155 protein-coding genes (1 of these 155 only partly in view) are annotated in these 216,040 nt (G+C 49.3%); 60 read left to right on the top strand and 95 right to left on the bottom strand.

What is annotated here, in order from left to right:
- The 7 genes from ICL55_RS23485 to ICL55_RS23455 form a co-directional block, all read right to left on the bottom strand.
- Positions 1-1,323: condensation domain-containing protein (locus ICL55_RS23485; RefSeq protein ID WP_188101952.1), on the bottom strand; the 1,323-nt coding region annotated here is incomplete at its 3' end.
- A 135-nt stretch (positions 1,324-1,458) separates the two neighbouring features.
- Complete coding sequence (locus tag ICL55_RS23480) at positions 1,459-3,834, bottom strand: ABC transporter permease (RefSeq protein WP_188101949.1); 2,376 nt, start codon at positions 3,832-3,834, stop codon at positions 1,459-1,461.
- A gap of 186 nt (positions 3,835-4,020) precedes the next feature.
- Positions 4,021-4,968 (bottom strand): 2,3-diaminopropionate biosynthesis protein SbnB, encoded by a 948-nt coding sequence (locus ICL55_RS23475; RefSeq protein ID WP_188101948.1) that lies wholly within the window; start codon positions 4,966-4,968, stop codon positions 4,021-4,023.
- Positions 4,969-4,989: 21 nt separating this feature from the next.
- A complete protein-coding gene (sbnA, locus tag ICL55_RS23470; RefSeq protein ID WP_188101946.1) occupies positions 4,990-5,976 on the bottom strand; it encodes a 2,3-diaminopropionate biosynthesis protein SbnA in 987 nt (328 codons plus the stop codon).
- Positions 5,977-6,011: 35 nt separating this feature from the next.
- The gene (locus ICL55_RS23465; protein WP_188101944.1) at positions 6,012-12,380 is read right to left on the bottom strand and encodes a non-ribosomal peptide synthetase; all 6,369 of its coding nucleotides are present in this window, start codon (positions 12,378-12,380) and stop codon (positions 6,012-6,014) included.
- Positions 12,381-12,416: 36 nt separating this feature from the next.
- Positions 12,417-13,136 (bottom strand): thioesterase II family protein, encoded by a 720-nt coding sequence (locus ICL55_RS23460; protein WP_188101942.1) that lies wholly within the window; start codon positions 13,134-13,136, stop codon positions 12,417-12,419.
- 11 nt (positions 13,137-13,147) lie between these two features.
- Positions 13,148-16,198: a cyclic peptide export ABC transporter gene (locus tag ICL55_RS23455; protein ID WP_188101940.1), complete on the bottom strand. Its 3,051-nt coding sequence runs from the start codon at positions 16,196-16,198 to the stop codon at positions 13,148-13,150.
- 530 nt (positions 16,199-16,728) lie between these two features.
- Here ICL55_RS23455 and ICL55_RS23450 point away from each other — a divergent pair.
- From ICL55_RS23450 to ICL55_RS23425, 6 genes are all read left to right on the top strand, one after another.
- A complete protein-coding gene (locus tag ICL55_RS23450) occupies positions 16,729-17,436 on the top strand; it encodes a response regulator (protein ID WP_188101933.1) in 708 nt (235 codons plus the stop codon).
- 216 nt (positions 17,437-17,652) lie between these two features.
- Positions 17,653-18,345: a glycosyltransferase family 32 protein gene (locus ICL55_RS23445; RefSeq protein ID WP_188101930.1), complete on the top strand. Its 693-nt coding sequence runs from the start codon at positions 17,653-17,655 to the stop codon at positions 18,343-18,345.
- A gap of 3 nt (positions 18,346-18,348) precedes the next feature.
- Positions 18,349-19,110 carry a glycosyltransferase family 2 protein gene (locus tag ICL55_RS23440; protein ID WP_188101928.1) on the top strand — a complete coding sequence of 254 codons (762 nt, stop codon included), beginning with the start codon at positions 18,349-18,351 and terminating at the stop codon, positions 19,108-19,110.
- Between the two features lie 25 nt (positions 19,111-19,135).
- Positions 19,136-20,545 carry a condensation domain-containing protein gene (locus tag ICL55_RS23435; protein WP_188101926.1) on the top strand — a complete coding sequence of 470 codons (1,410 nt, stop codon included), beginning with the start codon at positions 19,136-19,138 and terminating at the stop codon, positions 20,543-20,545.
- A 1-nt stretch (position 20,546) separates the two neighbouring features.
- Positions 20,547-21,257 carry a glycosyltransferase family 32 protein gene (locus ICL55_RS23430; RefSeq protein WP_188101923.1) on the top strand — a complete coding sequence of 237 codons (711 nt, stop codon included), beginning with the start codon at positions 20,547-20,549 and terminating at the stop codon, positions 21,255-21,257.
- Positions 21,241-22,248, top strand: a complete 1,008-nt coding sequence (locus ICL55_RS23425) for a glycosyltransferase (RefSeq protein WP_188101921.1) — start codon at positions 21,241-21,243, stop codon at positions 22,246-22,248. The genes ICL55_RS23430 and ICL55_RS23425 overlap by 17 nt, the downstream gene beginning before the upstream one ends.
- A 74-nt stretch (positions 22,249-22,322) precedes the next feature.
- On the opposite strand, the gene ICL55_RS23420 is transcribed toward ICL55_RS23425, so the two are convergent.
- Entirely contained in the window at positions 22,323-23,546 is a 1,224-nt protein-coding gene (locus tag ICL55_RS23420) for a glycosyltransferase family 2 protein (RefSeq protein WP_188101919.1), read from the bottom strand.
- Positions 23,547-24,254: 708 nt separating this feature from the next.
- On the opposite strand from ICL55_RS23420, the gene nusG reads away from it, so the two are divergent.
- Both nusG and ICL55_RS23410 read left to right on the top strand, forming a co-directional pair.
- Positions 24,255-24,782 carry a transcription termination/antitermination protein NusG gene (gene nusG, locus ICL55_RS23415; RefSeq protein ID WP_188101917.1) on the top strand — a complete coding sequence of 176 codons (528 nt, stop codon included), beginning with the start codon at positions 24,255-24,257 and terminating at the stop codon, positions 24,780-24,782.
- Positions 24,783-25,121: 339 nt separating this feature from the next.
- On the top strand, positions 25,122-27,335 hold the full coding sequence (locus tag ICL55_RS23410) for a glycosyl hydrolase family 8 (RefSeq protein WP_188101915.1): 2,214 nt from the start codon (positions 25,122-25,124) through the stop codon (positions 27,333-27,335).
- 110 nt (positions 27,336-27,445) lie between these two features.
- Here the strand turns inward: ICL55_RS23410 and ICL55_RS23405 are convergent, their stop codons facing one another.
- Positions 27,446-28,753, bottom strand: coding sequence for a PQQ-dependent sugar dehydrogenase (locus ICL55_RS23405; protein WP_188101913.1), 1,308 nt, complete (start codon positions 28,751-28,753; stop codon positions 27,446-27,448).
- Between the two features lie 197 nt (positions 28,754-28,950).
- On the opposite strand from ICL55_RS23405, the gene ICL55_RS23400 reads away from it, so the two are divergent.
- Positions 28,951-29,358: a response regulator gene (locus ICL55_RS23400; protein ID WP_188101911.1), complete on the top strand. Its 408-nt coding sequence runs from the start codon at positions 28,951-28,953 to the stop codon at positions 29,356-29,358.
- Here the strand turns inward: ICL55_RS23400 and ICL55_RS23395 are convergent.
- The 4 genes from ICL55_RS23395 to ICL55_RS23380 form a co-directional block, all read right to left on the bottom strand.
- A complete protein-coding gene (locus tag ICL55_RS23395; RefSeq protein ID WP_188101909.1) occupies positions 29,351-29,845 on the bottom strand; it encodes a DUF421 domain-containing protein in 495 nt (164 codons plus the stop codon). The genes ICL55_RS23400 and ICL55_RS23395 overlap by 8 nt on opposite strands.
- Position 29,846: 1 nt before the next feature.
- The gene (locus tag ICL55_RS23390) at positions 29,847-30,320 is read right to left on the bottom strand and encodes an inorganic diphosphatase (RefSeq protein ID WP_188101907.1); all 474 of its coding nucleotides are present in this window, start codon (positions 30,318-30,320) and stop codon (positions 29,847-29,849) included.
- A 97-nt stretch (positions 30,321-30,417) separates the two neighbouring features.
- Positions 30,418-34,611 carry a PAS domain S-box protein gene (locus ICL55_RS23385; protein WP_188101905.1) on the bottom strand — a complete coding sequence of 1,398 codons (4,194 nt, stop codon included), beginning with the start codon at positions 34,609-34,611 and terminating at the stop codon, positions 30,418-30,420.
- A 73-nt stretch (positions 34,612-34,684) separates the two neighbouring features.
- On the bottom strand, positions 34,685-35,896 hold the full coding sequence (locus ICL55_RS23380) for an MDR family MFS transporter (RefSeq protein ID WP_188101903.1): 1,212 nt from the start codon (positions 35,894-35,896) through the stop codon (positions 34,685-34,687).
- A 175-nt stretch (positions 35,897-36,071) separates the two neighbouring features.
- Here ICL55_RS23380 and ICL55_RS23375 point away from each other — a divergent pair, with 175 nt between their 5' ends.
- Positions 36,072-37,355, top strand: a complete 1,284-nt coding sequence (locus ICL55_RS23375; RefSeq protein ID WP_188101900.1) for a sensor histidine kinase — start codon at positions 36,072-36,074, stop codon at positions 37,353-37,355.
- Positions 37,356-37,592: 237 nt separating this feature from the next.
- On the top strand, positions 37,593-39,185 hold the full coding sequence (locus ICL55_RS23370) for an ABC-F family ATP-binding cassette domain-containing protein (protein ID WP_188101898.1): 1,593 nt from the start codon (positions 37,593-37,595) through the stop codon (positions 39,183-39,185).
- A 4-nt stretch (positions 39,186-39,189) separates the two neighbouring features.
- Here the strand turns inward: ICL55_RS23370 and ICL55_RS23365 are convergent, their stop codons facing one another.
- The 9 genes from ICL55_RS23365 to ICL55_RS23325 all read right to left on the bottom strand — a co-directional run bounded on the left by ICL55_RS23365 (position 39,190) and on the right by ICL55_RS23325 (position 49,932).
- Complete coding sequence (locus ICL55_RS23365) at positions 39,190-40,377, bottom strand: M20 metallopeptidase family protein (protein WP_188101896.1); 1,188 nt, start codon at positions 40,375-40,377, stop codon at positions 39,190-39,192.
- Positions 40,370-41,425, bottom strand: a complete 1,056-nt coding sequence (locus tag ICL55_RS23360; protein WP_188101894.1) for a dihydrodipicolinate synthase family protein — start codon at positions 41,423-41,425, stop codon at positions 40,370-40,372. Before ICL55_RS23360 ends, ICL55_RS23365 begins: the two co-directional genes overlap by 8 nt.
- Positions 41,426-41,454: 29 nt before the next feature.
- Entirely contained in the window at positions 41,455-42,474 is a 1,020-nt protein-coding gene (locus ICL55_RS23355; RefSeq protein WP_188101892.1) for an NAD-dependent epimerase/dehydratase family protein, read from the bottom strand.
- The gene (locus tag ICL55_RS23350) at positions 42,471-43,265 is read right to left on the bottom strand and encodes a glucosamine-6-phosphate deaminase (RefSeq protein WP_223151557.1); all 795 of its coding nucleotides are present in this window, start codon (positions 43,263-43,265) and stop codon (positions 42,471-42,473) included. Before ICL55_RS23350 ends, ICL55_RS23355 begins: the two co-directional genes overlap by 4 nt.
- Before the next feature lie 216 nt (positions 43,266-43,481).
- A complete protein-coding gene (gene nagA / locus ICL55_RS23345) occupies positions 43,482-44,699 on the bottom strand; it encodes an N-acetylglucosamine-6-phosphate deacetylase (RefSeq protein WP_188101889.1) in 1,218 nt (405 codons plus the stop codon).
- Entirely contained in the window at positions 44,680-46,056 is a 1,377-nt protein-coding gene (locus tag ICL55_RS23340) for a sugar MFS transporter (RefSeq protein WP_188101887.1), read from the bottom strand. Before ICL55_RS23340 ends, nagA begins: the two co-directional genes overlap by 20 nt.
- A 106-nt stretch (positions 46,057-46,162) precedes the next feature.
- Complete coding sequence (locus ICL55_RS23335) at positions 46,163-47,503, bottom strand: Gfo/Idh/MocA family oxidoreductase (protein ID WP_188101886.1); 1,341 nt, start codon at positions 47,501-47,503, stop codon at positions 46,163-46,165.
- Positions 47,504-47,537: 34 nt separating this feature from the next.
- Positions 47,538-48,551, bottom strand: a complete 1,014-nt coding sequence (locus tag ICL55_RS23330; RefSeq protein WP_188101885.1) for a Gfo/Idh/MocA family protein — start codon at positions 48,549-48,551, stop codon at positions 47,538-47,540.
- Between the two features lie 787 nt (positions 48,552-49,338).
- Positions 49,339-49,932 (bottom strand): hypothetical protein, encoded by a 594-nt coding sequence (locus ICL55_RS23325; protein ID WP_188101884.1) that lies wholly within the window; start codon positions 49,930-49,932, stop codon positions 49,339-49,341.
- Positions 49,933-50,290: 358 nt separating this feature from the next.
- Between ICL55_RS23325 and ICL55_RS23320 the strand changes: the two genes are divergently transcribed.
- The 4 genes from ICL55_RS23320 to ICL55_RS23305 are packed head-to-tail and all read left to right on the top strand — an operon-like array spanning position 50,291 to position 55,613.
- Positions 50,291-51,556, top strand: a complete 1,266-nt coding sequence (locus ICL55_RS23320) for an Nramp family divalent metal transporter (protein ID WP_246496494.1) — start codon at positions 50,291-50,293, stop codon at positions 51,554-51,556.
- A 21-nt stretch (positions 51,557-51,577) separates the two neighbouring features.
- Positions 51,578-53,128: a PQQ-dependent sugar dehydrogenase gene (locus ICL55_RS23315; protein WP_188101883.1), complete on the top strand. Its 1,551-nt coding sequence runs from the start codon at positions 51,578-51,580 to the stop codon at positions 53,126-53,128.
- A gap of 4 nt (positions 53,129-53,132) precedes the next feature.
- A complete protein-coding gene (locus tag ICL55_RS23310; RefSeq protein ID WP_188101882.1) occupies positions 53,133-54,497 on the top strand; it encodes a putative oxidoreductase C-terminal domain-containing protein in 1,365 nt (454 codons plus the stop codon).
- A gap of 45 nt (positions 54,498-54,542) precedes the next feature.
- Entirely contained in the window at positions 54,543-55,613 is a 1,071-nt protein-coding gene (locus tag ICL55_RS23305) for a LacI family DNA-binding transcriptional regulator (RefSeq protein WP_188101881.1), read from the top strand.
- Positions 55,614-55,622: 9 nt separating this feature from the next.
- On the opposite strand, the gene ICL55_RS23300 is transcribed toward ICL55_RS23305, so the two are convergent.
- From ICL55_RS23300 to ICL55_RS23240, 13 genes are all read right to left on the bottom strand, one after another.
- On the bottom strand, positions 55,623-57,194 hold the full coding sequence (locus ICL55_RS23300; protein WP_188101880.1) for an SLC5 family protein: 1,572 nt from the start codon (positions 57,192-57,194) through the stop codon (positions 55,623-55,625).
- Positions 57,191-58,549, bottom strand: a complete 1,359-nt coding sequence (locus ICL55_RS23295; protein WP_188101879.1) for a hypothetical protein — start codon at positions 58,547-58,549, stop codon at positions 57,191-57,193. The genes ICL55_RS23300 and ICL55_RS23295 overlap by 4 nt, the downstream gene beginning before the upstream one ends.
- A 12-nt stretch (positions 58,550-58,561) precedes the next feature.
- The gene (locus tag ICL55_RS23290; RefSeq protein ID WP_188101878.1) at positions 58,562-59,326 is read right to left on the bottom strand and encodes an SDR family NAD(P)-dependent oxidoreductase; all 765 of its coding nucleotides are present in this window, start codon (positions 59,324-59,326) and stop codon (positions 58,562-58,564) included.
- Between the two features lie 10 nt (positions 59,327-59,336).
- Positions 59,337-60,515, bottom strand: a complete 1,179-nt coding sequence (dgoD, locus tag ICL55_RS23285) for a galactonate dehydratase (RefSeq protein WP_188101877.1) — start codon at positions 60,513-60,515, stop codon at positions 59,337-59,339.
- Positions 60,512-61,834: an aspartate aminotransferase family protein gene (locus ICL55_RS23280; RefSeq protein WP_188101876.1), complete on the bottom strand. Its 1,323-nt coding sequence runs from the start codon at positions 61,832-61,834 to the stop codon at positions 60,512-60,514. The genes dgoD and ICL55_RS23280 overlap by 4 nt, the downstream gene beginning before the upstream one ends.
- Positions 61,835-61,871: 37 nt before the next feature.
- Positions 61,872-63,077 carry a glycosyl hydrolase family 28-related protein gene (locus tag ICL55_RS23275; RefSeq protein ID WP_188101875.1) on the bottom strand — a complete coding sequence of 402 codons (1,206 nt, stop codon included), beginning with the start codon at positions 63,075-63,077 and terminating at the stop codon, positions 61,872-61,874.
- Positions 63,078-63,159: 82 nt separating this feature from the next.
- Positions 63,160-64,620, bottom strand: coding sequence for a RagB/SusD family nutrient uptake outer membrane protein (locus tag ICL55_RS23270; RefSeq protein ID WP_188101874.1), 1,461 nt, complete (start codon positions 64,618-64,620; stop codon positions 63,160-63,162).
- Positions 64,621-64,638: 18 nt separating this feature from the next.
- A complete protein-coding gene (locus ICL55_RS23265) occupies positions 64,639-67,713 on the bottom strand; it encodes a SusC/RagA family TonB-linked outer membrane protein (RefSeq protein ID WP_188101873.1) in 3,075 nt (1,024 codons plus the stop codon).
- A gap of 378 nt (positions 67,714-68,091) precedes the next feature.
- The gene (locus ICL55_RS23260) at positions 68,092-68,730 is read right to left on the bottom strand and encodes a GntR family transcriptional regulator (RefSeq protein WP_188101872.1); all 639 of its coding nucleotides are present in this window, start codon (positions 68,728-68,730) and stop codon (positions 68,092-68,094) included.
- A gap of 94 nt (positions 68,731-68,824) precedes the next feature.
- Positions 68,825-69,409: a TlpA family protein disulfide reductase gene (locus ICL55_RS23255; protein ID WP_188101870.1), complete on the bottom strand. Its 585-nt coding sequence runs from the start codon at positions 69,407-69,409 to the stop codon at positions 68,825-68,827.
- A 257-nt stretch (positions 69,410-69,666) separates the two neighbouring features.
- A complete protein-coding gene (locus ICL55_RS23250; RefSeq protein WP_188101867.1) occupies positions 69,667-70,128 on the bottom strand; it encodes an SRPBCC family protein in 462 nt (153 codons plus the stop codon).
- Positions 70,129-70,152: 24 nt separating this feature from the next.
- A complete protein-coding gene (locus ICL55_RS23245) occupies positions 70,153-70,482 on the bottom strand; it encodes an ArsR/SmtB family transcription factor (protein ID WP_188101864.1) in 330 nt (109 codons plus the stop codon).
- Positions 70,483-70,561: 79 nt separating this feature from the next.
- Positions 70,562-71,416, bottom strand: coding sequence for a hypothetical protein (locus tag ICL55_RS23240; RefSeq protein WP_188101862.1), 855 nt, complete (start codon positions 71,414-71,416; stop codon positions 70,562-70,564).
- Positions 71,417-71,552: 136 nt separating this feature from the next.
- On the opposite strand from ICL55_RS23240, the gene ICL55_RS23235 reads away from it, so the two are divergent.
- Positions 71,553-72,350, top strand: a complete 798-nt coding sequence (locus tag ICL55_RS23235) for a DUF3658 domain-containing protein (protein ID WP_188101859.1) — start codon at positions 71,553-71,555, stop codon at positions 72,348-72,350.
- A 118-nt stretch (positions 72,351-72,468) separates the two neighbouring features.
- Positions 72,469-73,866 (top strand): sulfatase family protein, encoded by a 1,398-nt coding sequence (locus tag ICL55_RS23230; protein WP_223151556.1) that lies wholly within the window; start codon positions 72,469-72,471, stop codon positions 73,864-73,866.
- A 72-nt stretch (positions 73,867-73,938) separates the two neighbouring features.
- Here ICL55_RS23230 and ICL55_RS23225 read toward each other — a convergent pair whose 3' ends face one another.
- The 3 genes from ICL55_RS23225 to ICL55_RS23215 are packed head-to-tail and all read right to left on the bottom strand — an operon-like array spanning position 73,939 to position 81,369.
- Complete coding sequence (locus ICL55_RS23225; protein ID WP_223151555.1) at positions 73,939-76,698, bottom strand: glycoside hydrolase family 78 protein; 2,760 nt, start codon at positions 76,696-76,698, stop codon at positions 73,939-73,941.
- Positions 76,699-76,716: 18 nt separating this feature from the next.
- A complete protein-coding gene (locus ICL55_RS23220) occupies positions 76,717-78,222 on the bottom strand; it encodes a RagB/SusD family nutrient uptake outer membrane protein (RefSeq protein WP_188101855.1) in 1,506 nt (501 codons plus the stop codon).
- 18 nt (positions 78,223-78,240) lie between these two features.
- Positions 78,241-81,369 carry a SusC/RagA family TonB-linked outer membrane protein gene (locus ICL55_RS23215; RefSeq protein WP_188101853.1) on the bottom strand — a complete coding sequence of 1,043 codons (3,129 nt, stop codon included), beginning with the start codon at positions 81,367-81,369 and terminating at the stop codon, positions 78,241-78,243.
- Positions 81,370-81,685: 316 nt separating this feature from the next.
- Here ICL55_RS23215 and ICL55_RS23210 point away from each other — a divergent pair, with 316 nt between their 5' ends.
- Positions 81,686-82,291, top strand: a complete 606-nt coding sequence (locus ICL55_RS23210; protein WP_188101851.1) for an RNA-binding protein — start codon at positions 81,686-81,688, stop codon at positions 82,289-82,291.
- A gap of 3 nt (positions 82,292-82,294) precedes the next feature.
- Here ICL55_RS23210 and ICL55_RS23205 read toward each other — a convergent pair whose 3' ends face one another.
- Complete coding sequence (locus ICL55_RS23205; RefSeq protein ID WP_188101849.1) at positions 82,295-82,660, bottom strand: winged helix-turn-helix transcriptional regulator; 366 nt, start codon at positions 82,658-82,660, stop codon at positions 82,295-82,297.
- Between the two features lie 81 nt (positions 82,661-82,741).
- Here ICL55_RS23205 and ICL55_RS23200 point away from each other — a divergent pair, with 81 nt between their 5' ends.
- A complete protein-coding gene (locus ICL55_RS23200) occupies positions 82,742-83,218 on the top strand; it encodes a group II truncated hemoglobin (protein ID WP_188101847.1) in 477 nt (158 codons plus the stop codon).
- Positions 83,219-83,255: 37 nt separating this feature from the next.
- Here the strand turns inward: ICL55_RS23200 and ICL55_RS23195 are convergent, their stop codons facing one another.
- The 14 genes from ICL55_RS23195 to ICL55_RS23130 all read right to left on the bottom strand — a co-directional run bounded on the left by ICL55_RS23195 (position 83,256) and on the right by ICL55_RS23130 (position 115,960).
- A complete protein-coding gene (locus ICL55_RS23195) occupies positions 83,256-84,872 on the bottom strand; it encodes a tail fiber domain-containing protein (RefSeq protein WP_188101845.1) in 1,617 nt (538 codons plus the stop codon).
- Between the two features lie 48 nt (positions 84,873-84,920).
- A complete protein-coding gene (locus tag ICL55_RS23190) occupies positions 84,921-86,174 on the bottom strand; it encodes a hypothetical protein (protein ID WP_188101843.1) in 1,254 nt (417 codons plus the stop codon).
- 22 nt (positions 86,175-86,196) lie between these two features.
- A complete protein-coding gene (locus ICL55_RS23185; RefSeq protein ID WP_188101841.1) occupies positions 86,197-87,942 on the bottom strand; it encodes a tail fiber domain-containing protein in 1,746 nt (581 codons plus the stop codon).
- A gap of 23 nt (positions 87,943-87,965) precedes the next feature.
- Positions 87,966-90,050, bottom strand: a complete 2,085-nt coding sequence (locus ICL55_RS23180) for a tail fiber domain-containing protein (protein WP_188101838.1) — start codon at positions 90,048-90,050, stop codon at positions 87,966-87,968.
- Between the two features lie 305 nt (positions 90,051-90,355).
- Positions 90,356-90,886: a hypothetical protein gene (locus ICL55_RS23175; protein ID WP_188101836.1), complete on the bottom strand. Its 531-nt coding sequence runs from the start codon at positions 90,884-90,886 to the stop codon at positions 90,356-90,358.
- A 15-nt stretch (positions 90,887-90,901) separates the two neighbouring features.
- Positions 90,902-92,824, bottom strand: a complete 1,923-nt coding sequence (locus tag ICL55_RS23170; RefSeq protein ID WP_188101834.1) for a tail fiber domain-containing protein — start codon at positions 92,822-92,824, stop codon at positions 90,902-90,904.
- A 586-nt stretch (positions 92,825-93,410) separates the two neighbouring features.
- On the bottom strand, positions 93,411-93,848 hold the full coding sequence (locus tag ICL55_RS23165) for a hypothetical protein (protein WP_188101832.1): 438 nt from the start codon (positions 93,846-93,848) through the stop codon (positions 93,411-93,413).
- Positions 93,849-93,926: 78 nt separating this feature from the next.
- Positions 93,927-102,326 carry an RHS repeat domain-containing protein gene (locus ICL55_RS23160; protein ID WP_188101830.1) on the bottom strand — a complete coding sequence of 2,800 codons (8,400 nt, stop codon included), beginning with the start codon at positions 102,324-102,326 and terminating at the stop codon, positions 93,927-93,929.
- 6 nt (positions 102,327-102,332) lie between these two features.
- A complete protein-coding gene (locus tag ICL55_RS23155) occupies positions 102,333-103,094 on the bottom strand; it encodes a LolA3 family protein (protein WP_188101828.1) in 762 nt (253 codons plus the stop codon).
- Positions 103,091-106,528, bottom strand: coding sequence for a hypothetical protein (locus tag ICL55_RS23150; protein WP_188101826.1), 3,438 nt, complete (start codon positions 106,526-106,528; stop codon positions 103,091-103,093). Before ICL55_RS23150 ends, ICL55_RS23155 begins: the two co-directional genes overlap by 4 nt.
- A 28-nt stretch (positions 106,529-106,556) precedes the next feature.
- The gene (locus tag ICL55_RS23145) at positions 106,557-107,027 is read right to left on the bottom strand and encodes a hypothetical protein (RefSeq protein WP_188101824.1); all 471 of its coding nucleotides are present in this window, start codon (positions 107,025-107,027) and stop codon (positions 106,557-106,559) included.
- Positions 107,028-107,037: 10 nt separating this feature from the next.
- Positions 107,038-112,644, bottom strand: a complete 5,607-nt coding sequence (locus tag ICL55_RS23140; protein ID WP_188101822.1) for a PA14 domain-containing protein — start codon at positions 112,642-112,644, stop codon at positions 107,038-107,040.
- A 37-nt stretch (positions 112,645-112,681) separates the two neighbouring features.
- A complete protein-coding gene (locus ICL55_RS23135; protein ID WP_188101820.1) occupies positions 112,682-113,773 on the bottom strand; it encodes a hypothetical protein in 1,092 nt (363 codons plus the stop codon).
- 9 nt (positions 113,774-113,782) lie between these two features.
- Positions 113,783-115,960, bottom strand: a complete 2,178-nt coding sequence (locus ICL55_RS23130; RefSeq protein WP_188101818.1) for a hypothetical protein — start codon at positions 115,958-115,960, stop codon at positions 113,783-113,785.
- 712 nt (positions 115,961-116,672) lie between these two features.
- Here ICL55_RS23130 and ICL55_RS23125 point away from each other — a divergent pair.
- A complete protein-coding gene (locus ICL55_RS23125) occupies positions 116,673-118,205 on the top strand; it encodes a sulfatase family protein (RefSeq protein WP_188101816.1) in 1,533 nt (510 codons plus the stop codon).
- 74 nt (positions 118,206-118,279) lie between these two features.
- Positions 118,280-119,563 (top strand): hypothetical protein, encoded by a 1,284-nt coding sequence (locus ICL55_RS23120; protein ID WP_188101813.1) that lies wholly within the window; start codon positions 118,280-118,282, stop codon positions 119,561-119,563.
- Here ICL55_RS23120 and ICL55_RS23115 read toward each other — a convergent pair.
- Entirely contained in the window at positions 119,560-119,964 is a 405-nt protein-coding gene (locus ICL55_RS23115; protein WP_188101811.1) for an Hpt domain-containing protein, read from the bottom strand. The genes ICL55_RS23120 and ICL55_RS23115 overlap by 4 nt on opposite strands.
- 161 nt (positions 119,965-120,125) lie before the next feature.
- Between ICL55_RS23115 and ICL55_RS23110 the strand changes: the two genes are divergently transcribed.
- Entirely contained in the window at positions 120,126-121,967 is a 1,842-nt protein-coding gene (locus ICL55_RS23110) for an ABC transporter ATP-binding protein (RefSeq protein ID WP_188101809.1), read from the top strand.
- A 52-nt stretch (positions 121,968-122,019) separates the two neighbouring features.
- Positions 122,020-123,144, top strand: coding sequence for a glycosyltransferase family 2 protein (locus ICL55_RS23105; protein ID WP_188101807.1), 1,125 nt, complete (start codon positions 122,020-122,022; stop codon positions 123,142-123,144).
- Here the strand turns inward: ICL55_RS23105 and ICL55_RS23100 are convergent.
- From ICL55_RS23100 to ICL55_RS23090, 3 genes are all read right to left on the bottom strand, one after another.
- The gene (locus ICL55_RS23100) at positions 123,100-123,882 is read right to left on the bottom strand and encodes a glycosyltransferase family 2 protein (protein ID WP_188102018.1); all 783 of its coding nucleotides are present in this window, start codon (positions 123,880-123,882) and stop codon (positions 123,100-123,102) included. The two genes, ICL55_RS23105 and ICL55_RS23100, sit on opposite strands and share 45 nt — an antisense overlap.
- A gap of 516 nt (positions 123,883-124,398) precedes the next feature.
- The gene (locus ICL55_RS23095; protein WP_188101806.1) at positions 124,399-125,832 is read right to left on the bottom strand and encodes a DNA/RNA non-specific endonuclease; all 1,434 of its coding nucleotides are present in this window, start codon (positions 125,830-125,832) and stop codon (positions 124,399-124,401) included.
- Between the two features lie 291 nt (positions 125,833-126,123).
- Positions 126,124-126,540 carry a hypothetical protein gene (locus tag ICL55_RS23090; protein WP_188101804.1) on the bottom strand — a complete coding sequence of 139 codons (417 nt, stop codon included), beginning with the start codon at positions 126,538-126,540 and terminating at the stop codon, positions 126,124-126,126.
- A 195-nt stretch (positions 126,541-126,735) separates the two neighbouring features.
- Between ICL55_RS23090 and scpC the strand changes: the two genes are divergently transcribed.
- Entirely contained in the window at positions 126,736-128,238 is a 1,503-nt protein-coding gene (gene scpC, locus ICL55_RS23085) for a succinyl-CoA:acetate CoA-transferase ScpC (RefSeq protein WP_188101802.1), read from the top strand.
- Positions 128,239-128,315: 77 nt separating this feature from the next.
- Here the strand turns inward: scpC and ICL55_RS23080 are convergent, their stop codons facing one another.
- Positions 128,316-131,963, bottom strand: a complete 3,648-nt coding sequence (locus ICL55_RS23080) for a T9SS type B sorting domain-containing protein (protein ID WP_188101799.1) — start codon at positions 131,961-131,963, stop codon at positions 128,316-128,318.
- Between the two features lie 145 nt (positions 131,964-132,108).
- Between ICL55_RS23080 and ICL55_RS23075 the strand changes: the two genes are divergently transcribed.
- The 5 genes from ICL55_RS23075 (at position 132,109) to ICL55_RS23055 (ending at position 137,657) form a co-directional block, all read left to right on the top strand.
- Positions 132,109-133,347 (top strand): Bcr/CflA family efflux MFS transporter, encoded by a 1,239-nt coding sequence (locus ICL55_RS23075; RefSeq protein ID WP_188101797.1) that lies wholly within the window; start codon positions 132,109-132,111, stop codon positions 133,345-133,347.
- Between the two features lie 366 nt (positions 133,348-133,713).
- Complete coding sequence (locus tag ICL55_RS23070; RefSeq protein ID WP_188101795.1) at positions 133,714-134,721, top strand: helix-turn-helix transcriptional regulator; 1,008 nt, start codon at positions 133,714-133,716, stop codon at positions 134,719-134,721.
- A 97-nt stretch (positions 134,722-134,818) separates the two neighbouring features.
- Positions 134,819-135,889 (top strand): serine hydrolase domain-containing protein, encoded by a 1,071-nt coding sequence (locus ICL55_RS23065; protein WP_188101793.1) that lies wholly within the window; start codon positions 134,819-134,821, stop codon positions 135,887-135,889.
- A gap of 31 nt (positions 135,890-135,920) precedes the next feature.
- Positions 135,921-136,304, top strand: coding sequence for a TfoX/Sxy family protein (locus tag ICL55_RS23060; RefSeq protein WP_188101791.1), 384 nt, complete (start codon positions 135,921-135,923; stop codon positions 136,302-136,304).
- 117 nt (positions 136,305-136,421) lie between these two features.
- Positions 136,422-137,657, top strand: coding sequence for a cation:proton antiporter (locus tag ICL55_RS23055; protein WP_188101789.1), 1,236 nt, complete (start codon positions 136,422-136,424; stop codon positions 137,655-137,657).
- 46 nt (positions 137,658-137,703) lie between these two features.
- Here ICL55_RS23055 and ICL55_RS23050 read toward each other — a convergent pair whose 3' ends face one another.
- Positions 137,704-139,860 (bottom strand): glycoside hydrolase family 3 N-terminal domain-containing protein, encoded by a 2,157-nt coding sequence (locus ICL55_RS23050; RefSeq protein ID WP_188101787.1) that lies wholly within the window; start codon positions 139,858-139,860, stop codon positions 137,704-137,706.
- A gap of 132 nt (positions 139,861-139,992) precedes the next feature.
- Here ICL55_RS23050 and ICL55_RS23045 point away from each other — a divergent pair, with 132 nt between their 5' ends.
- Entirely contained in the window at positions 139,993-141,120 is a 1,128-nt protein-coding gene (locus ICL55_RS23045) for an aminotransferase class V-fold PLP-dependent enzyme (RefSeq protein WP_188101785.1), read from the top strand.
- Between the two features lie 2 nt (positions 141,121-141,122).
- Here ICL55_RS23045 and ICL55_RS23040 read toward each other — a convergent pair whose 3' ends face one another.
- The 4 genes from ICL55_RS23040 to ICL55_RS23025 form a co-directional block, all read right to left on the bottom strand.
- Entirely contained in the window at positions 141,123-141,518 is a 396-nt protein-coding gene (locus ICL55_RS23040; RefSeq protein WP_188101783.1) for a DUF1634 domain-containing protein, read from the bottom strand.
- Between the two features lie 9 nt (positions 141,519-141,527).
- A complete protein-coding gene (locus ICL55_RS23035; RefSeq protein WP_188101781.1) occupies positions 141,528-142,361 on the bottom strand; it encodes a sulfite exporter TauE/SafE family protein in 834 nt (277 codons plus the stop codon).
- A gap of 12 nt (positions 142,362-142,373) precedes the next feature.
- Complete coding sequence (locus ICL55_RS23030; protein WP_188101779.1) at positions 142,374-143,027, bottom strand: FadR/GntR family transcriptional regulator; 654 nt, start codon at positions 143,025-143,027, stop codon at positions 142,374-142,376.
- A 130-nt stretch (positions 143,028-143,157) separates the two neighbouring features.
- Complete coding sequence (locus ICL55_RS23025; RefSeq protein WP_188101777.1) at positions 143,158-143,991, bottom strand: aldo/keto reductase; 834 nt, start codon at positions 143,989-143,991, stop codon at positions 143,158-143,160.
- 557 nt (positions 143,992-144,548) lie between these two features.
- Here ICL55_RS23025 and fusA point away from each other — a divergent pair.
- From fusA to ICL55_RS23010, 3 genes are all read left to right on the top strand, one after another.
- Positions 144,549-146,600: an elongation factor G gene (fusA, locus tag ICL55_RS23020; protein WP_188101775.1), complete on the top strand. Its 2,052-nt coding sequence runs from the start codon at positions 144,549-144,551 to the stop codon at positions 146,598-146,600.
- 158 nt (positions 146,601-146,758) lie between these two features.
- Complete coding sequence (locus ICL55_RS23015) at positions 146,759-147,613, top strand: SDR family oxidoreductase (protein WP_188101773.1); 855 nt, start codon at positions 146,759-146,761, stop codon at positions 147,611-147,613.
- Positions 147,610-147,813, top strand: coding sequence for a hypothetical protein (locus ICL55_RS23010; protein ID WP_188101771.1), 204 nt, complete (start codon positions 147,610-147,612; stop codon positions 147,811-147,813). Before ICL55_RS23015 ends, ICL55_RS23010 begins: the two co-directional genes overlap by 4 nt.
- 55 nt (positions 147,814-147,868) lie before the next feature.
- Here the strand turns inward: ICL55_RS23010 and dusB are convergent, their stop codons facing one another.
- Positions 147,869-148,906 carry a tRNA dihydrouridine synthase DusB gene (gene dusB, locus ICL55_RS23005; protein WP_188101769.1) on the bottom strand — a complete coding sequence of 346 codons (1,038 nt, stop codon included), beginning with the start codon at positions 148,904-148,906 and terminating at the stop codon, positions 147,869-147,871.
- Between the two features lie 421 nt (positions 148,907-149,327).
- Between dusB and ICL55_RS23000 the strand changes: the two genes are divergently transcribed.
- The 5 genes from ICL55_RS23000 to ICL55_RS22980 are packed head-to-tail and all read left to right on the top strand — an operon-like array spanning position 149,328 to position 155,448.
- Complete coding sequence (locus ICL55_RS23000) at positions 149,328-150,707, top strand: mercuric reductase (RefSeq protein ID WP_188101767.1); 1,380 nt, start codon at positions 149,328-149,330, stop codon at positions 150,705-150,707.
- Between the two features lie 43 nt (positions 150,708-150,750).
- Positions 150,751-151,713, top strand: a complete 963-nt coding sequence (locus ICL55_RS22995) for an ABC transporter ATP-binding protein (protein WP_188101765.1) — start codon at positions 150,751-150,753, stop codon at positions 151,711-151,713.
- Entirely contained in the window at positions 151,700-153,268 is a 1,569-nt protein-coding gene (locus ICL55_RS22990) for an ABC transporter permease/substrate-binding protein (protein ID WP_188101763.1), read from the top strand. Before ICL55_RS22995 ends, ICL55_RS22990 begins: the two co-directional genes overlap by 14 nt.
- A 12-nt stretch (positions 153,269-153,280) precedes the next feature.
- Positions 153,281-154,429: an ergothioneine biosynthesis protein EgtB gene (gene egtB, locus ICL55_RS22985; protein ID WP_188101761.1), complete on the top strand. Its 1,149-nt coding sequence runs from the start codon at positions 153,281-153,283 to the stop codon at positions 154,427-154,429.
- Between the two features lie 23 nt (positions 154,430-154,452).
- Entirely contained in the window at positions 154,453-155,448 is a 996-nt protein-coding gene (locus tag ICL55_RS22980) for an L-histidine N(alpha)-methyltransferase (RefSeq protein WP_188101759.1), read from the top strand.
- Positions 155,449-155,452: 4 nt separating this feature from the next.
- Here the strand turns inward: ICL55_RS22980 and ICL55_RS22975 are convergent, their stop codons facing one another.
- Positions 155,453-155,929, bottom strand: a complete 477-nt coding sequence (locus ICL55_RS22975; protein WP_188101757.1) for a DinB family protein — start codon at positions 155,927-155,929, stop codon at positions 155,453-155,455.
- A gap of 11 nt (positions 155,930-155,940) precedes the next feature.
- Positions 155,941-156,375, bottom strand: a complete 435-nt coding sequence (locus tag ICL55_RS22970) for a DUF2867 domain-containing protein (RefSeq protein ID WP_188101755.1) — start codon at positions 156,373-156,375, stop codon at positions 155,941-155,943.
- Between the two features lie 310 nt (positions 156,376-156,685).
- Between ICL55_RS22970 and ICL55_RS22965 the strand changes: the two genes are divergently transcribed.
- Positions 156,686-159,346: a carboxypeptidase-like regulatory domain-containing protein gene (locus ICL55_RS22965; protein ID WP_188101753.1), complete on the top strand. Its 2,661-nt coding sequence runs from the start codon at positions 156,686-156,688 to the stop codon at positions 159,344-159,346.
- 2 nt (positions 159,347-159,348) lie between these two features.
- On the opposite strand, the gene ICL55_RS22960 is transcribed toward ICL55_RS22965, so the two are convergent.
- Entirely contained in the window at positions 159,349-160,251 is a 903-nt protein-coding gene (locus ICL55_RS22960; RefSeq protein ID WP_188101750.1) for a DsbA family protein, read from the bottom strand.
- A gap of 94 nt (positions 160,252-160,345) precedes the next feature.
- The gene (locus ICL55_RS22955) at positions 160,346-161,209 is read right to left on the bottom strand and encodes an OmpA/MotB family protein (RefSeq protein WP_188101748.1); all 864 of its coding nucleotides are present in this window, start codon (positions 161,207-161,209) and stop codon (positions 160,346-160,348) included.
- A 286-nt stretch (positions 161,210-161,495) separates the two neighbouring features.
- Between ICL55_RS22955 and ICL55_RS22950 the strand changes: the two genes are divergently transcribed.
- From ICL55_RS22950 to ICL55_RS22935, 4 genes are all read left to right on the top strand, one after another.
- The gene (locus tag ICL55_RS22950; protein ID WP_188101746.1) at positions 161,496-162,521 is read left to right on the top strand and encodes a LacI family DNA-binding transcriptional regulator; all 1,026 of its coding nucleotides are present in this window, start codon (positions 161,496-161,498) and stop codon (positions 162,519-162,521) included.
- A gap of 261 nt (positions 162,522-162,782) precedes the next feature.
- Positions 162,783-163,868 (top strand): SGNH/GDSL hydrolase family protein, encoded by a 1,086-nt coding sequence (locus ICL55_RS22945; protein ID WP_188101744.1) that lies wholly within the window; start codon positions 162,783-162,785, stop codon positions 163,866-163,868.
- A 235-nt stretch (positions 163,869-164,103) separates the two neighbouring features.
- Positions 164,104-164,586 carry a hypothetical protein gene (locus tag ICL55_RS22940; RefSeq protein ID WP_188101742.1) on the top strand — a complete coding sequence of 161 codons (483 nt, stop codon included), beginning with the start codon at positions 164,104-164,106 and terminating at the stop codon, positions 164,584-164,586.
- 134 nt (positions 164,587-164,720) lie between these two features.
- Positions 164,721-165,389, top strand: a complete 669-nt coding sequence (locus ICL55_RS22935; RefSeq protein WP_188101740.1) for a DUF1349 domain-containing protein — start codon at positions 164,721-164,723, stop codon at positions 165,387-165,389.
- Between the two features lie 154 nt (positions 165,390-165,543).
- Here the strand turns inward: ICL55_RS22935 and ICL55_RS22930 are convergent, their stop codons facing one another.
- Together ICL55_RS22930 and ICL55_RS22925 are read right to left on the bottom strand one after the other, a co-directional pair.
- The gene (locus ICL55_RS22930; RefSeq protein WP_188101738.1) at positions 165,544-167,718 is read right to left on the bottom strand and encodes a S9 family peptidase; all 2,175 of its coding nucleotides are present in this window, start codon (positions 167,716-167,718) and stop codon (positions 165,544-165,546) included.
- Between the two features lie 115 nt (positions 167,719-167,833).
- Positions 167,834-168,787 (bottom strand): HEAT repeat domain-containing protein, encoded by a 954-nt coding sequence (locus ICL55_RS22925; RefSeq protein ID WP_188101736.1) that lies wholly within the window; start codon positions 168,785-168,787, stop codon positions 167,834-167,836.
- A gap of 162 nt (positions 168,788-168,949) precedes the next feature.
- Here ICL55_RS22925 and ICL55_RS22920 point away from each other — a divergent pair, with 162 nt between their 5' ends.
- The 9 genes from ICL55_RS22920 to ICL55_RS22880 are packed head-to-tail and all read left to right on the top strand — an operon-like array spanning position 168,950 to position 176,727.
- Positions 168,950-170,215 (top strand): dihydroorotase, encoded by a 1,266-nt coding sequence (locus tag ICL55_RS22920; protein WP_188101734.1) that lies wholly within the window; start codon positions 168,950-168,952, stop codon positions 170,213-170,215.
- A 6-nt stretch (positions 170,216-170,221) separates the two neighbouring features.
- The gene (locus ICL55_RS22915; protein WP_188101732.1) at positions 170,222-170,758 is read left to right on the top strand and encodes a DUF4199 domain-containing protein; all 537 of its coding nucleotides are present in this window, start codon (positions 170,222-170,224) and stop codon (positions 170,756-170,758) included.
- Between the two features lie 15 nt (positions 170,759-170,773).
- Positions 170,774-171,724: a glycosyltransferase family 2 protein gene (locus ICL55_RS22910; RefSeq protein WP_188101730.1), complete on the top strand. Its 951-nt coding sequence runs from the start codon at positions 170,774-170,776 to the stop codon at positions 171,722-171,724.
- Entirely contained in the window at positions 171,724-172,860 is a 1,137-nt protein-coding gene (locus ICL55_RS22905; protein WP_188101727.1) for a glycosyltransferase, read from the top strand. Before ICL55_RS22910 ends, ICL55_RS22905 begins: the two co-directional genes overlap by 1 nt.
- A gap of 25 nt (positions 172,861-172,885) precedes the next feature.
- A complete protein-coding gene (locus ICL55_RS22900; protein WP_188101725.1) occupies positions 172,886-173,911 on the top strand; it encodes a GHMP family kinase ATP-binding protein in 1,026 nt (341 codons plus the stop codon).
- 17 nt (positions 173,912-173,928) lie between these two features.
- Positions 173,929-174,507, top strand: a complete 579-nt coding sequence (locus tag ICL55_RS22895) for a D-sedoheptulose-7-phosphate isomerase (protein ID WP_188101723.1) — start codon at positions 173,929-173,931, stop codon at positions 174,505-174,507.
- A complete protein-coding gene (locus ICL55_RS22890; protein ID WP_223151553.1) occupies positions 174,504-175,202 on the top strand; it encodes a nucleotidyltransferase family protein in 699 nt (232 codons plus the stop codon). Before ICL55_RS22895 ends, ICL55_RS22890 begins: the two co-directional genes overlap by 4 nt.
- 2 nt (positions 175,203-175,204) lie before the next feature.
- On the top strand, positions 175,205-175,726 hold the full coding sequence (locus ICL55_RS22885; protein WP_188101721.1) for a D-glycero-alpha-D-manno-heptose-1,7-bisphosphate 7-phosphatase: 522 nt from the start codon (positions 175,205-175,207) through the stop codon (positions 175,724-175,726).
- A gap of 26 nt (positions 175,727-175,752) precedes the next feature.
- Positions 175,753-176,727 carry a hypothetical protein gene (locus ICL55_RS22880; protein WP_188101719.1) on the top strand — a complete coding sequence of 325 codons (975 nt, stop codon included), beginning with the start codon at positions 175,753-175,755 and terminating at the stop codon, positions 176,725-176,727.
- A gap of 148 nt (positions 176,728-176,875) precedes the next feature.
- Here the strand turns inward: ICL55_RS22880 and ICL55_RS22875 are convergent, their stop codons facing one another.
- The 4 genes from ICL55_RS22875 to ICL55_RS22860 all read right to left on the bottom strand — a co-directional run bounded on the left by ICL55_RS22875 (position 176,876) and on the right by ICL55_RS22860 (position 182,737).
- On the bottom strand, positions 176,876-179,407 hold the full coding sequence (locus ICL55_RS22875) for a DNA gyrase/topoisomerase IV subunit A (protein ID WP_246496485.1): 2,532 nt from the start codon (positions 179,405-179,407) through the stop codon (positions 176,876-176,878).
- Between the two features lie 20 nt (positions 179,408-179,427).
- Entirely contained in the window at positions 179,428-179,829 is a 402-nt protein-coding gene (locus ICL55_RS22870; protein ID WP_188101715.1) for a hypothetical protein, read from the bottom strand.
- Entirely contained in the window at positions 179,826-180,719 is an 894-nt protein-coding gene (locus ICL55_RS22865; RefSeq protein WP_188101712.1) for a DUF1835 domain-containing protein, read from the bottom strand. The genes ICL55_RS22870 and ICL55_RS22865 overlap by 4 nt, the downstream gene beginning before the upstream one ends.
- A gap of 110 nt (positions 180,720-180,829) precedes the next feature.
- Positions 180,830-182,737: a DNA topoisomerase IV subunit B gene (locus ICL55_RS22860; protein ID WP_188101711.1), complete on the bottom strand. Its 1,908-nt coding sequence runs from the start codon at positions 182,735-182,737 to the stop codon at positions 180,830-180,832.
- A gap of 327 nt (positions 182,738-183,064) precedes the next feature.
- Between ICL55_RS22860 and ICL55_RS22855 the strand changes: the two genes are divergently transcribed.
- Positions 183,065-183,214, top strand: coding sequence for a hypothetical protein (locus ICL55_RS22855; RefSeq protein ID WP_188101708.1), 150 nt, complete (start codon positions 183,065-183,067; stop codon positions 183,212-183,214).
- A gap of 284 nt (positions 183,215-183,498) precedes the next feature.
- Here the strand turns inward: ICL55_RS22855 and ICL55_RS22850 are convergent, their stop codons facing one another.
- Positions 183,499-184,167 (bottom strand): response regulator transcription factor, encoded by a 669-nt coding sequence (locus ICL55_RS22850; protein WP_113614132.1) that lies wholly within the window; start codon positions 184,165-184,167, stop codon positions 183,499-183,501.
- A gap of 47 nt (positions 184,168-184,214) precedes the next feature.
- Positions 184,215-187,331, bottom strand: coding sequence for a ligand-binding sensor domain-containing protein (locus ICL55_RS22845; RefSeq protein ID WP_188101706.1), 3,117 nt, complete (start codon positions 187,329-187,331; stop codon positions 184,215-184,217).
- Positions 187,332-187,477: 146 nt separating this feature from the next.
- Between ICL55_RS22845 and ICL55_RS22840 the strand changes: the two genes are divergently transcribed.
- The 4 genes from ICL55_RS22840 to ICL55_RS22825 all read left to right on the top strand — a co-directional run bounded on the left by ICL55_RS22840 (position 187,478) and on the right by ICL55_RS22825 (position 192,363).
- Positions 187,478-188,452 carry a WD40/YVTN/BNR-like repeat-containing protein gene (locus ICL55_RS22840; protein ID WP_188101704.1) on the top strand — a complete coding sequence of 325 codons (975 nt, stop codon included), beginning with the start codon at positions 187,478-187,480 and terminating at the stop codon, positions 188,450-188,452.
- Positions 188,453-188,916: 464 nt separating this feature from the next.
- Positions 188,917-191,319, top strand: coding sequence for a glycoside hydrolase family 31 protein (locus tag ICL55_RS22835; protein ID WP_188101702.1), 2,403 nt, complete (start codon positions 188,917-188,919; stop codon positions 191,317-191,319).
- A gap of 86 nt (positions 191,320-191,405) precedes the next feature.
- Complete coding sequence (locus ICL55_RS22830; RefSeq protein ID WP_188101700.1) at positions 191,406-192,098, top strand: CTP synthase C-terminal region-related (seleno)protein; 693 nt, start codon at positions 191,406-191,408, stop codon at positions 192,096-192,098.
- A gap of 91 nt (positions 192,099-192,189) precedes the next feature.
- Entirely contained in the window at positions 192,190-192,363 is a 174-nt protein-coding gene (locus ICL55_RS22825) for a hypothetical protein (RefSeq protein WP_188101698.1), read from the top strand.
- A 1,010-nt stretch (positions 192,364-193,373) separates the two neighbouring features.
- On the opposite strand, the gene ICL55_RS22820 is transcribed toward ICL55_RS22825, so the two are convergent.
- The 19 genes from ICL55_RS22820 to ICL55_RS22730 form a co-directional block, all read right to left on the bottom strand.
- Complete coding sequence (locus ICL55_RS22820; RefSeq protein ID WP_188101696.1) at positions 193,374-193,997, bottom strand: toxin-antitoxin system YwqK family antitoxin; 624 nt, start codon at positions 193,995-193,997, stop codon at positions 193,374-193,376.
- A gap of 109 nt (positions 193,998-194,106) precedes the next feature.
- Positions 194,107-195,012 carry a DUF4382 domain-containing protein gene (locus ICL55_RS22815; RefSeq protein ID WP_188101694.1) on the bottom strand — a complete coding sequence of 302 codons (906 nt, stop codon included), beginning with the start codon at positions 195,010-195,012 and terminating at the stop codon, positions 194,107-194,109.
- A gap of 301 nt (positions 195,013-195,313) precedes the next feature.
- Positions 195,314-197,254 (bottom strand): 1,4-alpha-glucan branching protein GlgB, encoded by a 1,941-nt coding sequence (gene glgB / locus ICL55_RS22810; protein WP_188101692.1) that lies wholly within the window; start codon positions 197,252-197,254, stop codon positions 195,314-195,316.
- Between the two features lie 225 nt (positions 197,255-197,479).
- Positions 197,480-199,243, bottom strand: coding sequence for a DEAD/DEAH box helicase (locus ICL55_RS22805; RefSeq protein WP_188101690.1), 1,764 nt, complete (start codon positions 199,241-199,243; stop codon positions 197,480-197,482).
- A gap of 77 nt (positions 199,244-199,320) precedes the next feature.
- A complete protein-coding gene (rimO, locus tag ICL55_RS22800; protein WP_188101687.1) occupies positions 199,321-200,628 on the bottom strand; it encodes a 30S ribosomal protein S12 methylthiotransferase RimO in 1,308 nt (435 codons plus the stop codon).
- Between the two features lie 344 nt (positions 200,629-200,972).
- On the bottom strand, positions 200,973-201,854 hold the full coding sequence (locus ICL55_RS22795; RefSeq protein ID WP_188101685.1) for a cupin-like domain-containing protein: 882 nt from the start codon (positions 201,852-201,854) through the stop codon (positions 200,973-200,975).
- A gap of 213 nt (positions 201,855-202,067) precedes the next feature.
- Positions 202,068-203,030, bottom strand: coding sequence for a signal recognition particle-docking protein FtsY (gene ftsY, locus ICL55_RS22790; protein WP_188101683.1), 963 nt, complete (start codon positions 203,028-203,030; stop codon positions 202,068-202,070).
- Between the two features lie 235 nt (positions 203,031-203,265).
- On the bottom strand, positions 203,266-203,439 hold the full coding sequence (locus ICL55_RS22785) for a DUF4295 family protein (RefSeq protein ID WP_078670879.1): 174 nt from the start codon (positions 203,437-203,439) through the stop codon (positions 203,266-203,268).
- A gap of 71 nt (positions 203,440-203,510) precedes the next feature.
- On the bottom strand, positions 203,511-203,693 hold the full coding sequence (gene rpmG / locus ICL55_RS22780; RefSeq protein WP_074238941.1) for a 50S ribosomal protein L33: 183 nt from the start codon (positions 203,691-203,693) through the stop codon (positions 203,511-203,513).
- 30 nt (positions 203,694-203,723) lie between these two features.
- Positions 203,724-203,960 carry a 50S ribosomal protein L28 gene (gene rpmB / locus ICL55_RS22775; RefSeq protein WP_078670880.1) on the bottom strand — a complete coding sequence of 79 codons (237 nt, stop codon included), beginning with the start codon at positions 203,958-203,960 and terminating at the stop codon, positions 203,724-203,726.
- Positions 203,961-204,165: 205 nt separating this feature from the next.
- Positions 204,166-204,753: a carboxymuconolactone decarboxylase family protein gene (locus tag ICL55_RS22770; RefSeq protein WP_188101681.1), complete on the bottom strand. Its 588-nt coding sequence runs from the start codon at positions 204,751-204,753 to the stop codon at positions 204,166-204,168.
- A gap of 73 nt (positions 204,754-204,826) precedes the next feature.
- The gene (locus ICL55_RS22765) at positions 204,827-205,381 is read right to left on the bottom strand and encodes a peroxiredoxin (protein WP_188101678.1); all 555 of its coding nucleotides are present in this window, start codon (positions 205,379-205,381) and stop codon (positions 204,827-204,829) included.
- Positions 205,382-205,805: 424 nt separating this feature from the next.
- A complete protein-coding gene (locus ICL55_RS22760) occupies positions 205,806-206,711 on the bottom strand; it encodes a serine hydrolase (protein WP_188101675.1) in 906 nt (301 codons plus the stop codon).
- A 145-nt stretch (positions 206,712-206,856) separates the two neighbouring features.
- Complete coding sequence (gene bshB1, locus ICL55_RS22755) at positions 206,857-207,585, bottom strand: bacillithiol biosynthesis deacetylase BshB1 (RefSeq protein WP_188101673.1); 729 nt, start codon at positions 207,583-207,585, stop codon at positions 206,857-206,859.
- A 48-nt stretch (positions 207,586-207,633) separates the two neighbouring features.
- The gene (locus ICL55_RS22750; RefSeq protein WP_188101671.1) at positions 207,634-208,134 is read right to left on the bottom strand and encodes a hypothetical protein; all 501 of its coding nucleotides are present in this window, start codon (positions 208,132-208,134) and stop codon (positions 207,634-207,636) included.
- Between the two features lie 18 nt (positions 208,135-208,152).
- Complete coding sequence (locus tag ICL55_RS22745) at positions 208,153-208,779, bottom strand: DUF4294 domain-containing protein (RefSeq protein WP_188101668.1); 627 nt, start codon at positions 208,777-208,779, stop codon at positions 208,153-208,155.
- Positions 208,780-208,869: 90 nt separating this feature from the next.
- Positions 208,870-209,871 carry an alpha/beta hydrolase gene (locus ICL55_RS22740; protein ID WP_188101665.1) on the bottom strand — a complete coding sequence of 334 codons (1,002 nt, stop codon included), beginning with the start codon at positions 209,869-209,871 and terminating at the stop codon, positions 208,870-208,872.
- 104 nt (positions 209,872-209,975) lie between these two features.
- Entirely contained in the window at positions 209,976-212,504 is a 2,529-nt protein-coding gene (gene ccsA / locus ICL55_RS22735) for a cytochrome c biogenesis protein CcsA (protein ID WP_188101663.1), read from the bottom strand.
- A gap of 104 nt (positions 212,505-212,608) precedes the next feature.
- Positions 212,609-213,007 (bottom strand): cytochrome c maturation protein CcmE domain-containing protein, encoded by a 399-nt coding sequence (locus ICL55_RS22730; protein ID WP_168868929.1) that lies wholly within the window; start codon positions 213,005-213,007, stop codon positions 212,609-212,611.
- Between the two features lie 237 nt (positions 213,008-213,244).
- On the opposite strand from ICL55_RS22730, the gene ICL55_RS22725 reads away from it, so the two are divergent.
- The 3 genes from ICL55_RS22725 to ICL55_RS22715 form a co-directional block, all read left to right on the top strand.
- Positions 213,245-214,288 carry an agmatinase family protein gene (locus ICL55_RS22725; RefSeq protein WP_188101661.1) on the top strand — a complete coding sequence of 348 codons (1,044 nt, stop codon included), beginning with the start codon at positions 213,245-213,247 and terminating at the stop codon, positions 214,286-214,288.
- A 4-nt stretch (positions 214,289-214,292) separates the two neighbouring features.
- Positions 214,293-214,880 carry a hypothetical protein gene (locus tag ICL55_RS22720; protein WP_188101658.1) on the top strand — a complete coding sequence of 196 codons (588 nt, stop codon included), beginning with the start codon at positions 214,293-214,295 and terminating at the stop codon, positions 214,878-214,880.
- A gap of 117 nt (positions 214,881-214,997) precedes the next feature.
- Positions 214,998-216,040, top strand: partial view of a radical SAM family protein gene (locus ICL55_RS22715; RefSeq protein WP_188101656.1) — the 5' portion only. The gene runs 253 nt beyond the window's last position; only the first 1,043 of its 1,296 coding nucleotides appear in the window; its start codon is at positions 214,998-215,000; the stop codon falls past the right edge of the window.

Raw genomic sequence — 216,040 nt, 5'->3', positions numbered from 1 at the left:
TTCTGTAGCAGACAATAAACTGAATGTCTCCGTTTTTTCCTCCGGCCGGTCGATAATAGCTGTAATGATACCTAAAAGGTGATCGCACATAGACTCCGCCATACCATCCGGCATTAGTCCGGAGCGGTAAGCCAGATCAAAAGCGACACCGTTTTTCAGGAAGACGGTCAATGCAAGCGGAATGCTGGTACTTTCCACAACGGTATTCAGCCTGACCTCAAAAGCGGCATTGCCATTGATGATATTTTCCTCCAGCGGATAATTTTCAATCGCCACCAGTGTATCGAACAGCTGTTCCGAAGGTGGGAAGTGCAGCATTTGTTTTATCTCCGGATAGGAAGTCCCGGTAAAGCTGCTTCTTTCAATCAGACTTCTATTCACGGCTACCACCGCCTCCAGTAAGGACTCATCTGTTTTTTGATGAAGCCGGAGCGGCAGCGTGTTGATAAAATTGCCCATGGTCAGGTCGCCGCCCTTTACCCGGGCCGCCCTGTTGGACACTACTGTGCCAAACACTACATCAGAGACATTGTTGTATTGCTGCAACAGGATACCGAAAGCAGTATAGATGACCGCCGCCTTGGTAACTGCGTGTTTCCGTGAAAAAGCATCGAGGTCGATGTCGTGTGATGCACGGGTACATTTCTTTATCTCAGCTGCCGGAGGTGGTTCTCCAAAAGATGAGGGGAATGTCTCGTATTCCGTCAGATAAGTTTTCCAGAAAGCAGCGGATTTTTCCGGTATTTCATCTGTTAGCGTAGGCACCTGCAATGCCCTGTAAGCCGCCTTTCCGGGGAAAACCGGCGTACCGCCGTCACTAAGCGTCTTATAACACTGGAAAATTTCTTTCAGGAATATGCCGGTACTCCAACCATCGTACAACATATGATGATGGGTAACGACAAAAACAAAAGAGTCTCTTGCCGTCTGGATAAGGGCCAGGCGCAACGGCACTTTCCGCATATCAAACCGCTGCTGCATATCTTCTGACAGGAAGGATACTATAAACGCGTCCTTCTCTTCGTTTGGCAGCATCGACTTATCGTGATAATCAAATGTTATCGGACATTCTTTGAGGATGATCTGTACAGGCTTGCTGATGTGTTCCCATCTGAAGACAGACCGCAACACTTCATTATTCGCCTGTACCGCAGCTATTGCCTGTTGTAACAAGGTTACATCCAGCACGCCGGTGATCACCAGCGAAAGCTGCACATTATAAAGATTAGCCTGCGTTTCTTTCAGATAGTGAAACAACATGCTTTTCTGGACCATATTCAGGTCCAGGACATCCTGCGTATTGGATCTCGCAATTTTTTCCACGGGTCTATGGATTAATGATTCAGAAAAACACAAGGGTTGGGGTTGTACTGTAGTAGCAAACAGACAACAAGAGGGGTTATAGCGGGGTTAACAAACGGCTGTGATATACGAAAAAACGATTACAAAATTGATGGACTACTCATCTTTGAGGCATTTCAGCGGGTTTACACGGGCGGCTTTTACGGCCTGCATGCCCACAGTGATCCATGCAGTAAGTATGGCAATAACGCCCGCGCCAAGAAAATACCAGATGGTCAGCTTAATGTGGAAAGCAAAACCGTCCAGCCAGCTCCTGCTGATCAGATAACTGATCGGTAAAGCGATGGCGATAGACAACAATACCAGCTTGGTAAAATCTTTCGTGAGCAAAATCACAATATTGACAAATCCGGACCCCAATACTTTCCGGATACCTATTTCCTTCAGTCTCCGCTGAGCGGTGAAAGCAGCCAGGCCAAAGAGACCGAGGCAGGAGATCAGGATGGCCAGGAATGCAAAATACTGGGAAAGTGCCTGTACTCTTTTTTCCGACACATACTGCGCCTGATAATCCGCATCGAGGAACCGGGAATTGAAAGTATAATTTGGATTAAACCGGTGGTATATTTCCGCTATCTGATCAATAACTCTTCGCTCATCGCCACCAGCTATTTTTACCATCACGTTAGTGGTGCCGGCAGGATTAACTTTAAAAAACAGCGGTTTAACATCTTCGTGTAAACTGAGGAAATTAAAGTTCCTGGCTACGCCAACGATCATTCTGTCTTTTCCCCAGAGCTTGATCGTTTGTCCCACAGGGTTTGTCAGTTTCATGACTTTAATAGCCGCTTCGTTAAATATGATGGCGGAACTGTCGGTACTAAATTTCCGGGAAAATGCCCGGCCCTCCTTCATTGTAACGCCAAGGGTTTCTATCATGTCATAGTTTACCGTTACATTCTCAAATTTCACCACATCGCTGGCGCTTTTCCCGTTCCAGTCCACACCAACGGTAGTGCTGTGCGTTCCCACGATAACGTCTTCCATACTGGAAGCGTTCACTACGCCAGGGATGTTTTTTACTTCTGCCAGGAATGGATCGAGGTTCTCCGCTATGGCGCCTTCTTTCTGGAAATAAACAATGTTATCACGGTTATAGCCTACATTTTTCGACTGTACGAATTCGATTTGTTTATAGACGATCAGTACTGCCACAATCAGAATAATGGAAGTGGCAAACTGGAAGACTACCAAACCTTTACGCGCAAACAATTCGCCTGCAGAGGCTTTGATCCTTCCTTTCAGCACTGCTACCGGATTAAATCCGGACAGATACAATGCCGGGTAACCACCCGCCACGACACCCGTCAATAGTGTAATAGCGAGGAAAGAGGTTACCACTTCCCATCCCGGCCGCAACATAATCTGCTTCTGGGTGATGTCGTTGAACCGCGGGAGGAATATAATAATCAGTATGATGGCGATCATCAACGCGATCAGACTTACCGCCATAGACTCACCCATATATTGCATGATCAGCGCCTTACGATCAGCGCCTACAGCTTTTTTCACGCCCACCTCCTTCAATCTTGTAGTAGCCTTGGCCGTAGAAAGATTGATGAAGTTGATACAGGCGATGGCCAATACAAATACAGCAATGATGGAAAACAGCTTTACGTACTCGATCCTGCCGCCCGCCTGTACACCGTTTTTATAGTTACCATAGAGGTAACCATCAGCATAAGGCGCGATGAAAAGGGTACGATAGGCGTTTCCATCTTTCCGTTTATCAACAGCATGCGCTATTTTGGTATTGAACCGGCTGATGTCTGTTCCGCTTTTCAGCACAAGGTAAGTCTTGCAACCATAGTTGCCCCAGTCTATTACCTCCGGATTAATTTCTTTATAGGTTTCAAACGGCAATACGAAGTCAAACTGACTGGAAGAATTATGCGGTACATCTTTGAACACCCCCGATACCAGCACCTGTCTTTTCTGGTCTTCCATTTGCCATTCCACGGATTTTCCCACTATATTTTCTGTCGTACCAAATAAACGATGGGCCAGGCTTTCAGAAATCACCATGCTGTTTTTGTCTGTCAGCACCTGATCTTTGTTGCCCGCTATTAGTCCGTAAGAAAATATATTAAAAAAGTCTTTCCCTGCAAATTGGCCGGTAGCCTTCAATTTCTCTTCAGGCCTGGCAGACACCACAAAACCGGGGAACCACGAGGTAGGTGTTACCGCCGCCGCATACTCCACTTCCGGCATTTCAGCCTTTAAAGCTTCAGCGAGTAATCCGGCAGTGCCGTCCGTGGTCATAATATCTCCTTCATGATGCTGGTTTTCCATCACCTGATACAGCTGACGGTCGTTAGCATGGAACTTGTCAAAACTGAGCTCATCATGCACCCACAGATAGATCAACAACGCACAGGTAATCCCACTGGACAAACCTATCAGGTTAATGGCAAATGTGCTTTTGAATCTTCTGAAATTCCGATAGATTAATAACAAATTATGGCGAAACATGCTTTAGAGTTTCTGATAGTGAACAATAGCGCCCGGCGCAAATTATGCATCGTACAAAATAATCATTGTCTGAACGCGCCAAGAAAATGCCATCCTTTAAAAAAAATAAAAACCAAATGAATACAAATAAAAATAAAAATAATTTGTTCAAATCTGGACAAAAACGGATTCAATTGCGAACACTTCTCACACAGCCGGTACGGGTGCCTGTTTGAGATAATAGCTGCCGATGGCAATATCAAAAACAGCCATCCCCATTGGATTAAACATCACTGGCGCATCGGGAGGAAACTGTGCCAAACAATCGCCATTCACCACATCTACAATGGACCGGGTATCTTCTTTCTGTAGTCCTTGCTCCAGGTGCAACATTTCAATATCCGTTTTTTCACGACATACCTCTTCCCAGTCATCTACAATAATCGCCCCCTTAAACCAGGGATAAACATCCGTACGATAGTCCCTCAGAGAGACATTCAGATGCAGTGAGCCAGGCTTAGGCGGAATATTGATGTAAGGCGCATCGGAAACGGTACAGGTAATGAAAATGTCAGCGGACTGAAAAGCGGCTTCCCAGGTATCCACCACTTCCACATTATCATATGCATCCGTCAGCACGGCGTCTATGGGTCTTATGTCAAACAGCGAAATACGCTCGATCCGCTCGCCCAGCAATGCCTGACACATTTTCAGGTGATACTGTCCGATTGGACCGAAACCGGTAATACCAACCTTCACTTTATCGGGATTGCGCTGCCGGATAAAATGCCTTAACAGCAAACCACTCACGGAAGCAGTGCGAATAATGCTCAACAACGCAGTACAGAAAATCCCTACCGGTTCTCCGGTATCCGCATTGTTCAATATCACCACACTATGGGCCCTGGGAACACCCTGTTTAATATTATCAGGGAAACTGGCAATCCATTTGATGCCGGCCATATTGATATCCCCTCCTACAAAGGCGGGCATGGCAATGATGCGGTTACGAAGGTTACGGTAACGAAGATAAGGTTTTATAGGCTGGGAAAAATCGCTGTTACCAATACACCTTACCGCGTCTTCGATCACGTCAATCGTACGGTTCCAGTCAATGCCTGCGTTTATAATATATTTTTCGTCAAGAAGCACCATATAGGAAACTGTTTAATCAGGTTATAAAACATTGGTTAAGCTTAACCGCTCTTCTTCCTTAAATCTTTTTACCTTATCGCACCATTCTTTATTGTAAATGGTATCAAAATATCTTTCCCCTCTGTCCGGGAAAACAGATACAGCATGTACACTCCCCTCCATTTGACGGTCTGAGAAAAATTTCCGGATACCGGCCAGGACTGAACCGGAAGAACCGCCTACAAAAAAGCCATGTTTTTCCAGTAGCTCATAACAGGCATTGATCGTCGACAATTCGTCCACCATTACCACTTCATCGATAGTGGCGTGCTGCAGAATACCAGGCACCATACTCGACCCAATTCCGGGGATGAAACGTTTTTTTGCAGGCTGATCGAAAATGCGTGAGCCCTCTACATCAACGGCCACTATTTTGGCATCGGGGAAATTCTCTTTGATTTTTTTGGATACGCCAGTGATCGTACCACCTGAACTGACGCCCAGGAATACATAGTCAATCTCTTCGACCTGAAAGCAGATCTCTTTTCCCAGCGAATCATAATAAGCCCTGGCATTCAGCGGGTTTTCATACTGGTTGATCCAATAAGAGTTAGCAATCGCCTCCTTCAGTTCCGTTACTTTCTCAATGCGGGTCAGCAAATATCCCCCATGTTTATCCGGCTTGGTGACTTTCACGACTTCAGCTCCATTGCTTTCTATCAGCATCTGGTTCATACTGGTAATATTGGGGTCTACGACAGCGATGAATTTCAGTCCATAGTACCGGCAAAAGGCAGACAACGCCACCCCGAAATTACCGGAAGTAGATTCTATGATCGTCGTTTCTTTATCAATTGTTCCGGAGGCCAGCAGCTTTCGCAACATATAAGCGGCAGCACGATCTTTTACGCTACCGGTAGGGTTATAAGCTTCAAGTTTAACGAACAGGTTCAGCTGATCAAATTCTTCCATCCGGATAGAGACCAGCGGTGTATTGCCTACTTTCTCATAAAGGCTAGATGTTGTCATAACGTTCGATATTTTTTCAGTGAAAAAATGTTTGTTTAGTCGAAAAGGCTGTCCATGTCTTTCGTATTGAGATCGGCTGTGAAACCTCCATCCATGGTCATCCATTCATCCTGGCCACTGACAATTTCCTGTATGGCCGCCAGCTGGTCAAGAAACTGGTCCCTGAGCCGCAACATGGTGCCCTGTTCGTAGGCGGTGCTGTTGTAGCCAATGTCTGCGCGAAGCGTACCACCAATAATCATCAGGTTAAAGTCCAGTCTGGCCGTAAGCCGGTTGGCCGGATCAATATCACCGCCGGTATTCAGCGGTTCGTAGGTGAATAAGGAATTCTCCAGTTCGTGTTCAAATTGTCCAAGATAGTTGAACCTCACTGCTGCTATCTGTTCCGGTTTAGCCACCTCACTGTGCAGGTATCGGTCTATTCCGTATTGCATGCTCCTGGCGGGCAGCTCCTGCAATTTTTTGCGGACAGCGCTGATATATTCCACAACGGAACTGCCCGGCTGCAATTCAAATACTACAGGGCATATACCGGTAAACCATCCTACCGTCCTGGACACATCCGGCGTGTCCTGGTGCCGCCCATGTGTCTCCATCTCGATATTAATGTGATCCTGTTGCGTCCATTCGTGCAACATTTTTACCAGTGCGGTCACCAGCAGCGTCTCGGCTGTGAGCCCATAGGAATGTTTTAACAGGCGCTCTGTTGCCTCAGCATCCAGTTGGCCGGAAACGGTTTTCTGCACGGCTATTCGCCAGTCTGTTGTCTCGAAGTCCTGCGGCACCTCAAAACATTCATCTTCCTCCGGCTGTAAATTACCGGTCGACGTTGCATATAACGCGTCTACCCATACAGCAACGCTGGCAGTTTTAAGTGGCAACCGATACCTGCTGCCTTCCATGGCAGCGAGATACAACTGATAAAGATCTTCCAGCACAATCCGCCATGACACGCCATCTATCACCAGGTGATGTGCAGTGATCATCAGAAGGTCCGGTTGCCCGGTACGCCGAAGTAATAAGGCCTTTAGAAGACAGCCGTTGAAAATATCGAACTTCGCTTTCTGTTGCGCACAGATATCAGCAACCGCCATATTTTCGTCGAGGTCCCACACCTCTACCGCAAAGGGCTGATGCAGCCGTCCATTGTTATAAAACATTTTCCCGGATACAGGATCATAGTTCGACCGTAAGCCGTCATGATGTTCCAATAGCGTTCTGAATACCTCTCCCAGCAATACCGGGTCTAATGAACGTTTGGCCCGCAGCAACACCGACTGGTTATAGTAATGGGGATTATGGAAATGTTGATGAAAAAACCAGGTTTCTACAGGATTCAGGCGGCGACTGCCTGCTGTAATACCCTGATGACTATGGCTGGCGCCTTGTTTTTCTACCCGTTTGCTGATCTGCTGAATGGTATGATAAAGCAGGATGTCTCTCGTATTGACAACGATGTCCTTCTGCAACAACCGGGACACTATCTGTAACGCCTTGATGGAGTCTCCTCCTAATTCAAAGAAATTATCCGCCACAGATACCGGCGCCTGGAAAATATCACTCCACACCTCCTGCATCTGCCGAAGAAGTTCACTCTCCTCCCACCCTTCAGTCTTACTTTTTCTGATGGCGCCGGCGTCAGGCAATGCTGTTACGTCCACCTTCCCGTTTCTTGTCAACGGGAAATGCCCGATCCGAATAAAATAGGCAGGCACCATGTAATAGGGCAACTTTTCCGCGAGATGTTCTTTTAATATGATCTCCTCTATATCTTTTTCCGCGATATAGTAAGCACAAAGGAATCGATAGTCCGCCTCGTTCTTTTTCACCAGTACCATTGCATCGGCAACGCCTCCACAGGTTAACAGCTGCTGCCTTATTTCGGACAGTTCTACGCGGTATCCGTTAATTTTCACCTGCTCATCAATGCGGCCTGCAAATTCAAGGCTGCCATCAGGCAACCTTCTGGCGAGGTCCCCCGTCTTGTACATTTTTGTTCCCTTATTGAAAGGATTGGTAATGAACTTCTGGTCTGTCAGCTCTTCCTGGTTCAGGTACCCTTTTGCCAGACCGTCACCGGAAATATATATTTCGCCCGGAACGCCGGTTGGCACGGGCTGCAAATACCTGTCCAATAAGTATATCTGCATATTCCCCGATGGTACGCCGATGGGAACACTTTTGGTAGTGGTATCCTTTTTAAACAGGTGTATCATGCAACCTACCGTAGCTTCCGTAGGGCCGTACTCGTTATATATCTCCACATTGCCGCCAAACCTGCTGTCAATATCGGATGCCAGCTGTGTGCTCATATCTTCCCCGCCCACAATAAACCTCCTGATAGCAGACCCGTCTTCCGGCAATGATATATTTTTAAGCAACCTCAAATGGGAAGGCGTGAGCTTTACTACCTGCACCCGGTTGTCCCGAATGATATTTTCCATCACAAAGTTGTCCGGATCATCAGGATAAATGATCAAACGGCACCCTGTGATCAAGGGGGTAAACAGCGAAGTAAGCGTCAGGTCAAACGAAATAGATGTAAACAGGGGGAAAGCTACTATCTCTTTTTTTACATAAGTGGTGGCAGCCCAGCTGATATAGTTGGTCAGCGACCGATGTGAAATCATCACGCCCTTTGGATTTCCGGTAGTACCGGAGGTGTAAATAATGTAGGCGGTATGTCCTGTATCCGCCATACCAGGATTTGTGCGGAACAATGGCCCTGCCGTCAGGTCCACACTATTTATACGAACAGTCTCCCAGCGGGATAGGTCCCGATGAATGCTGTCATCTACCAGTAATAAAGCACATTGACTGTCATTCAGCATAAAAACCATGCGTTCTTCAGGCAACTCCCTGTCTACCGGCAAAAAACAAGCACCTGTTTTCATCACCGCCAATATACTGATAACGAGCGCCGGTGACCGCTCCATCATGACGGCCACTACTTTGTTCTCTCCAATTCCCCGTTGCAGCAGGAAGGCTGCCAGACGCTCCGCCCGTTCATCGAGTTGCCGGTAGGTCAGTTTTTCCTCCCTGTATTCAAGGGCCGTGCTGTCCGGCACCCGGGTTGCCATCCGCTTAAACAGGCTATGTACCGGCACTTCGGTGGGGTATTCGAAAAAGGAGTCGTTGTAGGTATGCACATGTGCCGCGTATTCCCTGCCGGTCAGCATAGACAACGTCGACACCGGCTTGTCCGGATGCATGGCCACCTGTGCTACCAGCACCCGGAAATGCGCTGCCATCCGTTCTATTGAAGCTGCGCTGAATAGCGCCAGGTTATACTCTATGGCACAGGATATTTCTTTGTCTTCGTCAAAAATCTCCAGAGACAGGTCAAATTTGGAGAACCCCGGATCAAACGGATAGCGGGATACATTTTCCAGTTTCGGGAAACCCATGTTCTGATAAACAAACATGGTGTCGAACAAAGGAGAGCGGCTCGCATCCCTCTTTATTCCTGTGGCAGCCACTAATTCGTCAAATGGAAGCTCCTGCTGTTGCAACACCGCTTCCAGGTCTCCCTTTATGCCAGCCAGCAATTCGCGGAAGGAAAGATCATCATCTATATGGGTATATACTGGTAAATTATTCACAAACATGCCCAATACGCCACCCAATGCAGCGTGATTTCTACCTGCCACAGGAATGCCGGTCAGTATTTCGTTCCTGCCGGTGTATTTTGAAAGCAACAGTTGGTAAACCGCGAAAAAAAACTGATGTCGGCTAGCGCCCAGCCCCTTCATCAAATGGTCCGCTTCTTTCTCTTTTCCACCAAGGGTGAAGAAATATTTTCGCCCTTCTGTTTTCATAATGGCCGGCCTCACCATATCAACCGGTAGCTCCAGCGCCGGTATACTTTCGTGCAGGTACTGTTTCCAGAAACTGCGCTGTTTGTTGATCCGCTCTTCCTGCAATGCCTTATTGGCCCAAACCGCGTAGTCGCGGTACCTGATGGATGGCAATATCGTTTCTTTACCCTCATAAGCCCGGAACAACCTGTCAATGAAGTAAAAAACAGACAGCCCGTCAGAAATGATATGATGAAAGTCCAGCAGCAAGACGCTGTTGTCTGGCGAAGTCCTGAACAATATGGCCCGGAACAATGGTGCTGCTGTAAGATCAAACGGCTTAACATGCAGACGCAACAGCGCATCGGGAAGGCCACCCTGACAGTCCACCACCGTAATGGAAAACGCGACCTCGTTATGTACCCGGAACACTGGTTCGCCCATCGCATGAAACGACATCCGGAGCGACTCATTTGCAGCGATCATATCACGGATGCATTGTTGCAATTTTGTTACATCGACGGCTTCTTTAAGTTCGAGCGCGACAGGGTTATTATAGGCCACAGATTCACGGTCCAGCTGCCACGCATAATAAATCCGTCGCTGTACAGGTGCCACCGGATAATATTCCTGTGCCGCTGCCGCCGGTATGGCCTGGTGTTCCCGGCGGGACAGTCCATCAATAGCGGCAGACAGTTCACGTACGGTTTCCGCCTTATACAACAGTGTCGCCGGTATCTCTACATCCAATTCCTGCTCCACCATCAATGCCATCTCCATTGTTTTCAATGAATTACCGCCTGCCTCAAAAAAGCGGTCAGTGACCGTAATAAGGTTATTGTCCAGTACCGTTTTCCAGATATCAAGAATACGTTGCTCCTGCGCGTTATCAGGCAGCCCTCCTGTTTTTTCTGTCAGCTGTCCGGCTGTCAGCATTTCTATTTCCTCCACTACTGCTGCAAATTCACCACGCTTAAATCGTTCCAGCAACTTAAACCGTTGCAGCTTTCCGCTGGTAGTTTTAGGAATTTCACGCACGGGCGCCACAACGTCGATACGAATGCCTGTGCGTACATTGATATGTGCTTTTAGTTGGCTTACAAGCGGCAGGAACAAACGAAGGTCACCTCTGTGCATGACAAATGCCACGACCACCTCCTGTTGAGTATCACTATTGAAGAAGCCCGCCACCGCTATCCTGTTCAGCTCTATCCCATCTATCTCTTCAGCTATCCGTTCGATATCATGCGGGTAATAATTTTCACCGTGCTGGAAAATAATATCCTTATAACGACCGGTAACATACAAGGCTCCTTCGTGCATAAAGCCCAGGTCTCCGGTATCCAGCCAGCCATCCGCAGATATCAGGCGCAGGGTTTCTGCTTTATTATTATAATAGCCACGTGTTACGTTGGCGCCTTTTATCTGAATATGTCCGATCACTTCCGCTGCTGCTTCAGAACCGTTACTATCAACAATCCTCACGGAGCAATATTTTACCGGCATCCCCACATTGACAAATGTAGCGCCTTCTTCCCCTTCCTTCAATACAATATGATCTCCTATGCCGACGTGCTCCCGATCTATCTGAACGGCCATCACAACAGCTTCCGGATCGCTGAACGACACGGCCAGCGTGGCTTCCGCCAATCCGTACACCGGGCACATGGCAGAAGGCCTCAGTCCAAACCGGCCGAATACATCGAGAAATTCCCGGCAAAGGTCTGCGGCGATAGGTTCCGCGCCATTATAAAGAATCCTGACGGCCGACAGGTCCCAGTCCGGCACTCCGTCCCCCATATGTTTCAGCAGATAACGATAGCCGAAATTTGGAGAGCACAGCACGGTAGCTTTGTATTGTGTGGCAACGTCCATCCATATGGCCGGCCTTCTGATAAACAGCGGCGTTGGAATCAGACATTGATGCATCGCAGCAAACAATGGATTGAGATGAAACCCGATCAGTCCCATATCGTGTGTCAGCGGCATCCAGCTGACCATCATATCATCGGGCGTATATCTTCCAGCTTCGCTGATTGCCTCCACATTACAAAGCAGATTCTGATGTGTCAGGGTCACTCCTTTGGGCGTGCCGGTAGAACCGGAAGAAAACTGGATAAAGGCAATATCATCAGGCGTTGCGGGATAAACAACACCAGGTTGCTGAGAGGAATAAATATCCGATACCGACAGGGCCTGGCGGTCCAATTGGGCCAGCAGCAATGTTTCACCACGCGCCTGCGCCAGGTCTCTCAACCGGGCCAGTTCATCTGAGCCAGCCACCAGATAAGGACGCTGCAGTACCTGCCACACGGCAAACAACTTTGACCGGTTCTCTTCGTTGGTGCCGGTAGACAGTGGCACGGGGATAATCCCACCCAATATACAGGCCCAGAATAAAACGACGAAGTCCCTGTTGGCCGGCACCTGTAAAACAAGCTCATCTCCCTGCCTGACACCACATTGCTGAAGGTATCCCAGCACGTTAAGCGCAACAGCATACAAATCACTATATGACAGCAATACCTGCTGGCTGCTTCCTTCGATGAAGGTGATACCTTTCCCGGTCAGACAGCTCCGTTCTCTGATCAGTTCTGTTAAAGTCATGACGTTATAGTGTATGGATGTTTGGAGTACAATGGATTACTGTAAGGTTGTGTTGATCAATTCCAGGACTGCGGCCGTTTCCTGTTGCAGGAAAAAATGTCCGCCCGGAAAATAATGTATGTGGCAGTGGCCTTTGGTATATAATTTCCAACCATCGCGTTGCTCCTCGATGAAGTCTTCCTCCTTTCCTAAAAACACGGTAATATCATGGTCAAAGGAAACGATGTTTTCATCCGGGCCGGCTTCATGGGCTAGCCGGAAATCATTGCGCAGCAAAGGCATAAAGAACTCCATCAGTCCGGGCTGTTCAAAGAACTCAGGCGGCGTGCCTCCCAGGTTGATCAGTTCTTCCGCAAACCGGGCATCAGACATCAGGTGGTAAGCTTTTTTTTCAACCCGCCGTATATGCGGGGCGCCTTTACCCGAGAAAAAAATATGTACCGGAGCCGGCAATCCCAGTGTCTTCATTCTTTTGGCAAGCTGGTAAACCAATGCGCCACCGAGGCTATGTCCAAAGAACGCGAATGGCTGTCGGTAAATTTCGGTAGTGATCTGCCGCAGCAGGTCGTCCACCGCTTCCTGTGCATGCCGGTAAAACGGCTCATGGCAACGACGTCCCCGGCCTGCCAGCTCTACGGCATGTAATTCTATAAATGGGGCCAGGTGTGCCTTCCATGAGTGAAAAATAGCAGATGAGCCACCCGCATACGGGAAGCAAAAAAGTTTCACCCGTTTTTTCACGGTAGTCTTTTCCATGGTAGCTCCGGTTAATGTGATTCTTCCGGCCGTAGTCCGGGATACAAAAGGCTTCTGGGGTGATGCTCCAGCTTTCCCTGGTTCATTTTGTATATATGGTCTGCTACGTCAAAATAGTGATCGTCATGTGTAATGGCGATGACGATCTTCCCCTTTTTTTTCATTTCGGGTAATAATGTCCGGTAAAAGAAATAACGATAATCCGGGTCCTGATCAGCCGCCCACTCATCAAAGAGATATATCGGCGCGTCTTCCAGGTAACACTGCAAAAGTGCCAGGCGTTTACGTTGCCCGCCAGAGAGTGAAATAGTACTATACCGGTTCTGTTCAATCCGGACTTTTTTATCCAGATCGAGGATTTTAAGGTAACGGGTGATCTCGTCCTGCTTTCGATCACAGTCTATGTTGTACAGTTTTTCAAAAAGATGTGCAGGACTGAAAACAGCGGAGAAACAACCGCCCAGATCAGCGCCTTTCTTCACCTCCCCGTTCACCAGCACCTGTCCTTCATCCGGTTCATACAAACCGGTGATCAGCTTGGCCAGTGTGGTTTTACCACTTCCGTTCCCCCCCACGATAAACAGGACCTCTCCTTTCCGCGCCTCCAGATTGATAGGGCCCACAGAAAACCCCTGCTGATAGTGAAACTGTACCGCTTTCAGGGTGAGGCTTTCCAATGTGCTGCCTCCCGGAATAACCGGCGTATCTGTATCATCGTCTGCCGGAATATCCTGCAGGAATTTCCGGATCCGTTTCCAGGCCACTTTTAGCTGCATCAGTGCCGGAATGGAGTTAAGCACATCGTTGACCGGGCCAATCAAATACAGCAGCACCAGCACAAAACTCATGACGGTATAAAACTGAATCCCTCCAAACATCTTTGGTAGCGCAAATACCACCAGTCCGAGTAACAGCACCAGTGATGACTCACCCACCAGAAATGCATTCACAAAACGGATATTGGCAACGGATATCTTATTTCTGTATTCGCCCGCCGTGTGGTCTATGTCCTGCTTATATTCCTTTTTTCGACTGCGGTGCATACTGATTTCCTTGTAGCCGTCTATCAATCCATTGATCAGCCGGAGAAAATCATTCTGTGTGTCACGTGCTTTTTCGAAATATTTATCCGTGCTGCGGCTGACAGCATAATAGGTAAGCGTAATAAACAAGATAAGCGCGAGTGTTAATACGGTGGCCCACAACGCGATGGTACCCAGATAGATAAATGCTCCCAGGGCAGTAAATGCGCTCGTCACCAGCATAACAATCGTATTCGTAGCGTCACCGATAATATTTACATCATCATTGAGCACGGTATACACCCTTCCTCTGTCCATCTGCTCAAAACGCTGATAAGAAGTGGACATGATTTTCCCGATCAGTTGCATGCGCAACTCGTAGACAACGCCTCTCGTAAACCTGATCAGGTTAACCTGTACGAACCTTCTTCCCAGCAGGTAAACCACTAATGTCAGCAGATAATAAAAAACCAGATACCGCACAGCTATCGTGGACGACAGAGAGGTGGTAATAAGGGCGATGACCACCATATTGGCCATGCCCGACAGAATACTTACCAACAGTATCTGCGGTACCATTCTCTTAAAACGGTTCTGCTCAGGGAAACACAAACCCGCTATATAAGCAAGATAACTTACCGCAAAAGCAGCCACTATCAATACCACCATTACATGCAAACTGGGAGGGCTCCAGACGATGAGGGTCCGCCAGTTGAATCCTGCAAAAGCCTCCGGAAACAGATACAGGCCATATAAAAAAGGAGCAAATATTACCAGCAAACGAAGCGCTTTCAAAACATGCGCCCCCGTAATACCCGTGTATTGTCTTTTTCCCTGTGCCGCAGACACGATTAACAATACCAGAAAACCCAGTACTAATAAGATGTACAGCGCCAATATTCCAGCCATCAACGAATAAACGCGGTCGTTTCTGTCTCCCGGGTCAAACTTCTGTTCAATTTTTTCACCTGTCAGCACTTTCATCACTGTTTCACCAATCAGGTCCGTAAAAGGACTATTGGAGTTGGCCAGCACCACTACACCAGTTCCGGCATCCTTACGGAAAGCCATATACGAAGTAAAATTCGGGTTCCATCCTGAATGGGATATCTCCTGATTACCGCTCAGGGAGATGTCCCAACCCATCGCATAAGAAGCCATGTCATGCAGCGGAACAGTTTCGTCGCGTTGTTGCGTCTGTAATGCCAGGGAGTGTAGCGGCGACTTCAGCAGTCCCATCTGGAATCGCAGCCACAGGGCCATGTCCCTGCCATTGGAAACAATATAACCGGCCGCATTATTACCGGCATATGCCGGCGCTTTGTACGCCCGGGGATAAAAAAATCCGGTCTTATATCCCGTAGCCATCAGCGTACTGTCAACCGCCATTCCCATAGCAGTATGCTGCATACCCAGCGAATCGAGGACATGCTGTTTCACGTAACTTTCGATAGACTGTCCCGTCACACGTTGAATAATAAAAGCAAGGATGTCATAGTTCACCGTCGCATATTCATATTTGGTGCCGGGAAGATGTCGCAGCTTTATATCGCTGACGGCCCGCACTGTTTTCTCCAGCGCATCGTGCCCTGCTGCCTCCGGTATGGCAGCAATAGACTCCCATCGGATACCACTGCTGTGATGCAATAGCTGCAACAGGGATATATCAACGACACTATCTTTATAGGTTGCCCGGAAAAAAGGAATATAATCTGATACGCGCCCGTTCAGGTTTAGCCTGCCGGCAGCGCTCAACTGGCGGGCGGCCAGCGCGGTAAATGCTTTTGAACATGAGCCGATTTCGAATAGCGTCATTGTCCCTACCGGCTTTTGGGCATGAAGATCGGCATAACCATAGGTCCTGATATTTTCCTGGCGATTGTTGATGATGACCAGTGTCAGGCCCGGAATATTGCCTTCTTTCATCAACCGTCCCACCTGCTGATCGATTTTCCGCAATAACGGTCCATTGCCGGTGTCTCCGGCAAACAGGGTCACACAGATACAACAACAGAAAAATAAAATGCCTGTCTTGTTCACTTTTTGCTTGTCTTTTATGGTTAATTGAATGCTGATTGTTCGGAACCTACTGTATCGCACCGATATCACTACCGGCAATACCTGGTCTTAGTTCAGCACATTGGAGAAAGGGGAAATACCAAACTGCTGTATGGCAGCAGGCACTGTCAACTTATTTTGAAGGTATCGCATTCTACATCCAGCATATCTACCGACCAGATATAGCTATCGCTATGATCACTAACAAGTTGTTGTTTGGAAAATGTAAAAAGGGGATTCTATAAAAAGTTGTTGGCCAATAGGGCATTCGACACACACGGTTTTCTTGCTACTAAAATAGTTTACTCCATTTGGAATTCAGATAGTAATTATACGATAATTTTCTGCGGGTTTTACTAAAAACGTGACGGTTTTCTACAGCGATAAAACAAAGTATGCATTTTCAAATATTTTGTATCTTTAAAAAATAGACAAACGACTGTCTCAAAAACTCAAAGTAACATCGTATACAATATTGACGGTCAATTTTGTTTAACCCAAAAGACTATCTTATGCCGGCGGAAATTGTTAATGTTGCCTTATTCGACAGTGCTGTATTATTTCGGAGGATACTGAGAAATTATCTCTGTGACCAAAAAGGAGTGAATGTCATCGCACATGCTTCAGCGCTCCCCGAATTGTTTGATAAGCTAGATGCGTTTACAACGGACATCCTGATTATCGACATTTTCAAACATCCCCTGGATGGCCTGCAAATACTCAAAACCATCAGGGTACGGTATCCTGAACTCAGGATTCTGGTCATGTCTGACACCACTGACATACACCTGATCAGCGACTTACTGGATCTCGGTATTTACGGCTTCATCGCCAAAACCGATGAGCCGGAAGACCTGCTGCTGGCCATTGTCACCATCTCCAACAATCGTATATTCTGCAGTAAACTATTGACAGAAGCACTGTACCGGAACAAACTACGGGATATCAGCACACAGCGGCACACCATTATATTAAGTGAAAGAGAGCAACAGGTGTTGCAATTGCTCTGGGAAGAAAAAAGCAACAAGGAAATTGCGGACGAACTATATCTCAGTATCAGATCAATTGAGAAAATAAGACAGGACATGAAAGAAAAACTGGGTGTAAAATCCATCGTCGGACTACTGAAATACGGTATCCATCAAAAAATAATTCTGCCTGCAAATATTGCTGACACGATGTTTATGACCAGTATCAACAACAGTATGCCGGTAATGTAGTTTTTATTAATTTTGATTTTTATTCTAAAACGATTAACTTAACAACTGATCGCCCTACCTTCTGTTCAATACCGGCGATTGCCAGCAATTTATCATCATTATTTCCTTCCGTTTTTATTGGCTGATAGCTCACTGTAGCTAAAAGCAGCGATAGCTTTATCCTGTCGCCTGTCATCACAGCACAAAAACACTCCTTATATATTTATTGTTTCTCCCATGAAAATACCATGTATCATTCATCAGACATGGAAGAGTCACGATATTCCCGAAATGTTTGCCCAGATGGCACAAACCTGGAAGTCCCGGCACCCCCACTGGGAATACCGGTTATGGACAGACGATATGAACAGGGATTTTATCGCTACGCACTTTCCCCATTTCCTGTCCGTATATGACAACTATCCGACTAACATACAAAGGGTAGATGCTGTACGGTATTTTGCGCTGTATAAATACGGTGGATTTTTCATCGACCTGGACTTCGAATGCCTTGCCCGCCTGGACCCACTGCTGTCACAGAACAACACCTGTATATTCGGGAAGGAGCCGGAAGAACATTGTCTTATCCATGAAAAAGACCTGATCATCAGCAATGCCTTTATGGGCGCCATCCCTGACAGTGAATTTTTCCGGTATATCTGTGAGGAGCTGCTCCATCCTACAGATACCACCACCCATCCGAATAACCGGGTGCTGGAGTCTACAGGGCCTTTCATGCTTTCCCGGATATACCAGCAATACCCCCGTAAAGACGAAATCAACCTGCTGGCGCCTGAATTATTATATCCGTTGACGAAAGACGAATTAGAGGCGCCCGATTACTCCTCACAAGACACCACCATCCTCACCCGGTTGCAACATGCATATGGCATTCACCACTATGCAGGTACCTGGTGGAAAAAAAGTTAGTATATGGACCATCATTATCCTGTTATTTCCTGTGTTTGTATTACCCGGGCAAAACCCGCCATGCTCCAGCGGGCAATCACCTGTTTCCAGACACAGTCCTACCCCGAAAAAGAACTGATCGTGGTATATGAAGAAGATGACGCCGCCACGGCAGATTTCGTACGCCAATATGTCCCGGACAGCAACATCCGCTTTATCAGCATTTCCATACATCCCAAACAAACCCTGGGGGAGCTCCGCAATATTGGTATCCGCGAAGCGTCCGGAACATTTATCTGTCAATGGGACGATGACGACTGGTACCATCAGGAACGGCTCACCCGCCAGTATCAGGCCTTGCTGTCACACCAGCGCGATGGCGCTGTACTCACCGAATGGATTGTATTTGACGCCACGCAGCAACAGGCCTACATCTCCAATACCCGGATATGGGAAGGCAGCATCCTCTGTAAAAAAGAAATCCTGCAACAAAAGCCATATGAAAGCAGGAAAGCAGGAGAAGACACCGCCACGGTAGAATACCTGACCGCCAACAATCATCTTCACCCCCTCAGCCAATCACCCGGTCTGTATATCTATATCTACCATGGTGGCAACACCTGGCATCATCAGCACTGGAGCTACATCTTTGCCTGCAGCCACCGGTTGAATAATGAACATACCACTACCATCTGTGAGATACTGAACGGAGAACATTCCATTTCACACGCATCGCAACTGCTCGATAACATTACGCAACTGCATTATCATCAGATTACCCAATAGTTATATCCCGGAAAACAACTTATTTATGGACGAAACAATTAACAACTCCAGCGAGCCTTCCATAGGACAGATAGAATACCTGAAATACCTTCAGGCGATGAGCGCTGTTCAAAAGCCATCGTTTATACTGACAGAACTGGAATTGCCGCAGATGGACATCACAGTGGCAGAAAAAACAGTACAGTACTTTATTCAGCGGCATGACAGCCTCCGTACGGTCTTCCCCCTTGTGGACAACGAAGTACGGCAGGTGGTACTGCCAGTCAGCGACACCCGGTTCCGGCTGGAATATATCACCGTGGCCGGAGACATCGAAACAGCCCCCATCCGGAAAAAATGTTTTGACAGAGCTGCAGAGACTTTTGCCAATATTGAGAAAGGCCCGCTCTTTAAAATGTTTATATTCAGAGGAAATGGTACCAATCTGTTTTCCTTCCTCATACACCATATCATCTGCGACGAATGGTCCGACAAATTGATCCGGCAGGAACTGGCTGTCATTTATGCCGCTTTTCTGACGGGACAAGAGCCCGTATTGCCCCCGGTAAAGGTGAAGCTGAAAGACTACTGTGAAAGACAAAACCGGTGGTTGCGGGAACAGCAGGGCATGCTGAGTCAATTCTGGAAAAACAAACTGGCCAGCTTCGATACCATGTTCGATGCAGACATCTTCAGAAAAAGTTACCGGCAAAGACATCCACAAGCAGGCATCCGCCTGAATGACCGGCCCTCGCTCGCCGCAGTGGAACTGTCAGCCATCCTGGACCGTCCGGATGCCAGCGCCTACAGAAGCACCATTACCGGACCCGTGTTCGAACAAATGCGCCAGATAGCCTTCGCCGGAAAATATACTGTTCCCTCTTTTGTATATGCAGCACTGGCACTACTCCTCTATGCCTACACCGGCCAAAAGAAAGTACTAATACCCGCTCTCGTGGCCGATCGGTTTGAACGCGACTACCATCAGTTGATCGGCTGTCTCCTGGGCAGCGTATATCTTCCTCTGGCGATCAACGAAGATGAAACAATAGATGATTTCGTCAACAACGTCCACCAGGAAATATTTATGCTCATCACAGAAGGGAAACTGATCTTCAGCCACAATTTCCTCAGCCTGGAGGGCGACAAGCTCCGGAACTGCTGCGATCTATATGTCAATTACTTCCGCAAAGGAGAAGACATCCCCGATTCATTGCAGCCCGACGGCCAGCACCATCCGGTCAACGCCATACACTACCCCATATACTGCATGATCACAGAGCACGACAACGGACTGGTCTTCAATTGGAAATACAATCAGTACATCTTCGAACCACCGATGATAGAAGATATCGCCGCCTGTTTTGATGCACTGGTAACAAAAGCCGTCAGCGATGTACAGCAAACGGTCGGTCAGTTCCGTCGCCTTTCTCAGCCGGCATCACAATACAGTTAATATGGACGCTATCCCTAAAGTAATCCACCTCATCAGCGCCCGGCAGGAACTCCCCCCACAATATGCTCCCTTCATCCGGGAGATGCGGCATTTTCATCCGGAGTGGGAAATAAAGATTTGGGATGATCAGGCTGCCATCGCCATCGTGTCCGCACATTTCCCGGAATGGCTGCCGGACTATGAAGCCTATCCCCGGCCGGTGCAACGGGCAGATATCCTCCGCACGATGATCATATACCTCCATGGAGGTTTTTATCTCGACCTGGACATGCATTGCCTGAAACCACTGGATCCGCTCTCCGTCCACAGCCTCGTATTGGCAACCGAAAAAGTGCTGTCACAGGAACAATGCACCCTGCTGGGTCATCAGCATACTGTTCGCATCGCAAACTATATGTTCGGCGGAATACCCCGGCATCCGTTCTGGCTGCATTTCCTCCAGGCGGCACAGCAGAAGGCCAGACAACCGGTCGTGGCAGAATCAGATATCCTGGAAACTACCGGTCCCGGACTGTTGACCCATGTATATCACCAGTATGCCGGTCAATACAATAACATCACCCTGTTGCCCAACGACGGCGGCGACTGCCCCATTTCCTGTGGCCCCGCTTCCTGTCATTTCGGTACCTATGCCATACACATGCATATGGGCTCCTGGCGCTGGCAAACAGGTCATTCTCCAAATCTCACCTCCCATGAACAACGCAGCTGATCAAACATCTCCACGAGAAATCGTAGTGCTGGAAACCTATCCCTCCAAAGAAGCCGCGTACGACGGACTATCAGGGCTTTTCAATGAAGTGAGGCCGGTGGGCCCTATCGTACCGGACACCTCCCATCTCTCAGGTGCGAGCGTACTGGTCTGTGGTATTCCGACGCTCTATCAGGAACGGATAACGGCACGTAACACCAATATGATATTCACCACATTTGAATCCGATAATCTTCCGCAGGAGTGGATAACAGCCATCAACCAATACCAGTACTGCATTGTTCCGCATGAAGCGGTCAAACAAATGTATCTGAATGCCGGGATACGTATACCCGTTTCCGTTGTACACAATGGTTACCGGCGATATCCCAGAAAAAAAAGGACCCTTGACAATCAGCATTTCCATGTGGGGTTTCTGGGAATACCTGTCACACGGAAAAATCTGGACAAGTTATATGAAGCCTGCAAAGAACTGCAACAGACCAATATACCGGAGCTAAAACTACATATACATGTTGCTTCGTTCTATGACTGGCTGGACACCCGGCCATTTGAAGAAATGCAAAAAGCTCCGTTTGTCAGCTGGACCACAGGCAAACACGACGCCGATTGGGTATCTGACTGGTACCATCGTTTATCCTGCTACATCTTTCCTTCCAGTGGTGAAGGCTGGTCCTATACCCCCCGGGAAAGTATGTACCTCGCCGTGCCCACCATTATCTCCAATATCCCAACACACCGCGAACTGGCGGAAAGCGGCTTCTGTAAAGTCATTCCATCTGCCGGCAGGGAAACCGCCAATTTCAACGGCAGTATCCATGGCACGTGGGACCTCATTACCGCAGCGGGTATCAAAGACGCTATCACCGATGTATATAACCGCCGGCAACACTTTGAAACGCTTGCCGGCGCGGGCGCCGAATGGATAGAAAACAAATGGCGGAATGAAGAGATCAGCCGTGATATTATTCAACTGATGCACACCCTATAAAACAGTCCGGATGCACATAAAAAAAACCGGAGCATTGTAACAATGCTCCGGTTTTTTTTATGTCTTTTATGAGGTCAATCCACAGGAAGTACCCTTTTGTCCATGGATTCCTGCGTTTCTCTGGCTACCTGTTGATAAGTATAGATATCCGTTATCGTTAGTTCGGATTGCTTATAGGTAGCCCGTTTCTTTCTAAAAACGATAAACGCCCTGATCCAGGCGAGATACTCGAGACTAATTTTCATCAACGGGAAAAGCAAGATGGCAGATAAAATTTGCAGACTGATCTTCCCTGTTTCTCTCGGGGAAGTGATCATCAGATACAGGGTGCCCAGGGTATAACTCAGATAGATACCGGCTATTATACCCAGCGCCACCAACGGATGCAGCAGACCGGTAATGAGCAGGAGCGGACCGGTAGACAGTATCAGTCCTACCGTCAGAATATCAAGCACCGTACGTATACCCATTGGCGTACGTTTACGGACCTGTTCATAGTAATAAGTCCGTTCCTTGTACAACGTTTCCAGGTATCCGAGATACCAGCGAACACGTTGTTTTACCAGCGCTTTAAAGGACAGTGGCGGTCTTGTCAGTGTCTGGATATCATTCATGTACTGCGCGCCATAACCCATTTTTAATCCCAGCAAGGTCGCTTCCCGGTCTTCCCCGTTGCGCAACCCACTATGGCGGCGATAGATGCTGATCAGTACATCCCGGCGATAGCAGCAGCCTGCGCCCGGCATCACCGGCACGCTCTGGTCTTTCTGATGGAATTTATACAGTGTTCTGAGCAACGCGTATTCCAACTGCTGAAACCTGAATGCAGCTCCCCGTCCTTCAAAAGGAAGCATCCGGAAATAACCGCCCATCAGGGAACTGTCTTTGTCCAGTACCGAGAGAACGTCCAGCAGCTTTTCAAGTCCCATGATATCCGTATCGAAGTCCGAGAGAATAATAAACTCATGCGACAACGACAGTATGGTGGTGTACAACGCGCCAACTTTATTGGCATTGGGAAACACGGATGCCACATATAACGGCAACGCCTGCCCGCTGGCAAACAGCTGCATTTTTTGAAGGCTCTCGTCCGTCGACCCGTCATCGATAAGAATAACATCCACAATAGCATGGTGTTGGTCCCATAACTCCTGAAAATAAGCCAGGCGCCGGGTAAAGTTAGGGTTGCTCCCTTCATTGTATTGAGGTATAAGCAGGGCTACTTTCTTGCCTCCATGGGGAGATCTGCTGCCCACCCAGCTGAAATGCCGGTGCTTCCGTACTGATAAATGAGACATATGATCTGAGGATTAACTTGAAGCGAAGCGGTAACACCGGAAACGACAGTAAGTTGTAGACATAGCTATCGCTACCATGTGTAACACAGGATTGTTCAAACGTAAAGCGTATCTGTTGTTTTGGGAAGATTGTTCGCGATGATATTGCTAACGTATAGCAATATACCAAACGTAATTTGTCTAAGCAAAAAAATCAATCCACTTTTGATATTTTTTATTAGCTGATAGTTATATCGCAGTTAAATTTTTTTCTTGCTCAAAAAAAGGCGAAAAAAAAGAAATATTATTGCTATTTTAGTTTCTCTCGTAATCATACATTACGGACAACCCTTATTGTTTTATCGAATAAAACAATAAAACAGCCAATAGTATTTTTCAGCGAAATTATGTAGGTTTTTAAATGTGACCTGTTGCCCTCAGAACATTGATCCCCGTGTCGGCAAGTTAGTGCCCGTCTATCTGTAGCTGACGGTAGCGATAGCTTTTTTTATTGATGCAAATTTTCCCGTACACAACTCAAAAATAACTACCATGACAAATACTGTTAACTCAATCCTGACGCACTCAACTTAAAGGCATTTCCCCATTTAAGCATGAAAAACATCAATTACTACGACGTAACCCGCCGTACAGGGATGTTTATTGCCTTTTACCGCCAACAAATTCCTATTTACTGCACACTGTGCAGGTTACAATCTTGCCAATTTTATGAATAACTTCAACAAAGGATGGTACCTGCTTTACACCAGGCCAAACCGTGAAAAAAAGGTCGCTTTACATCTGGACAAAAGAAATGTGGAATTCTATCTACCGATAGTCAAGATAACTAAAAAGTGGTCAGACAGAAAAAAAACCATAGAAGCGCCTCTTTTCCCCTCGTATGTTTTTACCTACCTCCAATCCAATAGAGATTATTTCGATGCATTGGGTATTGAAGGAGCCGTACAATATGTACGCATTGGTAAACAAATTGTGCGGGTCGATGATACCGTTGTCAGTAACCTGAAAATATTGCTCAACTCCCGCGAGGAACTGTCTGTGTCTCAACAATACATTTCAGCCGGAGAAATCCTTCATATTACTGAAGGCCCGCTCGCCGGTCTGGAATGCGAAGTAGTCAAATACAATGGAAAAGATAAAATAATGGTACGCGTACACCTGCTGAACAGAGCAGTCCTCGCCGACCTGCCCCTGTCTTATCTGGCCCGTTGCAGCGACATACATTATCAATACTGATCACGCATTTCCCTCCCGCTATATGCCCTGTCAAACTTTCTGCCCGGAAGTAAGACAGGGCTTTTTATTTTTCACAAAAAAATTGCATAATCTGGTCATTATCAATCCCATCCAGTTCAAAACCTTATTCACCCTTCTTTTATTCGAAAAAATTACTTAATTTAATACTATATTGCAATCGATTGATTAGACCATGCTATTGTAAGGACAACTGTTTGTACTGAAGCCATGACTTTGTTTGTCCCGTGAAAAGAAACCACAACTGTACTGAATCGGAAACCAAATTACCCGGAAACCAAAATCTGTTCTTTAATAATTCACCCCTTAAAACAAACCCTTATGACCAAACATTTATTGTTTTTGTTGGCCGGCCTGTTGAATGTAGCCGGTTTTTGCGCGCAGGCACAAAACAAGCCTTTCCCGCAAGCCATCAGCTATCCCAACTGTATCAAGCCCAACAACGTTACCCAGGCCGCTATGAACGCCAGCGTGGCCAGCTATTACGATTACTGGAAAACCACTTATCTGAAGAACAATCTTTCTTCTCTGCCGGGTGGCTACTATGTAAAGGGCGAAATTACCGGTGGCGCAGACGGCTATAAGCCGCTGGGCTCTTCAGAAGGACAAGGGTATGGAATGGTGATCGTAGCCCTGATGGCCGGCCACGACCCCAATGCCCAGACTATCTTTAACGGCTTGTTCAAAACTGCGCGGGCCTACCACAGCTCCGCCAATCCTAAACTCATGGGCTGGGTGGTAGCCGATGCCGCCAGCGCCCAGGGACACTTTGGCTCCGCTACCGACGGCGACATTGACATCGCCTATGCACTCATCCTGGCCCACTACCAATGGGGTTCCAACGGTACCATCAACTATCTCGCAGAAGCCAAAGACATGATCAATAATGGCCTGAAGGTCAGCTACGTGACCACCAACAAGCGCCTCAGTCTCAGCGACTCCGACTCTAAATCCACCTACGACACCCGCCCCTCTGACTGGATGATGGACCACCTCCGCGCCTTCTATCAGGAAACCGGCGACGTCACCTGGCTCAACGTGATCAACAACCTCTATAGCGTGTATTCACAATTCTCCGCCACCTACACGCCCACTACCGGCCTCATCTCCGACTTTGTGGTGAAGAACCCGCCGGAGCCGTGCCCCACCGACTTCCTCGGCGAATACACGGAAACCAATGAATACAACTACAACGCCTGCCGCGTGCCCCTCCGCATTGTGATGGACTACGCCATGCATGGCAACAGCAATGCACTGACCATTACCAACAAAATGGTGAACTGGATTAAAACCAAAACAAACAACAACCCTACTGCCATCGTAGATGGATATAAACTGAATGGCAGCAATCGCGGCACCGGTCAGGAAGCCGTATTCATCGGGCCTTTCGTGGCCGCCTCTGTGGTGAGCAGCAACAACCAGGCTTTCCTCAACGCCGGCTGGAACTGGCTAAAGTCAGCCAAGAGCGGCTACTACAGCGACTCCTACGGCCTGCTTTGCCAGCTCTTCATCTCCGGCAACTGGTGGATTCCCGGCAACTCCGGCCCTGTTAATCAACCGCCAACCGTCAGCATCACCGCGCCGGCTAACAATACCGCCTATACGGCGCCGGCCGGCGTCACCATCAATGCTGCTGCTGCCGACAGTGATGGTACGGTGAAAAAAGTAGCGTTCTTCAACGGCACCACCAAACTGGGAGAAGACACTACCAGCCCTTATTCCTACACCTGGAACAACGTGGCGGCCGGCAACTACAGCCTCACTGCCATAGCCACCGATAACGGCAACAGCAGCACCACCTCCGCTGCCGTGAATATCACCGTAGCAGCCACTCCCGGCTGCAATCCGGTAGAAGCCAGCGGCGACGACGGCAACGTAGCCGCCAATGTACTGGACAATGACTTTAATACACGCTGGTCTGCCAGCGGCGAACAATATATACAGTTCTGTCTCGGCAGCGATCAAACCGTTACCGGCGTAGACATCGCCTTCTATAAAGGCGATACCCGCAAAGCTAAATTCGATATCCTCGTCAGCAGCAACGGCACCAGCTGGACCACCGTGGCCGCCAACAAACTAAGCAGCGGCACCTCCACCGCCTTCGAATCATTTAATTTCACTGCTGTAACGGCCAAGTATGTACGAATTGCAGGACATGGCAATGATGTCAACGCATGGAACAGTTATACAGAAGTGAAAGTGAAAACACAGGCAGCGCTGGCAGCTACCTCAGCAGCCATCTTCAACCCGGTGAACGATGCGCCGTCAAAAGCCGGTAAACTTAACGTGGACGCCTACCCTGTTCCGTTCCGGGAAGACCTGCATATTACCTATACACTTAACCAAGCAGGCATCGCCAGCCTGATCGTATACAACCTCGCTGGTCAGCCCGTAGGAGTGCTGTTCAACGGACAACAGTCTGCCGGCACCCACCAGGCTACTTTCCATGGCAGCCGTCAACCGGGCGGCGTATATATCATCAAACTGGTACAGGATGGTCATATAGCCGTGAAGAGGATCGTGAAAGAACAATAATGCCATGTTGATATTTTTTCATTTGGTTATTTGATGATTAAAAAAATGCAGCGGAGATCATCCGCTGCATTTTTTTAATCATCAAATAACCAAATAGCTAAATGATCAAATTATTGATGGTGCACCCGCCAGATCACATTACTCACATCATCTGTAATCAGTAAATCACCATCGGCCAGTGTGGCGATCCCTACCGGCCTGCCGTGTACCTCACTTTGGGTCTGATTCGCCACAAACCCCGTGAGAAAATCTTCCGGCGGTCCGACAGGGCGGCCGTTGCGGAATGGAACAAAAACCACCTTGTAACCGGAGATAATGGAGCGGTTCCAGGAGCCATGTTGCGTAATAAATGCGCCCTCATGGTATCTTGACGGAAAGGTTTTACCCCGGTAGAATAACAGTCCCAGCGAAGCGGTATGAGAACCCAGCGGCACATCCGGTGTGATCACCGGCTGTTTGGGCGCCCTGGCCATCTCCTTTTCCATGCGGGGCTCCGGATGAGACCCATAGTAATAGAAAGGCCAGCCGTAGAACCCTCCCGGCTGCACTGCCGTCAGGTAATCCGGTACCAGTTCATCCCCCAGCTCGTCGCGCTCGTTGACAGCCGCCCACAACCGACCGGTACCCGGTACCCAGTCCATGCCTACCGGGTTTCGCAGCCCTGACGCATAAATTCGTTCACCACTCCCATCCATATTCACCTCCAGTATACAAGCGCGGCGCACTTCATTGTCCAGCCCTTTTTCGGCGACATTGGTACCAGAGCCCACACCGATGTACAGCTTCTTTCCCGACGGGTCTGGCAGCAAAGAACGTGTCCAGTGGCGGTTGTGTTCCCCTGCCGGCAACGACAACAATTTAACACCGCTGTCGCTGATCATCGTATCTCCTGCGTGATAAGAAAAACGCATCAGGGCATCTGTATTTCCCACATAAAAATGGCCATCAGCTATCAGCATACCAAAAGGCTGATGGAGGTCATTTTTGAGCACGTAATGCTGCTCTGCGTAGCCATCTTTATTGCTGTCACGCAACAGGATGATACGGTCAGCACTTTTACCGTAATGTTGTGTTTTGATTTTGCGGGAGATTTTAGCGCCTACTTTTTTGATGCCTTTGAGTTCCGTATTGGCCTCCGCCACCAATACATCGCCATTGTCTGCTACGTATAGCCATCGGGGATGGTCGAGTCCATCCGCAAAACGTGTTACCGTAAAGCCAGCGGGGGCAATCGGTGTCTGACCGCTTGCCCACCCGATCACCCTGCTGTAATTGGTGACGGAAGGCGTAGCGTAAGGCGCTGCCAGTGAATCGGCCTGATACCCTTGGGTGGTGGCCGAACCACCGTAGGAACCCGGGTTAAGTTTTGCCGCATGACAGGCTGTTAATAACAACAACAAACCATAAGAGATCTTCATAAGATATTATTTACAGGATTCCTTATTATCCCTGCAAATAAAACTCCAATGCGCTTTAGCTGTCACAACAATATATTACTTATATTATTATTTGATTTTATCTTTTTATTGACCGATATTTATAACCCTATGAAAACATCAAACTGAGAAATTTAGATTGGAATTTTTCATTTGTAAACCTGAATTAACCATATTGTATGAAGCCACACACCCTCCTGGTCATCGATGACGACGCTGATGACAGGATTTTCTTCAGTGAAGCCATCAAAAAAGTCTCGCCCGATGTGGAGACCCACTACTGCGAAAGCGGTATCCAGGCAATTGATATGCTTTTCACCAGGAAGATTGTCAATCCGGATTATATTTTTCTGGACATGAACATGCCGATGATGAACGGCAAGGAATGTTTGCGGGAATTGGGGAAACTCATTCACAGAAGCATCACCAAAGTGGTGATCCTCAGCACTTCCGACATGGTGGAAGATGTGCAGGAATCCATGGCGCTGGGCGCCCGTCTGTTTCTCACCAAGCCCGATTCGTTTGATGCCCTTTGTCGTATTTTGAAAGATGTGCTGGAAGAAAAATGGCACAAATGTTTTAAATAGTCTTCTTCAGCAGGAAACTGATTCTTCCGTTCGTTTCCATATACGCCTTCTCTATCTTTTCCAGTGAGTCCTGTTTTGTCTCGAGCCTGAGACTTTCCATCAGATCTGATTTACTTAAAGAAGCCACTTTCATATTGTCCCAGTGAATCTGTCCATTTTCGCAGAGTAGCAGATGTTTTCCTTTTATGACGTCATTGGCGGTGTCACTGGTGGTGCATAACCATGCCACCAAACGATTGATGACCACCATCATGGTGGACGCCGCTACCGTTGACCAGAAGGGCGATGCCCCCACTACTCCCCTGGCGAGAATGGCACCCAGCATAATGATAATGATCATATCAAACGGGGAACGTTTGCCGAAGATCCGCATACCGCCCAGCCTGATCAGCAGGAAGGCGATGAAGAACATACAACTGGCCCGGACAGACATCTGCAACAGGTCCAGTTGCTCTCCGTTGCCCCACAAGACATCAGTGATATCCATATCAAACGAATTTTATCTGCTCGTAGGCAGGAGCCGCGTCCAGATAGCCGGCTGGCTTAAACAGCCTGCCTTCCAGTCCGTGGTAAGCCACAAAGAAACTCTCCAATTCCCGCACCAGTTTATCCGGCACCACATCCAGCTCTTTGTAAACCCTTGACAAAAACGGCACGGCGATATAACGGTCCATCCGTACCTGTGCGCCGTCAGGCTCATAGATGACGGCCTTGATAGCGCCGATTAACCGACATTTAATCATGCAACCGGTAAATGTTTTGAACTCGGACAATACCATCACATTCAGCGGGTTCCCATCTTCCGCTCTGGTACCGGGAATAAAACCCATATCAAACGGGAACATCATGCCGGCAGGCAATGCCTCGCTCAATACAAAGAAGCGCGACGCCGGATCGAAATCATATTTTTCACTGCTCCCTTTGGGTGTTTCAATCACCACATGCAGCTCTTTTATAATCATGAATACGCAATTAACCTGGTCAACGATAAAAGAGATAAATAGGCGGACAGCTGCATCGATCAAAAAAAATACCAATCGAAGGAGGCTGGGTTAATATTTACATGGCAGGCAAAACAACGTTAAAGACGGCGCCCTCACCGGGAACGCCTAATGCGCGGATACAACCCTTATGATTAATGGCAATCTTGTTACACAGGGCCAGCCCGATACCAGTGCCTTCATAGGCAGCGCGGTTATTGAGGCGCTGGAAAATCTGAAAGATCTTGTCTTCATATACCTGATTGAAGCCGATGCCATTATCTTTTACCGAGATCTCATAATAACTGCGGTTAATATCCAGTTCAGGATAAACGGTAAAGTCGGCCGGCGTCAGCAATCGTGCGCTGACATGGATTTCCGGGTCACGGTCTTCTGCGGTGAACTTCAGTGCATTGCCCAAGAGGTTGTACAGCAGCTGGTTCATCTGCAACGGTATGGCCGGTATCACTGGCAGGGGATCAATGGTCACCGAAGCTTTTTTCTGCCCCACCGTCACTTCAAAATCGTTGAGCACATGCATCATCACCTCATTGAGATCAGTGGATACAAATGGATCATCGGAACGATTGAGGCGGGAGAAATTCAATAAGTCATGTATCAGCTGCGACATGCGCCGGGCGCTGATCATCATCTTTTCCACATATAGTTTGCCGGTATCGCTGAGCATACCCTGGGTGGAATCGCTCAGCAGGCCGGCGAACGTATGGATTTTACGCAGCGGCTCCTGCAGGTCGTGGCTGGTCACAAACGCAAACTGTTCCAGTTCTTTATTGGATTTCTCGAGATAGTAATTAGCTTCAGTAAGTTCGAGCGTACGTTGTGCCACAATTTCCTCCATTTCCTGCGCCACCTGCATGTAACGGGCTTCGCTTTCCTGCAGGGCGGAGAACAGTTTTTTCTGTTCTGTGATATCACGTGCTATTTTAGACGCTCCTACAATACGTCCCTGTGTATCTCTCAGCGGAGATACGGTCAGGGAGATGTCCAGCAGGCGACCATCTTTGGTCCTGCGTTTGGTTTCAAAGTGGTCCACCACCAGTCCTTTCCTCAGCCGGTCCACTATTTCCTGCTCTTCCTGTGCACGCTCTTCCGGTATCAGGAGCATAATTGATTGTCCGATGGCTTCTTCGCTGGTGTAACCAAAGAGTTTTTCCGCGCCGGGGTTCCAGGTGGTGATGATACCATCGAGGGTTTTGCTGATGATAGCATCGTCAGACCCCTGCACGATAGCGGCCAGCCGGGCCATGTGTATCTCTGCCGCTCTTAGTTCGGTGATGTCAATCAGCATATTAACGGCGCCGGTTACACGTCCCTGCTCATCGAAGATAGGGTCGGGGTATGGCTGCACATGGCGGCGGGTGCCATCCGGTCTTTCCACGATGATCTCCGTATCGCGGATGGCTTCCCCTGTCTGCAATGCTTTGGCCATCGGACAAGTGTCCAGTGGCACAGGCGTAACGCCATCGATGTCAAAAATTTTCCAGGAACCGCACCACATATCTTTTCCGATAACAGGCGTACGGCCCCATAAGGCCTCGGCCGCCTCATTGTACCAGAGGATGCGCCCTTCTATGTCGCAGGTGTAGACCGCTGCGGGCAGCCCCTGTAACAGATGACGATAGTACCGTTCGCTGTTCTCCGCTCTTCGCAGCGCATATACCTGTTCCGTCACCTCTACGGCCACCATCATGATGCCGGTAATACCGCCGTTATAGTCCCGTACAGGATGTAACACATAATTAAAATATTGTTTGATGTGATTACGCTGACGGATAAACGTTAATTCCTGCGCTTTGCTTTCATAAGGTTCGCCGGTATGCAACACCTTGTCCAGTGTTTCGCGGTATCCTTTGTTATTTAATGCGGGCACCACGTCCAGCAGTGATTTCCCTATCATTTCGTTTTCCTCCATGCCGACCGTTTCGAGATAACGGTTGTTGGCCAGTTCCACGATGTGGTCTGGCCCATGCAGCAGCAGAATGGCTGCGGGCGCCTGCCGGAACAGGTCACGCAGCTGGCTGGCCACATAGTTCCGGGCTTTTGCCGTATTGATATTGGCATCCACGCGGGACATCAGTTCGCGGGAAGAGAAAGGTTTGGCCAGATAGTCGTCTGCGCCGGCTGCCAGCCCTTCCACGGTTGCTTCCTCACCGGCCCTGGCAGATAACAACAGTACCGGCAGGTGCATGGTGGAGGGATTTTGTTTGAGCAGTTTCACCAGAGCGAAGCCATCTATAAGCGGCATCATTACGTCGCTGATCACCAGATCGGGCAAACGGCGTGCAATGGCTTCCAATGCAGCAGCGCCGTCTCTGACGGCGTCTACGTCATAACGGTCGCCAAGCAGTTTCCGGATGTATTCCCGCATGTCTGCATTATCATCGGCCAGCAGCACATAGGGCTTTCCTTCGTGATGCGCTGCCTGCCAGAGCACCGGGTCGTCCCAGCGGGAAGCCTCTTCCACAAAGGCGTGGCGGCTATCAGAACCGGTATGGTCCGCCTGATGGGTGACTTTATCTGCCGGCAGATGGGCATGGCCCAATGGCAGACGGATGGTAAAGACAGTCCCCCCGCCTTCCTGGCTGCTGACCGCTATCAAGCCACCATGGAGCTTTACCAGCTCATTCACCAGCGAAAGGCCGATACCGGTACCTTCCTGGCTCCGGCCATTTTTATTGTACACCCGGTGAAAACGTTCAAAAAGATGCGGCACTTCCTCCGGTGGAATACCCACGCCGGTATCTTCCACTGTCAGCGAGATATGGTCGGTATGTTCCTGCAGGCGGACCGTAATCTTTCCTTCCAGGGTATATTTAAAAGCATTGGAAACGAGGTTCAGCACGATCTTCTCCCACATGTCCCGGTCCACATACACCGGCTGCGAAAGTTGCTCATAGGCTGTTACCAGCGTAACGCCGGCTTTGCGGATGGCCGGTTCAAAGTTGCTGACCAGGTCACGGGTGAGCGATACCATGTCCACAGGACTATAGCTGGCGTGCATCCTGCCCGCTTCAATACTGGAGAAATCCAGCAGGGAGTTGACCAGCTTCAGCAGGCGCCGTGTGTTGCGCTGCGCCAGTTGCAGCTCTTCCTTCATACCGGCGGGCAGCTGATCTGCCCTGCCCAGCATATCTTCCAGCGGTCCCAGCATGAGCGACAGCGGCGTCCTGAATTCATGGCTGATATTACTGAAGAAAATAGTTTTGGCCCGGTCTATCTCCATCAGGGAGTTGGCGCGTTGCTGTTCTTCTTCATAAGCCTTGGTACTGGCAATAGCGGCGCCTATATGATCGGCCACCAGCTGGAAAAAAGCCTGGTACTTTTCATCGAGCTGGCGGTGAGGATTCAGGCCGATGACCAGCAACCCGTAGGGCGCCCCGGAGTTGTTGTGCAATACCGGCACTACCAACGCCTTGTCTGGCGGCAGTTTCCACTCACCGGCAGGCAGAGGGCCTGTCTTACTCCGCAGGTGTTCCACCAGCACAGGCCTGTTGAGCCGAAGGGCATCTGCCAGGGGCCAGACCAGTGTTTCATCGGCACTATTGATCTCACGGGGGAATATAGTCTCCGGCAGATCATTGACCGTATATCCCTTCAGGTGATTAATATCGTGTTCTTTCGTATAAAAAAAAGCAAAAGGAAAATCATACTCGTTCTCCTGCAAAGCGAGGAGGCTGTTGGTATATACGTCCTGTATCCGTTTACTGTTGAGGTTAAACCGTGCGAGGTCTTTCAGCGTACGTATCTGACGGGCAGACACGATACGGTCAGTATCATCGGTATTGGCGCACAGGATGCCTTCCGGCACGCCATTGTCGCCGGGAATAGGGCTATACGAAAAAGTGTAGTAGGTTTCTTCCGGATAACCGTTGCGTTCCATGATCAGCAACAGGGCTTCGTCGTAGGTACCTTCATTGTTGCTCAGGCACTGCTCCACGCGGGGCGTGATCTGGTCCCAGATCTCCGACCACACCGTATGGGCCGGCTGTCCGAGGCAGGCCGGATGTTTGCCGCCAACGATAGCACGGTAAGCATCATTGTAAAAATTGAGCAGTTCAGGGCCCCACCATACAAACATGGGCTGACTGGAAGTGAGGATGATCCTCAGGCAGGTCTTCAAACTTTGTGGCCATTTGTCAGCCGCACCTATCGAAGTTTTTTCCCAGGGATAGTTACGGATCAGGGCGCCGGTTTCACCTCCACCAGCCAGAAAAGGATATCTGTCTGCATTAACTGTATCAACAATGGCCATCAGCGATATTTCATTTAAATCCGCTATAAATATAAGGATTTAAATGGTGCCACTCACACGAAATGGTTACGGATCAAGCTGCCACGGCCTTTTTCGCCGACAGGCGCCACAACCCAATTGCACAGATAGCACAAACCACTATCAGGATAGACCACAACATCACAAAGCCCCAACGTTCTGCCACCAGCGCGCCACCACCCGGTCCTATCACCTGTGCAACGGACCAGGTCAATGCATAAGCTGCCGCATAACGTCCTCTGTTGGTATCGTTGGAGCGGCCCATGATCACCGCGTTGATAAAAGGAAAGGCCATCATCTCCCCGACGGTAAAAAATACCACGCCCAGGAAAGCAAATACGATCGGCACCACCGGCGGCACCAGGAAAAAGAAATAGCCGATAGCGGTGACCACCACACCCCCTACAATATAATACAGGGATGATTTACGGTTCTCCCAGCGCCTCACCAGCACCATTTCAAACAAGGCGATGATCACTCCGTTCACGCCCAGCAACAGGCCTATCAACGACTCATTGATATGCCAGTCGTTTTTCCAATAGATGGGCACGAGGCGGAAAATGAGGCCAAAAGAAGCCGTATATATCGTGACCCAGATCAGGAAACGAAACAGGAAAGGATCTTTCCAGATGGGAAGGTCGTGCGTAACATCTTTGACCGTAGTAGCGCGCGGCGCGCCTTTATAAGCCGGCAATAAAAAGAGGATCAACAGGCCGACGATCATATATACGCCGCCTTCTACCCAGAACAACAGGTGATAGTTGATGGCTGCCAGAATACCACCGATGGAACTACCGAGCGCCCAGCCAAGGTTCATCGCAAAACGATTGAGTGAATAGGAACGGGTAAGATTTTCGGGCCTGGAGTAAGCGGCAATAGCAGCCCCGTTGGCAGGCCGGAAGGCTTCTGCCACAAAACTCAGTACGACCGTCATCACACAGAGGACGGAAAAATTGGTGATATACCCAAAAGTGATAAATAATATACCGCCGGTAATGGAAGTAAAAATCTGAACGGCGCGGAAGCCCAGTTTATCAATAAAGTAGCCGCTGGCCAGCGAGCCCATTACAGCACCTACCCCAAACAAGGTGATAATAAGGCCGGCGTCGGCAATGTCGCGGTGCAGGTTCTTCGTCAGATAGATACTCAGAAACGGTGCCACCATGGTCCCTGTACGGTTAATCAATATCACCAGGCTCAGTAGCCAGGTCTCCCTGCTTAGTCCACTAAATGAAGACCGGTAGGTTTGCGTAATCTTCGATAACATGCTCCTTTCTTAGTTTCTTTAAGTGATTCGTTGAACCCTTTTAAAAATATGGTACGCTTTTTAGTATGTAAATTTCACATTAAGCTGCTATTTTTAATTAGTCCAGTTTGGAGATTTGAGGTAGACCAATTCCATTCCTGCTATTTATTTTTAGTTTTGCCATATGCCATCATCTATGAGAATTGACTTAAAAAAGAAACTGCTATACCTTGTTGGCCCGCCGGAGCAAGTAACCCTGGAAGATCGCATTTTTAACTCTATGTGCCTGATTGCAATGGTGGTAAGCATTGTACAGGTCCCTTTCAATTATTTCACCGGCCTCAAAATGACGGGTATTATATTCGGACTGCTGCTGTCGGCATTAGCAGGCCTGTATTATCTGTCCCGGTTTAAAAACCGTTCTGCGCTCAGTATAGCCATTACCGTGGTACTGGTCAATTTGCTGTTTGCCTGGATATACTTTGTGAGCTCCGGTATTTCCGGGGCCAGCCTGATGACCTTCACGCTCACCTTTTTTCTGGTGATGATCGTGGCGCCCCGCGGGCAGTATGTGATATGGCTGGTTTTCAACCTGCTACTGGTGGCGGCTATTATTCTTATCGAGTACTATCGCCCGGAGCTGGTGCCTAATATGTATGCCGACCATGAATCGAAGATCGTGGACCTTTCTGCCACCTACTTCACCAGCGTGCTGGTGATCTTCTTCGGTACTATCTACCTGAAAAATGCGTATAACCGCGAGAAACAACAGGGGGAAGAAAAAAACAGGGTGCTGGAAGTGCTGAATACAGAGAAGAACAAACTGTTTTCCATCATCTCCCACGACCTGCGCAGCCCGATGGCGTCCATACAATCTTATCTTGAATTAATGAAAGACATCCAGCTGCCGCCGGAGCAGAAGTTGCAGCTGGAAGCAGAGCTGCTGCTGATGGTCAACAATACACAGGACATGCTGTACAACATGCTGCTGTGGTCCAAGAGCCAGCTGCAGGGACTGACCGTACATCTGGCGCCGGTGAATGTTTACAAGGCCGCGATGCCCGTACTGGACATACACACCACGGTGATCACCAACAAAAGATTGCACCTCACCACCAATATTGATAAGCAGCTCACCGCTATGGCCGACCTGAACATGTTGCAGTTGATCATTCGCAACCTGGTGGGCAACGCCATTAAGTTTACCGCCCCCGGCGGACAGATCATGCTGGAGGCGCATCCCGAAAACCAGCAATGTCTGATCACCATTCGGGATACCGGAACTGGCATCGACCCCAAGCGGGTGCCGGAAATTTTCTCTCTGAAAGCCCGCTCCACCTTTGGCACCGGCAATGAAAAAGGCATCGGGCTGGGGCTGTATCTGTGCAGCGAATACACGGCGGCCCAGCATGGCCGCATATGGTTCCAGAACAATCCTGACAAGGGCTGCTCGTTTTTTCTCTCATTTCCTTTGGCCTGATCCGGGAAAATCGTATCTTTGCCCCATCATGTGAGAATTACCCACACACATATAATCCTCTGTTCCGCTCCGGAACCTTGACCATTTGGTCATTTTTTCATTTAGTTTATTTATTCATTTTTAATAAATCACCTGATTATTGCCGGTGGTTATTTTCTTATCTAAAATTTACACCCATGAAACAAGTAGCACACACTGCCGCCCGGAATCTCATTGTTTACATCACAAACGAAACGCATGCTACTGACCGCACAACACCTCCATTTCCAACTGCCTCCCAACAGGGTTTTATTTGATGACCTGCATTTCACGCTGGACAAGAACGAACATGCCGCCATTACCGGCGACAACGGCGCCGGCAAGTCCACCCTGCTGAAAATACTGGCAGGCGAGCTCGCGCCGCAAAGCGGAACGATTGTGCGGAGTGCACCATTGTACTATGTACCACAACATTTTGGGCAGTTCAACGATCGCACCGTTGCGCAGGTACTGGGCATCGATGCCCGCATCCACGCGCTACAGGCCATCCTGGCCGGTGACACGCAGGAAGCCCATTTCGACGCCCTCGGCGATGACTGGGATATTATGGAGCGCTGCGAACAACTGTTTGCCCGCTGGAACATCGCCCACATCCCGCTGACAGCGCCTTTCTCGCAACTCAGCGGAGGTGAAAAGACAAGGGCCTTCCTCGCCGGCAGCGATCTTACCGCACCTGCGGCCATTCTGCTGGACGAGCCCACCAATCACCTCGACAAAACCGCACGGTCACAGCTATACGATTGGGTGACCCGCAACAGCAAATCGTTGCTGGTGGTGAGCCACGACCGCCAGCTGCTGGAGCTGTGCAGCCCTATCTGGGAGCTGTCCAACGCCCGTATGCAGGTGTATGGCGGCAATTATGCTTTCTATGAAAAGAAAAAAAACGAAGAGACCGCTGCACTGCAACAACAGATCGCTCATGCCGAAAAGTCGCTGAAAGAGGCGCGGGCAGCGCAACAGCAGGCCGCTGAAAGGCAGCAGCGTGAAAATTCGCGGGGGCATAAAAGTCGCGCCGAAGGGAATATCCCCAAAATCCTGATGAATGGCCGCAGAGACCAGGCTGCGAAGACCACTGCGCGCACACAGGAGGTGCATGCAGAAAAAGTAGCCGGCCTGCAAGCCACGCTGGATGCAGCTTCCGCCAACGATCAGGTGGCACGTATCATGAAAGGCCATTTCGCCACGCCTCCGGGCCACAAAGGGAAAATACTGGTACAGGCGGAAGCACTCAATTATGCTTATGCCGACGGAGCACCCTTATGGCCGCAGCCTCTTGATTTTATCATCAAAAGCGGCGACCGGCTGGCTATTGCCGGGAATAACGGCAGCGGTAAATCCACGCTCATCAAATTGATTACCGGCCAGCTACCATCCCAACAGGGACGCCTATACGTAGCACCCTTCAGCAGCCTTGTGCTGGACCAGGACTATAGTAGTATTGACCGCAGTAAAACGGTGCGGCAACAAGCGGCGGCCAATAATGACATCAAAGTGGATGAAGGGAAACTCAACACCATGCTGGTCCGGTTTCTCTTTGGCCCGGATGACTGGGACAAGTCGTGCAGCGCCCTGAGCGGCGGGGAAACACTCCGGCTGGCGCTGTGCTGTATGACGCTTAGGAGCCAGTCGCCCGACATGATCATTCTGGACGAGCCGACCAATAACCTGGACCTGACCAATATTCAGATGCTGACACAGATATTCGCCGCGTACCAGGGTACGTTGGTCGTGGTATCGCACGACGCCCGCTTCCTGGAAGAAACGGGCGTCACGGGAACATGGCAGTTATAATTTCTTAATTGCCCAGTGTTTTCAGGGCGAGGTAAGCCATCAGGCCCGCGCCGGTTTCCAGCGCCCGCTCATCCGCATCAAAAGTGGCGGTGTGCAGGCCGGACACTATGCCGCGGGCCTCGTTGCGCACGCCGAGGCGGTAAAAACAGGCGTCTGCCTGTTGGGAGTAATAGGCAAAATCTTCCGCCGCCATCCAGATATCCAGGTCCACCACATTATCCGCACCAAGGAATTCCTCCGCATAGGTGCGGGTAATGCCGGTTAATTTTTCATTGTTGATCAACACCGGGTATCCCTGGTGTATTTCAATATCACAGGCAGCCTCCATGCCTTCCGCGATGGAAACGGCCATCCTCTTGATTTTGGCATGTGCCTCTCTTCTCCATTTTTCATCGAGCGAGCGGAAAGTACCTTCCAGCCGCACTTCATCCGGAATAACATTCGTAGCGCCATTGGCCAGCATCTTACCGAAAGAGAGCACCGACGGCAGCTGTGGGTCTGCGCGGCGGCTCACGATCTGCTGCAGGGCAATTACGATATGACATGCCACCACCACCGGGTCTATGCCCAGGTGCGGCATAGCGCCATGTCCCCCTTTGCCTTTTACCGTGATAAAAATCTCGTCATTGCTGGCCATATAACGGCCGCCTCTGAAACCTACTTTGCCGGCAGGCAGTTCAGGCATGGTATGTTGTCCCAATATCTGATGCGGACGCGGGTTCTCCAGCACGCCTTCTTTGATCATCATGCTGGCGCCGCCAGGGATCAGTTCTTCCGCCGGCTGAAAGATGAGTTTCACCGTACCCGCAAAATCATCCTTCATCCTGCTGAGGATAGTGGCAGTGCCCAGTAACGACGACGTATGTACGTCGTGGCCGCAGGCATGCATCACGCCATCATGTTTGGATTTATAAGGCACTTCATTGAGTTCGCGGATGGGCAGCGCGTCGATATCAGCACGCAGCGCCACCACCTGGCCGTTTCCCGGCTTGTTGCCCTTCAACAGGGCCACCAGGCCGGTGTTGGCCATCGGTTCAAAAGCGATGCCCAGGTCCTTCAGTTTGCCGGCAATAAAGGCAGCCGTATTCACCTCCCTGTAGGACAGTTCCGGATGCGCATGCAGATAGCGCCGGTTGGCGATCGTTTCTTCCTGAATATGGCCGGCCAGCTGCCGGATTTTTTCTTTAAGCATTGACGATATTTTTTTCCTTTTCGAGGAAAGCTTTCACGAAATCGTCGTCTGTCAGCTGCGGATAAGCGGCCGCCACACGGTCAATTTCTTCCAGCTGACCAGGGGATAAAGTTTCAGCTTCATCCAGGCACCAGATACCCTCCAGGAGCCCCTGTCGCCGTAATACCTCATGGATACCGGCGATAGAGCCGTGAAAAGCGTTGGAAGGATCGAACAGCGCCGCATTCATATCGGTGACTGCTATCCCTTCTGTCAACAATTGTTCTGCGCCCGAATAATCCTCAATGATACACTTTTTTATGCGATCGAAGAGCGGTACCACCCGACTGGTCCAAACCGACCAGTGGCCCAGCAGTCCGCCGGCAAATCGTTTAGTCACCCCGCGGCCGTTGACAGTAAAGCGATACGCTGTCAGCAGGTCCGCCACGATATTATCATCGTTGCCCGTATACAACGCGATATCATCACACCGGGAAGAGTGGCAGACCGCCCTCACCACATCGAGGGTCTGGTAGCGGTTGAACGGCGCCGTTTTGATGGCTTTCACACCGGGGATCTCCACCAGCTGCTCCCAGAAACGGTAACTCAGGATACGGCCGCCTACAGAAGGCTGCAGGTAGAACCCAAAAACGGGGATGATTTCCGATACGGTTCGCACATGCGCTATCAGCTCCCCTTCCGACAAATGGTTTAAACCGCCCAAACTTAATAAACCCAGATGGTAACCATATTTCAGTGCCGTCCTGGCTTCATCGGCCGCTTGTGCCGTAGGGCCACAGAGGCCGGCCACCTTGATAAAAGGACGTGCCAGTTGCGCGGCATCTATTTCTTCCGCCGCCAGTCGCAGTACGGTTTCATATAGTCCTATTTTGGGATCGCGGATGGCAAACTGCGTAGTATGCACGCCTACCGCCACACCGCCTACGCCGCTGGCGATATAATAACGGGTGAGCCGGCGCTGACGGCGTTCGTCGAGCTGCCTGTCGGGGCCCAGCGCCAGCGGGTGCGCCGGGATAACCGTACCGCTGTATAATAAATCCGGTATCATGATTGGTGGATTGTAGATGATGATGGAAATTAAAACTGACCTTTCCTTTCCTGGAAGTGGGTAGCCTTGGAGATAGTGCGGCCCCCCTGCTGTAGCCAGGCAGCCGTGAGCCCGATCATTTCTTTCAGGGAAATTTTCGGGTAACCGAACAGCCGGAAGCTCTCTGCTGCATTGCTCAGCAAAGCAGTAGGTTGTTCTTCATTGACGAGAATCGGTTCTTTGCCGAGCAGTTTACCGAATTCTTTCGCGATCCACCGTACCGGCGCTGTTTCCGGCCCGGTGATGTTCAGCAGTTTCGCAGGCGCAGCACAATGAGCGAAGGCACGCAAAGCCATTTCATTGGCATCACCCTGCCAGATGACGTTCACATGGCCCATGCGCAGGTCGATCGGTTTTTCATCGCGCACCGATTTGGCTATTTCCAGTAGTACACCGTATTGCAGGTCGTTGGCATAGTTCAGCCGGTATACCAGCACCGGTGTATTGTATTTGTTGGAGAAATGCTGAAATACTCTTTCCCTGCCGAGGCATGACTGGCCGTACTCCCCTACCGGGGCGGGCGACATGGACTCGTCGGCGCCACCGTCGAGCACAGGCGTCAGCGGATATACGTTACCGGTAGAATACACCACGATGCGGGAGTGACGGTATTTCTCCGCCACCCTGCCGGGAAGATAGGCATTCATCGCCCAGGTAAAGGCTTCCTTGCCGGTGGTGCCGAATTTGGTACCGGCGAGGTACAGCACGTTTTTTACGTCCGGCAGCGCGGCGAGGTCGTCTTCATTCAACAGATCGGCGGCAATGGTTTCGATACCGTCCTGTTCCAGTTGTTCCTTTAAGCCCGGTTCTGTCAACCGGGACACGCCGATCACCCTACGGGGCACGCCGGACTGATCGATGGCCTGTTTGGCCAGTTTTGCCAGGCTGGGACCGATTTTACCGCCTACGCCAAGAAGGAGGATATCGCCTTCCAGCGCCGCCATGGCCGCTACCAGCGCGTCTGATGGTTGCAGCAGCGCCGCTACTGTTGCCTGTATGTTACCTGTCATATCATGGATGGTTTTATGTTGAAAGATGATAGATCGATTTGCCCGGCGCTGTCGCTGTCGAGATAGAGGACGGCCGCATCATGCGTGCGCAAAACGGATGAAGGATAGGCCGGTTGTATAACATCCTGCACGGTATGCTGCACCGCGGTGGCTTTCTTTTCTCCGGGCACCATGCAAAAGAGATAACGCCCACGCATCAACGCGGGGATGGTCAGCGTAAGCGCATAACGTGGCACCTCATCTATCGCTGCGAAACAGCCGTCATTCACCTGTTGCCGGCGGCACGCCACGTCGAGGTCTACTACCTTCACCAGCACCGGATCGCTAAAATCCGCCACATGCGGATCGTTGAAAGCGATGTGTGCGTTTTCGCCGATGCCCATGTTCACGATGTCGGTCGGGTATTGTTCCAGCAAAGCGGCATAACGCCGGCATTCAGCTGCCGGATCTGATGCCTGCCCATCGAGATAAAACACTTCACGGAACGGGACCCTGGAGAAAATACGTTCCCGCAGAAAATTGCCAAAACCCTGTGGCGCATCGGCCGGCAGGCCCACATATTCGTCCATATGAAAAGCATTGACCCGTTGCCAGTCGATACCCGGCTGTATAGCCAATGCCTCCAGGAACTCCTGCTGCGAAGGTGCGGCAGCGAAGATGATATTGACCACCGGTTGCTCCGCCAGCAGACGAACAATGGCCGCAGTGGCCTGTTCAGCGGCAGTAGCGCCCATGGCTGCGCGCGTTGGGTATACCTGGACCTGGAGTTTATCTGTAAAAAAATCAATCATGTCACGCAAAGGTGAGCAAAGGCTTACCTGGAGTTGTTAAGAACGCAAAGCCATTTGCTCCTCTTTTTGTTTATTTATTGCGTTCTTATATAATCTTATATATTCTTTGCTGTACTTAGCGTCTCTGCGTGGACCCCTGCGGGCTTACCTGGAGTTGTTAAGAACGCAGAGCCATTTGCTCCTCTTTTTGTTTATTTATTGCGTTCTTATATAACCTTATTTATTCTTTGCTGTACTTAGCGTCTCTGCGTGGACCCCTGCGAGCACCCCTTCGATGAAGACTGAGCTCACCCTGATTTGTTCGTCAAAGAAGATGATATCCGCGTCCTTCCCTTCTACCAGCGAACCTGTACGGTCCGCAATACCGGCGATAGTAGCGGGTGTAGCCGTGGCCATGCGCACCGCCTCCACCAGTGGCACCTCCGCCAGGTTGACCATGGTGCGTACTAATTGATCGGTGGTTGCTACGCTGCCGGCAAAAGAGCTGCGATCGGGCAGTTTGGCCACACCATCTTCCACGATCACCCGGATACCGTTGTCCAATCCACCGAGGATACTTTCTCCCGGCCCCATACCGGCCGCGCGCATTGCATCGGTGATGAGGGCTGTTTTGCCTGGCCCTTTGATTTTGTACACCAGCTTTAACAAAGGTGCTGGCAGATGTACGCCGTCGGCAATGATTTCCACCGTCATTTCATCGATCAGGTACGCCGCTTCGATAGCGCCGGCATAACGGAAGGCATTGCGCCGCGTTACGCCTGACATGGCTGAATACATATGGGTGATATGCGTATAGCCGTTCTCGTATGCCTCCAGCATTTCTTCGTAAACAGCATCGGTATGGGCAGCCGCCGCGAGAATCCCTTTAGATCGCAGGTAGCGGCCGAAAGGTAATGCCCCCGGTAATTCCGGCGCAGCGCTCCAGCGCGTCACCACATTGGACGACGCCAGCACTTCCATATACTCCGCAGCATCCGGGTTGCGGATGTATTTCGGGTCTTGTGCCCCCCGCTGGTTCATGGCTACGTACGGCCCTTCCAGATGCAGGCCGGCAAACCGCGCCCCCACGGTATTCAACTTATGTGCCGCCTCATATACGTCAATCGCTTTTAGCAAACTGGCTTTATCACTGCTCAGGGTAGTAGGCACCAGGGAGGTGGTACCAAACTCGCGGTGTTTTTCCGCCACGCGCAGAAACGCTTCCACGGTGCCATCCATGAAGTCGTGGCCACCACCGCCATGCACATGCAGGTCCACGAAACCTGCCGATACATATTGCCCCCTCGCGTCCATGACGGTTGCATCCGGCATCTCCAGGTCACGGTCACTGACAGCGAGGATACGGCTGCCTTCCGTGATCAGCGTGCCGTTGCGGATAATCCGGTAAGGTGTGATAATATGTCCGTTGACAATCTTATACTTTTTCAGTTCCATGTAGTTCTTTTTCAGGGTGTACTTTCAATGAACGCGCTACAGGCGCCCAGTGCCTGATCTTATGCCCGTAGAAAGCGTAAAATATCAGGTACAGGTAACAGGGGAATAGTACCCAGTAAGCATGACGCACATCATAGTGGTCAGCGAAATAACCATATAAAGGCGGCAACATGGCATTACCACTTAGCCCCATGATCATCAGCGAACCACCCAGCTTAGTGAACCGCCCCAGTCCATCCAGCGCCAGGGGCCAGATACCGGCCCACACGAGCGAATTGGCAAATCCCAGTAACACCACAAACCAGATCGACACATCGGCCGTATGGCCTAACAGTCTTACTTCTCCCTTCATATAAATAATCCCGATGGTGAACAGCGCGCCCAATAATGTGCAGATACGCAGGGCATTTACCTGACTGAGTAACTTCGGTATGGTGACGATCCCCAGCAGATAGCCGCAGATGGTCACAAACAACGTGTAGGAGGGAAATGTTTTAGCTTCCATTAGTGGCATATGCATGGAAGTAGCATAACCGATAATCGTATCAATGGCTACCACCTGGGTGCCTACATGCAGAAAAATAGCGATGGCGCCCAGTATCAGGTGCGGAAAACCGAAGATGTTCTTTTTACCGGCATTGGCCGCCGCCACCGCTCCTTCTTCTTTCTCGGTATCTATATCGGGCAGCGGCGAGTAACGCACCAGCAGTCCTAACGAAAACAATACGACCGCCACAATACTATACGGTGTAATGACGCGCCTGATCAGTTCATCCAGCGCAGCTTCTTTAACAGCGCCCGTCATATGTTGTAGTTGTGCGAACAACATGCTGTCTGTCGGTTTCAAAATCACGGCCGCAAAGATGAGCGGCGCTATAATACCCGCCCCCTTGTTGCAGATACCCATGATGCTGATACGTTGCGCGGCGCTTTCTTTCGGCCCCAGAATAGTGATATACGGATTAGCAGCCGTTTGCAACACTGCCAGTCCCAGCCCGATGGTGAACAGTCCCAGCAGAAACACCTCATAGGTGCGTGTAAGCGCTGCCGGAATGAAGATCGCTGCTCCCAGCGCCATGGTCCAGAATCCTATCATGATACCTTTCTTAAACCCGACGGCTTTCAGCAGGTAAGAAGAAGGGACCGACATGATAAAATAGGAAATATAAAAAGCGAAAGCCACCAGATAAGACTGGAAGTTGGTCAACTCACAGGCAATCTTAAAGTACGGTATCAGAATAGCGTTGACCCAGGTGACAAAGCCGAAGATAAAAAACAACATCCCGATGATCAGAATGGAGATAAATGTATCCCTTCGGCTCAGCTGCCCCGGATCTACCCGGTTAGCGTTTTTCATAAATTACGAATTGCGAATGACAAATGACGAATTAGGAGTTTACCAACAGCATCTCTCTATTAGAGAACGCTTCATTCGTAATTCGTCATTCGTCATTTGTATTTGATTATAAAGTAGGTTCCCATCCTTTCTCATACTCGCGTTGCCAGTATTGTTGCGCTTTAGCATCGTTGAGGATGTGACCGTTGCTGGTATCGATATGCAGCGCATTGCCGGAACGAAGCGAGATGTTGCCCAGCTGGCACAACAAGGTGCTTTGATAGCCGCCCAGGATATCCGCATTGAGTTTTGCACCGTTGCGGATGCCTTCAAAGAAATTCTGAATATGCAGCGCATCGAGACTTTCAGCAGGGTTCATCAGGTTCCGCGGATCAATGATCGCCTGGTTCTTTACTTCTTTGACTACTTTGTTGTCCAGATCATAAATCGTATAGGCGTTACCGTCAATTACCAGTGACCCTTTTTCGCCGTAGAAAATAACGCCTACCGAATTGCCTTCTACGGTGCGCCCGTTGCAGCTGCGGCCTTCCCAGGTCATGCTGGTATTGTTAGGAAATTCCAGTGTGATCACCTGGGTATCGGGTGTTTCCCAGTCATCGGAGTAACGGTAACGGCCCCCCGCAGAGGTAACGCGACTGGGATAATCCACCCCAAGGCCCCAACGCATCAGGTCTATCATGTGGGTACCGTTGTTCAATGCTTCGCCGGTGCCCCAGTTCCAGAACCAGTGCCAGTTATAATGGATCAGGTTATCTTTCAATGCGCGGCGGGGAGCAGGGCCCTGCCACAGGTCGTAGTTGAGCCATTGCGGCACGGCTATTTCCTTTCCACGACCGATCGATTCGCGGTTATTGGTATACCAGCCTTTGGCGAAATACGCGCGGCCGATAGTGCCCTGATGCACTTCCCGGATAGCCGCTTCCACATTAGGCCAGGAGCGGCGCTGGTTACCCATCTGGATAACGCTCTTGTATTTGTCAGCCACTTTTACCAGCAGCTCTCCTTCATGCGGGTTATGGCTGCAGGGCTTTTCGAGATATACATGTTTACCTGCTTTCGCTGCGAGGATAGCCGCCGGCGCGTGCCAGTGGTCCGGCGCGGCCACTACGAGGGCGTCCATGTTTTTATTTTCCAGCGCTTTCCGGAAATCCGGAACGTCCTTTGGTTTCTTTTGGGTGATCTTAAACACACTGTCGATACATTTAGCTGCTGCACGGGTATCCACATCGGACACCGATACCACCTCACAGTTCTGCTGACGGGCATAGTTATTGGCCAGCGCCAGTCCACGGGAATTCACGCCCATCATGCCCACCCTCACTCTGTCGTTAGCACCCATGATACGGGCATAGCTGGCAGCGCTGATACCGGGCAACATGCTGCCCAGCATAATCGCGGCCGTGCCTTTGGTTGTTTTCTTCAGGAAGTCTCTACGGGACGCCTTCATAAGTTATCAGATTTTTGGTATTGGAATTACAGGTTTATATATTGGATACATTCGGTAGTGCGATGGCTTTGCCGCCTTTGCGCTTGCTCTCTTCCGCAGCTTCCATAAAGGCCAGTATCTCCAGCGTTTCCTCCGGTTTTACCGGCGCCACGCCGGTGCGGAAAAAGGTGGCGATCTCCTGCAGTAATGCTTCGTAGCCTTTGAAGGGGCCGAGCGCCAGGTTTCCTTTTTCGCCAAAAACACGGCCGCCGAAATCATCCGGACTGTTGCGGGTACCTCTGAAAGTACCGATGCGGTCATCTGCCCACTGCCCTACTACCACATCACTGCCGGGCGTATTAAAACGGGTCACGGTTTTGCAACCGCCGCCCATTACCGCGAAGAGTGTTTCCACGCCGTGGATGCCGTACCAGAAAAGATCGGGATGTGTTTTTTCCAGTGCCGCCGGACTGAAAGTGTCGGCGCCGGTTACTTTGCCAACAGCGCCCTGCTTCACCTGTTTCACGCTGTCCATAAAACGCAGTGCAGAAGAAGAGAAGATCGATGCGTTGTATTTTTTCGCTGCTTTCACGATAGCGATGCCGTCTGCCAGCGATGCCGCCAGTGGTTTGTCGATAAACACTTTTTTACCCGCCCTGATGGCCGGCATGGCCTGTGCCAGATGTGGCCGGCCGTCGTTTGACTCTACCAGTATCACATCAGACTTATCGAGCAGCATCTGCATGGAATCAACGATTTCCACGCCCATGGCTTTCACCTGCTCTATATAGCCAGGCAGTCTTTTTTTGTTTAGTTCGATGTCCGGGCTTGTTTGCGGAAAGGCTGCCACTACCCGCATGCCTTCCAGTCCGGGAACCGTTACCGGATTATTGAAACTTTTGGTAAAGGCGATCGCATGGGAGGTGTCCAGCCCGATGATGCCGATGCGTATCCCGTTCGTTTGTTGGACCGGGCTCCTGCCATAGAGTGGGCGGAGGCTCCCCAATAGCCCTGTTCCTATGCCTGCCAACGCGGTATTACGGATAAAAATGCGACGACTGCTTTTCATGTTGGAATTTTTACGGTTGCTTTTTAATTGATCCGGACGGGCTGATGAATGTCCTTATATAGTATTAACAGTTGGCCTGTTATCGAAAATTTCAGTTGATCGCTGCGCCGCCGGAAGTATAAAATGTCATTTTCCGGGTACGTACCCGAAAAATAGTTCTTTTTTTGAGAACACACAATGTTTTTTTTATGACCACGAGATTTTTTGGGGGATTTTTCAGGGAGATGATGGCAGGTGAGATCATCGTTTGGTAGTGGGGACAGCGGATGCGTTGTTATGAGAGATGGACCGGATTTGATTTCCAGGAGAAGGATCGGGTGGAGCTCCGGGAGATGGACGATGGATGATGTGTTGTTGCGGGAGATGATTACGTTTGGTTTTCGGCGGATTGATTGCGTTTTGTTACCCCGGGCTTACGCCCGGGGTTAAGATGTTATTCAGGTATCAGGTACAGAGAACCTTCTATGAAGGGTTGTAGGACCGTGCTTTCTATAAGAAAGGATTTTCGGTAATACATGCCTGAATAACACTGTTGCCCGGGGCTAAGATGTTATTCAGGTATCAGGTACAGAGAACCTTCTATGAAGGGTTGTAGGACCGTGCTTTCCCGAGAGGAGCAGCGCTTTGTATCATTTACAGATAACGGGAATCCTTCTATAAGAAAGGATTTTCGGTAATACATGCCTGAATAACATGGTAGCCCCGGGCGTAAGCCCGGGGAACCGGGAATACGAATGAGAATACAAAACACATGCATGGCCCCGGATTGTCATTAAGCCCGCGCATTTTATTGCACGTAGTCCTCAAAATAGGTACTACCCATGAAGGAGCCTTTCTGTTTTTCTTCTTCTATAAAATCTTTGTAGGAATAATTTTTTCCCTGATGTTCAGGCTTTTTCTTTTCTTTCAGATACTCGCCATAATAGGAGAAACCGGCGCCGGAAGTAAACCACTCCAGGAAAACAGGGCTTTGCTCACTGATAACGGTCCAATCACCGGTGATGGTTTTCTGGCCAGCATTGACCACCGAACTATTGGTGGTGAGGAAATAGTAGGAGCCATCTTTATGCCATGCCTGATGGGTGAACTCTTTGCTTCGGTAGTGATAGTCTGTTTTGCCCATTTTCTCATTCACGAGCTTGTTTAGCTGTTCCGTCTTGTCTTTTGTTTCTGTATGAAGCGCATAAGCGCCCATTTTGTTGTTTTCCGGTGTCAGGAAAAGAGCAACGTAGTTAGAGAAGCCAAAGCCCGCGTCGTTCTTCGGGTCCATGGTGCCGGTAAAAGATTGGCCATACAGTTGCAGCAGGTCCGGCTGCTTCGACTGGTATATAACGCATTCTTTTACTTCCAATTCTTTTTCCAACTGATACTTTCTGATCATACTGGTATCAGCTGGTAAGGACAGGGTTGACAAATCAAAATTGCTTTGCTGACATGATAACATTAAAACACACAACAACAGGTACAGTACATTTTTCATTTAAAACAGATTTAAATCAGCGGGCAAGTTGGTGTTATTCCTGCCTTCACTGAAGGGTTACGCGTTAAAAGTATCATTTTCCTTACATTTTTTGATACCTGTATGAAAAAATTCTTTTCTTTCCCAAAGAATGTATCTATCTTTCGGTAACGTACCCGGAAAAATACCGGAATCAATCCAAAATCAGCACTACAGAGGCTTCCAGCACTCTCACGACCAATATCGTCAACACATCCGAAAATCATAAAAAATCAACCTGATGTCATCTACCGGATCAACAATGGAAAAAGCGCCTGTTACCGAAAAAGGCAGCACACCGAAAAGCAGTCAATACAAGACGTGGCTACAATCCCTCGGACCGGGGTTGATTACCGCCGCGCTGGTATTCGGTCCCAGCAAGGTGACCATCGCCTCCATCATGGGCGCCAGCTATGGCTTTTCCCTGTTATGGATTGTGGCGGTGGCCATCTTCTTCATGATCATTTTCACCACCATGGCAGCGCGGGTAGGCATCGCTACCAACGAATCACTACTAAGCACTATCAGCCGCAAGTGGGGACGCCCTGCCCGTATTGGTATTGGCGTGGGCGTGTTCCTGGTCACGGCCTCTTTTCAGGCGGGCAACTCTATTGGTGCCGGTATTACGCTGGCGGAAGCCACCCATACCAATAAAACGATCTGGATCATCGTCTGCAATGTAGCCGGCATCAGCATCCTGTTCTTCCGTGCCTTTTACAAAATGCTGGAGAAAATTATGATTGCACTCATCATCATGATGTTGTTTGCCTTTATTGTGACCATGGTACTCTCCCACCCGCCTGTGGCAGGCATCGCATCCGGATTTGCGCCGTCTGTGGCGCCTGGTTCCCGGAAACTGATCATCGCGTTTATGGCTTCCTGTTTTTCGATCGTCGGCGCTATCTACCAATCCTATCTTGTGCAGGAGCGGAAGCGTATCCGCCCTGATGTGGCGCAGACCGGCAAGGAGACCCTGCCCGGCATGCTGATACTGGGTTTTATGAGCGCTACGGTGATGATCTGCGCCGCCACCGTATTACATCCTGCCGGCATTAAAATCACCACCGCCACCGATATGGCCATTGCACTGGAACCGGTGTTTGGCAATGCGGCCTCGGCGCTTTTCCTCGTCGGGCTTTTCGGCGCATCCTTTTCCTCTCTGCTCGGCAACGCAGCGCTGGGCGGCACTTTACTGGGCGACGCACTAGGATATGGCGGGCAGCTCAGCTCCCGTATGGTACGTATATTCATTGCCGTGATCATGCTCATCGGCGCAGGAGTGGCCATCACCTTCGGTAAACTGCCGCTGGAACTGATTGTGCTGGCGCAAGCTGTCACCATCTTCATTGTACCCTTCATCGGTATCGCCCTGTACCTGGTGGCGAATGATGCTGCTATTATGGGTAAGATGAAAAACAATACATTTACCAACATCGCAGGGGCGGTAGGATTGATTGTCATGTTACTGCTGGCTGTCAGCAATGCCATCACCCTGTTCTTTTCTTAAACCAACCACCCGTTACCACGTATGAAACGTACCGGTCTTCTCATTTTGATTGTCGCGATAGTAGCCACCGGCACTTATTGGCTGCTGCGGCCGAAACCGGCCACTGCGTTTAATCAGCCTGTCGAGGGCACGCTGCAACTGGATAAAACCACGCTGGGCATCAGCACCATCATCTCCGATCTCAATGTGCCCTGGGAGATCGTCTGGGGGCCTGACAACCAGATCTGGTTCACCGAACAAAGCGGCACCATCAGCAAAGTAGATCCGCATACCGGCGTCAAAAAGCTGTTGCTGACGATTCCGGATGTATATCGTCAACGTACGCTCGGCCTGTTGGGCATGGCCATTCATCCTGACAAAAACAAACCGTATGTGTTTATAGACTATACGCATCTCAACAACGACTCTTCCATCGTATCGCGGTTAGTGCGCTACACCTATACGGCCGATACTTTGAAAGACCCGTTGCTACTGCTGGAGCTTCCCGGCAATACCGGCCATAATGGTTCCAGAGTCGCTATTTCCCCTGATGGGAAAGTGCTGCTGTCCACCGGTGATGCGGCCCGTGACCAGAACGCGCCGGACACCGCATCGCTCAACGGGAAAGTGCTACGCCTCAATATAGACGGCACCGTGCCGGCAGACAATCCTTATCCGGGCAACTATATGTGGTCCAGAGGACATCGTAACATACAGGGACTGGTATTCACCGACAAGGGGCAGCTCTTCGCCTCCGAACATGGTGACGCTACCGACGATGAGCTGAACCGCATTGAGAAAGGCGGCTACTATGGCTGGGCGCGCATCGAAGGATATGCAGACCGGCCGGATGAAAAAGCCCATGCCGATTCTTTTCCGTTCATCGCGCCACTCAAAGCCTGGACGCCTACCATTGCGCCTGCCGGCATCGACTACTACCATTCCGATAAAATACCCGAATGGAAAAACAGCCTGTTGCTGGGCACCCTCAAAGCGGCCAGTCTGCATGTAATACACCTGAATGACGCACAGGACGCCGTGACGGCCGAAGAAATTCTCTTTACCGGAAAGTATGGCCGCCTGCGTGACCTCTGCGTTTCTCCCGAAGGCGATGTGTACGTCGCTACCAGCAACCGTGACTGGAACCCCGGCAAAGGTTTTCCGTTGCCACATGACGACCGTATCCTGCGCATCGCCGCGCTTAAGCCCGGTCAGTCAGTACCGGCCACGGCTACACGGGAAACCGCTCAACCAGCGCTGGCTACTGCTACCGCCACCAGCGGCGCCACGCTGTATAAGAACTACTGCGAAGCCTGTCACAAGCCCGACGGCAAAGGGGTACCGGCTTCCTTCCCTCCCCTGGCCGGTAATCCGCTCGTCACCGGCAAAGCCACGCTGCTGGTACAGACCATCCTGCGCGGCCGTACCGGCGACACCAAAAGCAAAAACAGCGCCTATGGCGAACAGATGCCCGCCTTCCATTTCCTGAAAGACGAAGAGATCGCCGCCATCACCACGTATATCCGTAACAGCTGGGGCAACCATGCCGACAGCATCGGCGTTACTGCCATCACCCAAGAAAGACAACCCTGACACCATGAAGCAAAAGATTATATTTGCCGGCATGACAGCAGCTTTGCTGTCATGCGGCACCACCCGACAAAAACAATCATCTATGCAACTGATCGCTTTAGATCCCGGGCACTTCCATGCTTCACTGGTACAACAACAGATGTACCCCGGCATAGACTCCACCATCCGTGTATTTGCGCCTGAAGGACCCGAAGTAAAACAATATCTCGCCAGCATCGCGCGGTTCAACCAACAAACCGACCCGCCCGTGCACTGGGCCACAGACGTGTATACCGGCCCGGACTATCTGGAAAAAATGCTACAGCAACCGGCTGGCAATATTGTGGTGATTGCCGGCAATAACCGGCTCAAAGCCACCTACATCCGCCGCGCTGTCAATGCCGGGCAGCATGTACTGGCAGATAAACCCATGGCCATCGATGCTGCAGGCTTCGACTCTCTCCAGGCTTCCTTCCGCGAAGCGGCACAGCAAAAAGTGCAGCTCTATGATATCATGACCGAACGGTATGAAATCAGGAACACCCTGCAACGGGAGCTGGCACAGCTGCCGGAAGTTTTCGGCACACTGGAAACCGGCACGGTAAACGATCCTGCCGTCGTGAAAAACAGCGTCCATCATTTTAAGAAACTGGTGGCAGGCAAAACCATGGTACGTCCCGCGTGGTATATGGACGAAACGCAGCAGGGAGAAGGCATTGTGGACGTCACCACGCATCTGGTGGACCTCGTGCAATGGACCTGCTTCCCCGGACAGATCATCGACTTCCATCACGACATACAGATAGACAGCGCCCGCCGCTGGGCTACCACCATGAGTTTGCGGCAATATGCGGATATCACGGGGCAAAGCAGTTTCCCTGATTACCTGGCCAAAAATGTCGATAAAGACAGCCTCTTGCAGGTGTACGCCAACGGTGCTTTTGACTATACCATCAAAGGTGTTCATGCCAATATATCCGTTACCTGGAACTACCAGGCGCCGGAAGGCACCGGAGACACCCACTATTCACTGCTGCGGGGCACCAAAGCATCGCTGGTGATCCGCCAGGGAGCGGAACAACAGTACAAACCGGTGCTGTACATTGAGTCAGCCCATCATCACGATGCCGCCTATGCGAAAACCGTCGCTGCGCATATCGCCACGCTGGCGCAAAAATATCCGGGACTATCGCTGAAAGCCAACGACAAAGGCTGGGAAATTGTCATCCCTGAAGCACTGGCCAAAAAACACGAAGCCCTTTTCGGTAAAGTGATGCAGCAGTTCCTGGAGTATGTGCGGCAAAATAACATGCCGGACTGGGAAGTGCCCAATATGCTGGCCAAATACTACACCACCACTCAGGCGCTGGCACTGGCGAAAAAACAGTAATCCGGCATTGTAGTATATTTGGAGAAATTATAATCATCAACCGATATGAAGAAAAAAGCGGCCGAACAGCCCCTCGGTGTCAAGGAGATCGCCCGAAGGGCCAATGTGGCCATCGCCACCGTGGACAGGGTTATCCATAACAGGCCCGGTGTCTCCCCCAAAACAAAAAGTAAAATAGAAGCTATCATACGGGAACTGAACTATCAGCCCAATATACTGGCCAGACGGCTGGCATCGCGCCATGTGCTGCGACTGGCGACCGTACTGCCGAAAGTGTCCTCTCAGGAAACTGATTTCTGGACACTTCCGGTAGCCGGCATCCAGAAAGCAGAAGAAGAAATAAAACCGTTCGGCGTCAAAGTAGAACCTTATTTCTTCGATCTTAACGACCGGAAGTCTTTTGGAAAAGTCGCCAAACAGGTACTCAAAAATCCGGTGGATGGTATCCTGCTGGCCCCTTCCTTTATCGAAGAATCTGTAGCGTTTATCCGTTCCTGTAAGGAACTCAATATTCCGTACGTTTTTATCAACTCTGATATCCCGCAACAGGAAAGCCTTTGTTACATCGGTCCCGACCTGTTCCGCAGCGGCTACCAGGCAGGACAGCTCATCCACTACTGTACTCCGCGCAATGCCCGCGTGCTGGTGCTCAATATCTCCCACGAGATAGAAGACCATCATCACCTGCTACGCAAGGAAGAAGGACTGCGCGCTTATTTCAAAGACACCAAACGTCCTATTGTAAAAAAAGATGTCCGTCAAACCGATCAGGCCTCTGTTGAAAAAGAACTCTCGAAAGCACTGCAGCAACATGCAGACGTACGCGCCATTTTCGTCACCAATTCGAGGGTGGCCGCCGTTTCCCGCTACCTCGAGAAAAAGGGCATGGATAAAGATATCCTGCTTATTGGCTATGACTTCACCCGGGAGAACGTGTCACGCCTCGATCAGGGCCACATTGATTTTCTTATTTGCCAACAGCCGCAGGAACAGGGCTATCGTGGTATTATGGCACTCTACCAGCACCTCGTGATGAAGGTACCGGTAGAGAAAACCCATTTTATGCCGATTGATATTATCACCAAAGAGAATCATGCTTTCTATATTCAGCCATAGCGATCACTGTTACGCATATACGATATAGAAGTACAGCACCACGCCTGTTATCAGCGCCCACCACAAGGTAGGATTACGTATGCCCCGCGACTGTTGTAACAGATCGGCCGGCAGCTTCAGGCTTTCGCGGTTCCAGATCAGTCCTTGTAGTTGCGCTTCGGGTACCGGTTTCGTCAGCAGACTGACTACTACACACAATGCCACACAGGTCCAGAAAACAATACCGGTGCGGTTAAAGAAAGGCATCGCCGGGAAAATCATCTCCATGGCAACAGACATCGGAATGGTGAGAATACCTGCCGCCAGCGCGCCGGCGTGTGTAGTGCGTTTCCACAGGATGCCCAGCAGGAACATCGCTGCGATGCCGGGTGTAAACAATCCATAGGCATTCATCAGATACAGGAACACCGGTTTTTTGGATTGTGTCAGGAACAAACCGGTGCACAGAATCCCAATCACGATGATGGCGGCACCGGCCCAGCGGCCGAAACGCACCGCTTCTGCTTCTGTGGCTTTCTTACGGAAATAAGGCAGATAGATATCTACCGTCAGGATGGTAGTGCAGGAATTGATAGCACCGGAAAGATGTGACATCACCGCTGCGATGAGGCCTGCCATGACCAGTCCAACGAGACCGGTAGGCAGCAACTTCTCCACCAGCGTGGGAAACAGCAGGTCCGGTTTTTCCAGGTCAGGAAAAAGCTTCGGCGCCACCAGCGCCGGCACGGTGATAATCAACGGCACCAGGAACTTCAGGTAGTCGCCAAACACCACGCCCATCCGGGCATGCCATTCGTTTTTCGCTGCCAGTACCCGTTGCACAATAAACTGATTCGTAGCACAATAAAATACGCTGATACAAAGCACACCGCCGAGATACATGGTCCACGGAAAATCCGGGTCGTTTGCCGGCAGGATCAGGTCCCAGTCCTTCATCGTATCAGTGACAGCACTCACGCCGCCGGCAGCGTTTACCGTAGCAATGGTAAGTGCAATACCGCCCATCACCAACACGATCAACTGCAACATTTCAGTATATATCACCGCGCGTAATCCGCCTGCGATGGTATATATGCCGGTGATGACCGCCAGTATCACCACGCAGGTCATCACAGAGATGCCCAACAGCGAGTGTAAGGACAATGCGCCGAGATACAATACTGCGCTGATTTCCACAAGTACGTAAGTCAACAGGATCAGGCCTGCATAGGTGGCCCTTGCCGCTGTGCCGAAACGTTTTTCCAGAAATTCCGGCACGGTATAAAAACCGTTGCGGATATAAAAGGGCAGGAATATCCATAGCAGCGCGTTAAATCCCATGAGGATAGCGCCCCATTCCATGGCGATGGCCACAAAGCCCCGGCTGTAAGCCATGCCCATAGCGCCTACCAGATGGTGGCTGCTGATATTGGCGGCGATGATACTGCCGCCGATCATCCACCAGGGCAGTTTATCCCCTGCGAGAAAATAATCACGTTTAGTCTGCTGTGCCTTCCGGGAAGCATAGATACCCAGGCCAATAACGCCGAGGATATAAGCGCCGAAGATAACAGCATCAAGTAAAGTCAGGTTGAGGTTCATGCGGTTCGGATCATTCGTTGTGAAATAGTGGTGGCGGAGCGTATCAGTTGCTCCAGTGAGCCTTTCTCAAAAGGCGTTTGCCATACCGCATAACTTTGATGGTTAAACGATGCTACCGGCGGCAGATAACCGGCGTAGCCGTTTACGATGTTCATCACGGCCACCGCTGCCGGCGCCAGCTCCCGGCGTAATTCCAGCTGAAAGTCGGAATATGCTTCGTTCGGCTGGCCAGCCAGTATCGTATTGCCCAGTCGCCATATCCATAACGGCATGTTAGCGATAGTACCCTCTCCCACCGTTTTACGAATACCACGTTGCCGCCATAACCGTTCTTTGATCACATGGTCTTCACACGTAGCCCAGGCGGCTTCTATTTCCGCCAGAGAAGGCATCGGCTTCAGCCTCATCTCCACGGTGGTCATCTCCGCCATCAAAGTGGTATCCGGAGGCGCAGGTGATTTCTTCCAGATAGCCAGGGAAGCGCCGGATTCCACCACTCCGGTGAAGGCCAGTTCCGTATTGGGCGGTAACATGCCTTCCAGTGTGGACAATACCGCAAAGCCCAATTGGCGGCCGTAGCCGTCGGCCAACGACGTGTCACCGCTGTATTGCTCGGCGGGCGACAGTTCACCGGAGGCGCCCTGCAAAAACAGGCAGGGTGCGCCGGTAGCCGGTTCTACCACGCTGCGCATGCCACCGATGTAATCGGGCGACAGCAGCTGGTTGTCCCACGCCAGCGTAGTAGGATGGCAGGCATAGTTTACAATAGTTCCGATAATATAGCCGTCGGCGTTAGTGATACGACCGGCCAGCAATGTATCATCTGCCAGGCCTGCCGGGTTGTAGCCTACCACCAGCCTGTCGCCCCCCGGTTCGGGAAAATCGCGGTCCACCGCCAGGTTGCAACTACCGTACTGCCAGGTAAGCGTAGCCGGTTGAGCAGCAGCCATGGCTTCACGGGCTGCCCGGACGGCCGTTTCCTGCAGCTGTTGCAGAAAAGGGATAATCAGATGACCACCAGGCTTGCCAGCATCTTCGCTGAAGGTGCTGGGGCCTGCGTGGGTATGGGTCAAACAGAACATCAATCGTTCTTCCGGCAGTGACAACGCTTTCAGGATGCCATGCCGTAAATTTCTTTCGTCCGCAGCGCTCTTCCACCACCCGAGGTCAGCGGAGATGAGCACCAGCGGCGGTGTCTTTTCATCTGTCTGAAAAGTAATACAGGTAAGGGTCAGCGGCATATGCACCCCGGCAGCCACATCATGTGTGGCCGCTCCCCAGTTGCGGGCGAAGATGCCCACCGGCGGCGTGATATCAGCTCTGGCGATGCCTATGGTTCCGTGATAGTTCGTCATGTTGTTGGTTTGTTACAATAGAGACAGGCCACCATCCATCAGCAGCACGCTACCGGTGATATGCCTGTTTTCCGGATCGCAGAGACGCACCACTTCACGTGCTACCTGCTGCGGCGTGATCAACTGCCGCACGGGTGTTTTCAGGCGCGCGTTTTCTTTCTGTTCTGGCGCCTGCTCCCATACCACGCGGCTAAGGCCTGCATCCACGTAGCCCGGCGCGATCTCGTTGACCATAATACCATGTGGTGCCAGTTCCAGCGCCATGCATTTGGACAACATGCGCAGACCTGCTTTGGATACGGAATACGCGGGGATATGGCTATGGGCCACTTCGGCCGCCCAGCTGCCCACGAATACTACGCTGCCGGTTACACGCTGTTGCAGCATACGGGCTGTTACTGCACGGGCCACATGAAAAGCACCGTCGAGGTTCACCCGCAGCTCTTTGCTCCACTGCTCCGCCGTGATCTGATAAAGGCCCGATATCGTGACAGTAGCAGCATTGGCGACTACCATACTCACCAGTCCCAATGCTGCCTCCGCGGCCTGTAGCCAGCGGTCTACCGCCACGGCATCGGACACGTCCACCTGTGCATAGTGACAAGGGACGCCCATCGACGCCAGTTCGTCCAGTAATGCCTGTGCTGCCGCTTCGGGTTGTATATCCCCCAGCGCCACGCCGGCGCCCTGTGCGGCAAACGCCAGGGCCACAGCCCTGCCAATGTCGCCCAGCGCGCCACTGATCAGGACTGTTTTCTTTTCCAATTGTTTTTCCATAACTGCTGTTTTACCAGTCACCTACACTACCATCTTTATAAAACGTCCGCTGTAACACCTCCTGTTGGAAAGGATGTTTTTTCACTGCTTCTTCATTGATCTCTATCCCCAAACCCGGACGGTGGTTCGGTTTTACGATCCGTCCTTTTTTCTCTACGGTAAATCCTTCGCTCACCACTTCTTCGCGCCACGGCACGTCGTTGTGGACACTTTCACAGATGGCATAGGAAGGCGTAGCAAAGCCCAGCTCAATAGAAGCGGCGGTGCTCACCGGCCCCTGCGGGTTGTGCGGCGCTACCGCCACGCGATAGGCTTCCGCCAGCGCAGCTATTCTCCGCACCTCACTTAATCCGCCGCAATGGGTAATGTCTGGCTGAATCACGCTTACGGCGCGTTTCTCCAACATATCCCGGAAAGCGTGGACGCCTACCAGCCTTTCACCGCTGGCAATCGGCGTTTTCACGGCACGCTGTATACGGGCAATGTCTTCCATCGTTTCGGGCCAGCAAGGCTCTTCAAAGAAATACAAACCATACGGCTCCAGCGCCTTCGCGAATTGAAGCCCCATCAGCGGGCTGGGACGGGCGTGGCAGTCCACCATGATATCCACATCTTCTCCCACCGCCTCCCGCATGGCGCGCACGCAGGCCTCTGCATAACGGACAGGTTTCAATCCTTCCAGTGGCATCGTTTCCGGCACTGCCATCGATTTAAAGGCGGTAAAACCATCGTCCACCGCGCGGGACGCCAGCTCACCGAAACGGGCCGCATCATCCGGGCGTGTTTCATAAAAGTCTTCCATCTTACCACCGCCCAGATGACAATACAGGCGGATATAATCTCTTACGCGGCCACCCCACAGTTCATGACAGGGCACCCCATGTATTTTCCCGAGGATATCCCAGAGCGCGATGTCGATGCCGCTGATAGCGGTGCCGCGAACGATACCGTTGCCATGCCAAAAGTGCTGGCGGTACATCATCTGCCACAGGTATTCAATACGCCGCGGGTCTTCACCGATCAACAGCTGACTGATATCTTCCACGGCGCCTACTACTGCTCTGGTATGCCATTCCAGCGTGGCTTCGCCCCAACCCCACAGGCCGGGCTGGTCTGTCACGATTTTGATAAAGATCCAGTTACGCATCCGCGCGTGACAAACCTGTGTTTCTATTGCCGTTATCTTCATAGCGCTGACAATATTGATTTGGTTTTCTCTAATGTTTCTTCAATGTCTTTGGTCGTATGTGCGTAAGAGATACTGCCCTGTTTGATCGGTAACGGGAAGTTAAAGATTCCTTTTTCTATCAGTTTCAGACGGTATGTTTTATCAAACGCAAAATCGTGGTGTTTCAATATGTCATGATAGTCCACCGGCTGATGGTCCATAAAATACACACAAAAAGCGGACCCCTGACGGGCAATATGAAAAGGCCGGCCGGAAGTGCTGAAAATATCCTCTAAGCCGCTTTCCAGCAGCTGTCCTAATGCATTCACATGATCATACACTTTAAACTCCGTGGAAGCCAGCTTCCGTACCGTAGCAATGGCTGCTGCCGTTGTCAGCGGATGCGCATTGAAAGTGCCGGCTATCAGTACTTTTTTGCTTTTCTCAGGATGAATAAAATAATCCATATATTTTTTCTTTCCGGCGATCACCCCCACCGGATAGCCATTGGCCACCGCTTTACCGAAAGTGCTCAGGTCGGGCGTAACGCCGCAGAGTTGCTGATAACCACCCAACGCATGACGGAACCCTGTTTTCACTTCATCAAATATCAACAGGAATCCGTGTTCATCGGCCAGTCGGCGTAATGCCTCCAGGTAACCCGGCTGTGGCTTCACCACCCCGATGTTCTGTAAGACAGGCTCCAGCAATATGCCCGCTACGGGATAACGGTGCAGGATATACTCCACAGAAGCGATATCGTTATAGTTGATCACATGCACCAGTTCAGAATGGCCATCCGGAATACCGGCAGAGAGGGAATCGAACGGATATTCGCCCGGGCTTACGCGCTCGCCCACATCCGCGAGGCTGCTGATCACATTGCAGGCCACATCGTTGTGCCACCCATTGTATCCGCCCTGCATGACGATGATATGATTTTTACCGGTAACGGCACGGGCTATACGAATAGCGTGATACGTTGCTTCAGAACCGGTGGTCGTGATTTCGATGCTTTCTGCCGAGGGCACGCTGTCGCAGAAAAGCTGCGCGAATTCGCCCTCGAGGTTGGTGGGACCGGCGCCCATGAGCAGCGTGGCGTTGTCCAGCGCGGCGCGTACTGCCTTGTTGACGTCCGGATCGTTGTGTCCCAGAAACGAGGCGGCAAAGCCAGCCTGGTAATCGATGTATTCATTTCCTTCGAGGTCTGTGACCCGGCTGCCTTGTCCGCTGACAAAACAAATATTGGGGTCTGACTTACGGTTCAGCGATACCACCCCACCGGGTATCCATTGTTCATTGCTCTTTAAAAGCGAGGATGATTTGGGCCATGCGTTCATAATAGCGATGCTGTTAAAATTTTATGTAAAATCTCACCTATTCCCTGTTCTGGATGGACACCCCGTTGATACGGCTGTTTTTGATGACCGCACCGGCCGACTGCAGTAGCAGGTTGCCCTGGATATGCCGATGCCGGATGTCTACCTGGTTTATCATGAGAGAATCGATAACAGTATTTTCGTCAAATAAAAACTGAGGATTGGCATAACGGTTTTCTTCCCGGCTCACGCCACTGATATCCAGCCGGTCTATCACCGATTGTTTAACGCTGATGATGCCATATACCGTGGGTAATTGCGGCTGCGTAGCGCGGCCATATACATTGGCGCCTGATACGTCTCTGATCGTGACACGAGAAAAATAACCGGTTTTGCCGAAAAGGCTGTAAAACAGGACCGATGCCATGGCGGTGTTGCCATGTACTTTATCGATCGTGATGTCACTCACTTTTCTGTTTTCAAATGTGTAAAAAGCGACTGCCTTCAGGGCAGGAATGGAATCGTACATATTTTCAGGGGTGATATTGCGGACCGTCACGTGGTGATAATCCACGGCCGGGAAGGGCGACATCTTTCCCTGGAAGGAAGCGCCGCCCGCAGCGAAGGCTACCAGATCGTCGTTGGTGAAGCCGGAGATATTTTCAATGAGCACGTGATTGCCGCCACCGGTGACGCCGTCGCCGTTCTGCATAAGCGCGCTGGTATGCTGCGCGTCTTTAAACGGGTTTTGCTGAAACCGGATATCGTGTATATGCACGGTATCACATTCCATGTAGGCAATGCCCCAGCTACGGGTGCTGTCGATCTGCAAATTCCCCACTTCCAGCTGCCGCACTTTATAGAAGAGCATACCGAAACAGAAGTCGGAACTGTCTACCGTACTGCGAATGGTGCGTGTCTGTGTCCAGCCGTTACCGTTCCATTTGCCGCCTGTTACTTTAATATGTGCGTTACCGTTAATCAGGTCTTCGTTTTGCAACAGGTATTGATGGCAGGAGGGTTTCAATTCGATATAAGCATCCGGGCTGGCTTCCAGCGTAAAATAAGAAGGTAACTTAATAGGCCGTGCGATCAGATAGTGCCCTTTCGGAACGAATATTTTGCGTGTACCGTTCTTTTGGGCCTGTACAATTGCTCTCTGAAAAGCTCTGCTGTCGTCTGTTTTACCATCCGCCAGGGCACCATGAGCGCGCACATTGGTCACCTGCTGCGCACGGGACATTATACCACAGCTTATCACCATGCTGATCAGTATTATCCGTCTAACGATTCCTTTTCGGTATAACATCCCGTACAATTAAGCGTATGATTGGTTATTGATGAAATTAATATCCGTCGTTCTGTTTCAGCACACCAGGGGCATACTGATCGATCTGGCGCTGTGGCACCGGAAATACCGCCATGGTGGCTTTGGGCGACAACGTTACTTTAGTGGTGGTGCTGGTAGCGGGGTTATAATCCCTTTCTTCGCTGGTCATCACCGTCATAAAGCGGCCGGTACGCACCAGATCGGGCCAGCGTTCGTTTTCGTAGGCCAGTTCCAGTTGTCTTTCGAGCAACAGGATATCGAGGAAGCTGTCGGGGCTGGCGATATCCGCAGCGGTATAATCGTGGGAGGCATCACCGAAAGCCCTTTCCCTTATTGCATTGAGCTGTATCAGGGCGCTGGCTTTATCACCGCTGTTGTACAGCGTTTCAGCATACAGCAGGACCACATCCGCCAGTCGCAGCACAGGCAGGTCCTGACCGGAGGTGGCCCCGGTGAATTTTGTGGCGTATTTTTTCACGTAGGGGCCCCATGCCGGCGGATCATTCGGGGAAGTGGCTTTCACTACATAGTCCGAAATAGTGGATGCTTTGCGGCTATCGCCGGCGACATATTTTTTGTTCAGGCTCCAGGAAGGGAAAGCATACTGGTTGCCGGACCCCACCACACCAGCGATACCACCGATCGGGGCAAAGTCGATACCCAACGAGTGGCCATTGGAGCCATCGGTATATTTGATGGCGAGGATGATCTCTTTATTATCTTCTGAGGCCAGGCTCCACAACGTGGCGAAGCTGGGCTCCAGCTGGTAGCCAAAATCGCGGAGGGCTTTCTCCAGATAAATTTTCGCGTTGGCCCAGTCTTTCCGGTATACATACACTTTACCCAGAAGACCGGTGGCAGCGCCTTTGCTGGCACGTCCTCTGATACCTGGCGCAGGTAATAAATCAATCGCCGCTTTCAGGTCAGCGATGATCAGTTCATAAATCTTATCGGCCGATTCGCGCGGCATGTTCTTCGCTTCATTGATCGTCGGTGTTTTAGTCACCATCGGCACGCCACCGAACAGTCTCACCAGATCAAAATAAAAGAGCGCGCGCATGAATTGAGCTTCACCGGTGAACTGTTCTTTTTTACCGGCGGCATAGTCAGTAGGGCGATCAATATTTTCCAGTACGGCATTCGCGCGGCCGATACCGTAAAAACTTTTCTCCCAGAAGTCAGCCACCGCGGTATTTTCAGCGTTGACGGTCAGGTAGTCCAGATCGTTTACGCCGGGCATGGCGGTGCCCATGTACAGGTTATCGCCGGGCATCTCCATCAGCAGATAGTCTTTCGGTTTGCGGTCCTGCATTCCGCTGTAGATACCGATGACCGCCTGGTCCATATCATTGGACGTTTTATAGAAGTTGTTGGTGGTCAGGGAAGAATCCGGCGTCATATTCAGCAGGCTGTTGGTACAGCTGCTACCGGCCAGGGCCAGCAGTAAGACCGGTATATATAGTTTGTTCTTTTTCATGGAATACGCTTTTGCTGGTTAGAAGTTAAAATTGAATCCCAGCGCATAAATGCGGCTGATCGGTTCTGCTCCGTAGTTGGCGCCCGGCATGCTGGCAACCCCGTTCACCTCTCCTTTCGTATAACCTTCCGGGTTATATCCATGGAATTCCTTTTTGGTAAAGATGAACAGGTTGCTGGCAGAGAGGTATACCCTGAAGTTGGTGACCCGCAGTTTGCGGACCAGCGTTTCAGGCAGGGTATACCCCAGGTTGACGTTACGAATGGCAAGGAAGGAGGCGTCTTCTATATAAGCGTCAGACATCGTCTGGAATCCCAATGTGTTGAGTGCGCTGGCCGGCACTTTACCGTTACCCGGGTCAGAGGGCGACCACCACTGGTTTTCCACCAGGGAGCGGCGCATAGCGCCCAGCAACGAACCCTGATAGAACTGGTTTTCGTAGTTGTACATTTTCGCTCCGAGGGAAGCCTGCATGGCGATGCTCAGGTCAAAATTATTGTAGGAGAAATTGTTCACCATTCCGAGGATGGCCTTGGGCTGGAAGTTGCCCAGTATCTGTTTGTCGTTGGCATCGATCTTTTTATTACCATCGGTATCTTCAAATTTGGGATTACCCGGACGGGAGCCGGCAATACCCGGATTGGCCGCCACGTCAGCAGCATCCTTGTAAATACCGTTGATCTTATAACCATAGTAAGAGAACATCGGCTCACCTACACGGAGTATCCAGTTCATATTGGAGGAAGGGTCTGCAATGATCACATTGTTGACACCGCCCAGATCTTCCACCGTATTCCTGTTGCGGGAATAGTTGAAAGATGTTTGCCAGTTGAACTTACCGGTGATGTTACGGGTATTTATTTCCAACTCTATCCCGCGGTTGCGTATCTCCCCGATGTTGGTCATGGTAGTAGCGAAGCCGGTAGTGGCCGGCACCGGCATGCTGTACAGCAGGTCGGTGGTCCGTTTGTCGTAGTAGTCGAACACGATGCTGATGCGGTTGTCGAGCACGGACAACTCAGCGCCGAGGTCGATGCCCTTGGTTTTTTCCCAGCCGAGCTGGCTGTTGCCATAGCTCACAGCAGCCTGGCCTTTGGTCACCACGTTACCGGGAGAATAGAAGGTATTGCCCATGAGGCCGAGGTATTGGAAATCGCCGATGTTGAAGTTGCCTGTCACGCCCCAGCTGGCCCGTACTTTCAGATCACTGACAGGGTTGAAATCTTTCAGGAAACTTTCCTGTTTCACACGCCAGGCGGCGGACACGGAAGGGAAATAACCCCAACGGTTATCCGGACCAAAGCGGGAGCTGGCATCTGTACGAATGGAGGCAGACAGCAGGTACTTATCTTTATATCCATAGTTTACACGGGTGAAGTAGGAAATCAGGCCCCATTTGCTTTTGAGCGTATTGCTGTTGGGTGCCAGGGTGGCGTTGCCCATCGTGTGTACGATATCGTTATTATAGCTGCCGGCTACCGCGTAGAGGTTCACCGACTTGCTGTCGTTACGTTGATAGGAAGCACCCGCGATGGCCGACAGATCGTGGCCTCCTTTGAACGTGGTGTTATAGCTCAACACGTTTTCGTTGAGTATGTTGATGTTGGTGCTGGTGATATCGGTACCGGAATTTTTCGCGGCGCTGGTGGCCCAGGAAGCCTGGAACTCGTCGCGGTTACTGAAGTCCATGGTAGTGCCTACAGAAGAGCGGAAACTCAGGCCTTTGGCGAGGTTCAGTTTCAGATAGGCTTCTCCGATATTGCTGATGCTGCTGCCATAGTATTCAGAGCCCTGCAATGTAGCCATGGGGTTTACCTGTCCGGTCACCACAGCGCCCCAGTATTCGCGTGCCGTGGGGTAGGTACCGTTAGGGCGCTGCACGTCTACGAAAGAAGGATATTTGGAATAGTTAGGTATCTCAGAAGGGTTATAGCGGCGTTTGGAATAGGTAGGATTGAGCATAAAGCCTACACTGACCACCTTACTGGCCTGCACGTCCACATTGGCTCTGAGGCCATAGGTTTTAAACCAGGTGTTCACCATGGCGCCTTGTTCGTCTTTATAGGTAGCCGCCACGTAGTAGGTGGCCTTGTCCGTACCGCCGCTGGCGGAGATGTTGTAGCTTTGGATGGGCGCCGTGCGCATAACAGCGTCCTGCCATACGGTGTGACCTGTTTTCAGTACGTCGCTTACCTGATAGGCAGCCGGTCTTCTGGCATCGCCCCATACCGGCAGGGAGACGTCTCCGCCCACCCATGCGTATTCGCGGTTTTGGTATTTAACGGCGTACTGATAGTATTCGTCGCCGGTGATCCAGTCGTTGTGGACGATTGCTTTACCCAGGCCTGCATAGCCATTGAAGTTAAATTTCGGTTTACCGGCCACGCCTTTTTTCATGGTGACGAGGATAACGCCGCCGGCTGCACGGGAACCATAGATCGCTGCGGAGGAGGCGTCTTTCAGTACTTCCACCGACTGTACGTCGTTCATATTGATCATACCGAGGTTACCGCCGGGGATACCGTCTATGACGATCAGCGGGTCGTTGCCGGCGCTGATGGAACCGATGCCGCGGATGCGGATGGTGGGCGCAGATCCTGCCTGACCGCGTGACTGGGAGATGTTCACTCCTGCCATACGGCCTACCAGTGCAGCTTCCGGCCGACCGGCAGGCACCTGGTCGAGTATTTTATTTTCCACTTTGGCCACGGAGGCAGTCACGGAGCTTTTCTTTACCGCGCCATAACCGATGACCACCGTTTCATTCAGTGTGGTTTTGCTTGGTGCCAGGGAGATGAAAATATTATTGCGGTTACCGATGGCCGTTTCTTTTTTATCATAACCAATGTAGGAGAAGGTGAGCACATCGCCACTGGCAGCGCGGATGGTAAAGTGGCCTTCCGCATTGGTAGAAGCGCCGGTTTGCGTGCCTTTGATAAATACCGTAACACCCGGAAGAGCAGCCTGGGTAGCGCTGTCGAGCACCGTCCCTTTGATTTCCCTGACCTCCTGTGCTATCAGCTTTTGTGGCTTGCAAAGACCTGCGACGAGTGCCAGCAGGGTTGCAAATAGGTAAAGGTGTGTTCCTTTCATAATTCTGGTTAGATAAAATGGTTAGATAATCCCGTGCGCATGATAGTCATGCACCGGTGGCTGTTGACATGTCATCCGTCCGATATAGATTTTCAGCGCAGGATGAGTTTTTCGCGTTTTAGTTTATTAACCGTTCACTGTCCTAAAATGAAAGAACACATGTCGGCATTACAGGTTGATAATTATGACGGGCACGGTTACACGATGCGTTGGCACAGCCCGCGAGTTTCACATAACGTTAGCTTTAGTACCAGCCGGGAACGGTCAGTTGTTCGCTACTCTGTTTACAAATATATTCAAATTTTGTAAACAAAAAAATATTTGAGAAAAAATGTGAGGAGGGGGAAATCAGGGAGACATCCTATAAAAGAAAAGGGGTTATTCTACTTCCAGGGTGGTTACTTCTCCACGCAGCAAATGCTTTACCAGCGCTTCTTCCGCCTTTTTAACGTCTTTATTTTTCAGGGCCTGCAGAATAGCACGATGTTCTTCATCGGTCTGTTCATAATCGTCCATCTGCACCAGCATCTTGCCCAGCTTCATATGGAACAGGGGGATATTGCTGGACTGGTATATTTCCATCAGTTTGGTATTGCCGGCGAGGGAGATCAGGGTTTCGTGGAATTTCATGTCTGCTTCACAGGCGCCGCCCATGTAGCCGCTTTTCACCATATTGGTAAAATCGTCACAGATCTTTTCCAGTGCTGTAATGTCTGCTTTGCCGATCTTGTGGATGGCCATCCGGATGGCGCCCAGTTCCAATAATTCACGCAGCTCCCGGATCTGACGGATATCTTCAGCTGTCATGGACTTTACGAAGTAACCGCCTTTCTCTCCAAACACCACCAGATTCTCGCCCAGCAGCCTTGTCAGCGCTTCCCGCACAGCCATACGGCTCACTTCTGTTTTCTTGGCCCATACGTCTTCTTTCAGGCGCATGCCCGGTACCAGTTGATTGGAAAGAATCTTACGACGCAGCTCTACATACACTTTATTGGCTAATGAATCTGTTTTCATAGTAAATAATGTAAACGAAATATTTATTCAAAAGTAAACAATTTTGGGATAGCTATATGGTTTTAGCGGTCACCATACCTAAAATTTACAAAAACTATTGCTTTTCAGCCAGTAACTGTTGAATATATTGTTCCATGCGGCGACTGCCATAGTCGGCCACGCCGGTTTCCCGGAACACGATCCGGCCCGCCTTGTCGATGATGAGGGTAGTAGGCAGCGTACCACTGTATACATTTTGGGGCACATTTCCGGCCAGAAAGGCCACGGGCAACTGATATCCATTGTCACGCATAAACGCAGCAGCCTTCTCCGGCTCACTGTCGGCGTCCACGATCAAGAACACGATACCGGCATTATCTTTCCATTGGCGATACAGGCGGTCCACAGAAGGCATCTCCGCCCTGCACGGCGGACACCAGGTAGCCCAGAAATTGATGAACACCACCTTCCCCTTCAGGGAAGACAGCGCCACCGGCGCCCCTGCCGCGTCGCGGAAAAGTATCTCCGGCGCAGGCCAGGCATCCGCGTCTGTTTTCGGCACTGCCGGCTGAAACAATCCCGTTTTCATCAGTTGCTGCAGAAACCATACTCTCCCTCCGGGGATGAATAAAATCGCCAGCAATGCCCCTAACAGCAGGGTATAAATAATATTGGATACAGAAAAGGAAAATCGCCCCATAAGGGGCAAGATAATAAAATATGAGCGTTGGGGTCGGTCAGGCATATAAAATAATGATCCGGAAAACCACCCCTCCCGGTCTTTGGTCCAGAGAGGGTGATTGAAAGTGATTCCCTGCTATATGTCCTGAAGGGTGGCACCATTCGCCCGTTGAACGTTGCCACCCAGCTTTTCTATCTTATCTAAAATTGTGTGCTTCCTATCTCAACATGTAAGTCCTTCGGCCGGGAAACTGGTCATAGCAGGGCACTTTCATCCTAGCACCGGGTTTCACTCTGAGGCTCCGGCACAAATTCAGGGTCCAGGTATTTGGGCAACGCATTGTTGATAAAGTAATTCCAGCCACCGGTGAAGCTCTCCCTGGTAAAGGATTTCAGGTGCTGCGGGAATGTTTCCAGCCCCTCGTGCGTCAATACCAGCCGGGTCTTATCTCCTTCCGGCTGCAATTCAAACGTCAGCAAAGACTCGCCTTCATAGTGTTCATATTTCCAGGTGTAAGACAGCTTCCGGTCCGGTACCACAGCCGTCACCACGCAATGATGGATGTATTCAACACCCTGGTCTGCGCCCACAAAACTAAACGCAAACCCTACTTCCGGTTTAAAGTCAGATACATCAAAGTACCAGGCTTTCATTTTTTCTTTCACTGTCAATGCTTCCCAAACTTTGTGGGCAGGTGCATTCAGTAACCGTTCAACGACCAGCGGTTGATTTTTCATAACACATGATTTATAGGTGATGATTTACTTTTTCTTCTTTTTCTTTTTGCTGTCTTCTTCCAGAAAAGCTTCCAGTGCATCCAGTTTCCTGTTCCAGAACCGGCGGTAATGTTCCACCCATTCCGATACCTCTTTCAACTGATGCAGATTGGCCTTGCAATGGCGCTCCCTCCCCTGCTGCTGGATAATGATGAGCCCACATTCTGTCAGTATCTTGACATGTTTGGATATTGCGGGGCGGCTGATATCAAAATGGTCCGCCACCATATTCAGGCTCAATGACCTGTCGGCCAACAGATGAATGATCTCCCTTCTTGTGGGGTCTGCTATCGCCTGAAAAACATCTCTGCGCATAAAATTATATTTGTAACCGTTCAGTTACAAATATAAGTAACCGATTGGTTACAAAAAAATAAAAAATCGACGGGGTGATTTAAAAAGTGAAGACCTGCAACTGGCCCTGCTTCCAGGACACCAGATAAAAAGCGTCATTATAATAAGTCAGTTTCAGCCCCGGATTATCTTCTTCTTTCTCCCGCTGAGCCGTGGTGGGTTTGAAATTATATTTTCGGATATCGATCTTCTTAAAAGGTACATTCAAATTTTGTTTATTCACGAAATACAGAACATCCCTCTTCTCCATATCATAATAAACATAAAACTCTTTGTTGGCATACAGAAAGTAAGCATCCTCTTTCTTATTAAACCCATTCAGGTCAATATCCCTGCGCACGAGGGCACCCGTAGTATCTGTCGTAAACTCCGCCATAAAAGTCAGTTCATCCCTGCAGATGCCATCCTTGTAGGATAGGTAAGCGCCCATTGTCGTGGCCAGGTCATCATTTGTCTTCAGCACATGTACCTGAAGAGAAATTCTGTCAATACTCACCACCTCCCGCAAACAATGGGCAATCACGGCATGATCGTTTACATTCACAAATATCACCGGATGAGGCGTTTTATGATACAGGAGTAATCTTCCATCTCTGGCAATCAACCGCACGCCATCGCTACAGGCATAATAAAACCCCTCTTCCGTAGGTACTACCTGTGCGTTCATCAACCGTCTGGCCCACAAAGGTGCTAAAGCAGCGTTAACCTTGCTATTGGTGCCAACCGTCCCCTTCTTCAGGTCTATCATCAACATTTTTTCAGGTCCACAGACATACAACGTATCTCTGAAAATAACGGGTGTCCAAAGCCAGATACCTTTCAGGGAAGGGTAATTATTGACGGACACATTCACCATGCGTTTCAGCGAATCTGCAGGAGAATACCTGGTTGCCATTGTTTGCAAAACAGACAATAAAATAAAGCACAGGGATACCATTATTTTTTTCATACAGGGAGTTAATACATTTAAAGTATTAAATTCGGTTGAAATGTAGCGCAGTTATTTTCATACTTCCAGCCCCCATAATTTTATGTCAGACTTACATCTTACCGCCTCCCCTACCGCCTCCGCCGCGCTTTCTTCCGCTATAAAGAAGCAGCTGCTGACTGGCGACGCCTACGCCATCAATGATATTCCCGGTACCGGCCCGCTGCACGATGGCTTGATAAGAAAGGAATTTCAGCGAAGCCTTCACTACGAAAAAAAAGGCACTAACTGGTCGGATGATGGACCAGATGCCTTTGCACCCTGGATACAGTTAAAGGCCAGGCTAGTTGATAAGCCGGTAGACAGGCTCGTTATTTGGGCCGCCAGCGGTAACGGAGACGACTATGTTTTTCTCAGAATGGCCTGTCATTGGCTGGAAAATATACCGGTTAACGTTATACTGGCAGAAGTGCCACCCATCCATGGCCATCACAGCATCATAATGTATTCCACGGAGCAGCTGGCGCCGCTGATTGAACAGGCCATACCGCTGACTACCACAGCACGCGCCGCCCTGGCCCGCGAGTATCAGGCTATCGTATCACACCCCGGGCAACTCCGGGAATGCGATGAAAACGGCGTGCTGCAGTTTTTGGACCTTTCCGCACATGATCATGAAGTCCTGGCGCGTTGCACCAACCGCTGGAAGTCCGCCGTCAGCGTCATTGGACAGGTGATGGGATTTAGTAATCCCAGAAATAGCCTTGGCGATGCATTCATTAGCTCCAGACTGGAACACCTGATCATCACCGGACAGGTAGCAGCAGATGCGCCCCGCACGTCTATAAGAGACTTTCGGGTAAAGCTCGCCCAAAAAACAAGCGTGACATTCAGCCATTGATTTTGGTGAAAATACTACCAGCCTCCCTTCGCCGACTTGCGTATTTTCAGCCAAATTACGGATGATGCGATTTTTCTTTACAAGATGGTCATGTCTGTTATGCTTGTTGCTGCTTCATTTGACAGCACTTGCACAACAGGGTAAACGGTATAATATACTGGTACTTTTCACCGACGACCAGCGGTTCAACACCATTCACGCGCTGGGTAACCCGGAAGTATACACGCCTAACATGGACCAGCTGGTCAAAAGCGGCACTACTTTCCGGCAGGCCCATATCATGGGCTCCCTCGGCGGCGCCGTGTGTGCGCCCAGTCGCGCCATGCTGCTGACCGGCCGCTCTGTTTTCCAGGTACATAAAGACGGCGGCCTGATTCCTGCCACAGAAAAGACCTTCCCGGAAGTATTCCGCGAACATGGTTACCACACCTTCGCTACGGGCAAATGGCACAGTGATTTCGCCTCTTTTAACCGCTCCTTCGCCAGTGGCGACAACATCTTCATGGGCGGTATGCACCAGGAGAAAACAGGCGGTCACTGGACACCGCGCCTCCATCACTACGACAGCACCGGGAAATACAACAACGCTTTTGCCGGTAACCAGTTCTCTTCCATATACTATGCGGACGCCGCCATTCGTTTCCTCCGGGAACCGCAACAGCAGCCCTTCCTGATGTATGTGGCCTTTACCGCGCCGCACGATCCGCGTACACCACCGGCTGAATACCTCTCCCGCTACGATACGTCCCGCATCGCATTACCGGGCAACTTCCTGCCCCGCCATCCTTTCGATAACGGAGAACTGACGGTGCGCGATGAGCAACTACTGCCTACGCCTCGTGATCCCGGCGCCGTAAAACAGGAAATAGCCAAATACTACGCCATGATCAGTGAGGTGGACCATGAAATAGGCCGCGTATTGCAGGCACTGCGCGAAAGCGGTCAATATGAAAACACCATTATCGTATTTGCGGGAGATAATGGCCTGGCCGTAGGGCAACATGGACTACTCGGCAAACAAAATCTCTATGATCATTCCATGCGGGTACCGCTGGTCTTTTGCGGCCCTGGCATTCCGGCCAATCGCCAAACCGATGCCTATTGTTACCTGAGTGATGTATTCTCTACCTTATGCGATATGACCGGCATGCCGCAACCTGCCACGGTAAGCGGACAATCCGTACATAAAGCTTTCACTCAATCCGGTTTCCAGGGCCGTCCGCTGCTGTTTCTGACATACTCCAATCTGCAACGGGCGATTGTAAAAGATAGCCTGAAACTGATTGAATACAATGTGGATGGCCAACATCCGGTACAACTGTTTGATCTCTCCAAAGACCCCCTGGAAAAACATAATCTCGCGCAGGAAAAATCCTATCAGAAAAAAGTTACTGCCCTGCGCACATTGCTCTATGCTGAAATGCGCTCCCATGGTGACTTCTGTGATCCAACAAAAGAAAGCTGGGGATTTCCAGGCAGACTAAAATGGGAAGACGCCCTGCGTATTAATCCATAATTGAAAATGCCCCCACTGGCAGCAAGCCAATGGGGGCATTTTCATCGCGCTTATCTCCACGCGTCAGGAGCATCAGAAATCATGCTGTATATCATAGTTCCCTGAAGGAATTTCATACACCGCATACCCTTCTTCCATTCTTAAGAACTTCACGTCTTTATTATCGGCCATTGGCTTTCCTCCTTCCTTCACCTCTTTAGCGTCTTTTGCCGGCACGTACACGGTAGCCGTGGTATTAACAGGAACGCTTATACGCCATTTAAAAGACGGTCCGTTCTGTTCCCAGTGGCTGCGAATCAGGCCATAGCCGGAATGATAGGAAGCATCTACCTTCTTCAAATCTCCCACTACCAATGGTTTCATGATGATCTTCTTAAATCCGGGAGCCGCAGGATCCGGTTGTATAGCACCCAGGTTCTGATAATACCACACTACCAGATCACCCAGCAGCATCACGTGATTGCCGGAGTTCATGGCCGGATCGGCGGTATTGCCATTCCATAGTTCCCAGATAGTGGTAGCGCCCTCTTTGGCCATATATCCCCAGCTGGGATAGGTAGTATTGGTGGCCAGTTTGTAAGCGATGTCTCCCCGGCCATAGTCCGTGAGCGTGCGCATGAGCCATTCCGCTCCCACCAAACCGGTGCTGATATGCCCTTTATAATCATGGAGCGTTTTATCAGCGATATGCTGGAAAACCTGTTTTTGCCGGTCTTCCGGCGCCAGCTGATAAGCCAGCGAGAAGATATTGGCAGTGGGTGTATTGTTGGCATAATAACCGCCTTCCTGATTCAAAAACTTCTTATTAAAGGCCGCCTTCACTTCTTCACCCAGGCTCTTGAAAGTGGCTATATCAGCGGTATTGCCGGTAATGGTGGCAAAGCGCTCCAGGAGCGTCAGCAGGTGATAATAGAAAGCTGTACCGAGGAAATCGCCGGCTGTTTTACGGGCCGGGTCTTTGGAATGTATCAGCTCCGGTGATTCCGGCGGCATACACCAATCACCATAGGTGTCTTTGGTAAGAATACCATCCTTCATGTATTTGTCTTTCATGTAGGCCATCCACTTTTTCATAGACGCATAGTGGCGGCGGATGGGCTGGTCATCGCCGTACTGTTCATACATCAGGTTGGCGATGATCAGGTAAGCAGCCGGCCAGGTCATGTTATCGGAGTACATGCGCCAGTAGGACGGGGCTACGTTAGGCACACTGCCTTCAGGTGTCTGCGCATCTTCAATATCCTGCAACCATTTGGCATACAACAGATGATTGCCAAAGATGAAGGCCTCTCCTCTGGCGCCAACAGCACGGTCACCCAGCCACCCCATGCGCTCGTCCCGCTGCGGACAATCGGTAGGCATCCCGCGGTAGTTGCCCCGGATACCCCAGTAAGCATTTTTGTAAATCTGATTGATCACTTCATTGGACGTTTCGAAATGGCCGGTAGTGGCCATGTCATCATACACCACCCTGCCCTCAATAGCAGACAGGTCGGGCTTCCCGGGATAACCGGTCACCTCTACATAACGGAAACCATGATACGTAAAACGAGGTTCCCATTCTTCGGTCCCTTTGCCGTTCAGTGTATACTTGTCCGTTACCCTGGCGGAGCGCAGGTTGGCCATATAGAGGGAACCATCCTCTTTTAGTCTTTCAGCAAAGCGCAACTTTACCCCGGCACCTTTGGGGCCTTTCACTTTCAGCCGTACCCACCCTACAAAGTTCTGGCCCATATCATAGATAAACACGCCTGGTTTTATCTCTTTTACCTGCCGCGCCTTCACCGTGTCCATCACGCGAATATTGTTGTTCATCTGCGCTACCAGCAGCTCACCAGGTTTGGACACCAGCTGCACCGGTAGCCAGGACGCGGCATTAAAGCCAGGTTTGCTCCATCCGGGCATTTCTTTGGTGGCATCATATTCTTCGCCGTCATATTCGTTGTTGGCGCCCAGCGGACCGGCAGCGGTGACCTTCCAGCTGTTATCAGTGATGATCTTCTCGCCGGAACCATCTTCGTACAACACCTCCACCTGACAGATCATTTTAGGATAACCGAAATTGGTAATCGGCGGTAACCCTGAACCATTGCCTCTCATGGAGAAGTAACGGCCATTGCCGAGGATAGCGCCGATGGTGTTATTTCCCTGTTGCAGTTGTGTCGTGATATCGTAGGTGTTGTAAAACGTCCGTTTGTTGTATTCCGTAGGACCCGGGGCCAGCACGTCTTTACCCGTTTTACTGCCGTTGACGTACAGTTCATACAACCCTACCCCGCTGATATAGGCGGTTGCTTTTTTTACTTTTTTAGGGAGACGGAAATCTTTTCTCAGGTACCTTGCCGACAAACGGGTAAAGGTATCGGTAGGCCGATCGCCCGCAAAGGCGCTGTCCATGCCGATCCACACCGCCTGCCAGTCGGACGCCCGCAACAGTCCCATCGACCACGATGCCGGTTCGCTCCAGGCCGATTCTTTTCCGTCGCTGGTCCACACTTTTACTTTCCAGAAGCAGGCATCACCGGTGCCCAGCGGCTTCCCGGCATAAGTCACGCCAAGGGACTGGTCCGAGCTGATTTTACCGGAGTTCCACCGGTCAGCTTTACCAGCTTTCAGATCGGCCAACGAAGAGGCCACCATAATCTGATAGGCTTGCTGCATCAGGTTGCGTTTGCCGCTGGTGATCTCCCAGCTCAAACGGGGCGTGGTGGCATCGATGCCCAGTGGGTTTTCACGGTATTCACAACGTAAACGGGCCAACGTTGTCTGGCCCGTTTGTGCGGCACAGGACACCGTAATAAACAATAACAAAAGAACAATCTGTCTGATCATGATAAAAGATTTTGAATACTATTGCGGGTTTTGAGTCAGGTTATCCAGGTTGATATCCGTTTGAGGGATGGGCAACAGCAACCGGTTCGTGGTCACCTGATAGGCGTTGCCCGGTATATAATTTTTCTGTTGTTTCTCCCGGAGGCCGTGCGCATTCAAGGTTTCCACCGCTTTGCCGGTGCGTACCAGATCGTACCAGCGGTGATTTTCAAAGGCCAGCTCCACCTGTCTTTCATGATATACGGCTTTCCGGAAATCTTCCTGGCTGGCGATATTCAGCGCAGGGTCCGGGTTTCCGGCAGTTTTCTTCGGTAAACCGGCTCGGAGCCTCACCTGATTCAACAGGTCAAAGGCTTCTCCGTTAGCCACAAAAGCCTGCTCGTTCAAACACTCTGCGATCATCAACAGCACATCAGCATAGCGGAGTACGGGAAAGTTATCATTGGTACGGCCCACTTCCGTATAGCCGTGATTGTATTTCTTCACGTATGGAATGGCCACAAAGGAGCCATTGGCCGCTTTATAGCCTTCCGCCATCGACACCTCCTTTCGTTTATCGCCCGGTTCATAAGCGCTGATCATATCCGTAGTGGGAATATTCCAGCCGGAGCCGCTACCGTTGATGCTGGTCTTGCTATCGCCGGTGACGGCGCTGCCCGAAGTATACGGCGCAAAGATGTACATGAACGTGCTAAACAGTCCCGTCTGCGAACCCAGGTATTGTATTTCAAATATCGATTCTGGTCCGTTCTTTTTTCCTGGTTCAAAATTATCCGCGTAGTTTGGAACTAAGCTGTATCCCAGTGCACTTACCTTTTTGAGGGCCGTGAGGGCCTCACTGTATTGATGACGGGTCAGGTATACTTTGCCGAGCAGCGTATAGGCGGCGCCGGAAGTAGCCCTTCCCACAGCAGCGCCGGTATAGGCCACCGGCAGCCTGGCCGCTGCATCCGTCAGGTCTGCGATGATGCGTGCATAGACCTCCTCCACCGATGCCCGTCCTTTCGAGAGCGCGCCGCCGGGGGCTACCACCGAATGTTCCCGCAGCGGCACACCACCAAACTGGCGCACGAGGTTAAAATAGTGAAAAGCCCGGAGAAATTCTGCCTCCCCCGTATATTGGTCCTGCTTACCGGATGAAAATGATTTGATGTTGGGAATATTATCCAGGACATCATTGGCCCTTGAGATACCGACATAACTGTTTTTCCAGAAATTGGTGATACATTCAGCAGTGGCGCCCACCAGGAACTCATCCACAAACTCCCACTGCTCATGGCCCCTGTCGGCCGTATTATACTGGAAAGCGGTATTGTCTGAGCGCATCTCCCCGAAAATCCAATAGCTCTCTGAAGCTAATGGTTGCAGCATATTATAAGTGCCGTTGACAGCCTGTTCTATCTCCCCTTCTGATTTATAAAAAGCAGCGCCATTGATGGAGGTCTCCGGATTGAGGTCCAGAAAACGCTTGCCACAGCTGCATAAACATATCGCAAAACATAAAAAATAGTGAGCCCTTTTCATAAGACACATTTTTACTTTTTAAAAAGACAGGTTAATACCCAGGGTGTAAGTCCTTGCCAGCGGATAGTTGGTGAAATCCTCTCCCGGCGTCAACGCTGTACTGGTGGCGTTACCGGACACTGTTTTCCGGCTTACTTCCGGATTGGCGCCGGAATAGCGGGTAAACGTATGCAGGTTCTGTACACCGGCGTATATACGTGCCTGTGAAATGAATCGGGTCCGTTGCAACCATGCTTTGTTCAGGTTATATCCCAAGGTGATATTCTGTATGCGCATAAAGGAACCGTCTTCCACCCAGGAGGAATTCACATCCCGATAAATCACACGGGCGCCATTAGTGGTGGGTGTTTTACCATCTCCCGGTTGTTGAGGAGACCGCCAGCGGTTCAATACACTACGGTCGGTATTAAAAATCCCATCGATATTTTGCAGGTACTGGTTGGCCGTTTTCAGCACCTGTCCGCCCTGTGCGCCGGTCAGCACAATACCGAGGTCAATGCCTTTAAAAGAGAAATGATTGGTCAGGCCCCAGACAAATTTGGGATTGGGATCGCCGATGATAGCAAAATCATTGACCGGCTCTATTACGCCGTTGCCGTCCACGTCTTTGTATTTGATAGAACCCACCACGGAGGTGACGTGTTTGGGCGATTTGTTCAGGTCTTCCTGATCTTTATACACCCCCTCCACCACATAGCCATAAAACAGGCCCACGGGCTTGCCTACTTCTGTGATGTGGGTAAAAGACCCTTCACCGCTCCTGCCGCTGTAGATAGGATCGTTGCGGTCATTGAGCGCCAGTACCTTGTTGCGGTTGAACGCAATGTTCGCGTTGGTGGTCCACGTGAAAGCGCCGGTGATATTCTCGCTGCCCACCCCCACTTCCAGTCCATGGTTCTCCACCTTGCCGGCGTTGATGATCACGTTTGTATAGCCGGAAGACAAGGGTATCTCTGAATTATACAACATCCCTTTGGTAAGGCGTTTGTAATAATCCACGGTGACGGTTATACGATTACGGAAGAGCCCTACGTCCACGCCTGCGTCCAGCTGGGAAGACTCCTCCCAGGTGAGGTCCGGATTGCTCAGGGAAGAAGTAGCGCGGCCGCTGGCGATCTGATTGCCCAGCACATAGTTGTTGGTGACCACGTTAGACATATACGTATAGTTACCGATGTTATAGTTGCCCGAGAGGCCATAGCTCACCCTGGCTTTCAGGTCGCTGAGCCAGGACACCTGTTTCAGGAACGGCTCTTCCGAGGCCCTCCAGGCGATGGCGGCGGAAGGAAAGGTACCGTAGCGGGTGTTATAGCCGAAGCGGGAGGAGCCATCAGAACGGACCGTAGCCGTGAACAGGTATTTGTCTTTATAAGCATAATTGATTCGTCCCAGGTAAGAGAGGATGGCCCATTCCTGCACATCCTGTGAGTAGGACGGAATAGTGGCCGCTGCGCCGATGGGCTTTATCAGATCATCCGGGTAGTTACCGGCATTGATCACCAGCGCATCTTCCCGGGATTTCTGGGCCGTGTAGCCCAGCACCACGTTGAGCGAATGGTCTTTGTGAAAAGTACGATCATAGGTGAGCAACATTTCACCGAGCCAGTTCAGGCCGTTGGCTTTAGACTGCGAAGAATTCGGAATGCCGGGCGGCGGGTTGTTCACGCCACCGAGAAAAGACGGATTGAAGACAAACGTAGACCCGTTGCCGTAGCTGACGTTAAAACTGCCTTTCGCTTTCAGGCCGGGAATGATTTCGTATTCCGCGTAGGCTGTGGCCAGCCCGGTAAGCGACTTTATCTTCGTAGCGCCATATTCGAGGGAGTTGAGCGGATTAGCCGCGCTGAACATCCCGGGAGAACTGATGTAAGGGGTGCGGGCGCCGTTTTTATCCGTTACCGGAATCAGGGGACTAAGCCACAGGCTGCGGGTGAGCACATCGGTAAAACCGTTTTCAAAGTCATTGACCGCCTGCGTATGGTAAGTTGGCGCGAGGTTGAGGCCTATCTTTATTTTACGCCCTACATTACTTTCGATGTTGGCCCTGACCGTGTATCGATCGTAGCCCGTATACCGCAGCACGCCATCCTGTTTAAAATAGCCAAAGGAGAAATAATACCGTGTATTTTCCGATCCGCCACTAACGCTGACGGTTGTATTATGTTGCGGCGCGTTGCGTAATACCATATTGTACCAGCTGGTGCCTTCGCCGTATTGTTCAGGGTTCCGGTATTCCTCCGGGATATCCGCGTCGGTGGCCGTTTGGCCGCGGGAGGCAAAATCATCTACGATGATATCTTTTCTGAACTGTGCGAACTCACGTGCGTTTAGCATTTGCGGCCTGCCTTTCTGCGGTACTTCCTGTATACCGTAGTAACTATTGACCTGTACCAGCGGCATGCCTTTCCGGCCTTTCTTTGTGGTCACGATCGCTACGCCGTTGGAGCCGCGGCTGCCGTAGATGGCCGTAGAAGAAGCATCTTTCAGGACAGTGATATTGTCGATGTCATCAGGATTGATGAAGCCCAATGGGCTGGCTTGTTGACCGAAGCTGGCCGCTATCGGGAAACCATCGATGACGAAGAGGGGATCGCTGCTGGCGCCGAAGGAGCCGGAACCGCGGATTTTAATAGCAGCGCCGCCGCCGGGCGTACCGGAAACGGTGCTCACCTGTACGCCTGGTATCTGGCCTGTCAGTTTCTGGTCTACCCCTGCCACCGGCAGGTCCTGCATCTGTTTACTGTTCAGCGTGGCCACCGCGCCGGTGAGGTCTTTCTTCTGGCGGGCGCCATAACCGATGACCACCACTTCACTCAGGCCGGCCGTATTGGATGTCAACAGCACATGGATCACCGCCTGCGTACCTACTACCACCCTTTTTTCTTCATAACCGATAAAACGGAAAGCCAGCGTTTCACCTGGTGACGCGGTAATGTGAAAGGCGCCTCTGGCATCCGTTTGAGTACCGATGGCTTTTCCCAACACCTGTACCGTCACCCCTGTGAGGGCGCCGGCGGCACTATCCGAAACGATGCCGGTAATCTGTTTCTGCTGCGCCAGCAGGTGCTGGCAGCATAGCAACGGCAACAGTCCATATAACCAGACATGGCGATGCCACAGCCATAGACGTGCATAACGTTTAGACATAACGTGAAATCTTTTGTTGAACAATAAATTTTTGACTATCGGACAATTTCAGGCACAACTGTCCCGGCACGGGCTACAGCTCCGTGTAACAGCAACGGTTATACGACATTTTTTTTGGATTCAGGCTATCTCAGCCCGTTGGTTGATACGATCAGTGGCTTCTCTGGCATCATGTGGAATTTTATCATGCAGTAATACGAAAGGTAAATTAGGGCAATTATCCCGGGCAACTATCCTGTCCCATGCTGAGACGGGTACAATAAGCATACGAGGGCATAATTGTTGGGGCGTTTTCCAGGTAACAATCTGGGTAATTATGCATCCATTATTAGCCACAAGCGGCCTCATTCCGGAGCAACGGCTGGGAGGGCAATCCAATACCAGCTATAGCCGGCGGGCGACCAGCCAGGACGCGGCGGTAGCCCTATATGAAGTGGCACGGCGCAGATTGCTCGATGTAAATCAATGGCAACTGCTCAGTAAACCGCTCAGTGCCCGGTTTCAGCTGGTCAATGAAAGAGGCGAGGCCGTTGACCGTTTTGCCCATCAGGGGGATTATATCCGCATTAATCTCCCCGGCCCAGGCACCCAAACAGGCAGGGGATTCGACTGGGTACAGATAGAGCAGATCCGCACGCAGGACCAGGCATATACCGGTATGCGCGTACGTCCGTTACCGTTGCCTCATGCTGCCGACAGGGAGACCGCGCATTTCTTTAAACACTATGCTACCAGTTCTTTTATTGTAGAGAAAAACGGGTTGGAGGTAAAAGCGAGCGTATATGGCAGAAATGAAGTCCCTAATACAGCCGTAAGGAGGCTGCTGGACAAAATCAGGAATCTGATTATCAGCGTAGGTGCCATCCTGGGCCTGTCCAAAGCGCAGTGGGGTGGTCTGGCGAAAGGCATCATCGAAGGATGATATCTATTTATACAGGTGCTGGTCCTGCACGTAATCGATACCATGTTCTTTGAGGTATTGCACGCCCCATCCACTCATAAATTCGTATAGCGGTGAGAGTGACTTCCCTTCTTCAGACAGCGAATAATGGACCCGGTATGGTTTCCGGGAGATGACACTTTTAGTCACCAGTAAATCCCGCTCCAGTTCTTTCAGTTGCTGACTAAGCATCTTTTCAGATATGCCCGGCAGGTTTTCCCGCAATTGGGTGTAGCTGCGCTGCTGCTGCCAGTGCAGATGTGATAGAATCAGCAATTTCCACTTGCCGCCAATAAATCCAAGGGTGACGTCCACCGGACAGGTATATGTTTTATCGTTGAGTGTGATCATTGTTCCCTACTTTTTGGTAAGTTATTGCTCCTGATACCCAGCTTGTATACATTTGAAAGCAATTTTCACTAAATTAACAAGATGACAAACGATAAAAAAATTCCTTCTTTATACGAATGGGCCGGCGGTACACCGGTATTTGAAAAACTGACAGATGCCTTCTATAAAAAGGTGCTGAAAGATCCTTTGCTGGAGCCTGTTTTCAAACACATGAGCCCGGAACACCAGCTGCACGTGGCCCATTTTATCGCCGAAGTGTTTGGCGGCCCTAAAACTTACAGCGACAACGAAGGGTCCCATTACCAGATGGTACACAAGCATCTCGGCAAACACCTGACCGAGCAGCACCGTAAAAGATGGATAACGCTGTTGCTGGAAACAGCCGACGAGCTGGGCCTGCCGGAAGATCCGGAGTTCCGGTCGGCCTTTGTGGGTTATCTCGAATGGGGTACCCGCATTGCTGTGATCAATTCGCAGGAAGAGACGCTCGAGATGGATAAAGAACAGCCTATGCCCAAATGGGGATGGGGTGAAACAGGCGGGCCATATATACCCTGATATAATGAGAAACGGGCCGAGTGGCCCGTTTCGTTTTTTATTTTCCTTTCTTCAGGTCAGCTAACTCTTTCTTCAACGCTGTTACCTCCTGCTGAAGACTTTCTACTTTCTGGTTCATCTCCTGCATCGCTTTCACCAACAGGGCCATCGTATTGGCCTGGTCTACCCCGGTACGCTGTGGGGCCACCATCTCTTCCGGCGCGTCTTCCGCAATGAAGCCGATATGGGTGATGCCGTTTTTGTCCGCTTTGTATTTAAACGTCTGTACCGAAGCTTTGTTAATGATGTCCAGCGCGGATTTACTAAATGGCTGGATGTCTTTTTTCAGCTTGCGCTGAGAAGACTGATAAATACCGGTGACTTCCAGTGTACCGTTTATTTTGGCGTCGCCGTATTTGGTGACGTAAAAGAGGGTGTCGTTAGTATCCATTAAGGGCGAATTCGACTTGAAAAATGAAATCCTGGAACTATCAAGCGCAAAACTTATACTTATTGCCGGGCCATTGATATCGTCTTTTCCTTTCAGATAATTAAGATAAATTGCGTTGCTCGTCACATTATTAGTGAGTGTAGTATATATGCCTTTTGCATATACGGTACCCACACCATATTTGTTCGCCAGAATGTACGCGGTTGTATCCCCCTTGGACCACGTCATCTGTACCCCGGCATACCTATTTGTTGATATCTCTGAAGCCCCTCCTTGTATTGTTGGATCGTTTAACGTACCCAATTTCACACCATCAGAGCGGAAAAACATATAGGTGGAGTCAGTCGCACTATTAACACCTTTAAACAACAAGGAGCGCTTGCCCACGTTTACAATTCTATTAGTCGTTAGTGCGCCATCCACAGTATAGAAGTCACTCCCACTGCCTGCCAGTTTCAATTTTAAATTCCCGGCGGCATCTGTTGTCAAAACGCTATCGCCGGCCACATTATTTTTGTATTTAGCCAATACAATGCTATCTCCGATCTTCGCAGCCCCACTGATCCATAAATGTGCAACTTGCGGGACTGTTTTCTGATTGCGGATAAAGAATGTGTCCGCATAGTCTTTGAATAACACTTCCCGCCACTTGCTCCAGTAAGGTTTGGTATCATCTTTTACACGAAAGAATACCCCATTAGGTCCTTCCAGTTCCCCATCCCAGTTGACCGCCATATCAAAACCGGTTGAACCTGTACGTACCACCAAACCATTGTAATAGGTGTTCTGCCCTATCGACTGGAACGCCTGATTGGACAAGTAAGGCATATCTACGCCAGCATATTGATCGTAGCCTATCACTTTATGCATGGGCCATTGTTCAAATGGTGCTGTCACTTTATCCGGGATCTTCCAATAGTTGGTATTTGCCAGATCATAACGGGTATCTCCCCACGGGCTCAAATCCACCGTATCCTGTCCGATGATAGACAATAAGTTGGCGCCAAGCGTTTTTAGCTGCAGTTTTCTGAACTCCGTACGGCCATTTCCTTTATTAAACAAAAAGCCGGGAACACGCTGCGTGTGGTTTTCAATAATTAACTCCGCAGTGTCACAGGCACTGTATATACGGACACTGTCGGCCCGGATTTGGTAAGTCTGTTGTGCGCGGAGTGTGGTAGTCCATCCTGCAGTTAATAATAACAACAAGCATAACTTTTTCATAGATAGATATTGGGGATATTTAGTTATTTTTTACGCCTCCCGGCATATCTAAAATGCCGACATAATAAACCAGTTGGCGCCGTCGCTCTGTATGGTTATTTTTCTGTATGCAGATAAGGCGGCATCATTAAAACTTGTATAGCCAGTACCGCCTGTATAGGAATAGACAGCAGGGCTCCACGTCATTCGGTTGGCCGAATCATCGAACAGGATCAAAGTCCGCCCCTTGTTTTGTGAAGCGCTGGGCAATGTAACCGCCGGATTTCCGGAGCTGGCCCGGTTAATAACTGTGTAATCATTATTTGACACGGTATAATTACCCGTAATGATGTTGGTGTTAAAGGAAACGCCGGGGCCTTTTATTGGCATGTATTTCATTTTTAATAGCCCTCCGGTGTTAGACGTCACTACACTATCCTCGTTTACCGTATTTCTTAAATTTACCGCCGATACTTTACCATACAGGTACAGTGTACTATTGGGGTAAGATCCATAAAAATCGCCTACCGAAGTACTACCGTCCTGTGTCATCATTATTCCCTGGTTTGCATATCCTATAGTCATGCTTGCCGGTTTGATCATGCCAGACGAGCCCATTGATACACTTGTTCCAAGATAGGATATCCCAAAAAGAGCATTGTCATCAGAGGAGCTCCTTACCGACATCGTATTTTTGACAGACACGGTTCCCGTAGTGACAAGCTGAGATGAGGGAGCAATTGCCCAATCGCTGGAACTATTACCTATCACAAGACCTTTGCCACCTATAAAACTAAGGTAGTTACCTCCCAGGTTAACTACCCGTGGCCCTGTTAAAGTTCCGTTTGAGTTATAAATATTACTGGCAACCACATTTTTATGGACTAACTTTAACTCTCCCTGCGTATTGGTAGTTAGTAAACTGTCTTCTGTGATATTATTCTTATACCTACTCACCATAAAAGTGCTGTCAACACGCCCCGGGCCTTTTACCCAATAACCTGCATTTTGGGCAGCGCTATATTGATTCTGTATAAAATTACCTCCTAAAAAAAAGCGAAAATCCAGCGTGTCCTGATTACCGAAAGATATTTTTCCATTACCTATGTCATTAAACCGCAGCCGCCGAAATTCGGTGCGGCCCTTGCCCTTGTTGAATAAAAAGCCTAATGTGTCCTGGGTACGGTTTTCAAGGATCAATTCCGCGGTATCACAGGTATTATAAATACGGACGCTGTCGGCCCGAATTTGATAAATTTGTTGCGCATGTGAGGTAGCGACACATCCTATTGACAGTAATAGTAACAACCATCGTTTTTTCATAGACATTTTTTTGCGGTATCAATTATTTTTTTTCTTCCAGTAGTTGTTTCACCAACGCTTTCAATTCGGTCACTTCCTGCTGTAATACTTTATTTTGTTCACTTAGTTCCTGCACTGCTTTCATTGTTATCGCCAGCGAACTATTGGTATCAAAACGATCCTGTTTTTTTGTGGAGAAATGCCAGTCGGTGCTGTCCGCGATAATGCCTACCCGTACGTTCTCTTCTTTATCATCTTTATACACAAACTGCTGAATGGTTACCTTATTCAACAGGGACAGGGCGTTTTCTGTGAAAGGGCGGATGTTTTTCTTCAGGATAGCTTTAGATCCCTGAAAGAAACCGTTGGCAATAAGGTTACCGCCGGCATCGCGCAAGGCGGCGCTATTAGCAACAGCGGTAGCTTGTGGATTGAGATTACCGGCATGCCACAGAACATTGCCGTTGGTCGTCCAGGTTTGCATATAATCATTCCATAACAAGATCCACTTTTGGGTAGTTTGCTGATAGAACCCTCCATCATTAGCATTGTTAAACAACAGGGATGGTACTTTGGGAGCATAGGAAAAATTCAGGCCCGACCATTGATTAACCTGTCCATCTATGATCCAGCTGCCAAAGGTGTTAACATTGTTATTAGAACGAAAACCGAATATTGTTAGTCCGGCAGGGTTTCTGGCTTCAAGACTTGCTTCGCTCCCTATAAACTTTGCAGGGACATAAGTATTAGCGGTGCGATCATATCCTATGGCATATGCTACATCCTTATCTACACCAACTTCCATGGCTTTGCCGCTACCACTGTTAAACCAGCCTTTAAAGCGCCCTGTCTGTTCACATTCGATTTGCTGCGCAAAGTTATGGATGCCGACTTCTGCGTTGTAGTACATTCTATCCGGCTTCCCCCCCACATATCCTACTCGTTTCGCAGCGGGTGAATAGAAAGAAATATAACCAGCTTCGGAGCTGAGCCCCGGAAATAACGCCACCGACCCAACGCCGTTAGTGGCGCCTACCATTCCATAATCTGCTACCCAAAATCCGCCTGATTGGCCAACGCTCCGCTGGTTTTTAATGTATTTATTGTTATTATCAACATAATCTTTAAAAACCAGTTCCCGCCAGGGACTCCATGCCTGCCGGTTATCATCTTTACCGCGGATAAAAGCTCCTCTGACGCCCAGATCTTCGGCATCCCAGTTGACCGCCATCTGATAGCCCTGAGTACCCTGCAACACGACATGACCTACGTAGTAATTTCGTGTAGATGGTCCGGTACCGGTTGACTGCTCCGACGTCAAAGGCATATCCGGTGAATCATAGGCACCAAAGCCCAGCACTTTCCAGGGGCTGAAGGCATCAGGGCCATAGACGCTATCTTTAGGAATAGAATAAAAGTAAGAGATCGGTGCATACACTGAAGTCAACTTGCCTCGTTTCCGGTAGACTATGTTGTCGCCTTCCCGGTACATAGTATCCACACCGGTAATGCCCGGCAGTGTATTCAAATCCAGTGTATCCTGTCCCGTTATTGCTATTTGTGTATCCCCAATCTTTTCCAGCCGCACTTTCCTGAATTCCGTACGCCCGTTACCTTTATTATACAGGAAGCCATTCGTATGTTGCGTACGGTTCTCGATGATCAGTTCAGCCGTATCACACACATTATAGATGCGGACGCTGTCGGCCCGGATCTGGTAAATCTGTTGCGCATGCGTCGCCGTTGCACCTCCCACTGATAACAGACAAAACAATAATAATCTCTTCATAGACACAGATTAGGGATATTCAACTATTTCTTTTCGTTCAGTAATTGTTGGACCAAAGCCTCCAGTCGGGCTACCTTTTGTTGTAATGCTTCATTCTGCGCGCTCAGTTCCTGCACTGCTTTCATCGTCACTGCCAATGAACTGTTGGTATCAAAACGGTCCTGTTTCTTTGTCGAGAAATGCCAGTCGGTGCTGTCAGCGATAATGCCTATCCGCACGTTTTCTTCTTTATCATCTTTATACACAAACTGCTGAATGGTTACCTTATTCAACAGGGACAGGGCGTTTTCCATAAAAGGGCGGATATCTTTTTTGAGCGCAGCTTTGGAGTTCTGAAAGAAGCCAGTGGCAGTGATACTGCCGCTGCCATCACGCAAGGCCACGCTGTTAGCTACCGCTGTGGTTTGTGGATTGAGGTTGCCGGTATGCCAGAAAAGATTTCCATTAGTGCTCCATGCTTGTGTGCTATTGTCCCAATACAGAATCCATTTAGCGGTAGTTTGCTGAAAAATACCTCCGTGGCTGTTATTATTGAAGATCAGAGATGGTATTGTATTGCCATAAGGGAAAACCAGTCCCGACCAATTACCGGCAGCACCATCCAACACCCAGCTGCCATAAGTGTAGGCATTGGTGTTGGAGCGGAAGGCAAGTAATCCCTGGTCCTGCGCATTTCTGGTCTCCAGGTTTATCTCGCTACCCATAAACCGTGCGGGGAGATAGTTTTTTGCGGTGCGGTCATACCCCATCGCATAAGCGGCATCTCCCAACATACCCACTTCCATGGCTTTACCACTACCGCTGTTGAACCAGCCTTTAAACCGTCCCATCTGGTCGGCTTCCACGCCGCCCATATAAGTATTGCCAGCAGCGTCTGTCCTCAGCCGCCAGGTGCCGGTACCCGCATTGGTAAAACCTATTTCGTTGCTGCTGTTTGCATAAAAATTCCCCCGCTCTACACCGTCTCCTGTTTGCAAAGCAAGCCAAACCGCGTCTGATGTGCCTTCCGCTGCACGGATAACCCAATTGTTGGGCCCACCATTGTACAGATACCTTTTAGTGGGCGTGTAAAGCCCGGTGTTGTCTGCCACACGTATCCAGTTTTCTACGCCGAGATAACCATTAGGTTCTGTTTTGATAACGGTATTCCCGCCCTTGGTAGCCACCTCCCCGTCATGAATGAACCGTCTCCAGGCACTCCAGACATGTTTATCTCCATTCCGTACACGGAAGGAAATGGCTTCGCCCACACCGTAGTCTGCGTTGATCTGACAATCATATCCTCCATTTAAGCCACCAAAAGACAATAAAGGTCCATTATAGGGTGCGCTACCGCCATAAGTAAACGTGGTGCCTTGCGCAAAATAATCGGCATTCACACCATCGGAGGCAGGCAGGCTGTAATAATGCTGCCCCATCGGCCGGTTGAGGTTTCCGCCGTGCCACACTGGCTTGCCTAAGTAGTTAAAACGGTTGCTGGCCAATGACAATACATCTGTTTTTTGAAGCGGCGCTTTATAATCCCAGCAGCGAAATATCCATCCTTCGTCCATATTATCTCCGGATTCAAAAATCAGGTTACCGGCGGGGCTATCACTGAATGACTCAACAAATATTTTCCACAGGTCAGAATTGTAACCCCAGTATAAACCATTGGAAGAGTCACTTCGCGGCGACTGAAATTCAATATTTTTAATGAGGGAAGAACCTCTGTCGGTTACGCTGCGTAGCGTTTCATTCGACAACGGCGCATATATGCCATACTGTTGGCCTTTTTTCACATAGATAATGCTGTCTCCGTTGCGGAAGATAGATTCTACGCCCCCGATGCCTGGCAAAGTGCTCAGGTCCAGTGTATCCTGCCCGGTAATGGCTATTCTCGAATCACCGATTTTCTCCAGCCGTACCCGGCGAAACTCCGTTCTGCCAGCCCCTTTGTTGAACAGAAAACCCTGTGTGCCCTGTGTACGGTTCTCGATGATCAATTCCGCGGTATCGCACACATTATAGATACGGACACTATCAGCCCGGATCTGATAAATTTGCTGCGCATGACCTGCAGTGGTTAATAATACAATGGCAATAAAAAATGACAAAAACACTCTCATGGTATAGGTACTTTCATTAATAGTCCGGGACAATGTACGTATAGGTTATACCGGAACCGTCACTCCTGGTAATTTTATTTATCACAGCAAATACTTTATGAATATCCGATTAGTCGCCATAGCGGCTGCTCATAGGTGTCCATAGGCATATTGCATGAGAGGACGGGTAACAACAATCATAACACAATGCGTTTCATAGGTAATTCGTCACAATATATCGAAAACAAATGATATCGGGGTTTCTTTTCCGTCGACTGGTCACGCTCTGTAATGACAAATAATTATTACAGTTTTTTCATTATAGTTTACGACAACGCACACATCCCCGGAGCCGTGTCTACGTAGGTCCTAAAAGAACCATCACTCCAGGTAACCCTGTAGGTCGTTTTACAATACGGTTGTCCGTTCTTCATCAGTTGTTCCTGACTGTCAATGGTCCTGTATCCCCGCTCGCATTTTCCGTTGACCAGCTTCTCGTCAACGCCGGTACATACCGGCGCCACCGCCTTGGGCACCAGTTCCTGCCATAGCGGCAATCTTCCGTTGGTGGGTAATTTGGTTTCATCAATACTCAGCCACAATTTCGCATTAGCCGCCGTAATGCAGGTATTATCCTGTGGAATGGCCGCCAGGTTGAGCGCCGTAAAATAGCCTTCAGCTATCTTCTGGCGAATTTCATTGTGGGTAACGAGATACCCGTTTTGAGCGATCCGAGGAGCGGCAAATGTCTGGTGAATATCCAATATGCCCGCTATACTGGCGGTCTGTAGTTGTCCACAGGCATTGTGACAATGCACCAGGAAGATGGGTAACAACAAGAACAAAATACGTTTCATCAACTATAAAAATTGTCAGGGTTTCTTTTGTAATAATTGTTCGATTAATACCTGCTGCTGTTTCAGCTGCTTTTGCATGTCCAGCAGTTGTTGCTGCAGCTCCTTCACCTGTAGCTTCAGATCCGTCTGTTCCGTATTCAGCTCCTGCGTTGACTTCACTAACAGACCTACTGTACTGGCCTGGTCCACTCCCCCTCTGCCGGGTATAGACATTTCTTCCGGTACCTCATCCGCGATAAAACCAACATTTGTTTTTCCGGTGCTGTCTGCCTTGAATTTAAAAGAGCGTACCTGCGCTTTCATCAGCACCGGCAGTGCAGCATACGGTAACGGCTGTATGTCTTTTTTCAGGCTTCTTAAGGAAGTTTGGAAAAAGGAAGTCGCTTGCACCTGACCAGTTACATAGGCATTGCCCCCGACATCTGTTTTAATGCGCCAACCGTTGGCACCCGCGTTAACGATTCCGACAGCGCCACTCATATCACCATAAAATCCACCAATGTTATTCCCTGCGTGGTTCTGCAATTCCAGCCAGGTACTGCCGGCATCGTGTTCCGGGCGGATGGCCCAGCTATAAGCAGTATTAGGGAAAAAATGACTGCCCTGTGCAGTGTATAAACCCGTTTGTTGCCCTACCCGTATCCAGTTTTCTACGCCCAAATAACCATTAGCCTCTGTTTTAAGCACCACGTCACTGCCTTTCGTGGCGACATTTCCTTCATGTATTAACCGCAACCACGGATTCCAGGTTTGCTTATCTCCATTCCGCACGCGGAAAGCTATGGTCTTACCATCGTAATATTCGGCATTGATCTGGCAGTCATATCCCCCGTTCAATCCTCCGAAAGATAACAGGGGGCCGTTATAGGGAGAGCCGGCAGCGTAACAAAATGTAGTTCCCTGCCCAAAAACGTTTGCACTGGTCCCATCATCCTGATGCAGGCGAAAATCGCGCTGTACTACTGGTCGCGGTGCATTGATCGAATGCCAGAAGGTAGCATCTTGTCCCCCGGCACCACGCGCTTTAAGGCTCAGCTCCCAATCAGAATACAATGACCATCCCCATACCCCCGGCCGGTGAAAACCTATCCCCGGGTTATTCGCAGATCTCAATTCAAGGTTACCGGCAGCATATGCACTATTATCAAAAGTATAGTCATTTGTAATATTACCCTTGCCCTGGATATTGAAAGTCGCCGGCTGAAGTGTACTGCCATTTTTAATATAACTATCTGCAACCTCGTTCTTTATGGCATATTTACGATCCGCATAGTCTTTAAATAACAATTCCCGCCAGGCACCCCATACGGGCGTAGTGTCATCTTTATTCCGGATAAAAACTCCCTTGGAGCCGGTTTCCTCCCCATCCCAGTTCACTGCCATCTGGTATCCGCGACCATTGAGCAACACCGCGTGACCGGAGTAATATTTTCTTTCTGTAACCCCATTCGTCAGTGCCTGATCAGACACCAACGGCATATCGGGAGAATCATACGCGTCAAATCCGACTACCCGGCCGTTGACAAATTCGGCTGGTCCGGAGGCGCCGCCGTTCGGCACATTAACAAACCCCGGTATCGGCGCATACACATTGAACTGCTGTCCGTTTTTAACGTAGATAATATCATCTCCCCGACGGAAGATACTTTCAATACCACCAATCCCCGTCAAAGTACGCAGGTCGATGGTATCCTGACCGGTGATAGCGATTTTGGAATCTCCGATTTTCTCCAGTCGTACCCGGCGGAACTCTGTGCGGCCTGCGCCTTTGTTATACAGGAAACCTTGTGTGCCCTGCGTGCGGTTTTCGATGATCAGTTCAGCGGTGTCGCACACATTATAGATGCGGACGCTGTCGGCCCGGATTTGGTAGATTTGTTGCGCAGAGGCAGCGAAGGCGAAGAGGGTAATCGTGATAAAGAAGAATAAAGTTTTCATGGTATAGGTAAGATTATTCAGGATCAGAACCGACCGGTATATCCGAACTGACATTGAAGGTGATTCCTATTTAAGAGATAATCCAAATCTTGGATTTACATACCAGATATTGTTAAATCGTTGAATAGAGTACATTGGAAATCACTTATCCGGTTCAAATTGTATATAACGTTGTTGCTCCGGCAATTTTATTAACACTTTGGGAATTGAGCGACCATATTGCATAACAACAAAAAACAATATTAATCTCATCGTATAGGTCATTCAATTATATTTAGAGCGAACTGGCTCTTTTTGGGCCTTTTGTATAATTTATAAAGGACCGTCATTCCAATTAATTCTGTATGTTGTCCTACAATGGCCTACATTATCTATCACCACTAGCACCCGATTGATCGTCGCTTTCGTTCCTATCTCACGTATGCCATTAGTCAGCTTTTTATTCAGTCCAGTGCAAACCAGAGCACCAGCCCCTACCACACAGAAGTGCGACCAGTAGCAGGAAGCTTTGCTTCATCAATGCTGAATCAACAACTTTGCATTAGCGATGGCAATACAGGTATTCTCTCCTTACTAAACTCACAACTCATCTTGTTTTCGCTATATACCTAAAATCAATTATTTCCCGCATACTTGCCAAACGTATTTCCTCTTTCCATAAATTATATTTAGCGTTGTCAAGTGCCGGTGTAACAACTTCCAACATGCTCTCAGAGGTTCCGTACTGAGTACTAAATTGATTATATATTTTAATAATACTGCCATCCAGATCCATATACGAATTACCCATAAAATAATACAAACCTTTTAAGATAATTGGTTGCTCTCTATCCAATACTGAAGGCATATCAAATTCTCTAAATCCCTCATGGTTGAATGTTTCGCCCCTGTTTACCCAAAAAAACTCCCCAATATTAAAGACCAAAAGACTGGAAGAGGTTTCTTGAATAAAGAGACATTCTAACTCAACAATATCTCTTTCAACTATTCTTACATATACCTTTTCAAATTCCCAAAGTACCATTTTTCGCTTTTTTAGTTATTATTTTAAGTAATATACACTTTACCGATGCATAATCGTCACTTTTCAACTATCTACGGATTATTTCACCTGTACACCAGGGGTAAACAGAAAATCATGTACAAGTTCAGTCGCTGTAGAACCTGCCATATAGCCAATAGTTCCACCAATAATACCACCTAAAACCCCTCCGACTGCATTCCCCGCTCCAGGAACAATTGTACCTGAAGCTCCACCTATCGAGGCGCCATACGCCCCTCCGGCAATTGCACCAGCCCAGCCGCCTACTTTAATATTCATCGTCCGCATTCGATTCTCGCTCGAGTATATCTCATAAACATCTGCCGCCGCTGCGATAGCTATACAGGCACGTCCGCCCCATTTTATCGTACTCGCGGCTTTTCCATACCGAGCTAATGCAGCTGCAGCTTCACCACTAAAGGCTGATCTCGTTGAAGCGTTAATTACCTCGGCAGCACCCGCGCCACTAACTTGAGTCACTTTAACACCGGGTGAATTCACAGCAGCATCGGTAAATGCATAACTTTGAATCTCCTCAACGTAATATCCGGACTGCTTCATTTGAGTCATATATTCTCCAACTTTGTTCCAAACAATTCCTTCGATTTGACCCTTCAAACGCCCCACCTGGTTTTGCTTTGTTTTTGTGGTAGACCCTAACATTTCAGCAAATTTCTCTTCGGTAATACCGGAACGTTTCAATACTTTCGCTTGAGCTTGACTCCTCCACGTAGCTGTTTGCTCCTTTGTAATTAAATCGACATCCTTCCTGTCAATCCCCTCCACTGTAAGTGCTACTTTACCTTCTCCGAGTGTGCGGCCAGTTGCATCATTACCAAGTGAAACGGAAAACCAATTATAAGCAGAGTACTTACCCATACTCCGTCCTTGAAAACCTCCGGTTAAAATTTTCTGTGCTGCATCAGTACCAGTTACATGATACAACTTTGGTTCTCCACCATCAAGATCAATTGCTTGTAAAGGAGTATTGCCTGCAAATTGATAAGGAGTATACCATGGATAATCTTTGGAAAGAGGATCCTCACTCAGGAACTTTGCAATCCTTGGATCATACACCCGCATTCCATAATCCTGTTGATTCCCTTCTCCCTTCACTTCATTATCATTCTCCTTCCCATTAAACCCATAACGATAGCCACCACCAGCACTCCACTTCCGTCCTGCCATCATCATCCCAAATGGATAATAATCCTGTGCTGACACCACATTCGCCACGTAGTAATCCACTATTCCGCCGGAACCAGCGATGGCCACCTTATCATCGCTCACGGTGGCTAATACGTTCCCCAGATGGTTACTCAACTCAAAGAGCTTCTCTCTTCTTGTAAATCTAGTAAAAGTTCCCGAGCCTAGTATTCCTAATCGCACCGATGCAGGTGCCTCTGGGTCATCAACCAATGTGGCAAAGCTACTGATGCCCAAACGGCTGCCACCATACAGATATGTCTCCATTTGTGTCAGGCGGCCATTATTTACGGCTGGGTTACCAGATTCATAGACACTCATCACATTCCCCACAGCATCCCGAATATAGCGGGTAAGGCGGTCTCCGACCTTCTTGCTGATACGGTTACCCGCTACATCATAGGTGTAGATAATATGTGTACCATCATCTTTTGTAATCTCGTTGATTTTACCATACACGGTCCACTTAACGGAGGTACCTGCCTGATTGTCTCGGACAAGATTACCAATACTGTCGTAGGCATAGTTATCATCTCCCTGATCATCGATATCGATATCATACAGATCTTTACCTACCGCATCTTTGATATGGCGCAACCGGTTCGTACCGGGTTTATAGGTATAGGTCAGCTTGTCCATTTCAAGCGACTTACCCGCCCAGGTAGCATTACCATTACGGTTATACGTCAGGATATTACCATTGGGATCGTAGGAAATTTTCTCGCCAAAGTCATCTACCGGTACCGGCGTCCATGTATTGGTGGTTGCATCCAGAGTATGTGCCGTCTTCATTTGTCTGAGGCGATTCAGCACATCATAGGTATAAGTATAGAATAATGGCACTCCGGCTTTCGGCAGATTCACACTCATCGCGGCGATATTACCGCTATATAAGCCTGGCAGGTTATTACCAGCGGAGGCAAATGGTTTCACCCCGGCATCCAGCGGCTTATAATCCCCATCACCAAAATAATGCAGGGAGAATCCAAAGGCATCTCTGGCAGTAATGCCATTAGTCGCCCCATCATGCCCCATATCAAAAGTGGGCGTCAGCGTGGTACTGTTGATGCCTTTTAACCAGCCTTGCAGGGTATAGGCATAATCCAGCCCCTGCACCTGCTGTTGACCGATCACCGCCCTCGCCAACGGACCATGTTTATAATATTGATACCTGGCGTCCTTTTCCCAGTATACGCTATCACGGCTGGTCTCTACGTCAGTCAGTCTGTTTTCCGCATCGTAAAGGTAACGATGATAGAACGCATCCGGCATACCACGCTGGTAGCTGACAGTATTCACTTTACCGCTGATCAGGTCATAACCGTAGTCCATACGCTTGAAACGGTTACCATCATTACCCACACCACCGTTGTATTCTTGTACCAGCGTACGTACGTTACCGTGAATATCATAGCTGTAGAAACTGGCTGAAGCCTGACCGGCCGGCAGCGTGTCGTTGATGCTATTGTATACGGCACTCCAGGAAACACGGTTTCGGAGATTAGCTGCCTGTAGGATAGGTCCGTCACCTGCGTAAGGCAGGTCGTACATGGTACGCGTGATCTGTGAACGGCTGCTTCCAGCGCCCAATACCCATGAGGACAGCGTGGCTGTACTTCTGCTAATGACATCCGTCATAGGGGTACTGCTACGCAGCTCTCCCACCTCAGTAATACGGCCCAAGCCATCATATAGCGTATAGCTGTAAGCGTTGCTTTGTGCCTGCTGAAGGTTCTGGGAAACAGCTAATCGGCCAAGACGGTCATACCAGAAGCGGCTGGTACCGCCATCAGGACTATGTTGGGATACTACCTGATTAAGCGTATTATAACGGTAATCGGTAGCCAGTTCATGCTTAGGCGTCAGCGTCTCACCATTTCTCCTGGCCACAGCCACGCTGTCCGTCCAGCTTTTAGAACGGTTCACTTTCACCCCTGCCGGAGGCACGGTTTTCACCAGATTACCCGCCTGATCGTAATAATACAGTGTGTGCTGGTATTCTGCGGAGACATGCGTCACAGAGAACTGCTCCAGCTTGTCAGCTGCCAGTACGGTGCTGATGTAGGAAGTGTCAAAATCATTCCGGATGGAATCACGGTATATAAAATACAATTCCATGCCCTTAGTCTCTGAGATAATGGTACTATCAGAGCAAGCCGTGATTTCAGGTACTTCTACTTCTTCATAACCACCGGTAGTATTACCACAAAGCATCGGGCCGTCATATACGATGAAACAACTATCGATGCCAGGACAGCCCTGGGCGGTAATGATAGGAGTGGTCAGCATACCCCTGAGGGCTACCGTGCTGATATAGCTGGTATTAATATTTACCGTCGTCTGCGCAGCCGGTGTTTTAATAACGGCAGATCCTTTTACATCGGTAGTCGTAATATTATCAGTAGCATCATTACAACCGGTGCGGCCATCTTTGTTGGCACGCATCAGCAGACCATGATTTTTAGCGGCCTGGGATTCACCCGCGGCAGCATAGGTACCGTCAGGGTGCTGCACCACGCGACGCACCTGTTCGGTCTGTCCGTTGATCACACTGCGGCGGTTCCATTCCAGGTTGTTCCCAGCGCCAAACTTATACCAGTAAGCATCGGTATTGGCATGTGCCGCCACTACCCCGCCATCGGCGGTAGCAGCAATTGTCCAGGAATCGGCATCTGTCTGGCCGGTCGCCGGTACCGGTAATTGTTTCGCAGCAGTCACACTGCCATTTTCCGCGATGTCCATCAGTACACTGTTGGAACCGTTCATCACCGCTACTTTGTAGCCATCAGCCGTTTTCAGGATGTTACCGGTGGTATTGGCTTTGCCTTCAATGTCATATTGTTGGGTGCTTATCGGCTGACCATCTTCCTTGTTGATCTTTAAAATTACTGCGTCGTAGTCGGCACCTTCCATAATGGAGCTGGCCGCAATGAGGGTGTTATTCTTTTCCGTCAGACTGATGTTCTTACGCACCTGTGTAGAGCCTGTCTGTTTCATCCAGCGCAGCTCACCGTCTTTGGTCAGCAGCCCGGTCACCCAGTCGGTAGCCGAACTACCGGTACGACGAAGACCAGCCAGCGCATAATGCCCTTCGGTTGTTTCCAGTACATCCTTGCCTTCACTGCCATGATTCACACCAAAGTCGATCACCTTATTCCATAGTACATCACCGCTGCCATCTACTTTTACCACCAGCATCGCACCGTTATCATAACAGTTGGAATTGGTGGTACCAATGGCGATATAACCACCATCACGGGTAGGCGTGATCTTGTTGAAGACATCGTACATGCCTCCACCATAAGTTCTGGCCCACAACAGATCTCCGGCCTGATTGGCCTTCACGATGTAGGCATCCACAACGTTATTGACCGTGGTGGAACCTGCCATGATGAAACCATTGTCAGCAGTCACCTGTACATCCCGGAAAATGCTGGCATTGCCATTCAGGAAAGTACGTACCTGCTGTCTGGAGGCAGCACTCCCTGGCACACAAACAACCCTGCCATTACCGGTCGGCGCTTTGCCACAGCTGTCGATAAATTCTAAATATTCCCACGCTTCTTTGTTATAACCCAAACGGTTATTCATATACGCGGCAAACAATTGGTTGACGCGCCCCTGTATGGAATCCGCACTGCCTGCCATAGGCGCCAGACCGGGATACTTCTGCGTGAAAAGCGTCTTTAGCGAATCGGTCACCTTGCAGGGTACGCACGGAGGTGCTACATTACAATCCAGGAAAGCCGGAATACGAATGGGGAGTGAATAAAACGTACAGCTACTGGTTTTCGGCACATTACACGCACTAATCAACTGGTCTAACTCAGCCTGAGAGATTTTAATCCCCTTTACCCGTTTCAGATAAGCAGCAAGTGTAGTATCAGCAGTTTGTTTCCGTTGCTGATATTCTACTTTGAGATTTGTCAGGTTCTCACACTGGCAATCTGATGGTCTTACATAACTACCGGGATTACCCATCGAAACCTGCTTGTCGTATGGCTTCGGCAGGGTGATCAATTCTGTATTACATACCAGCGGATCTGTGATACTGTGTTGGCTATTATAGGCATTCAGCACTTCTTCGAAGGAACGATAGGGTGGATTTTTAGCAGCAGGACTGACACTGCTGGCGCCACGCGGATGGGTACTGTCAGAACCTGCCTTACATACCGCTACCATTTTTTCCGTGATTTCCGCTAATGCAGCAGCGTTATATTTACAAGGTGCTAACTGCTTGATCCACGTTTCTACATAGGCGCGGCAGTTACTCTCGTACAGCGCATCCATTTTAGCGCGGGTTTCGTCCTGCGGCCGGATACCAGTCGGAATATTTACCTGACCGGCGGCATCATTCCTACTGTTGAAACGAGGAGCCTTACCCCAACTAATGATTGTTCCGGCAGTAATATTACATTGCTCGTCAAGCCATACCAGTAAAGCCTGACGACGGTAGTTCATATACAGATTACGAAAACTGCGCCACGCCATATCAAGATCTCCGGCACACATCACACTTTCATCAAAGGCGTTATTGATATTTTTGTATTTATCAGCGCAGGCCTGTGACATATCCTGGCACATCACCATCTGCGTGGCGACACTCCACATAGAGTAACCCTGCTGAAAATTGTTCAGCTGGTTTTGTAAAGTACCCGAGACTCCATACGGTAACGGATCATTCGTACCGGATGGGAACCGCGATGTATTACCCAGTGGGTTCAGATAACCTTTCTGTTTCGCTTCGGCATATGTCTCTGTTTTCTCAAAATCTTTTATCCACTGCTGCGCCCCTTTTATACGCTCCATCGCCTCCAGCTTACAGTTCTCAGGATGAAAAAGAAGTAGTGAATTGGCCCAGGAAGGCTGGAAAGCATCGGCAAACTGCTGCGGTGTCAATGCCTGTGGTGGCACACGCTTACCGGTAAGCGGATCAGTAACAGAATCCAAAACGCCAACTGCGTTGTAGTATTTAAGCGTTGAATAATTATAACGTCCGGTCCCATAGAAGATGGAACGTTCATTCCCTGCCTCGGATACCCGCGCGTACTGACCGGATGGCGGAGACACGTCCTGCAACATTGCCCTACGGATATCGTCCTGCTCTATCTTCGCACTGTCACAGGTGCCGCAGTCAGGCCCACAGGCCAGCTGCTGGTATTCCAGTTTTTTCTTACGGATCAGCGAATCCATCGTGATGCACTCACTACCTGGCAGAAAGATACTGTCACGGTAGAAATCCATCACCTGTTTACTCACCACCAGTTGTTTAGACACGATGTAAGACCCTTTGGGTAACAGCTTGGTAAACGTGCTCGTGATAGGCGCCGGTGTCTGACAATCACCAGAAAGTTGATTAGCGTTATAGTTCTTTAACGTGATCACATAAGGTTGTCCGCCTAAGCGTTGGTTAAAGGCATCATCGGTGATGGTGATCTTTAGATCGTAGGAACCAATGTAACAGTGCTCCTGACCATTACAATCTTTTTTCTTTAACACCGGCGGTGTCAACAGATATTTAAATGTATAGTCACCGGCCTGGGGTACCAACAGCGCATACTGGCTCTCCAACCCCATCTCGCTGATAGTATTTTTTCCCCCGCCGGATAAGCTGTCGGTAACTGTCTCCGCTACTTTGTTAGGCAGATCCTGTAAATTAAGATTATCTGCACGACCGGCTAATAAAGTAGCCACTGTTCTTCCGTGCATGTCCGTATAGCTCACCGAAACCTGACCATTGGCATCCGTCACTGCATTTTTGAAGTAATGCGTGTTAATACCCACTTCAGTTCCAAACATCGCATCCAGCTCTTCCTGGGTAGGTGTGTTATAGGAGTACTGTGTCTCATGGCCGCTACCTAGTTTAAACGTAGGCCCTAAACCACCCTGCCGGCTAATGCGACCGGTATTATCCTGCGTATAAGAGGTTTCTGTAAAAGCAAAACCTTCCGCGTCAGGGATATATTTATTTAACGGGTGATTATTTTTATTCGCAGGAGAATAATACCAGTTGGCGCCGCCGGACGTGTCCATCGGTTGGGCAGCGGCAGTCAGAAAGTCTTCTTCTCTTGCCAGATAATCATACCGGTCTTTGTCATACTCCTGCCGGTTTAATGCGGAGTTCAGGTTACGGGTATATTTGATCACCTTATCGAGCGTAGGCGCCGGCAGCACCTGTATCACCGGTCGACCCTGGTAATCATAAAAAGATTCACCGGCAGTAATAGTATTCGTCGTATTCTCTTTGGTAACCGTCTGTCTGCTGCGAAGGCTACCATCAAAGTATTGCACCAATACCTTACGTTTGCCATCTTCAGCATAAGAAACGGAAGACTGCCAGTTTATATTAGGTTGATGACCACCGAAATTAAATTTACCGAAACCATTGCTGTAGTTGCTGCTCCATGCTGTTTCCAGCCGAATGTCATTGCCTTTTTCCTGCACTGCTCTCACCCTGAAATACAGTACGCCTATTTTATCATACATCAACGGGATAGTGTAGCTGTTGCCCGGTACCGTTACACGAGTGGTATTGTTTGCAAACACTCTTGCAGCCGTAGCCGGGATACCATAGCGACCGGATTCTAACGCACTCGAATCTACGTAGGCCCACTCCAGGTCATATACATCTGCCCCCTGCACCGCTGGCCACGATACAGTAAGCTCATCTGGTTCAGGAACATCAGGTGCCGTCATAGCTATCTGCTTAACAGCATCCAGCGCGCATTCCAGCTTGTATTTAGGATGTACCTCCATCTCGTTGTCCAGCATCAGCACACCGGAGATATCTTTACCCGCATTATGCGCGATGCCCAGCACCTGTACCCTCACCTTGTGCGCATTATTGAATACAAAGCTCCGGCGCATGGTGTAGGTACCCGCCGTATCATAGTTGATCACAAAATCCTGATCAGTATAACTTTCCGCGCCACCTGCATCAGTATAAAAAATACGTGCCTTCAGCGTAGCCGTGAAAGGTACCCCGATATACAGGTTACTATATTCATTGATCCGGAAAGTAACAATGTTCCGCACCGAATAAGGGGTATCGAGTTTCGGCATTAGGCCGGCATCAAAATAAATGCTGTCCTGTATGGCCACCACAGAATCCTTTACCAGCTGGCCCCTGGCCCCGTCCAGCGATTTTTTCAATACAATACCGGTACCAGTCTGCGCCTGGCCCTTGTTCATCATCAGCAGTAACAGTAACAACCAGCTTAAACGGGCAGCTACTTTCAGCAAAATAGGTTTCATATATTTCTATAGGTCTGGGGATGCTTTAAATACCTGATATCCGCTAAAGGCCGGTGCCGGCGCCAAAGTTGTCTCCGTTTTATGGAAATAACCCTGCTCATCAAAAACAGTCATATCGGGTTTATATTTTTTATCCTGTACATAGGTTACATACACAATCGCGTAATCACCAAAATCTTCCTTTGTCTCTCCTGTATCAATACCGAAACGTTTCAGCTGATCAGCGGGAATGAGATAACGCAGCGCAGTCAGGTAACCGGTAGCCATATCCTTTTCCACATCCACAGAGACAAAGGGGAAACCAGTGATAAAGTCCGCATGGAATACTCGTTGATTACCCTTCTGACGCGCAGACCAGCTTTTCACAGCCACCTGCGGAAATCCCGCCTGTATCATTTTCATAGGCTGATCACCGGCTACCGGTCTTGACACATACATTTTTTTCATGGCAGATTGCAGAACAACATTGTACCGGCCATTAGCCATGCTTAAGGTATTACCTAATTCGTAGCGGAAGCTTTTATCTACCACCTCCAGTCGCCCGATCACCGAATCGAGCAAACGTTTTGGTTCCGACGAAGCGGCAAAAGCATAGCGGATATCCAGCGCATATTGTTTATCAGCATACATCTTATACATCACCGCCATCTCAGCAGCGAGACCGGTAGTATCGCGCTGTTCCTGCGTTTGCTGCTGTGCATGTAACTGGGTCGTACAAACGCTAAACATCACCAGCAGGTACAGGGTATTCAGGGATCTTATTATCATTGCGCGGTTTCTTTAAGGAGTGCGCTCCTGGTTTCTTTAATCGTTTTAACACCACGTTCGGTTTCTTTCTTCACCCGGGTCAGGGTACCATCATCATCATATTCATAGAAGGTGGCATAGTTGTTCTCATCCAGTTCAGCCATCAGCCGCAGATTCACAGGATCATACACAAAAGATTTCATATTGGCATTGTAAGGATGTACCCGGAGATCATCATAATAAACGTTTACGTTGTTTTGAGGCACAATCACCACGTTAAAGGCAGTAGAACCTGTCGGCACGTCGATCACTCCTTCATATTGCTGCCAGCCATCGATGATCGCTCCTTTAGGCTTCGCGGTGGCTGTCACTCTTACCGGACCGCCTACCAGCAAAGTGATTTCACTGCTGGAATAAGATGTACATTTACAGTCCTGTTCCTCTTTCACCCATACACTGAACAGAAAACGTTTACCCGCTACCGGTGAGAACTCAGGTACGAGCACGCCCGGATTCAGGCGAACTGCTTTCAATACGTTTGTATTACATTTAATTGCCTGCTGGAAATCCGGCGCTGTCAATAATCTGTCGCTATCCGTTACCAGCGCTGACAACATAATACTATCTCCCTTGGCAGCCTTCAGACTAAACCTTCCGGTGTGACTTTGCTTACCGCTCAGTTTATTTTTATAACGGGAGAAATCAAAATGACGACCCACAGGACAGAATCCATCATCGCATTTGCCCGCCACGAAATCATAATCTTCAAAGCCATCGAACCCGGACTCACGATAACGGCTATTCTGCACCACTGCTACCGGCACCGCACCGTCGTAACCATAGAGGCCAGCATTATAGCGGCCCAAAGGATCTTTATTCTCCAACTCAAGTCCTTTCTTACTGAAAACAGTACTTTCTGCATTCCATACCCAGCGGGTAGTATCCTGATGCGGAGTCCAGGAGCTGGTTTGTTTTTCCCAGAAAGACATAAAATCAGCATAGGCACCATCTTTCCGGATATCCGTTTTGACAGCCGGATCAGCTTGCGCCCTGGCACCATAGTATACATAGTTTTTGGAAGGGCGCCAGTTTCCGAGCAGACCGTGGATGTATGGGTTCACACTGGTGTCGGTCACGGCACTATAGCAGCGGATGGTATATGGCGCTACTTTGATATCGACTTCTCCTTTAATGGGCTGACCGCAGAGGTCAGAGCTAATGGTGACTTTATATTTGCCTGCCCAACTGGAATCAATATTATACAGTATAGGATTTTGCACTCCGTCCTTGCTCTGGCCATTCGGGAAATCCCAATGATAACTCTTTGCTGTAGTTGGCAAATTGATTGCCCGCAGGTAAACAGTATCGCCAACACAAAACATAGGTTTATCTGTAGTAATGATCTGGTAAGTGGCGAAATCAAGTATCTGAATGTCCTGAACGATGGAGTTTCCACAGGCATCGATTACTCTGATAGAATAACTAAGATTTTTCATCAGGGAATATCGTGCGTTGGAAGTAAAGGAGCCAGTGCTGTTGCTGTCAAGATATGGACCGTTGGCACCGTTACCCTGTTCAGCCAATTTGTAGGTATATATTCGGGAACCACTCTTGCCTCCAACAGCAAGAACCCTGATAGAACCTGTATTGGGAGCAGCACCAGGACAAACCCAGCCAAGACTATTCCGGCGATCAATGTTTAATTCGTCCGGAGCGTTATACTGAATTGTTTTTACATTAACCTTAAAGTCACGGAAATAGGCGTACGGACCTGTACCAATAGTGTATTTACCCGGTAAACGAAGAAGAAGGCTCTCACCACTGCGAACAAGTGTCCCCTCTCCATCAGGGCCTGAAAAAATCTTATAAAAAGCACTCGCTGTTTTCCCTTTGTAAGTATAGTCCCCTGTGGGAGTAACCTTCAAACCATTACAAGTCTGTTGAACTGTATACCCCCAATGATATCGATATACATCCTGTTCTGTAACAACTATCGGAAGATCATAAACACCACAGGAATCAGTTACTCTGAACAAATAGCTTCCGGTTGGAAAATATTGAGGCGAGGCTTCTGTAGTTTGTTCAAAATAGAAATGGCTTGACGGAGCAAAACTCCCTAAGTTGTAATAGTAACGGATGTTAGGAGGGCCTCCAATGAGCTCAACTGTAGAGTTGCGCATCCAGGTACCATTCCTGACAATAACAAAACCAGTTTTCCCATCATTACCATCCTGACTGGTAGTTGGATCCAACATAATAGAGTAAAGAGGTCCAACATTCCGGGCATAGAACCCGGAGTTTATAACTAAACCATCCGCCGTCGTTGCAGCTACAGAATATTCTCCTTCCTCCACCTCTGATACTGTACGCGAAACAGTTCCTGTAGCAGCAGTTAGGACAGTATCGTAGTAAACCAGATTCTTTGTATTATTAGTCAGCTTCACATATACCGGAAAACAGATAACATTAGCTCCGGATATTCGATAATAAACATCAAACTTTCCGCTACATTTCAACTTAAAATCGTTACTTAACTGAGCCCCATACGCCGTTCTTACCATCGAAAGCGTATCTCCACAATCCGATTTAATATGGATTCTGACATCTCTGTTATTGATGTCCTTTAATGTGGTCCCAACCAGAACATCAACAGTATCATTCAGTACGCCAATTGGTTTGTAACTTCCTATTGGTCCGCCATTAAAAGAATAAGCATAGGAATAATGGGATCGTGCATCTGTCCTTTCGTACAAGTCACAGAAACCTTTAACATAGACCCTACAGTTATACTGGTCTTTTACAATTGATACATTTCCGTTTATTGGCAGCGCTTCTTTCACAACCTTGGTACTATCCAACTCCCTTGTATTACAGCCATCTTCAACAGCTACTTTAAACGCGCCTTCATTCAGGTTATCTATCTGAAATACACTGTCGTTTGTAGTAAAGGTCCGGGTTCCTGTATAGCTGGCAGGAGCATCCAGTACGCTAATCGTATAGGGAGCATTTCCTTTCGTAATATGACATTCAATTCCCCCTACAGCACATTTTCCAAAAGTTGCCTTATTGGGTTTTAGGAATAGCTTCACATTCTCATACTTTCCCGGTACTCGTACCTGAGTACTCTTTGAAACAGGAGTTCCGTAACAAACAGCCTCTACCAACAGGTCATAGGTTCCGGGCTCTATATTCTCCAATACAGCGGTCGCACTTTGTACCACCTTAGTAGTACCACCACTTATAGGAGTGAGGCTATACAATAAACTTCCCAGATTGACCTTATCCGCCCCTGCCAATGTAATAGCAATTTTGCCATTTGCTTTACAGGTCGCACTGTCAATCTGCGTCTGAATACTCCAGTTATCGCATGGCGTCTGCGCCCATACGCTTGTGCTTCCCGCCAGGAAACATACAACGGAAAACACCAGAAATATATATGATCTGATTATTTGCATATAAATCGTTTGATACAGCTAAACACCATTACCCTTTCTTACCATAGGTGCAGATAAATTGTCGTTTTACCGGTACTTTACGCTGAGGATCCATGTAAAAGACAGCTGGTAAACCCACCTCAATATGATCAGCGTCTATAAAAGAATATTGCCAGGAATGATAACGAACAAGAACAGATTCCGGGTCCTGCAACAACACAAACGGAGGCTCCCATTTGCAGCTATCTCTTTCAATTCTGCCATTACGCTCTACCGTACAAACATCTCCGTTAAACCCAAGCGACAAAGGAATCATCCCTCCAGCCATACTAATGTCTCCCTTTGCGGTCAATACCTTCCGCTCCAATACCCTTTCATCTCCCTGACTGAACAATGTTGCCTCCACCTTCACTATTTCCCAACGGCCCTGCATCTTCTGTCCTTCTGCTGGTATTTGGGCGTATCCGCGGCCCAACATCAGCATCAGTCCAATTATTATGATAATTATACGTGTATTCATAGTCGTTATATTATTTGTAGGCACACTCTTTATAGGAGCTCTTTTTATCCTCCACATGCCAATTCTGTTTATATTCTGTCATGGAAGCGCTAAGGATCTGTTTATCCTTGTTAATCTCCAGCTGATAAGCACCGTTGTTCCATACCAGCGGGTTTTTCATCATCACTACCGTACCAATCTGTGCCTGGATGTTTTTACGTCCGGAGCGTATAATCTTCATCGTTACATCATTACCGGTAAAGGGTGTACCTTCTGCTGTCAGGAAGTATATATCCGGCGTACCGCCATTGAGGGCATTGGCATCCAGTGCCCATACTTTACCGGAGCTGGGGAAAGTCGCTAAAATGGGACTGCACTCGTCTCCGGCTACACGGTTGCGGGAGTAGGTAATGACCTCATCACCGGAAGCGAAGTAGTCGCTAACTTCTGCTTCAGAAAGCCCTGAAACAATCCGTCCTCCTTTCACATACACATTTTTCAGGGTAGTGTTGATGTTTTTATAGGCGCCGCTCATACCGTCATAAGCCCAGTGAGCCGGATAGCTAAACTGATAAGTGGAGTCTCCAAACTCGTTCTGAACAGAGGTCAGCAACACATCTCCGGTTTCCGCGTCATACAGCAGGTTACGGGTCACTACCTTGCTGCCATTTTCAATCGCCTCCACTCTGTCAAGGATACCATGGCGATGGATCACCTTGGTAATAGCTACAGAGCTGAAAATATTCTCCTCGCTCTGTGGCATCGGGAAAGAAGTCGGGATCGGTACCGGGAAAATGCCAATGTAAATAGCATCCAGGTCTACCACAATATTGCCGGCCACGCTTTCATACACCTGACGGCGCATGTCTGTCATCAGCTCCACATCTTTACCAATAAAGGACGATGCTATCTGGCCAGATTTATCGATGGCCATTACTTCATTATTGAGATGTTTTTGCTGCGCAGACTCATTATCTACTTTATAGAAATATGTGGTAGACTTAATCATCTGAGGCGTCTTGCCTGCACTGTAAAACTTCTGTGACCGTATCTTTCCATGCATATCATTCAGCTCTATTTTAAAGCCCTGACTAAGCGCGAGATAGTAACGGGAGTCAATATTCATGATACTACCTAACCGTGGCTTATACATAGCTTTGCTATAAGGCCGTTCAATTTCAGAGTTGGCCACAATCGTCGGGAAATCATAGCTGGTGTAAAAGCACGTTTCTTCATACCCCTTTGCAGAACGCACATTTTTTGAATAGATAGATTGTGTCCGTACTTTGCTATAACCCACTGATGCTGCAGGGAAAAAAGACTCGCCCAGCGGTGCTTCCACATAGCTGACAGAGGTAGGTGCCAGCGCAGCCAATTGGTCTTTATACATCACTGGCGTATGCCAGGAATTCTCTTCCCCTCCCAATATAGGCTCGTAGGTCGCTACACCGCTACTGATTTGTCTTTCCACACCATCCACCTTAACAGTGGTGGTATAGTTGTATTCAGTACCATATTTTGATTCCTTCTGACCTGTCATGGCATTCCAGTGATCGTAGATTTCAATACGCTTCACACGCAGGCCACCACCATACTTCTTATATAACGGATCGTTTAATCTGGCATGTGAACGTTTCAGATCTACTTTCATAGCCCAGCCGCTCCTACGGGCAGTTTCATCAAAGCGCCTCAGTTTGGAAGGCAGATTGGTACTCAGCTCCACAATTGTCTGGATAGCTTTTATCGGGTCCATGTCCGCCATCTCAGAATCAGGGAACGCCTTGGAAGGCAGGTTCAGTCGCAGGAACTGCACCGCAGCCTTGGCCAACGGGCTGTAACTGCCGCCCTCTTCACCATTGGCTTTAAGCGGGCGTAATTTCACGAAGATGGTTTTACCGTTGTTGAAGAATCCATAATCATTTCTGTCGAGAAATGCGTAACAGGGCACATATTCATATCCTGATCCATAAGTATCTGAAGGCATCTTCACATTCAAGCGGAAGAAGACCGTATCATGCAGCTCCGACAAATAGTTGTCAAAAACCTCCTTATTGGAAGTAACCGGCAACTCCGCATCAAATGCCACATAGAGATTATCATGACGGCCACCTGTCAATTCGTATAAATTGTCGGTAAGCTCGTCCACTGATTGAGGCCGGGCCCCTGCGAAACCCGCAATCCGCGTCATCTTGCTGGCACGGCGATGCTGCACATAAGCATAATCATCCGATTCATAAGTGACTTTCATACGCCCACCGGAAGGCAATACGATGGAGTCTAACGTCCAGGCTGCGGCATTTTTAGCTGCCATGGTGCTGTCCTGCAACGCATAAGGCATCTCCACGTTACTGATGGGACTGTTGTCGGCATAGCCTGGGTTATTCCTGGCATCCTTATAGTTGCCCCAACGGTCAAATGACTTACTATTATAACCCGGATTATTGCTATTATAGTGAAATACGTAGGCGTTCTGTTGGTTACGGGCTTTATTCGTCTTGCTTTCGTTACCATTATAGGAGAACCAAAGCTTTTTCAGCGTCAGCTTACCCGAACTGCTTTCCGGAGCATTCGCCCCGGGGCATAACTCGTACGAATACTCGAAGTGGACTGTCTTTACCGGTTTGGCATTAACGCTGTCTTTCAGGTATTCTGCTTTCACATACAGATTGATTTCATCCAGTCGTTTGGCCTGTTTAGTGCCCACAATTTTGTTACCGGCGCTGTCAATCGGTAATAAATCGTCCCGGTCTCCCAGTTTGAATATCGCGATCATATTCTTGGACTCAACAGAGTTCAGGTACCACAGCTCCTTTTCACCATATACATAGCTGCCTTTATCATCGCGACGGTCAGTTTTCAGCCCTTCATTATAGGTAGCAAATTTGGTGTAAGGTGTACGCCATTTATAAGGATTGTTGACACCGGCAGTTCTCGTATAGTTGAACTTCACCGCATTACCGGCATCATCATCCGTGATACCATCGCCGGAGATGTCTACATAATCCGGTGACACAATACCGGTCAGGAGGAAGGAATGCGCATAAGCCGGAATCTCTTCCCTGTTAAAATAGTGTTCGTTCCCATTGCCATTAGTCGTGGAGTCATCACGATATTGGGTATTAGTGGAATTATAGCTCACCACCCCTTCTACTGCATTCGCTTTACTGTAGTCAGCAGAAAAGGTAACTTCTTCCTGTTTGAGGTTGTAGACCGGTAATCCGTATACATAACGTTTACCATCTGCATTGAGCACATTAACCTCAGAGATATGGTGCGGCTTACGGAAACTGTTTATCCGCTTTTCCTTATTCAACTTTCCCGGTACTACCTCAAAGTTATCCGGAGGATTGGGTAAGAAGAGATCATCATCTGTGACAGTAACATTACCACATTGCCACTTTACACTCAGATATCCGTCAGCTTCTGTGTTCATATACCACATAGCCACATCATACATCTTACCTTTTTCCAGGTTAATGGAATAATATTCATCATGGTTTTCGTCCCTCCCATTCCAATCCTTTTGGAAGTCGTTAATCTCTTTCCCATTCACGGAGAGGGCAAAGTGATCGTTAAACTCACAATGAACGGTATAAACACCGGTTACAGGAGCTCTTAACCGATATCTGCTTGTCATCATGAAATAGTCATAAGGCAATTTTATACCAGGAGTCATGGCCATCAATGTTTCCAAATCCCAAAAAGTATAGCCCCTTTGGTTACAGGAACCTAACGAGGCCCGCCCATGTGTCTCATACTCAGCATAAATCCCACGTTTTTCCTCCGGATCGCCAGCATACTTTGTATTACAATTATCAAACGTATATTTATTCTCTCTGTAGTTCTCAATAAATCGCGTCAATCCTGCTTCACTGGCTTCTTTGGCATTAAGATAAGTGATCAGCTGCGTTCTTTTATCGCGCTGCGTTTTACGGGCAGTCGCCGTCGTAATCGGTAACAGACCGGCATGTACGCCATCCTTATAACGGTAAAGGCTACCCGATGTACCAATATTACGGGTACCATCGCCGGTGAGCTGCGCTGTCACCACATCATCTCCACCCACTGTCTCATAAAACGCTTTGGGATTAATGGACATCTCACCGGGATTCCTGAAGTAAGCTGCTTCGTATTTTTTTTCAGAAGAGGTAAAAGCCACCCGCTGCCCTAGCTGGTTATCCGTCTGCCATGCCATGGTGGTGGTATTGGAGGAGCTTATATCAAGGTTCGCACCGAGATGGTAAATTGCGCCCACACCAAGATCCAGGCCACCAGTGAATGACTTGTCCTTAGTCCTCAGATAGGGATCATACATGTACCCGATATCACTGCGATAAGCCCTGAACATACCGCCGGTACCTTCTCCGGAAATGGAAAACACATCATAGGTGTAGGAAGGAATGGCAATAGTTTTCAACGCTTCTTTGACAGGCAACTCACGCTCTCTGTTGAAATCCAGCAATGCCTCCGGTCTTTTAGTGCCGTCTTCATAGTGCAGATAGCCATAGGCTGGCAACTTACGTACCTGATCCCCCTTCTCGATAGTCTGTTTCAACTGATAACCTGTACCGAATATATTATAGTGAATACCATTCGCCTCGAAACCAATCGCCAGTTTACCGGTAAACATACTATTCGTATAGGCCATACTGATATTCGGTGTAGAGCTGGGATAAGCAAATGAAATTTTGCTGTCAGCCATGGATGAAAAGGTATACGGCCTTTTCAGCTGGTCGGTCGACATTCTCACACCACCGGAAAACTGTAGCGCTTTCATACCGGATCGGGTATTATAAGCCGAGCCAATCGACACATTACCGGTAAATGCCCCACCATCACCATTCTTTATAGCAGTGGTTTGAACATCCAGGCTTGGGCTGACGGTTACTCCATCAGAAGTGCTGTTGGAAAGCCCCATCCCGGCTGTCAGAGAACCAGCACCCTGTATGCCCACACTCAGACTCGTGCCAAAACCCGCTTCCGCTCCCCAACCACGATAAGTGTTGTTATAGATGCTGGCCGAAGCGGTAAAACCACCACGGATACTATCAACGACCTTCCCTGCTACCGTTTTAAGATCCATACCGAACAGCTCTGTGGTGATACCCAACGATCCCCCCGTCGTCTTATTCTCATTCACCGACATTGTCTTGGTAATCTGGTCTTCCCCGTTAAAATCATCCGGAATACCACGCATATTACGCGTAATACTGCCCGGGTTCAGGTTCCATCCAAGCCCCGTCCAGCTGGCTTCCTGGTCCATGGAGATGCCGCTATTATATCCCAGCGTCAACGGATAACCACCTACGTCCAGCAATGGAATACTATAGGAGAAATCCCCGGTAAACAGGTCCACCATTTTATCACTTCCCACGGCGGTAAAAGAGGTAGCCTCCGGTTGCGTAGGGCCACCATCCACTTTATCTGCAGATGCAGGAGCAGGAGCTGCAGGCGCCGGCACTGACGGAGGAACTAAAGACAGCCATTCGCGTGCAGGCGCCACCGTTACTCCGACCGGAACCCGGCCGCTACGGTTACTGCCCAGCGCATAGCCCGGCACCACCGTTTCAACATAAATTATTGCCAGCAGAAAGCATGCAACTGCTTTCTTCCACTTTTCAGCAATAGCCAGTATCATTTCACTTTATTTTATAGGTACAGGGTTTCGGTTCCCATTAATCTTCTTTATTGTAGATAAATTTCAGCTGCCAGTATTCCCCGCGGGAATTCAACAGCCGAAACAGGTACAGACGGCCGTTCGACAAACCTTTGCGCTCCAGCGGCACTTCAAAGCGGTTATGTCCCCGCTCCGCTTTCAACGTTCCTTCCGCTACGGCACGCTGACCGGCTTCCAGTGGTATGACCTCGTAGTGCAACGTGCTGTCGGCGGTTTCATTGGTATAGCTGACACTCAGCATACGACCTGCTTTTACCACGGCGCCATCCAGCTCTCTTTTCAGTTGCACATAAGCGCCGGCAGGTGTATGGCCCGGTTTGGCCAATGGTTTAATACGGAATGTCCACACTTCGGTCTGAGCGGCAAACAACCGGCCATTGCGGGCGGTCACAGACCAGGCGTATTGCCTGCCGGTATCCAGCTGTACGCCTCCGGATGGGTAGTTGGCAAAAATATTCCGCAACGCGGGAGCGCGGTACACCGCAATGTTCTGCTGGATCGCTTCTTCAGGCGATTGACCCGGATATACTTCGGTAAGGGTCAGATCGTAGTTGAGATCACTGAACAAATTAAGCGGGGCGGGCGGGATCCAGGTAAACTGCGGCAGGGTGGTTTCCAACTCGCTTTTATTAGCAGGCGTATTCAGCAACGGCGGACTCACCGGCTCGATGGTAAACGGGATACAATCTTCTCCCGGTTGGTTGCCGGACTTATCACCTTCCACAATCATACTATAACAGGCCATATAATTGCCTGATGGCAGAAAACCATTGGCACTGCGGTCGATAGCAGGAGATAGATATTCGTATTGCACCGGCATAAAATCCTGCAACTGCAACTGTCGTGCGCCTTTGTTCAACAGAATAGTGCGGGTAATACCTGTCAGCAACGGCTGATTGGTCTGCGGATCGGTAAGGCGCATCGTGATGCGCACATTCACCGATGCATTGGAAGCAGATACCAATACAATATTCCATAGCTGGGCTTTCAGCATTACGCCGGCAGGTGGCAGCTGTATGGTCATGCTAACCTGTGCGGCTACACGCAGCGATAGCCCAAGGGCCAACAACAGGAATAGGGATCTTTTCATACGATATTTTTAGAACACTTTGGTATAGGTTAAACGACCGGTTTCATTAGACACCAGCTGCCTGTTCACACCTGGTACAAACCCTTTATCGGCCATGAGCGCTATCTCCCCCACTTTCGGAATATTGATCCTGGTATTGGCAGAATAGCCGGTTTGTTTTAATTGATATACGGTCTGATAATTGTATTTGACGCCCCCCCCGATCTCCAGCCAGTTGGTCACCTTATACTGTACGCCCCCATCAGCGCCATATAAGGCGTAATCCTGATTGGTAGCGGACGACAACCCACCGTTCAGGGTAAACTTCCCGATAAACACAGTATGGTTCAGCAACAGATTGGTACTGTTGAAATACACGAAGTTGCTGTCTACCTGCCGGTTATAGAACCGTGTCCCGGAGAAGATGGTATTCATCGTGGCCCGCCCGGACTGATAATAGTAACTGGCGGTACCCGACATAGTATAAAACAGGTTCTCTACAAATCTGTCGTCACTGAGTTTCATCAACTGCGAAGTCGGATAATATCCCACGGACACTACTGGCCATTTTTTCCGGCGGAACGTTGCTTGTATGCTTTTGAACACCGTGCTGCTGCGGTAACTGCTATGCTCAAAAACACTGGTGTATACATTCTGCTTCAGGCTACCGGTGATCATCAGCTGCTGCTGAAAGAAAGGCTGGTCCACTTTCACCATCCATGCATTCTGTGCAGAGCCGGTGGCGTACAAGCTAAAGGACTGGAAATTGGCGCCCATCCTTTTAAACATGGCGTTGATCCTCGTTTTGGTCAGGGGAACAAAGGAAAAGCCGCTCACCGCATAAGCTTCATTGCTGCGATCACCCAAACTGGTCATGCTACTGCCAAGGCCATCATGATTGAGCTTGCGTTCATAATAAGGTAACGAAGACTTAGCCACCTCCCCAATCAGATAGTTATTACGATTTATCTGCCATCTGCCTTCCAGCGACAACCCCATGATACGATAGTCCGGCGCCTCTACTACGCCGGTACCGGAAGTAGTGGTATTAAAATTATATACCTGTTTTTTTCCGGTATAGAAAGACAGAATAACGTTGTTGCCATCCCGTTGCCCTACGCCGGCTCTGACGATATTCAGGTATTGTCTGACCCTGTTGTCATTTACAATAAAATCACGGAAGCGGTAGTCTACCGCACCGGTAGCAAAAGCAATATAATAGGACGGGTTAAATTCGGCCTGCACACCGGTAATGCTGATGTTTTTGGCAGTCAGTTCCGAATAATCCACCATGGTACGACCAATCCCCACCGATTTCACTGCCAGCAAGGTCTTATATCCTTTGGGTAAAATGCTGTCGGGCAAATTCATGCTTTCCAGGTCCTGCATCATCTGCCGCGGATTTTTACTGCGTTGTAATACATCCATCAGATAACCTTTCTTCGCGGAGTAGGCTTTCTGTTGTTTGGCATACAACTTCTCCAGTGCGGCGAAAGATTTCTCCAGTGAGTCCAGCTTCTTTTTCTTTTCTTCATATTGCGCCAGAAAACGCGCTTCGCTGGAATCTGCAGCCACAGCATTTTTCAGGCTATCGGCCTTTTTCTGCAACACCCCGGATAAGGCTGCTTTGTATCCATCCACGTCCTGCACCGGCAGCAACTGCTGCAAAGAATCCGCCAGCCGGCGACGATATGCTCTTTCTTTTTGCTCTACCATCCGCTGCAGCTGTACCGGTGAGTTAAACCAGTAACGGAGCTTGTTCAGGGCGTCCCACTGCTCGTCCAGCTTGAGTTTCATCTTTTCCAGTTCCTGCAACTGCTTGCGTTTGCCGGCATCCCAGTCTCTCGCTTTGGCTAAAAGCAACTGCCGGAAATCCTGTTGCGTATACCGGAAATTAACGCCGGTAATATCTCTGAACAGATAAGAATTTCCTTTGCTGGTATTAAATGTCAGATGCAGCGGATATCTGTCTTTGACCAATATATCCAGTGTGGTCTGAACGGTATGCTGATGGATATCTTTTTCGAGATAAGGGGTATCTGTATGCGACTGATAATAGAAATCATACATCACGTTTCCATGTATGCTCAGGAAAGGTTTATGTACAGGTACAACGGGTTGAGCGGGCGGCAACTTCCGTTTGATGGCTACCAACCTGGTGTCTCCTCTGGGCTCCTCATACAACAGGACCAACACCGGCATCTTCATTTTACAACCTGTATGAATGAAGTAATGACCAGTATCCGAAACCTTAGAATCTACGGGAAGATGAAGCTGCGCTGCACACTCCGAAGCAAGGAATAGGGACGATAATAACAATATTAATACTACACTTCTCAAAAACGATCCACTATGTGGCAATTGGTTAACAAATAGGTATTAGGATATTTTTATTCTCTTATGCGACAAATCTAGAAATTAATTTCAGATAAAAAAATTATCTGATGAAATATTTTTTCGGATAGGGGGTGACGTTATTGTTAAGACAAAACAGCATTACTTTTACGCAATACCACATCAGGAATTATCATACCCAAAGCGGAAAGAGACCAGATACCCTTTGTTAAAATGATAACTGGCAAGGTAAGTCCCGTAACTATTTTCAAAGACATACACCGTCTTTTCTTTCTTTAACATCTTATCCCTGAAAATAGATAAAAACTAACCTGTACAGGAAAACAAAAACAACAGTACCAAAGCTTCCGACGTGTCATCATCATCGGTAGTTTCATATACCTATTTAATTATCTTAAAACATCCTCCATAAATCTCCAAACGGACATAGGGGATAAACTTAAAACTCATCTTATTATTACACGACTTGCCAGCTGCCTAAAATATCAAATTATCATAATATTACCTAGTAGTCTGAATAATAGATATCTTTATCCGCCACCATTCCTTTATAAGCAGAACAGATATGAAAACAATGAAACGCCTCTCCTGGCTGTTGTTGGCTTTTATCAGCCAGACAGGCTTCAGCCAGCAGCAACCCAGGCAACAACCGAACATTATTTTTATCTTCTCAGACGACCATGCCTATCAGGCAATCAGTGCTTACGGCAGCAAACTGACACAAACACCCAACATCGACCGCATTGCCCGTCAGGGTGTGCTGTTCCGCAACGCCCTCGTCACCAACTCCATCTGTGGTCCCAGCCGGGCCACCTTGCTGACAGGCAAGTACAGCCACATCAATGGCTACACGCTCAATGAAAAGAAATTTAATGTCGGCCAGCAACTGTTCCCTAAACTGCTGCAACAAAATGGCTACCAGACGGCGTGGATCGGTAAATGGCACCTCGGCAATCTGCCGGAAGGGTTCGACTTCTGGCGTATCCTTAATAATCAGGGGCAATACTATAATCCGGACTTCATCGGTCCCCGCGATACCACCCGCGTAGAAGGTTATGTCACCAACCTGATCACGCAGTTCTCCGTCGACTGGCTCAATCACCGCGATACCTCCAAACCTTTCTTCCTCGTCGTAGGCGAAAAAGCAACCCATCGCGAATGGCTGCCCGATATACAGGACCTCGGCGCATATGATGACAAAACATTCCCGCTGCCGGCCACTTTCCGCGACAACTATAAAAATCGTATCGCAGCACAAAATCAGGACATGACCATCGACAAAACCATGCGCCTGAAAGAAGACCTGAAAGTACACGCCAACTATGAAAAAGGCATCTATGGCCGGTTTACGCCGGCACAAAAGGAAGCCTTCAAAGCTTATTATGAAGGGAAAGTCAGCAAAGAATTCGATGAGAAAAAACTCACCGGCGACGCCCTCGTGGAATGGAAGTACCAACGCTACCTGAAAGACTACCTCTCTACTGCCCGCTCACTCGACCGCAATATCGGCGCCCTGCTCGACTACCTCGACAAAAACGGACTGGCAGAGAATACCGTCGTTATCTACGCCTCCGACCAGGGCTTCTATATGGGCGAACACGGCTGGTTCGATAAACGTTTTATGTATGAAGAATCCCTGCGCACACCGTTTATCATCAAATACCCCGGCGTCACCAAACCCGGCACCACGGTGAATCAGCTCATGCTGAATATCGACTGGGCGCCCACCATCCTGCAGATGGCCGGCGTACCCGTGCCGGCAGATATTCAGGGCACCTCGTTCCTGCCATTGCTGGAACAAAACGCCAACAAAGCATCCTGGAGAAAAGCAGCATACTATCACTATTATGAATTCCCGGAACCGCACCATGTATATCCTCACTTCGGTGTGCGCACGGAACAATACACACTGGTACGCTTCTACGGAGCCGGCGACAGCTGGGAGTTGTACGACCTGAAGAAAGATCCGCACCAGGTCAATAACATCTACGGTAGCAAAGGCACAGAAAAAATTACCGCCGAACTCAAAGCCACGCTCAAAAAACTGATCCTGCAATACAACGATCAGGAAGCACTGAAAATACTGGAGTCTCACTAATATTTCGGCTGTCACGCAAAGGAACAGGCCTTTGCGTGATAGCCCACCTCCGCTGAAAACCTTATCTTCGGCCCATGAAAAATCCTCCCACCTGGCAGTTTAATATCGCAGACCGGAAACGAGGCATATGGGCCTTTGTAGCAATGATGACGGCCTTCTTCGGCACGGTGGTCCCGGGCCTTTTGCTGAACCTGAGCGTTGGAATAATCATTACGGTCATGCTGGTGGTGATGATTACCCTCATGTTTCTCACCATCACATGGATGTGGAGGAAAGAAACCCTCACATTGTATCACGATCGTATTGAGTCTGCCCTGTATGGCACCATCTACTTCACCGACATCCGGAAAATATCAAGGCCATGGGGAGCAATGAGCCCGGCTATCAAACTCCGGTTAGATAAGAGACGCGTCTCCTGGAATATGGTCCGCAGCAGCCGCGCGCTGATACAAAACACGCCTGAAGAAGTCATAGTCTTCGAAGATTTCCTCCGTCAACTGGAGACGGCCATGACCAAACAAACCCCGAAGCCAGACCTGCTCAAGGCTCAACACACCAGCACAACTGAAGATATCACGCCAGCAGCACAGCTCAGCCGCATCAACCGGTCCGGCAATCATCTCAGCGGCCTCGTGATAGGCCTCATCCTAATAGTAGTAATATTATTCGGAGTGGGCACTTGTGTTACCCATTCACGAAAGCCCGATTTTAAACGTATGAAAGCCGCTGCTGAAGAACGTTTTTACAAAGGGAAACAACAAGTAGATGAACTGGTAGCACAACGATTAAAGCGGGAAGGCGGTGCCTTCCTCTATACTAACGATCATGCAGCAACGATTAAACTGTTCCCCTATATCAATACCGGCAACCCGCTGAATATCGACCTGTTTCAATACACGGAAGCCAATAAAGATATTGCTGCGATCCTCGCCAACCCCGATTCCGCGCAGCTGGACATCTATGTTATCAGTGGAGACTCCGCTGTCCGCCGAATGAAATCCGATACTTCCAGCCGGCAGTTTTTCTTTCGGGCATACGACCCGAAACAACGTATCCGGCCGGCCAATGTACGCCCCAATGATACCACCGGGCAGGACAACTATCCTGTATTCGATGTTAGCTGGAATGTACCACTACAGGATACCACTACCCTGCTCTATGCGATAGACAGGAGTATTCCCGGCATGCACATCATGCTCGCCCAGGTGAGGTTGCGTCCCGCTTTTTACCTGTACATGACGGGCAAAGTAAAACAGGGCATGAACGAAGCGACTTTCCGGGAAGCTGTTATCACGCTGAATAAACTACTACATCGCAGCCAGGTGGATACCAGTACGTTTATCATCACCCGGATTTAAAGCTCTCCCGATTGCAGAAAGGCCCGGAGCCGCTCAAACTCCAGCCGTACCGGTGGCATCGCCTGCCGGATACCAGCGCTGATCTCCCGGAAAAGCTGTTGTATCACATCCGGACTGCCGGCCATGCTGCAACACTCCAGCCGCTCTGTGGTGGACTGGACACTGGTGAGCCCCACGATACCGGTGAAAGCCCTCAACTGATGCGCATAATACCTGACCAGCTCCCGGTTGTTCTCCGTCACCGCATTGCCCAATTGCGTTATCCGGGTGCCTATCTCTGAGAGAAACCCTTCAAACATGTCAAAAGCATACGATGGCTGATGTTGGTAAAGTCTTTGCAGATAAGCGATATCCAACGCCTGATGGCGGAATTCAAAAGAAATGACGGGTACTTTTTTCATATGGGGTATTTTGGGGGAGATGACTAACATAAAGATACCTTATTGGGCCTTAATTTCTTTGTCAATTCCGGGCAAAAGCCTTAATTTTGCCCGTTGTGAGAGAAGCCGCATCAGCTTTGCTTTGATGCGGCTTTCTATATAGATAGTTATTATACAGTAATATGAAGACATACTTCCGACTTTTAGCTTTTGCCAAACCTATTAACAAATTCGCTATTCCCTACATCCTTTTTACGTTGCTGTCCATTATCTTCAGTACACTGAACCTGGCACTGCTGGCTCCATTGCTGGCCACCATTTTCAGTAACGTAAAAGAGGTGCCGCCAAAGCCACAAACCTGGATAGATATCTTCGCTATTTTTAACTACTATACTGCCCTCATTTTTAACAAATATGGCGCCGTACAAACGCTCCGCTTTGTATGCGGTTGTATCGTGGCCTCCGTGTTGCTCGGTAACCTGTTCCGTTATTTTGCGGAAAAAACCATGGAAAGCCTCCGTATCCATACGCTCCTCAATCTCAGAAAGGCTGTTTTCAATAACGTCATGAACCTTCATCTCGGTTATTTCAGCAATGAACGCAAAGGCGATATCATCTCTAAAATTGCCAGTGATGTGCAAACAGTGCAGTTTTCCGTGACAGGTACGCTACAGGTGATCTTTAAAGAACCCGTTACCCTCCTTTTTTACCTGGTGATGCTGTTCATCATCTCCTATAAGCTGACACTGGCCTCTATGCTGGTAATCCCGGTGGCCGCCTTCATCATCTCCAAAATTGTTAAAAAACTGAAAGAGCAAGCGGTCGCAGCCCACCGTACCTACGGCCTGATGATCAGCTACCTGGATGAGGCGCTTCATGGTATCCGTATCATTAAAGCTTTTAACGCGGTTAAGTTCACCACCGACCGCTTCAATAACGAAAACGTCCGCTATTCCAAAATTGGTCGCGCCATGGCCAGAAAACAACAACTGGCCTCACCGGTATCTGAAACATTAGGCGTAATCATGGTGGCAGGTATCGTATTGTACGGCGGTACCCTCGTACTGTCTAACCAGGGCGATCTCAATGCCGCTGCCTTTATCGCCTATATCGCCCTGTTCTCCCAGGTAATGCGCCCCGCAAAAGCGATCTCCGCTTCCTTCAGCAATATCCACTCAGGGGTGGCTGCCGGCGAACGCGTACTGGAACTGATCGACGAAAAACCGGCCATCGTGGATGCCCCCAACGCCACCATCATGACCGGCTTTGAAAAAGAAATTGAATTCAGGAACGTATCTTTTGCCTACGGTGAAAAAGCGGTCCTCAAAAATATCAACCTGACCATCCCTAAAGGTAAAACAGTCGCGCTGGTAGGCCCGTCCGGTGGTGGTAAATCCACCATGATGGACCTGATCCCCCGCTTCATTGAGCCACAATCCGGCGATATATTCATCGACGGCCGCCTCCTGCAGAGCGTAACGATGGAATCCTTACGTTCGCAAATAGGGATGGTCAATCAGGAATCCATCCTCTTCAACGACAGCATCTACAACAATATCGCTTTCGCTAAACCCGATGCCACACCGGAAGCCGTAGAGGCAGCAGCCCGCATTGCCAACGCCCATGAATTTATCATGGCCATGAGCGAAGGTTATGACACCAATATCGGTGACAAAGGCTCCAGGCTCTCCGGCGGACAAAGACAACGTATCTGTATCGCCCGTGCCGTACTGAACAACCCGCCGCTGATGCTGCTGGACGAGGCTACCTCCGCGCTGGACACAGAATCCGAAAAAATGGTGCAGGACGCCCTCAACAACCTGATGAAACACCGCACTTCCCTGGTGATCGCCCACCGCCTCAGCACCATCCAGAACGCTGACATCATCATTGTACTGGAAGACGGACGGATCGTGGAACAGGGCTCACATCTTGAACTGCTGACCAACAACGGCCTCTACAAAAAACTCATCGACATGCAGACCTTCGCTTCCAATAAGGAAGAGGCGGTAACAGAAGAATAGATAGATTAACGATAATCTATATATCAATATAACTGTATGTATATTTGCAGCTATGATTAAACCCAACGCTATAGACATCGTCGTGCCCTCTTTCCGGCTAACAGCGGCACTGCTTTTAAATATTATCCGGCTCGAAAAACCAGCTGGCTTTGAGGTCAATACCTTCATCGTGGCCGATAATCCTGCTGCTGTTATCCCCGAAACGCTGAAGGAACTGGACCGTACCGGCGAAATACACCTGCTGGTCAATGAAACCAACCTCGGTTTCTCCGGCACGCGCAATAAAGGCATCCGGGCGGGACAGGCAAAATGGGTCCTGCTGCTGGACGATGATATCGTACCGCAGCCAGACCTGCTGAAAGCATACGCTACAGCTATTTCCCAAAACGACCAGGCACTGGGCTTTGCAGGGGTCACCTATTTCCCCGAAGCCATCAATGCCGCTACCCGCGCACTGGAAATAAATGGCTCCGTACATCATTTTAAACTGGCGCTGTACTACCCGGAAATCACCTGGGCGCCTACCACCAACATGATGATCAACCGGGAGAAGCTGGACCCGGCCCTGTTTGATACCAATTTGAAAGAAGGAGGGGAAGATGTGGACTTTTTCGTGCGCCACTGGCTGAAATTCAATGAAAAATACCAATCAGTGCCGGCCGCTGCGGTAACGCACCCCTGGCACGACAATGGCGCGATGCAAACACGCCGCCAGTTCCGCTATGGCATGGCTGCCAATCAACTGGCCCATAAGGAACCGGAACAAAGATATACTTACCGCGATTTTACCAATACGCTGGAAACCTTACTGCTACTGCTGTTCCTGTTCCCTGCTGCCCTGTTTACGGGAACCGTGAAGTTATGGATATGCCTGGTAGTGGCCGTTCCGCTGGCAGAATACCTGACCAACTGGTTCAAAGCCATTACGGTAGGCAAAACATGGTCGCCGGCCGTAGCCTTTCAACTCATGTGGGCAAAAAATTGCTGGGAAGCCGGTTATCTGTACGACGCACTGTTGCGTGGCCGTCCTGACGGATTCGCGAAAAGAATAGACATGGGCTTTGCAAAAGAAAACCCAAGCTCTTTCCGTACTAACCGGTGGAAGATCGTAAAGATCGTATTGCTGGTGATCTTAGTGGTGATAGCCGTTTGTACAATAGGTAATCCCTTTGTTTAAAGTATCGAGATATACCCTGTAGTTGACATTCTCATGGACCCGGTCATTGAGGGGATGGTGCAGATGATAGCAAACCGCTTTCATCTTCACCTTTTTCTGGCTCAGGCCAGAGTTGATAAAACGGGCAGCCAGTTCGATATCCTCATGGCCCCACCCTTTCAGTTCATTATTATATCCGTTTACACGCAGGAAGTCCTTTTTCCAGTAGGCACAGTTAGCGCCGATAAAATTATTGGAACGCTTGCTCTTCTTAATCAGTAACGGAGCGAGAAACGGAATACGCACACCATTAAACCGGTTCTTTATGCCACGGCCAAATATGGTCACATTCCCAAACTCACCGGAGCGCAGAAAATAACGGGTCTTGTCTTCCGGCAACAGTACACGACTGCCGCGGATGTAATACCCCTCCTCTGCTTCGTTGATATGATCTCTGATAAAATTCTCGTTCAGTACAATATCTCCATCTATCTGTATAATATAATCAGATTCCGTTCCGGAGATAGCCTGGTTGATGATGATGGTTTTTCTGAAACCTTCATCAGGATGCCAGAAATGTTTTACCGGAATAGTACTGCTCCGTTTGAACGTTTCAATGACATATCTGGTAGTGTCGCCGGATCCATCATCTGCGATGATGACCTCATTTGGCAAAACAGTTTGCCTCAGCACACTTTCAAGAACGAGCTTTAACGCTTCTGGCCAATTGTAGGTCGTAATTAATAAGGCCACGGACATCCTATCACCCATATAATCTGAACTTATATATTTTTGTTATTTTTTAATTTTTCTTCATCGAGCACCGACTGATACTTGTCTGGTATAACGCCTGCCTTCTCCTCTTTATTACAGCTACATTCTCCCCTTTACCTGGCGGTACAGGAAGTATGAGCGCTGCATCAGTGAAAATTGTAGGTCTCTTTGTCAGTTTCAAACTATGCTCGTTATCTCACCAATCATTCTCTATTGTTAGCTAACGAATTAAGGTCTTCAAATGTTACACATACATAAATACAAAAGGTTAAAATTCTTCAATAAAGCAAAATTACTAATATGGCTAGTTGACAATTAGCGTATTTTTTACCTTTATATTTTATCCTTTTAAAGAGATAAAACTTTATGTCGTTAAAAATATGGCAAATTTATGCAATTTATAATTAATTATTACAATGCCCAATATTTTTTTTGCCCGGTAAGCACTACCGGTTTTCCGTTAGAAGAAAATTCACTACTGCAACATTCATGCTAACCTCCTCATTCACCGGTATCAATCTTCTTCACCAGCTCCTCGCGCACTGCTGCCGGCACATTGGACAACAACTTGTAGCCAGTGGCTTTTTCAATCTCCTCAATAGAAGTTAGGTATGCAGACCACTTCGTATTTACCTCATTGTTATTAGGAGTATTAACGGCAATTACCCGTGTTTGCCGGGTTACCCGCTTCAGGTCATTATTACCTTCCGGCAACACCACGATCACCTTCCAGATCCTCGCGGGCACATTCACCCGGCTGCCGGCAATCTTCTTAGACGTGCCCTTGCTGCCTGTCCCCCCGCTGCCATAGCTTCCCATGATCACATATACTTCGTTACCATCTTTCACCAGCGAACGCGTATATCCTTCCAGATTGGACCACAAATGCTGATTATGATTAGGCGCCTGTGGAATCATATTCGTCATCAGGAAAGTAGCTTCATTGGCATCCCGCGAAGCAGTACGGTCCCCGGAAGGGCAATTATGTCCACGGTCAAACCCGCTGCCGTTGTAGCTGAACTGTGTTACCTGGAACCAGCCCTCCGGAACATCCGCGTCCGGCCGGAAATCATTCCCCCTGGCCATACGCCCCAGATCACCGGCAGAGATATGCCAGCTCACCCAATTGGGCGTTCCGTTGTCCCTGTTATAAGATAAGATATAATAACCCTTATCCATCAGGTAGTTGTTGGCCATTACCACCGCAGACGTGGCATTGCTGGGATTACCCAGCAACAGGTTATCGTCATCTCCGCGCACGGCGCCTTCTCCTTTATCAGGCTTCTCCGCAGGCGTTTCTTTACCCCCTGCGCTCACCCTGATGGCATCTATATTAAGACGGCTTCCTGTGTTGTCTGTTTTCCGAATGCTGAAACGGATGGTAGACTGCGTAGTGGCAGTAAAACTAACCGTTTGCAGACTATTGGAGCTCACCTCCACCGTATTGCCCACTTTGGTAAAACGTTGCCCGCGGTTCACAGACGCCCACAATTCCCAGGCGCCTTCTTTGTCCTTTCCATAGAGCGCATACTTCAGCGTAACCGTCACGGTGCCATTCACGGCAATATCAAAGTCCATCGTGGCCCTACCATTATCACGGATACGCAACGCCTGCGTACCCACTTTATGGTCTTCATCCAGACTGCCGGTCACGGCGTCTTTGAACGCCCAGCTGCCGCTGGACAAGTCTACACTTTCTGAATTGTAATTGGTCTTGCTGCCTTTTTCAAAATCTTCCTGTAACAGGTATTTATTGGTCTTCTTTTTAGCATGCGATTTTGCAGCAGTCTTCCGGGGAGGGTCTTTTTCCTTTCTCCCGGCTATCTTCCGGGAACAGGTGGTCACAGCAAAAGTGACAAGTATCAGTATAACGGCTACGGCTAAACTATTATTCGACGTTTTCTTCTTCGGTGTCTTCTTCTTTGGCTTTGGCATAGGGCCGCGAAGATAATAAAGAAGATAGTTCTCGCAAAGATTTCACGCAAAGGAGCTAAGTGAGCAAAGGGCACAAAGTCTCTTCAAGATAAATAACTCACGAAGAATTCACGCAAAGGCGCAAAGCAGCAAAGAGCGCAAAGAATAATATAAGCGGGCAAAGAAAGCAAAGAAGCGAAGATCAAATTTTGAATATCAGATTTGATCTTCGCCCCTTTGCTTTCTTATTTAACACTTAAAAATCTTTGCGCTCTTTGCTGCTTTGCGCCTTTGCGTGAACCTTTCGCGAGACTAGAAGAACAACTGCGACAACACATTCGTCGCATCATTGGCTTTCGGCTTCAGTCCCAGAAATTTGGTGTACTGGGCAGCTGTCAGCAGCAGTTTGAGTTTGGAAAAAAGCCCCCCTTGCAGGCCGGCGAATTTAGAAGCATACGAAGCAGGATTACTCTGCTGCAAAGGCAAAATACTCGCTTTCTGTTTCAGAAAACCAGTCACCAGATCGGTCACCTTCGGTTTCTGGACTGCTGTCAATCCAAGTGCGGGCGTCAGCTTCGACAGGATACTGCCGGCTACACCGCTGTAATCGGCTAAAGGATTTTGTACACTGCCGGCTGTTTTTTTTGCCTGGTCCAGTATACTTTGAGCCTGCACGGAGGCAGCAGTAAAAAAGCAAACACATAACAGAGAGAGGAACACTTTTTTCATGTTGCAGGATGGTTTATGTAATGGAAATGAAAGTGACAGCCTATACACTATAAATATAACGATAAAAACAGTGCTCCGGATTGGCCGGAACAAATAAAAGTTTGTCCCAGATGCACTAATCAGCCACCGGAAACCGTCCTAATATTGTACCCGCAATCCGCAAGCTACATTTGCCATTGCGCACATTCCTGCACCATGTACGAAGAACGCATCAAGAGAAGAGACTTACTACAGAAGATCACCAGTGCCGAACAAGCCGCCACGTTTTTTAAAGACCAGATGGTCGTGGCCTCCAGCGGTTTTACCAAAGCGGGCGACAGCAAAGCGGTATTAAAAGCACTGGCGTCAACAGCTCCTGCTAAACCTCTCAGAATAACGCTGCTCACAGGGGCCTCACTGGGTCACGACACAGACGGGGCCCTGGCTGAAGCAGGCATACTGCACAAACGCATGCCTTTCCAGGTAGATCCTGCGTTACGCAAAAAAATCAACAGCGGTGAAGTACTCTTCATTGATCAGCACCTCGGCGAAAGCGCCTCCTTCGTGGAAGAGAAAATCATTCCCCGTGTAGATGTGGCCGTCATCGAAGCACTGCTGATCGAAGAAGACGGAAGCATCGTACCCACTACCTCCGTTGGCAACTCCGCCGCCTTTGCGGCCGCGGCCAACAAAATCATCGTGGAGATCAATCTCTCTGTACCCCTTTCGGTATATGGAGTACACGATATCTTCTCTGCAGGCATATGGCCCGATAAACAAATCATCCCCATCACCCGGGCCGGCGACCGTGTTGGACGACCTTCTATTCCCGTTGATCCGGAAAAGATTGTGGCGATAGTACTGACCACCACCACCGACAGCCCGGCTTCTATCAATGAAAGGGATGAAAAAACGACCGCCATCGCGGCTCATCTGCTGGAATTCTTTTCGCACGAAATATCAAAAGGCCGGCTGCCAACATCGCTCCGACCACTACAGTCCGGTATCGGTAAGGTCGCCAATGCTGTCATGGAAGGTTTTATGGATGGCAATTTCCATCACCTGACCATGTACTCAGAAGTGATACAGGACAGCGCATTTAACCTGATTGACGCCGGTAAACTGGAAATGGCCTCCGCCTCTTCCATCACCGTCTCGCAGGCATGTTACAACAGGGTTTTCAGCAATTTCGAAAAATATAAGCCGCATATCATCCTGCGGCCTCAGGATATCAGCAACGCAGCGGAAGTCATTCGCCGGCTGGGTGTTATCAGCATCAATACAGCCATTGAATGCGACATCTACGGTAACGTCAACTCCACGCACATCGGCGGCACTGCTATGATGAACGGGATCGGCGGCTCCAATGATTTCGCACGCAACGCCTACCTGAGCATATTCGTCACCCAATCATCTTCCAAAGCCGGCGGTATTTCGCACATTGTTCCAATGGCTTCTCATATAGACAATACTGAACATGATGTAGACATTATAGTAACAGAGAACGGTCTGGCAGACTTACGGGGACTCGCGCCCCGGGAACGTGCAAGACTGATCATATCCAAATGCGCGCATGCCAGCTATAAAGACGAACTGAACAACTATTTTACCGACGCCTGCAACCGCGGGGGCCACACGCCCCACCTGCTGCAGGAGGCACTTAGCTGGCATAGCCGCTTCAACGAAAACGGGACCATGCTTAAAACTGTTCATGTATAGTGTGTGTGAAGGATGAAAAAAAGAAACCGGCTCTTCACTGGGAGCCGGTTTTCCTTTTTTATAAAGCAATGCAATAGTTATCGTATAAGCGTCACCGTTCCCTTTATTAGTTTCACTGTCCCATCCATGTACTCCACCGTGGCAAAGTACACGTAAGTGCCCATATCAGCTTTCCTGCCGTTTACCAGCCCATTCCAGCCATAACCACGATCGTTGGCCGGTGTATTCACTGCTTCAAATACTTTGTTGCCGGAACGGTTAAATATGGACAGGTTCCGTACCTGCCGGATATCCCAGCTGCCAATCACATAGAAATAATCATTCTGGCCGTCGCCATTGGGAGAAAAGGCATTCGGCATACTAATGCCCGCATTGACGAAAGTCTGTATCCGTACACTGGCGGTATCGGTACACCAATAATCGTTGGTGGCGGTGACAAGATAACGCATAGAGGAAGTGGCCGCCGCTACCGGATAAGGGCAGGTAACGCACGACAAACCCGATTGTGGCTCCCACGTATAGGAAGTGGCAGGGCCACCGGTAACGGACGTACGCAGCGGCACACTGGCCGGCCTGGGCAACGAAATCAATGCCGGCGTGGCACTCACGGTAAACGGTTCATAATCCACTACGCTCTGGTTGTTGGTATAATCTGTCTCTTCCCACACAAAGCCGCCTTTGTCATTCACCACAGCCGCTACCTCCGCAGTACCGGGCGCACTGAGCACATGGGTAAATTCACGGCAGTCGCCCTCTTTGGCTGTCGGCGTATAAAACAATGGTTGCAACAACGTGGTGCGTTCATTACCGGGAGCACCATTATAAAAGGATACCGGTATTTTTTGGAAGATGGTATCATAGCCGTTGGCGACGCATACTTTGAACTTCACAAGGATATGCTGATTGTCATAACAATGGGCCGACAACAACGTGACGGTGAGGTCCGGCGGCACCAGGTGTACATATTCCGTTCCTTTCAATATACAGCCGTAGCGGTTCGTCAACTGCAATCCTATCTGGCTGCTGTCCAGCATCCGGACGGCCGGCGCCGGGCAATTGGTGCAATCCATCGTATAAGCGTCGCTGTTATCCCAACGGATAGTAACCGGATCAAAGCCGGTCACTCCATAATAAAAATGGAATGGCGTTTTGCGGAACACAGTAGTGTCCTGGGGGAACACCGTCAGTACCGGCGGCACATAACCCATGGTCTGGGTATTATTGGTATAGTCTGCTTCATTCAGGCCGCTGGACGGCGGGAATGGCTGATGGTCTTTGTTCACCACGGCCACTACCTGTCCGGTAGCGGTATTCCGTAGATATTGCCCGTAACTGCTGCAAACGCCGGCAGATGCCAGCGGCGTCAGGAAAGTGTTGCCCAGCTTCACCGCCGCCGGATCGCCGGGGAGACGGTCGTAAAAATCCACTTGCAGCGCGGCGGGTATGTTACCCGGCGCGTAGGCATTGCACAACGAGAAGTCCACATACAGACTATCGCCCCGGGAACAGTTCACTTTATCCAGTTTCACCGTATAGTCATCTACCGGCGGGATGTGCAAAGTGGCCACGGTATCTGCGTAACAGGCATATTGCGTATAACCACGCACCTTCACGGTGGTGACGGTATCTTTACGATAAGGCGCAGTGAAAGTGGCGTTGATACAGGTGGTGCAGTCCAGATACGGCGATGCATCCCAGGTGGCGGTAGTGATGGCGCCGCCTTTGGAAGTTGGCTTCAGCACCAGTTGCTGCTGCGGCGTCAGGGTATAATCGCCCGGTGCCAGCGACACATGAAACCGGAAACCTTTCTTAAAGCTTACATTATTGCCGTAGTTACTTTCCTCTACACTAGTGCTGGCATTAGGGAGTACCAGCGGGAAAACGGTGCCGTTGTCATTCATCACCGTCACCAAAGTATCGATGCCGTCGCGACCGGCATCTACAATCGTGGTATATAATACCGACGCGCATTTACCGGGCAGGTCTGCGGGCAGCAGGAAGGGCGTGCCTAACCGCCTGCCTTTTCCCAGCCGCGGATCATCATCATAAAAAGAGACAGGGGTATTTTTAGGGATGGTCACATAACCTTTGTTTTCAAAATACAGCTTCACCCGTAGTTTGTTCTGCTGATAACATTCTACCGCCGACACATATACGACGCCATCGGCGGTAGGGTCGTCCACCACAATGGTCACGGGGTTCGTATAGTCTTCACAGTGCCCGTCGGTGGCGTATAGCCGTACCTTATAGTTGGCAGGTGTATTAAATATATAGTCGAGCTGCTCATCGGTGCTCACCACGGTTTCGGCCATGCCCTTGTCGTTGCTGATCAGCCATTTCCAGGAGGTAGCGTTGCGGGAGCGGTTGGTAAACACCACATGGTCGGTTTGTACGCCCAGCCTGGAAGCGATTTTCCGTTTATCAGGATAGAAGCGGGCCACCACGCCGCAGCTGACAGCCATGGCGTCGGTAGTGGAAGCATGGCAGCCGGTCACGTTATCGGTTACACGCAATTCCAGCTGGTAGGTTTTCTGTACCGTCACCGGAAGCGCCAGCGTAACGCCTGCTCCGGCAGTGGTGCCGTCTACCAGCCATTGTACGGACTGTCCCGCGGCGACCGTGGCGGTAAAAGTGACCACATCGCCCACTACGGGATAAGCAATATCACGGGTGAAAGCAGCGGTGACGGTACCTGCACAGGGATCGTTACAGACAATGCTGGCCTGCATCAGCGGCAGCGCGGCAGCAATGAAATTACGCATACGCTGGGTCTGCCCGGCAGTGAAGCCCAGTACGCAACCCGTTCCCTGTCCGTAATCCATGAAATTGTCCGGCAGGTCTGGCACATCCACCGTAAACCCGGATAAGGTATCGGTGCTGCAGGAGTTCTGCGGGGCGCTGCAGGCATAACCGCCGGTGATGGTCCTCTCCGGTGGCGTATCACAGACCATGTCCCCGTCGGTGAGGCAGTCATCGTTTTTACAGTCGCGGGCGGCAAAGGTATGCAGCAGGCTCAGGTAATGTCCCATTTCATGGGCCAGCAGGCCCGTACCCAGTCCGGCCACCACAATATCACCGCCGGCGCTGGCATATCCGCCCATGGTGAGGCGGCTCCATTGGCCGCAGCTGAAGTCCTGCATATAGTCGGAACGGATCTGGGATACCACCCAGATGTTGATATAACGGGTACGGTCCCACGCTCCCATGTCGGTGACCTCCCCTCCTTCCATGTCCACATCGAAATCATTCAGGTAAGTGTAGGTACGGACAATACCGCTGGTGCGACCGCCATCGGGGGCCGTCTTCGCGAGGCAGAACCGGATTTTGGTATCGGTGCGGCCGCCGGTAAATGCTCCGGTGGCGCCGTAGGCGTCATTCAGTGACTGGATAGCGTTGGCCACGTCCAGGTCCGTATAGGCGTTCGGGTTTTCGTTGAGGATATGCACTACCACCGGCAGGGTAACGATGGCAGGATCAACAACAGGTGCGCCCGGTACTGTCATGTAATGACGTTGCAGCAGTGCCCGGTTGATGGCTTGTTCCCGTGCCAGAAACGAAGGATTCCGGCGCCATTGCTCTTGTAAAACATCAGTGCCGCAGGGACGTACCGTTGCCGGCATCCCTTCCTGGGCATAGATCATAATGGGGACCAGCAGCAGCAATAACGCCGCAGCCAGGTTTTTCAATGTGGTAGTGCTCATCTGGACAATAATAGGACGGCGCAAATATATATAAATTTATCATCATCAATCATCAACCGATAGTTATCATTTTCCTCTATGCGATCATCAATATTATCATTCCGCTAAGAAGTGAAAGGAATAAAATGGTTGTTCTAATTTTACAGCCTGATATTTAAACCAACAGACTGTGACACAAGAACATACCCGATCCGGCTATTTTTTCCTGATATTGATACTCGGCTCATTGACGGCGCTCGCGCCTTTTTCCATAGATATGTACCTGCCAAGTTTTCCGGCGATCGCCAAAGACTTTGGTGTGGAGCAGGCCCGTGTGGGACTTTCCCTCTCCAGCTTTTTCATCGGTATTTCCGCGGGGCAGCTGCTCTACGGCCCATTGCTCGACCGCTTTGGCCGCAAAACACCGCTGATACTGGGATTACTGGTATACCTGGTGGCCTCGCTGGGCTGCGTATATGCGGGCACGTTAAACAGCCTGGTAATACTTCGTTTTATACAGGCGCTGGGTAGCTGTGCTGCCACCGTGGCATCTGTAGCGATGGTACGCGACCTGTTTCCGGTAAAAGAAAACGCGAAAGTATTTGCCCTGCTGATGCTGGTAGTAGGCGCCTCTCCCATGCTGGCGCCCACCATAGGCGGATATACCGCCGCCGCTTTCCACTGGCATGCAGTGTTTGTAGTACTGGGAGGTATCGGTCTCCTCCTTTTGCTGGCTACCATCTTATGGCTGCCCGAAAGTTATAAGCCCGACACCTCGTTGTCGCTGAAGCCAGGCCCTATCATCCAGAGCTTCTGGACAGTGGCCACCACCCCGCAGTTCTATACCTACGCCTTCACCGGCGCCATCGCTTTCTCCGGGCTGTTTGCCTATGTGTCCGGCTCTCCGCAGGTTTTCATGGATGTGTATCATCTGGACGGTAAAACCTATGGCTGGATTTTCGCAGGCCTCTCCATCGGCTTCATCGGCTGTAGCCAGGTCAACAGCCTGCTGCTGAAACGTTATGAAAGCCGGCAGATCGTACCGGTAGCCCTCACCCTGCAGGGTCTCGTCGCCGTGGTGATGGCTGTGGGCGCATGGAACGACTGGCTCAGTCTCACCAGCCTGCTGGCGCTGCTGTTCCTCTTCCTTTGCTGCCTGGGTTTCATCAACCCTAATACGGCTGCCCTTTGCCTGGCGCCCTTTACCAAAAACGCAGGCACGGCTTCCGCACTGATGGGCGCGTTGCAAATGGGCGTTGGCGCGCTGGCAGCAACCGTAGTCAGCCTTTACGACACCCACAACGCTGTTCCCCTCGCCTTCACCATGTGTGGCACTTCGCTCGTAGCATCGGTGATCCTGTTCATCGGGCGCCGGCAGATCAAAACCACTGTTTCGGCTGAAAAAGGCAGTGCCGTCTTATCCCACTAGAAAAATTCATCAGAAAAATTCCATCTCCCTCTAACAGGGGAGATGGACATACAATTGTTTTCCCCGATCTTTGCTACTATAAAAAAAACTGTAGTCATCAACCCAATGTTGCCCCGGAAAAAAGATTTCTCCGGATGAAAGAAAGATATTAATTTATCGACATATTTAAAGACTGGATAGATAGTCTTCTATTTTGTTTGAAAAAAACCCGGATTTGATATAGTACTTTTCTGCGTGATACACTGTTTTAAATAATGACAAAAACAATATATCACAGGCACAAATAACCATGACTTTCTAACTGACCTATTCCTGTTAAGTAAGGATTATGTATTCGTGACAATCAGTTTTAATCGTATTTTTTTTATGGATGACCAAAATACTATCAAACCCACGCCAGAACGCAAGATACTTCTGATAGAACGTGACGACCAGTATTTTACCCCTTTGGAACTAATCCCGGACGATTTCAACGATACCGTGATTCCCTTTGCCCGTCAGTATTTCAAGCAGGACGCGGATTGCGATATGTTCTGCCAGAATATCAAAGTAAGGGATTTTTCCATCTGGCACCATGAAGTACTGGCCAAAAGAAATATTCTGCTCACCCCCTATTCACCGCGGCATATCCTGGCCCTTCATTTTAACCAGGCGGACGCGGTGGTTGCCAATATCCATGGGAGAGGCGATTTCAACATGGTAGGACGACAAATCTGCCTGTTCAACCTGCCGGAGCAAATGCACACCGTTCCCGTTATTCCCGGGATACAGATCAGCAGCTTCCATATCAACATCATACCTGGTTGTATGGGCGCGCTGGTACGGGAATTTCCGGAACTCAGAGGTCTGCTGGGCAAAAAAGTCACAGACCAGAGCGAACCGCTCAATCAACGCGACTGTACCACCAATATCGCTATCCAGCAGCTGCTGGACGTGATCAAGGAATGCCGACTGATTGAAGACCAGGCGGAATGCCTCCTGCGCCGCTGTTGTGTTGCCATCTTCAGCAATTATCTCTGCCAGGACGCTACACCGGAAAACATCAAACGCCCGGTAGACGATGACACGCTAACACGTGTATTTCATTACCTGAAAGACAATGTACAACTGGAGTCCCCGCTGATGCACACGGCCTTTCTGTTTAACCTGCCCAGCGCAGTACTGGCAGGCGCGTTTGAAAACATGTTCTACATTCCCCTGGAGGATTTTGCTTTCCAGCAGAAAATGCTGAAAGCTTATCACCTGCTGGTATACAGAGATATTGCCCTCGCTGAAATCGCCCACAGCATTGGCCTGCCGGACGAACAAGCGTTTACCATCGCATTCATCAACTATTTCCATTGCGATCCGGTGTATATACGGAACGCCCAATGACCATGTCCTATTCATATATCCGCCGTCGCCTGAGAAATTTCAGGCGACGAGCGGAGTTTCTCTCCGTTTTTCCGTCCTTTGCACAAATTTCTTTTTCATGCGTGCATCCCTGTCAGCGCTCCTGCTGATGCTGTTTTTTTCCGTTACCACCACGGCCCAGTCCTTTCAAACCTACGCTGATAGTCTCCGGCAAGCTCATCACATCCCCGCCCTCGGTTACGCGGTAGTATCATCAGACACTATTTTGGACATCGGGATGACAGGTGTCTGTAAAATCAATACAAACATCCCTGCCACCATAGATCATCAGTTTCGGATAGGCTCCAATACCAAAGCCATCACCTGCATGATCGCGGCTATGCTGGTGCAGGCACGCGTCATCACCTGGGACACGCCGTTCTTCATGCTTTTCCCCGGTTGGAAAACCAGCGCAAACAAAGTGTATCATCACCTCACCCTGCAACAATTGCTAACCTTCCGTAATAACCTCGCCCACTATACGTACACCTATCCCCTTCCCCGTCCACAACAAATTACCGGCAGTGAAGCGAATCAACGCCTGCAATTTGCCCGCTGGCTGCTGCAACAGCCACCCGTCACAGATACCGGGCTTAATCTCACCAACAGTGGTTATACGCTCGCCGGTCTTATGCTGGAAAAAGCCAGCGGCAAAACCTATGCACAACTACTGAAAGTACTTGGCCAACAATTACACGTCCACCCGGGCCTCGGCAGCCCTAACGTTGCCGACAGTACGCAGCCATGGGGCCACGATGCGCAAGGCCATCCCGAACCACCAGCCTATCAGCCCAAACTCAACTGGTTACAGGCTGCCGGCAACATCCACATCAGCCTGCGGGACTATGCCCGGTTTGTACAGGAACAACTTCGCGGCCTCGCAGGAAAATCGTCGCTCCTCCCCGCTGATGTTTTCCAACAACTGCATTTCGGTCTTCCCGGCTTTGCCTATGGCTGGTTCACAAACATCAATGCTAAGGGCCACGCGGTATCACAGAACAGCGGTACGCCAGGCACCTTCGTCACCACGGTAAAAGTTATTCCTGCTGTCAACCGCACCTATATTGTTTTTACCAATATCCAACAGGAAAATACCACGCGCGTGGCTGACACGCTCCTGCATACACTCGAAATAAAATATGGATATTAACCTGTATCTTTAATAGATAAACCCCTCTCATATGGCTTTCGACGAAAAAATGGCCGATCGCGTCAGAGAACTGATCGCGCCGGCGTCTTCCAACGTGGAAGAAAAGAAAATATTCGGCGGCCTCTGTTTTATGGTCGATGATAAAATGTGTGTAGGTGTAAAGGCAGACCACATCATGTTACGCATCGATCCGGCGCTGACAGATGCGGTGCTGGAAGAAGAAGGTTGCACCCCCATGGTGCATGGCGGCAAAACAATGCCCGGGTTTGTGTTCGTAGACAACAGCGCCCTGCATACCAAAAAACAGCTGGAACACTGGGTGGACAGAGCTTTAGCGTACAACAAGTTGGCACCCCCATCCAAAAAGAAAACAGCAGCCACCCCGAAAAAGAAAGCTGCCGCTAAAAAAAAGTAGCCGTTCCGGGCCGCCAGTAGGGCGATTTACAAATGTTTTTCTATCTTTAGCGCCCCCTATAGTGATAGCATTATCATTTTTAAATCTGTATTCTTTAACTGGCATTATCTGGAAGCTATGAACACTTTTACAATTATTACGGCTTTAATCACTATCAGTGCGCTGATTTCGTACATCAACAACCGGTTTATCAAACTCCCCGGAACCATAGGCGTGATCGTGGTTTCACTGTTGCTGTCCCTGCTGATTTTGTTTACCGGTAAAATTTTCCCCGACGCCTACGCGTTCATCAAAGACCTTACGAGCAGTATCGATTTTACACAAACACTGCTGGATATTATGTTAGGCTTCCTCCTGTTTGCGAGTGCCCTGCAATTTGATTTCCAGAAACTGAGAGAACAACGATACCCTGTACTGATACTCAGTACCGTCGGCGTAATCGGCTCTACCTTCATCTTCGGGTATCTGTTGTATTGGGCCACGGGACTGCTGCACATAGAACTGCCATTGCTCTACTGCCTGCTGTTTGGTGCGCTCATCTCACCTACCGATCCGGTGGCGGTGATGTCTGTGCTGAAAAAATCCAAAGTGCCTTCTTCGCTGGAAACTATCATTGGCGGTGAATCCCTATTGAATGACGGTACCGGCATCCTGCTCTTTGTGATCCTGAAAGAGCTGGCAGCCAGCTCCGACGCGCATGTCTCCTTTTCACATACGGTCGCCCTGTTTTCGCAGGAAGTGTTCGGTGGCATCCTGCTGGGTGTTATCTCCGGTCTGGTGGCCTATCGCACCATGAAACGGGTAGATGACTTCCAGATCATTGTCATGGTATCTTTATCCATGGTCATGGTGATATCCGTACTGGGCGCTATGCTACACGTGTCTATTCCGCTGGCAGCAGTATCTGCCGGCCTTATCCTCGGCAATACCTCCCTGGGTACCAAACAGTCGGAAGACATGCAGCGCTATTTCCATAACGTATGGCACCTCATAGATGAACTGCTCAACACGATTCTCTTTGTAATGATCGGATTGCAGATCGTACTCATGCCGTTCCTTAAGAACTACTGGCTGACAGGCCTCTTTGCCGTAGCCTTTGTGCTGGTGGCCAGAGCCATGAGTATCTACCTCCCATCATTACTGCTAAAACGATCATTGAAAACAACCTACAAGGGCATTACCATATTGGTGTGGGCCGGTCTTCGTGGGGGCATCTCCGTAGCACTGGCCATGTCTCTCCCGGAGTCTCCCTACAAGGAAATCATTCTCTCCGGAAGTTACTTCGTAGTGCTGTTCTCTATCATCATACAGGGACTCACCCTGAAACGGGTGGTCAACAAAATGATCGCATAACGGCTGCAAAAAAAGAATGCCAGGGCTTTCGTCCTGGCATTCTTTTTTATTTTACAACCATGTTACGTGTGAGTTTAAAATCAGCGGAAGAAGACCCGATGTGTACCCCGTAAGTTCCCTTATACAGTCTCCAGCGCTGCTGTTGCAGGTCCCACTTCTGCAATTCAGCCATCGGTATTTCCAACGTCACGGCAGTGGTATCGCCTTTTTTTACCAGCACCCGTTTAAATGCTTTCAGCTCTTTCAGCGGCATCCGCTCCTGATTCGGATAAGTGATGTAAGCCTGTAATACTTCGTCTCCATCCATATTGCCGGTATTACGCACGTTAACGGTCATACGAATTGTATCATTCAGTCTGTAACCGTTAGCGGGCGCCTGTTGCCAGTCATACGCAAAAGAGGTGTAGCTCAGACCGAAACCGAAAGGATAGGCCACCTTGCCTGTAAAGTACCGATAGGTACGGTTTTTCATGCTATAGTCCTTATAATCCGGTAGGTCTTTCAGCGATTGATAAAAGGTGACCGGGAGTCGCCCTGCGGGCGAATATTTTCCGAAGATGATATCTGCGAGTGCAGTACCACCCTGTTCTCCGGGATACCATGCCAGGATGATCGCATCGGCATAAGGTTCGATGGCAGAGATATCTACCGCGCTGCCGGCCGTCACCACGGCGATGATCGGCTTCTTATGCGCGGCCCTTAATTTCTGCATAAACACAACCTGCGAACGGGGAAGGCTCAACGAATTTTTATCACCACCGGAAGCCGACAGGAAAGCATCTCCCTCTTCCCCTTCCAGCAAGGGCGTCAGCCCTATCACCGCAACGGTCACGTCGCAGTTCTGAGATGCCCAGATACCGCCAAAATGCAGCGTATCGGTAAAGTCGCATCCCTGGTCGTACTGTGTGGCCATGCCTGGTCCGGCAGCTTTACTAAGTCCTGCGGTAAACGTCACCATATTCCCGGATACGCCGTGATAATTACCCATCAAGGCTTCCAGCGAAGCGGAGTTAGAACCGGTGACCAGCATGGAAGCGTATTTGTCTTGCTGCAATGGCAGCACGCCGTTATTCTTCAACAGTACCATGCTCTCCCTGGCGGCCTGCAATGCCAGCGTAGTATGCCAGGCATTGTTGACACTATCAGCCCCATAACCGCTATAGCGGCTGCTTCCCGCCGCATCATACAGCCCGAGTTTCATCTGGGTACGCAGACTGGCACTCAGTGCACTATCTACCTCGGCAGACTTCAGCCATCCTTTATCGATCGCTTTTAACACGTCGTCCTGTAAAATATTGGCGCAGTCCAGGTTGACACCAGCTTTGATAGCAGCGGCAGCCACTTCCTCACGGGTAGGAATAGCTTTGTGACGCAGCCAGATATCGTCCAGCGCCCAGCAGTCGGTCACTACCTGCCCGCCGAATTTCCATTCCTTCCGCAGGATGTCTTGTAGTAAAGTATTACCGGTACAGCAAGGCTGACTGTTTACCCGATTGTAAGCACACATGATAGATTCCACATGACCATCCACCATCTTTTTAAAAGCATAGAGATAAGTTTCCCGCAGGTCTTTTTCATCTACTACCGCGTTAAAGCTGTGACGGTCCGCTTCCGGTCCGCTATGTACCGCAAAATGTTTGGCGCAGGCAGCTGTTTTCAGCGCCCCCGGTTCATTTCCCTGCAGTCCCTGCACAAAGGCACCAGCCATCACACCTGTCAGATAAGGATCTTCCCCGTAGGTTTCCTGGCCCCGGCCCCACCGCGGATCACGGAAGATATTGACATTCGGTGTCCAGAAATTAAGCCCCATATACTGCACATGACGCCCTGCGGCAACAGCGAGATTATATTTCGCGCGGGCTTCCGTGGAAATGGAAGCAGCTACTGACTGCGCCAGCGGAGCGTTAAAGGATGCCGACAAACCGATAGCCTGCGGATACACGGTGGCTTCACCCCCACGGGCAATGCCATGCAAGGCTTCATTCCACCAGTTGTAAGCAGGAATATGCAGTCGCTCAATAGCGGGACTATTATATCCCAACAGCGAAATCTTCTCCTGTAATGTCAATGTATGCAGCAGATCCTGAACGCGCTGATCAATCGGCGCGCCTGCCTTTCGGAACAGTGGCTGTTCCTGTGCGCACAATGTTCCCACCGGTAGCAGCAGCATCACATATGCCAGCAGTTTTCTTTTTTTCAACATGCTAAAAGCCTTAAATTGTATAAGAATTAATTCCCGTCGTACATCGCAAGTTATCATGTTTATTTCGTAAACAAAACGGGCACCGGCGGATTGCTTATTAAGAATCAACAATTAATAAAATAGTATAAAAAGATGATAGCCACCGACAGCAAATGGGAGAAAATAAGAGCCGATTATCCGGTCTTCAATAAATATACTTACCTCTTCACCAACGGCGGCGCGCCTGTTGGCAAACCAATAGTCGCCAGGGCACAGGAACTGCTGACCGACCTGAGTGAACAGGGCCGCGGCGTAATGTCTGCCTGGGTACCGGAAATAGAGGAAATCCGCGCGTCTATTGCCGGCTCTATCCACGCTGCTCCTTCGGAAATCGCCTTTATCACCAATACCGCGCAGGCAATGGGGTTACTGACAGGTATGTTCCCCACCACGTTTGAAATCCTCAGCATGAAGGATGATTTCCCTACCAGCTTCGTACCGTGGATACATCACGGTCATCCTGTCCGGCTGGTACAGGCAGCATCAAACGGCGCCATACCTGTCAGCGCTATCGAGCAACAGATCACGCCCGACACCCGTATCCTGATCCTCAGCCATGTGATGTTCCGCTCCGGCTACCGCCACGACCTGGCAGCAGTAGGCGCTTTGTGTAAAAAGCATGGTATCATATTGATTGTGGATGCGACCCAGTCTTTTGGCGTCAATGAAATTGATGTGGCAGCTCATCACATCGACATCCTCATTTTCCATGCGTACAAATGGGTAACAGCAGGCTATGGCGCCGGCGGCATGTACGTATCTCAGCAACTGCTGGAAAAATATCCGCCTAAAACCATGGGATGGTACAACGTCACCTATCCCAATCCCGATTTTGATATCATACAGGACTATACGCAGTTTATACCCAAGCAGGACGCCCGGGTGTTCGAACAGGGAACGCCGGCTTTCCTCAACATACTACTGATGGGAGAAGCCCTGCGATATATTGAAGCGATTGGCGTGGCCGATATCAACGACTACATACAATCACTGATCAGCTACCTGCACGAACAGGCGCAAAAGCATCAGATTGAAGTCCTCTCCAATTTTGAACCACAGCACCTTTCATCGATACAGCGACTGAAAATTTCTCCGGAACAATTTGAGCTGCTGGAACAGCGCCATTTTATGGCCCGCTATAAAAATAACATGCTCACCGTGGCGCTGAATTTCTATAACAACAAAGGCGATATTGATGCACTTTTTGCAGCGCTGCAATAACGCTATACTTTCAGGCCGCCAAACATACTGAACAGGATGATGCCCAGTACCATCAGGGTAATCACCACATACATCCGGTCTTTCTCCACGGCAAAGCCGATCAGGGAAAAGAACACACGCAATATGGGTGTCGCCAACAGTATCAACGCACCAAACTGAATAACTGCTGATGGTTTGAAGGAGGCCAGGCCACGGAAAATACCGCCGAAAGTAGTGTATTCTTTTCCTTCTCCGGTAAAGGTACTATAGTCAGGAAGACTGTCAGCGCCGTGCTTGGCCAGGTATAACACCCCGCCAATGAAAGCAATGGCGCTGGCAGTGATCACGCCGGTACGCAACACCTGTCCTACCAGTAAAGCAATATCCCGGTCGCCCGTTAATGTTTTGATGAGTTTCATGGCTGATGTTTAAAACTGGTGATGTAAGCCGTTGTAGATCATTTCCAGCGCCACAAAAGAAATAGCCACGCAGAAAATGTATCGCAACGTTTTCGGGTTCATGATCGTGAGCAAACGCGCGCCGGTAAAGGCTCCGCCCAGTACACCCAATACCACCGGAAAGGCAATCCCCGGGTCAATATAGCCGCGCTGAAGATATACCACCGCGCTGGCCGCAGCGGTAACACCGATCATAAAGTTGCTGGTAGTAGTGCTTACTTTAAATGGTATCTTCATGGCGCCATCCATCGCCAGCACTTTCAGGGCGCCGGAGCCGATACCCAGCAACCCGGATAAAACACCCGCCAGCAACATAATAGAGAAACCGCCGCCAATGTTCCGGAGTTTGTAAGGCACTTCACCCTGCGGCGTTGGATAACTGCTGTTCAGTTTTAACACATAAGATAACCGGCTGCCTTCCTGTAAAGTATGCTCCTGTTTTTTGCGAACTGTCATCAATGCGGAAAAAATCAGCACTACCCCAAACAGTATGGCAATGGTATTGGTAGGCGTAAAAACAGCGATCAGCGCCCCTCCTACGGCCCCCAATGTGGTGGCGATCTCCAGGAACATGCCCAACCGCACATTGGTAATTCCCTCTTTGATGTAAGCCGATGCCGCGCCGGAGGAATTGGCAATGGAAGCCAGCAACGCCGCGCCGATAGCGTAACGGATATCAACGTGGAACACCAGCGTCAGCAAAGGGATTACTACCACGCCGCCACCCAGTCCGGTCAGTGAACCTAAAAGGCCCGCCACATAAGCACCTGCGAGGAGTATCAGACTAAAAATAAGTATGTTCATCTTTCGGAAAGTTTAATAATTGTTGTCCAGTATATCTTCCATGGCCTGCCGGGATAACTTCACATTGCCGCTTTTGATGGCCTCATACAGCTGCTCGTGCAGGTGGTGGCTGATCGCAAAGTGACTGATGCTTTCCGTATCCCTTTTGGCAAAAAAGTCGCGTATCACCACGGTGAAACTGCGATACAGGTCCGCCAGCACATGATTACCGCTGGCTTTGGCAATAGCGGTATGAAAAGCGATGTCCGCTTCCATACAATCCTGGTACTGCTGCCCGAGAATGGCCGCTTTACGTAGGTCGAGATATTTCTTCATTTCCGTCAGCGAGGTCTTGGTATGATGCTGCGCTGCCAGTTTCACGATCTCATAGTCCAGCATACGCCGCACCTGATTGATCTCTTCAAAATCAGCCCGCCGCAGCCGCTGGTCCAGCGACTCTGTCTGTACCGATTCACTCACAAAAGTTCCGGAGCCTTGTTGCACACGCAATACTCCCGACATAGCCAGCGTTTTCACCGCCTCCCGGATGGTAGAACGCCCCACGGCGTACTGCACCATCAATTCAGGTTCTGTCGGTATCTTCTGCCCTGGTTTGTAAATCCCCTGAGAGATGTCTTTCTGGATAGCGTTGATGACGCGGTTGGAAAGTTTCGATGTCTGGTCCATATAAAACTGATTACTGTACAAAGGTATGATGTTTCAAATAAACATCAGATGTTTTAACAGAAAAAATAAAAAAAGCCGCCTCTGCTGTGAAGAGACGGCTATGTAACAAGCATGATCCGAATGCTTTATGCTAGAAATTAAAATTGTCAGGGTCGGGGCCTACTCTTTCGCCACGGTCCAGCGCATCAATAGCTGCTACATCTTCCGGGGTGATCTCAAAATTGAAGATCTCCGCATTAGAAATGATACGTTGTTGCTGAACGCTCTTAGGGATGGTCACCACTCCTTTCTGCAGGTCCCAGCGCAGTACCAGTTGCGCTACAGACACACCATATTTTTCGGCGAGCTGTTGCAATTGGGGCACTTTGAACACTTTACCCTGCATCAACGGGCTCCAGGCCTGGTATTGAATATGATGCTGACGGCAGAAGTCCAGCAGGGTTGGTTGTACCAGGAACGGATGGAACTCGAGCTGATCTACCATAGGCAGTACATTGGCGCCCTGGAACAGGTCTTCCAGATGATGCTGCAGGAAGTTGCTCACACCGATGGCTTTCACACGGCCGTCGGCATACAGTTTTTCGAATGCGCGCCATGTTTCTTTATACTGTCCTTTTACCGGCCAGTGTATCAGGTAGAGGTCCAGATAATCGGTTTTCAGTTTTTCCAGCGATTCATCAAACGCTTTCAGGGTTTTATCATATCCCTGGTCAGCATTCCAAACTTTGCTGGTAATAAAAATATCTTTTCTGTCTACTTTATTATTGGCCACAGCTGTGCCTACGCCCTCTTCGTTCTCGTAAATAGCTGCAGTATCGATATGCCGGTAACCTGCATCCAGTGCATAAGTTACGGCATCTATCACTTCCTGTCCGTCATTGGTTTGCCACACGCCCAATCCCAAATAAGGCATCTTTACGCCATTAGCCAGCTGCACGGTGCCTGTAAGATCTGTAATATTCATTCGTTTATATTTTATCTTGAAATGATACACAAAAGTACACCCCGTCTTTTAGATAACATTGGTACAATTCTTTGAATTTTCTGTAAAAATAGAAGACAATTGAAACGCGTTTTTGTTGGCATAAAAAAAATCACTATATTTGCATCGCAAAAATTCACTTGCGTTAAAACAGATGAAACAGACCTTTAAATATCAGACAAACAGGAAAAACGATTCCGTTATCAGAGCGGTAATTGCAAGTACCCGTATTGTCTTTATTCAAGACGGGGAGGCAGATCCAACCCGGATATAAGAGGTATCATCAAATGAAATAACTCCCATTATCATACTGGAGGCCTCTTCATCCGAAGAGGCCTTTTTATTTTGTCTCCCCGCGCTTCCCCGATCACCATTTTACATGCTGTAAATGATCATTGCCTTATGAAAGTATTGATCACAACAATGACTGTATACATCCGGCCATACCGGTAATGTCTGGCATGCTGTTGCCTAAACGCAAAGCCTCTCATTACCGCATGAGAGGCTTTTTTATTCCATTTTTTAAAGAAGATTATTATATGAGACAACAATTGTCCCGATTCAGAAATATAGGTATCATGGCGCATATCGACGCCGGCAAAACGACGCTCACAGAGAGAATGCTGTATTACACCGGCCTGACACACAGAATGGGTAACGTAGATGACGGTAATACCATGATGGACACGGACCCGCAGGAAGAAAAACGGGGTATCACCATCTCTTCTGCTGCCATCACCACCTACTGGAATTATGCAGACGATAAATACCAGATCAATATTATTGATACGCCCGGACACGTGGATTTTACGGCTGAAGTGGAACGCTCCCTGCGTGTGCTCGATGGCGCCGTGGCAGTCTTCTGCGCCCGATCCGGTGTGCAGCCGCAGTCGGAAACCGTATGGCGCCAGGCCAATCACTACGGCGTGCCACGCATTGTGATGATCAATAAAATGGACCGTCAGGGCGCAGACTTTCAACGGGTAGTCAATGAAATACGGGAACGCCTACACGCTAATGTGATTCCGTTGCAATTACCTATTGGCCAGGAAGACAATTTCATGGGCGTGATAGATCTCGTCCGCATGAAAGCGCTGCTCTGGCATGATGATGACGGTAAGCTGTTTGAAGAAAAAGACATACCGGAACAACTGCTGGAAACCGCCATGCAGGCGCGCCGCAGCATGATAGAAGAACTGTCGCTGTTGTACGAACCATTGCTGGAGCAGTACACCGGTTCGCCTGACAACGTCAGCGAAAACCTGATCGTGGAAGCGATGCGTTATGCTACGCTCAACATGCTGGCCGTACCCGCTCTGGCAGGCGCCGCCTATAAAAATAAAGGCATACAGCCGCTGTTGAATGCGGTAGCTGTCTACCTGCCTGCTCCGGAAGATATCCCGGTGGTACATGCTGCCGACCCGGATTCGGGCGAAGCCATCACCATACCGGCCAACACCGACGCCAATGTGGCTGCGCTGGCCTTTAAGATCATGGTAGATGACTACGTAGGCAGGTTGACGTTAGTGCGCGTATATGCCGGCATATTACGCACCGGCGATATGCTCTGGAACAGCCGCACCGGCCGCACAGTCCGCATCAGCCGCCTGCTGCGTATCATGTCCGACAAGTTCGAGCCCGTCACTGAAATAGGTGCCGGCGATATCGGCGCTGTAGTAGGACTGAAAGACGTTAAAACCGGCGACACCCTGGCCCATCCGGACCATCAGGTGCTGCTGGAACGCATCAGCTTCCCTGAACCCATGATCGGTTATGCCGTGGAAGCGAAAGCCTCTAAAGATGCAGACCGGCTCGGCGAAGCACTGGCAGGACTGCTGGATGAAGATCCCACCCTGTCTGTGGAAGTAGATAAGTCCTCCGGCCAGACCATCCTCAAAGGCATGGGCGAACTACACCTGGAAGTGGTGCTGGAAAAACTGGCAACAGAATACCAGCTGCAGGTCAACAAAGGTGCGCCGCAGATTGCGTATAAGGAGATATTCACCCGCCCCATCACCCACCATGAAGTGTTTAAAAAACAAACCGGTGGCTCAGGTAACTTTGCAGACATTACGTTTGAACTGTCGCCACGGGAAGATGGTAAACCGGGACTGGAATTTATCAACGACATCAAAGGTGGCGCCATACCGAAGGAGTTCATCCCTTCCATCAGCAAAGGCTTTGAAACGGCGATGAGAACCGGTCCGCTCAAAGGATACCCCGTTCACGCCATGCGCATACGATTGCTCGATGGAAAGATCCACTCCAACGACTCTCACGCGCAGGACTTTGAACAGGTGGCCATGATCGCCTTCCGCAACATTGCAGCGCAGGCCGGCCCGTTGATGCTGGAACCTGTCATGTCAGTGGAAGTGACCACGCCGGAAGAATATACCGGCGCGCTCACCGGCGATCTCAACAGACGCCGTGGTGTGATCAGGCACATGGAAATCAAAAACAATGTGCAGGACATCACCGCCAGCGTACCACTGGCCGACCTCTTCGGATATGTAACCACCTTGCGTACCCTCTCCTCCGGAAGGGCTAACGCCTCGGTCACTTTTGAAGCATATCAGCCGGTCAGCCGCTGACCACCAACAATACAACCAAGCCCTGGTACTTCACGGTATCAGGGCTTTCTGTTGAGTACCATTATCAGAATGCTGATAACGATCAATAACTATTGATATAACGATCATCACTGCCCAACACCGAAATTTGGTTCTTCACCTTAAAAAAGACAAATCAGATGAACACCAATACAGCGTTAATCACAGGCGCCAATGGAATCATAGGCAGGCATTTAACAGAACACCTGATCGCCACCGGTAAATGGCACGTACTGGCTTCCGCGCGTACAGCACTGCATGATAAAACAACGGCCACCTTCGTGCCCCTCGATCTCAACGATGCACAGGCCGTGGCAGCAGCAGGCGATCAACTGAAAACAGTGACCCATGTTTTCTTCAACGCCTATACGGAGCGCCTCACCCCTTATGAACAGGCTGAAGCCAATCTCAAACTACTGAGCAACCTGGTACCTGTACTCGAAAAGGTAGCCCCCGCCCTCAAACGTGTCCTGTTCATACAGGGAGGGAAAGCATACGGCGCACATCTGGGCAGATACAAAACACCAGCGCTGGAGACAGATCCAAGAAGCATCACCCCAAATTTTTACTACGATCAGGAAGATTATCTGCGAAAACAGTCCGTTGGCAAATCATGGTCGTGGACGGCTATTCGCCCCGATATTGTCATTGGCTTTACAGTTGGCACGCCCATGAACCTGGCTAATCTGATCGCGGTATACGCTACGCTTTGTAAAGAAGAAGGTATTCCGATGCGCTTTCTCGGCTCATACAAAGCGTACAACGCCCTTGTTAATATTACCGGCGACAGTGTCCTGTCTAAATCACTGGAATGGGCCGCACTCAATGACAATGCCGAAAATGAAGTCTTCAATATCACCAACGGCGACATCTTCCGCTGGTCGCAGGTATGGCCACAGATCGGGGAATACTTTGGCGTACCGGTAGCCGAGCCACAAACCTTTTCATTAAGGGAATATATGCCAGGGAAAAAGATCTCTGGGCAGCGATCGTGAAAAAGTATAACCTCTCCCCCTATACGCTGGAGCAGCTGGTACAGTGGGGATTTGGAGATGCCATATTCAATGTGGAAGATGATGCTTTCTTTGATGTGAATAAAGCCAGAAGATATGGCTTTCAGGAGATGAACGGGAACAGTACACAAGTGCTGCTGGACGCCTTCGGGCAACTGAAAAACAGGCGTATCATCCCTTAAAAATAAAAGCCCCGACGGTAATGGTCCGTCGGGGCTTTCTATATCGTTTGAATACCTACAGCGGGCATTTCTGATGATAATCGATCATTTCTATGGGTTCCTTTTCAATCTCAATGCCTTTGTAATACGCTTCTACTTCATCCAGCACGGCTTCCACTTCTTCCACTGTTTTCTGCGTCACCAGGCGACTGCGGAATTCTTTGATATTAGGCAGTCCCTTGAGATAGTTGGCATAACAGCCACGCATTTCGTTGATACCCACCACCGGTCCTTTCCATTCCACCGACAGGCGCAGGTGTTTTTTGCTGACAGCGATACGTTCTTCCAGCGTAGGGCCGGCCAGCAATTCCCCGGTTTTCACGTAATGTTTGATTTCGCGGAACAACCACGGATAACCGATAACAGCTCTTCCGATCATGATACCGTCTACCCCATAGCGATTTTTATATTCAACCGCTTTCTGCGGTGAATTGATATCTCCATTGCCGAAAATGGGAATATGTATGCGGGGATTGTTCTTCACTTTTCCGATAAGGGTCCAGTCAGCTTCGCCTTTGTACATCTGACAGCGGGTACGGCCATGGATGGCCAATGCTTTAATACCTACGTCCTGCAGCCTTTCTGCCACTTCTTCGATATTCTTGGTATCATCGTCCCAGCCGAGGCGTGTTTTGACCGTTACTGGCAGCTTGGTGGCCTTTACCACCGCATCGGTAAGACGCACCATCAGATCGAGGTCTTTCAATACCCCGGCGCCGGCGCCACGGCCGGCCACTTTTTTCACCGGACAACCGAAATTGATGTCCAGCAGGTCCGGATTGGTCACATCCACAATTTTAGCGGCCAAAGCCAGACTATCCTCGTCACCCCCGAAAATCTGGATACCCACCGGCCTCTCGTACTCGAAAATATCCAGTTTACGGCGGCACTGGATCGCATCGCGGATCAGGCCTTCACTTGATATAAATTCTGTATACATCAGGTCGGCCCCGGTATCTTTACAGACAGCACGGAAAGGCGGGTCGCTTACATCCTCCATGGGAGCGAGCAACAAGGGGAAATCGGGCAGTGTTATGTTGTCAATCTTAACCAAAATCTGTATTTTCAGGAGCGCAAAGATACGGCATTTGCCGCTGGCACAGAAAGCTGCGGATTCAAATGTTTGTCAAAAACACGTCTTGTCACCCCATTTGGGAACGAATATTGATCCGGATTTCGCGTTCCCAGGTCCCCGGGGCTCATGCCCCGGGCTACGATGTTGTTCAGGTCCTGTGAATGAAAATCGTTTATTATACTTCACTAAAGCCATGGTAGCTACAACATCGTCAAAAGAATCGAGAGTCAGAAACAAAATAGAATTAACCATTTACTGTCATCTCTACCGCATTATTCATGAAAACAGATAAACCATACATATCACATCTTTCCATTAAATAACCTGAACAACATCGTAGCCCGGGGCGTGAGCCCTGGGAACGAAACGGGGACGAAACAAAACGCGAAAAAATAATATCATGCAAAAATTCGACGCAATTGTAATCGGTTCAGGACAGGGCGGCAATCCCCTGGCGAAGAAAATGGCGGAGAAAGGCTGGAAAACCGCCCTGATAGAACAACGGCAGCTCGGCGGCACCTGTATCAATGACGGGTGTACGCCCACCAAAACGATGATCGCCAGCGCACGGATAGCCCATCTGTTGTCTCACAGCGAATCCTGGGGTATCGACAACATGGGTTACACGATCGATCTGCCGGCCATTGTAGCCAGAAAAAACAAAGTCGTGGAGCAATTCCGGAACGGTATCGCCCATAGCCTCGAAAAAGCGGGTGTCACCGTATTGTATGGCACGGCGGCATTCTCTGGTGTAAAAACGCTCTCGGTGGCCATGAATGATGGCGGCAACCAGGAGCTCACGGCGGATCATATCTTCCTCAATACCGGCGCAGCCCCTTATATTCCGGACATTCCCGGTCTCCGCGATGTGCCGTACTTTACTTCCACTACCTTGCAGGACGAGGTGAAGGTGCCACCGGAACTGATCATCCTCGGCGGCAGCTACATCGCTTTGGAAATGGGGCAGCTCTATCGCCGTTTAGGCAGTACCGTTACCATAGTGGAGAAGAGCCCTCAGCTGATGTCCAAAGAAGATCCGGATGTGGCGGCAGTCATGAAAAAAATCCTCGAAGCAGAAGATATACAGGTATTCACCTCCACCACCACAGAAAAAATAAGCGGCAGCCAGGGTAACCTACAAGTACAACTGCAGACAGGTGGTAAATCCAATACCATCACCGGTACACACCTGCTGGTGGCTACCGGGCGCCTGCCTCAAACTGCTACGCTGCAACTGGACAAAACCAACGTCACCCTCGATGAAAAAGGATATGTTCAGATCAATGACCAGCTGGAAACCAGCTGCCCGGGCATCTACGCCATAGGAGACGTAAAACCCGGGCCCGCCTTCACCCATGTCTCTTATAACGACCACCTCATACTCTACAAAAACCTGTTCGAAGAAGCAGAACTCAGCATCAAAACGCGACAGCTGCCTTACTGCATGTTCACCGATCCGCAACTCGGACGTATTGGCCTGTCTGAAACACGCGCCCGCCAGGAAGGATATCCCGTGAAAGTGGCGCACCTGGGCATGGACAAAGTAGCACGGGCCATCGAAACCGGCGAAACGGCAGGCTTTATGAAAGCGATCGTGCACGAACACACCGGACAGCTACTCGGTGCTGCTGTCATTGGTACGGAAGGCGGCGAAGTGATGTCTGTTTTACAAATGGCCATGCTCGGCGGTATAACGGCAACGCAGCTACGGGATATGATCTTCGCTCATCCCCTGTATGCGGAGTCTATCAATAACCTGTTTATGACATTGGAAAAATAAAGGTCAATCTGAGTATTATTTTCCCCAACACCGTCTATATATTATGATCAAAGTATCGCATGTCTCAAAGAGTTTCAGTCACGGTAAAAATGCAGTAAACGACCTGTCTTTTGAAGTACAGCCCGGGGAGACACTCGTATTGCTGGGCACCAGCGGCTGCGGCAAAACCACGACCCTTCGCATGATCAACCGGCTGCTGATACCCGACCAGGGGGAAATCTTTATTCAGGGAAAAGCCATCAGTTCCGAAACACCGGAAACACTGCGCCGCAATATTGGCTATGTGTTGCAGAACACCGGGCTGTTTCCGCATTATACTGTGCTCGAAAATATCAGCGTGGTACCACAACTGCTGCAATGGGACAAAGCACGCATCCGTTCGAGGGCGCTGGCGCTGATGGAAAAACTGCGGTTGCCGGCCGCCTCCTACGCTGACGTATATCCGCAACAGCTCAGTGGCGGGCAACAGCAACGGGTAGGACTCGCACGCGCGCTCGCCGCCGACCCTCCCATCCTGCTGATGGACGAGCCTTTCGGCGCACTCGATCCCCTCACCCGCATCAGCGTACGAAAAGAATTTAAATTGCTCGATGAACTGAACAGCAAGACCATCATTCTTGTTACGCATGATGTGGAAGAAGCATTTGAACTCGGCAGCCGTATCTGTATCATGAACGAAGGACGTATCCAGCAAATGGGCACCGCTACCGAACTGCTGTTTAATCCCGCTAATGATTTTGTGCGGCATTTTCTGGACAAACAACGGCTGGAGCTGGAATTAAAATCGCTCCGGCTGCGCGATATATGGCCTTATCTGGATGAAACCGGCAACGTGGCAGACATCACTCTGTCTGCCGATACCAACTGCTGGGACACACTGGAAAGTCTTACCCACGGCAAAGTCGGCAGTACTTTCCGGGGGGAAAACAAACATCTGGACGGAAACATCCTGATGAACGCTATTACCGCTTATAAAAAAACTATCGGTCAGCATGGACACGCCTGAAACGTTTCTTGATTTTATCCGGCAGCAGTCCGGTAAGCTGCTGGAGCAAACCCTTACCCATACCGGGCTTACGTTCATCTCTGTATTGATAGCCGTATGCATTGGCGTGCCCGCCGGCATCCTGATCTCCCGTCGTAAAAAACTGGCCGGGCCTGTGCTGGGCATCACCGGCATTCTGCAAACCATTCCCAGTATCGCATTGCTGGGATTTATGATACCCTTGCTGGGCATCGGTCCCAAACCGGCGATCGTAGCGTTGTTTCTTTATGCCTTGCTACCAGTGGTGCGTAACACCTACACCGGTATTCTGGGTGTAGACCCCAACATTACCGAAGCCGCCACCGGCATGGGGATGAGCCCGCGGCAGCTGCTGCTGAAAGTACAGTTGCCACTGGCTATGCCCGTCATACTTGCCGGTATCCGTACCGCCACCGTCATCAATGTAGGGGTGGCCACGCTGGCGGCGTATATTGCTGCCGGCGGCCTGGGTGAGTTTATTTTCGGTGGCATCGCGCTCAACAATACCCATATGATGCTTGCCGGCGCCATTCCGGCGGCCTTGCTGGCGATCCTGTTCGACTGGGGACTGTCGCGCCTGCAACGCCTCAATATGCGCAAAGCCCGAAAAACAGTACTGGTACTGCCGGCAGTACTGCTGCTGCTGTCTTCTTTCTACCTGCTGCCAGATACCTATAGTACCCGCATCAAAGCAGGCTTCACACCTGAGTTCATGGGCCGGAAAGACGGCGCCATAGGGCTGCGTAACGTGTATGGCCTTCATCTGCGCACGCTGGTGATCAGTGACATGATCATGTATAAAGCCGCCTACGGGAAAAAACTGGACGTCATCAGCGGCAGCAGCACTGATGGCCGCGTGAAAGCATTTGACCTGATGGTATTGAAAGATGATAAACATATTTTTCCACCTTATTATGCCGCGCCGGTTGTCCGGCAGGCTGTGCTGGAAAAATATCCTGAGCTCGCCCCTGCCCTTGATCAGCTCTCTGGTACAATTAATGATAGCATCATGACAGAGCTCAACTATCGGGTGGATTATCTCAAACAAAATCCGCAGCAGGTAGCCAAAGACTTCCTTGTGTCGGCCCGGCTCTGGAAACCAGCCAGGAACGGCACCAAAGGCACCATCCGCATTGGCGCCAAAATATTCGGTGATGGCTACATTCTGGCTAACATGTACAAAATGCTGATCGAAGGCTATACCGATCTGAACGCCACCACTAAAACAGGGCTCGGCGGCACTAAAATCGTCTTCGACGCGCTGGTCAACGACCAGATAGACATGTACCCGGAATATACCGGCACCGGCCTGCTGGTGATCCTGCAGGCGCCACAGCAAACAATAGACAGCATTATCGGAGACAGTAAAAAAGTATACGATTATGTAAAGAAAGGTTTTGCAGAACAATATCAGGTCCGGTGGCTGCAACCCATCGGCTTCAACAATACCTACGCGCTGATGATGCGCCGGGAACAGGCTTCCAGGCTACATATCAACAGCATTTCCGATTTAGCAAAATATGTGCATCATCACTAACCACCAGTAGTCATGCAATTGAAAAAAGATTATTTCACAGTACGCAACCGAACGGAAGATATCTGTGCGCCGCTCAAAACGGAGGATTATGTAGTACAGCCGGTAGTGGATGTAAGTCCCCCCAAATGGCATCTCGGGCATACCACCTGGTTTTTCGAAACATTTATACTGATACCTAACGCGAAAGGATATACGGAATTTGATCCGCAATATAATTTTGTCTTTAACAGTTATTACGAATCGGTAGGCGCCCGCGTAATCCGCACGGACCGCGGCAATCTGAGCCGGCCTGCCGTGGAAGACATCATGCGGTACCGCCGTCATGTGGACGACGCCATGGCAGTATTCCTGGATACCGCGCACCCGCCGGAGCTACAAGCGCTCATCACCCTTGGGCTCAACCATGAAGAGCAACACCAGGAGCTGTTGTATACCGACATCAAATACATACTCGGACATAACCCGCTCTTTCCGGCCTACAACCCGGCTAAAACATCTCCTGCCGCAACAAAAGCGGCCGGTTCTTGGTTAGAGATGAAGGCAGGGGTATATGACATCGGATTCTCCGGTAACGGTTTCTGCTTTGATAATGAGTTGGGCCGGCATAAAGTATACCTGGGAGACTATCGTCTTAGTGAAACGCTGGTCACCAATGCGGAATACCTCGACTTTATACAGGCGGGTGGCTACCGCGACTTCCGCTACTGGCACGCGGAAGGATGGGACTGGGTAAAGAAAAACCAGGTGGAAATGCCGATGTACTGGTACAATATCAACGGCCAATGGATGCATTACAACTGGCAGGGCCTGCAACCCCTGCTTCCGGATGCCTCCCTGTGCCATATCAGCTACTATGAGGCCGCCGCCTTTGCAGCCTGGAAAGGCATGCGCCTGCCGACGGAATTCGAATGGGAAGCAGCTGCCCCTCAATTGGCATGGGGAACACGCTGGGAATGGACGGAAAGCGCCTATCTCCCCTATCCGGGCTTCACCAAAGCCCCCGGCGCCATCGGCGAATACAACGGTAAATTCATGATCAATCAGATGGTACTCAGGGGCGCCTCAGAAGTAACGCCCCCACATCATAGCCGCATCACTTACCGCAACTTCTTCCATCCTTCCCTGCGATGGCAGTTTACCGGTATCAGGCTGGCAAAATAGGCTTTCATCTAAAAAGACTGCGTATGCAAACCACTGTAATTCCAGGCCGTACGGTCCTATGTAAAAGAAAACCGGTGACCGGCACTTTTTATCAGGAAGTAGTTAAAGGACTCAGCGCACCGCAGAAATATCTGGACTCCAAATATTTTTATGATGCAGAAGGTGACCGGCTGTTTCAACAAATCATGCAATGCCAGGAGTACTACCTGACCGGCTGTGAAATGGAAATCCTTACGGCCCGTTCCGCCGAAATAGCGGCCACCCTCGTGCAACAGGCCCATACCTTCGATGTAGTGGAACTGGGCGCCGGCGACGCTACCAAGTCCATCCATCTGCTGCGGCAACTGCTTGCTAACGGAACAGACTTCACCTACTTTCCCATCGACATTTCTGCTAACGTGATCGCGCAGCTGGAACAACAATTACCGGCCGTCCTCCCCGACCTGCGGATGAAAGGCCTGAACGGGGAATACTTCGACATGCTGCAACAGGCAAACACCTACAGCCATAAAAAGAAGGTGGTATTGTTTATGGGCGCCAACATCGGCAATTTCAACAGCGCTGCGGCCCATGATTTCTGTATGGAGCTAAGGGATTATCTGCTGCCTGGCGACCTGCTGCTGACAGGCTTCGACCTCAAAAAAAATCCACAGGTGATCCTGCGTGCCTATAATGATGAAGCAGGCATTACCCGTGCGTTTAACTTCAACCTGCTGACCCGTATCAACCGGGAGCTGGACGCTGATTTCGACATCAGAAAATTTGAACACTATCCCACGTACGATCCAGGTACCGGCGCCTGTAAAAGTTATCTGATCAGTCTGGAAAAACAGCAGGTACACATCGGTCAGGATGTCCATATCGACTTTGAAGCCGATGAACCACTGTATATGGAAATATCACAGAAATACTCACTTGCAGAAACAGAGCAACTGGCCATCGAAACAGGGTTTCAGCCGGTTGCCCGCTTCTTCGACAATAAAAAATGGTTTGTGGACGCCCTCTGGCAAAGAGTGTAAACAACTATTTCCAGGCGTTCAATAACCGGCGTATGGCAATGATCTCACCGGTGTGATAGCTGGTATGGTCCGCTATCAGCACCGCTTCGCGGAACAGGTGCTGCCCGTCGCCATACGGAAAAGGCTGGAACAGGTCAGCATCCGGCGCCTCCAGCAGTTCAACGAAAGCATGCGTGTCGGCCCGGATCTGGTCGAGGCTCTTCTGCCATACATGATCATTGGCCGGCGCCGATGCTTTGGGCCAGTAGCCCTCAGGCCAGCGGGGCGACTTATAATCGGCATCCCGGCTGAATTCCAGAATATCAGCCTGCGTAATCCTGATATGTTCCACCAGCTGCCAGATGCTGTAAGGCAGCCGTTCAGGTACCACGCCCCGCAGTTCTGCCGGCAGGCCTTTCACCGCCTCCGCAAAACTCACATGCGCATGAGCTTTTAATAACAGATCTTTCAATGTCTTAATGATCTCCTTTTTGGTGTCCATAGCAACAGCGTTTAAATTAGTTTACGGATCATTCCCGGAAATATAAACCCATGAAAGGGCAACATCGTATACCAATACAATTTTCCTGCTAAACCCGTTGCTTTGAAAGAGGCCGTCTGCATCAAATGGCCATCGACAACCCTAAATTCCAGCCAGGCTTCACCCGGTAACTTCATCTCTGCCGATAATAGTAACCGGCCCGCTTCGCGGTCCGCTACCTGGACCCGCCACACATCCAGATAATCCCCCGCCCGTAAATCGGAAGGATGCCTGCGGCCCCTCCTCAATCCCGGACCTCCCACCAGCTCGTCCAGGTAACCACGCAACTGCCACATCCAGTTGCCATAATACCAACCACGCTCTCCTCCTATCGCCCATATCCGTGCTATCGTCGCTTCCCTGTCTGTTATTTTCTCCGTTCTTTTGTCTTCAAAATATTCTATCATTTTTTAAAATATTTTATCACCTTTGCGCTACTCCGGCTACGCGAATGTAGTACACAACAACTTGTAAAGCCCAAAATTTCGGTTTGTTAACCGTTCCTCGATAACAATCGCTTAACAACTGTTTACGAAATTGAATTTCCGCAATAACCTTCACAAGTGCGACCTTAGCCTGTATCACAATCATCCATCCCGCTATTAGCGCGGTGCAACCAAAACAGTACTTCATAACCCATTAATATATTCACTACTCCATGCACTTGAAAAACTAATGCAGGCCACTACAACTGGATTTAACCAAATTAAACGGCAATTGGTCCTCCTCTTGCTGGGTTGTTGTGCCTCTGCAACATTGTACGCGCAACATACCATCAAAGGGACCATCTATCAGAAAGACACCAGAAAAACGCTTACCGGCGCAGCTGTATTGCTCTACGATGAAAAGGCCCGCATAAAGGCCCATACACAATCAGACGAACACGGTAATTTCATTATTGAAAATGTACAGATAGGCTTCTATCGGCTATTGGTCAGCTTTATGGGCAACCGGACAGAAATGATCCCTGTGGAAGTCAATCCCCGGGTGAAAGTAGTCACCTTCAACTATATCCAGCTCTCTCCCAGCATCAGCCTCAGCAGAGTGGAAGTAAAGGCAGACCGGCCATTGATGTCCATCCGAAAGGATACCATCGAGTTTAACGCCGGGGAACTACCCACGCTGCCCAATGCCAATATGCATGAACTCATCGAAAAAATCCCCGGGCTCACCGTAGATGAGAACGGCAATCTCTTTTACCTGGGATCACCCATTAAAGAACTGTTTGTTGACGGACGCTCGTTGTTGCAAAACATGAGTAACGTCAGACGGGTCATGGAAATACTGAAAGCCGATCTCGCAGAAAAAATTCAGATCTCAGATAAAAAAAATATTTCAGGCATCACCGAACCCGGCAAAAATGAAAAAGTGCTCAACATTGTGGTGAAAAATGAAATGAAAAAAGGTGTTCGCGGCACCGTTACCGGTGGATACGGAACCCACGATCGCTACAACACCGGCGCCACCCTCAATATGTTCCGGAAAAAATTCACCCTGCTGGGCGATGTGCTCACCAATAACAATAATACCCAAAGTGATGCCAGCACCAACTACCGGAGCAACTCTATCGGCAGCAATCAACAGGGGACCAATAAAATATTTAATGTCGGCGCCTACACCACCGCGGAAATCGGGAAGAAGATCAAACTCAGTGTAAACCTGAGGCATCAGGAACAGGATATGATCAGCAACGAACTACAGGAACAGGAAAACATCTTTGCCGACAGCAGCACGTTCTATCATAGCAATGCTCAAAAACATCTGACCGGCAAACGGAATGGCGGTATTCTCTTCATGGACATCCAACCCAATATCAATAACAAAATTATTGTAATGGCCAATGTCGAAAGAGAAATGAGAAAAGCAGACAACAAGCGGCTGTACAACACCACCGACAGCCGCATGGACACGCTCAACAGCGGTACCCTCCACAATAACGATAGTGCCGTCAATAAAGCTTTAGACCTTACGACCAGCTACTCCCATAAATTCGGTAAAACAGGAAGGATATTATCACTCCAGACATCCCTGAGAAAAACCTGGCAGTACAGCTACCAGTCCAATATCAGCCAAAACAATGTCTTCCGTCCGTTATATCACGCAGATACCATTAATCAGTACGTCGCGCCGAAAAATGAGGTGTCAAATGTATCCACCTCAGTAACATACAGCGAGCCTATCGGAAAATACTGGTCACTGGCCATGGCCTATGCATTTCAGAACGCACTCACCAGGAACCGGCAGAACACTTTCGATTTTAACCTGTTCAAGCATGACTATATCATCAATGACTCGCTGACATACCGGTTTAACAGCAGGATCGTGAACCATACGGTGAAACCATCCCTCACCTATAACAAAGGGAAACTAATGCTCATCGGCGCCGCCGGGCTTTCACTTAGTACGCTCACGAGCGACAACTTTACCACCCGTAACAAAGCCGTGCGGCACACTACCTATGTAGACCGTGCACTCAGCGCCGTCATCAAGATAGATCCTTATAAAACGCTCAACATCTCGCTCAATGGGGTAACACTGCCGCTGGACGCACAGCTGTTATGGCCCATCAACAACAACAGTAACCCGCTCTATGTTCAACTCGGCAATCCGGAGTTGATCAACGCCTTCGCCAATACGCTGGCACTCACCTACTTTTCCAACAGTATCAAAGGAGTAGCCTTCGGCCATAATCTTGAAGCGCGATATATCCAACATTCATTTTCCACTTCGGTGTTCACAGATTCTCTCGGCAGACAGGTAAGCATGCCTATTAATGTGTCGGGGACCTGGGGGGTTACAGATAATACCACGCTGGGGTTTCGGCTCAAAACTCCCGGCATCACCATCAATTACAACAATGTATTTGAATACAACAGGACTGCTTCACAAATCAATCATCTCGATAATATCACCAAAAAGTATTCTCTTATTCAGGGCCTTGCGGCTTCCGTGAACTGGCAAAAAAGGATGGAGTTTATAGCTAAAGTGGAAGTAGATTACAGAGGTTCAATGCTCTCCCTTCAGAATGATCATTACACCGATTACATTCAGTATACGCTTGCGTTTAATGCAAATGCATGGCTGCCGCAGGATTTTAATATCGGCTCCAACGTTCAGTACATCAATAATACCGATGCCGCCACCCATTTCACCCTGCTCAATGGATGGATCGGTAAGACGTTGCTGCCCAACAGGGCACTCTCTGCCAAGTTCTATGCATTCGACCTGCTGCGGCAAAATAAAAGTGTGATCATCTATTACGGTTCCACTTACCGGGAAAGGCTGGAAACCACCAACCTCTCCCAGTATTATATGTTCAGCCTTACGTATTCCTACGGCCGTAAAAGCAGCAAAACATCTACGCTTAAAGTACCCTGATATCAACGCGTCCATAATGCTCCACCACCGGCGACGGTCACCTGCAGGTGGCCGTCCCGGTGAAAAGCATCGAGTTGTGCATGGGCTGCTTCCATCGTCAGGTCATTCAGCACCGCATATTCTTTGGTGGTCAGTGTGGGGAAGTAGGAAAAAGTATCCAGTCCGCGCAGATAGGTGCGCGCCGCGGCTGCCGGAAAAAGTTTATGCAGCGTGGTGGTAAATACCACATAAGGTTTGGCGCCGTATATCAGCTCTTTGTGGCCGTCGGCGCTGATCATAAATACGGACGGAAAGCCACGCACGCCCATTTGTGCACGCAGTTGCAGGTCCTGTTCAAACAGTGCCGGCGCTGTATGTTCAAAGTCATGTTGCAGTTGCGCGGTATCCAGCTGTGCATACGCGGCGGCGGCCAGCACGGGTTCAGGGCGACAAATATTCTTTTTTTGCAGGAAAAGCATTTCTCGCAGGCGGCGCAGGAAAATCACACTTTTATGCTCGTCCTGCAGCTGCGCGGCCTTAAACCAGATGGAAGGCGGATAGGAAGACGGTAGAGGATCCTCGAGCCACACGTTGCCGTCTATCGGCATCTGGTAATGACCGCTCACCTCCTCCCAGTGATGGGCCACATCTGACGGCCCGCTGATACCGCCGGAATTGTATACGTCCCAGGAAGGCAACAGTCCACCCATGTGATAACGGATATCGAGCAAATGCCCATATTCCAGTTTTAAACGGCGCCATTGCGGCTCAATGCCCCAACAGGTGGAACAGATCGGGTCTGTAAAATAAATAAGCTGTAAGGGCTTATCAGTTGGCAATGTAGTATGCTCTCCGCCAGCGGCGGCAGTGGCACCGGGAATCTCACAAACACCGGTCGCCGGATCACAGAATAAAGGTTCTCGCATAATATAAAAACGTAAAAACGGGAAGGTACAATAAAAAAAGAAGGCCTGCATAGGTGATATGCAGACCTTCCTTTTTTATTGTAACAGGAAATGATTAGTTGCCGGCTGGTTTCTCCAGTAATTTGAAGAACTGGTCCAGCTGCGGCAGAATCACGATTCTAGTTCTGCGGTTGGCGCCACGTCCTTCCGGCGTATCGTTGGATGCTACCGGTTGGTATTCGCTGCGGCCGGCTGCTGTCATCCGTGCTGCCGGTATCTGGTATTGGTTCTGCAGAATACGCACTACGGAAGTAGCTCTCTTCACGCTCAGGTCCCAGTTGTCCAGCAATACGTTCGGACGGTAAGGCACGTTGTCGGTATGACCTTCTACCATAAACTCGATATCAGGCTGATTGATGAGCACTTTGGCCACTTTGCCCAATACATCTTTCGCACGGTCGGTCACGTCGTAGCTGCCGCTCTTGAACAGCAGTTTATCGGAAATATCGATATACACTACTCCTTTTTCTACCTTGATGTTGATGTCCTTGTCATCCATATTGCCAACGGCTCCTTTCAGGTTCATCACCAGCTGCATGTTCAGGGAGTCTTTACGCGCAATGGCAGACTGCAGGTCTTTGATGTAGGCGTCTTTTGCACCAATGTTGTCAAGTGACTTCTTAATGCTTTCCGCCTGGGCATTGGATATAACAGACAGCTCTTTCAGGTGGTCCAGCATCTGTGAGTTGTTGGTTTTCAACTGTGCCTGTTGTTCCTGCAGATTGTCCATCTTGTCTTTGTAACTGGCTGCTGCTCTTGCGGCGTCTTCTTCACATTTTTTGCGCTGGTTCTCTGTAGCCCTGTAGAGACTATCCAGTCGTGCATACCTTGCTTCAGACTCTCTCAGTTTCCTGGGTGCAGAGCAGGAGGCCATAATGGTGATAAGTGCCACAGGTAAGGCTAAGTGTTCTATCCTCATAAAATAGATTTTAAATAAAACTAATCTAACAAATAAAATATATAAAAAATGGCAGAGGTTCAATGGAGGATGCACGAAAGTAGCAAATAACAAGCCGAAGAGTACAGGCATTAAAGAATTCTAATCTTTTTACATTAAACTAGTTTTCTATATCTTTAGTTAAATGATGTATATTCAATTCGTTAAATGAACCCATAAAAAAAAGTTAATATTATACAAGAACTAAGTAACTTGGCAACCTGGCGCATATTGCTGAATCTATTTTCCATTAATTGCTGTAAAATGTATGAGAAAGGTGGTTTCTTCGGGTCAACCAACAATAAAGGAAATTGCAAAAAGGCTGAATATCTCTGTATCTACTGTATCAAGGGCATTACATGACCATCACAGTATCGGATTGAGGACCAAAGCCCGGGTAAAAGCGCTGGCAGAGGAATTAAACTACGAGCGCAATCAGACGGCGGTTTATTTTCAGCAGGGTAAAACCTTTACCATCGGCATCCTGTTGCCCGAACTGTCTGAAGCCTTTTTCTCCAGCGCCATCAGCGGAATAGAAGATACCGCCTACAGTAATAACTACACCGTACTACTGGGACAATCACATGACGACGAAGCCCGGGAAAAGCAGATCATCCAGAGCATGAAACAACATCGGGTAGACGGTTGTATTGTGTCTATCGGTAAAAATACCCGTAACTACGATCACTTCGAAATGTTGCGCCAGGCACGTATTCCCGTGGTGTTCTTCGACCGTGTGCCTGACCTCCATGATATCCATGCCGTATCCTGTAACCTGGAATCCGGTACCATACAGGCAGTGGATTTTCTGCTGAAAAAAGGACATCGGGTAATTGGTATGATCAACGGTCCTGAGCAACTGGTGGCCAGCAAGGAAAGGGCTACCGGCTACATCAAGGCGTTGCGCAAACATCGCCTCAAATACGACCCTGAACTGATTGTCAACGCCGACCTCACCGCCGCCGGCACAGACACCGCCATGGAATACCTGTTGTCGCTGAAACGAAAAGTAACCGCCGTAGTCACCTTCAATGACTATGTGGCCATGGATGCAGTACAATACGCGCTTAAAAGAAAACTGGAAATAAACAAAGACATTACTTTTGTATCTTACGCCAACACGCCGGTCAGCGGATATACAGCTTTTCCGCCGGCTGCTTCGGTAGAACAGTTCCCCTATGAACAGGGACAGGCTGCCACCAATATGCTGCTGTCGCTCCTCAACGGAGAGCATGCGCTGAATGACTATACCAACACCATTATGGAGTCGAGATTAGTGATACATGACCGGTAAAAATCAGGGGGCTTGGCGATAACCTTGCCACAGTGCGGCACCGTGGCACAGGCTAATCGACCTCATTGTTCGCTGTTCTGTAATTGCTGCTTAGAGCTGAAATCTATTTTCTGTAATTGCTCCACTATTTTAGAGAATTCTTTCGACATTCCGTGTACGCAAACGCTTGCGTTATCCGCGCAAGCGTTTGCGTAAAGCCCTTAAAACATGCTTTTCTGTCTCTTTTCCTGTATCTTGTCCGGTGCTAACCAATAATCACGTATGATGAACAAAACGATGCTATCCCTGATGGCACTGCTGATGTGCTGCAGCCACCTCTTTGCACAAACACCCTCGCTTGTTTACCACGATGCCAGGGAGTTTCCCATAATCGGTAAATACCACCAGGAACCTAACTATAACCGGCTTCCGGCCAGATACGAGAAAACGGTAAGACCGGCCGTATGGGCGCTGAGCCGCAATGCCGCAGGCATCGCCATCCGCTTCCGCACCAATGCCACCAGCATCGGCGCCCGCTGGAAAGTACTCAACAACACCTCCATGAACCATATGACCGCCACGGGTATCAGAGGCCTCGACCTCTATGCGCTGGTGAATAATCAATGGCAATTCGTTAACAGCGCCATCCCGGAAAACGGTTTTAACTCGGAACGTACCATACTCAAAAAAGGCGACAGCACCTGGCGGGAATATGTGCTCTTCCTTCCCTTGTATGATGGTGTAGATTCTCTCTCCATCGGCGTTAATACAGGCGCGCTGATCGAAAAGCCACAGCAGCCACTGCTGCTGGACAAAAAACCAATCGTATACTATGGCAGCAGCATTGCACAAGGCGGATGCGCTACCCGGCCCGGCATGGCTTATACCAATATCCTCGTTCGCCAGCTACAACGCCCCATCGTCAATCTCGGCTTCAGCGGCAACGGCATGTTCGAAACTTCCGTAGGCGAAGCCATCTGCGAAACAGACCCTTCCCTCATTGTCATCGATTGTAATCCGAATACCCAGCCGGAACTGATATATGAACGCGCAGTGATACTGATAGCGCAAATACGCGCCTGTAAACCGCAAACACGCATACTACTGGTGGAGAACTACATGTATGAACATGGCTATTTTGAAAAAGACATCCGTGATATCGTATTCCGTAAAAGAGCGGAACTGAAAAAAGCCTATGCCTACCTGCAGAAAGCCGGTGTTAAAAACCTGTATTATCTCAGCGGCGACGGCTTCCTCGGCAACGACCATGAAGGTACCGTAGACGGCGTACATCCCACCGACGTAGGCATGGAACGCTTTGCAGCCCACATTCTTCCCACCCTGCGCAAACTGGCCAAAGATCAGTAAACGCTCCCCTACGCCGGATGATAAGCCTTACATGTGTTAATTTCCCTATTTAATGAATGTTAAAATTATCATCCGGCTTTAGCTCTCTCTTCCTTGATGACGCAGCGTTTTCGCCCTGTTCCATCGTAATGCCATTTTTATGTAAAATACCCCATTCCCACGCCCTGAGCTGTTTTCCAGCCAAATGGCCGAACTTTATACTGCAAAAATCTATTCATCTGTAAATCTTAAGATTATGAAAAAGATGATGATTTATCTGTTAGCCACAGGAATCAGCGTATTTGCAGCTGTTCCGACTCATGCCAGCGATGCAAGCCGTCACCGGCACAGGACAAAAGAGGAAAAACGAGAAGCCAGAGCCGAAAGGAAAGAAGCCAGAGCTGAAAAAAGAGAAGAAAGAAGAACAGGTATGACCATGGACAAAAACATGAACATGAACACAAACATGAACATGAATATGAATACAACTAACCCCATGCCTGTCAATACCTACTACTACAATAGCATGTTGTATCCGCAACCTGCATTACCGGTAATGGAAGATTTTATACCTTCCAACATCCTGACTAATCTGAAAACAACCTACGGCTCCGATCTGTATGATGTTACTTCCATGAAATGCAACAATGGTGGTGATTGTTATACTGTACGCGTTATTAAAAACGGCGCTGTACAAACTTTTGTAGTAAATGCGGATGGTAATACTGTTGTACAATAACAGTTTGTCATCTCCTGCTCAACAACCTGACCATCACCGGCCAGGTTGTTGTTTTTTGCCATCCTGCCCCGAAGCTATAACACCGGAAATTTTTTTTATATATTGGGCGCCAGTATTTATTTAAAACCACGATAGTGAAAAAGAAACTTTTTGTACTCGGTAGCCTGATCATGGCATTTTTCAGCGCTATAGCCAATCCGGCAGACAGCGTCCGGATCAAAGGCATACCCTATCCCTGTAGCTGGATCAACACACCACAAAGCTTTAATGCGGCTGCCGACAGCCTCACCATCACCGCTGCGCAAGGCTCCGATTTTTACAATTATCCCGGAGGCAACTATAACATTGCTACCGCTCCCATCCTGGTTTTTAAACCGGACGAGAACTTTGTGCTCACCGCTAAAATCAAAGTGGATTTCAAAAAAACGTATGATGGTGGCGCCATTTATGTGATGGTGGATTCTACCCAATACATCAAATTCCTCTTTGAAAACAGCCATTACGGTAAACTCTCCGTATGCTCCGGCGTGACCAACACCTACACCGACGATAGCAACAACGCTGTTACCAGCAAAAACGAAGTGTATTTCCGCCTGGCAAAATCAGGTAACATGTTCGGGCTTTTCTATTCCCTGGAAGGAAAAAACTGGGAAGCAATCCGCCTGGTAAACTTCGTGCCTAAAGCACCCATCAAAGTTGGTTTTTCTTCCCAGTCACCACTGGGAGAAGCCTGTACCAGCACGTTCTCTGAGATTGTTTATACACCAGGTGTATTTAAAGATGCGAAAACCGGAGGGATGTGATCACGCAAAGGCGCAAAGCAGCAAAGAGCGCAAAGAATAGAATAAGAAAATAAGAAAGCAAAGAAGCGAAGATCAATTTGGTCTTCGCTTCTTTGCTTTCTTATTTCATCTCAAAAAATCTTTGCGCCCTTTGCTGCTTTGCGCCTTTGCGTGATTACTTTAATCGCGCGTCAAAATAATCAGTGATCTTCTGCATCAGGTGTACCCTGTCTTTGCCGAGCACATTGTGCAGGTGACCGGGATACACGAAGTAATCTACCTGTACGCCATTATCAACGCAGGCTCTCAGGAAATTGATGGAATGCTGCCATACCACTACGTCATCGTTGGTACCATGGATCAGCATCAGATGCCCTTTCAGGTTTTTGGTTTTGGTGAGAAGATTCGAATTGGCATAACCTTCCGGATTCTGCTGCGGCGTATCCATGTAACGTTCGGTGTACATCACTTCATACATGCTCCAGTCAATCACCGGACCGCCGGCCACTGCTGCCTGAAACACGCCCGGATGACGCAACATCAGCGAGGTGGTCATAAAGCCGCCGAAGCTCCAGCCATGTACGCCCATCTTCTGCTGATTCACATAAGACAATGATTTCAGATAAGCCACGCCTTGCAGCTGATCATTCATTTCCACCGTGCCCAGCTGACGGAAGGTAGCCTGCTCAAAAGCCATTCCCCGGTTAGCACTGCCGCGGCCGTCCATGGTAAATACGATGTATCCGCGTTGTGCCATATACTCGTACCACAGGTTACCACTGTAGGGGAAGGTGTTTTTGATCAGTTGTACGTTAGGCCCATTGTACAGGTATACGATCACCGGATATTGACGGGTGCTGTCAAAGTCCACCGGTAAGATGAGTTTTCCATACAGCGGGGTGCCGTCATCTGCTTTCAGCGTTACCTGCCTGATTTCCGGCCGTTTGAAATTTTTCAGGGGATCTGCCGATTTGAGGATCGTCTCGGCGTACTTACCATTCAGTCCTGTAATAATGGCGGAGGAAGGAACGTCTCCGGAAGAATAGCTGTCCAGTATGTAATCGCCCTGGCTACTCACCTGAACATCGTGCCAGCCGGCCGCCTGGTCCAGACGACGCAGGGCAGCGCTTTTCAGGTTTACGGCATAAGCATGTTTTTCCATTGGGCTTTCTTTGGCCGCCGTGATGATCACTTCATTGCCTGCTGTATGGAAACCCTGTAATTCGTTCACGACCCAATCTCCTTTGGTGAGTTGTTTTAGCAACTGTCCTGCTGTATTGTACAGGTACAGGTGCGTATAGCCGTCACGGTCACTCCACCAGATAAACTGATCGGGTTTGCCAGGCACAAAAGTGAGCGGATGTGACGGATGTACATATTTAGGGTCTGTTTCTTCAAAAAGCGTTTTGATCAACTCTCCGGTAGTGGCACTGTATTGATTCAGCCACAGGTGGTTCTGGTCTCTGTTGAGCAGCGCGACGTAAACAGACTGCTGGTCAGGCGCCCAGGTAACACAGGTCAGGTAATGATCTGCTTCACCAGTTGTTTTCAGGAAGACGGTTTTACGGGTAGATGGCTGATAGACGCCCAGTGTTACCTCGTGAGATTTGCCGCCGGCCATGGGATATTTGATGATATTGGCGTGGGCAGGCACTACCGACCAGTCGATGACCGGATAATCATTAACCATCCGCTGGTCCATCCGGTAGAAGGCCACCAGATCGCCATTAGGAGAGAAGAAAATTCCTTTGTCGATGCCGAATTCTTCTCTGTGCACGCTTTTACCGTTCACGATATTGATGTCAGCATCCTGTGTGATGGGCTGTTCCTGACCATCGGCGGCACGCAGGAAAAGATTATTTTTTACGGTGTAGGCAATGTTCCGGCTTTTAGGATTGACCGTTACATTCTCCGCGTCAGCAGGCAGAGCGCACCATTTGCTGAATTGGATTGTCCTGTTTTCGACCGTGCCGCTGTACAGATCATTACCGATGCTACACCAGGCATGGGTGTTATCTATCCAGTGCAACGGAGGCAAACCACGTAAAGGGGTTTTGGAAGAAAGCTGCTGGCTGAGGGTGTTCAGTGTCAACAGGGTGTCCGTTTTGGGCAGGGCTTTGCCACCCAACACCGTGTATTTCACCCAAACCTGCTGGCCACCGGCCAGTACCGCTCTGGTGTAGGCGTTTTCGCCGGGCACCCATTCAAACTGTTTCAGTCGTTCCGGTGCCAGGTCTGCACGAAGCCCATTGGTAGCCTGTGCCATGGTATACGTCTGCTGCTGCGCACGGGCAGGGTGTACCCCGACCGCCATGCAACCAGTCAATAGCAATATCAGTCCTCTTTTCATCCTTACATTTTAAGGTTCCAAATGTAAAGAATTACGAGGTATGCACCACCGTTAGGGGAGCTATGCGGATAAATATCAGGATAAAAGGAGGAAAAGAGGCGGGGTAGACGGGGTATCAGCCTTTGTTCATGACAAGGTTACGTTGTATCCATTCACGTTCTTCGGGCAGCAGGTATTCAGCTCTTTTTTCAGTGATCCAGGAGAAAGTTTTTTTCACTTCGCTTTTAGCGGTGCGGAAGCGGAAAAGGAATTCCATGCCCAGCATCAGATCAGTAAAGCCGTTTTTGAACGTCTCCAGTGAAAGCCGGCCGTTGCTGCGTCTTTTGGTAAGCATCTCCGTGATACGGGTGATCACCGCTTGTATGGCACTTTCGTCTGCGTATTTATAAATCGCCTCCATGGCCTCTGATTTCAACTGGCCGCGGAGCAGGCAGCGGGCATAAAAGAGCGCTTCTTTCTCTTTCTCAATGTCTGCGATGGTAGCGAATGCTAGTCCTTTTACGTCCTGCCGCGGGTGTTCCAGCAGGCGTTTGAGCGCCGGCAGGCTCTTTTTGGTGGCCACCTTATGCAGTAGCAGGACTATATAATATATATCATATTCATTTACAGTCCTTTTGAGTAAATTCAGCGCAAATTCTTCCACCTGTGGATTGTTGGTGCCACGGAGGGCAAACAGCGCGGAGCGGCGCACCGTGTTATTGAGCGACAAAGCATTGTTCAGCAGCGGGTCCAGGTTCATATATCCGGGGATCGGCAGGCCGCGTTCCAGGTCCTGCTGGATAGCGGTGACAATATCAGGCTCCTGTTCTATCCGGAGACGGTCCAGCATAAACCGGATCACTTCCGGATCACTGGTATTTCTGGAGAGCTGAATAATAATAAAGCCGGCGGCGCGGCGTCTTTCCTTATCAGGTTCGTTTGCGATGTACTGGTACAGAATCGGCACATACGCGTGGTTGGCCAGCTGTTCGGCCTCACGGAGCGCCTGCCAGCTAATCGTTTGGGAGTTATTTAACTGTTCCGAGCGGTCGCATATACGTGTGACAAGGTTAATGAGATAATCATTCATCCTAAGTTATTTTGATCTGCTACCCTCTATTTTCAATTATCATACCAACCTGAACAAAAAGCTGGAAAAGGGCTACGGGAGGGCTTTATCAATTAATAGTTTTATGTTACATTTGCCCCTGTATTTTTTGGACAGGTTTTGATATTGAATAGAACGTAAAGCATGCACATACTACTCAAAAACGTAAAGGTGATAGCACCTTCCTCTCCCTTTCACGGGCAGCAAAAAGACATTTCCATACAGAACGGTATTATCCAACAGGTGGGCGACCATCTGGAAGATGCACGGGCAACGGTTATCTCCGGAGAGAACCTGCACGTGTCTGCGGGCTGGATGGACATTTTCGCCCATTTCTGCGATCCGGGGCTGGAGCATAAGGAAGACCTGTATACCGGCGTAAAAGCCGCAGCCACAGGCGGTTACACCACCGTCATGGTAGTGCCCAACACCCAACCGGCCCTGCACACCAAGCCGCAGATAGAGTATGTGCTGAGCAAAACCCGCCATGCCGCCACCACGGTACTGCCTATCGGCGCCGTGACCAAAAATCTGGAAGGCAGCAGCCTCGCGGAAATGTATGAGATGCAGCAAACCGGCGCCGTAGCTTTCTCCGACGGCCTCAAACCCGTACAGTCGCCCGGCCTCCTGCTCAAAGCATTACAATACATCAAAGCGTTTGACGGTACGCTGATCCAGCTGCCGGACGACCAGAGCATCTCTGCCCATGGTCTCATGCACGAAGGCATCTACTCCACCCAGCTGGGCATGCCCGGCAAACCGGCGCTGGCAGAAGAACTGATCATACAGCGCGACCTGGAGCTGGCGAAATACACCGACTCCCGCATTCATATCACGGGCGTAAGCACCCGCAAATCCATAGAACTGATCGCCGCCGCCAAAGCTGACGGCATCAGGGTAACCTGCTCAGTAACGCCTTACCACCTGTCGCTCACCGATGCGCAACTGGTAAATTATGATGCCAACCTGAAGGTAAATCCGCCGTTGCGCACCGCCGATGACGTGAAAGCTATTCAGGAGGCCATCGTACACGGCACGGTCGACTGCTTTGCCACCCACCACGTACCACAGGAATGGGACGCCAAAACAGTGGAGTTTGAATATGCGAAAAACGGTATGATAGGCCTGGAAAGCAGCTTTGGCGTTATTCGCCAGCACATGCCGCAATTGCCGCTGGAACAACATATTGCGATGCTGACAGAAAAACCGCGCGCCATCTTCAAACAACCGCAACCTGCGATCCAGGAAGGCGCCGCAGCCAACCTCACCATCTTTGACCCGGCAGCGGAATGGGAATTCACTACCGCCCATATCGCCTCCAGATCAAAAAATTCGGCTTATATTGGCAGCTCACTAAAAGGCAAAGTTGTGGCAACAGTGAATGGCCCTGTTTTTCACGTCAACAAATAAAACTGTATGCAAGAATCTCCTAATCCCGGCGTGAAATGGGGTTTCATCGCCGGCGTTGTCCTTATTTTGTTGAATGTGGTGACCTGGAAGGCAGGCCCTCAGGTGCTTTTTTCCTTCTGGAACAGCATCAGCCAACTGGCATTGCTCATTATTTTCGCGGTACTGGCCGGAAGAGAACGCAAAAAACAGGTGGGACCATACATCGGGTTTAAAACAGCCATTAAACCGGTGTACACCACTTTTATCCTTAGCATGTTAATGGTAACCGTCTACCAGTTTGTATTGTATAAGTATATCGATCCGTCATTGTCCGCCGCGATGAAAGCGGATACGCTGGCTTTTACAGAACGTGCGATGCGGTACCTGAATGCACCGCAGGACATCATCGACCAGCAGGTGGAAAGTATTAAAGCAACTGATTTTACGGTCAGCTTTACCAAGTCTTTCCTCGATTACCTGAGAATCGTGATCTTTTATTTCGCCGTAGCCGCCATTATTGCGTTGATCCTGCGTAAAAAAGCGCCGGAGCAACAACATTCATAATACTATTCTATCAAGATGAACATATCCGTAATCGTTCCTTTAAAAAACGAAGAAGAATCACTTCCTGAACTGGCCGCCTGGATTGACCGGGTGATGCAGGAGCACCGTTTCACCTACGAAGTATGGATGGTGGACGATGGCAGTACCGATGGTTCCTGGGAAGTGGTCCAGCAACTGGCCATGCAAAACCCCTGTATCAAAGGCATCAAGTTCCAACGCAACTATGGAAAATCCGCCGCCCTCAATGAAGGCTTTAATGCCGCACAAGGCGACGTGGTGATCACCATGGACGCCGATCTGCAAGACAGCCCGGACGAAATTCCGGAACTGTACCGCATGATCGTGGAAGATGGATACGATCTGGTGAGCGGCTGGAAAAAGAAACGTTACGATAATGCTTTCACGAAAAACCTGCCCTCCAAACTGTACAACTACACCACCACCCGTATGAGCGGTGTCAGGCTGCATGATATGAACTGCGGCCTCAAATCCTATCGTAAAAAAGTGGTGAAGTCAATCGAGGTATACGGCGAAATGCACCGCTACATCCCGGTCATCGCTAAATGGAACGGCTTCCGCAACATCGGTGAAAAAGTAGTGGAACACCGCGCCCGTAAATACGGTGTCAGCAAGTTCGGCCTGGAACGTTTTATCAACGGTTTCCTCGACCTGGCCTCCATCATGTTCATCGGTAAGTTCGGCAAACGCCCCATGCACCTCTTCGGCGCATTAGGCACCCTGTTCTTTTTCTTTGGTTTCGTGATTGCCTTTTACCTCGCCTTTGCTAAAATTTTCCAGGACCAGTATAACATGACAGACAGACCGATCTTCTACCTGGCACTGCTCTTCATGATTATCGGTTCTCAATTGTTCCTGACCGGATTTATCGGTGAACTGGTTACCCGTAATGCTCCCGAAAGAAACAGCTACCTCGTGGAGGCAAGAATGGACAAATCAATTAACTAATGGCCAAGACTAAAAAGAAAATACTCATTCTCGGTACAGCCTATCCCTTCCGGGGTGGGCTGGCTGCTTATAATGAAAGACTGGCGGAAGAGCTGCAGCTGACAGACGACGTGGAGATATTCACTTTCACCGTGCAATATCCGGGCTTCCTCTTCCCTGGCAAAAGCCAGTACTCTACCGACCCGCCGCCGCAACACCTGCGGATCAAACGGCTGATCAACTCCGTGAATCCGCTCAACTGGCTGATCGTAGGGCGTAAGATCCGGAAAATGAAACCCGATATTATCATCTCCAAATACTGGTTGCCCGTGATGGGCCCTTCACTGGGGACCCTGCTCCGATTGGGCAAACGCGGCAATACCAAAGTAATCGCCGTACTGGATAATGTGGTGCCGCACGAAAAACGCCCCGGCGACGTGGCGTTCACCAGGTACTTCCTGAAACCGGTGGATGCTTTTATCGCCATGAGCCAGTCGGTGCTCGATGATCTGCGGGTATTTGAGCCTACCAAAAAAGCATCGCTCATCCCCCACCCCATCTACGATAACTACGGTACGCCTGTCTCCAAAGCGGAAGCCCGCCAACGGCTGCAGCTGCAACCAGGCAAACGATATATTCTTTTCTTCGGCTTTATCCGTCAATACAAAGGCCTCGACCTCCTGCTGAAGGCCATGGCCGACGAACGCATGAAAAAACTGGATGTTCACGCTATTGTGGCCGGTGAGTATTATGAAGATGCTGCCCCTTATCAGCAATTGCTGCAGGAGCTGCAACTGGGCGACCGGGTGCTGATGCACACCGATTTCATCCCCACAGATGCGGTAAAAAACTATTTCTGTGCAGCCGATCTGGTAGTACAGCCTTATAAAAGCGCCACACAAAGCGGTATCTCCCAGATCGCTTACCATTTCGAAAAACCGATGGTGGTGACCCGCGTAGGCGGTCTCATTGAAATGGTGCCCGATGGCGTGGTAGGCTTCCAGTGTGATCCGGAACCGGCTTCTATCGCCGCTGCCATCGAAAAATATTTCACGGACAACCGGGAAGCAGATATGACCGCTGCGCTGCAACAGGAAAAACTACAATATTCCTGGTCACGCCTCGCCCGGGAAATTCATACATTAGCAGAAAGCTGATCATCGGCTTAAAAAAAGTAAAACATTGATCTACAGAAGTAAAGCACCATTACGTATAGGCCTGGCCGGTGGCGGCACCGATGTAAGCCCGTATTCCGACCTGTATGGCGGCGCCATTCTCAATGCCACCATCTCGCTGTATGCCCGCGCTTCCATAGAACCGCTGTCCGACGGGAAAATTGTTTTTGAATCTGCCGACAGAAGAGAACAACTGAGTTACGACGCCGTATATCCGCTCCCGTTAGATGGCAAACTGGATATCCTTAAAGGTGTCATCAACAGAATACAGAAAGACTATGGTGGCCTGCCATCTTCCGGCTTCCGGCTCACCACCTATGTGGACGCTCCTCCCGGCTCCGGCCTCGGCACCTCCTCTACCCTGGTAGTGGCCGTGCTCGGCGCTTTCGCCGAATGGCTCAAACTGCCGCTGGGAGAATACGACATGGCACATCTCGCCTATTCCATTGAACGGGAAGACCTGCAACAGGCCGGTGGCAAACAAGACCAGTACGCAGCCACCTTCGGCGGCGTCAACTTCATGGAGTTCTATGGCGGTGATAAAGTGATCGTCAACCCACTGCGTATCAAAGAAGTACACCTGCATGAGCTGGAAAACAATCTGGTATTGTTCTATACGTCTACCAGCAGGCTGTCTTCCACCATCATCTCCGAACAACAAAAAAATGTGACCGACAAAAAGGACGACTCCATTGCCGCCATGCACCACCTCAAGGAGCAGGCCGTCATGATGAAAGAAGCCCTGCTGCGCGGTACCATCGATAAGATAGGGGAAATCCTCAATTACGGTTTTGAATACAAAAAACAGATGGCGAAAGGCATCACCAACCCACAGCTCGACGAGATCTACGATGCGGCCCGCAAAGCGGGCGCCAGCGGCGGTAAAATCTCCGGCGCCGGCGGTGGAGGCTTTATGATCTTCTACTGCCCGAAAAACACCCGTTTCAGGGTGGTAGACGCACTCAGCAGCTTTGGTGGCGATGTAAAACGTTATACCTTCACGCACCATGGTATTCAAACCTGGAGCATCTGATCTTAAAACATTCCGACATGAAAACAAAAATCGCTCAAACCATCCGTGAAAGCATTGCTGTGAAAGAGGCTATCTGCCAGGATGAGCGGCTGTTACATACGATCCAGCAGGTAGCCGAAGTGATCGGCCTCAGCCTGAAACAGGGCCATAAAGTGCTGTTCTGTGGCAACGGCGGCAGCGCTGCTGACGCGCAACATCTGGCCGCTGAATTCTCCGGCCGCTTCTATAAAGACCGTGAACCGCTCTATGCAGAAGCCCTGCATTGCAATACCTCCTATATGACTGCTGTAGGCAACGACTATGGCTATGAACATGTATATGCCCGCATGCTGCGCGGTATGGGACAGGCCGGCGATGTGCTGGTAGCCCTCTCCACCTCCGGCAACTCCGCCAATATCCTCGAAGCCATGAAAGTAGCCCGGGATAAAGGTATGACCATCGTCACCCTGACAGGCGCCACCGGCGGCAAAATGAAAGATGACAGTGACTATCTGATCAATATCCCTTCCACCGATACCCCACGTATCCAGGAAGCCCATATTACGGTCGGCCACATCATCTGCGAAATCGTGGAAAATAACCTCTTCGGCGAATGAGTATGGAGTGTATCGTACTGGCCGGAGGCCTGGGCACCCGCCTGCGTAGCGCCGTAGCGGACAAACCCAAATGCATGGCGCCTATCGGCGACAAACCCTTTTTATACTTCCTGTTACAATACCTGCATCAGCAAGGCATCCGTCATGTGGTACTGTCGCTCGGTTACCTGTCTGAACAGGTGATCGCCTGGTGCCGGCAAACACCGCTGCCACTTCGTGTATCCTTCAGCGTAGAACAGGAACCACTGGGCACCGGTGGCGGCATCCTGCATGCTCTCCCCCTGCTGGAAGGCGATCAGCTGTTCATCGTCAACGGCGATACCTTCTTTGACGTGGACCTCCTGCAGATGGTACGGTTCAACCGCAACCATCCGGCCCAGCTGACGCTGGCGCTGAAGCCCATGCAGCAATTCGACCGCTATGGCAGCATCGTGCTCGGCACCGACAATAAAATTGAAGCGTTCCGGGAAAAACAATACTGCGACCACGGTCTGATCAATGGCGGCATCTACCTCACCAGCGCATCCTTCCTCCAAAGCCTGTCCCTCCCGGTGAAATTCTCTTTCGAACAAACCGTGCTCGAACCACAAGCTGCACAGGGTAACCTCAACGGCTATACCAGCGATACCTATTTCATCGACATCGGTATACCGGAAGACTACAACAAAGCCATCGATCATTTCTCCAAAATATAAATATGTACCTCTTTCTTGACCGGGACGGTGTTATCAACGATGAAATAAAAGACGGGTACGTACTGAATCCCGGCATGTTCCGCTTCAGTGAAGGCGTGCTGGAAGCAATGCCGCTGCTGACCCAACGCTTTGAACGGATTTTTGTGGTGACCAACCAACGCTGCATCGGACGTGGACTGCTCACCGTAGATGGTTTGCAGGAAATCCATGCACAAATGCTGGATGCCATCCAACGAGCTGGTGGCCGTATAGACCAGATCTATTTCTGCCCGGACGTGGAGAGCAACAGCCCATGCCGCAAACCCAACGCCGGTATGGCCATGCAGGCAAAAAACGATTTCCCGGAAATTGATTTCAGTAAAGCCATCATGGCCGGCAATACGCTCAGCGATATGCAGTTTGGCCGTAATGCCGGTATGCAGACGGTATTCATCGCCACCACCCTGCCAGACACGCCTTTTCCCAATCCACTGATCGATAAAAAATATCCTGACCTGCTGCGGTTTGCACAAGACATACAATAATTTAAAGCCAGAACCGTATTATAGATATGATAAAAAAAATAATACTGTCACTGCTGTTCCTGATACCTGTCACCGGTATATGGGCGCAAAAACCTGATGCTGCCGGCTATGCACGCCTGCGAAAAGATCAGGACACACTGCAGCAGCTGAGCCGGGAAATATTCGCCGGGAAAGGCGATGCCGGCCGGGAAGCCGCCACAGAGCAGTTTATCCCGGCGCTGGTACGGGCCCTTAAAACGCCCTGGTCTTTCCGGTTTCCGTTCGACTCCCTGCGCACCGTGTCCATACAATATCCACAAGACAGCAGCTTCCGTATATTCACCTGGGCACTGGAAAGAGAAACAGGCTTCTACCGACACTATGGCGCTATCCAGATGAATACGCCCGATGGCCAGCTGAAACTGTTCCCCCTGTTTGATATATCAGACTATATCACCAATACAGACACCATTGCGGGCAACAAAGCCTGGTACGGCTGCCTGTATTACAACATCGTACAGCGACATTATTTTAATCAGGAGTATTACACCCTCTTCGGCTGGGACGCCAATAATCCCCGTAGCCAGAAAAAACTGGTGGAAATGCTCACCTTTAAAAACGGCACCCCGGTTTTTGGCGGCCCGTTCTTCAGCTATGCAGAAGACTCCGTGCCTAAACCCACCAGGAACCGTTTTATCCTCGAATACAAAAAGGAGAGCACGGCCACGCTCAACTACAACAAGGAACTGGACATGATCGTGTTCGACCACCTGATATCCGAAACCAATGAGCCGGCAAAAAAATATACCTACGTGTCCGATATGGACTATGAAGGCTTTAAATGGAAAGGCGGGAAATGGACGCACGTCAACAAAATATTCCATGACGCTATTCCTTTAGGTAAAGGGGCTCCGGTACCGCAACCGCTGGACCAGAAAAAGAAGAGCATGACCAACCCGCGGTCAGCCGAAGATTTTCAGCCGGAACCAGGCAATAAACAACCCGCGAAAAAGAAACAGTAAATATTTAGGGATTTCCTGATGTACGATCTTTTGATTTCGTGAATCATCAGCGCATATAAAAAAGAAGACCGAAGCGGATATTTTCGCTTCGGTCTTCTTTTTATCAATCTACAAAATCAAAAAATCGTACATCAAAAAATATCGAAATTTAAAACAGTTCTCCCTGGACCTGTGAGTCGTCATTTGGATCAGGATCTTCATCTTCAGACAACAACTCTGCACTGATCAGGTCTTCTCCTGCAATGCGCGTACCTACTGTTCTCCAGCCGGTCACTTCCACAAATTCGGAGAGATCGATCTCTTCCTCTTCGGGGCTCCGTTTTTTGCCTGTTCTCAGCAACACTACCGGTTGTGTATGGGTGGTGACCATTTCCAGATAGTTACCGTTGCCTTCCTTAATGAACAGGAATTTATTGTTCAGCGTCTGTGTTTCAATACGGAAACGTTTTACGTTGAACTGCTTTTTATCGGAGTCGAAATAGATAGCCGTTACAATCTTTTCAGGATTGAATTTCTCGATATACACTACGTCGTTGGATTCGTAGCGGTTGGTGAGCTCAAAGTTTGTCAGCTCATAAGTACCGTTTTTGAAAGCCACGAAGATTTTGTCATCTCCTTCAAAACTGCCGATGTACACGCCTCTTTCTTCTGTATTCAGACGGCCCGTTTCGGAATCGTACCAGATTTTCTGGCCAGCCAGGGTGGATACGCCTTTCTCTTTGAACTTCACACCACGGATCGGGTATTTGGTCACCTGGTTGCCCATGGAGCTACGGCCTTTGATGGCAATGGTTTCGAAGAACAGGTCAAACTCCTTGTTACGGGCGGAGCAGTTCGGGCTCAATTTGATGGTGACTACTTCCGCTTCACCATTGGGGTTGGCAGTGAAATAGTGCACTTTGGAGTTTTTCTCTCCTTTATGTGCCAGATCATATTCTTTATCACGGGTAACACCGGTAACGTTGAAGCGTTTGGCGTAGCTGACGCCGGTTTTACCTTCTACATAGATCATGTTGTAGGTAGTACGCTCATCGTTTTTACGGAACACGTCCACGTGAATGATATCTTTTCCTACAAAGGTTTTGTCGGCCACTTTGGTGACCAGCATTTTACCATCCCGGCGGAATACGATGATATTGTCGAGATCGGAGCAATCTGCCACAAACTCGTCTTTCTTCAGGGAAGTACCGATGAAGCCATCCGCACGGTTGACGTATATCTTGGTATTGGCGATGGCCACCTGTTGCACCTGAATGGTATCAAAGGTTTTGATTTCTGTTTTACGCTCGCGGCCTTTACCATATTTCTTCTGCAATCCTTCGTAGTAAGACACCGCATAGTCCACGAGATTTTGCAGGTCGTTTTTCACCTCTTTAATGTCTGCTTCCAGACCTTTGATCTGTTCATTCAGCTCATTGATATCGAGGCGGTAGATACGACGTACAGGCTTCTCCGTGAGTTTCACAATGTCTTCGCGGGTAATATCGCGTTTCAGTTGTTTTTTATACGGAGCGAAACCTTTGTCGATCGCATTCAGCACTGTTTCCCAGTCTTTATGCTTCTGTTCCAGTTCCTTGTAGATACCTTTTTCAAAGAAGATTTTCTCCAGGGAGGTGTAATGCCATTTATCCTGAAGTTCCGCCAGCCTGATTTCCAGTTCCTGTCTCAGCAACTCTTTTGTAAAGTCTGTGGAGGCTTTCAGCAGTTCAGATGCTGTCAGGAAGTGGGGTTTGTCATCAACGATCACGCAGGCGTTGGGTGAAATGGATATTTCACAATCCGTAAACGCGTAGAGTGCATCAATGGTAATGTCCGGGGAAATGCCTGGTGCCAGTTGTACTTCAATTTCCACTTCAGCGGCAGTATTGTCGACCACTTTACGGATTTTGATTTTACCGCTGTCGTTGGCTTTTACGATAGACTCCATCAGCTGGGTGGTAGTGATGCCGTAAGGCACGTCTTTCACCAGCAGTGTCTTTTTATCTTTCTCCTCGATATGTGCGCGTACTCTTACCTTACCGCCGCGTTTACCGTCGTTGTAGGCAGCTACGTCCACCATGCCGCCGGTAGCGAAATCGGGGAACAGTTCAAATTTCTTTCCTTTCAGATATTTGATGGAAGCGTCTATCAGCTCGTTAAAGTTGTGCGGCAATATTTTGGTGGACAATCCCACCGCGATACCTTCAGCGCCCTGTGCCAGCAGCAGCGGGAACTTCATCGGCAGCGACAGCGGTTCGTTTTTACGACCGTCATAGCTCAGCTGCCAGGTAGTGGTTTTGGGATTGAAGGCCACGTCCAGTGCGAATTTGGAGAGGCGTGCCTCGATGTACCTTGCTGCAGCCGCATCGTCACCGGTGCGCACATCGCCCCAGTTGCCCTGCGTATCTATCATCAGGTCTTTCTGGCCGAGGTTTACAATGGCATCGCTGATGGAAGCGTCACCATGCGGATGGTACTGCATGGTTTGCCCGATCACGTTGGCCACTTTATTAAAACGGCCGTCATCCATTTCTTTCATGGCGTGCAGGATACGACGCTGTACAGGTTTCAGCCCGTCTTCCACGCTGGGTACGGCGCGCTCCAGGATTACATAGGAGGCATAGTCCAGAAACCAGCTCTCATACATACCACCCACGTGAGTGATATTATGCAGCGATTCGTCTGATGTTATATTTTCCATATCCATGTATGATACTCTTACTATTTTTCGATAAACATTTTTTCAAGGTCTGTCCTCCAAACGCGTACACTGTCTTTCTGCACATCGGCCATGGAGTTCAGTTCCAGATAACAGCAATCCGTTACCGCGATTAGTTGATGCCAATAATTCGCCGGGATTTCTACCTGAGCAGGCGCTGTTATTTCAGTGGTCTCAATACGGTCGCCATCCTTATGACACCAATGCAGCAATGCCTTTCCGCTGCAGAATATCAATATTTCCGGGTCTTTATAAGCTTGTTTCCCTTCATGATAGTGTTGGCCGCTGCTGCTACCTGCATGCCGGTAGCAGAGCATTAATTCCCCGTTGCGGGTACAGTCCCAGAGATAGTTACTTCCCCGGTCGTCTTCTCCTGCCAGAGACAGGGCGGTTACTTTTATCATTCCGTTACAGGATTTGCGGTGTTATTATCTTCTCCCGGCAGCTTCACTTCAAAGTCACGAATTGTTTTCAGGTCACCTTTGCTTTCTACCTTACCTTCTTTCACCAGTTCTTTCAGGCGCCATCCCAGGAACTGGTCCAGCACCGGATATTTTAATTTACCGGTGACCTGCTGTACCACCCGCCATGCTTTCACAAACTCTTTCCCGGTTTGGGCCAGCAGTTCCTTGTCATAAAACAGCGTGGGTTCTCCCTTGATTTTTTTACCCCCTTCCAGCATTCTGATACCGGAATTTTCATTCATAAGGCGGTGCCACTCTTCTCCATCCAGTTCAAACTCCGCCAGGGAGATAGCTCTGGCCAGTTTCTTTGCCTTCAGGAATTCTTTGGGCAATATCTGATACAGATGGGTGGGATAAAAAACAGCGCCTTTTTCATTCAGAAAAGGCAGGTTGTTCAGGTAGATGATATAGATGCGGCCTGCAAAATCATACAGTTGGCTCACCAGCCAGTAATAGCCGCATACATCGCGGGCATTCTGGCCGGCCCATATCCATACTTCCAGGTCCGGATCTTCTTTCAGCTGTGTTTTCAGCGCTTTCAGCCTGTCCGCGTCGCCGGGTGCTTCTTCTACAGCAGATGCAGGCGTAGCGGTAGCTTCCTGGCCCATTGTTTCCGGCATTAACTCCGGTTGCTGTAACTGCGGAACGGCGGCCAACTGTTGCCACCATAAGCGGCGGTTAGCTTGTCCTTCTTTGGTATCCAGTATAAACAGCGGGCCAACAGACAGGTCGTCTTCAAAGCAAAGCAGTTCGCCCTGCATCTTTTCGTCCATGTTGATGGCTTCTGTCAGTACCGGCACGGAAGCCTCGCCAAACACAATATGTAACATCAATTACGAATTACGAATTACGAATGATCAATTGCGAATCACCAATTATGAACCACCAATGAATTAAAAACCTTTCACTCGTCATTCGTAATTCGTCATTCGCCATTGATTTATATTTCTTCTTCAATCAGGTCCTTTTCGTACCGCAGGTTATTGATGATAAACTCCTGTCTGGCCTGGGTATTTTTGCCCATGTAATATTCCAGCAATTTCTGGATGTGGATGTCTTTAGACAGGATGATCGGCTCAATGCGGATATCATCACCAATGAAGCGACCGAATTCGTCCGGAGAAATTTCTCCCAATCCTTTAAATCGGGTGATCTCAGGTTTACCGCCCAGCTTTTTAACCGCTTTCTGTTTCTCTTCTTCAGAATAACAGTAGATGGTCTGCTGTTTGTTACGTACGCGGAACAGCGGTGTCTCCAGAATATATACGTGCCCGTTTTTCACCAGGTCAGGGAAAAACTGCAGGAAGAAAGTCAATATCAGCAGGCGGATGTGCATACCGTCCACGTCGGCATCGGTGGCTACCACGATGTTGTTGTAACGCAGCCCTTCCAGTCCCTCTTCAATATTGAGCGCATGCTGAAGCAGGTTAAACTCTTCGTTTTCGTATACGATCTTTTTGGTAAGGCCGAAGCTGTTCAGTGGTTTACCACGCAGGCTGAACACCGCTTGTGTTTCCACGTTGCGGGATTTGGTGATGGAGCCGCTGGCGGAATCACCTTCCGTAATGAAGATGGTCGTTTCCAGCCTTTTGGTTTCCAGTTCAGCTTTCTCCTTGCCGGTAAATTCATCGTTGAGGTGAAAACGGCAGTCACGCAGTTTACGGTTATGCAGATTGGCTTTTTTCGCTCTTTCGTTAGCCAGTTTTTTAATACCGGCCAGCTCTTTTCTTTCGCGCTCGCTCTGTTCGATACGTTTCTTCATCGCATCGGCTACAGCTGGATTACGATGCAGGAAATCGTCCAGGTGTTTGGACAGGAAGTCCAATACAAACGCTTTTACAGACGGACCGCCTTCGAACACCACCTGCGAGCCCAGTTTGGTTTTGGTCTGTGATTCGAACACCGGCTCCTGTACACGCACGGAAACAGCCGCACAGATGGAAGACCGGATGTCGGTGGCTTCATAGTCCTTTTTGTAGAAGTCGCGCACCGTTTTCACGAAAGCCTCGCGGAAAGCCGCCAGGTGTGTACCGCCCTGTGTCGTATGCTGACCGTTCACGAAAGAATAATATTCTTCACCGTATTGGTTTTCGTGGGTGATGGCCACTTCTATGTCTTCTCCTTTCAGGTGGATGATGGGATACCGCAGGTCTTCCTCATTGGTTTTACGCTGCAGCAGGTCCAGCAGACCGTTTTTGGAGAGATATTTTTTCCCGTTGAAATTCACTGTCAGGCCTGCATTCAGGAAGCAGTAGTTCCAGATCTGGTTTTCGAGGAATTCCGGGATGAAACGATAGTTCTTAAAAACGGTATCGTCCGGTGTGAAGGTCACCAATGTTCCGTTGGGTTCGGAGGTGGCGGTTTCCTTATGTTCTTTCACCAGTACGCCGCGTTCAAACTCTGCCACTTTCATGCGGCCATCACGCACTGATTGCACGCGGAAATAGCTGGAAAGGGCGTTCACCGCTTTAGTACCCACCCCGTTGAGGCCAACAGATTTCTGGAAGGCCTTACTGTCGTATTTGGCGCCGGTATTGATCTTACTCACTACGTCTACTACCTTGCCCAGCGGAATACCACGACCAAAGTCGCGCACGGTTACACTGTGCTCGGTCACTTTCATGTCTACCTGCTTGCCAAAGCCCATGGTATGTTCGTCGATGCAGTTGTCGGCCACCTCCTTCAACAGGATGTAGATACCGTCGTCCATGCTGGAGCCATCGCCCAGCTTACCGATGTACATACCGGGACGAAGGCGGATATGCTCCCGCCAGTCCAGCGACCGTATGGAGTCCTCCGTATACGAAGCAAATAGATCTTTGTTATCCGTCTTATCCGTGTTTGCCATATTATATTAAAGTTTCCTAAATATTTATTTTCCTAGGGTTTAAAATGCTGCTGCAAGGATACTAAATCTTTTAGCAAAATCCGATTGCTGGCAAAAATAAAGGATTCATCGAATCATCCCAAGTATTAGTTATACAATATGTCTAGATTATTAATAATCAATGTATTGATCATGTTAAATTTTGGGGGAGATGGGGAACATCCATATATTATCTTATTTTTTTATCTCCTGATTCGATAATTTCTATAAAAAATATTTTTTATTTAAATAATTCTTTATATTTACTAAAGACACACACTTATTGAAAACATCCTAACCTATGTCCTTATGAAAACGCTTTTTATCATTCTCGTTTTAATCGCCCTGATCGCGGCTGTGATTGCAACTTATATGATCCGTCGTGAACAGGAAAACAATATCGGTAATAAATTCCTCCGTCTCATCCGGAAATTTGATTCCTGGCAAATGATGCGGTAATTCGTCACACACAGCAAGGTCTTCCTACATTACTATCAGCAAAAGAGCATCCGTTTGGCTATCGCCTTCAGAGGAGTGTCATGTTTTTTGTACACAGGGAAAAATTATTTAACCATACAATCCCATCCTATGAAAACTGGTCTGTTATTCAAGACGGCATGTCTTCTTATTGCCGCAGTGGTACTCTGTGCTCACTTATTGCGTAAACACGCAACGAAGTAAAGAACTATACAAAAGCAGAAGGAGTTGCAGATCATCTGCAACTCCTTCTGCTTTTAATGCGTTTAGCGATTGTAGTATTTATTCACCGCATCGGTCCTGCTACGGACATGCAGTTTCTCGTAAATATTATGAACGTGCCGTCTCACGGTTTCTATACTGATAAACAGATTGCTGGCGATCTCCTTATAAAGGAAACCTTTGGACAACTGGTCCAGAATTTCTTTTTCGCGCGTGGTCAATGCTTCCAGTGCCGGATTAGGTTTGGCTTGTTTCTGGAAAAAGGCGACTACCCTTCTGGCAATCTGAGAGCTCATAGGTGAACCGCCTTCGTGCAAGTCCCTGATGGCTTCCAACAGCTCACCGGGAGAGGTTTTTTTGAGGATGTACCCACTTGCACCGGCTTCCAGTGCCATGAAAATTTTGTCATCATCTTCATATACAGTGAGCATCATAAACTGCATATCCTGGTACTCTGCTTTCAACCGGGCAATACATTCAATACCATTCATCCCACCGGGAAGGTTAAAATCCATCAGTACTACGTTGGGCAGCAATTGAGGGATTTGCTCCAGTGCGGTTTCTGCATTATTGAAGGTGCCAACACAGGCATAACCGTCAGAACCATTAATCAGCAATTCCATAGCCGTGCGGATATCATGGTTATCTTCTACTATCGCAATAGAAATGATGTCCATGTTATCCTGGGACTTCTTCTTTGAGTATACCGTCATGTTTATAGGAATTATAACACTTAAATGTTACTTAAAACAAATGTATGTTAATTTAGTGGGATATCGAGAAAAACTATTGTTCCATTGTTGGAAGTAATGTCTGCATTACCCCCCACAGCCATCATCCGCTTCTGAATATTTTTCAAGCCATTGCCAAACAAACGGACTTTCTCCTGGTCAAACCCCTTGCCATTGTCTTTGATCATGATCGTCATGTTTTTATGCATTTTCACTTCTATGATTACCTCGGTTGCCTTGGCATGTTTCACTACATTATGCAACGATTCCTTTACCGCCAGGTAAATGTTCCGCCGGGTACCGCCGCTCAGTTTGATGTCCGGAATAACTTCAGGGAAGAAAAATTGATGCGAGATGTGCGCATGCTCCAGAAAATCGGCAGCAAAACTGCGCATATACGCGATCAGATTGGCCAAAGAGTCATTGGAAGAATTCATCGCCCAGATGATCTCACTCATCTTGTCGATCATCTCCCCGGCGGTTTCACTGATTCGCTCAATCTCTTTCGTTTGTGATGTATCCGGTATCTTTCTTTTGGCTATTTCACTCAGCAGTCTGATCGTGGACAAACCAGACCCTAAATCATCATGCATGTCACTGGAAATACGCGCCCGCTCCTGATCTACTGCCTGCTCCTTCTCCAGTTTCAGTTTCTCATGCCTTATTTTATAATCAAGATACAACGTGGAGAAATAATATGCAATGCCTAACAACAACAACAGCAATAAAAATCTAAACCACAACGATTGCCAGAACGGTATCCGGATCTGTATCTCCAGCATAGTAGGCGTGGTATTCCAGCTGTCATCATTGTTGGAAGCTTTTACCTTAAAGATATAACTGCCGGGATGCAGGTTCGTATACCGCGCCATGCGGAACGTACCCGCTTCCACCCAATCCTCATCAGCCCCTTCCAGTTTATACTGAACCTTGTTTTTCAACGGATTGGTATATTCCAGCGGCACAAACTCTATGGCAATCGTATTCTGATTGTATGGCAACTCCACCCGCTTCAACAGCGATATCGCGGTATCAGATTCATATGGCTTGTCCAACACCTCCATCCTGCGGATAATCACCTTGGAATTAAACGGGTTTTTACGGAAATCCTTCGGATAAAAACCATTGACGCCACGGGTACCGCCAAAAAACAACTCCCCGTCAATAGATTTATAAAAAGCGCCGGTATTGAACTCGTTGGACTGCAATCCATCTTCATGATTAAACGTCGTGATCTCCCGGGTTACCGGATTAATCTGTGTAACACCTTTGTTATGGCTCACCCAGATACGGTCTTTGTCATCCAGCAACACCCCGTACATGTAATCATTGATCAGTTTCGGATAGTCGTAACTGTTATAATGGGTTTTCAGCCGCTCGGAAGCATCGTATACAAACAGCCCTTTACTGGTGGCGATCAGCAGCTCCTTGTGCGGCGTTTTGTTGATTCCCTTCACAGTAGTGCCTTCCGGCAGCTTCACATACCGCCAGTGAGAATCCGCCAGGTGTTTGATATATAAGGCCGACTTAGTCCCCACATACTGATTGCCCATAAGATCTTCAAAGTAGGTGGTCAGCATTTCATCCTGGAAATCATGTACCACAGACACGGTATAATCCAAACCACCGTGCTCCTCAAAACGCAACAGATAACGGCCATAGTTAAAATACAGCTCTCCATTGGCCCGCTTGAACAGAAAAGGGAACGGATCTTTCTGCGGCGACAGTTTCAGTGCCTCCACTTTATCGGTAAGGTCCCGGAACCCTTTGGTCTGCACATTGAACAATCCGATATGCATCCCGGCAAAGTGCAGCCAGAGATGCTCAAAATTCTCCCGACAAATAGCCCCCAGGTCATTACCCGGGAACTTATGCGGATATAACTCGTTGCTGATGCGCTCCAAAAACTTACCCTGATCGCCGTAGATATTCAGTCCGTCACGCATCAGGCCCACATACAGTTTGCCATCGTCGTGTTTATACACCGCCTGTACCATGTTATGGGAGATATAGGGAGAACGGTACAGGTTGAACACCTTTTTGTGCGGGGAATATTTTTTCAGTCCGTCCCCGTCAGTGCCCACCCACATATTATCGGAACCGTCGCGGTAGAGGTAGCTGACAAGGTTAAAGGAACGTGTTTCAAATGTATTGAAGCTGACGATATGCCGGATAATTTCATTGCGGGCGATGCTATAGATAAGAATACCATCTGTTCCCCCGATCCAGGCGTTGCCTTCATGATCGATCTCCATCACATTGGGGGTAAAAGCCTCTCCCCATTCATTGCGGTAATCATAGCTCAGGTCGCTGAATTTATTCCGGCGTTTGTTGAACACAATGACGTGGCCCTCGCTGACGATCAGCAGCGAGTCTGCATTCAGGTTACGCATGATAGGGCTTTTGCCGACACCCGGCAGGCAGTAGGTTTGTAACCGCAGCGTTTTAATGTCCAGGGCCAGCAGCTCCCCTTCGTCGCCACTCATCCAAATGGTATTACCGTCTTTCAGCAGGGCGGATGGAATGATGCCCATGCGCTGGAACTGAGGCGGATATAAGATGATGCGACGGGTAGCATAAGTGCTGTCGTCCAGTACATATAACCCTTTCATGGGTCGCCATACCCAAATGCTCCGGGTGGTGGGATCTTCTCCCAGTATCCTGAACTTGACGTTGGCATCGCGTTCCTGCGCGTTCACATTGGAAGTGTCTACCAATACGCTACGGAAATTATTGCGGTATTTATCATAAAGGCTGATGCCATTATTATGGGCCAGCAGCAGCTGATGATGGCTATCGCGGTAGAAAGAGTATCCTTTGTACCCCTTGAGGTCAAACCGGTTGATCACCGCCCGGTTGCCATTGCTGCCGCGGGGCACCAGCTCTCCTTTGCCCTCTCCTGCCCTCAGCTGGGAGCTGGGTTTGTAACGATATTCATTGAAGGTATAACCGTCGAAGCGGTTGATACCATCACGAGTGGCTATCCAGAGAAACCCCTGATCATCCTGTGTAATATCGAAGACGGTGCTTTGGGATAGTCCGTCATTTACGCTGTAGCTGTCGAAAATATACGGCTTCTCCTGCGCATACACCATCCCGGTGCCCAACAGTAGGGCGCATAGGCTCAGGTGAAAAAGTCTTTTCAAGTGGCGGGAATGAAGCACGCTGAATTTAGTTATTGACAGTAAGCTGGTTTAGGCTGTTTTTGCAAATATATAATTCTACGCCACACTTTCTAGCTATTTTGTATTTTTCTTCCGGTTTAACAGATTGGAAATAAATATTATAATTAATGTCCATACTTTCTCATTCCCTGCAATATCTGCTTTCAGGCGCCTCCCGGCGGATGATTTTCGCGAAGCGAATCCTGACCTGCTGCCTCTTACTCCTGATGCTGACAGTCCCGCGTATCCCCGCATCGGCGCAAAGTGCCCGGCCCGTTCAGGTCCGTGTACTGGAAGCACAACCTCCCCTAAAAAGCATCAGAGGCCTCAGTGCCGTAAATGACAACATAGTATGGGCGTCCGGCACAGGTGGCATGGTAGGCCGCAGCATCAATGGTGGCGACACCTGGGAGTGGCATCAGATAAAAGCATGCGACAGCTGCGACTGGCGCTCCCTCTACGCCTTCAACGACCGGAAAGCGGTCGTGATCAACGCTGGTGAACCGGCACACGTGTTCCTCACAGAAGATGGCGGCCACTCATGGGAGCGGGTATACTTCAACGCCACACCCGGTATCTTCTTTGACGCCGTTACCTTTTATAATGACCAGGAAGGCATCGCCATCGGCGATCCGCTGCAGCAACATTTTACCGTGCTCCGTACACGCGACGGTGGCCACACCTGGACCCTGGATACACCGGCACAATCCCCCGGGGCTGCCGCCGGCGAATCCATCTTCGCCGCCAGCGGTACCAGCCTCATTGCCCGCAAAGGGCTGACGGTCTTTGTTACCGGCGGAACAGTATCCCGTCTGCATCAGTTAACCGGCACACGCTGGAGCAGCAGTCCCCTGCCACTGCTTCAGGGACAGCCCAGTACCGGCGCCTTTTCTGTGGCATTTCTGAACAACCGCACCGGCATTGTCGTTGGCGGCGATTACAGCAAAGACACTATTAGTCAACGAAACTGTCTGCTCACCTACGATGGCGGCCGTACCTGGACCAGCCCGCGCACGGCGCCGGGGGCTTCAAATCGGCTGTGGCCTGGCTCACGCCACAAATACTCGTCACTACCGGCACCTCCGGCACGGATATTTCTGTAAACGGCGGCAAAGACTGGAAGAAAATAGGGGAAGGATTTCACTGCGCAGCAAAATCAAGAAATGGAAAACGCCTATTTTTGGCGGGCAAATCCATTGCTCATTTAGAAATTTAGTTATTTGATTATCTGTTTATTGAGTGAAGACAAGGGTTCCAGGCAGTGAGGTAAATCAAATAACAAAATGACAAAATTCCTAAATAAAAAGGTGCTCCTGGAAAGGGGCACCGGAAAAATAGGTTAAAGCAAAAAGTACATTTACAATATGAAGTTACTAACTAATCAAGTCAATTTTCACTCTTTTTTGTCAAAAGAGTGATTTAAATCGTAAACGCAGGAATATTCACTTCTAACGCGAATGTCTGTACTACTCTGATTTTTTTATGTAATTTAAGACCATGCAACAGCCGGAAAAATTCATCCGGTAAAAACACACCAGCTGTTGTCCGTGATTCACAAAAAGAGACTATGCAAGTTGAAACCTCGTCCAGTAAATATGGGATAAAACATTACCCTGATGCTATCCGGGAATGGAAGAAAGAAGGAAACTATTTTTGTTTTTACACCAGCGAAACCATTTTGGAAGTAAGGGTGATCGCCGACAAGATCATCCGTTTCCGTTACGCTGCCGACGGCACTTTCCAGCGTGACTTCTCCTACGCTACCAGCGATACACTCGAAGAATCCCCTATCTCTTTTGGTATCAAAGAATGGGAGGAAACTTTTGAAATATATACCGACGTCCTGAAAGTATTCATTGCCAGAGACAACCTGCGTATCACCATCACCGATAAAGACGGTAAGGTGATCAACCAGGACGAAATGGGCTTTCACTGGCAGCACTATCTGCAAAAAGGTGGCAAGATCGTTTACTGTAGCAAGCTCGTCCAGGAAGACGAATGTTTCTACGGCCTTGGCGACAAACCCACAGACCTGAACCTTCGCGGCAAACGCCTCGAGAACTACGGCACTGACGCCTACGGTTATCAGAAAGACACCGATCCGCTGTACCGCAACATCCCCTTCTATTACGGGCTGCACAACGGTATCGGATATGGTATCTTCTTCGACAATACCTTCCGCACCATCTTCGACTTTGGTAAGGAAAGGGAAGATGCCTGCAGTTTCTGGGCCCGCGGCGGAGAAATGAACTACTACTTCATCTATGGTCCCGAACTGCTCGACGTAGCCGCCTCTTACACCCGCATCACCGGTACGCCCGAACTACCGCCATTGTGGACGCTCGGCTACCATCAGTGCCGCTGGAGCTACTACCCGGATAAACGGGTACGGGAGATTGCCGCTGAATTCCGAAACCGCCACATCCCCTGTGATGTCATCTACCTCGACATCGATTATATGGACGGCTTCCGCTGCTTTACCTGGAATAAGGAATATTTCCCGGACCCTGTCGGCCTTATCAGGGACCTGACAGCACAGGGCTTCAAAGTGGTGGTGATCATCGACCCGGGCATCAAGGTAGACCCGGACTATGGCATCTATCAGGAAGGCGTGAAAAACAACTACTTCTGCAAACGGGCCGACGGCGCTTTGATGGAAGGAGATGTTTGGCCGGGCAAATGCGTGTTCCCGGATTTTACCAATCCCGAAGTCAGGGAATGGTGGAGCAGTCTTTTTAAAGGACTTGCTGAAACCGGCGTCCGCGGCGTCTGGAACGACATGAACGAACCGGCCGTCTTCGAAATGGGAACTTTCCCCGAAGACGTGCGGCACGATTACGATGGCGAAGAAGTGAGTCACCGTAAAGCCCACAACGTATATGGTCACCTGATGAGCAAGGCTACCGCTGCCGGTATGAAAAAATACCTGCTGCCCAACAGGCCTTTCCTGATCACCCGCTCCTGCTACGCCGGCGCCCAGCGCTGGTCATCGGTATGGACCGGCGACAATGTCTCCAGCTGGGAACACCTCTGGCTGGCCTCCGTACAATGCCAACGCCTCGCCGTCTCCGGCCTCTCCTTCGCCGGCAGCGATATCGGTGGCTTTATCGGCGAGCCCGATGGAGAACTTTATACCCGCTGGATCCAGCTGGGCACTTTCCACCCGCTGATGCGTACTCACTCCGCCAGTAATGAAACCGGCTTTAACCAGGAACCATGGAGCTTCGGGCCGGATTACGAAAAAATAGTCGCCAGGTTCATTTCCCTGCGTTATGAACTGCTCCCTTATCTGTATACCACCTTCTGGCAATATGCCACCTATGGCACGCCCATGTTACGCCCGCTCGCTTTTGTGGCACAACATGATCCGGCCACGCACAACTGTACGCATGAATTCATGATGGGCGATGCCCTGCTGATCAGTCACGTTAGTGAAGAAGGCATGAAAGAGAAAGCAGTATACCTGCCACAAGGTAAATGGTACTACTTCTGGAACGATACGGTGTACAACGGTGGTCAACAGATAACAGTAGCCACGCCGCTGGAAGAAATGCCGCTGTTTGTAAAAGCAGGTACCGTTGTTCCCCGCTACCCTGTTATGCAGCATACGAACGAAACACCAGTCACAGAAATGCTGTTACATGTTTATTATGGTGAAGAAATCACCGCCAGCACACTCTATGAAGATGCCGGTGATCACTATGGCTACAAGAACGGACAGTACAATGTGATCAACTTCAAACAGGTTTCTTCTGCAGAACAATTTATGCTGAAGAAAAAATATTATGTCAACTACGAAGTAGCGTATACCCATCACCGTATTATACTACACGGCCTGCCATTCAAAGCAGACACCGTGCTGATAGATGGCACGCCGCTCACGTTGACGAACGACAATCATTTACCCGATGGCACTATTTCGTTTATAGCTGACCGTGGGTTCGAAAATATTACGATCCGCAAAGCATAATACGTTTTGTTATAAGGCCGGTCACGTGAATCCTGAGGATGTCCGTGGCCGGTTTTTCTTTTTTAGGAAGATAAATATTTACCCGTATGAAAGTTGCCATTATTGGAGACTACAACCCGCAGGCCGCCACCCACACCGCCACCGGCGATGCATTGCTGCACGCTGCCGCACAGCTGGGGCTATCCGTTTCTTTCGACTGGATTCCCACGGAAAATATCCTTCCGCAGTGGGAGGCTGTCCGCGATCACTATGATGCCTACTGGATTGCGCCCGGAAGTCCGTACAAAGATTTTGCCGGCGTGTTGCAGATCATCCGGTTTGCAAGAGAATACCGCATACCTACCATCGGTACCTGTGGCGGGTTCCAGCACATGGTGATCGAATTTGCGCGGCATGTACTGCAGCTGGAAGACGCCTCCCACGCAGAGTATGATCCATACGCTTCCCGATTGGTAGTTACGCCGTTAAGCTGCTCACTGGTAGGGCAAACACTGCAAATACACATCAGGGACCAGCACTCAAAAACAGGACAATCGCTGCAAACAGATCAAATAACAGAGCGATACTATTGTAACTTCGGGCTAAATCCTGATTACCAGGCAATGCTGCACCAGCACGGCTTTCAGGTAGTGGGCATTGACACCGGCGGAGAAGCCAGGATACTGGAGCTGACTGATCATCCTTTTTATGTTGCTACGCTTTTTGTGCCACAAACCAGTTCCACTGCTGAGCATCCGCATCCGCTTGTCCGTGGTTTCCTCCAAAGTATAACGCCGTAAGAAATATTAGTCGCAAAAAGTATCAGACGCAATATGTTTCAAGTGTAAGCAGTGCCTGTGCTGATACGGAGCATGCGGATCAGTCTACCTGATGGTTACCCGGCTGGTGGACACCTGCAACTCATTGCCGCTGGTTATCCGTACCCGTGGAGCACGTACACGGTCCATTACCGCTGATTATCTCAGCCGGTCATCACTGCTCAGTTCCATCGTCTGTTTACCCCATACGGTAACGCAATTGCCCGCTGCCTACCTCAACCGTTAAACCATCCATGCAGCCTATTGCCGGTTTAACTCAGCCAATAAACCAATTGCCCACCAACTACTTCACCTCATGGCTGGTTTAGCCTGGACAATAACCCAATTATCCGCTGTTTATCACAACTTATCAACAACACCTCCTGGTTCTCCTGCATACCGATTACTTCAGCGCATAAACACACCTATACGCCCCTCCCCGCCTGGTACTCAGCCGGTAAACAGGTATTCTGCAACTCGTTGCCTTCATGCCAATTCCGTAACAGCTTCAGCTGTCAACGATCCCGACATGTCAATAAAAGAAGGAAAATCAATGTAACTGGCGAAAGAAGGTTTTAAAAGAAAAAGGCTCTCAGATAGAGATCTGCCGCCGGGTTCCTAACCTATGCCAACTTTAGAGACCATAAAATTAATGGCTTAAATGCTATGCACAAAATCCCAACCGCCGACAAAGGCAGAATGAACAAAATGAACGAATTCGTTAACATTGAATTAGGAAATTGGCTTTACATTGAGGTTAGGTATCCGGCAATTTTAAAATATCAATCTTCCGAAATGCAGGTCAACAAAGCATCTCAACAACAAAATCCATTTAGCAACAACGACAAAAAAAATCCGGATATCCTGTTATGCGGATGATGTCGGAATAGTAAAAATTGTTCCCGATCATACCTGCCTATCAAAATATCCGGGTATATGCTGCTCAATAAAAAATCGATAAAAAGAAAATAGAGATCAGTGCGCAAAAAACCAGCAACACAAAAATTGCGCGGAACAAAATCTCAGTTCTGTCAGGAGTGGATTCCAGGCCATTCAATTCATGAGGTCCATCTCCGTGGTTGATTATCAGGTTTTTCATACAAACAAATTAAAGGATTCACAATAAAATAGCGCAAACATTGCCACCAGAGCCTTATTGATCATTTACTCCCTTATGAAAGTACAAAATAAAAGCTAAAATGGACAACTTTTATCCCTCATTTTGACACAAAAAACCGTTCATTTTGTTCAACCCTTTTAGTTCCGCTTTTTCCGCTTACCCGCGTCCTGATGGGGCAAAGTCGCAGGAGCAGGTGTCGTGGGTGGCGTTGCGACAGTGGTGCTGTCTTCTCCCATATCTTCCGGCGTCACCAGCTCCCCTCTTTTGTAATAAGCCTTCGCCATTTTGCCGGTATCTTCATCATACAACTTCCATACACCGTTGCGTACGGAGTTACCCTGCCGCACAATCACCACAGGTGTTTCCTGCTGGCTTACAGGGTCTACCACCATCACCGTATCTTTCTGCCCTTCTATTTCCGTGGCCATATAAACGCCCTCTTCAGCGCGCTTCCCATTAGGATAAAAATATTTGCAGTAACCGTCCAGCACATTGTTCTTATAGGTTTCTTCAGCCATGATGTTACCACCAAGGGAAGTTTTCTTCCAGATACCTTCCTTACGGCCGTTTTTATACGTTCCTTCCCAAATATACCCCGGTTCACCCCGCAGCTCGTCCACCTGCTCTATCCAGTAGCCCTGCTTGCGTTGCTGGGCATCTTTCTGGTTCCTGGCCTGCTTAATCTGCCCAGCCTGGCTTTGCGCGTGACCTGCTGTTGCCAGCATTAACCCGATGAATGTCCCCACTATTATTTTTCGCATACGCTGTTATTTTATCACAAGTTAAATAATTCCGACATGTATTCCCGGGACAAAAAAAAGCCGGTGCATCATGGGATGTGCACCGGCTCTGCTGTTTTTAGTTGCGTTACTATTTATGTAGCTTAATATCTCCCAGCTTGGTATCCTTACCCCGCTCAATGGTCACGTTGTTAATGGTAGTGTCTTTGTAGCCATTGGATGTGTTCACATACACATTCCAGGTACCGGTTTTCAAACCGCGCACTTTAAACTCACCGCTTCTCCAGGGCAAAGCATACAGTGTGTCCTTGTTGCTGTTGTAGACGGAGACCACAGGGTAGGCATCCCAGGGCGTAACGCGGCCGGAAAGGCTGCCCATTTTCAGGATAGTGAATACATTGATGTACGGACGCAGGATAAACTTACCGTTCCAGGTACGGATAATGGAGCGTTGTATATCGAAATCCAGCCACAGCTGCAGATTATCGGTAGACACCTCGTCCCATTCATTATGCCTGATCCTGACAATAATTTTTGACTGGCCGGATATGGAAGTCACCGGATACGTCACGCTGTTTTTCACGAGGGAATTGTTATCACCAATGGTGATACGGATTTGTTTCATCACGCCTTTCTTCACCAAACCGCCGGCCAGCAAAGTATCAGCACCATTGCGGAGTGTCAGCAGATCATACACGCCCGGATGAATATTCAGGGAGTCCCATACCAGACAGGAGTCACGGCCCTGACGATCATGATCATGGTCTTCATCCCACCAGCAGCGATCACGGTCGTTCCAACTGTCATCGTCTGCTTTTCCGCAGGTATCTACCAATACCTCTACCTTACGGATGTCCAGCAATACTTTGTCGAACAAGCCAGGATCATCTGAAAGAAATAAACTAACCTTCTGCTGATTTTGGGGAATCGGCTCTGTGGAGGAAGATTGGTCTTTTTTACAGGAGTACAACAGGATGGCGGCCAGCACTGGAATAGACACGGCCAGCAAGCCCCGCTTCAGGAGAGTACTTTTCATACTTTGTAGGTTTTTATACAATAAAAAAATTATGGCTGATGCATGATAGCAGTTAGCAGATAGGACCGGTTGTATTCCCGGCTGATTATTGGTCTTCTTCGGCGTGTTCGGTGTTCGTTAACCAGGCGATGACTAATTGCTATTGCTATACAAAAACGTTGGTATCTCTCCTCTTATTGCAGTCTCTCAAACGTCAAATAATAGATGGTACAAAAAGCAAAAGGTTTAAAGACATGAAAAGAAAAATCCGGTATCCCGACAATTCGGGATACCGGATTCAAATAAGATGTATGTCAAACAATTATGCAGTAACGGGTTTCAATATGGTTACACCCAGTGGCGGAATACGCAGAGACAGGGTGTATTCGCGGCCATTATAAAATTGTTTGGCGGCCTTCAGTTGACCGGTATTTATCACCCCGCTTCCATAGTACCGGGGATGATCGCTGTTTAAGACTTCCTCCCACAAACCACCCAGCGGGATGCCCACCGGATAATCTTCCCGGGGCACCGGCGTCATATTCAACACCACCAGCATCAAATCCCCTGCCGCCTTGCCTTTTCGCATATAAGCCAACACACAATTGTCATAATCATTGACGATCATCCACTCAAAACCGTCTCCTTCAAACTGCTGTTCATACAAAGCGGTAGACTCCCGGTACAACCGGTTGATATCTTTTACAAAGTCCTGTATCCCCTTATGCGTAGCATATTTCAACAGATGCCAGTCCAGCTCGCGTTTATAATTCCATTCGGAAGTCTGCCCAAGCTCTCCACCCATGAACAATAATTTAGTCCCCGGATGAGTGTACATATAACCGTACAACAGCCGCAGGTTGGCGCATTTCTGCCAGTCATCGCCCGGCATCTTGTACAACAGCGGCGACTTGCCATGTACTACTTCATCATGGCTCAACGGTAACATATAGTTCTCGCTGAAAGCATACACCAGGCTAAAGGTCAGATCGTTCTGGTACCATTTGCGGTGAACAGGATCTTTCTTGAAATAATCCAGCGTATCATTCATCCAACCCATCATCCACTTCATGCCGAAGCCTAAACCTCCCATGAAGGTAGGTCTCGATACACCATAATGATTGGTGGAATCTTCTGCAATGGTCTGTACATCGGGAAACAGGGCGTAGATGGTTTCATTCAGTTTTTTGAGAAAGCTGATCGCCTCCAGATTTTCATTACCTCCCAGTTCGTTAGGCTCCCAGGCGCCCCGCTGACGGGAATAATCCAGATGTATCATAGAGGCCACTGCATCTACACGCAGGCCATCGACGTGGAATTTGTCCAGCCAGTAAATGGCGTTGCTCAGCAGAAACGACCGCACTTCGTTGCGGGAGTAATTAAAGATATAGCTGTTCCAATCGGGATGATAGCCTTTGCGCATATCGGCATATTCATATACATGGGAACCGTCAAACCGGTACAGGCCATGTGCGTCATGCGGAAAATGCGAAGGTACCCAGTCGAGGATTACGCCGATGCCTGCCTGATGAAAGGCCTCGACCATCTCCATAAAATCCTGTGGCGAACCATACCGGGAGGTGGCGGCATAATAGCCGGTCAACTGATAGCCCCATGAACCATCAAACGGATGTTCCATCACCGGCATCAGCTCCACGTGGGTGAAGCCCATTTCTTTTACATAAGGTACCAGCATGGCAGCGATTTCGCCATAGGTGTAAAAACTTTCTTCGTCGTTAGGATCGGGCTTGCGCCAGGATCCCAGATGCACTTCATACACAGCAAACGGGCTGTTCAGGCTGTTGTGTTTCTTTCTTCCCTGCATCCATTTTTTGTCGTGCCAGGTATGGTCCAGCGGATGCACAATAGAAGCTGTTTTAGGACGTACTTCCCAGCGGGTGGCAAACGGGTCTCCTTTAAAAAGTTCTTCACCGCTGTTGGAGCGGATAAAGTATTTGTACAGACTGCCGGCTTTTACACCTGGAATGAACCCTTCCCATATGCCGGAGTTGTCCCAGCGGGGTAAAAGGGTATGATGATAGTGGTCCCAATTATTAAAATCGCCCATGACGGCCACAAAGGCGGCATCCGGGGCCCATACGGCAAAATAGGTGCCTGCCACGCCTTCATACTCGAGCGTATGTGCACCGAATTTTTCGTATAGCCGGTAATGTGACCCTGCCTGAAACAGGGCAATATCTCCGGATGAAAAAAGTGAAAATGGTTCTACTGACTGCAAAGGGCGATTGATAACTCCGGTCATAGTAACGTGTGAATTGGGTGTCTGGATAAACAAGATAGTCTAAATTTGGCTATTTGTCGTTTAGATCTTTGGTTATTTGAGATTTAAGAATTTGCGAAATTAGGGTATTTGAGAGATTTTCCGACCGGATCACTGCGATGCAAAAAAAATTTGGGTATCTCAATATTCAGGGGCCTTCAGCCACCCAAATATCAAAATACCCAAACATTAAACTATGAAAACGACTTAGTACTTACGTTTAAACGGAGGTTTGCCGCCGCCGGAAAACTCGCGTTTTTCGCCGGAACGTGGGCCACCGGAAGACCAGGTCTTTTTACGGGGACCGCCTTCGCTACGGTTGTTGCCGTTGAAACGACCACCACCGCCGCCGCGTTTGTCACCGTCCTGGGACATTTCAATCCGCACAGCACGACCGTTGTATTCTACTTTTTTGAAGCTCTGCGTCACTTTTTCCAGCTCGTCATTTTCTACTTCAAAGAAAGAGTAAACACCTTTCAGATCGATACGGCCGATTTTGTTGCCACGAACACCGGTGTTATCACACAGGTAACGGAGCATATCGCCGCGGTTGAAATCGTCTACGGAACCGAGGTTGATAAACAAACGGGTGTATTTGCCGGAACCACGACGGTCACGACCTTCTTCACCGAAGCGTCTGTCTTCTTTCATGTTCAGGTCCGGAGCATCCTGATAGTATTCGAGGAACTGGTTGAATTCCAGGGAAGCGAAACGTTTGATCAGCTCTTCCTTGGTCATCGTGGAGAACTCTTCGTATATACGTTCCAGGTATGGTTCGATCTGCTCTTCGTTGACAGTAACGTTGTGTACTTTGTGAACGAGGCCAAACAGTTGTTTCTCACAAACAGCGAAACCATCGGGCACTTCAGCTTTCACAAATTTTTTGCCGATCACTCTTTCGATCTGGCGGATTTTTCCGGTATCACGGCTGCTGATAACGGCAATGGATACACCGGATTTGCCGGCACGACCGGTACGGCCGCTACGGTGGGTGTAGTTTTCCACGTCATCCGGCAGGTCGTAGTTGATAACGTGTGTCACGTTGTCAACGTCGATACCACGGGCAGCCACGTCGGTAGCTACCAGTACCTGCAGGGCTTTTTCACGGAAACGTTTCATCACCTTGTCACGCTGCTGCTGGGTCAGATCGCCATGCAGGGCGTCGGCATTGTAACCGTCCTTGATCAGGGATTCAGCGATCTCCTGAGATTCAATTTTGGTACGGGTGAAGATGATACCGAAGATATCGGGGTTATAATCCACGATACGTTTCAGGGCAGCATATTTATCACGTGGACGTACCACGTAGTATTCGTGTTCGATGTTGGCGTTGCCGCTGTTTTTAGTACCTACGGTCAGCTCAAACGGATCTTCCATGTACTTTTTCGCGATACGGCGCACTTCCTGTGGCATCGTAGCGGAAAACAGCCAGGTAGTTTTAGATTCCGGAGTGTTGGACAGGATGTTGTTGATGTCTTCCTGGAATCCCATGTTCAGCATCTCATCAGCTTCGTCCAGTACAGCATAGCGTACGTTATCGAAGTTGACAGCGCCACGGTCGATGATATCGAGCAAACGGCCCGGAGTGGCTACCACAATGTGTACGCCTCTTTTCAGCTCGCGCAGCTGTTGCACGATGCTGGAACCACCATATACCGCCACAATGTTTACTTCACCGAGGTATTTGCTGAAGTTTTTGAGGTCGTTGGTGATCTGCAGACACAGTTCACGCGTAGGGCACAGGATCAGTCCCTGTGGTTTGTTGATTTTCAGGTCCAGTTGTTGCAGCAATGGTAAGCCAAAAGCAGCGGTTTTACCGGTGCCCGTCTGGGCTAATCCCACAAAATCGCGGTCTCCGGTTAAAAGAACGGGAATAGCCTGTTCCTGGATCGGTGTTGGGGAAACGAAACCCAGGTCCGTAATTCCCTTCAAAATAGGCTCTTGTAAGCCCAGTGATTCAAATGTTGTCATTGATTTGCATTAATCGGGCTCCGTCGGGAGCCATGTAAGGCCCTTCGCCTGCGGGCGGCGGGCTGTTGAAATATTTTCTATACCAGTTCACCTTCGAGGTCGTAGTCAAACGCCTTGGTGATAAGTACATTCACAAATTCGCCGGGTTTCAGGCGTTTGGTGGTATTGATGATCACCTCATTGTCCACTTCCACAGAGTCGAACTCTGTACGGGCCAGGTATCTGCCGGCCTCTTTTTTGTCAACGATGACTTTCAATACTTTACCTACCCTTTCCTGGTTTTTCTCCAGGGAGATTTCCTGCTGTACTTCCATGATCTCCTGTGCTCTTCTTTCTTTCTCTTCAGCAGGGATGTTGTCTTCCAGCTCATAGGCGCTGGTACCTTCTTCATGGCTGTATGTAAATACACCCACTCTGTCGAAACGCATTCTCTCCAGGAAACCTTTCAGCTCTTCCACATCATCTTCCGTTTCACCAGGGAAGCCTGCGATCAGGGTGGTACGGAGGCAGATACCGGGTACTTTGGCGCGGATCTGATGAACCAGTTCTTCGATTTCCTCGCGGGTGATCTGACGTTTCATGGCTTTGAGCATGGCATTGGAAGCGTGCTGCAAAGGCATGTCCAGATAATTACAAATGTTAGGGAACTCGTTCATGACGTCGAGCACTTCCATCGGGAATTTGGTAGGATAAGCATAGTGCAGGCGTATCCATTCCAGACCTTCCACACCGGCCAGTGCACGCATCAGGTCGGCCAGACGACGCTGTTTATACAGGTCCAGGCCATAATAAGTAAGTTCCTGCGCAATCAGCATGATTTCCTTTACACCGGAACGGACCAGCTTTTCCGCTTCTTTCACCAGTTCCTCGATAGGGCGGGACACGTGGCCACCGCGCATCAGCGGAATAGCGCAAAAGGAGCAGGTACGATTACACCCTTCCGCAATCTTCAGATAAGCATAATGGGAAGGCGTACTCAGCAAACGTTCGCCAATCAGTTCGGATTTGTAATCAGCATCGAATTTTTTCAGGAGCAGGGGCAGTTCCATGGTACCAAACCAGGCGTCTACACCACCAATCTCAGATTCCAGGTCGCCACGGTAACGCTCGCTCAGACAGCCGGTCACATATACTTTATCCAGCTTTCCGCGTTGCTTCAGGTCTACCTGTTCCAGGATGGTATTAATGGATTCTTCTTTAGCTTTGTCGATAAACCCACAGGTGTTCACGACCACGATATTGTGGTCCCGTTTGGTGCTTTCATGTACGACATCGATCTCATTGGCCAGCAGTTGCCCGCTCAGCACTTCTGAGTCTACCATGTTCTTCGAACAACCAAGCGTAATAATGTTAACCTTGTCTTTCTTTAAAGTTTTCGTCTTCAAGGGCGAATGTTTTAGAGCATGCGGCCGGCTTTTTATCGGCCCGCTACCGCCACGAAGACACACAGACACTAATTGTATAAAACAGCAGACTTACTGTACGTGACTTTGAGCCTTAGTGGGGGTTGAGTAAGGAAGGTGCAAAGGTAGGGAAATTATTTGGTTATTTGGCCATTTGGCCATTTTATCATTGGATTTACAGATTTCGGGATTTTTTGATTTTGGAATTTAAATAAGCGAATAACATTATTTTAAATATTTATAATAAATGTTAGCCTTCGATTTATTTAAATTCCAAAATCAAAAAATCCCAAATCTGTAAATAAAATAACAAAATATCTAAATATTTAAATTGTCAAATCTGCCAGGGTCTTCTCAGCACGCTGATAGGCCAGCTCCCGTTTTTTATGGTACCACCACTGTGGCGCCAGTTTGATCATCAGGTTATTGATGCCCCGGAGACCAACAATATGATACAGCCCGTTCAGTTTACCGGCCAGGTCGTCCAGTGCCCGGAGACTCATCGCAAAGCCACCGTCCATATACTCCATATGATGCCAATAGCCTCCTGGCATAAAGAGGGTATCGCCATGGTCCAGTATCGTTGTCAGTCCTTTGGCGTGGGCCAACGCAGGGTACTGTTCTTCGTCCAGCTTTTCATGCCAGTTCACAAAGGAAGCAGCGCTTTCCACTGTGAAAGGCATGCGGTAGATGTAGGGGGATTGGCTATTTTCCAGCAGCAACACCCGCTTACGGCCAATGAACTGGGTATGGAAGATATGCGACATGTCGATATCGTAGTGCATGTGCGCCACCGATCCGGCTCCGCCGACAAACAGCATGGGGTATTTTTTCAGGAAACCTTTAGCGTACTGGTCGGGCCAAACTACATCCTGTACCAGTTGGGGGGCGTGTTGAAAAATATTGAACAGGAATATCCGCAGTTGTACCGGGCCCTTTTTTACCATGTCAATATACTCTCCGAAAGTAATGTAGTCGTCTGCTCCATTCACCAGTGTATTGGCGCCGGCACGTTCATTATTGTAAACACCCACCTTCTTGTCCCCGACAATACGCTTAAAATAGTCCCAGGTCCATTTGCTGTAGGCAGGTGATTGTTGGCTCAGCCCTGCTGCTGAGATTACAACGGGTTTACGGGGTAAGTAATAATTTTTGCGAAACTCCTCAGGTGTGATATCGTCAACTCGGTCTATGTTGTTTATGATCATAACTACGAATTGTTAAGTAGGATTACAAAAAAATACTATAATTCAAATGTAACAAATGCAGATTTATAAACGGACAAAATGTAAAGAGCGAAAACGTGGCCAAAAATAAATATCCGGGCGTAACCTGTTAGCCCGGATATTTTATTTACCTAAAGTAAAATGCTAAGTGGGCTTGATTCAGATTTCAAAACAGCACACACAATACTATAATAATCAATCATTTAGACTAAAGAGTGTTTCCACAAACGCTTCTTTATCAAAGACTTGTAAATCTTCCATTTTTTCCCCGATGCCAATATATTTTACCGGGATTTTGAACTGATTGGCGATGGCCAGTACCACCCCGCCTTTAGCGGTGCCATCCAGTTTGGTAATCGCTAAAGCCGTCACTTCCGTAGCGGCGGTAAACTGACGGGCCTGTTCCACAGCATTTTGTCCGGTAGAACCGTCCAATACCAGTAAAACTTCATGGGGCGCATCGGGAATTACTTTTTTCATCACCCGCTTAATCTTTCCCAGCTCATCCATCAGATGGGCTTTGTTGTGCAAACGACCGGCGGTATCTACAATGATCACGTCCACATCACGGGCAGCGCCACTTTGTACAGTATCAAAAGCTACAGCACCAGGGTCGGAACCCATTTGTTGTTTTACGATGGGCACATCTGCGCGTTCGCTCCAGATGGTCAGCTGGTCAACCGCGGCGGCACGGAAGGTATCGGCGGCACCCAGCAATACGGACTTGCCTGCTTTCTTGAAATTATAGGCCAGTTTACCGATAGTGGTGGTCTTCCCTACTCCGTTTACGCCTACCACCATGATCACATAAGGCTTTTTACCGGGGGGAACGTCAAACTCACGGAAGCCGCTATCGGGCGCATCCACCAGAATGGCTGCAATTTCCTCCTTCAGCAATCTATTTAACTCACTGGTTCCCAGATATTTGTCCTTAGCCACCCGCTGTTCGATCCTGTCAATGATTTTAACCGTTGTATCAACACCCACATCGGCAGAAACCAGGGCTTCTTCCAGGTTGTCCAGTACTTCGGTGTCTACGGTCGACTTACCGGCGATGGCACGTCCTATCTTACTGAGAAAGCTTTCTTTGGTTTTCTGTAACCCCTGATCAAGGCTTTCCTTCTTTTCCCTGGAAAATAGTTTGTTGAAAAAGCTCATAGTTTAGTTTAATTGGGCTGGAATCTGTGATTCCCTTATCTGCATTATCCGGGTGCTGGCAGCCAGCATTCGAACTGTTCCAAACAGGCTGCTAAAATACAGCTTTTGTGTTAACAATCGCACCCAAAGGGGATAAAGAGACAATCTTATGGTAATAATGAGGGAGATGACTGGTAACAACACAAAAAGCTGTCCTTTAACGGGACAGCTTTTCAGTATTATTAGTAAAGCCGAATTACTTTTGATTAATGTGCTCCTGAACTTTGTCTTTGTGCACAATTGCTTCTTTGAAAGTATATGCACCGGTTTTAGGAGAACGCACCGCTCTGATTACCTTAGTCCACACTTTAGATTCAGCTGCTGCCTTAGCATCTTTTACTTTCGAGTTCTTTGAAGCTGCTTTTGCCATTGTATTTATTGTTTTTATGGTCTAATGGCGCTATGGCTATCCAGAACAGCCATTCACCATTTCACAATTACTTATTTAATTTCTTTGTGTACAGTCACTTTCCTCAGAATAGGATTGTACTTTTTCAACTCCAGACGCTCAGGAGTGTTCTTTTTGTTCTTGTTGGAGATATAACGGGAAGTTCCGGGTTGACCAGAGTTTTTATGCTCTGTACATTCCAGAATTACCTGTACTCTGTTACCTTTTTTTGCCATTGTGTATACAAATTAAGTGAGTCCTTAGAATTAGATTTCCGTACCAGCTGCACGCAATTCTTTGACTACTGCATACAAACCTCTTTTGTTGATGGTTCTTAAACCGTCAGCAGATACCTTTAAAGATATCCATTTGTCTTCTTCCGCGAGGAAAAAGCGCTTTTTCTGCAGGTTGGGCAGAAACCTTCTCTTTGTCTTAATGTTGGAGAAGGAAACATGGTGACCTGTAATCGGCTTCTTTCCTGTCACCTGACATACTCTTGCCATGATTTAAAAAATTTAGGAATGCAAAAGTCAAACTTTTTTATTGATTTTGCAAATATTATTAGATGAATTTATTCACAATCCGTCATAATCCCTTTAATCCCAGGTGTCCAGTAAAAAAACCAACACAGTGCAAACCATTGATTATCAATTGTTGCAGGACAAATTTACATCTGTCCGGACGAGGTCAATATTTTTTATATAAATTTTATAACAATACGACCAGGCTACGCAGTACGGCACCAAGACGAACGGCTTCCAGTACGCGGAGCTGTTCTGTACCTTGTTTCAGTACGGCCTCTTCATGCGAAGTTACACACATTTCACATCCGTTCAAAGCAGATACCACCAAACTCAACAGCTCAAAAAACTCTTTACCGATCACCGGGTTGGCCATAATGCTCATCCGGATACCGGCAGGCGTAGCGGTATAAAACTCTTTGTTCACGAAGTGACGGAAGCGGTAAAACACGTTATTGGCGCTCATGAGGGAAGTACAGCTGATCACCTCTGCAATTTCCTTTTCAGTAGCTCCTTCTGCGGTAGCCAGCTTCTCAAAGGAAGCCTGCAGCACCGGCTGTTTATCATTCACCGCTACGGCCACCCCGATCAGGTAAGCTTCTTTTTTGCTCAGCGTGCCCGCATTCAGGGCATTGGTAACATTGATCTTTAAGTCTTTCAGGTAACGCGCATCGGCGTTCACCAGCGCCTGCAGGCTCGCGGAAGGCGTAATTCCCGCCAGGCCCACGGCTTCCAGCAGTTGTACGGCCGTATCCTGATTGGTAGTTGCAAACATAATTTGTTCCTCGTATTTAAAACAAAGCAGCAAAGGATTCTTTGCTGCTTTGCGGATTATTATTCAAATAAAATTAAACAGCCAGGGTAGCTTCGCCTTTGTTCCAGTTGCAAGGGCACAGCTCATCCGTCTGCAGTGCATCCAATACACGCAGTACTTCTTTCACGTTACGGCCTACAGACAGGTCGTACAGAGATACCCAACGTACAATACCCTGAGGATCTACAATGTAAGTAGCACGGTAAGCCACTTTTTCGTTGGATTCCAGGATACCCAGCTCAGTAGCCAGAGATTTGGAAGTATCAGCCAGCATCGGGAATTTCAGATCACGCAGGTCTTCGTGGTCTCTTCTCCACGCAGCGTGTACAAACTCGCTGTCAGTAGAAGCACCGATCAGTACCGCGTCACGGTCAACGAAATCCTGAGCATGTTTGTTAAACTCGGCGATTTCAGTAGGACAAACGAAAGTAAAGTCCTTAGGCCACCAGAACATAACCATCCATTTACCGGAAGCTTTCAGCTCTTCGGAAGACAGATCATAAAACTCTTTACCCTTTTCGATGGAAACAACAGCCGTTTTTTTGAATTCGGGAAACTCTGACCCTACGGATAAGATAACATTTTTCATATTCTATATCGATTTTTGATTTACAAACAGGCATTCTATCAAATTACCGGCGCAAAGATCACTTTACATTCAGTATTAGTCAAATAGATTTTTAAAATGTGACATTGAGTTTGTCTATATATGTTCCTTTTAGCAGGCACAGGAAGGATATCCGCATGCGTTTTTTCTATAATCAAAAAAAATCTCCCGGACTTAACATTTTAATGCCATTTCTGTAACATTTTGGCACGTTATTTAGTTATATAAGCAGAGATTTTTAAATTCAACAATAGCATGGAAATGAAAAAGAAATACGTATTACTGGTGATTATAACGATTGGACTAGCTTTGATTCCGTTTATTAAAAACAGCATCATCAAACAGGATGAATTTGACGCTACCAAAGATCTGTTCATCTAGTGTTTAGCCGGTCCCATTGTGCCGATCAAAACTGCCCCAGGCCGGGGTCAGGACTCCATTTGCTGTTTGGTTCGTAATGCTGCCATATTGCACCCCCTACTTTCCTTAACAGATCCCAGGCTTCGTTATCCCGGTCCCAACGCTCATCTGCGTTGTTTTTTGTTATGATGCAATACACATAGTCGCCGTGCGGCGCATTTACCAGGACCACCTCAGACCTGGAAGCGTCTACCGCTCCGTTTTTGGAAGCAGTACGGATATTCGGAGGCACCATCCGCAACCCTTCTGTATCCCAGAAATTACGGGTCAGGTTACGGTACATCCGCTCACTCGCCGCATGGCTGACAACTTCCCCTTTATAAATTTGCGCCATCAGCATGGCCATCTCCCGCGGAGTGGTTTGTCCCCAGCCATATATCTTCCAGTCCCCTGCCCTGCCCGGCGTCCGGGAATTGACCCGCGTATGCGTAAAACCATGGGCCTCCAGCCAGGCATTGATCTGCGCCCCGCCACCAGCCAGCGCCTGCAGCCAGAGACTGGCCGTATTATCACTCATTGTCAGCATCAGCATCACCACCTTGTCCAGCGTTACCTGCTGGCTGTCACGAAATGAACCCAGGATGTCATCACCCGGGTACAGCAGCGAATCGCGGTACGTCAGCATCTGGCGGTACTGTAGCTCCCCTTGCTGCAACTTATTAAAAACACCCACCTGTATCGCCATTTTGATCATGCTCGCCGTGGGAAACAACGTATCTGCATTAATGGCCACCGCGCTGCCGGTTTTCAGATGATACACATACACGCCGGCCCGACCATGATGTGCTGCCAGCAACGGCGCCAGTTTGTCATACAGCCGCTTATCTGTCTGCTGTGCGGAGACAGTCTGCGCTGCCACCATAAAAAGGAAGAAAAAGAGCGTCTTTTGCATATTTTGGTTGATTTACCCCGAAGGAAATGAAACAATCAGCGTATCTGTCATCCAATATAATACAAAACCCCGGGCACCACAAAGGGCCCGGGGCAGTATCTTTCCGGTCAGCGCCGGTATTAATTACGTATTGGCGTCACCGTTATCAGGTCACTTCATTGATCAGATCAGCGAAATTGCGGATACCGATCATTTTGGCAGACGTATAGCCTTCGGCGTAGTCTACCCCTACCATTTTACCCAGCATTTTGGCGCGATAAACAACGCTGTCGAAGAAGCCGGAGCCGGAGATATAGGTTTGTGGTTCATGGTCTTTCGGGGCCAGGAACTGGGAACTGAAAGCTTTGATGGCCTCCAGTTTCTTTTCTATCACCGGGGTGATGTCCACTACAAAATCAGGTTCATGATAGCGGTCCTGCAGGAAATGGAACACCTGTTTAGGGCGCCATGCCTGCTGCGCCACCCCGTCCACGGAGGTTTCTATTTTACGCAGCCCTGCCAGGAAACAACTGTCGGCAATCAGTTTGCCGGCGCGGCCATGGTCCGGGTGACGGTCGTCCATCGCATTGGCCAGCACAATATCCGGCTGATATTTGCGAATGGCGGTGATGATCGCCATTTGTTCCATGGTGTCGTTTCTAAAGAAACCGTCAGCCAGTCCGAGGTTTTCCCTTACTTCCAGTCCCATGATCTTAGCGGCATCCTGCGCTTCTTTCTCCCGTAATGCAGGAGTGCCGCGGGTGCCCAGTTCTCCACGGGTAAGGTCCACAACCCCTACTTTCATACCTTGCTGCGCGTGTATCATTAATGTACCTGCACAACCCAGTTCCACATCGTCCGGGTGTACAGCGATGGCGAGTATATCCAGTTTCATGCTGTAAATAAATTGAGGTGCAAAGATGGGAAATAATTGATTACCGCATCACTTTTCAGTGCTCACAATACGCACACCGGCCTGCCGCCCTCTGATATGATAGATTTCTTCCAGCACTTTGGGAGATAGTATTTCGAGCGACACATAAGTCTTCTGGTCCACGGTCATCAGGCGGGTTTCATCGGTAGGTGTGATGATGTGGTCATTAACGATATACTGGAAACTGCTGTCGTTGCCATAGCGGCGCAACAGGCTGTCGTATGCCGGCGCCTTTGTACTGAGCAGGCGGCGCACCCTGCTGCGGGCAAAGGGTTTGGTTTCCACATATACCACACCATTGGCAGCCTGGCTGCCATATTTCAGAATAGCTTTTTGTCCGTGTGCAATGGTAATCAGACCGATCTGGTCAGGGGGAAGGTTTTCCATCAGGGCGGGCGTTGCCAGTACGCTGTCTATCACATACACCGGCGCATCATTTTCTTCCTGCTGTGCCATAGCGCCCAGTGTGGTCAACAACAGGCTGCATAACAATATCCGAGCTTTCTTCATATAGCTAAGATAGCCATATTAATTATAAGCGCGGTACCGCTGGTACATTTCCAGTTCCTGGACAATGACTTCGATGTCTTTGTCTTCCTGTTTATCGTAATCGCTTTTCAGGTTGCCTCCGAAGAAGAAAGCTACTGTTTGCCATACGCGGGCATTAAAACCACCCTTGAGCTCTTTGATGATCTCATAGCAGTTCTGGCCGGTTTCACGGTCAATCAGTTTCATGAGGACTTTACCCTGATATACAGAGAGGTTTTGCAGTTTATCGCCGAACTGTTCTTTCATTTCCTTTTCCTTGGAAGCCAGGAAAGCCTTCCGCTCTTTTTTGGAAGACATGGTGGCCAGGCGGCTGTTCACATCTTTGAGCAGGCGGGCAGCAGTACGGGCGTAGGGGTAAGTAACGTATACGGCGTTGCGCAGGCGGTTGTAACGTTCTTTTTCTTTGCGCAGGGCTTTAGGCATTCTGTCCACCACATCGAAAATCGCCAGTGTGATCACCGGAATGGTGTCATTCCCAACAACGACCGCATGCAGCGCGACGGTATCCACGCCATGTGGCGCCTGCGACTGCGCGCTGGCTTCCTGCCGGCAAAGCGAAATGCCCAGGACCAGGATGGCGGATAAAAGGATTTTACGGCGATGCATACTTTTTTAACGATGCTAATGGGTAAATGTTACCACAAGTTAAAAAACATTTCAGACTAAATAACAACTAAAAAGGGCTTGAAAAAGCGGTCAGCGCACCGGCTTCATTTTCAATACCGAATCGGCAAACCGGTTCACTGCATTGGCCACAGCGGGCAGATCATGGCCAGTCAGCCTGCTGCCCATCACATGTGAGCCTGCGCCCGGAATGGGTACGGCCGCCTTCAGACTATCGGGCGTGCCCAGCTCCTGCTCCATTTTCAGAATAGCGGATACACGAACAGTTGGGTCCTGATGCTGTTCATCTTTATAATAGTACAGGTTCAATACCGGCTGCTGTATCTTCTTAAAAGTAGCGGGCTTCATGGAGGTTTCCAGCAGATTTTGCAGCTGCACCACCGCCTCGAGGCGATATTTATTATTCCAGTACTGCGCCCTGACAGCATTAGTATCACTGGACTCCTTGTATTTGCCGCCTTTCACCAGCCGGGCCAGCTGCAGCCCCCACGGATCATTGGCCAGAAAGGCCAGGTCATCGTTGATGGCGATGTTGGGCGACATATTAATCACCGCATATACGTCGTCCGGATAAGCAGCGGCCAGTTTCAGCGCCAGGGTGCCGCCGGTAGAAGTGCCCATGAGGATCACCTTCTGCCCCAATGCCTTTCCGATCTGCAAAGCTTCTTTGGCGTCCTGCCACAACCCGTCGGCCGTCATCGTCAGCAACGCATCAGAAGTATCGATGCCGTGGCCGTCTAACCGGCTGAGGTACAGATTACAGCCATAACGTTTGGCAAAATCGCGGTGGATGGGATCTCCTTCTTCCTGACAGGCAGAAAAACCATGCAGGTACACCACCGCATAAGGGGTGGGATGAAAAGGCGAGTCAGCCCATACGATCCGGGCTTCGTTATCGGGCTTCAGCCGATGAGCAGCCTCCCGGTCATGAATATATTGTTCCAGTGCGCGGCCATCTTTCGGCACCACCGGCAGGGCGAGAGAATACACCGGCGCAGCGGGATGCGGGCCTACCAGGAATAATACAGCCAATAAGGCGACAAGGAGCAACGATATGCGCAGCGATCGCTTCATGCGGGACGAGTTGATTTAAATAACCAGGGGATCCGAATTACCTGAAAATCTACGTAAAATTTTCAAGCAATCCGGATCCCCTTTATTAACAAATCAAAAAATCCTTAAATATTTACCGGTGTTTTCTTTGTAGGCACTTTGCTGTCTTTTTCTGTTCTCCTGGTACGTTGAACAATGCTCATACCGGTACCCACGATGGTGATGATAACCCCCAGCCACAGCACATTGATATACGGGAACACCAGCGCTTTCATCACTACATAGTCACTGAAACCGGCAGCCTCTTTCACTTTCAGCTCGATTTTATTTTCTGCGGGCATAATCTTCGTGAAGCGCACGTTCAGGTTCAGCGGGGCCAGTGTATCTTCCACGCTGTACTGATAGCTGCTGTCACGGATGAAATAAATAGGTTGCAGGTTAAAGTGGTCATCCGTTTGTGTATGTACTTCCAGTTTCGCGCCTACTGCCAGATCACCTTTCTCCGCGATGTAGTTTTTGTTTTTAGGCGCCGGCTCTAATGCTTTCAGTACCATAAAACCTTTGGAGAAGAAGATAGAGTCGCCTACTTTGATCTCATGTGCCACATAGGCGGTAGTGTCCGCGGCGGCAGCTTCTGCTTTGTTCGGCGCTGCCGACACATAAGTGAAGATATCCCTGGTGAGGTAATGTTTGGATGCCGGATTGGATGACAGTGCATTCTCCTTACGGTTTACAAACGCATCGGGATAGAGGGTAAATCTCTCCTTCACTTCACCGGTGGTTTTGTCTTTGCGCTCATAGTTCATCACGTAGTAGGTTTTAGGATCTCCTTTTGCGGTGGAGTCGCCTACATACGTCACGTGATAGTCGCCCATCTGTACCTGTACGTCCTTGGGCAGCATGATGTTCTCGCGCGGGTTCTGTTTACTTTCCTTGCGGAAGAAGCCATCGTTGAGCATCTTCATCCTGTCGATGGAGATCACCTCCATCTTGGAAGAAGAGATCAATGCGCCCAGCAGCACCATACCGAAACCGATGTGGGCCACAGAGGCGCCTGCATTTTTCAGTTTACCTTTCAGGCCACTGAAGATATAGGTGAAGTTGCCGGCGATCGCATAGATGCTGGCGAACAGCATAATATAAATAGCAGTGAGGAAACCTGCACCATAGTTATCGTAAGTGATAGGGCCTTTCCAGGCGATCAGGGCGGTGAATACCACCGCCAGGGCCGTAGGCACCCAGATTTTGCGGGTAAAGAAACCTTTAGGCGTGTCTTTATATTTCAGGAACTGTACCACAGCGGTGAGTACGCCCAGTACGATGGCAATCCAGATCTGGATTTTGTTGTAGTGGAACATCACGTCTGATGGCGGTGCAATATCGTCCATTTTGAACAGTCCTTTCAGGCCGGTGAAAGCCAGCAGCTGGTTCCATACGGGGATGGAAGTGGTGAAAGTGATCTGGATAGCGGCAATCAGGAGGATCAGTGAACCCACAAACAGCCAGAACTCACGGGAGTAGGTGCTTTCCTCTTTATTATTGCCCGGGATCTCTTTTCTGCGTGCAATCAGCAGGAAAATGGAAGGTATGGTGAACACCAACATGCTAAACAGCAGCTGTGCGGTCATGCCCATATCAGTGAAGGAGTGCACGGAAGTATCGCCCAGTACGCCGCTTTTTGTGAGGAAAGAGGAATACAGGATGAGCACGTAGGATATAAAGAAGAAGAAGACAGTCGATTTTAACGCGTGGCCGGTGTGTTTATAAGCCAGCAGCGTATGCAGGCCCGCCACCATCGTCAGCCACGGCACGAGGGACGCATTTTCTACGGGGTCCCATGCCCAGTAGCCGCCAAAGTTGAGCGATTCATAAGCCCAGGCAGCACCCATCATGATACCGGTGCCCAGCAGCGCTACCGCGAAGAGCGTCCATGGCAGCACAGGCTTTACCCAGCCGGTATAATCGCGGGTCCAGAGGCCGGCGAAGGCGAAGGCAAACGGGATGATCATGGAAGCGAAGCCCAGGAACAGCACCGGCGGGTGGATCACCATCCAGTAGTTCTGCAGGGTCACGTTAAGACCATTACCATCATGGATGTGCTGCATGTAGCTAGCTTCCTGGAAGATAGGCGCAGCCTGATTTTCAGGCGCCTGTCGGAGCAACATGAACGGATTGCTGCCCACTTTATAGCCCAGGATGAAGATACCGAGCAGCATGCTCGCCATGATCAGCTGTGCCAGGGAGAAAACCGTCATCACCGGTGCTTCCAGATTTTTGGAAGTGCGGATCAGGATGATACCGAGGATACTGTTCCAGATACTCCAGAGCAGGAAGCTACCTTCCTGGTCGGACCAGAGGCTGGAGAACAGGTATTGTGTTGGCAAGTCGCGGGAAGTATTGCGCCATGCGTATTTATATTCAAAATAGTGATTGGCGAGAATATAAAAGAGGCAACTAAATACGGCGATCACGGCGGCTGACTGTATCACAAACGCCCAGCGGGCCAGCTTTTTCCATGAATCATGTACCAGCGGCTCTTTGACTTTAACAGCGTTATAATAAGAGATCGTCGCTACCAATGATGCTACAAATGCCAGAATGGCGAAGAAATGGCCCAGTTGGCCCGGCAATAAGTGTTCCCCTTCAAATTTCATGAGAAATGATATATAGATTGAAGAATTTAAATATTTTTTTATTTAGCTATTTTATTATTGGAAACCCAATAGCCAAATGACAAAATATCTAAATCTGAAAATTTTTAAAGCTGTTTGTTGCCCACGACTACCTGATCGTCTTTGTATTTAGACGGGCATTTCATGAGGATTTTACTGCAATGGAACTCATTTCCATCCATTTTTCCGGTGAGGACCACGGATTCCGCTTTTTCAAAATCTGTAGGTTTGGCGCCGTAGAAAACGACTTTGCGGGTTTCGCCTGTTTTATCGTGTACGTAGAAGCTGAATAGGTTTGCATCCTTTATCGGATCGTAGTGCATCGCCTGCAGGGTGTCCAGCTTACCGATCACATGGAACTCTTTCCCCTCTTTCTCGCGTGCTGTGGCAAAAGTTTCATAGGTACTAAAATCGCCTACCATGGTTACAATCACACCAATTGCAACCGCAATGACCACCAGCAGAATAATATTTGTCTTTTTCATATGAAAATTATCTTCCCTATTGTTGTGACACAGGTTGTAAAATCCGCTACCAGCAACGATTCTCCATTTATCTTACCCTACCTGCATTTATCTCTTTCCAATTCACGGGGCAAAATTAACGCAAAATGACCGTCTTCCGACAAAATTTATATAAAAGGTAATTCTTTTTATGGGAAGGACGCTGTAAGTAAACATAATACTATCTTTGCGCGGAATTTTGAAAAGTAAGATTATATCATGGCTGATTTATCTCAATTTGACCCAAACTCGGTGGGGTTGTTGTCCAACAACATTTTTGGTTTACCTTTTTCTGAGGAAGAGGCCAGGCTGGTGCTGTTACCTGTGCCCTGGGAAGTGACCGTATCTTATAGTAATGGTACAGCACGCGGACCGGAACATATTTTCCGGGCTTCCTTTCAGGTAGACCTGTACGATGCTGATGTAAAGGACGGCTGGAAACAGGGTTTTTTCATGCGTGAGCCGGACAAACACCTGCTGCTGCGCAGCGATTATCTGCGCAAAGAAGCAGAACTGTACCTGAAATTCCTGACCGAAGGCGGAGATATCTCTGAAAATGAATTTCTGAAGAAAACGCTGGTGGATGTCAACAATGGTACCCGCGCCATGAACGAGTGGGTATACAACCAGACCAAACAGTTGCTGGGAAAAGGCAAACTGGTAGGTCTGCTGGGTGGCGACCACAGCACCCCGCTGGGCTTTTTCAAAGCCATCGGCGAACATAAAGGCGATTTTGGTATCCTTCAGATAGACGCACACTGCGATCTGCGTGACGGGTACGAAGGTTTCCATTACTCCCATGCCTCCATTATGTATAATGCGCTGGCAGAAGTACCCCAGCTGACCAAACTGGTGCAGGTGGGCATCCGTGACTACTGCGAAGAAGAAGTGGATTATATCAACAATAGCAATGGCCGTGTGGTGACCTTCTTCGACAAACAGATCAAAGAACGCCAGTTTGAAGGTGAAACCTGGAAATCCATCTGCGACAGCATTATTGAAACCCTGCCGCAACAGGTGTATATCAGTTTCGACATTGACGGTCTCGACCCTAAACTGTGCCCGCACACCGGTACACCGGTAGCTGGTGGTTTTGAGGCAGAGCAGATATATTATTTATTCAAACGCTTACTGGCCAGCGGCCGTCAGCTGATCGGCTTTGACCTCAACGAGGTGAGCGCCTCTCATGACGACTGGGACGCCAACGTAGGTGCGCGTGTACTGTTTAAACTCTGTAATCTGCTGATTAGCGCTAATTCATAAGCCTATGTATAGTTTGCGTATCATGCAGCCGGCTACTGCCAGCAGGCTCCGGCTGTTGCCGGTCATGCACGGGCTGGTGGGCATCCTGTTTCTCTTCGATGCCATCGGCATCTATAAAAGCGCTCAGCCCAACTGGCTGCTGGTAGGCTTCTTTATGATGGTAGGGCTGCTGTCTCTTGCCTTCCCGTTTGTGGTGAAGCGCACGCGGAAGTTCAGTGAAACCAACAGTATCGCCAGACTGCTGCAGGCATTTATCTGTTTAAGCGGCAGCCTGTATTTTCTGGGACATCAGCAGCCCATTACCGGTCTGCTGATGTTCGTGGTAGGCATTGGTATGGCCTACATCGGCTGGATGGAATACAAGATCTTCCAGCCTGTATACGTGAAAATGGACAATACCGGCATCACCCTGCCCACTACGTTCTCCGAGAAACGCATTGGCTGGAACGAGCTGAATAACGTAATTTTGCGTGATGACCTGTTCACCCTGGATTTCAAATCCAACAAAATCATTCAACTGGAAGTGCTGGATGAGCCCGGGCAGGAACAACGTGAAAAAATGAACGGATTTTTCCGGGAAAGACTTACATAGATTTTGTTATTTTTTTATTTGGATATTTTATCATTGAATGACTGAATAGCAATGGCTTAATGACAAACGGCGATAGAATATTTAAATGCCAAAATAATAAAATGAATAACTAAAATTATGCTGAAACAAACACCTTACATATTATACTCCGACGGGAAAGGAAACATCTTTGAAGACACCTCTATGGAGGTGGTAGGCCGTAGTGGCTGGGATGCTTTCCCTATTGATCCGGAAGAATGGATCGAGCTTCCTGAAGGCGGTAATCTGTATGAACTGCCCGGCCGCCGCGGCATCGGCATCGACGTTGCCACCGGTGAAATGGGCCTGTGTGACAAAGGTTGGGCCGTAGCGGCGTTTATTCCGCCAGCCCATACCGGGTTTTACCTGGCAGCGTATGAAACCATGCCCGACGCTCCCACCCTGCCGCTGTTTTGCTACACCGCAGTAGGCTGGCTCGATGGCAAGTTCTATGTGCCCGCTACCCGCATTGAAGCCGATATCCGTCAGGAATGTGCCGGCTTTGATGCCAAAAAAGTAAAACAAGGAGTAAAACAACTGATAGATGCTTACCCGCACAACAGGCTGGTAAAGCACCTGGCAGAAAACTGCGCCCTCACCTACGAATGTCCTGCTGCCCGTAATTATTTTATGGGAAGATGGGAATGCCCGATTCCTTCCTCTCCGGCCTGTAACGCTAACTGCGTGGGTTGTATCTCCTTCCAGCCGGAAGATGAAACCATCGTGTCTACACAAGACCGCCTCCGCTTCAAGCCTACCGCGGAAGAAATCGTGGAATATACCGTACCACATCTGGAAACAGCGCCCTACCCGATCGTGAGCTTTGGCCAGGGTTGTGAAGGCGAACCGCTGCTGATGTGGGAAACCATCCGTGAGTCTATCATCCAGATACGTAAGCATACGCCTAAAGGCAGTATCAATATCAACACCAACGGCAGCAAACCCGATGCTGTACGCGCGCTCTGCGAAGCGGGCCTCAATAGTATCCGGGTGAGCCTCAACTCCGCTCAGGAAAAGTACTACACGCCGTATTACCGCCCCAACAACTACGCGTTTGAGGATATCATCGAAAGCCTGAAAGTGGTGCGGGAATTTAATGGATGGACTTCCATCAATTATTTTGTTTTTCCGGGGATGACCGA

The sequence above is a fragment of the Chitinophaga varians genome (genome assembly GCF_014529945.1).
Classification (GTDB): domain Bacteria; phylum Bacteroidota; class Bacteroidia; order Chitinophagales; family Chitinophagaceae; genus Chitinophaga; species Chitinophaga varians.
The sequence above is the reverse complement of the archived record's forward strand: the minus strand, read 5'-3'. Positions and strand labels throughout refer to the sequence as shown.

Excerpts from the sequence above, each read along its gene's own strand:
- ICL55_RS23480 (WP_188101949.1), bottom strand. The coding sequence starts at position 3,834 with ATGTTTCGCCATAATTTGTTATTAATCTATCGGAATTTCAGAAGATTC.
- ICL55_RS23475 (WP_188101948.1), bottom strand. The coding sequence starts at position 4,968 with ATGGTGCTTCTTGACGAAAAATATATTATAAACGCAGGCATTGACTGG.
- sbnA (WP_188101946.1), bottom strand. The coding sequence starts at position 5,976 with ATGACAACATCTAGCCTTTATGAGAAAGTAGGCAATACACCGCTGGTC.
- ICL55_RS23465 (WP_188101944.1), bottom strand. The coding sequence starts at position 12,380 with ATGACTTTAACAGAACTGATCAGAGAACGGAGCTGTCTGACCGGGAAA.
- ICL55_RS23460 (WP_188101942.1), bottom strand. The coding sequence starts at position 13,136 with ATGGAAAAGACTACCGTGAAAAAACGGGTGAAACTTTTTTGCTTCCCG.
- ICL55_RS23450 (WP_188101933.1), top strand. The coding sequence starts at position 16,729 with ATGCCGGCGGAAATTGTTAATGTTGCCTTATTCGACAGTGCTGTATTA.
- ICL55_RS23445 (WP_188101930.1), top strand. The coding sequence starts at position 17,653 with ATGAAAATACCATGTATCATTCATCAGACATGGAAGAGTCACGATATT.
- ICL55_RS23440 (WP_188101928.1), top strand. The coding sequence starts at position 18,349 with ATGGACCATCATTATCCTGTTATTTCCTGTGTTTGTATTACCCGGGCA.
- ICL55_RS23435 (WP_188101926.1), top strand. The coding sequence starts at position 19,136 with ATGGACGAAACAATTAACAACTCCAGCGAGCCTTCCATAGGACAGATA.
- ICL55_RS23430 (WP_188101923.1), top strand. The coding sequence starts at position 20,547 with ATGGACGCTATCCCTAAAGTAATCCACCTCATCAGCGCCCGGCAGGAA.
- ICL55_RS23425 (WP_188101921.1), top strand. The coding sequence starts at position 21,241 with ATGAACAACGCAGCTGATCAAACATCTCCACGAGAAATCGTAGTGCTG.
- ICL55_RS23420 (WP_188101919.1), bottom strand. The coding sequence starts at position 23,546 with ATGTCTCATTTATCAGTACGGAAGCACCGGCATTTCAGCTGGGTGGGC.
- nusG (WP_188101917.1), top strand. The coding sequence starts at position 24,255 with ATGAATAACTTCAACAAAGGATGGTACCTGCTTTACACCAGGCCAAAC.
- ICL55_RS23410 (WP_188101915.1), top strand. The coding sequence starts at position 25,122 with ATGACCAAACATTTATTGTTTTTGTTGGCCGGCCTGTTGAATGTAGCC.
- ICL55_RS23405 (WP_188101913.1), bottom strand. The coding sequence starts at position 28,753 with ATGAAGATCTCTTATGGTTTGTTGTTGTTATTAACAGCCTGTCATGCG.
- ICL55_RS23400 (WP_188101911.1), top strand. The coding sequence starts at position 28,951 with ATGAAGCCACACACCCTCCTGGTCATCGATGACGACGCTGATGACAGG.
- ICL55_RS23395 (WP_188101909.1), bottom strand. The coding sequence starts at position 29,845 with ATGGATATCACTGATGTCTTGTGGGGCAACGGAGAGCAACTGGACCTG.
- ICL55_RS23390 (WP_188101907.1), bottom strand. The coding sequence starts at position 30,320 with ATGATTATAAAAGAGCTGCATGTGGTGATTGAAACACCCAAAGGGAGC.
- ICL55_RS23385 (WP_188101905.1), bottom strand. The coding sequence starts at position 34,611 with ATGGCCATTGTTGATACAGTTAATGCAGACAGATATCCTTTTCTGGCT.
- ICL55_RS23380 (WP_188101903.1), bottom strand. The coding sequence starts at position 35,896 with ATGTTATCGAAGATTACGCAAACCTACCGGTCTTCATTTAGTGGACTA.
- ICL55_RS23375 (WP_188101900.1), top strand. The coding sequence starts at position 36,072 with ATGAGAATTGACTTAAAAAAGAAACTGCTATACCTTGTTGGCCCGCCG.
- ICL55_RS23370 (WP_188101898.1), top strand. The coding sequence starts at position 37,593 with ATGCTACTGACCGCACAACACCTCCATTTCCAACTGCCTCCCAACAGG.
- ICL55_RS23365 (WP_188101896.1), bottom strand. The coding sequence starts at position 40,377 with ATGCTTAAAGAAAAAATCCGGCAGCTGGCCGGCCATATTCAGGAAGAA.
- ICL55_RS23360 (WP_188101894.1), bottom strand. The coding sequence starts at position 41,425 with ATGATACCGGATTTATTATACAGCGGTACGGTTATCCCGGCGCACCCG.
- ICL55_RS23355 (WP_188101892.1), bottom strand. The coding sequence starts at position 42,474 with ATGACAGGTAACATACAGGCAACAGTAGCGGCGCTGCTGCAACCATCA.
- ICL55_RS23350 (WP_223151557.1), bottom strand. The coding sequence starts at position 43,265 with ATGATTGATTTTTTTACAGATAAACTCCAGGTCCAGGTATACCCAACG.
- nagA (WP_188101889.1), bottom strand. The coding sequence starts at position 44,699 with ATGGAACTGAAAAAGTATAAGATTGTCAACGGACATATTATCACACCT.
- ICL55_RS23340 (WP_188101887.1), bottom strand. The coding sequence starts at position 46,056 with ATGAAAAACGCTAACCGGGTAGATCCGGGGCAGCTGAGCCGAAGGGAT.
- ICL55_RS23335 (WP_188101886.1), bottom strand. The coding sequence starts at position 47,503 with ATGAAGGCGTCCCGTAGAGACTTCCTGAAGAAAACAACCAAAGGCACG.
- ICL55_RS23330 (WP_188101885.1), bottom strand. The coding sequence starts at position 48,551 with ATGAAAAGCAGTCGTCGCATTTTTATCCGTAATACCGCGTTGGCAGGC.
- ICL55_RS23325 (WP_188101884.1), bottom strand. The coding sequence starts at position 49,932 with ATGATCAGAAAGTATCAGTTGGAAAAAGAATTGGAAGTAAAAGAATGC.
- ICL55_RS23320 (WP_246496494.1), top strand. The coding sequence starts at position 50,291 with ATGTCATCTACCGGATCAACAATGGAAAAAGCGCCTGTTACCGAAAAA.
- ICL55_RS23315 (WP_188101883.1), top strand. The coding sequence starts at position 51,578 with ATGAAACGTACCGGTCTTCTCATTTTGATTGTCGCGATAGTAGCCACC.
- ICL55_RS23310 (WP_188101882.1), top strand. The coding sequence starts at position 53,133 with ATGAAGCAAAAGATTATATTTGCCGGCATGACAGCAGCTTTGCTGTCA.
- ICL55_RS23305 (WP_188101881.1), top strand. The coding sequence starts at position 54,543 with ATGAAGAAAAAAGCGGCCGAACAGCCCCTCGGTGTCAAGGAGATCGCC.
- ICL55_RS23300 (WP_188101880.1), bottom strand. The coding sequence starts at position 57,194 with ATGAACCTCAACCTGACTTTACTTGATGCTGTTATCTTCGGCGCTTAT.
- ICL55_RS23295 (WP_188101879.1), bottom strand. The coding sequence starts at position 58,549 with ATGACGAACTATCACGGAACCATAGGCATCGCCAGAGCTGATATCACG.
- ICL55_RS23290 (WP_188101878.1), bottom strand. The coding sequence starts at position 59,326 with ATGGAAAAACAATTGGAAAAGAAAACAGTCCTGATCAGTGGCGCGCTG.
- dgoD (WP_188101877.1), bottom strand. The coding sequence starts at position 60,515 with ATGAAGATAACGGCAATAGAAACACAGGTTTGTCACGCGCGGATGCGT.
- ICL55_RS23280 (WP_188101876.1), bottom strand. The coding sequence starts at position 61,834 with ATGAACGCATGGCCCAAATCATCCTCGCTTTTAAAGAGCAATGAACAA.
- ICL55_RS23275 (WP_188101875.1), bottom strand. The coding sequence starts at position 63,077 with ATGGTGATAAGCTGTGGTATAATGTCCCGTGCGCAGCAGGTGACCAAT.
- ICL55_RS23270 (WP_188101874.1), bottom strand. The coding sequence starts at position 64,620 with ATGAAAAAGAACAAACTATATATACCGGTCTTACTGCTGGCCCTGGCC.
- ICL55_RS23265 (WP_188101873.1), bottom strand. The coding sequence starts at position 67,713 with ATGAAAGGAACACACCTTTACCTATTTGCAACCCTGCTGGCACTCGTC.
- ICL55_RS23260 (WP_188101872.1), bottom strand. The coding sequence starts at position 68,730 with ATGAAAACAGATTCATTAGCCAATAAAGTGTATGTAGAGCTGCGTCGT.
- ICL55_RS23255 (WP_188101870.1), bottom strand. The coding sequence starts at position 69,409 with ATGGGGCGATTTTCCTTTTCTGTATCCAATATTATTTATACCCTGCTG.
- ICL55_RS23250 (WP_188101867.1), bottom strand. The coding sequence starts at position 70,128 with ATGAAAAATCAACCGCTGGTCGTTGAACGGTTACTGAATGCACCTGCC.
- ICL55_RS23245 (WP_188101864.1), bottom strand. The coding sequence starts at position 70,482 with ATGCGCAGAGATGTTTTTCAGGCGATAGCAGACCCCACAAGAAGGGAG.
- ICL55_RS23240 (WP_188101862.1), bottom strand. The coding sequence starts at position 71,416 with ATGGCAACCAGGTATTCTCCTGCAGATTCGCTGAAACGCATGGTGAAT.
- ICL55_RS23235 (WP_188101859.1), top strand. The coding sequence starts at position 71,553 with ATGTCAGACTTACATCTTACCGCCTCCCCTACCGCCTCCGCCGCGCTT.
- ICL55_RS23225 (WP_223151555.1), bottom strand. The coding sequence starts at position 76,698 with ATGATCAGACAGATTGTTCTTTTGTTATTGTTTATTACGGTGTCCTGT.
- ICL55_RS23220 (WP_188101855.1), bottom strand. The coding sequence starts at position 78,222 with ATGAAAAGGGCTCACTATTTTTTATGTTTTGCGATATGTTTATGCAGC.
- ICL55_RS23215 (WP_188101853.1), bottom strand. The coding sequence starts at position 81,369 with ATGTCTAAACGTTATGCACGTCTATGGCTGTGGCATCGCCATGTCTGG.
- ICL55_RS23210 (WP_188101851.1), top strand. The coding sequence starts at position 81,686 with ATGCATCCATTATTAGCCACAAGCGGCCTCATTCCGGAGCAACGGCTG.
- ICL55_RS23205 (WP_188101849.1), bottom strand. The coding sequence starts at position 82,660 with ATGATCACACTCAACGATAAAACATATACCTGTCCGGTGGACGTCACC.
- ICL55_RS23200 (WP_188101847.1), top strand. The coding sequence starts at position 82,742 with ATGACAAACGATAAAAAAATTCCTTCTTTATACGAATGGGCCGGCGGT.
- ICL55_RS23195 (WP_188101845.1), bottom strand. The coding sequence starts at position 84,872 with ATGAAAAAGTTATGCTTGTTGTTATTATTAACTGCAGGATGGACTACC.
- ICL55_RS23190 (WP_188101843.1), bottom strand. The coding sequence starts at position 86,174 with ATGAAAAAACGATGGTTGTTACTATTACTGTCAATAGGATGTGTCGCT.
- ICL55_RS23185 (WP_188101841.1), bottom strand. The coding sequence starts at position 87,942 with ATGAAGAGATTATTATTGTTTTGTCTGTTATCAGTGGGAGGTGCAACG.
- ICL55_RS23180 (WP_188101838.1), bottom strand. The coding sequence starts at position 90,050 with ATGAGAGTGTTTTTGTCATTTTTTATTGCCATTGTATTATTAACCACT.
- ICL55_RS23175 (WP_188101836.1), bottom strand. The coding sequence starts at position 90,886 with ATGAAACGTATTTTGTTCTTGTTGTTACCCATCTTCCTGGTGCATTGT.
- ICL55_RS23170 (WP_188101834.1), bottom strand. The coding sequence starts at position 92,824 with ATGAAAACTTTATTCTTCTTTATCACGATTACCCTCTTCGCCTTCGCT.
- ICL55_RS23165 (WP_188101832.1), bottom strand. The coding sequence starts at position 93,848 with ATGGTACTTTGGGAATTTGAAAAGGTATATGTAAGAATAGTTGAAAGA.
- ICL55_RS23160 (WP_188101830.1), bottom strand. The coding sequence starts at position 102,326 with ATGAAACCTATTTTGCTGAAAGTAGCTGCCCGTTTAAGCTGGTTGTTA.
- ICL55_RS23155 (WP_188101828.1), bottom strand. The coding sequence starts at position 103,094 with ATGATAATAAGATCCCTGAATACCCTGTACCTGCTGGTGATGTTTAGC.
- ICL55_RS23150 (WP_188101826.1), bottom strand. The coding sequence starts at position 106,528 with ATGCAAATAATCAGATCATATATATTTCTGGTGTTTTCCGTTGTATGT.
- ICL55_RS23145 (WP_188101824.1), bottom strand. The coding sequence starts at position 107,027 with ATGAATACACGTATAATTATCATAATAATTGGACTGATGCTGATGTTG.
- ICL55_RS23140 (WP_188101822.1), bottom strand. The coding sequence starts at position 112,644 with ATGATACTGGCTATTGCTGAAAAGTGGAAGAAAGCAGTTGCATGCTTT.
- ICL55_RS23135 (WP_188101820.1), bottom strand. The coding sequence starts at position 113,773 with ATGAAAAGATCCCTATTCCTGTTGTTGGCCCTTGGGCTATCGCTGCGT.
- ICL55_RS23130 (WP_188101818.1), bottom strand. The coding sequence starts at position 115,960 with ATGAAGATGCCGGTGTTGGTCCTGTTGTATGAGGAGCCCAGAGGAGAC.
- ICL55_RS23125 (WP_188101816.1), top strand. The coding sequence starts at position 116,673 with ATGAAAACAATGAAACGCCTCTCCTGGCTGTTGTTGGCTTTTATCAGC.
- ICL55_RS23120 (WP_188101813.1), top strand. The coding sequence starts at position 118,280 with ATGAAAAATCCTCCCACCTGGCAGTTTAATATCGCAGACCGGAAACGA.
- ICL55_RS23115 (WP_188101811.1), bottom strand. The coding sequence starts at position 119,964 with ATGAAAAAAGTACCCGTCATTTCTTTTGAATTCCGCCATCAGGCGTTG.
- ICL55_RS23110 (WP_188101809.1), top strand. The coding sequence starts at position 120,126 with ATGAAGACATACTTCCGACTTTTAGCTTTTGCCAAACCTATTAACAAA.
- ICL55_RS23105 (WP_188101807.1), top strand. The coding sequence starts at position 122,020 with ATGATTAAACCCAACGCTATAGACATCGTCGTGCCCTCTTTCCGGCTA.
- ICL55_RS23100 (WP_188102018.1), bottom strand. The coding sequence starts at position 123,882 with ATGTCCGTGGCCTTATTAATTACGACCTACAATTGGCCAGAAGCGTTA.
- ICL55_RS23095 (WP_188101806.1), bottom strand. The coding sequence starts at position 125,832 with ATGCCAAAGCCAAAGAAGAAGACACCGAAGAAGAAAACGTCGAATAAT.
- ICL55_RS23090 (WP_188101804.1), bottom strand. The coding sequence starts at position 126,540 with ATGAAAAAAGTGTTCCTCTCTCTGTTATGTGTTTGCTTTTTTACTGCT.
- scpC (WP_188101802.1), top strand. The coding sequence starts at position 126,736 with ATGTACGAAGAACGCATCAAGAGAAGAGACTTACTACAGAAGATCACC.
- ICL55_RS23070 (WP_188101795.1), top strand. The coding sequence starts at position 133,714 with ATGGATGACCAAAATACTATCAAACCCACGCCAGAACGCAAGATACTT.
- ICL55_RS23065 (WP_188101793.1), top strand. The coding sequence starts at position 134,819 with ATGCGTGCATCCCTGTCAGCGCTCCTGCTGATGCTGTTTTTTTCCGTT.
- ICL55_RS23060 (WP_188101791.1), top strand. The coding sequence starts at position 135,921 with ATGGCTTTCGACGAAAAAATGGCCGATCGCGTCAGAGAACTGATCGCG.
- ICL55_RS23055 (WP_188101789.1), top strand. The coding sequence starts at position 136,422 with ATGAACACTTTTACAATTATTACGGCTTTAATCACTATCAGTGCGCTG.
- ICL55_RS23050 (WP_188101787.1), bottom strand. The coding sequence starts at position 139,860 with ATGTTGAAAAAAAGAAAACTGCTGGCATATGTGATGCTGCTGCTACCG.
- ICL55_RS23045 (WP_188101785.1), top strand. The coding sequence starts at position 139,993 with ATGATAGCCACCGACAGCAAATGGGAGAAAATAAGAGCCGATTATCCG.
- ICL55_RS23040 (WP_188101783.1), bottom strand. The coding sequence starts at position 141,518 with ATGAAACTCATCAAAACATTAACGGGCGACCGGGATATTGCTTTACTG.
- ICL55_RS23035 (WP_188101781.1), bottom strand. The coding sequence starts at position 142,361 with ATGAACATACTTATTTTTAGTCTGATACTCCTCGCAGGTGCTTATGTG.
- ICL55_RS23030 (WP_188101779.1), bottom strand. The coding sequence starts at position 143,027 with ATGGACCAGACATCGAAACTTTCCAACCGCGTCATCAACGCTATCCAG.
- ICL55_RS23025 (WP_188101777.1), bottom strand. The coding sequence starts at position 143,991 with ATGAATATTACAGATCTTACAGGCACCGTGCAGCTGGCTAATGGCGTA.
- fusA (WP_188101775.1), top strand. The coding sequence starts at position 144,549 with ATGAGACAACAATTGTCCCGATTCAGAAATATAGGTATCATGGCGCAT.
- ICL55_RS23015 (WP_188101773.1), top strand. The coding sequence starts at position 146,759 with ATGAACACCAATACAGCGTTAATCACAGGCGCCAATGGAATCATAGGC.
- ICL55_RS23000 (WP_188101767.1), top strand. The coding sequence starts at position 149,328 with ATGCAAAAATTCGACGCAATTGTAATCGGTTCAGGACAGGGCGGCAAT.
- ICL55_RS22995 (WP_188101765.1), top strand. The coding sequence starts at position 150,751 with ATGATCAAAGTATCGCATGTCTCAAAGAGTTTCAGTCACGGTAAAAAT.
- ICL55_RS22990 (WP_188101763.1), top strand. The coding sequence starts at position 151,700 with ATGGACACGCCTGAAACGTTTCTTGATTTTATCCGGCAGCAGTCCGGT.
- egtB (WP_188101761.1), top strand. The coding sequence starts at position 153,281 with ATGCAATTGAAAAAAGATTATTTCACAGTACGCAACCGAACGGAAGAT.
- ICL55_RS22980 (WP_188101759.1), top strand. The coding sequence starts at position 154,453 with ATGCAAACCACTGTAATTCCAGGCCGTACGGTCCTATGTAAAAGAAAA.
- ICL55_RS22975 (WP_188101757.1), bottom strand. The coding sequence starts at position 155,929 with ATGGACACCAAAAAGGAGATCATTAAGACATTGAAAGATCTGTTATTA.
- ICL55_RS22970 (WP_188101755.1), bottom strand. The coding sequence starts at position 156,375 with ATGATAGAATATTTTGAAGACAAAAGAACGGAGAAAATAACAGACAGG.
- ICL55_RS22960 (WP_188101750.1), bottom strand. The coding sequence starts at position 160,251 with ATGCGAGAACCTTTATTCTGTGATCCGGCGACCGGTGTTTGTGAGATT.
- ICL55_RS22955 (WP_188101748.1), bottom strand. The coding sequence starts at position 161,209 with ATGAGGATAGAACACTTAGCCTTACCTGTGGCACTTATCACCATTATG.
- ICL55_RS22950 (WP_188101746.1), top strand. The coding sequence starts at position 161,496 with ATGAGAAAGGTGGTTTCTTCGGGTCAACCAACAATAAAGGAAATTGCA.
- ICL55_RS22945 (WP_188101744.1), top strand. The coding sequence starts at position 162,783 with ATGATGAACAAAACGATGCTATCCCTGATGGCACTGCTGATGTGCTGC.
- ICL55_RS22940 (WP_188101742.1), top strand. The coding sequence starts at position 164,104 with ATGAAAAAGATGATGATTTATCTGTTAGCCACAGGAATCAGCGTATTT.
- ICL55_RS22930 (WP_188101738.1), bottom strand. The coding sequence starts at position 167,718 with ATGAAAAGAGGACTGATATTGCTATTGACTGGTTGCATGGCGGTCGGG.
- ICL55_RS22925 (WP_188101736.1), bottom strand. The coding sequence starts at position 168,787 with ATGAATGATTATCTCATTAACCTTGTCACACGTATATGCGACCGCTCG.
- ICL55_RS22920 (WP_188101734.1), top strand. The coding sequence starts at position 168,950 with ATGCACATACTACTCAAAAACGTAAAGGTGATAGCACCTTCCTCTCCC.
- ICL55_RS22915 (WP_188101732.1), top strand. The coding sequence starts at position 170,222 with ATGCAAGAATCTCCTAATCCCGGCGTGAAATGGGGTTTCATCGCCGGC.
- ICL55_RS22910 (WP_188101730.1), top strand. The coding sequence starts at position 170,774 with ATGAACATATCCGTAATCGTTCCTTTAAAAAACGAAGAAGAATCACTT.
- ICL55_RS22905 (WP_188101727.1), top strand. The coding sequence starts at position 171,724 with ATGGCCAAGACTAAAAAGAAAATACTCATTCTCGGTACAGCCTATCCC.
- ICL55_RS22895 (WP_188101723.1), top strand. The coding sequence starts at position 173,929 with ATGAAAACAAAAATCGCTCAAACCATCCGTGAAAGCATTGCTGTGAAA.
- ICL55_RS22890 (WP_223151553.1), top strand. The coding sequence starts at position 174,504 with ATGAGTATGGAGTGTATCGTACTGGCCGGAGGCCTGGGCACCCGCCTG.
- ICL55_RS22885 (WP_188101721.1), top strand. The coding sequence starts at position 175,205 with ATGTACCTCTTTCTTGACCGGGACGGTGTTATCAACGATGAAATAAAA.
- ICL55_RS22880 (WP_188101719.1), top strand. The coding sequence starts at position 175,753 with ATGATAAAAAAAATAATACTGTCACTGCTGTTCCTGATACCTGTCACC.
- ICL55_RS22875 (WP_246496485.1), bottom strand. The coding sequence starts at position 179,407 with ATGGAAAATATAACATCAGACGAATCGCTGCATAATATCACTCACGTG.
- ICL55_RS22870 (WP_188101715.1), bottom strand. The coding sequence starts at position 179,829 with ATGATAAAAGTAACCGCCCTGTCTCTGGCAGGAGAAGACGACCGGGGA.
- ICL55_RS22865 (WP_188101712.1), bottom strand. The coding sequence starts at position 180,719 with ATGTTACATATTGTGTTTGGCGAGGCTTCCGTGCCGGTACTGACAGAA.
- ICL55_RS22860 (WP_188101711.1), bottom strand. The coding sequence starts at position 182,737 with ATGGCAAACACGGATAAGACGGATAACAAAGATCTATTTGCTTCGTAT.
- ICL55_RS22855 (WP_188101708.1), top strand. The coding sequence starts at position 183,065 with ATGAAAACGCTTTTTATCATTCTCGTTTTAATCGCCCTGATCGCGGCT.
- ICL55_RS22850 (WP_113614132.1), bottom strand. The coding sequence starts at position 184,167 with ATGACGGTATACTCAAAGAAGAAGTCCCAGGATAACATGGACATCATT.
- ICL55_RS22840 (WP_188101704.1), top strand. The coding sequence starts at position 187,478 with ATGTCCATACTTTCTCATTCCCTGCAATATCTGCTTTCAGGCGCCTCC.
- ICL55_RS22835 (WP_188101702.1), top strand. The coding sequence starts at position 188,917 with ATGCAAGTTGAAACCTCGTCCAGTAAATATGGGATAAAACATTACCCT.
- ICL55_RS22830 (WP_188101700.1), top strand. The coding sequence starts at position 191,406 with ATGAAAGTTGCCATTATTGGAGACTACAACCCGCAGGCCGCCACCCAC.
- ICL55_RS22825 (WP_188101698.1), top strand. The coding sequence starts at position 192,190 with ATGGTTACCCGGCTGGTGGACACCTGCAACTCATTGCCGCTGGTTATC.
- ICL55_RS22820 (WP_188101696.1), bottom strand. The coding sequence starts at position 193,997 with ATGCGAAAAATAATAGTGGGGACATTCATCGGGTTAATGCTGGCAACA.
- ICL55_RS22815 (WP_188101694.1), bottom strand. The coding sequence starts at position 195,012 with ATGAAAAGTACTCTCCTGAAGCGGGGCTTGCTGGCCGTGTCTATTCCA.
- glgB (WP_188101692.1), bottom strand. The coding sequence starts at position 197,254 with ATGACCGGAGTTATCAATCGCCCTTTGCAGTCAGTAGAACCATTTTCA.
- ICL55_RS22805 (WP_188101690.1), bottom strand. The coding sequence starts at position 199,243 with ATGACAACATTTGAATCACTGGGCTTACAAGAGCCTATTTTGAAGGGA.
- ICL55_RS22795 (WP_188101685.1), bottom strand. The coding sequence starts at position 201,854 with ATGATCATAAACAACATAGACCGAGTTGACGATATCACACCTGAGGAG.
- ftsY (WP_188101683.1), bottom strand. The coding sequence starts at position 203,030 with ATGAGCTTTTTCAACAAACTATTTTCCAGGGAAAAGAAGGAAAGCCTT.
- ICL55_RS22785 (WP_078670879.1), bottom strand. The coding sequence starts at position 203,439 with ATGGCAAAAGCAGCTTCAAAGAACTCGAAAGTAAAAGATGCTAAGGCA.
- rpmG (WP_074238941.1), bottom strand. The coding sequence starts at position 203,693 with ATGGCAAAAAAAGGTAACAGAGTACAGGTAATTCTGGAATGTACAGAG.
- rpmB (WP_078670880.1), bottom strand. The coding sequence starts at position 203,960 with ATGGCAAGAGTATGTCAGGTGACAGGAAAGAAGCCGATTACAGGTCAC.
- ICL55_RS22770 (WP_188101681.1), bottom strand. The coding sequence starts at position 204,753 with ATGTTTGCAACTACCAATCAGGATACGGCCGTACAACTGCTGGAAGCC.
- ICL55_RS22765 (WP_188101678.1), bottom strand. The coding sequence starts at position 205,381 with ATGAAAAATGTTATCTTATCCGTAGGGTCAGAGTTTCCCGAATTCAAA.
- ICL55_RS22760 (WP_188101675.1), bottom strand. The coding sequence starts at position 206,711 with ATGCAAAAGACGCTCTTTTTCTTCCTTTTTATGGTGGCAGCGCAGACT.
- bshB1 (WP_188101673.1), bottom strand. The coding sequence starts at position 207,585 with ATGAAACTGGATATACTCGCCATCGCTGTACACCCGGACGATGTGGAA.
- ICL55_RS22750 (WP_188101671.1), bottom strand. The coding sequence starts at position 208,134 with ATGAAGAAAGCTCGGATATTGTTATGCAGCCTGTTGTTGACCACACTG.
- ICL55_RS22745 (WP_188101668.1), bottom strand. The coding sequence starts at position 208,779 with ATGCATCGCCGTAAAATCCTTTTATCCGCCATCCTGGTCCTGGGCATT.
- ICL55_RS22740 (WP_188101665.1), bottom strand. The coding sequence starts at position 209,871 with ATGAAGCGATCGCTGCGCATATCGTTGCTCCTTGTCGCCTTATTGGCT.
- ccsA (WP_188101663.1), bottom strand. The coding sequence starts at position 212,504 with ATGAAATTTGAAGGGGAACACTTATTGCCGGGCCAACTGGGCCATTTC.
- ICL55_RS22730 (WP_168868929.1), bottom strand. The coding sequence starts at position 213,007 with ATGAAAAAGACAAATATTATTCTGCTGGTGGTCATTGCGGTTGCAATT.
- ICL55_RS22725 (WP_188101661.1), top strand. The coding sequence starts at position 213,245 with ATGGCTGATTTATCTCAATTTGACCCAAACTCGGTGGGGTTGTTGTCC.
- ICL55_RS22720 (WP_188101658.1), top strand. The coding sequence starts at position 214,293 with ATGTATAGTTTGCGTATCATGCAGCCGGCTACTGCCAGCAGGCTCCGG.